The organism is Flavobacterium sp. SP2, assembly GCF_057626655.1.
This window is the reverse complement of the sequence record NZ_JBVHBT010000003.1, coordinates 173,014-379,355: the sequence shown is the minus strand read 5'-3', so window position 1 is coordinate 379,355 and position 206,342 is coordinate 173,014. Positions and strand designations below refer to the sequence as shown.

The following is a 206,342-nucleotide window of genomic DNA, read 5'->3' as shown; positions in this document are numbered from 1 at the left end:
TACGGTATAAACAAAAGTACTTGTTGTGGCGCCTACTGCTGGAATAAAAGTTCCTGCCGTTGCGTTAAAGTTTCCGCCTGTTCCTAAAGTACGAGTCCAAACTCCTCCTGTTTGTTCGCCTGTTATCAAACTGAACAAATCAATTGAAGTTGTACTAGTCTCACAAATCGTTGTGCTTCCATCTGTTCCTGCTGTTGGTTGCGCATTAATTGTTATAGTTGCGGTACTTGTATCATTTACACATGGTGCGGTTCCAATTACTTCGTATTGAAATACACTTGTTGTTGCTCCTATTGCTGGTGTGAATGTTCCTGCAATTGCATCGAAAGTACCTCCTGTTCCTGAAGTTTGCGTCCAAACACCTCCTGTTTGCTCGCCTGATATCAAACTGAATAAATCGATTGTTGCAGAACTTGTCTCACAAACAACTGTTGATCCATCTAATCCTGCAGTAGGCTGCGGGTTGATGTTGATTGTTGCCGTGCTGGTGTCTGATGAAACTGGTGCAGTAGCTGTTGAAACAGTATAAGTAAAAACACTATTGGTTGCTCCAGGCGCTGGAGTATACGTTCCGGCAGTTGCATTAAAGACACCGCCTGAACCTGAAGTCTGAGACCAAACGCCACCAGTATCTTCACCTGATATCAAACTGAATAAATCAATCGTCGCTGTACTAGAATCACAAACCGTTGTACTTCCATCTGTTCCTGCATCTACCAAAAGATTCAAAATAAAGCTTCTAGTTTCATCACAAGAATTTCCACTTGACAAATCTCTAATGGCCACATATATAATTTGACCATTACTTAAAGCAGTATACGCTGCTGGATTAGTAATAGGATTTGCAACGTTTTGTGCATCAGGCAAATTCAAATGATACGAAATATCATAATCAAAAGAACTTCCACCATTTAAAATTACACTTGTATTAGAAGTTAAGTTAAAAACAGGATTAGAAGCTGGCTGACTTAAATTATTAGGATTTGCAATTGGCAATGGCGGGTAATACTCTACCAAGAACGGACAACTACTAGATTGCGTTCCGTTTGGGTTTTGAATTACCACCTGATAAGTTCCCGGTTGAGAAATAGTGTAATTATTATTGTTAGAATTTGGAATTGGATTCCCATTTAAACTCCAAGTATAAATAGCACCTGGCGTAGGCGAAAGTTGCGCAGTAACCACTCTAGTTTTTCCAGAACAAATAGCCGTTTGATCAGCAATAGTGAAACCTGTACTTCCAAAACCATTTGTTTGAACTGGGAAATTAAAACTTCCAGCAGCGAGAAATACAGCTGAATCGAATGCAGTATCTTGTCTATCTTGTATGACAAGCTTAATATGATAAGTATTGTTTGGAATAACAGCCGATTGCGCTGTCATAACTACAGTGTTACCATTAAAATTAACAGCAGGACTCCCAACATTATTAAAAGATCCAAAATAAGTAGGGTTCACTGAAGGACAAGCAGCATTGTACAAGTTATTCCTAACTGTTACTACTGAAACTGGTGTAGTGGTTGTAGGAACTAAAGCTATGTTAGTAAAAGGAGTACCCGCAGTAGTATTAGTTAAAAAGAAAGCAAACGAATCTGAATAGTCACATTGATAAGTTCCATATTCCTCTGATGCAAAAAGGAAGTCAAAACTCATAGTATTTGTTAAAGGAACAAAATCAAATTCTAATATTGTAGCATTATTGAATTGCGTAGTAGAAGGTTCAATTCCCTGCGCTATCAAATAATTAGATAATTGAGCATCACCTGACCAAGCGGTACTACCGTTACTTTGAGCAGCGAGAGTATTTGGTCCAGCTGCTGCTGTTGCCCTACCAGTACTCAATATTATACCTTCTGCTAAAGGAAATGCAGGATTTGCATTTGTGAAATATCCAATTCCATTATCAGCTGGAACACCAAAATTTGTACCTGTACTCCAAGTAATATTTGAAATAGAACCCGTACATGCATTACCATTCTGTCCTGGTTGTAAACTAAACAATTTTTCTCGAACCAATTGAGGCACCGTAAAAGCTGTTGTACTTACATTTATAGCTTGGGAAAAACCAGTAAAGTAGGATATTAAAAAAGTTAAAAAAAGTAAAATTCTTTTCATAAATTATAGCTAAAAGTCAAACATTATGAACCAATATATAACGGAACAAGTGTTAATTAATTGTTTAAAAGTCCAAATATAAACATTCAGAGAAAATAACTTTGTTAAATTTGTAGAAATTTAAATTACACTCATGAAAATTACGATAAAAGATACTCAAAACCCAACCATCATAAAATTCGAATTCCCAGATTTTATTACGCAAAACGAAAGTTATGAGTTTAAAAATATTGATGAAGCCAAAAATTCGCCTTTGGCACAGCAGTTATTTTACCTTCCGTTTGTGAAAACAGTTTACATTTCTGGAAATTTCATAGCTATTGAGCGTTTCAGTATTGTAGAATGGGACGATGTTAAAGATGCTGTAGCCGAACAAATTGAAGAATATGTAAAATCGGGTTCTAAAATTCTAATTGAAGACGCATCGAAACCAAAAAAATCGGCACTAACGGTTTACGGAGAAACAACTCCAAATCCGTCGACGTTAAAATTTGTTGTGAGCAGATTATTAACCAAAACAGCAGCAGAATTTAAAAATATCGATGATACATCAGCTTCACCGTTAGCCAAAGAACTTTTTAAATTTCCGTTTGTTAAAGAGATTTTTATCGACGAAAATTATATTTCGGTTACCAAATACGAAGTGGCAACTTGGGAAGAAATTACTTTAGAAATCCGAACTTTTATTAAAGAATACATCGAAAATGGAGGAACAGTTATTGACGAAACATTAATTATTGAAAATCCGAAACTAGAAAAACAACAAATTAAGAATTTTGATAATCTGGATACAACATCGCAACAAATTATCAATATTTTAGAAGAATACGTTAAACCTGCAGTTGCTGCCGATGGTGGAAATATTCTTTTTGATTCGTATGATGAGAACAGCAAACGAGTAAAAGTAATTTTACAAGGTTCTTGCAACGGTTGTCCATCGTCAACATTTACATTAAAAAACGGAATCGAAAACATGCTAAAAGACATGCTGAACGATGAAGCAATTATCGTAGAAGCTTTGAATGCTTAATTTATGATTTAATCGCATAAAAAAAACCTTCGTTATTGAAGGTTTTTTTTATGCTAATTATTTTTTTCTAACGATTTTAAATCAAGTTCTTTACCATTGATGTCGTAAAATTTGTAGCGGTATTTCAACTTTCCGTTGAGTTCTTCTATATCCACATGCATTTGGTAAAATCCTTTGCTCCACTCTACAATTACATCAAAATAGTAATCGCCAACGCCAAAACTACTTGGCAAATTACTTACATAAACCAGTTTTTTGGTTTTCAGATTTAAGGTATTTATCTCAATATTATTATAAGCACCAACATCTTCGCTATCAAATGTTTGTCCCATATAATTGTACTGATTCGATTTTTTCTTAGTTTTCTTATCACGATTTTCGTTGTAAATATCTTTAACTGAAAAAATTACTTCTTTCAATGAATATTTTCCAACATTAACCAAGTTAAACTTGATCTGATGGTTGTACATTAACCGATGTACTTTTTTACCACCATCTTCAATATCGGCTTTTTCAGCAAGATCAGCATCCGAAATTTCTACAATTGGCAAATTCTGATCGATAATTTCAACATAAGATTCTGATTTCAATTTTGCGATTTTGCTTTCAGCAGCTTCCACTTTTTCTTGAGATTCAACAACATCATTTTCTAAGATAGCCACTTTTTGATTTGCAACGGCAACCTCAGTATTCACTTCGTCAGTTTCGTCTACGGTCAAGTTGTTTTTTTCTCGATAAAGAGAATAAACCGAACCTATTATTAACGCACATCCAACTACAAGTGCTAAGATTAATGTTATCATAGTCGCATTCTTTTTCATACCAAAATTTGGTTTCAAAGGATAAAAGTTTTTAAAAGTACTGTTTTTTTAATTATCCTTAAATAACATTCTAAATTATTAGATGAATCGAATTGTTTTATCGATTTAATGCTATTTTATAAAAAAAATAACTTCGAACTACAGAAATTTAAATTAAGAAAGCAATAAAAGAAGCGAGTATTTCTTCTTAAAATAAAATCGACGATAGCTAATTGGTGATTAAAATTAAAGTCCTAATTATAGTTAAACTGATAAAATAACCAATACGAGAATGAACTAATTTCTGAATATTTAAAATGACTAAAACTAATTAGCTAGAAAAATTAAACTATTTATAATTGATGAACAAATTAAAAAAAAGAATGAAATTTCAACCTAAATTAAAAATCTATCCGACAAAACATTGGCTTAACCTTTAGAAAACGCAAATGATGAAAATAATGATTGTTTTTCACAAATAAACCTCATAAAAATAGTTCGAAATTAAAATACTACATAATAGCTTTTCGCTCTGTAAATATTATTATTCCCTAACTAGCACCAAAGTTTCATATACCAAATCACCGTTAGTTGCTGGATCTATCTCTTGATAACGTAAATGCATTTCGTTCTTTGTAAATAAGGTAACTTCACATGTTTCTGGGAATGGTGTACCTGAATGCAATAATGTACCTTGTTGGTCTATTGTATAATTTCCAGCAGCTACTTGATTTGTACAATCACTATAATAGTTAATAGTTCTCATGTCTAATGGAGATGGGAAATTATAAATTACCTCATTACGCTGTGTTGAACATGCTGATACATCTGGTACAACTGTACCATCTTCTTTAATATATTCTTTTAAATACCACGTTCCTTTTATCGTCTCTCGTGATAATTTATAAGTTTCGCCTTCATCTTTACTGCAAGAAAGCAGAGCTACTGTTATGGTTAATACGATAATTACTTTTTTCATTTTTACTTTGTTTAAATTATATTACTTCTATATAGAGCACAGTATACTAGCTAGATTTCCATGTAGTAATCTGAATATATCTTTTTAATCTTTTTTTTCAAAAATTAATTTAAATCTAATTTAAATTCTAAAATATAAATCAACTTTTAAAACATAAATTGAATACATTACTCCAAAATTAAAATTCGCCAAAAATATAAAAAATAGTTCAACAATCAGGACACATTTTAAGGAGCCTAATTGTCCGTTATATAATTCTACAGCTGGTAAAAATTCTTAAGTACTGTTTTTTTAATTATCCTTAAATAACATTCTAAATTATTAGATGAAGCGAATTGTTTTATCGATTTAAGGCAAAATGTTGCAATAAAAAAAGTCCGAAACTTTCATTTCGGACTTTTTGTGCGGATAATAGGACTCGAACCTACACGCCTTGCGGCACCAGATCCTAAGTCTGGCATGTCTACCAATTTCACCATATCCGCGAAATTATCTCACTAGATTAAAGATTCTCATTTGTGTTCGATGAATCTCCGATTTTGTGAGTGCAAATATAAACAATACTTTGTAATTTCCAACACTCAAATAACAAATTCCAAAAAAAATAAAACACATCAAAAAAAATTGGAATTTGGAATTTAAATATTGGGATTTGAATTCGTATATTTGACCTTATAATCAAATTCAAAAATGGACAATATAAAACAATACGTTCAAGAAAATAAAGAGCGATTTCTTGACGAATTAATCGAATTATTAAAGATTCCTTCGGTAAGTGCCGACACTGCTTACTCTCAAGATGTAATTGATACTGCCAACGCTGTGAAAGTTTCGTTAGAAAAAGCAGGTTGCAATCATGTTGAAATTTGCGAAACGCCAGGTTATCCAATAGTTTTTGGAGAACATATTATTGATAAAAATCTTCCGACTGTTTTGGTTTACGGACATTACGATGTGCAACCGCCAGATCCAATAGAGCTTTGGACTTCACCTCCATTTGAACCCGTAATAAAAACAACAGAAATTCATCCAGAAGGAGCCATTTTTGCTCGTGGTGCTTGCGACGATAAAGGTCAAATGTACATGCACGTAAAAGCATTCGAATACATGATTCAAAGCAATTCGCTTCCATGCAATGTAAAATTCATGATTGAAGGTGAAGAAGAAGTGGGTTCTAAAAGCCTTAGCGGATTTGTTCAAGAAAATCAAGAAAAATTATCATGTGATGTCATTTTGATTTCTGATACTGGAATGATTTCCAACCAACAACCGTCAATTACAACAGGATTGCGTGGTTTAAGTTACGTTGAAGTTGAAGTTACAGGACCAAACCGCGACTTACATTCGGGACTTTATGGTGGTGCTGTGGCAAATCCTATCAATGTATTAACAAAAATGATTGCCTCGTTGCATGACGAAAATAATCACATTACCATTCCAGGATTTTATGATAAAGTAGAAGAACTTTCTGCTGCCGAAAGAGCTGAAATGGCAAAGGCACCTTTCAATTTAGACAATTATAAAAAAGCATTGGATATTGAAGATATTTATGGCGAAACAGGTTATGTTACCAACGAAAGAAACTCCATTCGTCCAACATTAGACGTAAACGGAATTTGGGGCGGATATACTGGCGAAGGTGCAAAAACTGTTATCGCAAGCAAAGCTTATGCTAAAATTTCGATGCGTTTAGTTCCAAATCAAGATTGGGAAGAAATCACGGAATTGTTTAAAAATCACTTTGAAAGTATCGCACCAAAATCGGTAAAAGTTAAAGTGACACCACATCATGGTGGTCAAGGTTACGTTACTCCAATTGACAGTATTGGTTACAAAGCCGCTAACAAAGCATACACAGAAACTTTTGGAGTTCCTGCAATTCCAGTACGTTCTGGAGGAAGTATCCCAATTGTGGCGTTATTCGAAAAAGAATTAAAATCTAAAACTATTTTAATGGGATTTGGATTGGATTCTGATGCCATTCACTCACCAAACGAACATTTTGGAATTTTTAATTACTTGAAAGGTATTGAAACGATTCCGTTGTTCTACAAGTATTTTGTGGAATTATCTAAATAATAATTGCCATTCTAAACTCCGTCAGAGTTTATAACTCTGACGGAGTTAGTTAAATATAATCCGTTTATTCTTAATTGAGTAAGCGGATTTTTTTATACACCTACTTGTCATTTCGACGAAGGAAAAATCACATCAAATAGTAAGATTAGAATTTATTTTTTATTTTAGCTGCGCTCAGTTCGGCCATGCCTCGGGCGGGCGTTACCTTGTTGCATAACATTTATCCAAAAATGAAATTTCCGTAAGCAACAAGGTCGGGCTGTCCGTTCCCAATCTTTTTATTCGCTACCTTCGAGAACCTCAGGCAACGAATAAAAAGGATTTCCACTTCCATCCCTAACGCAAACCCAGGTAAATAGACGTAAATGTTAAATTTTAACTCTACACTTGTAGAAGTAAAATTTTATTCTACATTTGTAGAGTTAATTCTAAAAACGTAGAGCAATGCAATTATCCAATTCAGAAGAACAATTAATGGAGCATTTATGGAAACTTGAAAAAGCTTTCATGAAAGATTTGCTAGAAGCCTTTCCAGACCCAAAACCAGCTACAACAACAGTCGCAACTTTATTGAAACGAATGATTGATAAAAATTTTGTGGCTTACAACGAATTTGGAAATTCAAGAGAATATTATCCGTTGGTGAAAAAAGAAGATTATTTCTCAAAACACGTAAACGGATTGATTAAAAATTTCTTCAACGACTCGGCTTCACAATTCGCTTCGTTTTTTACAACCTCCACTAATTTGAGTCAAAAAGAATTGGAAGACTTAAAAAAAATCATTGATGTAGAACTTCAAAAAAAGAAAAAATGATCGACTTTCTATTAAAATCAACCATCAGTTTAACCGTTTTTCTGGGTTTCTATCATCTAGTTTTAGAGAGAGAAAAAATGCATCAGTTCAATCGATTTTATCTTTTGTTTTCAATAGTAATTTCGCTTGCAATTCCGTTTCTAACATTTGAAATTATCAAAATTGTTCCTGTAGTTCAAAACTTTGAACCTCTAAATACGGTCATAACCTCAGCCGTAATTCCTGAAAACGAAATTCAAGGAACTAGTTTACCAATAGAAGAAAACATCAACTTCATACCATACATTCTTTGGAGTTTGTACGGAATAATTAGCTTTCTATTATTATTACGATTTTGGAAAAATATTTGGAAATTAATTTCAAAATCTAAATCCAATCCAATTGTAAAATACAAAAATGCAAATTTGGTTTTAGTTGATGAGAAAACGCTTCCGCACACCTTTTTGAATTCGATATTTATCAATTTTGACGACTACAACAATAGGAATATTGAAGACGAATTGTACACCCACGAGCTTGTTCACGTTACTCAAAAGCATACGTTAGACATTTTATATATTGAATTTTTGAAAGTCATTTTTTGGTTCAATCCGCTATTTATTTTTTACAAAAAAGCCATTCAACTCAACCACGAATTTCTTGCTGATGAAGAAATTGTGAAAACCTATAATAATGTTCCGTTTTATCAAAATTTACTTTTGCAAAAAGGAAACGGAAACCAAACAATTTACTTGGCCAGTAATTTGAATTATTTAGTAACCAAAAAACGATTGATTATGATGACAAAAAGCACATCGCAAAAAATAGCACTACTAAAAAAAGCAGCAATTGTTCCAATCCTTGCCGGATTAATTTACTTTTTTTGTATAGAAGTTGTGGCGCAAGAGAAAATTATTAATACAAATTCTGAAGAAGTAAAATCTGAAATAACGGATAAAGATAAAATTAGAGATAGTTATTACAGTGGTGTTTACGTGAAAATATGTGACGAAAAAACAAAGAGAAATAATGTTACTCTTTATGAAAATTTATCTTTAAAAGACAAAAGAAAATATCTAGATTTCATTCCTGAAATGATGATTGAAAAAGAAATTCCTGAGCAATTATTTGAAAAAATGAAAACTCGAGATTTCAAAATCGCAATTAACAATAGATTAATTAATAAAGATGAAATCAAAAAATACAAACGAACCGATTTCAACTATTATTCCTATAGTTTTGTTCACAAAAATGCAAGATCTAAACGTTTTCCTCAAGAATATCAATATACACTTTACACAAAAGAATATTTTGCTAAAAACATAAAAAACAGTCATGTTCATTTCAAAGGCGATACCGTAATAATTGGAAATGTTAGCTATCAAACTGCAATGAAAAATAAAATAGCCAAAACTTTGAAAGCAGACACACTTGTTTGGTATACAGAAGGCAAAGAAGGGTATAATTTATATATGGATGATAAAAAAGAAAAGAAAGTTATCGTAATTGATGCTGGTCATGGCGGCCAGGATTTTGGAGCAACAAAAGGTGAATTGAATGAAAAAAATTTAGCTTCAGAAATAGCAAAAAAAATTAAAGAAATGCAATCTGATTCAGATGTAGCAATTCATTTCACTAGAACTAATGATGAATTTATTTCTTTAAACGATCGAACTAATTTAATTAATAACCTAAATCCTGATTTAGTTATATCACTTCATATAAATAACACTAAAAACACCAACGCTAGCGGATTTGAAGTTTTCATAAGTGATAAAACCGATTTATTAGATAAAAATAAAGAGTTTGCTGAAAAACTTTCCTCAAAATTATCTAAAACACAACTAAGAAACAGAGGTTTAAAAACTGCTCCTTTTTGGATTTTGAAAAATTCTATCTGTCCTTCAATGGTGGTTGAACTTGGTTTTATTTCAAATGAAAATGATAGAAATTTTATTTCAAGTGAAAAAGGTCAAACCGAAATTGCAAAACATATAGTAGCTTTTATTTCTGAAGTAAAGTGATTTAGTTACATAAATAGCCTAAACAAATCCGCTCTAATCAAGCGGATTTTTCAAATAAAACAATTTGAAAAGCAACGACTAACCAAACTAATTTTCAACATTTTACAACATAATAAAATATTTGGCGTTAAATTTGTATATCAATCATCACCCGAGGCGTAGCCGAACTGTTTGGAGCGTAGCGGAAAAAATCATCATAAAATCAATCAATCATGTTAAAACGTTTTTTTATTCTTTGTTCTGGTGTCGACACTGACATCGTGAACGGTTGTTCCAACGGCGAACAAAACAAATATGCTGGCATTGGAGCCACAGTGTTCTTCACAGCAATTATGGCTTTTGTAGCCAGTAGTTATGCTCTTTTTACAGTTTTTGACAACGTCTACACCGCAGTTTTCTTTGGGTTAGTTTGGGGATTTCTAATCTTCAATCTCGACCGATTTATTGTTTCAACCATCAAAAAACGCGATAATTTTCTAGACGAATTTATTCAGGCAACACCTCGAATTGCTTTGGCGATTATTATTGCAATTGTAATTTCGAAACCATTGGAAATCAAAATCTTTCAGAAAGAAATTGAAACGGTTCTATTGAAAGAGAAAAACGAAATGGCAATGGCCAATAAAAAACAAGTTGCCAATTATTTTCAAAGCGATGTCGATAAAAACAAAGCCGAAATCGATGCATTAAAAAGTGATATTGCTAAAAAAGAAAAAGAAGTAAACGATTTATACGCAACATATATCACTGAAGCAGAAGGAACAGCAGGAACAAAAAAGCTGGGTAAAGGTCCGGTTTATGCCGAAAAAAGATTGAAACACGATGCGCAATTGAAAGTTTTAGATTCTTTAAAAGCAGCAAGTGCATTAAAAATTACTGAAAAAGAAGCGAAAGCCAAAACACTACAAGCCGATCTTGACAAAAAAGTAACCGAAACACAACCTATTATTGATGGTTTTGACGGATTAATGGCAAGAATAAACGCTTTGAATAAATTACCTTGGTTGCCATCGTTTTTTATAATGTTGTTGTTTCTAGCTATTGAAACTTCACCTATTATTGCCAAATTACTTTCTCCGAGAAGTGAATACGATTTCAAGCAAGAAGATGCAGAAATGGGCATTAAAAATGTATTGGCTCAAAATCGCTATCAAAGTGATTTACAACGAAAAACCGATGCAGAAATCTACGATAAAGTTTATGCCGATATTAAAGAAGACCGAGAACTTTACAATTATAAGAAAAAAGGCGCAATGGATTTATTGAAATTACAAGCCGATGGATTTGTTGAAAAACAGAAGAAGTCGATGTAATAATTAATTTACACAAAATAAAAAGCTCTAAACTTGATTGTTTAGAGCTTTTTTATTGATGTACAATTACATCTATGATTTTATTAATCGTTCTGATTTTGACTTAGAAGTAACACCTTTTTTGCCACCACTAATTTGTAAATCATCTAGAACGTGAATTGCTTCTTCTACATAAATGTCTTTAGATAAACTTTCGTACCAACGGATACGTTTTTCTTTTAAAGTTTCATCCTTTTGCATAAGCTCTTGTTCGTAAGGAAGTGCTTTAAATTGTAATGAATTCGTATAATCAGCAATAGCTTTATACTTTTTATTAGTTTCCTCTAAAGCCTTTTGTTCTTGCTTGAACTTATCAATTTGCAAACTGTAAACGTTTTCTTTATTACGCTCGTCTAGCCATTTTGCATTTTCGTCAATCAATTTCATTTGCGGATTATTTTGCAAACGCTTCTTACTATTGGCAATAGCCATATTGAAGTTATTCTGTTTCGACCAAACATTATAATCTGCTGGATCAATTTTATCCCAAGACATAGCGTTTTCAACATCACGTTCGCCCATTCTTAAATATGCATAACGATCGGCCATAACGATATCACTTGCAACACCTTCTAATTGCGTAGAACCTCCATTAATTCTATAAAATTTTTGAGTGGTTGTTTTCAAAGCACCTAAATCACCATATGTACTTCCTCGAACAAACTGATTCAAATCGATAACATTTTGCACAGTACCTTTTCCATAAGTTTGTTTACTTCCTAAAATCACAGCACGTTTATAATCTTGCATTGCAGCCGCTAAAATTTCAGATGCTGAAGCAGAAAATTCGTTGGTCATGATTACCAAAGGTCCATCCCACTCCACTTTTTTATCTCTATCATACAAAACTTCTTTTTTACCAGCCGCTGATTTTATCTGTACAATTGGTCCTTGCTCGATAAACAATCCGCCAATATCAACAACTGTTTTCAAAGAACCTCCTCCGTTATCTCTAACATCTACAATTATTCCTTGCACATTGGCCGCTTTTAGTCTTTCAACTTCAAGGGCAACGTCTTTACCTGCATCGCGACTGTCTTGATTATCAAAATCGATATAAAATTTAGGCAAATAAATAATTCCGTATTTCAAGCCATTTTTTTCAACAATACTTGATTTTGCATAGGTTTCTTCTATTTCTACTTCGTCACGTATAATCGAAATAACTTTTATTGTTCCATCGGTTCTTTTTACGGTAAGTCGAACTTCTGTTCCTTTTGGACCTTTAATTTTTTTAACAACATCATCAAGACGCATACCTACAACATCAACAGGTTCGGCATTTCCTTGCGCTACTTTTAAAACAACATCACCAGCTTCTAATTCTTTACCTTTCCAAGCTGGACCACCAGATATTAATTCAGTAATTTCTGTGAAATCGTTTTTCTTTTGAAGTCTTGCGCCAATTCCTTCTAATTTTCCGCTCATGCTCACATCAAAACGTTCTTTTTCGTCGGCAGGAAAATAAGAAGTATGTGGATCAAATCGAGATGCGATTGAATTTAGAAATACAGAAAACCAATCTTCTCTATCCAAATCTTTAATAACACCAAAATATTCGTTTAATGATTTTAAAGTACTTTCACGAGTTGAAACTTCAAGTTCTTCGTACGATTTTGGTTTGTCATTTTTTTCTTTTTCTAAGGACTCCAAAAACTTTTTCTCTAATTCCGGAGTATATTTAGCACCTAATTTAGATTTGTATTCGGCAACTCGATCAGCTTCAGATTTACCTGCATTTTTAGCAATATCTTCTTGCAATTTTTGCTTGTCTACCAAAGATGCTAATGCCGATAATTTTACTTGTTTTCTCCAACGATCTTTCAACCCAGCAACATCAGTAGCAAATGGCATTTTTTCATAATCGGTATTGATATCTTCGTTTACAGTATAATCAAATGGATTTTCTAAAGCTGCTTTGTAGTAACTTTTACTTTCGTCCATTCGTTTCATCAAACGAGAATAAGTCAAATCGAAAAAAGTAAGGTCTTTTTCTTTAATTGCATCATCAATTTTAGTTTCATATTTAGCAAATTCATCAACGTCTGATTGCAAAAAGAAACGTTTAGAAGGATCTAAAGCAGCAATATAATCTTTATAAACTCCTTTTGAAAAAGCATCATCTATAGCTTGCGGATTATAATGTCCTCTTTCAATTACAAATGTCAGTAATTCCAAAAGTGCTTTATCTTTTTCTGGGTCGCTAGCTTTAGACTTAGGAATAAAACTCCATAAGCCAATAGATAAAACTGCGACAACGAGTATTATTTTATAATGTCTTTTCATAAATTGAATTGTTGTATTCATTAAATTTTTCATCTAAATTACGTAAAAAACTATGCCAAGAAATAAGAACCTCGCATAATTTTTTGTTAAAACCACTACTGTGGCTCAAAGTTATAAAATTTGTATCGGAATAAGTACTAAAAACATTACTTTTGTTACACTGCAAATTAAATTAAAATGTCAAAAAAACCACTTATTTTAGTTACCAACGACGATAGTATTTCGGCTCCAGGAATTCGTGCCTTGATTGCTGTGATGAGCGAAATTGGTGAAGTTGTTGTAGTTGCGCCAGACAGTCCGCAAAGTGCAATGGGACATGCTATTACTATAAACAATACGCTTCATTTGAATAAAGTTTCAGCAGAAAATGCTGCTATTTTAGAATACAGTTGCTCAGGAACTCCTGTAGATTGCGTAAAAATGGCGGTTAACGAAATCTTGAAAAGAAAACCAGATTTGTGCGTTTCTGGTGTAAACCATGGTTCTAATTCCTCAATAAATGTAATTTATTCTGGAACTATGAGTGCGGCTGTAGAAGCTGGAATAGAAGGTATTCCTGCTATTGGTTTTTCACTTTTGGACTACAGTTGGAATGCCGATTTTGAACAAATAAAACCATTTATAAAGAAAATTGCACTTCAGGTTTTACAAAATGGACTTACTGAAGGAACCGTTCTGAATGTGAATTTTCCAAAGTTAAAGACCGAAGAAATCAAAGGAATTAAAATTTGCAGACAAGCAAAAGCTATGTGGCAAGAAAAGTTTGACAAGCGCGTTACACCTTTTGGAAAAGAATACTATTGGTTAACAGGCGAGTTTGTAAACCAAGACAAAGGTGAAGATACTGATGAATGGGCGTTGGCAAACCACTACATTTCTATCGTGCCAGTTCAATTTGATCTAACCGCGCATCATTCTATTGCCACTTTAAACACTTGGGAATTTTAATATTAGATTTTAGATAGTAAATACATGAAAAAAACAGACTTGCTTATTGGCTTTATCATAGGAATTGCAGTTGCATTTGTAGGCACATTTTTATTTCTACTATCGTTTACAGAATACAAAACGTTGTCTGATATTCAATTGATAAAACAAGAAGGACTTTTGGGAAAAGTAGTTACGCTTGGTGCTATTTTAAACATTATTATCTTTTTTTTACTTTTAAAAATCAATAAAGAATTGATGGCTAGAGGAATTGTTTTAGCTACAATCGTCCTTGCATTATTAACTGTATTTTTGTAATTATGAACTACTATATCATTGCTGGCGAAGCTTCTGGAGATTTACATGGATCCAATTTAATGAAGGAATTGTATCTAAAAGATGCAACTGCAAATATTAGATTTTGGGGTGGCGATTTGATGCAAAAAACTGGTGGAACGCTTGTAAAACATTATCGCGAATTGGCTTTTATGGGATTTGCAGAAGTGGTAATGAATTTGAAAACGATTCTCAATAACATCAAATTTTGCAAATCTGATATAGAAAACTTCAACCCTGACATCATTATCTTTATTGATTATCCTGGTTTTAATATGCGAATTGCAAAATGGGCTAAGCAAAAAGGCATTAAAACTCATTATTATATTGCGCCTCAAATTTGGGCTTGGAAAGAAAATCGCATAAAAGAAATTAAAAGAGATTTTGATAAACTGTCAGTAATTTTACCTTTTGAAAAAGATTTTTTCGAAAAGAAACATAATTTTCCAGTAGAATTTGTAGGCCATCCATTGATTGATGCTATTCATAATCGAACAACAGCCGATGTAGATTCTTTTAAAAAAGACAACAATTTGGATAGCAAACCGATAATTGCAATTTTACCTGGAAGTCGGAAGCAAGAAATATCCAAAATGCTAAGTATAATGTTGAGTGTTGTTGACGATTTTCCAGAATATCAATTTGTAATTGCTGGTGCTCCAAGTCAAGAATATTCGTTTTACGAACAGTTTTTGAATGGTAAAAACATAAAATTTGTTTCCAATAAAACCTACGATTTACTTAGTAATTCTCAAGCTGCACTAGTCACATCTGGAACAGCAACCTTAGAGACTGCATTATTTAAGGTTCCTGAAGTAGTGTGTTACAAAGGCGGATGGATTTCGTATCAAATTGCTAAACGAATCATCACATTAAAATATATTTCGTTAGTAAATTTAATTATGGATGAAGAAGTCGTTACCGAATTGATTCAAGACGAATGCAATACTAAAAGAATTAAAGCAGAATTGAGCAAATTACTAGACACAAATTATCGTGAAAATCTGTTGCGAAAATATAATGAATTAGAGCTGAAACTTGGCGGAATTGGCGCAAGCGAAAAAGTTGCTTCTTTAATTGTTAATCAAATTTCGTAAATTACTTAAATTTCATTTTTTTATATTTGTCAAAAAAATATATATTTTGAGGCAAATTATTCTTATTTTATTACTTTCAATAGCAGTTGTTTCTTGTAAATCAACATCTCCAAATGTGATTACAACTAAAAAAGAAGCTATCAAGAAAAACAAATACGATTACAATTTAGGAAACCGAATTACTTCGATAGAAAAGAAAATGAAAGAGCAAAAATTATTTTTTGCTAAAATAGATAACCGGGAATTAGAAGTTATCAAAATAGAACCTAATAAAACAATCAACCTTGATAATGGTGAAGAAGATATTATTATTTCTTCTGAAGATGCCAATTACTTGTCGGAACAATTGGTAAATAATGCTTCGGATAATTTGGGAAGCCGTTACAAAAGTGGTGGAATTTCTAAGAAAGGTTTCGATTGTTCTGGTTTAGTATATGCTACTTTTAAAAATTTTGATATTATTCTTCCGAGGGTTTCTACCGACATGGCTAAAATTGGTAGAGTTTTACAACGAAATGAAATACGCCGAGGCGATTTGATTTTTTTTAGAACCAATGGCAGAAAACACATCAATCATGTTGGAATGGTGCTGGAAGCCGATGGAGACAATATTAAATTCATACATTCTTCAACTAAACATGGCGTTATAATATCTACAACTAAAGGCACTTATTATGGTAGAACATTTGCACAAGTAAATCGTGTAATTGAATAAAATCATAATTTTCTTGTTAATATTATTATTTTTTTTATACTTTTATAATAATGAAAGTATTACAATTCCCTTTAATAAAAATTACTTTTTTATTTGTGCTGGGAATTATTCTTTCTCATGGCGCAAAACTTTCTTTTGCAATCACATTTCCTGCAGTTTTAATCGGATTTCTATTATGTTTTTCATCGTATATTCTTTCGGAAAAGTATAAACTTTCAACAGTTTATTTTAGTATTTTCTATTTGTTTACCGCTTTTGCAATTGGCAGTTTTGCTTTGATTTGCAATGATGAAACCCGAAATCTTTCGCATTATATTCATCAAATTGATGGTTATCAGGAAAACTACGATTCTGAAATTACTATAATAGAAAAACTTAAAAACACTTCAAAAAACGACAGATACATAACAGAAATACATTTGCTTAATGGAAAAGAAAGTTCAGGGAAAATAATACTGAATATTCGAAAAGATGGCGTTTTACCAACTTTAGAAATTGGATCAAACTTAAAAGTAGTAGGTAATTTTTACAAAAATCGAGATCCAAATAATCCGAACCAATTTGATTATGGAAAATATCTGGAAAACAAACAGATATTTGCCCAAATCTATTCGGATGCGAAAAATGTCAAAATCGGTTCAATTTCTGATGAAACCTTAAACTTTTATGCCTCAAGAATTAGAAACAAAATTCTAACTAATCTAGAAAAAAATGGTTTCAATAAAACCGAATTAAGTGTTGTTGCTGCTTTGATTTTAGGTCAACAACAAGACATTTCACAAGAGGTAGTTCATGATTATCAATATGCTGGTGCGATTCATGTGCTTTCGGTTTCAGGATTGCATGTAGGATTTATTTTATTGTTCATCACATTTCTTTTAAAACCGTTACCAAATACCAAAACCAATTCATTACTAAAACTTATAATTATAATTTCTTCACTTTGGTTATTCGGAATTTTGGCAGGGTTGGCACCGTGTGTAATCCGATCAGTAACGATGTTTACATTTGTTGCGATTGGAATGTTTCTAAGAAGAATAGTTAACATTTACAACACTTTATTGGTTTCAATACTGCTGATATTATTGGTAGAACCATCGTTTTTATTCGATATCGGATTTCAATTGAGTTATGTTGCCCTATTTTTCATCATATGGTTGCAACCGCTTTTGTCGTCAATTTGGGAACCTAAAAACAAGATAAAAAAGTATTTTTGGGATATTATTACCGTTTCATTTGCCGCTCAAATAGGAACTTTGCCCATGACAATTTATTACTTTCATCAGTTTCCAGGCTTGTTTTTCATTACCAATTTGATAATTCTTCCTGCACTAACATTGATTTTAGCACTTGGAGTTTTAGTAATGGTGCTTGCTGCATTTGATGTCGTTTGGATACCAATAATGAAGTTATTAGAAAAATCGGTTTGGTTTTTAGATCAAACAATTAGTTGGGTTGCGTCGTTTGAGTCGTTCGTTTTCAAAGATATTTCTTTAACATCATTTTTAATGATCAGCTTGTATCTACTTATTACAGCTTGGATTATCTATTTTGAAAAACCAACTTATAAAAAATTAGTTGCAGGAATTATAACCGTAATTATTGTGCAAATTTTTATGTTTCAAGCTAAATATTCCAATGAAAAAGCATCCGAATTTATTGTTTTTACCAAAAGTAAAATATCAATAATTACTGAACGAAATGGGGACAAAATTATACTTTCAAGCAACGACAGTATTCTTAAAAATGTGAATGATAATTTGGCAATAAAATCCTATTTGATAGCTAATTTTTGTAGAATAAACAAAAAGCAACCCATTGTAAACTTATACTATTTTAAAGGTAAAAAGATATTGGTTTTAGATAGTACAGGAGTTTATTTGAATAATCAAAAACCTGATATTTTAGTATTAACCAATTCACCAAAAGTAAGTTTAGAACGCATTTTTAAGTCTTGGAAACCACAGCAAGTTGTAGTTGACGCTTCTAATTTTAAATCTTATGTGAAAATTTGGAAAGCCACGTGTAAAAAAGAAAAAATCCCTTTTCATGCCACGACCGAAAAGGGATTTTATAAATTATAATTTTAAGATTAAGCCTTTGCTTGCTTTTTCTTAGTTGCTTTAATTTCTTTTTTTGTTGGTTTAGGATTTGGGACAAATTTACTAATAATTTGGTCTGCGCCTTGTAACCAAACCGTTGGACCACCAGCCACATAACCGGTCATGCCTAATTGTTCAAAACTAATTTTCCCATCGATAACTCCTGTTGGTTTAGCAAGCCAAACAGTTGGATAACCTCTTACGCCAAAAAATTGTTGCAATTGCATGTTTTGCATTTTTAAATCATCGGCTTGTGGAGTTCTTCTAGGAAAATCAAGTTCTACCAAAACCACTTTTTCTTGAGCCCATTTTATGAATTCAGGTGTTTTAAAAACTTCTTTTTGCAATCGAATACACCAACCGCACCAATCGCTACCAGTAAAAAACAAAAATAATGGCTTGCTTTCTAAGTTGGAGATTTCAATTGCTTTGTTTAAATCGGTATGCCATGTTAACTCTTCTTGTGCTTGAGATAAAAAGCTTCCAAAAAAAAGAAAAGCTCCTACTATAAATTTTTTCATGTTTTAAATTTTTACAAATATATTCAAAAATAGTAGCAAATAATGTCGGCTACTTTACTTCTTGCATTAGTTTTTTAATTAACGGCGAAATAGCGATTAATAGTACTCCTGCGATTAACGCATAGATTGCTAATTGATAATAACCATCAGCATATACGTTTAATTTATCTAGGTTGGATGCATTTTCTGAAGCTTCGGCGATATTTGCCCCAAGCAATCCAGCAAAATATTGACCGTAGGCACTTGCTAAAAACCACATTCCCATAATTACAGCTTGCGTTTTTTGTGGTGATAATTTGGTCATTGCAGACATTCCTATTGGTGAAAGACACAATTCTCCAAAAGTGATGATAAACCATCCAAAAGTAAATAAATCTAATGATGTTTTACCTGTAGTTTGATCAGCAAAAAATTTAGTGTAATAAAATATCCAAAAACCTCCAGCAAGAAATAGAAATGCTAATCCAAATTTAATCATTGTATTAGGTTCTATTTTTCTTTTCGCCATCCACAACCAAATCATTCCTACCATAGCTGCAAAAATAATTACAAATAATGAATTGGCAGAATTGTTAACTCCGTTTGGATCTAATTGAATTCCGGCAACGGTATTGTTTAAGTTATCTGCTGCAAAAGCACTTAATGAACCACCACTTTGCTCGAAAAATGCCCAAAACACAACCGAAAACAACATAAATATTACCGCAGCAACTAACTTTTTATTTTGTGAAACGGAGAAATTTCTCATTTCATAAATCAAATAAATAATAGCAATTGGTCCGATAGCGTACATAAAATAATCGGTATACTTTGTGTTAGAAACCATCACAATTATTATAGGAATTATCAAAATAGAACCTATGTAAGTTAACCATTCGTATAATTTTCTCCTTTTAGAATCCAAATGTGCTAAGGGTGACAAACCAATTTCTCCCAAACTTTTTTGTGTTTGTGTAAACGTTAATAAGCTAATAATCATCACAAATGCTGCGAATCCGAAAGCAAAGTTCCAACGAAGACTTTCTGGAATTAAATTAGAAAACATTTCACCTTTTCCAACCGCAATACAAATGTAACCACCAATTAAAGCTCCTAGATTAACACCAGCATAAAACAAGGAAAAACCTGCATCTCTTCTATTGTCGTTATTGTTGTATAATTTCCCAACCATTGAAGAAATATTAGGTTTAAAAAATCCTGTTCCAACAATGGTAAAACTTACACCAAGAAAGAAGAATTGTTTTGGATCATAAGCTAAAATAAAACTCCCAAGAATCATTAACAAACCACCCCAAAATAGTGATTTTCTAAATCCAAAAATCTTATCGGCAAAAAGTCCACCAATAAAGGTAAAAGCATAAACCCAAGCTTGCGTCGCACCATATTGCAAATTAGCATCAGTATCTTTCATAAAAAGTTGATGCACCATAAAATAGTACAGCATTCCTCGCATTCCATAGAAACTGAATCGTTCCCACATTTCGCTGAAAAATAAATACCACAATTGTTTTGGATATTTTCCTTTAAAATTCTGAATTTCTTCTAATGACTGATTGATTTCCATACTTAATTGATTCCGTGGTCTTTCATTACTTTATTTAATCTTTTCACCAAGGCAAACATCAATACTGTGGCAAACATTAATAACCCGAAGTTTACCCAGAAAAAATTAGCTTTGTCGTCATATTGATCCCACATGCTTGCTAAAACTCCAGATAATTTATTTCCAATAGAAGTTGCTAAAAACCATCCGCCCATCATTAACGCGGTAATGTTTTTGGGAGATAATTTTGATACAATTGACAATCCCATCGGACTAAGAAATAATTCTCCGATGGTAATCACTCCATAATTAGCAACAAGCCACCAAACAGATACTTTCTCTGCACCATTATTTCCAATGTGAACTGCAGCGACCATAACTAATACTGACAAGGCTGAAATTAACAATCCGAAAGCGATTTTAGTTGGCGTTGATGGTTCTTTTTTTCTACTTCGTAAATACGTGAAAAACGCAACCACTAAAGGCGTTAAAATGATTACCCATCCTGGATTTATGGATTGACTTAAATTTGCCGACCAAGTAAAGATTTTACTTTCTTCTTTTGGTACTTTTTCAGTTGCTACATTTCTGAAATACAATGGATAATCAACAACTTTTATCACTTTTCCATCTTTTTTCTGAATTCTGAAAGCAGCATCATATAAAGCAACTGAATCCTTTTTATAGGTTAAAGTATCGGTAAGATTTAATTTAGAGCCAATTTGTTGCGATGTTCCAGTTAATTCTCTATCGGTATATTTATCACCCCAATTATTAAGCGCAGAACCATTTAGTTTAAATACTGCCCAAAATAAAATTACTACTGCAAAAATTGACAATAAAGCTCCGATTGGTCTTTTGTCTTCGACTTTAGCTTTGAAATATAAACTTCCATAAAAATACACAATTGGAATACAAGCAAAAATAAAAGCATCTGTACTATCTGAACCAAAAATGGCACTATCGACATTTAGGTCAGATTGAACACCTTTCAAAAACCATCCTATAATTCCGAAAACGACTGATGGAACTAAGATATATAACACAATTTTATAAAATGGCATATCGCCTTCTTGCACTCCTTTTTTATCGGTTTTATCACCATAGTGCTTGGTTCCCAATAAAAACACGATTACACCAATAAACATTCCAACACCTGCTGCCATAAAGGCTTCTTGCCAACCGAAAAGAATTTTAAGAGCAGCACCAAAGAAATTACAAATAAAAGCACCAACATTAATTCCCATATAGAAAATGTTGTAACCTTCGTCTTTCTTATCTTTATATTGTTCGTCGTTGTAAAAATTACCTAATAATGTAGAAATATTTGGCTTAAAAAAACCATTTCCTACAATTACCAAAGTCATGGCAAAATATAACATCGGCAAACTATGAATCCCCATCATCATATAGCCTGCGCCCATCATTAATCCTCCTATTACAATTGATTTTTTGTAACCCAAATATCTATCGGCAACCAATCCACCAATGAATGGCGTTAAAAATACCAAAGCAATAAAAGTTCCATACAGATCGGAAGCTTCTTTCTCTGTCATTGCAAAACCTGCTTCAACATCTTTAAGGTAAAGTGTAAAAATTCCGATCATTAAATAATAACCAAAACGTTCCCACATTTCAGATAAAAATAAGTAAGGCAATGCTTTAGGATGACTTTTCCACATAATAAATTGGTTTAAAAAAACAAACCTACAAGGGTTTCTTGTAGGTTTGAAAGATATAAAAATATTTTTTATTTTATGTTAACGAACTCCGTGCATCATTTTTTTCAATTTTGGAGTAAGCGCCATTAAAATAACAGCTGCCAATCCGCAAAGAATTACGAAAACCATGAAAAATTCGAATAAATTATGAATTTCGAATCCGGCGAAAACTGGATTATTTGGACTGATTTGATTTTTCTCTAAAATTGCTAATTGCTCAGCAGATAAAGTGATTTTCTTATCTAAAACTGCTTGTAAATCGATTCCAAGTTCTTTTGCTTTATTGAATTTATCTCCTGTTGCAGGTAAGATAGAACCTAAAGTTCCAGCTAATGCGTAACCAGAAGCATTTGATAAAAAGAATACGCCGTATAATAATGAAGAGAATCTTTTTGGAGATAATTTACCAACCAATGATAATCCGATTGGAGACAAACATAGTTCAGCACAAGTTTGAATTAAATATAAAAGAATTAACCATTTGATAGCTAATAAACCATCATTACCTAAATCTTTTACGTTGTACGCGATGATGAAATAACTTAATGCAATTAATCCTAAACCAACTGCTTGTTTTACTGGCGAAATTGGCTCTCTATCTTTACTTCTTAAATAATCCCATAACATACTGAATGGAACTGCGAAAGCCACAACGAATAATCCGTTAAAGATTTGCACCATTGATGGCGGCATATTGTATCCGAAGAAGTTTCTATCGGTTTGATTATCGGCAATAAATGTTAATGACGAACCTGCTTGTTCAAAAGCTGCCCAGAAAAATATTACGAAAAATGCAACGATATAAATTACTAAAATTCGATCTCTTTCTACTTTGGTAAGTGATGAATCTGAAATAATTAATCCAGCAAGAGACAAACCACTAGCATAAATTAAAGAGTAAATAAAGTTTTGTCCGAATAGAAAATGAAAAACTAATCCCAATCCGAAGAAAGCAACCACTGCACCAATTAAAGCTTTTTGTGAGAACACTGCTTTTTGAGATTCTCCTTCTTCATAGTCAGCTGCTTCATTTTTAGAAGGTAATCCACCTAATGGTCGACCTTCTGGTGTAACTACATATTTATTTTTAAGAAAATAGAACACAGCTGTTCCAATTAACATTGCTAAAGAAGCCGCTAAAAATCCCCATTTGAAAGCATGAATATCTCTAACTCCATCCGTTTTAACACACCTACAATTGGACAAATTAATTGACCTAAGAAAGCTCCTAGGTTGATTCCCATATAGAAAATAGTAAATGCAGTATCTAATTTACTCTTTTCTTGTTTTGGGTATAAACTTCCAACCATCGAAGAAATATTTGGCTTAAAAAAACCATTCCCAAAAATGATAATTCCTAATGCTGACCACATTAACATGTTGGCCAAACTTATATTTTTTCCAAAAATACTTGCACTAAAAAATAATAATAATTGCCCTATCGCCATCATTAATCCACCAAGTAAAATACAATTTCTGTTTCCGAAAAATCTATCGGCAATAAAACCACCTAACATTGGAGTTAGGTAACACAATCCTAAAAATCCACCATAAATTAATGACGCATCTTCTTCTTTCATCATTAAGGAATTTACTAAGAACAATGTCAAGATCGCTCGCATTCCGTAGAAGTTGAAACGTTCCCACATTTCGGTTCCAAATAATACCCAAAGTCCTTTTGGATGTCCTGTTTTTACTGCTGTTTCACTCATTTTTTATTTATTTTAATTTTGTAAGGTTAGGTTATATGAATTGAATTATAATTTTTCTTTAATGAAATTTGTCATTTTGTTATACAACTGAATTCTAGTTTTACCGCCATAAATTCCGTGATTTTTGTCTGGATAAATTGCCCAATCAAATTGTTTATTAGCTTGAACCAACGCTTCAATCATTTGCATTGAGTTTTGTACATGCACATTATCGTCCGCTGTTCCGTGAATTAATAGAAAATTTCCTTTTAATTTACTCACGTGATTAATTGGTGAATTTTCATCGTAACCACTTGCATTTTCTTGTGGTGTTTGCATATATCTTTCAGTGTAAACACTGTCGTAAAATCTCCAATTGGTAACTGGAGCAACGGCAATTGCCATTTTGAAAACATCAGCACCTTTAAACAAACAGTTGCTCGACATAAATCCGCCATACGACCAGCCAAATATACCAATTCTAGATTTATCTACATAGGCATAATTTCCAATAACTTTAGCAGCATCAATTTGGTCTTCAACTTCGTATTTTCCTAATTCTTTTTGAGTTACTTTTTTGAAAGCTGCGCCTTTAAATCCAGTTCCGCGACCGTCAACACAAGCAACAATATAGCCTTGTTGTGACAACATCATAAACCACATATCGTTGGTATCCAACCAATGATTCGCCACTTGTTGTGAACCTGGACCAGAATATTGAAACATAAAAACTGGATATTTTTTAGTTGCATCAAAATCTTTTGGTCTAATCATCCAGGCGTTTAGTTTGTGACCTTTTTCTGTCGTTAGTTCGAAAAATTCTTTATTCGGTAAATCATATTTTTTTACTTTATCAACTAAAGCGGTATTATTTACAATTTCTTGCGTTTGTTTTCCGTCTTTTGAACTGTTTAAGGTATAAGTTGGTGGAGTAGTTACGCTTGAAAAAGAGTTAATGTAATATGTGAAATCTGGGCTAAAAGTTGCTGTATTTGTTCCAACTTGTGAAGATAACTTTACCTTCTTTTTACCATCGAGCGAAATTTTATATACGTCTCTTAAAATAGAACCTGTTTCTACTGATTGATAAAAAACTGTCTTAGTTTTCTCATCAAACCCATAGTACGAAGTTACTTCCCAATTTCCTTTAGTAACTTGATTTTTTAATTTTCCAGTTTTGTCATATAAATATATGTGATTGAAACCGTCTTTTTCTGAGGTCCAAATAAAGCTGTTGTCTTTTAAGAAAGTCAGGTTATCGGTAACATCAACATAAGCTTTGTCTTTCTCATTCAAAACTACTTTGGCAGTTCCTGAAGTTCCATCAACAAAAATCAAATCTAAATTATCTTGATGACGATTCAATACTTGTGCAGAAAGTACGTTGGCATCGTTTGTCCATTTCATTCTAGCAATATAGAAATCCGAATAAGTACCAAGGTTGACGTCTTTTTTAACTTTAGAATTTACATCATAAATATGCAAAGAAACCACCGCATTTTTTTCTCCTGCTTTAGGATATTTGAATGTTTCTACTGTTGGATATAAATCTTTTTTGAAAATGTCCATAGTAAATTCTGGAACTTCACTTTCATCAAATCGAATAAATGCAATTTTTTTACTGTCGGCACTCCAATCAAACGCTCTTACAAAGGCAAATTCTTCTTCGTAAACCCAATCCGTAATTCCGTTTATAACGGCGTTTTTCTTACCATCGGTAGTAATTTGAGAAACTGACTTGGTTGCGATATCGTAAACAAAAAGATTGTTTTCTTTAGCAAAACCAATTTTAGTTCCATCTGGAGAAATGGTCGGTTCTTGTACTTTTTCTAAAACTTTAGTTAGATTTTTGGTAGTAAGATTATACAGATAATAATCGGCTGTAAACGAATGACGAAATATTGGAGTTGTGTTGTTAGCAATTAGAATTTGCTTTTCATCGTTACTAAAAGTGTAACTATCGATTCCGTCTGCTAATTCTTTGAAGGATTTAGTGTCGATTAAAGTCGAAACTTTTTTTAAAGTAGCAAAGTCATAAAGGTCGATTTGCTGTGTTCTCGAAGTTCTATCTGAGTTAAGAACAGTATATTGATTGGTGTTTTTCATGGATTGTAAAGCATCCATCCCTTTGGCTCTAAAAGCGCCTGTGTATATTTCTTCAACTGAAATTTTTTGCTGCGCAATAACCGAAAAACAAGTTAAAAGAAAGAGCGCAAGTAATTTTTTTGACATCATATTTAAGTTTGATTATAAAACGACTTCAATTTTAGTGATTTTTTTGGAAATAACGGCTTTTTTTATGTTAAATGCAAAAATTTATCCGTTAGAATTTGGTTTTCGTACCAACTCAATTGACATTTAACAGATTATAATTGCTGATAAAGTAATACGAATTTTAAATACAAAAATCCTGACAATTACGTCAAGATTTTTGTTGATAACACACTATTTAGATTCTATTTCTTTTTTCTAAAATCAAGATGATTAACCCATGTTACTTGCAAATAATAAAATTTACTCAAATCATTTTCTTTATTATTTACCCAAAAAATATGCAAAGGACCAGTTTCGATAGCATTGTTTTTATCAATTTTATAACCAACTCCAGCATAAGCCCAATTTTCTCCGTAAATAGCAACCGCATTTCTATCTAGATTAAAAAAGAATTCGTTGTACATGGACAAATATAATTTATCGCTATTTTTTTGTAAAGGTGTTTGCAAACCAATTAGATATCTCAATCTAGAAGTAAATGGAGTAGTTCCAGACATTCTATCTTGCACAAATCTACCATCGTATCGAACACGATGCTTAATATTTGTCTTATTTAAATTATACTTGTAAGTCGATTGCAAATAAAATCGATTTTCATTTCTATAATTGTCTTGAGTAGGAAATTGTCTTTCATAAACATAACTTCCGGTAAATGACAAATTGGAATTTACTTTATAAGTCAAGGCTTGTTCCGCATAAAAAACAAAAAAATTGGAAGGTTCTTTAATTCCATCTACTTCAGAATTAAACGTATTGAATGCTCCAAAATAATATAGGCTGTAGTCTAACTTATCAGAAAGAGTTCCCGAATGATCAATAGTTGGAAAAAATCCAATATGATTTTCATCTTGACCAAAACTTAGAGATGTTGTGATAGAAAATAATATCAGCAGACGGTTTTTAAATTTCATATAAGATAAATTGGTTGGTTTTTTTCGATATTATTTTATGACAAATAGGACTTTAAATCAGTTTGCTTACTTGGTCTCCAAATTTTTTGATCTAAATAAAAGTGATGACCAATAATTCCGAAAAATAAAACATAAGCCCAATTGTTGGCATTTGCGGTAAAACTACCGTTGATGTCTGGCGAACCTCCAACATTCCAAACTATAAAACCAAAAACACCACCCAATAATAATGCAACAACCATATAATTTAGTGTCTTACCATTAACAAATTTTGCAATTCCGTATTTTTGAGTTTCCTCTTTTGTATAACGCGCTTGTCCGTAATGCCAAACGATTGCGTGGTATTGAATGTTATGAAAAAGAGAATTCATAACCGCAATTAATATTAAAACACTCACACCATCTTTAGTAATAAAATGATCTGAATGAGCAATATAATAAAACATTGTGCTGTAAAAAATTAGGCAAGTTGCGATGTAAGAAACAATCGGTAAAATTTTCTTTTCGTACTTTTTATACATTACAAAAGCTTGATAAATAAAATACAACGCGCCTAAACCAGTTAAAATATAGAATAAATTGGTTGTTAAAAACACTAAAAGCGGTGTTGATTGAAACGACGAACTTATTGAAAATGTACCTTGAAGCTTAAAATTAATTAAAAAATAGATTTGAGAAAAAATAATTACAGCATATAAAGCATTTTTCATTTTAGTTTTATCTGCAAAGTCTAGTTTTATTTTTGCTGCATATATAGATAAAAATCCATAATGTTGTTTTGCATTATGATACAGCGACCATACAAAAATAAAAAAACCATAAAAAACTGTAAATGATATTGTCTTAAATTGATTTTGCAACACAATTGCCAATACAGGAAATAAGAAAAACACTAGACTTGTGTATAAAACTAGCGAATTTTCTTTTCGGTATTTATCATCAATATACGTTCTACTGTAGGTTGCCCAAAAATGGCTTCCTTCAAAAAATATTACCCAACACCAAAAGAAAATCGGCACCATTGATGGAAACTGAAAACTCAAGAACGCAATAAATAAGGTAAAAAAAGCGCCACCCATTATAAAACTATAATCAAAGAAAGGCGTTCTAATCCATGGATTTAAATTAACTGATGCTTGCATATTTGATAAATTTATTGATTAGTAAACAATTAAAAAAAAGCAATTTATTAAATTTTTAACAGCCAATTACATTGGGAATAAATTTATTTCCCAACGAGACCAGTTTTTAAAAACATCAATGAAATTGCCATATACTTTATTTATTAACGGATTTTTAACAGCCTTGGATTTCTGAAAATTAAAAAAAACATAGTACCAAATCTTAAAATATCAATATTTGTCGTAAAAATCTGCTGTTTTATCCAAACTTATATCTGTACCGTTTTTGCATCCATTTCTATATCTTTGTAAAAAAACTAAGCCCAAATCATTTCAATATGAACAACGCTATTGCAGGATTTTCCAAATTATCCAAAGAAGAAAAAATCAATTGGATTGCAGCTGAATATTTTACAAACCCACAAGATGCTATTGTTACCATAAAACAATATTGGAACAGTGATGAAAGCCTTCAAAAACTCCATGACGAATTTATTGAAAACACCATAACCAATTTTTATTTACCAATGGGAATTGCTCCCAATTTTCTTATCAATGGCAATTATTATTCGATTCCAATGGTGATTGAAGAGAGCTCGGTGGTTGCTGCCGCATCAAAATCAGCTAAATTCTGGGCAGAACGTGGCGGATTTAAAGCAACCGTTTTAAATTCAGAAAAAATTGGTCAAGTTCATTTTTTATACCAAGGTGATTTCCATAAATTAGAAAAATTCTTTCTACAGACAAAGAACAACTTTTTCATTGCTACTGAAAGCATTACCAAAAATATGCAAAAACGCGGTGGTGGCATTTTGGATATTGAACTTCGGAATAAAACTAACGAGCTAGAAAATTACTATCAACTTCATGCGACTTTTGAAACTAAAGATTCTATGGGCGCTAATTTTATTAATTCGTGTTTAGAGCAATTTGCCAAAACATTAAAAGAAGAAGCTCAAAATTTTACTGACTTTTCAGATGATGAAAAAGACATTCAAATAGTAATGAGTATTCTGTCAAATTATGTTCCGAATTGCATTGTTCGTGCCGAAGTGTCGTGTAAAGTCGAAGAACTTGCTGAAAAAAATATTACAAATCCACATGAATTTGCTGAAAAGTTTGTTCAAGCAGTGAAAATCGCAGAAATTGAACCCTTTAGAGCCGTAACACACAACAAAGGAATCATGAATGGTGTAGATGCTGTAGTACTTGCAACAGGAAATGATTTTCGAGCAGTAGAAGCTGGAGTTCACGCTTACGCTTCTCGAAACGGAAACTATTCAAGTCTATCTCATGCTAAGATTGAAAACGGAATTTTTACTTTTTGGATGGAAATTCCACTTGCTCTGGGAACTGTTGGCGGATTGACATCACTTCATCCTCTAGTGAAAATGGCTTTAGAAATTTTAGGAAAACCAAGTTCGCATGATTTGATGCAAATTGTTGCAGTTACAGGATTGGCTCAAAATTTCGCTGCCTTACGTTCCTTAACTACAACCGGAATTCAAGAAGGACACATGAAAATGCACATAAATAATATTCTAAACCAGTTTGATACAACAGAGGAAGAACGAAAAGTGATCAAAAATCATTTTGAAAAAAATACGATTTCTCACGCTGCAGTTGTTGACTTTATTGAACACCTAAGAAGATAAGATTTTGAAAAAAGAATTTTACAGCAACGGAAAATTATTAATTACTGGAGAATATGTAGTTCTAGATGGTGCAAAAGCATTAGCATTGCCTACAAAATTCGGACAGAACTTAATAATTGAAGAAGCAGAAGGCGAAGCAATGGAATGGAAAAGCTACGATTCTGACGGTACTATTTGGTTTGAATCTAGTCTATCTTTTGAATCTATTGTAAACAAAAGCAAACACGAAGACAATCAAAACATCGAAAATACTTTGATTGAGATTTTACATGAAGCCTACAATTTGAATCCCGATTTTATTACAAAATCTAAAGGATACAAAATCACTACCGAATTGACTTTTCCAAAGTTTTGGGGATTAGGAACTTCTTCAACGCTAATAAATAATATTGCAGATTGGCTGCATATCGATGCCTACGATTTACTTAAAAAAAGTTTTGGAGGAAGTGGATACGATTTGGCCTGTGCTCAAAACAATTCGCCCATAGTGTATCAATTGGTTAACGACAAACCCGTAATTGAAACTATTTCATTCGAGCCTGACTTTTCAGATAAAATATATTTTGTTTACCTCAATAAAAAGCAAAGTAGTAAATCGGCCATTGCTACTTATTTGCAAAATCATGCCGATGTAACTAAAACTATTCTAAAAATAGATGCAATAACTGCTACTGTCATCAACGCTACAGAACCTAAAGAGTTCGCTCTAGCGCTCCAAAAACACGAAATAGAAATGAGTTCAATTCTAGAACAACAAACGATTAAAGAGGCCTTATTTCACGATTTCGATGGCGTTATCAAAAGTCTTGGCGCTTGGGGTGGCGATTTTATTTTGGCAATTTCAAAAGAAAATCCAACTTCCTACTTCAATAATAAAGGTTACCCTATTGTCATACCCTATCAAGATATGATTTTGTAATTCAAAAAATAGTATTAAAACGAAAAAATCCTGAGCAAGCTCAGGATTTTTTTATATTAAAAGTGATTTAATTTTAGTAAAAATCTACTCTATTATCTTCAATATCAGCGTTGTTTTTTAAAGCTGGCAATACTCTACCAACACCTTGAGCTGCTAACGGTTTCAATTTGCTTACGTATTCATCATACTTAGGCAATTTTGGCGCTTTCGTAACTGATTTAGTTTTGATAACATATACACCAGAATTTCCTTCGATTGGTGCTGAAACTTTATTTACAGCAGTACCAAAAGCAGTACCTACAACTTTAGGTTCAATACCTACATTTGCTAAAACTGGATTATCAACAGTTGCTTCTGGAGCATTTAGAACAGTAACTTTATTTGCAGTTGCAATAGCTTCTAAAGTTGATCCAGACATTTTAGCGATAATTTTTTCAGCTTTCTTTTTATTTTTAAGAATTCCTTCTACTAACGGTCTTGCTTCTTCAGCAGTCATAATTCCTTTTTCGTTTACTTTTTTAAGCTTAGCAATTACGTTTCCAACATTTACAACTTCAAAACGTTTTACATCACCAACTTTAGCTTCGCTGTAAGCCCATTTTACTATTTGTCTTTGGTTACCTAAGCTACCAACAGCTTCATCCATTGGTTTCGCTTTAACTGGAGGACTTACAGTTAATTTTTCAGCTTTAGCTACAGCAGCAAAATCTTTACTGTTAGCATCCATTTCAAATTTAGTTGCTTTTGTGTAAGCTTCATTTGAAGTAGCTTCAGAAGCTTCGATTTTTTGAGCAACTGTTGCTAAACGAATAGCATCTTGCTTGTCAGTAACGTTAATGATATGGTATCCAAACTCAGTTTCAACCAATCCGATTTTTCCAATTGGGTTTGCAAAAACGTAATCGTTAAAAGGTTTCACCATTTGATTTGGACCAAAATAACCCAAATCTCCACCTTGTTGTGCTGATGAATCATCAGAATTGGTCAAAGCTTCCATCATAAAGCTTCCTGGATTTGCAAGAACTTTAGCTAATATTGCATCCGCTTTAGCTTTAGCTTCTTCTTTAGTTCTTTTTTCTTTTTTGTTTGGGATTTGAGTTCCTTCCCAACTGATTAATATATGGCTAGCTTTAGCTTTAGCACCCGATTTTTTCCCCATTGCTTTAGAAATACAATAGTATTTTCCGTTTACGTATGGGCCATAAATTTCCCCTGTTGGCAAATTGTAAAGTGCATCAGCAAATTCTGCTGGCAAATCTTGTTTGGTTACATAAGTTGAATCGTAAGGAACTTCTGAATTAGCATTTACAAATTCAGCTACATTTGAAGCACTCTTAAAACTTGGTAACGTATCATTCTTTCCAGTTTCTTTATTGTAAACAACACTTCCTGTTAATAAACCTTCAATTCTTGTTTTAACCTCAGCTAAATCAGAAGTAGATGGCTTATCTTCAATAATTACATATTCTATTTCACGAGTTTCTTCCGCTTTGTAACGCTTTTCGTTTTTCTTAATGTACTCAATTATTTCAGCATCTGTAATTTTCACATCGCTATCTTTAATTGTAGAATAAGGAACTGCAACATAATCAAAATTAACTTTGTTAGCTTCCAATTCGTATTTGAATTTTCCTTCTAAAGCAGTTGTGTGTAATCCTGAACGAATCAAAGTGCTATAAATTTGAAACTTAGAATTTACATCAGCATCTTTTTCTCTTGATTGTAAAAATGGCTTTTGCTCAGGATTAGAGTTAAAATAAGCTCTAAATTTAGCAATATCAAACTTACCTAACTGGTTAAGAAATGCTGGATTTTGACCAATATTTTGATCTTTTTTAAGATTATCAATTATATGATTTTCTCCTGTACGAATTCCGGCTTTTTCAAATTGGTTAGAAATTAAAGCAATTGCAATTTCTTGATTCCAAATTTGCTCTGCAGCTTGAATAGTAGTTGGAGTTTGTCCGTTTTGGTTAGGACTTTTTTCAAGGTTTGCCACCTTTACTCTAAAATCTTCAAAATCAATATCTTTTCCGTCTATAGTTCCAACTTCTCTAGACTGACTTTTAAAACCGTTTGCAAATAAATCTTGCACAATAAATGCTAGTAAAGCAAATGCAATAATTCCTATCAATAGTGCCGAACGTTTTCTAATATTTGATAAAACTGCCATTGTAATATTTGTTAAATTTTATTTCAGTTTGCGAAAATACAATTATCTGTGAAATAATTACATTTTAAAACTATATTTTACATTAAAAAGTTATTTTTTTTTATTATCAGTCTAAAATTGTCATTTTAACCACATCTATTTTGGTATTTGAAGCTTCTTCAATTATAAAATGAAAATTATCTATGCTTATCTTATCGCCTATTTCTGGTATTTCTTTGGTATAATCTACTATAAAACCGCCTAATGTTCCGTAGGAGTCGCTTTCTGGAATTGAAAGTTTGTATTCCTCATTAAGGTAAGTCACATCCAATCGTGCTGAGAAAAGATAATTTTTATCGTCCAATTGTTTTTCTAGCAATTCTTCGTCGTTGTCGTGTTCATCTTCAATTTCTCCAAACAATTCCTCGATAATATCTTCTACAGTAACAATACCCGAAGTTCCTCCGTATTCATCTAAAACAACGGCAACACTTTTTCTTTTTTTGGTAAGAAGATTGAGTGTATCTTTAATAAATATTGTTTCAGGTACAAACTCTACAGGAATCATAATGGCTTTTATTGTTCTTGGCTTTTTAAACAATTCGATGGAATGCACGTATCCTATAATATCGTCTAACGAATTTTGATAAATTAGTATTTTAGAATAACCGGTTGATATAAAGAGCTGACGAAGATTGGCTACCGATTCATAAATATCTATCGCTACAAGTTCTGTACGCGGCGTCATAATGTCTCTAGCTTTTACTCCAGAAAATTCTAAAGCATTTTGAAAAATTTGAATTTCAGAATCCATGTTTTCATGATCTTCAACAGAGTTCATTTGTTCGTTGATATAAATACTAAGCTCAACTTTACTGAAAAATGAAGGAACACTATCGCCATCTGTTTTAAAAAACTTTTTAAGTATTACATCTGAAATCCAAATTACAAATGAGGAGAAAAAATAAAATATACGATAAAAAAAGTAGGCAGGAATTGCAAAAAATTTAAGCAAAGTGTTGGCATAAATTTGAAAAAAAACCTTTGGCAAAAATTCGGCAGTAATCAATACAACCAAAGTTGAAATTACAGTTTGCACAACGAGATTGGATAAATCTGAAAAATGAAAATTAAACGATTCAATCCAACTCATTATTAAATCTCCCATAAAGAATCCATAAATTACTATGCAAATATTGTTTCCAACAAGCATTGTTGCAATGAATTGTGAGGGTTTTTCGGTAAGTTTTGTAAGTATATTGGAAACAAAGTTGTCTTGCTTCTTTTCAATTTCAAGATATATTTTGTTGGAGGAAACGAAAGCAATCTCCATTCCAGCGAAGAACGCGCAAAGCAGTAAACATAAGATGATTACTCCTACTTCCATTATTGCTTGGGCTGGTTATTTTTTCTTTCTTCAAATCGCTTAGCAAAACGATTTCTAAAGAAGAATGTAAAAAAAGCTAATGCTGCAAAGAAAACACTCAACCATGGTTTTTCAGGACTATTCCAGTTGTAAATAGCATCTGCAGTCATGACTAATCCAATTACAAGATAAAGATATTTGGTAATATTAAGGTAATTCATAATTAATTTGAGCTTTCAACTTCACCAGAAATTTTTTGGGAGTTAATTATTTTAAAATCTTTACTAAAATCTACACCTTCTCCGAAGGAAATTCCTTTAGGATCTGTAAATTTATATCTTTTATCGGTATAAAACCATTCATTTTTTTGATCGAAATACAATTGATCAGTTTCAAACAATTGACCAGTCTCGTTAGAAATCTTAACGCTTCCTTGTAAATCTATCAAATCAGTGTTTTTGAAAGTTGCAGCATACTTTGATGTTACAAATGTTTTTTTACCTTTTTCATCAAATAATGTTACGTTTATTCCTACCGGGAATTCGGTAAATGGAAATTCTACAGTTGCATAATCGAGCATTTTCGGACTTATAAGTATCGACTTAATTCTTCCTGAATCAGTATATTTAAGATTTATAGAATCTGCTTCGCCGCTTGGAGAAAATTCGGCAAAATTAGATTTTTGAACTTCTCTAAAATTACTTTCGCACGACATGAAAAGCAACATTGAAATTCCTAAAAGAATAATAAAATAATATTTGGTACTGAATTGCATTAAAATAGTTTAAAGTTGCACTTTTTCATTAATCCAACAATTTAACTTCACTTCTTTCTTTTTTGTATTTTTATCTAATGCAGCTTTCTTTAAAAAATCTGCCGACATTTTCTCGGACAAACTTAATAATGACTTTTCAGCAATTGCCGCTTTAAGAACCGTATCTGAAGCTAATTTATAAATCGCTTTTTTCTCAATCTCATTCGTACCACACTTTGAAACACTTGTAGCATAAAGATTGGCTAAAAAAACGTAGTATTTTCCATTTTTCTCGTCATTTTGAATGCATACATTAATCATTTCTTTAGCCTTTGCTTTATCAGAATTAGCTAAAATTGTCGCAACTACGTAAGCATTTTTTGCTTTCTCAGTTGGATTTTTTGACATCGATACAGATAGATTGTAGTATTCAATTGCTTTATCTTGCTTGGAAGTATTTAAATAAAAATCCCCAAGATAATAGGCAGATTGTGCAGATGGATTTAGTTTATGCAATTGCAATCCAATTTTTTCAAATACAGCAACCGATTTACATTTTTCAGATAATGCTAAAGCTACTGATTCCAGCCAAGAAACGTTATCACTATTTTTTTCAAATCCTTTTTGAGCATATGAACTTAAGTTTTCACACGTTAAGACTCCTGAAAACAACGATTTAGAGGCCATTAATACGCGTTTGTATTCTGGAGCGGTCTCTGGAAATTTGGAAGCGTTATAATTGGCAAGTTCCGTTACCGAAATATACTTACCAATCAAATCATCATTAGTTATGGCCGACTTATCTTCTTTCGAAAGCTGAAAATAAGTTTTTAAATAAATGTATAAAAGCTGTGAGTTGGTAAAGGTCTCCCGCTGAAAGCTAAATGATTTATCTAATAAATCATAAATTTCTTGATCAGTGCCTATCTTATTATCATATAATGCTAAAGCTCTTCGTTGAAAATTTCCATTGGTGTTTTCTGGAAAGTTTTTATCATATGCATCTAATAATTTTATAAGTTCGGTTACTTTAAAATCTACTTTATCTGCATCACTACTTTCAATGTTATACTGTAATACCTGAGTTGCTAAAACATACATTTTTTCTGAATGTGCTGGACAAGCACTCAGAATTTCTGGCATCAATTCATATGCTTTAGCATAATCTCTATCTTGAACCATCTTTCCAAACTCTTCTTCTTTTTGGGCACACTTATCGTCTTGTGCGAATGTAACTAGTGTGAACAAAAAAGTCGCAAAATATAAAAAAGTATTTTTCATGATAGCTTTATTTTTTGATTAATCAATTTTTCTTCTTCTAAACCATTGGTCGTTAAAGGTTAATCCTACACTAAAGTTTAAAAAGTTTTCTTGAACAAGTCCGTAACTTGTTTTTCCTCTTTTACCAAGTTCAAATCCTAAATTGATATTTGAAAATGTTCCTCCTAATGGCAAACCTAGACCTAAAGTTATTGCTTGATCTTCTATGGACTGCGAATTGATCACTAAGCCTGTTTTTTCATATCGTAAACCTGCTCTGTATGTAACCTTATTGAAATAGTTATTAAACGACGCGTATTTTGGAATATAAAATCCACCAATTACATAACGACGGGTGTTTTCATAACGTACATTGTCAATATCATTAAAACGATTTCCTTGACTGCTTGTTCCTTGAAAAGTAATTTCAGATCCAACGCTCCATTTTTTAGCCTCACCAATAGCCGCGCTAAAAGCAAGCCTTGAAGGAATTTTAATGGTTGTATTCTCAACATCAATATCTTGATCTTCTAAAACTGCAAAACCTCCGTTTAATTGTAATTGTACAACAGCAATATTTCGTTGATTTGATAATTTTAAATTTGATTCAGGCGCATACGTGACAGCAGAATAAAATCGTAATTTTTTATTAACCTTTCCATTATATGCTAAGCCAGTATTAAAAGTAACACCTGTTACATCTGAGGTATTTCGTTCTCGAGAACCATTTTGAACTTCTGTTTTAAAGGTTATACTAGTAGTTTCAATAGTACCAAAGTTATATTGAACATCAGCTCCAAGACTAAAATTTTTATTAAGATTAAAACCAACTCCTACAAATGCTTTGTTGATTCCTCCAATTCCGTTAAAGCGTTTGGTATCTGGATTATCTCCTTGTGTGACACTTTGAATTTTATATCCTACAGAAGAATACGGCATTATTCCAAAACTTACTCCAGCTTTTCCAAGTGGCAAACCTACCGCAAGATAGTCAAATGTAGTTCTCTTAGTCTTGCTTTCATCGTTGACAGTCTTTAAAGTTGTATTACTATATGTTCCTCCAACCGCAAACGAAGTTAACTTTAAACTTGCTAAATGTGCAGGATTTTGTAAATTTAGGTGAATACTATCAGGAAAAACAGATAAACCTCCCATCGCACGATTTTCAACAGTACCTTTGAAACGAACATCTCCAATACCATAAAAAGAATAAGGAGAAGACGTACCTTCTTGAGCAACAGACATTAAAGAGAAAAGCAAACTTATGCTTAAAATAATTTTTTTAATCATTTTTGATTGTATTGAATAGTTTGATTCAAACTTTCGAGAAGAAAATTTGAATTGGCAAATATGGTATTTTTTAATCGTTTAGCCAAAAATTCTGCGTCTCCACCAGTTAAAATTATGATAAAGTTTTCATTGTCTTGGATATAGCTTGAAATAAATCCATCAATTTCAAACAGTATTCCATTTATAACACCAGAATGAATGGCATTGTTAGTTGAATTACCAACAGTAGAATTTGGAATTTCTTTCTGAAGTAACGGAAGATTAGCTGTGTAATTATTTAATGAATGATACCGAAGTGAAATTCCAGGCGAAATTGCACCTCCAAGGTAATTATCTTCTTCATCAATATAATCATAGGTAATGCAAGTGCCTGCATCGATAACTAATCGATTGTTTTTAGGAAATTTAAAAACAGCTCCAGCTGCAAGAACCATTCGGTCTATTCCTAAAGTATTGGGAGAAGCATACAAATTAGTAAACGGGAATTTAAAATTTCTATCAATAATTGTAACTTTTATGTCGCTATTTATGTTGGTAAATACTTCTTTTTCTAATTTTCCAACGTTGGAAACTGCTATTTGAGAAATTTTTTTAAAATTTTTTAAAATTTTTTTTATTTCGTTTTCACTATCAAATTGAGGAAATATGCACTTCTCAATAAGGATATCATCCTCAAATACAGCTGCTTTGACTTGTGTATTTCCAACATCAATAACTAGAATCATTTTTATCATTTTAGAATTACAAAGGTACAAATAGATTTTTTTTTAAAATTGTTTTGGATAAATTAAAAATCGTTCTATATTTGCACCCGCATTAGCACGGTACCTTAGCTCAGATGGTAGAGCAATGGACTGAAAATCCATGTGTCCCTGGTTCGATCCCTGGAGGTACCACAAAACCCGAATAGTAGTATTCGGGTTTTTTGTTTTTATACTCAAACAAAAAAAACGCATAACTCAAATCGTTATGCGTTTTTTTTATCAGTACTGTTTTTAGGATTTTGTTTCTTCGTATTCGGTTTCTTCTAATTCTTCAGTTTTTCTACCTAAAGCAACTTTTGGCTTGTCCTGCGTTCCAGTAATTTTTAATGGAATTCCAATGATGCCTAACGGCGGTAATCCTAGACGCATTTTAAAATTTAATCTTCCATCAAAACTTGTTGTCCCTTCAATTCTTGGTCGGAATCCTGCAACTTTAAACTTAAATCGCTCTACAGTGATTATATTGTTCTTTATTGTCGTTTTGATATCTACTTTTGACAAATCGGGATTTTTTATTCCATCTTTGCCAGTTTTTTTACTCACAGCGCCAAACATTTTGAATCCTTTCATCTTTACATTTTTTACACTAAGAAGTCCACCACCTTTAAGTGACGGATATATTGGTAACATTTCATCGTTTAGTCTTCCTGCCACTTTGTAATCTAATGAAATTATTCCTTCAGCATTTGCTGCAGCAGTGGCCATTTCTCTAAACATTTTAACTTCATTATAGGCTCTTTTAACATCAAATTCATTTGCTTTGACTTTAAAATCGAAAAAAGCTCTATTTGAAGTTTCATTAGCGTAAACAACATCCATTTTCACATTACAACCCACAACATCAAATGCACCATTTTTAAGACTCAATCGACCTTTGTTTAGGGCTAAATTTCCTTTCAAATTTTGCAATTTCAATTCGTCAAAATCTACTTTACTGGCAGTACAAGTAAAATTCAAATCAAAATTAGGAGGAACAACAATAACACCTTTTGAAGTATCTGTTTTATCTTGACTAGCAGCGGGAGTTGATTTTGGCATAAATTCGTCAACCATAATGTAGTTTGCTTTAAGGTTGAAAGATCCTTTTAAAACTGCATTATCTACTAGAACAAAATCGATAACATTTTGTAGATAACCGTTCATTGTTATGTCAGATTTACCATAAGAAGAAATGAAGTTGTTGAAATTCATCTTATCTTGATTAAAAACAAACGCTCCTTCTTTAATTACAAACGGTTTCGGAAGGTATTGCGAACGTGTTTTTATGTTACGCAAAATCAAGGTTCCCTTGTTGTTTAATTTTTTATAATTACCATTTACGGCATCAGCTTGCGTACCTTGAAAAGAAACATCTGCCTTGACATATCCTTTTAAATCGAGACCTTTTTGAGAAAAAACTTTATAAATCTTTGCAAGATCAAGCTCGCCTTTGGCTTTGATATCGTATTTGATATTTTCTAAATTTTCGAGTTTAGCGTTTACAAAAATTGGATTCCCTTCAAAATCAAATGATGCTGGCGTTAAGGCAATTTTTAAATCTTGTAATGTTCCCAATTTATCAGAAATTGATCCTATAAAATTTATATTTTTAATAGGATTCGGATAATAATCTGTTTTTATAAATCCGTTTTTAAATTCTACTATTCCATTAGTTACTGGAACCAAATGCTTCACTTTATCATAAACACCATTCGAGATTATATCAACTTTTAAAACACCTCGTAGCTCCATGTTATTCAAACCTAAAGCCTGGTCTAGACTTGCCAAATCTATTTTAGACTTGATGTTTGCATTTATTTTGGGAGTTGAAAGTCCTTCTGATTTCAGTATCGCTTTTACATAATCTTTTCCTACATTAAAATAAATGGAATCAATATTTACTTGAAGTTTTTCAGTATCTAGAGAAGGTAATTTTGTATCAAAATTCATAAAAATATTGGTGGCCGGAATTGGCGTTTCTTTATGATTGATTTCACCTTCGCGAATTTTCATATTAAAAGCCAAATCGGGTTTCTCATTTGTAGCGGCACTGTATTTTCCTTTTAAGGTAAGTAGTAAATCAGTATTCCCTTTCACTTTGGTTTTCTCAAGCCAAGTCACATATTGTGGTGGCAAAGCAGTGAAAAAATCATTCAGTTTACTGTTGGTCGATTCTACTTTAAAATCTAAATCGTAACCACTTTTAAGAAAATCTAACTTGCCAATAAAATCTATGGGTAACTTATTGATTTTCAAATTATTTTCTTGAAAAATAAATGAAAGTGAATTGGTATTTATTTTTGTTATTAAATCGGCATTAACTTTTTTATTTTTTAAATACTGTTGATTTGAAAATGTAAAATTGAAATCTTCAATTACGGCTTCCGTTGTTAAATCAAATATTGATTGGTCTAAATCACCTTTACCAAGATAATTAAATCCTTTAGCATCAATTAGAATTTCGGCACTTTTATCATTGTACAACAGATGCGTATTTTCAATTGCTATTTTATCTAGTTTTAAAGATGTTGCAGATGTTGTGTCTTTGGGCTTGGTTGATGGTTTTGAAACATACACATTATAATTGGCTTCACCTTTTTCATTTACCATAACGTTTATAAAAGCATCTGAAACAAAGATTTTATCAATGGTGATTTTTTTGCTAAACACTAAACTTTTAAGATTAATTCCAAAAGCAATTTCGTTGGCAACTACAAGTGTATCTTTTTGAAATGGTGCTGAACCTTTAAGAGAAAACTGAGTTAACGATAATGTTAATGAAGGAAAATGGTTGAAAAAAGAAAGTTTGGCTTCTTTAAAATCAAGATCGCCAGCTAACTTTTCATTGGCAAATACCTTTACTTCTTGCTCTATTTTTCCTGGAAAAAGTATAGGTAATAAAAATAATAGTAGAAGAAATACTAGAACAATAATACCCGATATTTTCAAAAATTTGAATAAAAGTGACTTCATTTATAAAAAATTATTTTCTATGCAAAGCTAAAATAATCTTTAAGATATAAAATTAAAATGAAGTTATATAATAATTTTAAATCCTTAATTCTGAAATTTATATGATGTAATTTAATGAAATAGTATGGGTATTGTTACTAAAATTGGAAAATGGTTTTTTAGTTTTGTTCTGCTGATTTTATCGGCAAATATTATCCTGAACGTTTGGGTTGGAATTAAATTCAAGAATTTATTAGAAACTAATTTAATTCCGCAACATTCCATCAGTTATCACAATTTATCTATTTCACTATTTGATAGCAGTTATTTTATCAATGAAATTTCTATTGATTATAACAATGGAAACGACAAAACAGTTTCACAAATTTTTGGGAAAATCAACGCTTTAGAAATTTCTCAAATTAAATTTTGGAAACTACTATTTACCAAGAATATTGATGCAAACAATGTTATTCTTCATTCACCAACTATTACATTTTACAAAACCGATTCGGAATCCAATAATAGAAATAAGAAAAATCGATTTAACAAAAATCTGACAATACAGACTTTTTCTGTAAAAAATGCATTTGTAAAAACTATTGATTTAAAATCAAAAAAAGTACTTTTAGAAGTAATTAACACCGATTTAAAAATAGAAAACATCAACGTTACAAATGAAACTATACAAGCCAAAATACCGTTTTTATTTGATCAATACACAGCAAGTTGTGATAGCATAGCCTACCATCGGGATGAATTTTACGATTTTAGAAGCAGCAAAATTACCTTAACTAGCAATACTTTTAATGCAAAAGATGTTAAAATGACTCCTCTTTACAGCAGAAAAGGTTTTGTAAAGAGAATCCCTTTAGAACGAGATTTATATACTGTTGTATGTCCAGAAATCGAAATTAAAAATATGAATTGGGGTTTTAGAGATTCGGTATTTTTCTTTGCTGCAAAGAATGTAGTTCTAGACAAAGTTTCGGCCAATATTTATAGAAGTAAAATGCCAAACGATAATCTATTAAAGAAAAATCTATACAATAAAATGCTTCGAGATTTAAAGTTTAATCTAGATATTGACACATTAAAAATTAGGAATTCTACATTAGAATATGAAGAAGAAATTTCTTTTGAAAAAGGAGCGGGACTATTAACTTTCGAGAATTTTAATTTAACAGCCTCCAATATTGAAAGTGGCTTGGGTAAAACTAACACCGATGATATGAATATCAAAGTTAACTGCAATTTTATGAAAACATCGCCTTTAGCAATAGATTGGAAGTTAAATGTTATGGATAAAACAGATGGATTTAGAGTACATGGAAGCATTTTAAACTTTGATCTTGAAAAGATAAATCCGTTTAGTCTTCCCTATATAAATGTAAAAGTTGATGGAGTATTTGACAAAGTTCTTTTTGATTTCACAGGCAATGATAGTTCTAGTTTTGGAAAATTCGCAATGGAATATGATGATTTTAAAGTTACGGTTTTAAAAAATGAAAAGAGAAATCGAAAGAAGAATAAATTTTTAACTGCTGTTGGAAATTTGTTTGTAAAAAAAGATTCGAAAGAAAAAATAAAAAATGTAACTGTAAAATTAGATCGAAATCAGGAGAAATCGTTTTATAATTTTTTGTGGATAAATATTGCAGAAGGATTAAAAAAAATATTAATTTAAAGAAAAAGACCTTTCAAATTGAAAGGTCTTTAAGGGTAATCTTATAAATAACTAACAACAAATTATTGCCTCACTAGTTTAAGTGTCTTTTCTTGATTAGCACCATTCATTACTCTAACTAAATAAACACCTTTATTTAAATCTGAAATAGAAAATTCATAGTTTTCTAGTTGATTGGTAAAAGTTTTTACTAACTGACCTGTTATTGAATAAATTTCAAGCTGACTTACATCGGTATTTAATGTAAAATAATCAGCAGCTGGATTAGGCGATAATGTTACAAAGCTTAATCTATCAAAATCAGTATTAGAAAGCGCTGCAGGAAGGTTACCATATATTCTAAAACCACCTGCTTCAATAGGAATTTGAGTAGCTGTATTGGTGACATTAATAGTAGTATTGTCCATTAAATTATACCACGTTCCAGTATATGGAAAATCTGGGGTAATATTTTGAGCACCTACAGAATAATTAGCCAATATGACCACGTTTTTCAACTGCGTTGCAGGCAATGTATTATCAAATACATAAATTCTCTGACGAATATTGTTTCCGTTTGGACTGATAGCATAACTTCCGTTAAATACAGGGTTGTTTAATTTCAACTCAATCATTTTAGCCCAATCGTTGTAAATTTTAGACCTTTGTGTTACACCTAACCAGTTATTAACCCATTGAGGTTGTGGTTTAGTGTCTAGTTTACAATCTCCTGGAGTTGGATCGCTTTCGCTATTCACACTACCATTATTGCAGGTGTAAATAGAATTATTCATTCCTAATTCTGCAAAATGCCAAATCATTTTTGGACCAGGAATAAGAATACTTGTGGCTCCGATAGTTGACATTCTAAATAGTGCGTTATTAAGATTTCCAAAAACAGGACTTGTACCGCTTCCGCTTCCAAAAGTTAATGCGGTATACATTAATCTATCTTTATCGTGACTTTCTGGATAACCAATTAATCTTTTTCCTTGAAATCCTCTACTTTCATGACCCATTCTAGTAAGAATTCCATCGGTTGGATAACCACCCATTAATTGTGAATATTGGTAGGTCATTTCACCCCACATCATGATGCCTTTTCCTTCTGATAATCGGTAATTAGCCCATTGTTGTTCTTCATTATCCGAACCTAGGTGTTCAAATATTGCATAGTGACTTGGGTCTAAACTCCAAGAATAATCAGCATAACCTTTAAGAACTTGAACTCGATCCGCTTGATAAGCATTAGTACATGTGTCATCTCCACCTGAACAATTCTGAGTGAATCCTTTAGTCAAATCCCATCTAAAACCATCAATTTTAAACTCTTCGATCCATTGCTTTATGACTCTTTTAGTAAAATTTTGAGTTCGTGCTTGTTGGTGATTAAAATCGTTACCAACGCTATAACTATGTTTTGCAAATTCATTAAAGTAAGGATTATCCGAAGCTGGTTCTCCCCAACCATCACCATCAGGATCTTTCATCCACATTCTTACCATTGGATTTCTTCCGAAAGCATGATTTAGAGCTATATCTAAAATTACTGCGATACCGTTTTGGTGACATAAATCTATAAATTCTTTAAATTTATTAGCAGTACCGTAATATTTATCTAAAGCCATATGAAATGAAGTATTATATCCCCAAGATTCATTTCCTTCATATTCCATAACTGGCATAAGTTGAATGGCATTGATTTTAAGATTTTTGAAATAATCAATTTTATTTATTAAATCTTGAAAATTTCTATTGGCATCAAAATCTCTTACCAAAACTTCGTACACTACCAATTTATCTTTACTTGGTTTCACAAAATTTGTAGTCGCAGTACTCCAATTGTATGGTGCTTCACCTGTTTTTAAAACCGTAACTTCTCTTTCTTGACCAACAGGATACGTTGGCAAATTAGGATAACTTGTTGCTGAGATAAATGGATCATCAAATGGCGAAAGAACAAGTGTTGAAAATGGATCGGCCGTTTTAACTAAAACTGGAGAATTTGCAGCTGGTGTTTGATCGACAACCCAATATTGATAAGTATAATTTTGCCCAGATGTTAAACCTGTAAGTTCCAACCAAAACTTAGTAGAAGAAGCATCTTTCTTCATTGCAAAAGTTCCGTTTGGCTGCCAGTTATTAAAACTTCCTGCAACGTAAACAAAATCTTTTCCTGGTGCGTCCAAAACTAATGTTGCTTTTGTTGGATCATTTGGATTATAGTTAATTCCATCTTGTAAACCAGCTGGAATTGCCTGAGTTGTTGTTCCTGGATTTACAATAACAGAAAATTTTCTTGAAATTGTAGAAGTTGCTTGGGTAACTTGCAACTCGTAAGTTTGATTAGTTGTAATATTCGTATGATTGAACGAATAATTTTGAGTTGATGGATTTGTATTAATTGATGTACCATTCGCCAACAAATTGAAAGACGAATTTCCGCCAGTTGCAGTTGCTGCAATATTAAGATTTCCACCAGAATTTATAATCGTGGTACTATTATTTGCAGGAGAATTCAAGGTTACTTGAAATGTACCAACATTAAAAATAAAATCTGCGCAATTAGGAACTAATTTTAAAGTTTGTGTTCCTGCTGCGTTTCTAAAAACCATTCCAAGTTTGGTAGCATTAGCTTGTTGGGTAGCGTTTAAATTATAATAAACACTAGGTGTGATAGTTTTACTCCAAGTACCGTTGCCATTGTTAGTCATTAGACCAACACTGTCATCCATTGCCCAATTTCCTACGACAGAATATCCAAAAGCATTGTTGTCATCACCAATTCCTGAGTGCATGTATACCTTCACAGGATTATTTCCCATCGAATTACAAGCATTGGTAGGAAAAGAAACTGTGATTGTAATTTGATCATTTACATTAAAAACTGCTGGCGATATTGTAACTTGAGAGAAACCCAAGTTTATAAAAAGTAACAGTAGTAAATGTGATAAATATTTTTTCTTCATAGCATAAAATTTAAAAAAGGGCTTTCATGACGAAAGCCCTTTGTTGCAATATAATATTATTGTAATGTAGCAGTCCAAGTGTAATTTCTAGGATTACTTAAATCCAATTCAATTTTATAAGTTCCAGCAGCAGAAACCTCTAAATCTGGTCCACCAAAATCCATACTTGAGTCAGCATCAGCAGAGTCAGCACCAAGATTTAAATCCCAAGCATCATTCGCTCTAAATTTAAATTTGTTACCTCCAGCAGTCATTGCTAAAGTAATTTCCCACTTTTTAGAAGTTGGATTGTAAGTCATGTTCTGATCTTGTACTCCATTGTCTGGCCATCCAAGTGGAGTTGCAGAACCTGTAATTGCCCACTGTGTTGGTTGTAAGCTGTAAGTTAATGCAGTAGTATTGGCTTTTACATAATAGTAGTTTGCTCCTGTTCCAGTTATATCTGAACCGTTAGCTGCAAGAGTTCCTGAGAAACTTCCATCATCACCAAACTTGTTATCAAAGCTTGTGTTTGTCGGCAAGAATAAGAAAGCATAGCTTGGCTCATTAATGTAAACAAATCCTTCATAAGCTGTAGAAGTGAAAGATGCTGCTGCAATAGGCACACCATTAGCTGGCGTCCAGTTACTACCATATCCACTGTTAGCTAAGAAATTTCCTGTTACATAAAGTTTAGGTAAATCTGTAGAATACGGAGTTACTAAATAGTTGATAGTGTTAGACAATTTTACATCTGTTGCAGGAGAACCAATTGAAGCAGAAATTCTAATATCCATTGATCCTTGTTGAAAAGGTGTTAATCCAATAGCTAAAGCAGCTGTATTTAATGCTTCAGAATTAACTGTTGCAAAAGTAGTTGTAGAAGTAGTTAATACTAATGGAGTATCAAAATTGTCTCCAGACTTATCAATTTCTACCGAATAGTTAATCACTGTTGGTGTTGTACCATAATCAGCTTTAGCCCACGTTAAAGACAATCCTGGATTAGTAGTAGTTAAAGGATCTAAAACTACCTCATCGCCTGTTGTTGGTGATAATATTTCATACTCACCTTGTGCCGATGCAATTAATAAATTTTGTTCATCCTCGCACGAAATTAACATCATACTTATAGCAGATAATGTTAATACTGATTTTAAAATTTTTTTCATTTTTAATTTTTTTAATATTAGTAACCTGTATTTTGAGTAAGATTTGGATTAGATTGTAAAGCTGCTTGTGGTATTGGAAACACATTTAAATTACTTGAAAACGGAACTCCATTTACAGCATTTCCTTTCCATGCCCAATTGTAAGCACCACCAGAAAACTTGTTGAAACGAATTAAATCTTGTCTTCTATGACCTTCCCAATGTAATTCTCTTGATCTTTCATCGATAATAAAATCTAAGTTTGCACTAGAAATATTTCCAACTGTAGAACCATTGTTAGCTCTTTGACGCAAAGCATTAAGATAACCTAAAGAAGTAGCATCAGCATTCGCATTGTCTCTTCTCATTTGTGCTTCAGCATACATTAAATAAACATCAGCAAGTCTAAACAAAGGATAATCTGTTTCTACAAATGTTGTACTCACTCCTGCTGCACCAGTTGAACTGATATTTGAGAATTTAGCCAATAAAAATCCTTGATCTCTATCTAGAACATCATTAATTTCTACGCTTCTTGATCCAGAAAGAATTGTTTTTCTAGTATCAGAGTTAAACTGAGTACCGTCAAATTTTTGTACAAATTGTTTTCTTAAACGCAATGCACCACCAAAACCTCCAACACCAAATTGAGCACCATTAGCCTCAATCGAACCAACCTGTCCATTGATGATTACAGTAGTAGCACCAAAGTTTTGAGTCGTTTCACCACTAGATTGGATTCCGAAAATTAATTCATTAGAAGTGTCATTATCTGCTTTAAAATTATTTAGATAATTACTGTTTAAAGTATAACCACTTGCTATAATTTCCTGACACTTAGTCAAACATTCTTGGTATTTGCTTGTATTAATATAAACTTCAGCATTCAAATAAATTTTAGCCAAAATCATATTTGCAAAAGTTTGATCTAATCTACCATACTCATTAGATCTTGGTGCTTTTAAAGATGGCAAAACATCAGTTAATTCTGATTCTATATATTCAAACAATTGTTGTCTGTTATATTGTGGTCCTGTTACTCCGATTGGATCATTTTCAGTCACAAAAGAAGCTTTACCAAATAAATCCATCAAATGATAATAAGCTAATGCTCTTAAAGTACGAGCTTCAGCACGATACGTTTGAATATCGGCAATTAGTTGTGCATCATTTACACCTCTCGAAGCTAATTTTTCATCACTAGTTTGACGTAAATATTCATTAACCAATGCTACTTGAAACATAGCACGACTAAACATTCCACGAATAATTGGATTAGATGCAGTCCAAATATTTTTTTGAATTTCTCTTACTCCTGGATCATTTTCGTAACTCCAAACCACTTCGTCTGTAGTTAAGTTTTGCATGTACCACAATACACGTGTGTACTGACTTGTTCCAGCATCAATTCCTCCTAAATTAGAAGAACCTGCTCCGCCTGTTCCAGTTATAGATAAATTTCCATAAACACCACCTAATGCTTGCTTATAAGCTCCTGGCTGAGCATAAAACTGCTCTACAGTTTGCTGTGTTAAACCTTGTGGTTTTACTTCTAAATCACTCTCACAAGATGTAATCAATACTGATATACTTAGTAGAGCAATTAATTTAAGTTTAATATTTTTCATTTTCATTTTTTTAGAATTTAACATTTGCTCCAAATAATATTTGTCTTTGTCTTGGATAAATTGTAGCATCTATACCACCTGTCAATTCTGGATCCAAACCAGAGTATTTAGTGATTACAAACGGATTTTGTACACCGCCAAACAATCTTAATGAAGCTTTACCTTCTAGCCATTTTGGAAAGGTATATCCTAAAGTTGCAAAATCCATTCTTAAAAAAGAAGCATTTTCTACGTAGATATCAGACAAGATTTGCTCACCTGTTTGAACTTGGAAATTCGTTTCCAATACATTAGTTGATAAATTTTGATTTTGTCCATTCACTGATTGAGAAATGTATGATGTAGTAGATTTAAAAGTGTTTAAAACTCTATTACCAACACTAGCTCTTAAGTTAAAAGTTAAATCAAAGTTTCTGTACTTAATATTAGATGTAAATCCTAATACCACATCTGGATCAGCATTATAATAAATATAGCGATCATCACCTGTAATGATACCATCTCCATTCAAATCGGCAAATGCTCCTTCTATTGGTTGACCAGCGGTGTCATAAAGTTGTTTGTACACAAAAAACGAACCTGGCGTGAATCCTTCTTGTAAAATTTGAGATGTTCCTCCAGTTCCTGCTCCAGAAAAACCAGTAAATATTGGTAATCCAGCCGCAATTTTATCAATTCTTCTTTCGTACTTAGATGCATTTATGTTTACATCCCATTGGAATTTGTCTGATTTAAACAATGCAAAATCAACACCCAATTCGATACCTTTGATACTTAAATCTCCAACATTCTGTGGTCCTTCGTTAGAAAAATTTGAACCATCAGCAAATGGCGCATTTGATTGAAATAAATCAGAAGATTTTTTGTAATACACATCTAATGTACCTGTAACTCTATTTTTAGCAATACCAAAATCTAAACCAGCGTTGTAAGTTGCAGTTTCTTCCCATTTCAAATCTGGGTTGTAAGCTGATGGCTGTGCAATTGGAATTGAAGCACCTCCAAATGTATATTGTGAGTTTGGATTACCAATATTGTACTGAGGTAGGTAAAACAATCCTGCTCCAATATCTTGCTGTCCTGTCACACCATATCCTAAACGCAATTTCAAATCAGAAATAATTTTAGAATCTTTGAAAAGATCTTCTTTTATTTTCCATGCGAAAGAAGCAGCAGGGAAATTTCCAAATCGATTATTTTCACCAAATCTAGACGTTCCGTCTCTTCTGTAAGCTAATGTTAAAAGATATTTATCATTATAACTAAAATTAGCTCTTGCAAAATAACCTAAAAGTACTATATCATCAGCGATGAATGGTCTTTGAACTGCTGCTGGGTTAGCTGCTTCAAAACCTTCTAAACCACTATTTTCAAATTTTTGATAAGAATATCCAGCAGTTGCATCAAAATCTAAATTTCCAAATTTCTTTTTGTACACAAGGTATCCGTCTAATAATGAGTTCGTCGCTACGTTTTCGGCATAAAATCTACTTCCTAAAGAAATGTTATTATTACCAAAACCTGAACGAGCTGTAGTTGGTCTAAATGTTCTTGTATTACCCGAGTTTCTATCATATCCTAAGTTGATAACAGCACGTAAATCTGGAAAAAAGTGAAATTTATAATCTACTTCAAAATTTCCGAATAATCTATTACTTTCTCCCAAGTTGCGTGTTTGTAATAATTGTGCTACTGGGTTACCTATTGCAGGAACTAAATAAGGATTTCCTGGCAAATTAGGATTGTAATATTCAAAAAATCCATCATAAGGAGAACTTGCATCATAAATAGGTTGCGTTGGATCAAAACGAATTGCAGAACCTTCTACTCCATCAGCAAATCTATTTTTTTGATTAGAATAATTTGCAGCAACGTTTATTTTTAAATGATTATTCAACATTGAAGGAGATAAATTTAATGAAAAAGTATTTCTATCAAATTTATTAGTTAAACGTAATCCTTCTTGGTACGTATTACCAAATGATACTCTAGCTGGAAGCACATCAAAAAGACTTCCTCGTAAAGAGATGTTATTATCAACAAAATCAGTTCTTCTGTAAATAGCATCTTGCCAATCAGTATTTGCATTTCCTAATTGTGCTATTTGTGCAGGAGTTCCTGTTTCATTTATAAAAGAACGGTATTCTTGAGCAGAAAATACATCAATTTTATTAAATGCTTTTCCACTACCGTATTGGAAATTATAATCAACAGCTAATTTTTTAGAACCCTTTTTAGTCGTAATAATAATTACACCATTAGATGCTCTAGAACCATAAATAGCGGTTGCAGAGGCATCTTTTAATATTGTAAAGGTTGCAATATCATTAGGGTTGATTGAAGATAAAATAGATGTAGAACCATTTACACCTGTATTACTTAAAGGCAAACCATCAATTACAATTAATGGATCGTTACTTGCACTTAACGATGAACCTCCACGAATTCTGATTTCTGAACCAGATCCAGGTGCTCCACTCGTATTAATTGTAACTCCAGCAATTTTACCGCTTAACAAGTTTTCAGCCGTTACAACAGATCCTTTGTTAAAATCTTCAGCAGACAAGGTAGTAACTGCACCTGTCGCATCTTTTTTCTTAACAGTACCGTAACCAACTTGAACCACAACTTCTTGAAGCTGATTTGCTTCTTCTACTAATTGAATAGTAATACTTTTTTGATTTGAAAAATTCAAAACATTGTCGGAATAGCCAATAAAACTAAACACAACTTTGTCTCCTGAATTTAATTTTGATAACTGAAATTTACCGTCGAAATCGGTAGATGTACCATTTTGGGTACCTTGAACTATTACATTTACTCCCGGCAGCGGTTGATTCGTTTTTGAATCTAAAACAACTCCAGACAATGTGCTTTGTGCCAACACATTTAAAGGCAATAAAAGTAATAAAAATAACAACTTTTTATAAATTGTTTTCATACATTTTGTTTAGGTTAGAATTTAGTTTTTTGCGTATACTTTTAACTTCGAATGTTAAATTTATGTAAAAAAACTACATAAAAAAATTCACGTCTCCGAAACACCAACCGAAAACGTTTTCGTGTTGAAAACTTTCTCAAAAACATCTATTTTTAGTACTAAAATTGTGATTACTAAAAATATAATATATCTTTATTAAATTATTATTAATAGGCCATTTTTATCATGAGAAGAAAAGTAACTTTAAAGCAAATTGCAAAGGAATTAGATGTGTCGATTTCAACCGTTTCAAAGTCATTGAGAAACAGTTTAGAAATCAGCGAAGATACGCGTCAAAAAGTGCAAGCTTTTGCTAAATTATACAACTATAAGCCTAATAATATTGCACTTAGCTTAAAAAACAGAAAGTCTAAAACAATTTGCATCATCATTCCAGAAATTATTCATCACTTTTTCGCCACAGTAATTAGTGGTGTTGAACATATTGCCAATGCCAATGGTTATAACGTAATAGTTTGCTTATCCGATGAATCGTTTGACAAAGAGGTAATTAACATGGAAATGCTTGCCAACGGAAGTATCGATGGTTTCATCATGTCATTATCAAAAGAAACCCAACAAAAACGAGACTTTCATCATATAACGGAAGTAATCAATCAAGGAATGCCTGTTGTTATGTTCGATCGTGTTACCAATGATATCCTCTGTGACAAAGTTATAATCGATGATAATCTAGCAGCATTCAATGCAACTCAATATCTAATAGATAAAGGATTTTCTAAAATAGGATTAATCTCAACTGTAGATTATGTGAGTGTAGGCAAATTACGAACTGAAGGTTATACTAAAGCGCTTAAAACGAACGACATCACACTCGATGAAAAGTTGATTCTCAAAATTGAAGATACTGATAATTTTGAAACTCAAGTTGAAGCATTGATATCTGAAAATGATTTAGATGCCATTTTTGCTGTAAATGAAATATTCGCAGTAACTGCAATTAAAGTAGCGACAAGATTAGGAAAAAACATTCCAAACGACATATCAATAATTGGTTTTACTGACGGAATTATCTCTAAATATTCCTCACCATCAATTACCACAGTAAGTCAAAATGGTATAAAAATGGGAGAAAAAGCAGCTAAAATGCTCATTGAAAAACTAGAAATTGACGAAGATGATGATTACGAAGAACAGTACAAAACCGAAGTTATAGAAACCGATTTGGTAGAACGAGAATCTACAATTTAATAAGAAGTATTTATCAACAAATAACGTTTTCGTAAGTAATGATTTTCAAATAATTGTATAGTTTATTTTGCATTTAAAAAACTTTTTTATCTTTACCACCTATATCAAAGCTTATACTTTTTACTTCGAAAACAAAAAATAAGTTTTGATAAGCACAACGCTTATCGTTTTATAAATCATTAAATTACGATAATGGAAAAGCGGAAGTTAAGTTTCTGGCAAATTTGGAACATGAGTTTTGGATTTCTAGGAATACAATTCGGATTTGCTCTTCAAGGCGGATTCATGTCTAGAATATTTCAAACTCTTGGCGCTGAAGTTGATGATATTCCAGGTTTATGGATTGCAGCACCTTTAACAGGACTAGTAGTTCAGCCAATAATTGGATATCTGTCCGACAACACTTGGAGTCCAAAATACGGAAGAAGAAAACCCTATTTTTTAATCGGAGCCATTTTAGCATCTGTAACCTTATTTTTTATGCCGCATTCACCAGTTTTATGGGTTGCAGCAGGATTATTATGGATTCTAGATTCTTCTATCAACATTAGCATGGAGCCTTTTCGTGCGTTGGTTGCCGATAAATTGCCAGAATCGCAACGCTCTAACGGATTTGTAATTCAAACTTTAATCATTGGTATTGGTACTTGGGTGGCTAGTAATCTTCCTTGGCTAGTGAACAAACTTGGTGTATCCAACGAAGCTGATGCTGGAGTAATTCCGCCATCTGTTGTAGTTGCTTTTTCAATTGGAGCATTTGTTTTCATTACTAGCATTATCTATACCTTACTTACCACAACCGAAGATCCACCGGAAGATTTAGAGCTATTCAAAGCTGAAAAAAAAGAATCTCGATTTATTCCAGATTTAATTACCAGTTTAAAAGAAATGCCTGCAACGATGAAAAAATTGGGATTAATTCAATTTTTTAGTTGGTTTGCCTTTTTCACCATGTGGAGTTTATCAACGCCTGCATTAACTGAACACGTTTTTAATTCGCCAAAACCTGATGTTAAAGAATATGCACAATTAGACGCAGAAGGAAAAGAGTTGAAAGACGAAAACAAGAAAGTTATTTATTTAAACGAAGCCAAAGAACAAGAATACAAGTCTAAAGACAAAGTATACAATGATGCTGCCGATTTAGTAGGTTCTGCTACAGGAATTTATGGGTTATCATCAATGGCATTTGCATTGTTATTGTCGTTCTATACGATGAAAAACAAAATTAACAGAAAATACATTCACATGACTTCATTAATCCTAGGCGGATTAGGATTTTTATTCATGTTTTTCGCAACACCATCAACGTTATTCGTTTCATTTATTTTGATTGGTATTTCTTGGGGAAGCATTCTTTCGATGCCTTACGCCATGTTATCCAGTTCTGTAAATCCCAACAAAATGGGTATGATGATGGGACTGTTCAACATGTTTATTGTAATTCCACAAATTATTGCAGCACTTGGTGGAATCAATTTTTTATACAAACTGATTGGTGACGCACATATCAATGCTATGATTTTAGCAGGAATAGCATTATTAATCGCAGGTTTTTGTAATTTTTCTATTCGAGATAAAAATGCAATTTCAGGTTAAAAAGAACTAAAATGACAAACAAAAAAGCATTCATATTCGACCTTGACGGCGTAATTGTTGACACAGCAAAATATCATTTTTTGGCGTGGCAAAAATTGGCTCAAGAACTCGGCATCGAATTTACACCAGAACACAACGAAGAGTTAAAAGGAGTTTCAAGAGTTCGATCGCTTGATATCATCCTAGAGTTAGGAAATGTTACCGCTTCGCAAGAAGATAAGAACAAATGGCTTTTCCAAAAAAACGAAGATTATCTATCTTATTTGGTAGATATCGATGAAAGTGAAATTTTACCAGGAGTACTTCCGGTGTTACACTATTTAAAAGATAACAATCAGTTAATTGCTTTAGGTTCTGCAAGTAAAAATGCTCGACCTATTCTTGAAAAAACGGGAATAATTTCAATGTTTGATGCTATTGTTGACGGAAATGATGTTTCTAACGCCAAACCTGATCCAGAAGTTTTCCTGAGAGCAGCACAATTATTGAACGCCAAAAACGAAGACTCCATAGTTTTTGAAGACTCTGTTGCTGGTGTGCAAGCCGCAAATATTGCCAACATGACAAGCGTCGGAATTGGCGATGAAAAAATATTAAACGAAGCGAAATACAATTTTAAAGATTTTACATTTATTGATGTTTCTTTCATTGAAGCATTAATAAATTAAAGAATAGAAAATAGAGAATAGAAATCACAAGAGTTTAAAGAACTTAGAATACTCTTTTAAACTTTTAACCTTCTAACCTTTTAAACTTATAATAAAATGAACCAAGATTATATACAACCAGACAATTGGTCCATCATTGAAGAAGGATTTGATGCAGAAAGAGTAAAGTCGTCTGAAAGTTTGTTCAGTATCGGAAACGGTGCGATGGGACAACGAGCGAATTTTGAAGAAAAATACTCCGGTGAAACTTTTCAAGGAAGTTACATCGCAGGAATCTATTATCCAGACAAAACCAAAGTGGGCTGGTGGAAAAACGGTTACCCAAAATATTTTGCCAAAGTTTTAAATGCACCCAATTGGATTGGAATTGACATTGAAATTAATGGAGAACAATTCGATTTAAATTCATGTATCGAAGTTAAAAATTTCCGTCGTGAATTGAATATGAAAAAAGGCGTTTACACACGTTCTTTTGAAGCCACTTTGCAAAATGGAACTGAAATCGCTGTAAATGTTAACCGATTTCTTTCTTTAGATTTGGACGAAGTTGGCGTGATCAATTACGAAATTACTCCGTTAAATAAAGACGCAAAAATCATCTATAAACCCTACATCGATGCTGGAGTTACCAACGAAGATGCCAACTGGGAAGAAAAGTTTTGGGAACCATTAGACGTAAATCACAATAATAATGAAGCATTTGTAACGGCAAGAACATTCAAAACTCATTTTATTGCAACAACTTTTATGCAAAACAGCATTTTGTTGAACGATGAAAGTTTGAATCTTTCTCCATCAAATGTTGCCGCTGATAAAGAAAAAGTGCAATTCACTTATGAAGTTGCTGTTGCAAAAGGCGAAAAATCTTCAATTCAAAAATTGGCAGGTTATACGGTTTCATTAAATCATGAAAACACACAGTCTGGTGCTGAAAATGCTATAAAAGCAGCTTTAGCAAAAGGATACAATCAACTTTTACAGGATCAAATTGCTGCTTGGGCAAAAATTTGGGAAATGAGCGACATCACAATCGATGGTGATGTAAAAGCACAGCAAGGAATTCGTTTCAATATTTTTCAGTTAAATCAAACTTATTTAGGAAAAGATTCGCGATTGAATATTGGTCCAAAAGGATTTACTGGAGAAAAATATGGCGGATCAACTTATTGGGATACTGAAGCCTATTGCATTCCGTTTTACATGGCGACTAAAGACCAGCAAGTTGCACGTAATTTATTGACGTACAGATACAATCAACTAGATAAAGCGATAGAAAATGCTAAAGATAATTTAGGGTTTACCAATGGCGCTGCGTTGTATCCAATGGTAACTATGAATGGCGAAGAATGTCATAACGAATGGGAAATCACGCACGAAGAAATTCACAGAAATGGAGCGATTGCATTTGCCATCTTCAATTATTACAGATACACAGGAGATTATTCATATATTCCAGAAAAAGGTTTAGAAGTTCTAATCGGAATTGCACGTTTTTGGCATCAAAGAGCGTCATTTTCGACCAACAAAAATCAGTACATGATTCTTGGAGTTACTGGTCCGAATGAATATGAAAATAATGTAAACAATAATTTTTACACCAATTATATTGCAAAATGGTGCATCGATTATACTCATGAACAAATTCAGAAAGTATCATTAGAATATCCATCCGACCATAAACGAATCATCGAAAAAGTAAAATTATCAGATGACGAATTACAAGAATGGTTGAAAGTTTCAAACAACATGTACTTCCCATTTTCTGAAGAACATGATGTTTATTTACAACAAGATGGATTCTTAGATAAAGATTTAGTTCAGGTAAAAGATTTAGATAAAAGTCAGCGTCCAATAAACCAAAAATGGTCTTGGGATCGAGTTTTGCGTTCGCCGTACATCAAACAAGCGGATACTTTACAAGGATTTTACTTCTTTGAAGATCATTTTACAAAAGAACAATTAGAGAAGCATTTCAATTTTTACGAGCCATTTACGGTTCATGAAAGTTCATTATCTCCTTGCGTTCACTCGATTCAAGCTGCCAAATTAGACAAAATGGATATGGCATACACATTCTATCTTCGAACTTCTCGTTTAGACTTAGACGATTACAACAAAGAAGTTGAAGAAGGTTGTCACATCACATCTATGGCTGGAACTTGGATGAGTATTGTGGAAGGCTTTGGCGGAATGCGCGTTAAAAATGATACGTTACATTTCGAACCAAAAATCCCTAAAGAATGGAACGGTTATTCATTTAAAATTAATTTTAGAAACCAAATTTTAAAAGTTTCTGTACATCATAATGACACCCAATTTTCATTAGAAGGTGATAAGGAAATTACCGTTGTTGTTAATGGTAATGAAGTTTTGGTGGAGCCAAATAGTTTGGTTACGGTATAATTTAAACCATTAAGAGATTAAGAAAGTTAAGAACAAAATAATATTAATGATTTCAGGAGTAAAAGATTTTAAAAGAACTAATCAATATTTAATCTTGTTCATATCTTGATGGTTTAAAAAAAATATCATTTTTATCACATCAGCAAAATTTAAAAAATTCAGACATAAAATCGTAAATCAAATTAATCAAAACTTAATTTTCTTAATTCCTTAATGGTTTAAAAAAATAATAATGACTAAAAAAGAAATAACTCAATTGTCCTACGAAATAGTTGGATTTGCAATAAAAGTTCATAAAAAATTAGGTCCTGGATTACTTGAAAAAATATATGAAGAGTGTTTAAAATATGAATTAGAAAAAAATGGATATCACGTTCAGCAACAAATAAATGTAGAAATTGAGTATTATGATTTAGAATTGGAAAATCCTTTAAGACTTGATTTATTAGTTAACAATTGCATAATTGTTGAATTAAAAACTGTCGAAAAATTTCATCCTATTGATGAAGCAAAATTATTAACATATATGAAATTACTTCGAGCGCCACAAGGTTTACTCATTAATTTCAACACAACAAACATAACTAAATCAGTCAAACCAATCGTAAATGAATATTTCATGAGGTTAGCTGACGAATAGATTACTTAACTTTCTTAATACCTTAATGGTTTAAAAATACAACATGAAGAAATTATTTTTAGCGAGCTTTATATTGTTTGCATTTAGCTCAATTGCAACGGCACAACAATTAAAATCACCGAGCGGAGAATTTGAAATGAACTTTTCACTTTCAAGTGATGGAACTCCAAATTACAGCTTAAAGTACAAAAACAAAGAAGTTGTAAAAACAAGTAAGCTTGGACTCGAACTTAAAAATGATAAAAAGTCGCTACTAAATGATTTCACCATTGTAGATTCTAAAACGGCTACTTTCGACGAAACTTGGAAACCAGTTTGGGGTGAAGTAGCTCAAATTAGAAATCATTACAACGAACTTGCAGTAACTTTAAATCAAAAAGATACTGATCGAAAAATCATAGTTCGTTTTCGATTATTTGACGACGGTCTCGGATTTAGATATGAATTTCCAAGTCAGAAAAACTTGGTATACTTTGTAATTAAAGAAGAAAGAACACAATTTGCAATGGCTGGAAACCATACAGCACATTGGATTTCTGGTGATTATGACACGCAAGAATACGATTACACCACTTCTAAATTATCTGAAATTAGAGGTTTATCAAGCAAAGTAAGACAAGATAACGCTTCCCAAGAAGGATTTTCAGATACTGGAGTACAAACCTCTTTAATGATGAAATCTTCCGATGGAATTTACATCAACTTACACGAAGCGGCTTTGATAAATTACTCGTGCATGAACTTGAATTTAGACGATAAAAACATGATTTTCGAATCACATTTAACTCCAGATGCAAAAGGTGATAAAGGTTATATTCAAGCGCCAAGCACTTCTCCATGGAGAACAGTTATTGTAAGTGATGATGCTCGTGAAATTTTAGATTCTAAAATGACCTTGAACCTAAACGAACCATGTAAGATCGAAGATACTTCATGGATAAAACCAGTAAAATACGTTGGCGTTTGGTGGGAAATGATTACAAATAAAAGCACTTGGTCGTACACCAATGATTTCGCAGCAATTCAATTAGGTATCACCGATTATTCGAAAGCAAAACCAAACGGAACGCACGGTGCAAATACTGCACACGTAAAAGAATACATAGATTTTGCTTCAAAACATGGCTTCGACGGAGTTTTAGTTGAAGGTTGGAACCAAGGTTGGGAAGATTGGTTTGGTCACGCCAAAGATTACGTTTTCGATTTTGTTACGCCTTATCCAGATTTTGATGTAAAAGGACTTCACGAATATGCAAAATCTAAAGGTGTAAAAATGATTATGCACCATGAAACTTCCGGTTCTACAAGAAACTACGAGCGTCACTTAGACAAGGCTTTTAAGTTTATGAACGACAATGGATACGAAGCTGTGAAAACGGGTTATGTTGGACCAATTTTACCAATTGGCGAACACCATTACAGCCAATCAATAATCAATCACTACCAATATGTTGTTGAAAAAGCAGTCGATTATAAAATTATGGTCAATGCTCACGAAGCCGTTCGTCCAACAGGAATTTGCAGAACTTATCCAAACATGATTGGAAACGAAGCTGCAAGAGGAACCGAATTTCAAGCATTTGGTGGTTCAAAACCAAACCACGTTACCATTTTGCCATTCACAAGATTAATTGGTGGACCAATGGATTACACACCAGGAATTTTCGAAATGAACATTCAAAAATTCAGTCCAACTAACACTTCTAAAGTGAATAGCACATTGGCAAATCAATTAGCATTGTACGTAACAATGTACAGTCCGTTGCAAATGGCAGCCGATTTAATTGAAAATTACAATAAATTCCCAGATGCATTTCAGTTCATAAAAGACGTTGCCGTAGATTGGTCAGAAAGCAAATATCTAGAAGCAGAACCTGGAGATTATATTACCGTTGCACGAAAAGCAAAGGGAACAAACAATTGGTTTATAGGAAATGTAAACGGTGAAACAGCAAGAACGTCAAACATCACTTTAGATTTCTTAGAAAAAGGAAAAAAATATACGGCAACAATTTATGCTGATGCTAAAGATGCGCATTACAAAACCAATCCGCAAGCATACACAATTCGCAAAATTACAGTTACTAGCAAGTCTAAATTAAGCCAATTATCCGCTTCTGGTGGCGGTTATGCTATTAGTATTGTTGAAAATAAATAGTTAGAATAAACCATTAAGGCATTAAGAAAGTTAAGCTGTTTTTGTTCTTAATTTCCTTAATACCTTAATGGTTCAAAAAAAGTTTAAAAATTTGGGCGTGACCCGAAAAGGGTCAGGCTTTACGTTCCAAACGAAGCTCACTGAACTCAGATAAAAATAAACTCATTGTGAAGTAATCTTTCTTGTTTTAAAGGAAAACAAGAAAGGATTTCCAATGCAAACGAAGTTCATCGAACTCCAATGAAAATAAAATCCAGTGAGATAATCCTTCACGCAAACGATAACGAGAAAAATTGCAGTAAAACACTTTTACCTAAACCACAACTACAATGAAAAAAATCTTATTCCTAGTACTTTTCACAACATCGCTTTTCGCACAAGTAGAACGTGTTGAGCCTCCATTTTGGTGGTCAGATATGAAGTTATCGAGTGTGCAAATTATGTTCTACGGAAAAAATATTGCGCAATATGATGTAACCGCATCCAATTCAATTGTAATAGAAAGCATCCAAAAAACCGAAAATCCTAACTACGTTTTCGTAACAATCAACACTAAAAATACAGCTGCACAAGATTTTGTTTTCTCTTTTTCAAAAAACAAAAAAGTAGCGTTCACACAAAATTATTCTTTAAAAACACGTAGAGAAAACTCTGCTTTACGCAAAAGTTATGATGCTTCCGATGTAATTTATCTAATAATGCCAGACCGATTTGCAAACGGAAATCCAAACAACGACAGCGACAAATCAGTCACAGAAAAAGGAAATCGCGAACTTCCCGGAGGAAGACATGGTGGCGACATTGACGGAATTATAAAAAATCTAGATTATCTAAAAGAATTAGGCGCTACTGCACTTTGGCCAACACCATTAAACGAAGATAACGACGAGCGATATTCCTATCATGGCTACGGTCAATCGGATGTTTACAAAATTGATCCACGTTATGGAACTAACGAAGATTATGTGAAATTAAGTGCCGAATTACACAAGCGCGGAATGAAAAACATCATGGATTATGTGACCAATCATTGGGGTTGGAAACACTGGATGTACAAAGATTTACCAACTTACAATTGGATTCATCAGTTTCCTGGTTATTCACAATCGAACTACAGAATGACCACGCAATTCGATACTAATGCGTCAGCAATTGACACAAAAAATTGTATGGATGGTTGGTTTGTTCCATCAATGCCCGATTTGAACCAATCGAATCCTTTGGTTTTAAATTATCTAACGCAAAACGCGATTTGGTGGATAGAATATGCCGATTTAGACGGATTTAGAGTCGACACTTATTCGTACAACGATAAGGAAGGAATCTCAAAATGGACCAAAGCCATAACCGACGAATACCCAAATTTCAATATCGTTGGTGAAGTTTGGATGCACGATCAAGCGCAAATGGCTTATTGGCAAAAAGACAGTAAAATTGGAGCGATTCAAAACTACAATTCCTACTTACCAAGCGTAATGGATTTTACTTTACATGATGCTATAAGTTCGATGTTCAACGAAGACAATGGTTCTTGGGATAGAGGAATGATAAAAGCATATGACAATTTCACTAATGATTTCTTGTATCCAAATCCGAATAGCATTTTGGTATTTGCAGAAAATCACGACACGCAGCGTTTCAACGAAATCTACAAAAATGATTTCAAGAAATACCAAATGGCAATGACCTTGATTGCAACTGTTCGTGGTATTCCTCAAATTTATTACGGTTCAGAAATTGGAATGGCAGGAAACAAAGACAAATTAGGCGATGCCGATATCAGAAAAGATTTTCCTGGAGGATGGAATGGCGATACAAACAACGCTTTTACTAAATCTGGAAGAACAGCGGAACAAGCAAAATTTTTCGATTTTTCATCCAAATTATTTACTTGGAGAAAAAATAAATCGGTAATTCATTCTGGAAAAACTACTCATTATATCCCAGAAAATAATGTCTACGTTTATTTTAGACACAATGATTCGGAATCTGTTATGGTCGTAATCAACAACAGTCCAGAATCGAAAACATTCAAAACAAATAGATTCCAAGAAAATACTTCAAAATACAACTCCGGAAAAGATATTCTAACAGATAAATCATTTGATCTAAAAAGTGACATTCAAGTTGAAGGAAAATCGGTTTTAATTTTGGAATTAAAATAAACAAACATTTTTGTCATTTCGACAAAGGAGAAATCACATAAAGTAGTTCAGATTATGAGATTTCTCCTTCGTCGCATTGTCAAAATCATAAAAAACGTATGAAAAAAACACTATTCATAATTGCAATTTTAGCACTTTTCTCAAGTTGTAAATCAACAAAAGAAACAGCATCGAAAGAACCCAAAACTCCTTTCGTTTGGGAAAGTGCCAACGTTTATTTTCTATTAACCGATAGATTTAACAATGGCGACAAAACGAATGATTTGAATTATAACAGAAACAAACCAACCGGAAAATTACGCGGATTTGAAGGCGGAGATATTCGTGGAATTATCCAGAAATTAGATGAAGGTTATTTTACCAATTTAGGAATAAACGTGATTTGGATGACGCCAATTGTGGAGCAAATTCACGATGGTGTTGATGAAGGAACTGGTTTTTCATACGCCTTTCACGGTTATTGGACACGAGATTGGAGCGCTTTAGACCCAAACTTTGGAACCAAAAAAGATTTAGCAGAATTAGTTCAAAAAGCCCATGCTAAAGGAATTAGAATTATGCTCGATGCGGTGATTAATCACACTGGACCAGTTACATCTGAGGATTCGGTTTTTCCAAATGATTGGGTTAGAACTTCACCAAAATGTCAATACAATAATTATGAAAATACTATTGCTTGTACGTTGGTAGAAAATCTTCCAGACGTAAAAACCGAGAGTACTCAAGCAGTAGAATTACCTCCTTTTTTAGTTGAAAAATGGAAAAAAGAAGGTCGTTACGAGGAAGAAATAGCCGAACTAGATGCCTTTTTTGCTAAAACAAAATATCCTCGTGCGCCAAAATACTATATCATGAAATGGCTTTCTGATTATATTTTAGATTACGGAATTGATGGCTACAGAGTTGATACAGCAAAACACACTACAGAAGATGTTTGGGCCGATTTCAAGAAAGTTTGTGATGCCGCTTTCGCTGAATTTAAAGCTAAAAATCCAAATAAAGTTTTAGATAACAATCCATTTTTTACCGTTGGTGAAGTGTATGGCTACAATATTGGAAGCAAAAGGCTTTACGATTTTGGGGACAAAAAAGTCGATTATTACGCTAATGGTTTTACTGGTTTAATCAATTTTGATTTTAGAAATGAGGCGAAGATGAACTACGAGCCATTGTTCTCAAAATATTCGAATATTCTTCAAAACGATTTGAAAGGAAACACGGTTATGAATTACGTTTCGTCACATGATGACGGTTGGCCATTTGATAAAAAACGTGAAAAAACAATTGAATCTGGAACCAAATTATTGCTTGCTCCAGGAATTTCTCAAGTATATTATGGCGATGAATTGGCGCGTTCCCTAGATATTGAAGGCACACAAGGCGACGCTACTTTACGTTCGTTTATGAATTGGGATGATTTAAAAAACAATCCTAGAACTGGCGAAATCAATTTGCATTGGCAAAAATTAGGTCAATTTAGACGAAATCATCCAGCAGTTGGGGCAGGAATTCACAAGCAAATTTCGAGCGCACCATATGTTTTTAGTCGTGAATATTCCAAAGCAAATTTTATTGATAAAGTAGTCGTTGGTTTGGATTTACCAATTGGAAATAAAGAGATTTCTGTTGGAACAATTTTCGAAAACGGAACTTTACTGATGGATGCTTATTCGGGAAAAGTGACTGCTGTTTTTGAAGGCAAGATTTCAATTAATAGTCCATACAGCACTGTATTACTAGAAGTTTCGAAAGAAAAAAAAATAAAAAATATTGAAACGCACTTCAAATACGATTAGCTTAATTTTCTTAATCTCTTAATGGTTTAAAAAAACAGTAGATGCTAAAAATCGGTCATCGCGGAGCAAAAGGACATGTTGCAGAAAATACGTTAGCTTCCTTTCAAAAAGCACTTGAATTAGGTGTTGATGGAATCGAGCTAGATGTACATTTATCTTCTGATGGAAAAGTGATGGTAATTCACGATGAAACTGTTGACAGAACCACTTCTCAAACAGGTTTTGTAAAAGATTTTATGGCATCTGATTTAAAAGATTTAAACGTTCCAGCTTTGGAAGAAGTTCTTGATTTAATAGACCAACGTTGTTTTGTAAATATCGAAATCAAAGATTCAAAAGCAACGCATTCAGTTTTACAAATTATTCAAAATTATAGTTTAGAAAAAAACTGGAGCATTAATTTATTTCAAATTTCAAGTTTTGATTGGACAATTCTACAAATTTGTCATTCTGAAAACAATCAAATTCTACTTGGTGTTTTAACCGAAGATTCTGTTGAAGAAGCATTAACTTTTGCAAAAAAAATTAATGCCCATTCAATAAATCCGTACTTCAAATTATTGAATTCAGAAAATGTAAAACTTCTTCACGCAAATCAATTTAAAATTTACTCATGGACGGTAAATACCTTAGAAGACATTACCTTTGTAAAATCATTACAAGTTGATGGCATAATTTCGGATTTTCCAGATAGAATTTAGACATCATTTTGTCATTTCGACACAGGAGAAATCGCATCAAATTATCAATCTTGTGTGATTTCTCCTTCGTCGAAATGACAAAATAAGCGTTTTATTAAATGGTTTAAAAACTAAATATGAATTCAAAATACGATATAATCATAGTTGGTGCAGGCGCAGCAGGATTTTTTACAGCGATAAATATAGTTGAGAAAAATCCGAAATTAAAAGTTGCCATTCTCGAACGCGGAAAAGAAGTTTTAACCAAAGTTAGAATTTCTGGTGGCGGACGATGCAATGTTACGCATGCGTGTTTTGTACCCAACGATTTAGTCAAGTTTTATCCTCGTGGTGAGAAAGAATTGCGCGGACCTTTTCATCAATTTTGTTCTGGAGATACTATAGAATGGTTTGAAAAACACGGCGTTGAACTCAAAATTGAAGACGATGGAAGAATGTTCCCAATTTCCGATTCATCGCAAACTATTATCGATTGTTTTACCAATGCTACCAAAAAACTCGGAATTGATATCTTAACAAATCAAAGTGTTCAATCAATTTTTAAAGCCGAAGATTACTGGAAAGTTGAAACCAATTCAGAAACCTTTGCTTGTCAGAAATTAGTTATGACCACCGGAAGTAATCCAAAAATTTGGGAAATGCTTTCAGAACTTGGTCATAGTATTATTGAAGCCGTTCCATCACTTTTTACTTTTAACATCAAAGACAATCGTATCAAAGATTTGATGGGTTTGTCGGCATTTGCATCAGTAAAAGTTAAAAATACAAAATTAGAATCTTCTGGACCTTTGTTAATCACCCATTGGGGAATGTCTGGACCGGGAATTTTAAGACTTTCGGCTTGGGGTGCAAGAATTTTGGCAGAGAAAAACTATCAATTTATTTTGGAAGTCAATTGGTTGAACGAGGTAACATTTGAGGAAACTCTAGAAAAACTCAAAGAACTCAAATTAGAACATTCTAAAAAAGCAGTTTCTAAAAAATCACCATTTGATTTTCCGAATCGATTATGGGAAAGTTTGGTTTTGGCTTCAGAAATTTCGGAAGAAATAAAATGGGCCGATTTATCTAAAAATCAATTGCACAATTTAGCCAATCAACTCACAAACGGTCAATTTCAAGTCAACGGAAAAAGCACTTTTAAAGAAGAATTTGTCACTGCTGGCGGAATCGATTTGAAAGAAATCAACTTCAAAACAATGGAAAGTAAGTTGCATGAAAATTTATTTTTTGCTGGTGAAATTGTAAATATTGATGCAATCACTGGTGGATTTAATTTTCAGAATGCTTGGACAAGCGGATTTATTGTAGCACAATCAATTGCAACACAATCAATTTGAAATTTTTTTTCATATATTTGATTCTCTCTAAATCAAAATTTTATGAAAAAAATTTTACTATTTTGTTGCTTTTTCAGCATGTCCTTATGTTTTTCACAGATTATCAATCAAGTTTCAAATTATAAGGTTTGCGATTTAAATGGAGATGGCTACGAAGCTTTTAACTTAAGTACTAAAACACCTGAGATTTTAGGTAACTTGAATCCTTCAACACATGTTGTACGCTTTCATAATTCATTAATTGATGCTGTAAATGGAACAAACCAAATAATTAATGAAAGTTCTTGGATAAATACTACACCTTATACACAACAAATATATGTTTCAGTCACCAATACAATAACTTCAAACATTGAAATTGCATCGTTCTTTGTACTTGCTGGATCTTATGCAGGAGTCGACGGCACAACAACTATTTGTGATTTAAATACAACAGCTATTAATTTATTTGACTTAATAAACGGAGAGCAACCCGGTGGAACTTGGACCCGAGTTTCTGGTACAGGTGGAACTTTTAACTCAATTAACGGTAGTTTTACACCCGCTACAGGTACAACCTCTTCTACATTTATTTATACAATTACAGGAATTGCACCATGTAACAATGATACAAGTACAGTAACACTTATAATCGTTCCAAATTGTAACACACAACCTGTGTGTGGTGGTCTTTTTCTAGATAATGGTGGATCAAATTCTAATTATTCGAATAACTTAGACACTACGACCACAATTTGCCCAACTATTCCAGGTCAAATAGTAACCGTAACATTCTCCGCTTTCAATATTGAGAATTTTAATGATGCTCTGTATGTTTTTAATGGAACTTCGATTGCGTCACCGCAAATTGCAAGCGCAAATACCGCTGGAAATGTTCCTGGCGGATTAGCTGGCGGTTTTTGGGGAACTACAATTCCTGGACCATTTACTTCATCTTCACCAGATGGTTGTTTAACTTTTAGATTTAGAAGTGATAGTGCTAATAATCTATCAGGATGGATTGCCAATGTAAGTTGCGATTTACCAGATGGTTGTTCACCACCAACGACAATCAATACGACAAACATCACTAATTCTTCAATAGTACTATCTTGGCCAAATCAATACAACTCAACATCGTGGGAAATCTTAGTACTTCCATTTGGATCACCGGCACCAACGCCCAATGCATCTAGTGGAATTATTACAACTTCGAATCCATTCACAATTACGGGATTGATTCCTGATGCATGTTATTCAGCCTACATTCGAACAATTTGCACATTCGGACCTGATTTTATTTCAGAATGGTCGCAGCCAGTAAGTTTTTGTATGTACAATTGCGAAAATAACGGACAATGTCCAGAAAGCCTTTCATTGGTTGCCTTCATAGATTTAAACACCAACGGAACTAAAGAATCGACTGAACCGATTTTTAATAACGGAACATTTGTCTATCAAGTAAATTCAGGTTCGCCAATTTATGCTAGTTCAAATACTAATGCGTATACAATATTGGAAAGCAATCCTGCTAACAGTTACAATTTAAACTTTCAGATTAATGCCAATTTAACTAACTACTATAGCAATTCAACTATCTACACTAACATTTTTGTTCCAACTGGAAGTGGAAATACTACCTATTATTTTCCCGTGACACAGTTGCAACCTTATAATGATTTAGAAATTCAAATCATACCTAATGGAAATCCACAACCTGGATTTTTATATAACAACACCTTGATTTACAAAAACAAAGGCACACTAAACATCCCTTCTGGAACTATAACATTTACCAAAGATGCTTTAGTTTCTATTGGCAGTGTCTCGCAGACAGGAATTACATCGGTTCCATCAGGATTTACTTATAATTTTACCAATTTAGCTCCAAACGAATCACGATTAATTACCGTAACATTGCAAGCTCCAACGATACCGACAATCAATTTGGGAACTACTTTAACCAATTCAGCCTCTATTATACCACTAATTGGTGATGCAATTCCAGCTAATAATTCAGCTACCTTATCACAAATTGTTATTGGTTCGTATGATCCTAATGATAAAATGGAAGCCCATGGAGGTAAAATAGTTAATACTAATTTTTCATCTAATGATTATCTTGTATACACCATACGTTTCGAAAATACAGGAACAGCAAATGCCTCGTTCATCAGAATTGAAGACGAATTGAATTCCTTACTCAACGCAACAACTGTTGAAGTAATGAATGCAAGTCATTCGTATAATTTTAAAAGAGTCAATAACAAATTAATTTGGAATTTTTATTCAATAAACCTACCTCCTACTGTAACAAATCCTGTTTTAAGTCAAGGTTTTGTTCAGTTTAAAGTAAAACCAAATGCTGGTTACTCGGTAGGAACTATAATTCCTAACGCAGCCAATATTTATTTTGATTACAATCCACCCATTTACACAGGAATTTTCAACACCGAATTTGTAAATTCATTAAATAATTCAGATTTTGATTCTGGTGATTTCATTATTTACCCTAATCCAACAAATGGTTTAGTTCAAATTAATTTGAAAAATAATTCTGAAACCATTACTACTATCATGGTTTATGACATTTTAGGAAAAGTGGTGAAAAAAGTAGCAAGTGTAAATTCAAATCAAATCAACTTCGATGTTTCTGAGCTTTCTTCAGGAATTTATATGGTCGAAGTTACTACAAGCAATGATTTGACACAACTCAAAAAACTAATATTAAAATAAAATTTTAGTACAAAGCATAAAAAAATCCCTATTGTAAAGTCGGGATTTGTATTTAATGAAGCTTTTTTATCTATTCAACCACCAAATACTGGCATTTAAAATAGTTGCAAAACTAACCCAAGCGATATAGGGAATGAATAAATAACCCGCAATTGTATCAATTCTTTTAAACTGATTATAGGTTTCAAAAATCATCAACCACAGCAACACAATTTCGATTAAAGCCAAAAGCGGATTGTGCAAACCAAAAAATAAATACGACCATAACGCATTCAAACCTAATTGAATAACAAAAAAACCAAAAGCCTTCTTAACCGCTTTCTCGTTACTTTCCAGTTTATTCCAAACCATTCCACCAGCAACACCAATCATAATGTAAATTGAAGTCCAAACTGGAGCAAAAATCCAATTTGGCGGATTAAAAACTGGTTTGTTTATCGTTGGATACCAAGTAGTAATACTTTCACGAGTTACCATCGAAGATAAAAAACCAACTAGTAAACACGTTGAAACTACTAAAGCAATTCGAACTATTTTTTGCATCTTGTTTATATTTTATACAAATATAGTAAACAAAAAACGAAGTTGCTTTTTTAAATTAGTATCTTTGTATAAAATTATACTGTATGATTTCCGAAAAGGATTTTATTTTTAATGAAGCTACAGCATCTGTACACAACGGAAGCTTTCAATGGAGTGCACCAAGTAATATCGCACTTGTAAAATATTGGGGTAAGAAAGACAATCAAATTCCTGCAAATCCATCTATAAGTTTTACATTAAATGCCTGTAAAACAATCACAAAACTTAGTTTCTCTAAATCGGATAATAATGAAGATTTTTCTTTCGATTTATCATTTGAAGGAAAACCGAAAGAAGATTTCAAACCAAAAATTCAAAAATTCTTTGAGCGAATTGAAGTTTATTGTTCGTATCTAAAAGAATTTCATTTCACAATTGATACTCAGAATACGTTTCCTCACAGCTCCGGAATTGCGTCTTCAGCATCAGGAATGGCAGCTTTGGCAATGAATATTATGAGTTTGGAAAAACTTTTAAATCCAGAAATGACTGATGCTTATTTCTATCAAAAAGCATCATTTTTAGCCCGATTGGGTTCTGGAAGTGCGTGCAGAAGTGTAAAAGGTAACCTAGTGGTTTGGGGCAAACATGCCGACATAAATACTAGTTCTGATTTATTTGGAGTTCCATTTTCATCACAAGTTCATCCAATTTTTAACAACTATCAAGATACTATTTTACTAGTAGATAAAGGCGAAAAACAAGTTTCGAGCACCGTCGGACATGATTTGATGCACAATCATCCATTTGCCGAACAACGATTTTTACAAGCGCATCACAATTTATCCGCTATAAAATCCGTTTTTGGGAAAGGAGATTTAGAAGAATTTATCAAAATTGTAGAAAGTGAAGCGTTGACTTTACATGCCATGATGATGACTTCCATGCCTTATTTTATTCTAATGAAACCCAACACATTGGAAATTATCAATAAAATTTGGAAATTTAGAAACGAAACTAAAATTCCGGTTTGTTTTACTCTCGATGCTGGAGCAAATGTGCATGTTTTGTATCCCGAAAACGTTAGAGTCGAAACTTTGCAATTTATTAAGGACGAATTAGTTGGCTATTGTCAAAATGGTCAGTATATTTGTGATGAAATTGGATTTGGAAGTCAATCTATAATCGATTAAATAAAAATATGAAAGGACCATTATTTTACTCAAAAATACTTCTCTTTGGAGAATACGGAATCATCAAAGATTCAAAGGGTTTATCAATTCCTTATAATTTTTATAACGGCGCATTGAAAGTTGATGAAAATCCATCTGCCGAAGCTGTAAAATCTAATTCAAGTTTACGCAAATTTGTAACCTATTTAGAAAATTTGCAAAGCGAGCAACCCGAACTAGTAACTTTCAATTTAGAAGTTCTAAAAACTGATGTTGAACGCGGAATGTACTTTGACTCTAGTATTCCACAAGGTTATGGCGTTGGAAGTAGTGGCGCATTGGTTGCTGCGATTTATGACAAATACGCCGATAATAAAATCACCGTTTTAGAAAACTTAACTAGAGAAAAATTATTAGAATTAAAAAATATTTTCTCACAAATGGAATCGTTTTTCCACGGAAAAAGTTCTGGTCTTGATCCATTAAACAGCTACTTAAGCATTCCAATTTTAATAAATTCTAAAGATAACATTGAAGCAACTGGAATTCCTACACAAAGCACCAATGGTAAAGGTGCTGTATTTCTGTTAGACTCAGGAATTGTTGGGGAAACTGCTCCAATGGTTAACATTTTTATGGAGAATCTGAAAGATCAGGGTTTCCGTACCATGCTTAAAAATCAGTTTGTAAAATATACCGATGCTTGTGTAGAAAATTTTCTTGGTGGCGATATGAAATCGTTATTTACAAATACTAAAAAGCTTTCTAAAGTAGTATTGAATAACTTTAAGCCTATGATTCCCGAACAATTTCACGGAATTTGGCAAAAAGGAATTGACACCAACGACTACTACTTAAAACTTTGTGGCTCTGGTGGTGGCGGATATATTTTAGGTTTCACAGAAGATTTAGAAAAAGCAAAAAAATCATTAAAAGACTATAAGCTAGAAGTGGTTTATAATTTCTAAACCATGCTGAGCAGAAAAACCAAAATCACGCTACTGAAAATCGTCAGTATGTTTTCTGTGGTTCGCGGTTATAACATTCCTATTATTGTCTTGGCGCAATACTTGTCAGCAATTTTTATAATGGCGCCCGAGAAAAGAGCGTTGTCTGTTTTATTAGACTTTAACCTCTTTATTATTGTAATTGCATCTGGGCTAACTATTGCTTCGGGATACATCATCAATAATTTTTACGACAGTAAAAAAGACATAATCAATCGTCCAAGCAAGTCACAACTCGATCGATTGGTCAGCCAGCGAACTAAACTTCAAGTTTATTTTACCGTTAATTTTGTTGTCGCTTTGTTAGCACTTTTGGTGTCTTTTAGAGCAGTGTTGTTTTTCTCAGTTTATATATTTTTGATTTGGTTTTATTCACACAAATTAAAAAAATACCCAATTATTGGTAATTTAACCGCTTCACTCCTAGCCGTTTTACCTTTCTTTGCCATATTGTTATATTACAAAAATCTGTATCCACAAATATTTGCTCATGCAACGTTTTTATTTCTGTTGATTTTAATACGAGAAATAATAAAAGATTTAGAAAATATAAAAGGTGATATTGCCAACGATTATCAAACAATTCCAGTCAAATATGGAGAAGTTTTTGCTAAAAAAACAATCTCTTTACTAACCATTATCACCATTCTACCCGTATATTTTCTTGTAGAAGTATATGATGTAGGTTATATGGATGTATATTTTTACATTAGCTTGATCATTTTGATATTTTTTCTAATTTATCTTTGGAAATCCTTTACGAAAACTGATTATCTAAGGCTTCACAACATTTTAAAATTTCTTATAGTTTCGGGTGTATTTTGTATCGTTCTTATCGATCCAGAAGTTTTAATACATGGAAGAAATTTACTCAAAATATAAAAAAACATAATTTCAAAATCAATCCAGTAGCAATTTTATATTCTTTAAAAATGAGTATCAGTTTGTTATGCTTCAAAAGCAAATAAATCAATTCCATAAAAGACCAATAAATTGAGTATCTTTGCAAAAATTAAGAATAATAATGAGTACACCAAACAACAATAAACGTGGCGGTTCAAGCAAACCAAGTGGCGACAGAAAAAAATCTTCTTCAACACCTAAACCTGCAATGGCTAAACGTTCCCAAAACAGAAAACCTGTTGTAAAAAAAGAATCTCCAAACACACCAAAACCTTTAAAATCTGACGATATTCGTTTAAATAAATACATTGCCAACTCTGGAATGTGTTCGCGTCGTGATGCCGATATTTACATACAATCTGGAAACGTAAAGGTTAATGGAGTTGTAGTAACTGAAATGGGTTATAAAGTAAAACCGGGAGAAATTGTAAATTTTGACGGAGCTTTAATAACACCTGAAAAGAAAGAATATTTTGTATTAAACAAGCCTAAGAACTTTACTACATCCAACGAAGAAGTTGAACACAGAAATGTGCAAGAACTAATGAAAGGTGCTTCCAAATCGTTTATGGAACCAATCGGAAGAATGGATAAAAACACAACCGGATTGTTGGTTTTTACAAATGACACCGATATGATTAGAAAATTTGGATTGCCAAATCAAAAATCAACTAAAATTTACCAAGTAACATTAGATAAAAATCTGAAATTTGAAGATTTAGAAAAAATCAGTTCAGGAGTAACACTTGACGGTCACCGCCTATTTGTTGATGAAATTAGTTACATCGAAAACGAGCCAAAAACCGAAATCGGAATAAAACTAAGAACACCTAACGTAAAAGTAGTTCGCGCAATTTTTGAATCGGTTGGATATACTGTGATCAAAGTTGACCGAGTTGCCTTTGTAGGTTTAACCAAAAAGAATTTGCCAAGAGGAATTTATCGCCCATTAACCGAACAAGAAATTATAAATCTAAAAAATTGCTAAAACCAAGTTCTAATTAGGTTTTTCCAAAATAATATATGACAAGTCAACAAAATTTATCCATTGCACATTCTTGGTTTGAAGCGTTCAATACCCATAATTTAGATAAATTACTATCATTGTACGACGATGAAGCCGAGCATTACAGTCCAAAGTTAAAAGTACATCATCCTGAAACTAACGGATTGGTTACTGGCAAAGCCGAACTACACAATTGGTGGAAAGAAGCATTCGAAAAGTTACCAACATTACACTATAAAGTAACTTCATTGACTGCCGATTCTGATCGCGTATTTATGGAATACCTAAGAACCGTTCAAGGCGAAAACACCATGCAAGTAGCCGAAGTTCTCGATATAAAAGAAGGGAAAATTATTGCATCACGAGTATACCACGGATAAATAAAACCAATAAAAGCATCAAAGCGTTTCATTCTTGAAGCACTTTTTTTATATTTACAAAAGCAATTTCCAGCTGTACGTTACAATCATTTTTACAATCATCTGGGCTAAACCATCAAAATGAACGAGCTAAACCAAGAAACAAGTCCCTATTTATTACAACACGCTAACAACCCAGTACACTGGAAAGCTTGGAACAAAAAATCATTAACCACAGCACAGGAGCAAAACAAACTCATCATCGTATCAGTAGGATATTCTGCTTGTCACTGGTGTCATGTTATGGAACACGAAAGTTTTGAAGACGAACAAGTAGCAGAAATCATGAATAAAAGCTACATCAATATAAAAGTAGATCGCGAAGAACGACCAGATATTGATGCCGTTTATATGAAAGCAGTACAGATCATGACATCTCAAGGCGGTTGGCCAATGAATGTGGTATGTCTTCCCAACGGAAAGCCAGTTTGGGGTGGAACTTATTTCAGAAAAAATGAATGGATTAACACACTAGAACAACTTCAAGAAATATACATTTCAAATCCAGAAAAACTAGTAGATTATTCCGAAAAACTACACGAAGGATTACAATCTATCAGCGTTATTCAAAACCCGAAACCTATTGCCGAAATCAATTTCGATTACCTTGAGCTACTATCTCAAAAATGGCAACGCAGTTTCGACTGGGAATATGGTGGTATGGCACGAGCACCAAAATTCATGATGCCATCCAACTACGATTTCTTGTTGCAATTTGGCTATAAAACACAAAATAAAGAATTACTTCAATTTGTAAATCTAACTCTAACTAATATGGCTTATGGCGGGTTATTTGATACTGTTGATGGTGGATTTTCTCGCTATTCGGTAGATGTAAAGTGGCACGTTCCTCATTTCGAAAAAATGCTATATGACAATGGACAATTGGTAAGTTTATATGCCAATGCTTTCAAATTGACTCAAAATCCATTGTACAAAGAAGTAATTCAAAAAACACTTTCCTTTGTTGAAAAAGAATTTCTAACCGCTGAATTTGGATTTTATTCTGCATTAGATGCCGATAGTTTAAACGCTGAAAATCATTTAGAAGAAGGCGCTTTTTATGTTTGGACCAAAAAAGAATTACAAGATATTATTAAAGATGATTTTGAGCTGTTTTCTAAGGTTTTCAATATTAATGACTTTGGTTTTTGGGAAAAGGACAATTATGTTCTGATACAAAATGCATCCTTGTATGACATCGCATTACAAAATTTCATCACTGAAAAAGAATTACATGATAAGAAAATTTACTGGGAAAAACTACTTTACAAAGAAAGAGAAAAAAGAAGCAAGCCACGACTAGATGATAAGTGTCTTTGCTCTTGGAACGCCATAATGTTAAAAGGTTATGTCGAAGCTTATAAAGCACTTCAAGATGAGAAGTACCTAGAAATCGCACTAAAAAACGCAGCGTTTATTGAAGCTAAATTTTTAGCACCCGAAGGAAATTTATTCCATAATTACAAGAACGGAACAACTTCAATAAATGGATATTTAGAAGATTATTGCTTTGTAATTGATGCTTTTATAGGACTGTATCAAATAACTTTAAATGAAAATTGGTTATCCATTTCAAAACAATTAACCGATTATTGCTTGGATAATTTTTATGATGAGCACAAACAGTTTTTCAGATTTACTTCAATCCAAGACGATGCCTTAATCACCACGCATTACGAAATTGAAGACAATGTAATTCCGGCGTCTAACTCGGTTATGGCGAACAACCTTGTGATTTTAAGTCATTATTTTGAAAACTCACATTACGAAGAACTAGTCGAAAAAATGCTGCATCATTTACTAGAAAACATCGATTATCCTTCGGCGTTTTCAAACTGGCTTAGTGTTTTACTGCATTTTTCTGACGACAGTAAACAACTTGCTGTATGCGGTGAAGATGCCTTGGAACATAGTAAAAAACTTAATTCAATATACATACCAAATGTTCTTGTCGCAGGAACAAATAAGATGTCTAACTTACCTTTTTTGAAAAATAGATACCAACAAAAAGAGACGTTATTTTACTTATGCAAAAACCGAACGTGTGAGTTACCAACTGGTGATTTTGAAGAAATTATAACCTCAATTTAACATTACTCATTCAAAAATTCGTAATATTGTAGCTTAACCACTAAAAATAAAAACATTATGGGATTAGGAAGTTTTTTTAAAAACCTATTTGGTTCTGCTAAAGAAAATATAAATACTGTAGCAGATAAAGTTGAAGATTTTGCAGAAGAATCAATTGAAAAAGCAAAAGTAGCAGCCGAACCTTATGTAGATAAGGTTGAAGACTTTGTTGATCAAGCTAAAGATAAAGTAAGCGAACATATTCCTGCTGCAAAAGAAACTATCGAAAATGTAGTTGAAACTGTTAAAGAAAAAGCAGGTGAATTTGCCGATAAAGCGGAAGAATTTGCAGAAAATGCAGTAGCAAGTGTAAAGGAAAAAGTAAACTCGTTTACAGAAACAACCGAAGAAAAAGCAGCCGACATCAAAGAAACTGTTGTTGATAAAACGGAAGAAGTAAAAGAATCTGTAGTTGCAACTGCTGAAAAAGTAGAAGATGCTGCCGAAGAAAAAATTGCAGAGGTTGAGAAAAAAGTTGACGAAGCTACAGACAGAGTCGAAGAAGCAGCCGACTAATTTTTTTATTACAAAAATATTTTTCTATTTTTGCATCACAAATCAAATCACGCCTTGTGCGTGATTTTTTATTAAAAAAACTATGCAATTATTTGTCGAAATTGACCTTCTAACCAAATATAAAGATTCGTTTATTACTATTATTATCGAATATACACCTCGATTAATTGCAGCTATTTTACTCTTAATAGTAGGTGTTTGGGTAATTAAGTTGATTAATAATTTGGCTCGAAAAATTATGGTTCAACGCGATATCGAACCGACATTAATAGAATTTTTATCTGATATTATTTTTTGGGGTTTACGAATAGTACTTTTTATTGCTGTAATTACTAAACTTGGTGTCGAATCGTCATCATTTGTGGCTATACTTGGTGCAGCTGGTTTGGCTGTAGGCTTATCACTGCAAGGTTCATTGTCTAATTTTGCCGGCGGAATGCTTATCATTTTGTTCAAACCATTCAAACTTGGCGACACCATTACCGCTCAAGGTGTTACAGGAGAAGTAGTAGACATTCAAATATTTGTAACGCAATTAATTTCTGGAAACAACCAAGCCATTTTTGTACCTAACGGCGCCTTATCTAACGGAACAATTGTCAACTTTTCAAAACATGAAAATCGAAGAACCGATTTGATAATTTCACTTTCGTATGATACTAATATTAAAGAAGCTAAGAGTATCATTGAAGATGTCATGAATTCGCATGCTAAAATCTTAAAACATCCAGAAGCGTCTGTTTCTGTTCGAGAATTGAGTGATAATGCTATACGATTAGCAGTAAATGCTTGGGCAAAAAACGAAGATTATGCTAAAGTTACTTCTGACATTTTGGAAAATTGCAAGCGTACTTTTGATGAAAAAGGAATAGTGATTCAGCCATTTAATTTAGAAAAATAACTACTTAGCAAACATAAAATCTTTTAAATAGTAAGGCTCAAAATAGGCAACGTCTTCTACTTGATTCGTAGTAAACTTATTGTACGAAATTAAACTCATATCCTTAGCAGATGGAAAAACAATTTCATCTAGAAAAATATAGTTTGAATTTGTTAACACTGTTTTCGCTTTTTCTGTTGCATCACCAACAAAGTATATTTTATCAGCAAGGGTTTCAAACGAATTTTCAGTTAAAATTTCGGCTTCTACTTTTCTAACCATTTCTTTATCAGAATTAAAAATAGCACTGTAAACTTCCATTCTCCTTGCGTCAAGTAACGGAATAATTAATCCGTCAGTATGGGTTACTTGATTGGCTAATGAGGTTAAAGTATCCACTGAAATTAATGGAATAGTTAAAGCAAAACTCAAGCCTTTAGCTGCAGAAACTCCAATACGCAAACCAGTATAAGAACCTGGTCCAGAACTGACTGCAATTGCAACTAAATCGTTTAATGAAATGCCAGCTTCTGTTATAATTTCTTCAATAAAAACGTGAAGTTTTTCGGCATGCGAATAACCCAGCTCTGAAACTTCTTTACACAAAATAGTAGCACCATCTTTAGCTAAAGCAACTGAACAGTTTTTGGTTGCGGTCTCGATATTTAAAATGTAGGACAAAATATAATTTTTAAAGATTCAATAAATTTACAGTAGTACAAAGTTATAAAAATAAAAAACGGTTACGAATAAACGCAACCGTTTTCAAAATAAATTAATTCTATTTTACTTCTTTTTTTCAGTGCCATTCTTCACCGCAAGTTTGACTTTATCGCCAGAATTAAGCTCCTTTGATACGGTTACATACGGTCCAATAATTACTTCATCACCTTTATTTAAACCAGATAGTATTTCAATATTAGTATCGTCTTGTATACCGGTTTTAACAATTCTAATTTTAGCTTTATCACCAACTTTTACAAATACACATTCTAGTTTTTTATCCGATTTTGGTTTCACCTTGTTATCCGCATTTTCTTCTTGTACTGCAACTTTACTTGTTGCAGTTGTATCAGATTTTACAACTACCGAACTAATTGGAACACCAATAACCTTCTCTTTTCTTTTAGTAATAATGTCTACAGTAGCTGTCATTCCTGGTCTAAACGGAGAATATGTTTCTGGTTTTCCTTCGGTTAAATCTTGGTAAGACTCTTTCAAAATTCTTACTTTTACTTTAAAATTAGTTACCTGATCGGCTGTGGTTGTTGTACTTGCAGAATTAGAAATACTAGTTACAATACCTTTAAAAACTTTTTTCAAATACGCATCAACTTGGATGTTCGTGCTGTCGCCAATATTTATTTTAACGATATCATTTTCATTTACATCGACTTCAACTTCCATGTTATTAAGGTTGGCAACTCTTAAAATTTCTGTTCCAGTCATTTGTTGTGTACCTAAAACACGCTCGCCAAGTTCAACATTCAACATTGAAACCGTACCGTTAGAAGGCGCATAAATTGTAGTTCTACCAAGGTTATCTTTAGCTTCTTTAACAGTTGCTGACGCACTTTGTACATTATAATAAGCCGATTGCTTGCTAGCTTTGGCTACTTCAAAAGAAGCTATGGCTTTGTCCCAGTCCGATCTTGAAATGATTCCTTTTTCATACAAGGTTTTGTTTCTATTATAATTGGATTGCGCTTCTTTAAACGAAGCATCCGCTTGGCTTAAACCAGCTTTGGTTCCCGAATAATTAGAAACCGAACGATCCAAACCTGAGGTATATAAATCGGGATTAATCTTTACCAATAAATCACCTTTTTTAACCACTTGACCTTCTTTTACTGGCAATTCTATTATTTCTCCAGAAACTTCTGATGATATTTTAACTTCAATTTCAGGTTGAATTTTTCCAGTTGCCGACACGGTTTCAACAATGGTTATTTCATTTACTTTAGCAGTTTCTACTTCGACAGAATTGTCTCTATCACCAAACGCTCCAGTTTTTGACAATACTACTAGCAGAATTATTAATCCTAAAAGTACTCCTAAAATTATTTTGACTTTTTTTGACATGATGTTGAAATTTATTTTTAACTCTTTTTCTATTTTATTTTTATATAAATACTCATTGTAATAAAACCACATACGAATACAGGAATTAATGAGTTTATTCCTTCAATTGTATTATTATTAGTCCTATTAAAGATCCTACCGCAAAACTTTTAACGCAATCTAAAAAAACACTATTCTTTGAAAACATGACGTTGATTAATTAGTAATAATTGGAATTCCGAAATAAAACTCTACTACCTTTACCTTAAAAATAGAATCGTATTTAGTTCGTAATACTTCTGATTGTGCATTAGCGTACAATGTTTGCGCTTGGTTGAAATCAAAACTGTTCATCAATCCTACAGCATATTTTTCTTTAGCATAATTCAACGCTTCTTTCCTAGCTTCTAATGCAGTCATTGCGGCTTCATAGGCATTCAAAGCGCCTTTAGCATCGGTAATTGCGGTAAATACATTTCTTTCAATATCCAACTCCGCTTGTTTTGATGCAATTTTTGAACGTTCAAAAGCAATCTTAGAACGATCAACATTGTTTTTAGTTGTAAAACCATTGAAGATTGGAATGTTAAGTTGCACCCCAAAATTATGCCCTTTATTATTACTAAACTGATCAAATAACGGTGATGGTCCGCCAAAAATAGGTTGTCCCGATCCATCAACACCTAAAATTCTATCAGAGTTACTTGCTCTTGTACTGAAACTATAAAATCCAGACAAACTTGGTTGGTAAGCTCCTTTCGCAATAGAAATGTCTTTTTGAGCTATATCTAAATTTGCTTTAGCGATTTTAAGTTCAACGCGTTCTTGCTTAGCTTTAGCAATAATAGCTTCTGGTTTTTCTAGCATTGTCGCACTTTCAGTTGCTTCATAATCCGTTTCGGCTACGTCAAAATTTTGAAAATCTTCCAATTGTAAAAGTTGCGCTAAACTTAATTTAGATAGAAACAAACTATTCTCTGCTGCTACTACTTTTTGTTTATCAGATGCAACAGTAGCGTTCACATCTAGTAAATCTCCACGAGCAACAACTCCAGCATTCACAAGTTCGTTAGTTCTTGTGTATTGCTTTTCATCAGTTGCAAGTAGCTCTTTTTGAACTTTTAAATTTTCTTTATTAAATAATATTTGTAAAAAAGCATTGGCAACATTCAGCGAAACATCATCTTTCATTTTGCTCAACTGAAACTGTGCGGCAAGAATAGAAAGGTTGGCACGACGCAATCTATTTTGATTTTGCAAACCATTATAAATCGCAACATTAGCGTTCAATCCGGCAGAAGTAAACTGTGTGGTTTGGTTCTCTAATAAACCAGTTGTAATATTTTGGTTTAAACCAATATTCCAAGAGTGAGAAGCGTTTGCATTTACATTCGGAAGAAACCCACCTATTGCAGCGGTCTTCTCAACAGCAGCAGTTTTATTATCTAAATCGGTTTGCTGTATCGATATATTGTTTTTTAAAGCATACTCTACACACTCCTGAAGTGTCCATTTCTTAGTTTGTCCCACAGATGAAAATGCAGTGGTGAGTAAAAAAACAATCCCTAACTTTCTAAAATTATTTCTCATAGTATGAATTCAAAAGTGAATACAATGCAATACAAATTTAAACGTTTTACAATGAAATCAACTTAATTATTATAATTGTTATCTGACGTTGAAAAGGTTTTTTTGTTACAAATTCTACTAAAAAAAATTAGTATTATTTAAATAGTATTAAAATCTATTAACTTCGCTACTTTAATACTCACTACATTTTAATTTTCTAATGAAAAATATATTTTACATCTTAATTTCTACAGTAATCGTAAGCTGCTCTACTTCAAATAAAATTGCTTCACTAAAACCCGAGCCTTCTAAGAATGTTCCAATGGTTTACAAGACTACAACTTCATTTGTAAGTATGCCAATGGAAATTACAATGAAAGAAATTGAAAATCAGTTGAACAAATCGCTTTCTGGCTTAATTTACGAAGATAATGATTTAAGTGATGACAAATCTGAAATGAAAATTTGGAAAACTGCACCAATTAAAATATCGGAAAAAGACGGTAAAATTCAATCCATCATTCCGTTAAAAATTTGGTCAAAATTTAAATACGGAACCGAATTTATGGGATTAAACGATACCCGAGAAATCGAACTTAACGGAACTATAACTTTGTTAAGTGATGCCCGACTTTCCAATTGGAAAATGAACACGACCTCTAAAATTGAAGATTTCGAATGGAGTGAAAGCCCAACCATTCTTGTGGCTGGTAAAAAAGTTCCAATAACCTATATAATTACGCCAACATTATCAATATTCAAATCAAAAATTGCTAAAAAAATTGACAATGCAATAGAGAAATCTTGCGATTTTAAGCCGTATGTACTTAATGTTTTAGAAAATATGAGTACGCCATTTCAAACTAGCGAACAGTATGAGACGTGGTTTAAATTGAATCCAATAGAAATGTACGTAACCGATGCAGTATTGCAAAAAAGTAAAATTGCAATGGATTTAGGATTAAAATGCAGCATGCAAACCATGGTTGGACAACAACCGAAAACTAGTTTCAATAAAGATGCAATTGCATTTAAAGCTGTAACTAAAATACCAGAAAAAACTACGGCAACAATAGCAGCAGTATCTACCTATGAAAGTGCATCGCGCGTAATTACCAAAAACTTTCAAGGAAAAGAATTTGCATCAGGAAGTCGAAAAATAGTAGTTCAAAAAGTTGCCGTTTGGGCTAAAGATGGTCGAATGATTATTGAACTAGACATGACTGGAAGTCTTAACGGTGCAATATATCTGTCTGGAATCCCAAATTACAACACCATTACCAAAGAAATTTATTTTGACCAAATGGATTATGTTTTAAATACAAAAGGCATACTTACTAAAACCGCCAATTGGCTTTTACAAGGAACGATTCTTAAAAAAATTGAAGCCAATTGCAGGTATTCAATCAAAGAAAATCTTGACGAAGCTAAGAAAAACATGTTGCCTTACCTTAGCAATTATTCGCCAATGAAAGGCGTATTCGTAAATGGAACACTAGCCGATTTTGAATTTGAAAAAGTCGAATTAACCAACGAAGCCATTATTGCATTCATCAATACTAATGGTAAAGTGAATGTAAAAATTGATGGAATGGAATAATGATTAGATTAATTACAGTATACAATTATGAAGTAGGTGTCGAACTTTCTTCTTTTTTCTTACTAAACATTCTGTAAATAATATAACCCACGATTGCAACCAAAACATAGGGTATAAACATTAAATAAACAATACCGTCGTTAACAGCCTCCAATTTTGTTGAATTTCCTTCGCTTTCTAACGATGCTCTACACATTGCGCATTGAGCATAACTCGAAAGCGAGAAACAGATGAAAAACAAAAATGAAAAAACTATTTTAAATCCGTTATTGAAAATCTTTTTACTGCTAGTTTGACCTTCTTTCACTTGTTGGTTACTTAACATAATATGGAGAAATCATTAAGTAAACAATTACACCAGTAACTGCAACGTATAACCACAGAGGAAAAGTGATTCGAGCCAATTTCTTGTGCCGCTCAAAATTTCCTGACAAAGCACGAACATAAGTAAAAAGTACGAATGGAATTATAATTACCGAAAGTGCAATGTGCGATATCAGAATTATAAAGTATACTGTTCTAATCATTCCTTCGCCACCAAACTTAGTTGATTCAGCAGTTAAATGATAAGCAACATACATCACTAAAAACACAACCGAACAAGCAATGGCTGTGGTCATTAGTTTTTCATGTAACACTCTATTTCCATTTTTAATTGAAATGACTGCAGCAATTAATAAAATTGCTGTTAAACCATTAATAGCTGCATAAATTGGTGGTAAAAACGACAAAGGTTCCACAATAATTCCGAAATCTTTCAGTTTCACACTAAACAAAATTGCCACTGCAATAGGTATGATAATTGACACTAAAATAATTGGCGTCTTGAACTTGTTTTCTACTACTGAATTTTCCATTATTTCTCTTCTAATAATTTTTTAATATCTTGTGTTATTGCTTGTATTCCAGTTTTTTCTAATCCATCATAATATAAAATAGGATTGTTATTTTCATCTTTTCTACAACGAATATTTCCAAACTTATCTATAAGCGCAAACATTCCAGAGTGCTCAAAACCACCACTAACTTTTGGATTTTCAGCGGCATAAAGATTAAAACCTTTATACGATAAGTCTAAGATTGTTTGTTTTTCTCCGGTCAAAAAATACCAATTTGGTGATGTAATACCAAGATCTTGCGCATGCTTTTTCAAAACTGATGGCGTATCATTTTCTGGATTTATTGTAATTGATGCAATAGCGAAATTTTTATCCTTGTCGAATTCTTTTTGAATAGTCATCATGTTTCTATTCATAATTGGACAAATAGAAGGACACGTTGAAAAGAAGAACTCCAATACAAACACTTTTCCGGTGAAATCTTGATTAGTTATCTTTTTATTGTTTTGATCAATTAGATCAAATTTTGGAGCAGCGCCAATAACTACCAATGAAGTATCTTTTTTCTTTTCATTACCGTTACTCATTCTATCATTTTGAACAACTGTACCATCTTTAATTCTATTGATAATTCGAGGGATAAAAATAATTCCAAAAATTAAAATGATGAAAGAAATTCCTATGTAAGCTTTATTTTTCATTAGATTTATATTTTTCTTGAAGCGTTTTTATTGCGTTTTAAAGCCAATCGATATTCAGCAAGTATTACTTTTACATCATCGGTCATTTCGTTATGAAGTTCCGATACAAGTGTTGTATTATAACCTTCTTTATATTCTTCATCGCCTTTAACACTTTTTCCTTTTCGCCCTCTTAGATTTAGCTTTTTATCTACAATAAAAACATTTTGCGTACCTAAATCTTCATTTAATTTTGATTGCAAATTGAGTTTGTTATAAAAATTAGTAATCTCTGTTGGCGAAGCAAACACAAATTTCCATCCTGAAATGGAACCTAATTTTTTCAAATCAACTAACACTTTCAGAGTTTCTTCTTTAGCTTCATTTGGAAGTAGTATCACAATTTGAAAATCTTTGAAAGATTCGTTTTTTTTATAAATCTTTTCATAAAGATTAAAAAAATTACCTTTTCGGCCAATTGGATTGTTGCCTGCAAAACCTAAAATTGTAATTTTATCATTTAAAGAAAATGGTTTTCCATCAATTGTTTCCCAAGAACTAATTTCTGGAATTGACTTAGTAATTACTGGCAGTTTGGCAAAACTATTTATTCCTGAAGCAAAAAATAGATAGGCAACTATGGGTAATATAAACAAAACAAAAAGAACAATATTTTTTTTCATTATAAGTATGAAATTAGTAGAATACAAAAATAAAAAAAAGGCACGCAATGCGCACCTTTTTATTGAATTAATATAGTGTTAAAAATTCCATTTTATTGTAGAATTTTTAAAAACCCCAAATATATAGTGTCCTTCAGTTAAGAGGATAAAAACTAAGTAAATTATTAGAAATATTGCTGTTGCAACAACCATCCATCTTAAAGCTGGAGTTTCTCCTTCCATGTGCATAAAAGCCCAAACTATATAGTAAGCTTTAAAAACTGTTAATATGATGAAAATCCAGTTAAGTAAATTCATGCCTAAAAAATCGGTCATGAAAAGAACGTTTGGCTTGTAAATACCTAAAGCAACTTCAATAATTGTTACTACTGAAAGTAAACCGAAGACAAACCAAATTCGTTTTAAATTAGAAACGTGTTCGTGTGACATAATATATATTTCTAAGAAATTAAACTAAGTAAAAGAATGTAAATACAAATACCCAAACTAAATCGACAAAGTGCCAGTAAAGTCCAACTTTTTCAACCATTTCGTACGAACCTCTTTTTTGGTACGTACCTAAAAGAATGTTGATGAAAATAATAATATTTATAATTACACCAGAAAATACGTGAAAACCGTGGAATCCTGTAATAAAGAAAAAGAAGTCAGCAAACAACTTGCTTCCGTACTCATTTCTTTGCAAATTAGCACCTTCTACAACCAAATGTGCATCGGCTAATCTTTTTTCAGATTCTTTACGAGAAAGAATAAATTTATGTTTGGCAGAGTTCAATGCTGCATTTTCATTCAAACCTGTAGCTGTTTTAATAGTTTCAGGTCCGTTTATAACTTCTGTTCTGATAAGTAAATCCGGGTTTGCTGCGAAACCAGCTTGCACCTCAGCAACAGAATAAGTTGGTAAAGAACCTTCACTCATAAACCAATTTCCTTTTCCTGGCGTAAGTTGTTCTCTCACTTCTGGTAATGTTACGGCAAACTCTTCTAGTTTTACACGTTCACCTTTTGAATTAACAAACTGCAAAATGCTTCCACCTTTAGTTTCAATTGCACCATATTCACCTTTGATAAAGTTTTTCCACTCCCAAGCTTGTGAACCTACGAAAATAAAACCTCCAATGATAGTCAAGAACATATAAAATGCTACTTTACCTTGTTTCATTTGATGACCAGCATCAACAGCCAATACCATTGTTACTGAAGAAAATATTAAAATAAAGGTCATTAAAGCAACATAGTACATTGGCGCAGGTATTCCATGCATGAATGGAAAGTGCGTAAACACTTCATCAGCAAGCGGCCAAGTTTCTATAAATTTAAATCTAGAAAAACCGTAAGCAGCTAAAAATCCTGAAAAGGTTAATGCATCTGAAACGATGAAAAACCACATCATTAATTTTCCATAACTTGCTCCTAATGGCTCATTTCCGCCATCCCAAGTTTTTCCTACAGTTTGTGCAGTTGTAACTGTCGATCCCATAAAAAGTAATAGTTAAAAAGTTCCCAAATTTACGTTTTTTTCTTATTTAAAGAAATATAAAAACAAAAATAAATAAATCCACAATAAATCTAGAAAGTGCCAGTACATTGCACCTAGCTCTATTCCAAGAAATTGACTTGAATTGTACTTTTGTTTAAAATGATTATAAATTACGATTAGTAATGAAATTATTCCTCCAGCAAGGTGTAAAAGATGCGCAAATACAACTACATACAAAAACGAAATAGTGATTGCGCCGCTTCCTCCAACTGGCACTAAGCCTTTTTCAAAAAGCGCATTAAATCCTTCAAATTGTAAAAATACAAATGCAACTCCGAGTGCCAAAGTTAGTAATAAAAATGTGGTGGTAGCTTTCCTATCGTCTTTAGCAATAGATTTTTTTGCCAAATGAAATGTCACACTACATAAAACGATGGATGCCAAGCTATAAAAAAACGGTAATGGCATTACAAAGTCTTTCATCCAATCGGTTCTAGACTTACTTACCACAAAGGCACTTGTCAATCCAGCAAACATCATGGTCATACTGATCATTGCAAAAAGCAACAACAACTTGTAGGAACGATCAGTTCTTTTTTTATTTTCTTCAACGGTCATAGCCATAATTATCTTAAAAATTTATCTGTTATATAAATTATTTGTAACAAAGTAATATAGGAAACACTAACTAACATTAATGTTCTTGCTGATTTAGCTGTACGAGTTCGATACAATTTGGCAGCATAAAAAAGCATCCACAAACCCAATAAAAAAACCAAAACTGCCGAAATTATTGAAATATGTAGCTGTCCTGTATATCCTAAAACTGGTAACAGCGATGCTATTATTAACCATCCTGTATACAAAAGAATTTGTGTAGCAGTTTTTGTATCTCTCTTACCTGTGGGTAACATAAAAAATCCTGCTTTCTCATAATCTTCAAAAAGAAACCACCCAATTGCCCAAAAATGAGGAAATTGCCAGAAAAATTGAATTAAAAATAATGTACCAGCTTCAATGCCAAAATGATCAGTTGCTGCAACCCAACCTAACATAAACGGAATTGCTCCAGGAAATGCACCAACAAACACCGAGAGTGGCGTCATTGTTTTTAAAGGCGTGTAGAGACTTGTGTATAAAAATATCGAAATCGCTCCGAACATTGCCGTCTTCGGATTGATTAAATACAATAAAATCAAACCAATAATAGTAAGCAAACTTGCAACAAATAGGGCAACATTGGGCGTCATGCGAAGCGATGGCACTGGTCTATTCTTAGTTCTGTCCATCAAGGCGTCGAGATCTTTTTCGATAACTTGGTTGAATGCATTAGAAGCACCCACCATGCAATAACCGCCAACTGATAAAATAAATAAGGTTTGCCAACTAAATGGATGTACATCATCAAACCCAAGTAAATATCCTGCAATTGATGAAAAAACAACACTAACAGCCAGTCTTGCTTTGGTTATTTCAAGAAAATCTTTGTAGATTGCTTTTATAGAAAATGTTTGTGCCGTTGCCTCCAAACTAATTTATTGTGTTTTTTAATTGTGCAAAGGTACGAATTACATTGTAGATTTTTAATGCTAGTTTTTAGATTTTTTTTGCGAACAAAAGTTAATGTTTTATCAATTAAATTTTAACTTTTTAGGAGCAAATGGTTCGGGCTTTCTCTACAATCCATTTTCCTGCTGCCTTTCCAAAATCCCGATGAAAAATCGGGAGTTTTTCCCTTGCATCAGGGCTAGATAATTTTTGCCTTTTTTGAAATTAGAATTTGAAAATTTAAAAATTAATCTTCTCTTTTTTGAAGTAGCTCATACTTAATTTTAAACCGCCATCGTTTATAGGTACGAGAAGGCAGACCAATACTGCTGCGAATAGAGTCAATTTTTAGAGCGTCAATTAAAACTATATCTTTTAAATTCTTAGTAAGCGTATAACTTCCATAAAGCTGAATCCCTTGAGTATTTTCAAGCATCCTATCGTAGGATTGCGAATAATTTTCAGGATAAGCCAACCCATTTTTAACTGCGTTTAGAATCTTCGGCAACAAAATGTTGGAACGAAAGTCTTTATTTGTATGCAAAAAAATAGTGCCTAAATCCGTAAAAACACTATCAATGTAAAACTCTCCAATTAATTTTTCATGCGGAAAACCATATTTATTCAATATATTTTCGAGTTTTATCTGATTTATAGAATCAACAACTCTCATCTTATCAAAATCGATAACATCTTTTCTTACTACTTGGTCCATTTCAACCATTTTCTGAATTGAATCTCTGAGTGTAAAATTCAATTTTTTTCTATAAGTTTGAGTAGCATTTAAAATCTCTCCATCAGTAATACCCGAGTTTTTAAATGCTAAATTCATCAAGCTATCGTATTTAAAATATCTCGAATTACTTCCATAATTTTCAATCGATTTTAAAATTGAATCTTTAAATTTTAATTTTGCGTTGATTGCGTATGCACAAGCCAAATAGGTTTCATATTCTTTATATTGCTCGGTATTGAGAGGCTTAAACTTTTTAAACAGACTATCTAAAATAACATAACTTTTCTGATAATCCTTAATCAAATATAAACTGTCCGCCTCGTATACTTTTAAAAAATAAGGAATATAGTTAGTTTCTTTTTCGACTTTTACTATATAATTTTCAGGAGTAGCTTTTTTAGATCTACAAGAAGCAATAAAACAGAGTGCAACAAACACTATTATAGTTCTCCTCATTTCATTTTTTTTTTTAATAATCCAAATTCCATTTAAAGATGTAACAATGTAATTCTAAAGAAAACCACGTGATGCTTTCTTTAAAATCGAATTAAGCAGACTTTCAAGAAAGCGTATTTATAATTGAACTCAATTTGATTGGTATTGCTTTTTACATCTTATCCAAAAGTAGTTAATCAAAAGAGGATTTGAGAAAAAACAATTGATAAAATTGTATACAATTTAAAGTGGAGTTAGATTATCTTTCGAAAATATCTTTGAATTGATATAATAGTCGCTGTAAAAGACGTAAATCTTCTGTGATAATATCGGCTGAACCTGACATTTCTTGGCGGAAAATTATTTTTTTATCGTAAGAAGTTTTTAATCCATTTGGCAACCAAATATCGATAAGTAAATTTCCATCTTTATCGGGTGTTAAAGAAATTGATTTTATTTTTCCTTTTAGAATTCCAAATTCTCTATCAGGATAATTTGCTAAACGAATATTTACATCTTGACCAATTTTTATTTTACCCGAATTTTGCGCTACGGCTTTAAGTTTTCCAATATAATTAGTTTCATTAGATGGAATAATTGCAAAAACATTATCGCCTGAAACGACTGATTGATTTTCTGACCAAAGCTGCAAAAATGTAACTTTGCCAGCAATAGATGAGCAAAGAACATAATTTAATTCCCAATCTTTTACAGCTTTTTTCAATTGATAAAATGCTTGAGTTACATTTCTATTTAAATTTATGTTTTCTTTACTCTCATTAATAATTGTTGTTTTACTGTTTCTATTCAAATCATTTAAAGATGATTTTAGTTGGGAAATGGTACTTAAAAAACTTTTATAATTTTTTTGTGATTGTAAATAGTGCAGTCGTTGCTTTTCTAATTCTTGTGTTGAAATAATCTCTTTTTTATACAATAATTCATAGCGTTCTAAATCTTTTTTTTGAAGTTCTAATTCGCTCTGATTGATGCTTTTCTGTGATTCTAACAAACTTAATCTTTCACGAAGTTGAATAGATTCTAAACTTTGTGCTGAACTTTCAACTTTATAAGGTTGCAATTTAAAACTAAGTTCCTCGGCTGAGTATTCTTTTTGAAAAAGTGCATAGGAACTTTCAATATCACCAAGTTGTAATGCTTGTGTTTTTTCAAAAGGAAAAGGTTTTTCATCAATTACATAAGAATCGATAATGCTTTTTAGCAAAAAAACATCTTTATAATTTGCAGCATTTTCTATAACAGCCAACGGTGTTTTTTCGGGAACATCAGCTTTATCTTTTACTAAAATAGCTTCGATTCTTCCTGAAGTTTTAGCAATTAACTTTTGTGGTGGAACTTGCGTTGTTATGCTAATTTGAGTTGAAATCATATCAGGATATTTAATCATCCATGAAACACCTAACATCAATAAAACAATCGAAAGCACCACAATGTTTCCCCAACGAATCATCCAATGAGGAACACGTGTAAGGATTTCTTGAACCTCTTCGCTACGTAAATTTATATCTTTAATTTCTGACATTTTAACTTCCTAATTGTAATTGATTTCTAACTAATTCATAATAACTTCCTTTTAAATCTACAAGCTCTTTATGGTTTCCAATTTCAACAATTTTACCTTTTTCTAAAACTACAATTTGATCAGCGTTGATAACCGTGCTTAAACGATGCGCAATCACAACAACCGTTTTATTTTTAAAGAAAATATCTAGTTTTCCCATGATTTCTTTTTCATTATTCGCATCAAGAGCTGAAGTTGCTTCATCAAAAAATAACATTTTAGGATTTTTATAAACTGCTCTAGCTATAAGTAATCGTTGTTTTTGTCCGGTACTCATTCCAACGCCTTCCATACCTATTTTTGTATTGTAGCCAAGCGGATAATCCTCTATAAATGCTTTAATATTAGCAACATCAGAAGCATAAACTAGTTTGTCTTTGTTAATTATATCAACTCCAATGGCAATGTTATTAGCAATAGAATCACTAAAGATATAACCTTCTTGCATAACTGAACCTACATGATAACGCCATGCTTTTTGTGACAATTTAGACAATTGCGTTTTATTGATTAAAATTTCACCTGAACTTGGTTCATAAAATTTCAGTAGTAATTTCATTAAAGTAGTTTTACCACTTCCGCTTGTTCCTACAATTGCTGTTATTTTATTAGCTGGAATAGTTAAATTCAAATTTTCTAAAACATTTACATCCGAACCAATGTATCTAAAAGACAATTCTTTAATTACAATATCAGCTTCCTGAGGGATATCGTGAATCTTTTCTTCATCGTTTTGAGTTTCATCTTCTTTATCATGAATTTCGGATAGTCTTGCTAATGAAATTTTTGCATCTTGAGCTTCTCTAATAAAACTTATTAACTGAACAATTGGACCATTCAAGCCTCCAACAATACTGCTAATTGCCATCATCATTCCTAATGTTATTTGTCCATCAATTACTAACTTTGCCGACAAAAAGATGATTATAATATTTTTTAATTCGTTTATAAAATTAGACCCAACACTTTGAGTTTGTTCTAAAACTAGCCCTTTCATCGAAACTTTAAACAATCTTGCTTGAATATATTCCCAACCCCAACGCTTTTGTTTTTCAGCATTATGCAATTTTATTTCTTGCATTCCATTGATAAGCTCGATGACCTTACTTTGTTCTTGCGAAACTTCTGAAAATCTCTTATAGTCTAATTTTTCCCTTCTCTTTAAAAATAAAATTACCCATAAAAAATAGAAAAAACTCCCTATAAAAAAAACTGTGAAAATCTGTAGATTGTAATAGGCCAAAACGCCACCCATTATAAACATATTAAGTAAAGAGAATAAAACACTCAAAGACGAAGTGGTTAATATTCGTTCAATTCTATGATGATCATTGATGCGTTGCATAATATCACCTGTCATTCTAACATCAAAAAACGAAATAGGTAAATTCATCAATTTGATAAAAAAATCGGAAATTAAGGATATATTTATTCGTGACGAAAGGTGTAATAGTATCCAACTTCGTATGAGTTCAAGAGCAGTTTTGCCAAAAAACAAAAATAATTGCGCAAACAAAACCATGTAAATAAAATGAATATTTTGATTTTGAATTCCAACATCGACAACACTTTGCGTTAGAAATGGAAATATTAATTGCAATAAACTTCCTGCTAATAACCCAATAATTAGCTGAAAAATAAACGATTTATAGGGTAAGATATAATTGAATAAAAGTCCAAAACCAAATTTACTTTTATTATCTTCTAAGTCAAATTCTGATTGATGGAATTTAGGAGTTGGCTCTACTAACAATGCAATTCCTTCTTCAGAAGTTTCGTTGGCATTATTTCCAATCCAAAATTTTATGAATTCTTCTTTTGTGTAGTCAATTAACCCTACAGCTGGATCGGAAATGAAGTAATTATTTTTTTTTATATTGTAAAGCACTACATAATGTTCTTTATTCCAATGAAGAATACATGGTAATGGAGCTTCTTCTAATTTATTTAAACTTAGTTTTACTCCAAGTGTTCTAAAACCAATTTTCTCTGCAGCATCGCTAAGAAATAATAAATTACTTCCTTCTCGATTGGTTTCACTAAAAGTTCTTAATGTTTGAATATTGAGAGTTTTGCCATGGTATTTAGCAATAATTTTTAGGCACGTTGGACCGCAATCTTTGGAATCGGCTTGTATGTAAGTTGGGAATTTTTTCAAAATAATTATATAATTTCAAATATATTAAAAATAAACTGTCTGAAAAATATTTTCAGACAGTTCAAAGGATTTATAATAATTTTAGCTCACATCTTTGCATTAGAGGTTCACTAGTGATTTTCAACATTATTCTCATTGATCTCTATTGTAAATACCTTTATAGCAACTTTGTCGCTTACTTTAATAATAAAATGAATCACATTGAGCAATTATTTCAATTATTATTATTTTAGTTAACTCTTGAGAACAATATTAAAACTGATTCCTTTTAGCACTAAAATAATCTATTATTAAAGTTCTCCTCCAAATGGTGGGGTTCTATAACAAGGTTTTTGAGGTGTTGGAAAAATACAAGTGCCATTACTACAACACATATTTGCAGGACAAGTAGAATTCGCAACATCGTGACATTTTATTAAACCACCATTCACGTTTTTTTGCTCCTTTTTAGTTAACTCTTGAGCACCTAAATTTAAAATTGATTTTTTCATAATTTAACGTATAAGTTATTAATAAACTGTGTGAACACATACTGGACCATTGGCAGTTTCCTGACAAGGCGCTTCAGCAGGACAAGCAAGATCTTTACATAGATATGCTTTCGCTCTTTCGCCATACACGTTTTTTTGCTCCTTTTTAGTTAACTCTTGAGCACCTAAATTTAAAATTGATTTTTTCATAATGTTAAATATTAAAATTGATTAATTATCTCAAACTTTTTTAAGTCAATTGAGATTTTTGACTATCGTTGCAACAATATTTTAAATTAAATAGCTACTGCTACTTCTGTATTTTCCTCTTTTATTTGTTCGTCTAAATCGTTTAAAAAATATCTTAATTCACTAATTTCATATTCATCAGGAAACAATTTGTCATTAATGATTTTTACAGGTGTGTAGTTTAGGTTGTTCTTTAAACACCAATCATATTGAGCTTGAAGTTGCTTTTCAATAGCAACAGTTATTCCGTTTGCGCACCATTTTTTTAGCCAAACTTCTAAACTAAAATTGTTTATATGCCAATCTGTTAATGCTTGTAGCACTTCTTCTTTTCTATAATAACTAATAGCTAATAAATTTTGCACAACCGCTTGATATGGATTATCTAAATTTTCTGGATTTACATTAAAAAGTATTTGTAGTTTTATTTTTTCAGGATATTTACTCACTAAACTCTTTGCCTCTTTAAAAGCTTTATGACAGTGACCGCAGCTTGGACTTAAAATCAACGTCAATTGTATGTTTGCTGATTGACTTCCAAAATTTATTCCATGAAAATATTCAAATCCTTGCAATGAATTTATCTCCTTCGATAAATAATTAAATAGTCCATAATTTCTTTTAAATCGAATATGCTCTGAAAGTTGTTTTTCACTTTTACTTTTTTTCTCAAGAATAGGTTTTATATAAAACCAAATTGATGAAATAAATACGACGCTAAAAAAATAATGAAAGCTTCCATTGAAATTTAGATTTAATGAAATATCATTTAAAAACAAGAAAACTATGCTTTGAAGAAAAATTAATGAAGCTATTATTAAACAAAGCGCGCACCATTTTTTAAGTTTACTTTTTTGTAACCAAATAGAATAGGCTAAAAATGGCAGTGACAAAACGCTAGCAATCCCGACATAATTAATTGATGACACCAAAAGAAAAATTGACACAATATTGATTCCAAAAAATAATATAGGAAAATCAGAAAAGCTTAACCAACTATTGATTTCACTATTTTTAGATTTTATTACTGAGTCGCAAGTTGATTTTAACCCAGTACAAATTTTTGATGCAATCTTATTTGGAACACCTAACTTTTCTTGAATAATAAAAAACCCAACTATAAGTCCGATTATCGAAGTAGAAAAGAAAAATAATTGTTCCCAGTAAAGTCCGTTTCTTAAAATAAAAATTCCGAAAACCACCGCTAAACTAAGTAATTGCCATAAATAATTGATTTTTTTTACTGCAATAACTTTCTCCGACACATTTGGTTCAACGGCGACTATAATTCCATCCCAAATCCTAATAAAATCAACTACTGAATAAGCAACTTTCTCGCCTTTTTCAGTTTCAACAATAATTCTATTAGTACCTCTTTCAACCAATACCAGTTCATTATAATCATTAGCTGATATGGTAGCCAAAAAGATATTTGGCAAATCATTTATTTGAGATTTATCAATTTTCGCAGCTATATTTTCAATTGATAATGAATCTAGTGTATCAGTTACGGCATACAAACTAGGATAGTTCGGATGTGATTGAAACAATTCTTCATATTCTTCCTTTACATTTGAAAATCCATTTAACGATAAATATTTGTGAATTATTTTTAACATAACTTGTAAATAATTATATTGATTTAACTTTTACAAATTTTAACAAAAAAAGTGATTTGAAATTCCGCTATTCATATATTTTTTAAAATAAAGGAACGATATTTTATAAATTAAAGGATGAAAAAAATTAAACTAAAACGCACAATATCAATTACTTAATTTATAATAGCGTTATAAATAATGTGCAAAATATTTTGAATAGAAAATTGAAGTTATTTTTATGTAGTTTTGAAATAATTAATTGTAAACATTTAAGTTATGAAAGTTAAAAAATTAAACATTGAAGATTTTCAAGAAAAAAAAGTTGCTAGAACTGAGTTAAAAACTATTTTTGGAGGTAATCCAAATAATGGACCTGGTCAGGAATTACTTCTTAATGATGAAGATGATGTTCCAATGGGACCGTTCCCAGTTGGTCCAGGAGGAACTGGCGTAACAGCTGGTGGATCAAAAGACCAATTACCTTAATTAAAAAGAGAGATTAAACAATCTCTCTTTTTTTTATTTCATTAATAAATTGAAAAGGTGTAATTCCTGTTTTTTTCTTAAAAGATATTGTAAAAGAATCTGCATTTTTAAAACCTGCACTTTCAGCAATTGCCTGAGTGCTGTACTCTCTGTATCTTTTGTTATTAAGAATTTCATTAATCACAAAATCCAATCTCAATTCATTATAATAAGAACTAAAAGTTTTATTATAGTTTGTATTAAAGATATAGGATAAATAAGTTGTGTTTGTTTTAAGCTTTTTAGCGAGATATTGCTGACTAAAATCTTGTTTTAAGTACTCTTTTTTTTCATTGACAACTTTTATTTTTTTCAAAATATCTTCTTCATCTTCATTGGATATTTGGATTGGTTTTTTGAGCACCTCATTTACCTGAATGATTTCGCTACTATTGTCCTTTTTGGTTTCTTGTATCAATATATTCACCTTTTCAACAATTCTTTTTTTATCTCTTCTCGACTTAGATAATAGAAAAATCAAAGTTAAAACAACTAAGATGACAGTTCCTTTTAATAAAAAATCTAATAAAAATAATTTTTTGTATTCTTTTTGAATAATTAGCATGTCTTTCTGCAGGCTTTCATTACTCATTCTATTTATTAAATCTATTTTGTTATTATCTAAATATTCTTTGTTGATTTTATATTAATCATCATAAATTTTTGAATATAGATTTGCCTCTTTAAGATTGCCCAACTCCTGATATATTTTAGCTTGGTAGTAACTAGAATTTATATAATCATAGGTGTTAACAAGATTTTTATCTTTCAGATGCAATGAATCAATTTTTTTAAAATAAATTAAAGATTGCGTGTATTTCTTTTTCGAATAATATATATATCCAACATTACGATAGATATTCGATAGTTCACTACGGATGTCAGTATCATTTATCAAAACAAGGGTTTTATTAAAAATATTTAGCGCGTCGTCATACCTTTTATCAAAAATATAATTTATACCAATTGATTTTTGAGCATTAATTGTATTTAGTAATAAATCTTCAGAGAAAATAAGTGATTTATCATAGTAATATGTTGATGAATCTAAAAATATTTTTTTTCTTTTATCAACTTGAAACTTTTCTTGATAATACCATCCAAGGTGCAAATAATATAAGCTTTTTGAAGCATTATATTGGCTTTCATAATAAAGACTAGAATTTTTATCAATTAATAACAAAGCTTCATTTGTTACTCTAACAGCTTCATTATACTTTCCTATTTCACCATAAATAAGTGCTATATTTCCTAAAAATTTTATATTCTGTAATTTATCATCAATTTTTACAGATATTTTTTTCCCTTTTTCAAAACAATCCAGTGCATTTTGTAAGTTACCTCTCTTCCATTCAGAAAGTCCTTCAAAATTTATTAAGTACGATTGAATTTTGAGTTTTTCTGTAGAATTTTCTTCTTTATTTAAAAAAAACAAAGCTGTTTTATAAAACTCTTTTGCTTTTATGGAATCACCTTTCAATTGAAAAAAATAGGATTTAATTCCTCTAGCAAACGCTTTATGCAGGTATTTATCTGACTTTTCAATTTTGTTGGCAAGTATAAATGAACTATCTCTGTTGTCGTTTAAAAGTCTTCTTGACTCTTCTTGCAGTAAATAATAGTCTTTATTGGACAGCACTTTATCATTTTGAGAAATAGCAAGTGTGGTAAAAAGTAAAAAAAATAAAAATAAAAATTTGTTCATGGCGGTAATTAAATTTAAAAGTGCTATTAAAAACCCATTCCTAGTAATCCAAATACCAATTAAAAATATCACAACGTAATCCAACTGAAAACCAAGTTGTACTTTCTTTTTTTACTAAATCGGTTTCAACAGTAGGTTTAAAATTTCGGTATATCAGACTTCCAAAAACCTTCATATTAGTACTTGGGTTTATTAAATATCCGGCTTGTAAATCGGCAATAATAATCGTTGTTTTGTTTCCTTGTCCAACTTTTACTCCAGTATCAAATGGTCGATTGTCTTCATAATCTTTGTAAATATTTCCACCATAATTATTACTATCTGTAGTTGTATCAAAATCCAAACCTCGAATTCCGTAAGTTAGTTTGGCATCGGCAAAATAGCGTCCTTTGTGGTAGCGTGCAATTCCAATCAACTCTTTGGCATTTCCACCCCAATTGTGTCCTAAACTTTGGTTGTTGTGTCCGTAATTTGTCAAAACATCGCTATGCGCATACACGTACGGACGAATATGATTGTATTCGGCCTGAAGCAACAAATTTTTGATATTAAATGCGTTGAAATATTTCAGTCCGAGTTGGTAAGCAAACTTATTTTTCCAACTGTTTTCTTGTTTTTTAACATCTCCCAACGAAAATTCGTCAAGCAAAAATTGCGCATAAAAATTAAATTGATTGTTAATCTTATACTTAGTTGTTAAACCCAAAAGTGCATTTCCGCTTCTTGAAGAAGATGAAAATTCGACCGCACGATAAAAAATAATTGGATTGACAAAACTGGCATCGAATCCGCGATTGTTTTGATTACTCCATACTACACTTTCAAAAAAACCTAAATTGAATCTTTTAGTTACATTCCAACTCAGGTAATGATTGGCAACATATTTAGTGGCATACGTTCGATCTACCGTAACAGCATCACGAACATCTTTCATCCAAGTGTAAGTATTGGTGTATTTTATTTTCCAAAAGGTGGTATTAATTTTTAAGAACGGATACGGACTTGCACCATCGCTAAACAATAACGAACGATATCCATCACCAATAAAATTACGACCATATCCTAATTGCAAATTAAAAAACTTATTTGGCATGAACGATAAATTGGCTTCGGCAAGTGGAAAATCGAAAGCATCTGTTTTAAAATCTTTTGCAATTCCGATACCAGGAATAATAGCAGGATTTCCACCTGATGGCTTTATTGAACGCGCATAGTTGTTAAAATAATCAGCAAAACGACCTTGACTTTCGTAAATAGTTGTAGTAAAATTTATTTGCTCTCCCAAGCCACCGCGAACTTGAATTCCACGTGTGTTGACATAAGTATATTTAGCATTGCTAGGACTGGATTTTCCTAATTGTAAATCGACAATTGGATTCAAAGTAAACCAATAACCATCACCTTGAATGGCAACCATATTTTCATTCCAAAACTTTTTTCCCCACCAAGAAGTTTTAGATTTAGCTAATTTTTGGTTCTCCGCATTGATATCATAATATTTAGCAACTTCGGCATACGAAAAAGGTTTAGAAGAAGTATGATTGTTAGATCCAACTTGATTCAGAGCTGCGTCAAACTGCGCATAATAACTATGAGAAAACGGTATATTTAAATGACTTGTATTTTCAGGATTTTGAAACTTTTTATACACAATGCTGTCATATTCTTGTAACTCTTTATTTTTATCTTCTTTGCTACTACTAGAAAAAGCTTTTACAACACTATTTTCATTATTATTTTGATTTTCTACTTGTTGTATGTTTTTTGGATTAACTAATGGTATTGCAATCTTGATAGTATACTTAGCGTAAGTAGGTTTTCCGTTGTAAGTTGGCGCTTTTATTTGTGGAAATTGTGCAAAAACTCGCTTGCTTTCGGTAATCAAATCTTGGTTGTTGGCATCGACATATTGTACTTGAAACGTTCCTTTATCGGTTACTTCAAATAACACTATTACATTTCCTTTGTAATCAGTCGGGAGATTTTGAGGCACTTTAAAATTAGTAAAAACAAAAGTTTGTACCTCGGTATAAAAACAATTTTCTACTTCTTGCGAAGTTACCTTTTCACAATTAGGAAACTTTGGAAATTGCTCGCTACTTTTTTGAGCCCAAATACTTAAAGTGTGAAACAGAATTACAAAAAGAACAATTTTTTTACACATACTCTATTTTAAAAATTTAGTAATTATTGGTTGTGGTTTCGCCATTTGCAATAGCTTTGGCAGACGACGTTCCTATTCTTTTTACACCAAGTTGAATCATTGCAACTGCTTCATCATAGGTTTTAACACCACCAGCAGCTTTGATAGCCAACGGCGAAGCGTTTTCTAGCATCATTATTACACTCGCAATTGTAGCGCCATTTGGAACACCTTCGCTAGTTTTATAGAAACCTGTAGACGATTTTACAAAAACCGAATTATAACATTCCTCTTTAAAATTAGCCATAACCACATTTTTTATCAAGGTTGAAATTTGAATAATTTGATTGCTGTCTAATGCTGCAACCTCTATAATCCATTTCACGATTTTATTATTGGCTAAACCAAGTTTTGTTCCTTCAAGAATTTCTTTTTTAACCAAGCTTACATCTCCAGCTTTAAAAGCTTCATAATTGCAAACAAAATCCAAATCGTCGGCACCATTATTTATGGCTTGCCTCGCTTCTTCCAATTTTTCTTCTAAAGTATTGGTTCCTTCAGGAAAAGAAATTACAGTTCCAATGGTTAATTTAGAATTAGCATCTACAATCATTTTTTTAGCATCAACTACATATTCTGGACGAATCATAATCAATTTAAAATGCTCATCAATAGCTTCTTGAATCGTATTGACAACAATTTTGTTGTTTTCAATAGCACTCAAATTAGCCTGTGCTGCTGTTTTTAAATAAGTTGAATCGAGATATTGCTTGATGTTCATGCGATGACTATTTATATCTGAGATAAAATTAAAAAAAAATCCCACCTAAGCGAGATTTATTTTTTTTTGGTTACAAATTTATTCCAATTAACAATAAAAATTAGTCCTGAAATTGCTCCTATTGAATTGGCTAAAACATCTATTGGATCACCTTTTCGCGCAACTGTTAAAGTAGATTGACAAATTTCGATTACTATTCCGAAAACTATTGCTGTTACTAAAACAATAAGTCCGCTGTGTTTAAAAATGTTTTTAAATTTTACATAGGAATACCATAAAACTACAAAAACAAAATAAAACAAAAAATGAACTATTTTATCTTTAAATGGCACTTCAACTTCATCAACTATTTTTCCAATTGTAATTAAACTGAAAACAGTTATAACTATTGTCCAAGCTAACGCAAGGAATAATATAATGATTTTTTTATGCACCGATTAATTTCCCGTAAGCTTCATGGTCTAATAATTCGTCCCATTGTGCAGCATCCGAAATTTTAATTTTGATCATCCAACCTTTCCCGTATGGATCAGCATTTACATGCTCTGGATTTGCTTCTAAATCGTCGTTAAACTCTACAATTTCACCTGATAATGGTAAGAATAAATCTGATACTGTTTTTACTGCTTCTACAGTTCCAAAAACCTCATCTTTTTCTAAAGTTTGGTCTAAAGTTTCTACTTCAACATATACGATATCTCCTAATTCGCTTTGTGCAAAATGGGTAATTCCTACTGTTGCAATATCACCATCTAGTGAAACCCATTCGTGATCTTTAGTGTATTTTAAATTACTTGGTAAACTCATTGTGTTAGTATTTTTTGTTTGTGTAAAAGTAAAGTAACTTATTAAATTTTTAAAGTTTTTTTCAGAAAATTAATTTCCAAAATTGTATCTTAGTGTAAATCCTGTTCGGATATTGGTTAATGGAAATGATGTTGAAATTACAGCTTTCGAAAAGGAATGATCGTAAAAGAAAATTGCGGTTAGATTTTTACTAAACGAATAATCTGCTGTTAATTTCGCCGACCAAATGTTTTGACCTCCACCAAGTTGATTGTTATCATAATCTAAGTAACGCACAATGGTTTTGTTATTACGATATGAAAAATCCACTTTCATATTGATATCACCTTTAATTATCCCTGTTGGATCGTCAGACAATTGCGAACTGAATATTACATCTTTAAAGCGGTATCCAAGTCCTACAACATACTCAACACCTTTTACTTCGGTTAACAAATTATTGTCAAAACTCATCGATAATGCCCTGTCTTTCTTCATTTCTGCAAGAAACTTAAATGAATTTTTTAATTCAAAATCTACTCGCATCAATGGGCTAAATTGTTCTACTAGGTTGATATTTCCAACAATAGTCTTGCTTCTGAAGTTTCCTGCAACATCAGTTCCACCTGGATTTTGATCGTATTCAAAATTAGAGCGAAACGAGTTTACAGTATAGGATGCTTTGTAATTGTGCTGTAAAGAAAAACGTTTGAACTTGTCTTTGAAAAATTGGTAACGCATCAATCCACTGTATTTTATATTCCAATTCGGAATAGGGAAATTTCTAAAAATTCCTAAAGAAGAATTGGAAGCATTTTGCCCAGTATAGGCAGCTAAAAATGCAGGTAACAATACATCTTGACTGTTTTTACCAAAACCTGTCGGGAAACCATCTGGTGTTGTGCCACCAGTATAAAATGGTGAATTTGCTGCCAATCGATTTGCAATTATTAATCGGTTTTTTCTAAATTCATCAAAAGCAGCCGAACCATTTTCGTCGCTTGTGCTAAACGAAGTTTTAATTAATACGGTTGATATTGAGAAATTTCCAACATTATATGGTGATCTAGAGTTGTATGTTCCATTGGTTACATCAAATTGTTCTGAAAAATTATCTGCATAGGTTCTGTTTCCGTTGATGTCAATCTTAAAATCTGGAAACAAATCTACGTTAGCTGTATAATTCAGCGTTTTGTTGGTAACTTGAGAATAATTCTGGTTGAACTCAGGATAATTAGTTAACCATCCATTTTTAGCCGCTTCGAATCGAATATCATCCTGACTTCCAAAAACAAATCCTAATGTAGGTTTAGAACTTCCAAAGAAACCAATACCTGGAGTATAACCTGGAAGTACTGTTCCTCGATTTTCGGTATAATCTACATTTATATTTTTTACACTGGTAAGAACACCAATCAATCCTTGCAAGAAAACACTTCGTTCGTTTACGACTTGAGGTGCATTACTAACTATTTTTTGACCTGGTTTTGGTGGTGTTGCTGGTCTTGCTGGCGCAGCAGGTTTCTTTTTGGTAGCTGTCAATCCAATGTATTTATAAAAACTATCCATATTGAATGACGTATTCAACTTGTGTGAACTTGCATTTTGGATCGTGTTTCCTAAATCATAAATAGTTCCATCTTCGGCTTCAAATGAAGATAAAGCAATAGAAGCACGTTGCCAATTATAATCACCAGTGTATGTATAATTAGAGCGAACAAAGCTTAAAAATGGTAATTTGTTTAACGGCAATTCATAGTTTACAACCAGTTGTTGTGTGTGTTGATTCGCTGTTCCAACATCCCAAAAATCAGTCCAAATAGTGTTGGAATTATCAGGCAGATTATTTTCATCTAAATAATTTCTAACAATATTATTAGAGGAAGAACTAAAATTCAACTTTAGTGCTTTTGTCAAATTGTAATTAAATCCATACTGGTAATTAAACAAATAATTTCTCTGATAAAGAGATTCCAAACCAATACCTTCAACATCAACCAATCGGAATTGTTGTTTGTTATACTGTCTCACAATATTAGATCTGAAAGAAACATTAGAAGGCAAATAATTAAAATTGAAGTCTTTCAATAGTTTCCAATAATTGCTTTTCTGAAATTTCTTTACTTTTTTGAAAGGCTCAATTGGTTTCGATTTAAAGGCAAAAGTATAATCTGCGGCAGTATTTACTTGTTGATCGATAAAGTCTTCAATTTCATAATTATGTCGGTCAACCTGATTGTAGGAATACGACAACGTCAAATTTTCAGGATCGTAAAAATGTTGTTTTTGTTTTTCGCCACGTTCTTTTTTTACTCCAATAAAGTTGATACTTTTTCTTTTAGTATAATCTATTGCTCTATTTGTAATATTACTTCTTTCAGCTTCGCTAGATGTATTATCAAGTAGTTGTTGCAAACGAATATCTTGATTAAAAGGATCGTACTCTGGTGTAATGAACTCTTCTCCAACTGAGTAATTGAATGGCAAATTGATACCCCATTTTTTAGGCAATAATTTTCCTAAACTTACATTTGTAACAATGTTATACTGCTTTATATCTTCTCTACTGCGTTCGTTTGGTCCTTGTTCCAGTGAGCCAAATCCAAAAGTACTCAATCTACCTGTTGCAGAAAGATTTGCAAAATCGGCTAAATTTGCATCCATGCTAGCAACTGCTGCCATTCCGCCTTTATTGTCCATATCGGAAAGACGCAACTCATTAAACCAAACTTCACCTCCAATATCTCTAGTTGGTGTTACTACGTTGGTTTGATTTTTTAATCCAACCATTAAAGTTCTTACCAATCCAAAATTTGGATTTCCTTTAATACCCAATCGTAATTTATTGGGTTTATTAGCCAATGAAGCATCTAATTGATCTTCATCTTGAAAATACACGCCATCTGGAAGTGTTGACGGATCAATAGACATTGCTTGTATTTTTAATTTTGTAAGCAATGATAATGCCAGGTCGATTTCATTTTCTTCTGGCCACACCAGTTCTGGAGTGTTGGATGCAAAGGCACTTTTCTTTAACGGAATTTCAACTTGATAGTAGTTCTGAGTAAAATCGTTACCAAATCTTAAAAAAGCAACCAACTCATCATCTTGAAAAGAATTTTCGTTATCAGCTAAACCTTCAGCATGCAAAAACATACGTATTTTATTGTACTGACGCATATCAACACTTACGTTTTTAAATACCGCTCTTGAATCTGTTGGTTCTAAATCTTTTACACGCAAAACCAACGATTGTTCGTTTTGATTAATCAAAGTATTGTTATTATACAACTGTTCGCGTACAACTCCAGGAGGCGAAACGTAACGAATTGGAGAACGTTGGCTGTTTTCCTGAATGTTTACTGCTTGAACATCAAATGTGGTTCCGTCATCATCAACATTAGTATCGGCAAAATCTAGTGTATTTGTATATCTTCTCCATTCGCCTCGTACTAAATCTAATGCGCCAAAACGTAAAGTAACTTTATCAGTAAACGACGTCATGAACATTCTCATGAAACGAATTGATCTAAAATCGGTAATACTTCCAATAACATTATCAGGTTGCGAAACTGGAATTTTAAACAATACCCATCTTGCTTTTGCAGAACTTCCGTTAGATAATGTTACGTCTGTTTCTCTAATATCGGTAATATAATTTTGCCCTATAGTTGCCAATGCAGTCGGACTGATCTCAACGCCATATTCGTAATAAGCATTGATCGTATTCATAGTATTATCTCTATTGATATCTTCTACATCTGGAACAGTAGTCGAACCCCGATTGGTATCAGTTACATCTATTGGAGAGTTCCCTTGTAAATTGTTGTAATTTCGATAGCGTTCGAAAATACTTCCGGTAGTATTTAAAAAATATTGATAATTATCTGCTGCTGGATCGGGTTGTGCAGCAAATGTTGGAAATTGTGCGCCTTCTTCAGCATCGTTTAATCCATCGAAACCAACATCTTGCGCATTTCTATTAGCACCGTTGGTATCAAAAGCATAAATTAACGATTGAGACGCTGGTTGTTTTCCCCAAACTGATGTTACCGTTGGCTGATTAGAACCTGCTTCTGGTAAACCATTTTCATACTGTTTTCTTCCATCTTTAAGAATATCTTCTGATATTTCACCTATGTTTAAAAAGAGCTTTCCTTGATTAACATTACTAGTTTCTTCTGGGTTGGGATCGCCAGGATAATTATAAGGATTAAGCATCCAAAACTGAATAAACTCAACGTTTCCTTGTTCAAAATTGGTTGAATTTATTGGTCGCGTTATTCCTCCAAAATTCTGTTCAGGAGTTGGTAAATCATTGGTTGAAGCAGCGGCTGGATTAAAATTATAAGGTCCGCGCTCTGTTGGGTAATAGCTTAAATCTAATGTATTGATAACCTGCGACTGACCTTGAACAATATCGGTATTAGGATATAATTCGCGGCTAAAGATTCGTCTTGTACCATTAAAAGATAAATCATTTTGATCTATTCCTGCTGGTGGTTGCGTATAAAAAATTGGATCGATACTGTACCAATTAAGTTTGGCTCTTTTATATCCGTACTCTAATGTTGTTGATGTTCCTCCAAAATCAGGATAATCGCTAGTTGCATTTCGCTCTGGCGTTGAAGAAAGCGACCAAGCATTGGCAGATCTCATATCGATTGTAGTTTGAGAACCTTCAAAATCGTCAACATAAATAGTTGGTTCGCCTTGAAATTGATCGGCTTTTGGAGCGTCTGGTTTTAAATAAGCAATTTCTCCTCTAAAAGAGATGTTGGATGGAGCATCGGTGTCCATATTAGGTAACTTATTTACCATTCTAGTTAGAAATGGCACTTCAGTTGAGTAATTTAAGTTTAAACCAAAAATTGAGTTGTTTACCGATTCTTGTCCGTAATTTGATTTTTGGGTAAAAGGTCTTTCAGACATTTTTAAGAACGTAGCGCCAATTTGAAATTTATCTGAAAATTTATGCTCCACATTTACCCCGAAAAAACGTCTGGTTTGTTGCCCAAAAACAGAATTGTTTTCTACCGAAACTTCAATTGGAGTTCCAGACGCTGCAAGTGACGGATCTAAAATTTGAACTCGTCCTGCTTGATAATTTACGCTGTAATCAACACCTTCTACCAAAACTCTTCCACCAGCAGAAACTACTACAGAACCTCTTGGAACGTTGTAAGCTCCAATTGGGATACCATCGCCTCCAGAAGATTTGAACTTACCTTTTAATTGAAATTTATTTTTGTCACTATCTTGTAACGCTGCAGCTTGTGTGCTGCGGTACATACTTCTAAAAACATACTTTGTTTGATTGGCATTATATCCACCAATTAATGGATCGGCATTATAAACTTCGGTTGGGTTGGTTCTTAATTTTTCGAATAATTGACTTCCAAATGGTTCTACAGAGGTAAATATGATTCTACCATTTTGTTGGTCAACTGTTAAACCCGGAACAAAATCGAAAAATCCGTCGCCACCAACTTGTGGATCGCCACCAAAATTTAATCGGTCTACATTAAAAACTTTTAACAAAGGAGTTTCTGTTACATTATCTGGCACAGGAAGCGGTGGCGTAAGTGTAATGTAATTTAAAGGTGATGGATCGGTGTAAAGAATATTGAATCTGAAATCTTCTTGCTGTAATTGATAGGCACCAGGAATTTGATAAATATTTTTCATCATCAAGTTCCATACTGGTTTGTTTACATTGGTCAAATTACTTTTCAGCATTTTTAGTATCAATGCTTGTGTTGTTGGAACACCGCCACTAACTTGAGTTGCGTCAACACCATCGGTTCCAAACTCTCCAACTTGGTACACTTGATCTCCAATTGTATATTGATAAGCTACCGCCAAAACTTCGTCATTGGCAAGTCTTTGTTGTAGCGAAATATATCCCAATTGCGGATGAAACGTAAACTCATTTGGCCCAAGTTTTCTAGCATTTTCAAGCTTGGAATAATCAGTACCTTCGCTTACTGGCGTTGTGTTATTAAATCCTGCTCCAGAAGTTACAATCTCTCTTATGTTGGTGTTTAACAAACCTCCATTGGTAGGAATTAACCCAGGATCATAATCGTTATTGGTATTATCAGACGGTGAATCTGCAGGATTATTAAAAAATGGATCTATTGGTAAAGATTCATTTGCAACTACCTCAGCATCTGATAAGCCAGTTAAACGTGCTTCACCTAAATCTTGCAGTGCAATAATGTTTCTTAAGTTATTACTTGTTGTACTAACTCTGTTTTGCTTATTGGTCACCCAAACTTCTATTCGGGTAATTTGAACTCTACTGTCAATTAAAGGATAATTTCTTAACGACGAATCGTATTTGTTTCTGAAATATTGCGATAGAAAAAAGTTTCGATCAGCATCGTAATCTAATGCAAAAAGCTCGAAATCTTGAATAGTTCCGCCACCTTGCGCAGTTACACTTTTGGTTTGCGATTTTTGTTCAGAAAAAACTCCTGTAACCGTAGTTTTACCAAATTGAAGTTGTGCTTTTACTCCAAACAAACTTTGTGCACCTCTTATCAGTGAACTGTTTAAGGGCATACTCACATTTCCGACTTCAATTTTTTGAATAATATCATCTTCTGTTGGCGTGTATTCCAACTTTATTAAATTCTGAAATGCGAAAGTAGATTCGGTGTCGTAATTAGCATTTACATTAAGCCTAGTACCAACTTTACCCATCAAACTCATGCTGATTCGCTGATCAAAATCAAAAGTCGTAGTAGCTCTGTTTCTAGGAGAAAAAGAAGGATTGTCTTGCTTGGTATATCGGGCTCCAAGATCCATTTCGACAGTACCTGTGGGTTTTACATCAATGGTATTTCCGCCAAATATTGTCTCGAAAAAACCTGAATTTACATAATATCGAGGTAATAAATCTTTTTTGTCTTTCTCACTTCCTGCCAGTTTTCCGTCAATTGCATTGGATTTTTTTCTAAAATAATCACGCATCGATTCTTTTAAAACTAGATCTTGATATTCCTTTGGAGTTAGAATAATTGGATAATTGATATTAAAACCTTCGAAGGTTTTGGTTAAAATATATTTATCTGTAATTGGGTCATAAGTATAAGCTTCAACAATGCTTCTTGGATTTCCAATTGCAATTGCACCTGTATTGTATCCTTTTACAGTGTCATTAACCTCTTCATCAACTTGAGCGAATGTAAAATTAGAAAATAAAAATACTAATAAAGCGTAAACTATTTTAGTAGCAATTTTAGCAAACTTAGCGTAATGTGTTTTCAAAAATTATAGATTTTTTAATGCTTGCTTGATTATCGTTTCAACGGTTGCATCTGGGTTTTCAGTAATTATTTTATCAACTATTTTTTCTGATGATTTTCTAACAAATCCTAGAACTTCCAAAGCAGATAACGCTTCATCTCGATTTGTATTGCTTTGAGACATAGAAACTTCATCTAAATCATATATTTTTAACACTTTATCCTTTAAATCCAAAATTGCTCTTTGTGCGGTTTTGGCTCCAATACCTTTAATAGATTGAATTGTGCCAACATTTCCGCTTGCCAATGCATTTATTATTTGCTTTGGCTCTATCGACGAAAGCATGGTTCTAGCAATTCCAGCTCCAATGCCAGATACTGTTAAAAGCATTTTGAAAATCTCTTTTTCTGATTTTTCAACAAATCCGTACAAGGAATGTGAATCTTCTTTGATGATCAAATGTGTAAATAATTTTACAAAATCGGTTTTCGGAAGTAACGAATACGTATGTAGCGATATATTAATATGATAACCCACACCATTACAATCAATTACGACGTCGGTTGGTGATTTTTCTACTAATTTTCCTTGAATATGTGATATCATTTAATTTTTATCTTTCAAAACTTGTTTCAAATATAGCAAAAAAGTTGAATAGCCATTAGTTATACCCTTTTTCTAAACCAACTTTACATCAAAATTTTTAATTCTTTTAGCCTTTTCTTGTGCATCAACTACAGCTACTGCTGCCATATTAACCATTTCTTCAACACTTGCTCCCAATTGAAAAATGTGGACTGGTTTTTCCATTCCTAACATAATTGGTCCGATTGAATCAACTTTATAAAGTTCTTTCAGTAATTTATAAGTAATGTTAGCCGATTCTAAATTTGGAAATATAAGTGTATTTACTTTTTTACCTGCTAATTTAGAAAACGGAAATTTATTTTGAAGCATTTCTGGATTCAAAGCAAAGTCGGTTTGGATTTCACCATCAACAATTAAATCTGGATAATATTTATGAAGATAGGCAACAGCTTCGCGAACTTTGTTAGCACTTTCATGGGATGAAGAACCAAAATTTGAAAAAGAAACCATAGCAATTACGGGTTCCATTCCAAACATTCTTACCGTTTTCTCAGTCATCAAAGCAATTTTAGCCAAATCATCTGCAGACGGATTAGGATTAATAGCCGTATCGGATAAAAACATTGGTCCGCGGTTGGTCATCATCATATTGGTAGTTGCAATGAGTGAAATTCCAGAAGCTTTACCAATAAGCTGCATTAAAGGTTTTACAACCGATGGATAACTTCTAGAATAACCCGAAACCATGGCATCAGCATCACCTTGATTGACCATCATTGCGGCGAAATAATTTCGTTCTCGCATCCATTTCTGTGCATCAAGAAGCGAAATGCCTCTACGCTGACGTGATTTCCAAAAAATATCGGCATATTCAAGTCTTCGCTTGTCTTCTTCCTGTGTTTTAGGATCAAAAATTGGAACATCGGCATCAAACCCAATTTCTTCTTTTAGTTCTAAAATATCTTCTTTTCTACCAAGTAATATCGGATGGCCAATACCTTCTTCGTATACAATTTGAGCTGCTTTTAAAACATCCAATTGATCGGCTTCTGCAAAAACTATACGTTTAGGATCTGTTTTTGCTCTATTCGTTAATAAGCGAACCATTTTGTTATCAGAACCTAATCGTTCTAATAATTCTTCTTCATATTTCTCCCAATCGGTAATAGGATTTAAAGCAACACCACTTTCCATAGCAGCTTTTGCAACCGCAGGCGCTACCATTGTTATCAACCTTGGATCAAATGGTTTTGGAATAATGTAATCGCGTCCAAAATTAAGTTTCGTTTCACCATAGGCAATATTCACTTGTTCAGGAACATGCTCTTTGGCTAATGCGGCTAAAGCTTTAACTGCAGCCATTTTCATAGCTTCGTTTATTTTGGTAGCACGAACGTCTAATGCGCCGCGAAATATATATGGAAAACCAAGAACATTATTTACTTGATTAGGATGATCAGATCGTCCCGTAGCCATAATAATATCGTCACGAGTTGCAATGGCCAAGTTATAATCAATCTCAGGAACTGGATTTGCCATAGCAAAAACAATTGGATCCTTTGCCATAGCTAGAAGCATTTCTGGTTTCAGAATATTTCCGGCAGAAAGCCCAAGAAAAACATCGGCATTTTGCAAGGCTTCGGCAAGTTGAATTCCGGCTTTACCAAAAGAATATCTTTTTTGCAGTTCAGACAAATCGGTTCTATCGCTTGATAAAACGCCATCTTTGTCGAACATAATAATATTGTGCAACTGAACGCCCAACAACACATACAAATTAGCACATGCTAAGGCAGCTGAACCAGCACCCGATATCACAACTTTTATTTCTGAAATATTTTTTTCAGCAAGCTCTAAAGCATTTAACAATGCAGCGGAAGAAATTATTGCAGTTCCATGTTGATCATCGTGCATCACTGGAATATTGAGTTCTTCAACAAGTCTTCTTTCAATTTCGAATGACTCAGGAGCTTTAATATCTTCTAGATTAATACCTCCAAATGTTGGCGCAATATTTTTTACAGTTTCAATAAAAGCATCTATATCTTTAGTACCAATTTCTATATCAAATACATCAATATCGGCAAAAATTTTGAACAATAATGCTTTTCCTTCCATCACAGGTTTAGACGCTTCTGGACCAATATCACCAAGTCCTAAAACTGCTGTACCGTTTGTAATAACTGCAACCAAATTACCTTTGGCCGTATATTTATATACATTATTTACATCTTTGGCTATTTCTAAACATGGTTCGGCTACGCCTGGTGAATAGGCTAAAGATAAGTCTCTTTGTGTAGCATATTTTTTAGTTGGAACTACTTGTATTTTTCCTGGTGTAGGTTTTGCATGGTATAAAAGTGCTTCTCTACGTTTACTGTCTTTATGCATTTTATGTTTTTTTTCTAACTGGCAAAGTTAGAGGTATGATTGTAAAAAGTCAAGTTTAAATGATTTTCTTTTAAACAAACTGAAAAAGAATTAACTAAAACTAAAAAAAGCTTTTGGATACTAATCTCCAAAAGCTTTTTATAATTGCTACTCTATTTTTAAATCCAATCAATAGGATTTTCTAAAACTTGAATTAATTTTTCTTCACTACTTCCAGCTTCCGGATGATGGTCATAAACCCATTGTACATTTGGAGGCAAACTCATCAATATACTTTCTATTCGTCCATTGGTTTTAAGTCCAAATAATGTACCTTTATCGTGAACTAAATTGAACTCTACGTAGCGTCCACGGCGAATTTCTTGCCAATTACGTTGTGCTTCAGTGAAAGGTAAATCTTTTCTTTTTTCCAAAATTGGCACATAAGCAGTAATAAAACTATTGCCTACTTCGGTTACAAAATTGTACCAATCTTCCATCTTCATCGTTTGTGATTCTTTGCAATAATCAAAAAATAATCCGCCAAGGCCACGTGCTTCATTTCTATGTGCGTTCCAAAAATAAGCATCGCATTGTTTTTTATATTTTGGATAAAAATCTAGGTTGTGTTTGTCACAAGCAGTTTTACATGTTTGATGAAAATGAATGGCATCTTCTTCAAACAAGTAGTAGGGTGTTAAATCTTGACCACCACCAAACCACGAGTTAATTATATTCTGGTTTTCATCATACATTTCAAAATAACGCCAATTGGCATGAACCGTTGGAGCCATTGGGTTTCGTGGGTGAATAACCAAACTTAATCCACAAGCAAAAAAATCGGCTTCACCAACATTGAACATTTTCTGCATAGCTTCGGGTAATTTTCCGTGTACTGCAGAAATATTTACACCGCCTTTTTCTATTACATTACCATTTTCTATAACACGTGTTCTTCCGCCACCACCTTCAGGTCGTTGCCAAATATCTTCACGAAATTTTGCCTTTCCTTCAACAGATTCCAATCCGGCAACAATTTGATCTTGTAAAACTTGTATGTATTGATAAAATTTATCCTTCATTTTTACTTTATAGTTTGTATACCAACATTAATCCACCTCTGTAAGGTAATAGTTCTCCGCTTTTATTAAAGTTTCTAGCATTTTCATAACGTTCGTCAGTACTCACAAGATATCCATTATAATAACCTTGCTGCGATCCACCACCAAGAAAAAACTCCAAATTAAATTTCTCCCCAATTTTAAATTGATACCCAATGGTCGCTCCATACATAACACTATATCCTTTTTGATAATAGTCACTATTTAAATAGTTCCATTTTTGAATTTTGTAGGCACTTCCTCCAATATGTCCACCAACAAAAAAACCTTTTTTAGCTCCAGATGTATAGTATCTTACCTCTGGGAATAACATTAAAAATTCTTGTGGACCACCATTTACAGATTTCCAAAAGGAAGCAGTTGCATCAACTTGAAAAGTAAAATACTCAGAGATGTTGGTTTCAAAACCAATATTAGGAATACCAATTAATGCAGTTGCTACATTAAATTTTAATGAAGTTTGTGACCAAACTAATTGCGAAAAAAAAAGCAATGCTATAAAAAATCTTAATTTTACTTTCATTCAAAAAAATGTTAACCTTTATATTCTTTCACAGCATCAACGAAAGCTTTAGCATGATCTACCGGAATGTTTGGTAAAATACCGTGACCAAGATTTACTACATAATTATCTTTTCCAAATTCGTTAATCATTTCATGAACCATTTTTTTGATGGTTGGAATTGGAGATAACAATCGTGATGGATCAAAATTTCCTTGTAAAGTGATTTTTCCACCAGTTAAATAGCGTGCGTTTCTTGCAGAACAGGTCCAATCTACTCCAAGTGCCGACGCTTTGGATTGTGCCATTTCATTTAATGCAAACCAACAACCTTTTCCAAAAACAATCACTTTAGTTTCTTCGGCTAATGCATCAACAATTTGATTGATGTACTTCCAAGAAAATTCTTGATAATCTACTGGTGATAACATTCCGCCCCAAGAATCGAAAATTTGAACGGCATTTACGCCCGATTTTACTTTTTCTTTAAGATACAGAATGGTTGTGTCTGTAATTTTTTGCAATAATGTATGCGCTGCAATTGGATTTGAAAAACAGAAACCTTTCGCGGTATCGAAACTTTTGGAACCTTTTCCTTCTACACAATAGCAAAAAATTGTCCAAGGTGAACCTGCAAAACCAATAAGCGGAACTTCGTCGTTCAGCATTTCTTTGGTTAGTTTAATTGCGTCAAAAACATAACCTAAAGTTTCATTAACGTCTGGAACTATAACTTGATTGACTTGTTCCATCGTTCGTATTGGGTTTGGAATAATTGGTCCCAAATTGTCTTTTAATTCTACATGAATTCCCATTGCACGTGGTACAACCAAAATATCTGAAAACAAAATTGCTGCATCTGGTTTTACAATTCTAATTGGTTGAACTGTAATTTCAGCTGCTAATTCTGGAGTTTCGCAACGTGTAAAAAAATCATATTTGTCACGTAACGCTCTAAATTCTGGCAAATATCTTCCGGCTTGACGCATCATCCAAACTGGAGGTCGTTCTACAGTTTCGTTATTTAATGCTCTTAAAAATAAATCGTTCTTAATCATTTTGTTTCGTTTTTGACACGTCTAAACACTTTATTTACACGTGATTGATGGATGTTTTGTTATAATAATTAATACATTGTGTAATTGTATTTTCTATTGTAGGCTGAAGTGCAATTACTGTATTAGTAGTTTCTAAAGCTTCGGCAGTTGTTTTACCAATACAAAAACAGGTTTCGGTAGTTATTGTATTTTGTTGCAAATAACTTTCTACGCCTGATGGACTGAAAAAAAGTATTCCATTTGGTTTTTTTTCGATGCGATGCGATTGTAATACTGTTTCGTAAATTACAATTTCTTCAAATGAAACTTGCGCCAAAAGCATTGCCTCGGGTAAAATATCTCTACGAAGATTACCACTAAAAAAGGTGAAACTACTTTTCTGATATTGATTGCAAATAATTGAAGCCAATTCGGCAGCATAATCAGAATAAACCACAACTTCAAACCCGTTTTTTTCTAACAACGCTTTGGTTTTAATACCCACGCAAAAACATTTGTGTTTTTTTAAACTTATGTGCATTGCGTTTTTCAATATACTTTCCACCGCATTTTGGCTTGTAATAATTAGATACTCACCTATTGTATTTAAATTGAAATTACAGTCTTTTATGGTAATGAAATCTTGCTCTTGATAGAAAAAATTCGGTGTCAACAAATGTTGCTTCTGATTCTCAAGAAGCTTTTTTGTTGAAACTATATGAATTGGTTCTCTCATAATTTTGATTTATTTCTTAAGATTTTCTTTGATGTTCTTCATCAAATCTGAACCACCATTTTGTAAAACTTCGTTTGCTAACTCGTACCCAAGTTTTTTCCATTGTTGAATTGGAACCGTTTTATCGACTTCAATTTTTTGCTTCCCATCGATAGAAAATAAATTTCCAACAAAGTGAATATCGTCTTCAATAATTCTTGCTAATGCACCAATTGGCGCAGTACAACCACCTTCTAGGGTTTTTAAAAATTGTCTTTCGATGTAGGTACAAATTTCGGTTTCAATATCGTTTAATTCAGATAATGCTTGCTGGCAAAAATCATCATTTTCCATTGCAACCACAAGCATTGCTCCTTGTGCTGGCGCAGGAACCATCCAATCAAGATTAATGTAATTTTCTGGTTTTAGATTAATTCGCTCTAATCCTGCAGCGGCAAAAACTGCTCCATCCCAATCATTTTCATTAAGTTTTTGCATTCTTGTATTTACGTTTCCACGTAAATCAACCACGGTATGTTTTGGATATCTATGCCACCATTGTGCTTGTCGACGCAAACTTCCGGTAGCAATCGTTCCACTATTTTCTAAAAAATCTGTATTTCCTTTGTGTACTAAAATATCCAATGTATTGGCACGTTCTAAAACTGCAGCTTGTACAATTCCTTTCGGCAAAGCTGTAGGAACGTCTTTCATAGAATGAACTGCAATATCAACTTGACCGCTAATCATAGCAATGTCTAAAGTTTTAGTGAAAATTCCGGTAATTCCGAGTTCGTAAAGTGGCTTATCAAGGATGATGTCGCCTTGTGATTTTACGGCTACAATGGTAGTTTTGTAACCTAAATCATTTAATTTTTTTTGGACTGTGTGCGCTTGCCAAAGAGCCAATTCACTATCACGAGTTCCTATACGTATTGTTTTTTCAGACACTTTTTTTTAATTTTTTCACGAATAGCACAAACTTACATCAATTTTTTGATTTGAGTACGTATTTAATTGGTGGGTATTATGAGGTTTGGTTTCTAAAAAATAAAAAGGAATCTCTATATTTAGAAAAATGATTTTTCTTGTTCTAACTGAAATACTTTTTCAATCCATTCGATGCCTTCATCCATAGAATCTCCATCTTTTAAATGATTCACAAAGTGATTTGTTATTTTTTGAATGATGCGGTTGCTTATCAACTCGGCTTGTTGCTCATCAAAATTGGATAACTTTTTTCTTTGAAAATTTAGTTCACCTTCTTTAATCGAATTTAATTTTTCTTTTAGCGCTTGTATTGTTGGAGCAAATTTTCTGTTTTTAGTCCAAGCAGTGAATTCTTCTTTAATTTCTTCAATAATTGCTTCAGCTGCTGGAATGTGCTGACGACGTTTCTCAAGAGTTTCATCGGTCATTTGAGAAAGATGGTCTAGGTGAATTAACGTAACGCCTTCGATATCTTGAACATTTTCGTGCACATTTTTAGGAATAGATAAATCTAAAATTAACAATGGTTTTTTTAGATTTAAAATCGTTTTGTCAATGGTTGGATTTTGTGCGCCTGTCGCAACCACAACAACATCGGCATTTTGAAGTTCTAATTGTAAATCAGAATAATCTTTTACAACTAAATCCAATTTATGAGCCAATTTTTCTGCTTTATCCTTAGTTCTATTGATCAGCGTAATTTGTTCGTGTTTGGTATGTTTTACCAAATTTTCGCACGTATTTCTTCCTATTTTTCCGGTTCCGAAAAGCAAAATGTTTTTCTTAGAAACATCTTGAACATTTTTGATTATATACTGAACCGATGCAAACGAAACTGAAGTTGCTCCAGATGAAATTTCGGTATCTGTTTTAATTTTTTTGCTCGCCTGAATCACAGAATTTACCAATCGTTCTAGAAACGAATTTACTAATCCGTTGGATTTACTTTCGTTAAAAGCAATTTTAATTTGGCTGATGATTTCGAAATCACCAAGAATTTGACTGTCTAAACCAGTTCCGACACGAAACATATGGTTTACGGCTTCTTGGTTTTTATATATGTAAGCAACTTCTTGAAATTCGGCAACCGTACCTTGACTGTTTTCGCAAAGTAATTTGATTAATTCATATGGATGATTGGCAAAACCATATATTTCGGTTCTGTTACAAGTAGAAGTTACTATTAAAGCTTCAATTCCTTCGGCTTCGGCTTGCATCAATAATGTTGATTTAGCTTTTGCATCTAAACTGAATTTACCTCTCATTACTGCGTCGGCTTTTTTGTAACTAATTCCTAATGCGTAAAAAGAAGCGTGCTTTGACATATTAAAATTTTCCATATATATACTTTCCTTAAAAAGTTCAACAAAATTATCTATAACCAATTTATAAAAGTAACGCTGTAAGGACTATTTGTATCGCTCTGAGATTTTTTAATCCAAAATGCTGTAAACAACGTAAATTCTATTAAATTTGTACTGAAATCAAGTGTTTCAAAAACCCTTATGTAGATTAATTCTAAATAAGTATTTCACTCGACTTCCAAAGTATCTACGAAAAAATATCGCTATGGGTTCTCAAGAAGAGATAAAAATTGAAAAAGATTTTTTTTTAATACGATTTCAAAACGACGGAAACGAATCTTATCGTGTGGAAAGGCACATCAATCAAGGCTTGATTCAATTTCACTTTGGTATGAAAGGTAGAGCAAAATTTGTTTTCAACAATGGCAATTATGCTTTAGATTTGAATGAAGAGAAATCGTATTTGTTTTACAATCCACAAAAAGAGTTACCATTAAACTTAGATTTGGCACCCAACTCGTGGGTAATATCTTTAGTAATTTCAATTCAAAAATTTCACTCTCTATTTTCATCAGAAGCCGATTATATTCCATTTTTAAGCGAAGAAAATAACGATAAGAAATATTATAAAGAAGACAATATTAGTCCGTCAATGGCAATTGTGTTGAGTCAGATGTTTCATTATAATCTTAATCCCTTTATTAAAAACTTGTATTATAAAGGTAAAAGTTATGAATTGCTGGGATTGTATTTTAATACTAATGAAGACCAAAACGCCGAACAATGTCCGTTTTTAATAGACGAAGACAATGTTTTGAAAATTAAAAAAGCCAAAGAAATAATAATCGCCAATATGGCTGAACCGCCAGGATTACAAGAATTGGCTGACGAAATTGGATTGAATTTGAAGAAACTTAAAATGGGGTTCAAACAAATTTATGGCGATACCGTATATGGTTTCTTGTTTGACTATAAAATGGATTATGCCCGAAAATTATTAGACTCAGGCTCCTATAATGTAAACGAAGTTGGATTGAAAATTGGTTACAGTACCGGAAGTCATTTTATTTCGGCTTTCAAGAAAAAATTTGCAACTACTCCGAAAAAGTATTTGATGAATTTGAATCAGAATTCATAAAAATAAAATCCAATTTCCATCAATTTCGTATATCAAACAATTGATAAAAAATTATTAATCATAATCATTAGAAGTAAGAATAAATTACTTTTACAAAAAAATTCCTCATTCTTCGGAATGACAATAATGAAAAAAATATTAAAAATATGAAAGGTGTATTACTTGTAAACTTAGGTTCTCCAGAAAGTCCAACTCCAAAAGACGTTAAACCCTACTTAGACGAATTTTTGATGGATAAATATGTAATTGACGTTCCGTTTTTATTGCGTGCATTATTAGTTAGAGGTGTTATTTTACAAACTCGTCCTAAAAAATCGGCTGCAGCATATGCTAAAATTTGGTGGGATGAAGGATCGCCGTTAGTAGTAATTTCTGAAAGAATGAAGAAAAAAGTGCAAGCACAAGTTGATATTCCTGTTGCATTAGCAATGCGTTACGGAACAATGACCATACTAAAAGGATTGCAAGAACTACATGATAAAGGAGTTGACGAAGTACTACTTATGCCTTTGTATCCGCAACATGCCATGGCATCAACGACTACAATTGTCGTTTTGGCAGAAGAACTTCGTGCAAAACATTTTCCAAATATGAAGTTTACCAATGTGCCGGCTTTTTACAATAAAGAAGGTTATATTGAAGCGTTAGGAAATTCAATTAAAAAACACCTTGGCGATTACGAATACGATCACTTATTGTTTTCCTATCACGGAATTCCAAAACGTCATATTCGTAAAACTGACATAACAAAATCGCATTGTAAAATGGATAGAAGTTGTTGCAGCACACCATCACCAGCACACGAATTTTGTTACAGCCATCAATGTTATGAAACTACAAAAAAAATAGTAGAATATTTAGGAATACCTGAAGGAAAATACAGCCAAACCTTTCAATCAAGATTGGCTGGTGACAAATGGTTAACGCCTTACACCGATGTAGAAATAAATAAAATGCCTGAAAAAGGCATCAAGAAATTAGCCGTAGTTACACCTGCTTTCGTTTCCGATTGTTTAGAAACATTAGAAGAAATTGCTATGGAAGCCAACGAAGAATTTTTGCATCACGGTGGTCAAGAATTCAAAGCTATTCCGTGTATGAATGACGACGATCAGTGGTGTTCTACAGTTGCCGGATGGATTAAAGATTGGCAGAAAAAATAATCCGTTTTATTTAACTCAATTTATTATTGCCACGAATTTCTCAAATTAGCACAAAGAAAATAATTAGTGTAAATTTGTGAAATTCGTGGCAACTTTTTAAGAACTATGGAACTTTACAACTACATAAAATCGCTGCATCTAATTTTTGTGATTACTTGGTTTGCAGGTTTGTTTTACATCGTAAGATTATTTGTATATCAAATAGAAGCCAACCAAAAACCATCGCCTGAAAGAGAAATACTTCTCAATCAATACAAAATAATGACGTACCGACTTTGGTATATCATCACTTGGCCGAGCGCCATTTTGGCAAGTGTTTTTGCATTTTGGATGCTGTTTTTTACCGACTTAGGAAAAGCTTGGTTACAAATGCCGTGGATGCATGTAAAACTTGGTTTTGTTTTTGCGCTTTATTTGTATCATTTAAAATGCCATCAAATTTATAAGCAATTGCAAAATGATGACTTCAAATACACGTCAAATTTTATGCGATTGTGGAACGAAGGCGCAACAATTATTTTATTTGCCGTTGTTTTTTTAGTAATTTTAAAAAATGCTTTCAACTGGATTTATGGTGTTATTGGAATTTTTCTTTTTGCTATCACAATCATGTTAGGATTTAAATTTTACAAACGAATAAGAGAAAAAAAATAGTGCTCAGTGTTCAGATTTAAGTTTTCAGTTTTTACTGATAACCAATAACTGCAAACTGCAAAACTTATAAAAAATGAACAACTTCAAAATGTCAATGCTTTCACTTCGAATTAGGATTTTCCTATCGATGATTGTATTGATATTAATTGCCTCTATTTTGATGGCATCAATATCGGTAATTCAGTTTAAAAACGAAGCCAAAAATTACCATCAAGAACGCTTAGATCGAAAAGAAGATGCAATAAAAGAGCATATAAATTATGTGCTTTCGACCACAACTTATCCGCTTACACAAAAAAACTTACCACTTATATTTAAAGACAAAATTCATGAATTGTCCGACATTCATAATCTTGAAATAAATATTTATTCGTTGGATGGAAAACTACTAAAGTCATCCAAAGCTTCTTTTTCTGTTGACAGTATTTCGCCGCCAGTACCAAAATATATCGTTAAACTTGTCCAATCATCGATCGAAAAAAGATATGTAGATGTGAAAAGTATTGACGGCATAAAAAACAGATCTTCGTTTAGCCAAATTAAAGATGATAAATTCAAACCACTTGGGATTTTGAATTTACCTTATGTTGAAGACGACAGCTTTTATGAAAATGAAATCCAAGAATTCTTGATTCGACTGAGTCAGGTTTACTTTTTTATGCTCATCATTGCCTTTGCATTGGCGTACTTTTTATCGTCTTACATTACACAAACCTTAAAAACAATTTCAGATAAAATTAACGAAACAAGCTTAAATCAAAAGAATGAAAAAATTCTAGTCGAAGCCAATAGTAAAGAAATCAATTCGTTGATAAAAGCGTACAATGCCATGGTTGACGAATTAGAAGAAAGCGCAGCAATGCTTGCACAATCAGAACGAGAACAAGCGTGGCGCGACATGGCTAAACAGGTAGCTCATGAAATAAAAAATCCGCTGACGCCAATGCGTCTTACAGTACAAAGTTTTCAAAGAAAATTTGATGCACAAGACCCAAATTTAAAACAAAAACTCGACGACTATTCTAAAACATTAATTCAACAAATTGACACTATGAGTTCAGTAGCATCTGCATTTTCAAACTTTGCATCGATGCCAGCGCAACAAAACGAAACTTTAAATGTAGTTGAAGTCGTAGAATTTTCATTGGATATTTTCAATCAAGATTACATACAATTTGAAAGTGAAGAAACCGAAATAATCTCGGTTATGGATAGAACGCAACTGGTTAGAATTATTACAAATTTGGTTAAAAATGCAACGCAATCAATACCAGAAAATCAAGAAATAAAATCGGTAAAAGTTTCTATAAAACGAATTTTAAATCAAGTTGCTATTACAGTTGAAGACAACGGAATTGGTATTGAACACAACAATATTGAACGAATTTTTGAACCTAAATTCACCACCAAAAACAGCGGAATGGGTTTGGGATTAGGAATCATCAAAAACATCATAGAAAATTACAAAGGAACCATTACATTTGAAACCAAACTTGGAACTGGAACTACATTTACAGTTACACTTCCTATAATTGAAAAATAAACACCCATTTTATGAACTTCGAAAACATAATCCTTACCACTGAGAACGGAATTGGACAAATTACTATTAATCGTCCGTCAAAACTTAACGCATTAAATGTTGCGACTATTAAAGAACTTCACGATGCTTTTCAATCATTAGATGAAAATCCAGAAACACGAGTAATAATTATCACTGGCGAAGGAGAAAAAGCTTTTGTTGCTGGTGCTGACATATCAGAATTTGCCAATTTTTCGGTAGAAGAAGGTGCACAATTGGCGCAACAAGGACAAGAATTATTATTTGATTTTGTAGAAAATTTAAAAACTCCTGTAATTGCAGCCGTAAATGGATTTGCACTTGGTGGCGGATTGGAATTGGCAATGGCTTGTCATTTCAGAGTAGCATCTGATAATGCCAAAATGGGACTGCCAGAAGTTTCGTTGGGTGTAATTCCTGGATATGGAGGAACACAACGATTACCTCAATTGGTTGGAAAAGGACGCGCAATGGAACTCATTATGACTGCTGGTATGATTGATGCAGAAACAGCCAAAAACTATGGCTTAGTGAACCACGTTGTGCCACAAACTGAACTTTTAGAATTTGTAAAATCAATTGCAACAAAGATTATGAGAAATTCACCTGTAGCAATTGGGAAAGCGATAAAAGCCATTAACGATAATTACAAAGATGGCGTTGACGGATTTAAAACCGAAATAAAAAACTTTGGAAAATGCTTTGGAACCGAAGATTTTAAAGAAGGCACAACTGCATTTTTAGAAAAAAGAAAAGCTGTTTTCTCAGGAAAATAATATAAATACTAACTCTAACCAACCAAAACATTAATGAAAAAAATTATTTTAACCCTTGCGTTATGTGTACTACATCAATTTATTAATGCTCAAGAAATTCCAGCTACAGTAGTTAAAAGTGATGTTTTTAAAGACGAATTTAAATACTCCTCAATCGTATTAGTAGACGATGATGGAAACGGCGGAATTATCATTGTAAGAAGCTACCAAGGCGGCGTTTTCTCATCAGGTTCTGGCTATTATTTTGAACATTACGATTCGAACATGAAACTTATAAAAGAATACGAATATGAACGTATTCAGAAAAAAGCAGACAAAAAGAAAATCGTAGGAACAATTCTTGGAATTATTTTAGATGGGCAAACAGTTCGATTGATAGACTACGTTTACAGCAAAGAAGACAAAGCATTTATTTGCAATGCATTATCATCAAATATTAATGACTTTAATTTTAAATCTCAAGAATTGTTTAGAGTAAATTCTAACGAAATTCAAAGCGGACCAATGGTAAGTTTTATGGGATTTGGAAGCGGAGCAAGAACATTTGATGGTGATGATGGAGCAACTATGATTGTAAACGAAGACAGGACTGCTTTCGCTGTAACTATTGACATTAAAGATAAAACTTCTGAAACGCACAAAATATTTTTATTTGACAAATCGCTAAACAAGAAAATCGATCATACTTTTAAAAGAGATATCAAGGACAAAAAATTTAAGTATGAAAACATAGATGTTTCTAAAGATGGAAACACACTTTATCTTTTAGGAAAAGTATATACCGAAGAAAAGAAAAAGAAAAAAGAAGGCGGAAAATACCAATTTGAACTTACAAGAATAACCAAAGACAGTGAGAAAACTCAGGTTTTTGATACTGAGGAACATTTTTCAAGTTCGTTAAAAATCATCATTTTTGAAGACCGAGTTACATGCATAGGATTTTATTCCGATCGAAAAGACAGCCGTTATAAAGGAATTAGTTACTTTGAATTGAATCCAACAACTTTAGCTATTACAAAATCTAAATTCAATCCGTTTACAGAACAATTTATGATTGACAAATACGGAAAGGATAAAGAAAAAGAATTAAAATTTTTATCATTTAGAAAAATACTAATAACTCCAAAAAACGAAATTGTTTTTAATGCTGAGGAATTTTATATAACATCACATTATCATGCAACTCCAAACGGTGGTGGTTACACCACTACAGTTTATCATTATGACGATATTGTAAGTGCAAAAATCAATACATCAGGAGATATTGTTTGGGCAAGAAATATAAATAAACGTCAGGCTACAGGAGGTGATGATTCTTATATTTCGTATACTTCAACAATTAAGGATACTGACACGTATTTCTTTATCAACACTGGTGAAAAAGTTAAGAAGCTTAAAAATGACCGAATCCAGTTTGGACAAACAAGCACAAAAAAATCCAATTTAAACGTAATCAGAATTAATGAAAATGGTGATTTTGATTACAAAGAAATCTTGGATGACAAAGACAATGATGTTCCGTTTATGGTTTCAGATGGTTCGATAACTGGAAATTCAGTGATATTTATAGGTCGCAAATCGAAGAAAAAACAACTTCTGAAAGTGACTTTATGATAAATTAAAAGAGAACCAAATTGGTTCTCTTTTTTTATTTTTCACCTTCCCATTCATCATAAAATTGCTTGAGAAATACTTCCATAAAATGGTGCCTTTCTTGCGCAATTTTTTTTCCGGTTTCGGTATTCATTTTATCTTTAAGCAGCAACAACTTTTCATAAAAATGATTTAGTGTTGGTGCTTGATTGGCTTTATACTCTTCTTTTGTCATTGCTAAATTTGGCGCAATTTCTGGATTATAAAGTGGTCTATTTTTAAATCCCCCATAATTAAAACATCTTGCTATGCCTATTGCTCCAAGCGCATCCAAACGATCGGCATCTTGCACAATTTCTAATTCTATGGAGTTGAATTTCTTTTCGAAATTTCCGCCTTTGAACGATATATTTTCAATAATATTGATAACATGAATTATAATTTCTTCGTTTACTTTTTGCGATTCAAGAAATTCTCGAGCTACTTTTGGACCAACAGATTCGTCTCCATCATGAAATTTACTGTCTGCAATATCGTGTAATAAAGCTCCAAGCTTCACAATAAACACATCACAATTTTCATCTTTAGCAATCAGTTGTGCGTTTTTATAAACGCGTTCTATATGAAACCAATCGTGTCCACCTTCGGCATTTTCTAGTTTTTGTTTTACAAAAGCGATGGTATTGTTTATAATATTTTGCATTAGTCGAAAATGAAGTAAATAAAAAATGCTGGTTTTGAAATACACTTTCAAAAACCAACATTTTACTTGTTATTATTATAATTTTTTATCTTATTAAGGCTGGTTCAACCCATTTGAAAATTTTGGTTTCGTCTGGCAAAATTAATCTTTCTGAAATTTTTGCCATTCTTGCTGGTAATTTCATCAGATAATCTCTTGCTTTTTCTGCTTCGTCTGTAAGATTTGAAATTTTATCAATTTCCCATTTTTCAACTAATTTTTGTAAAATATCTACATAATCCGCAGCTGTGTATACTCCAATTTTTTGTGCAGAGTTGGAAAATTCTTCGAAAGCTGTACTTATTTTTTCTCCAGACTCTCTAAGAAAATGTGCCGGCATTGTAATTTTTTGTTTCATCATGTACTGAAAAGACAACATCATTTCAGACGGATCGACTTTAAATATTTGACTAACAAATTCAGAATAAGCGTGGTGATGACGCATTTCATCGCCAGCTATTAATCTGCAAATTTTTGACAACTTTGCATCGCCATATTTTTTGGCCAATTGCGAAACTCTGTTATGAGAAATATAAGTTGCTAGTTCTTGAAAACTGGTGTATACAAAATTTTTATAAGGATCCTTTCCTGTACCAATATCAAAACCATCAGCAATAAGGTGTTGCGTCGTAATTTCTACCTCGCGCATGTTTACTCTACCAGATAAATACAAGTATTTATTAAGTAAATCACCATGACGGTTTTCTTCTGCAGTCCAATGACGCACCCATTTAGACCACCCATTTCTGCCTTCGTTATCAACGCCTTCTACTTCCATCAACCATGATTCATAAGTTGGCAAAGCTTCTTCGGTAATGGTATCACCTACTAATACAACCCAAAAATCGTAAGGCAAATCTTTAGCTATTTCACGCAATTCTTTTACTTCATCAAAAAAAGATTCTTTTTCAGAATTAGGAAGCATGTCAGATGGTTGCCATATTTTTTCGGCTGGAATTAGAAATTGATCAACAAAACTATCGACATTTTTTTCTAGAAATTGCATTACTTCTAGACGAATATTTTTTATAGACATTAGTGTTTATTTTAGATTTACAACTGAAGCACAGTTAAATCAATTATTATTTTCAAAGTAGTTACAAATTTACGTGTATTAAATGGCATAACATAAGTTTTAACTAATGTTTGATACCTTTTACAACATTATCTTCTGTTTTTTTTATAATTTCTTCAAATGAAAAATCTTTTACAGCAATTGCCGGATGAATTATAAATTCTAATTTATTACCTAAACCCATTGGAAATGCACCAAATTTTACCATTTTCCAAGAATTATTAATCGAAATTGGAACAACATATGCCGATGGAGCATACTTGCATAAGATCTTAAGACCACTTTGTGCAAATTCCTTTGGTTTTCCAGTTTTACTTCTTGTTCCTTCTGGAAAAATTACTGCCGAACGATGGTGTAATTGAATGTATTCTGAAAGTTTTTTGATTTCGACTATAGCCGATTTAGGATCTTTTCTATCAATTAATACCGAACCGCCATTTCTCAGATTGTAAGAAACACTTGGCACACCTTTTCCTAATTCTTTTTTACTAACGAATTTGGCATGGAACTTTCTTAAAAACCAAATAATTCCAATAATGTCATACATACTTTGATGATTGGCAACAAATATAATTGGCACGCCTTTCGGGATGGAATCTCTATTTTTAAAAGAGTATGTTGTACCAAGCAAATTGGTGCATCTAACTAAAAAGAAATTTAAATAATCCACACTTTTTTTATGCGCTTGATATCCGAAAATATTTAAGCATATCCATTGAATGGGATGAAAAATCACCAGAAACAAACCAAAACACAGGTAATAAATAACAGATATTGGATAGGAAATAAGTTTTTCCATAATTAAAATTTATTGCTTGCAAAAATAACTAAAATATTTATTTTAGGATTTTAAAAAAATAATATTTCTTTTAAATCCTTCATATTTAGTTCTTTTTAGTGCTGAATTTTTAAATATTTTTCTAAAAGTATCTTCTGTAATCTCTTCCCAATCTTTTTTTGAATACGATAGCAATTCTGGATTTGGATTAAATAGCGGTTCATTGTGCGGTTTAGAAAACTTATTCCATGGGCAAACATCTTGACAAACATCGCAACCAAATGACCAATCATCAAATTTACCTTTCATCTCTGACGGTATGTTATCTTTTAATTCAATCGTAAAATACGAAATACATTTACTACCATCTACAACATAAGGTGCAACTATTGCTTCTGTTGGACAAGCGTCTATGCATGCAGTACACGTTCCACAATGATCGGTAGTTGGATGGTCATAATCCAATTCTAAATCAATTATTAATTCGGCAATAAAATAAAAAGAACCTACCTTTTGTGTGATTAAATTACTGTTTTTCCCAATCCAACCAAGTCCACTTTTTGCTGCCCAAGCTTTGTCTAAAACTGGAGCAGAATCAACAAAGGCTCGACCTGAAACTTCTCCTATCTCAGTTTGAATTGTATGTAATAATTCTTTTAGTTTTTCCTTAATTACATAATGATAATCTTGACCGTAAGCATATTTGGAAATTTTATAACTATCTGGATTTTGTTCTTCCGAAGGATAATAGTTTAATAATAAGGAAATAACACTTTTGGCGCCATCAACCAAAAGGGTTGGGTTCAATCGCATGTCAAAATGATTTTCCATGTAAGCCATTTGCCCATGGTGATTTTTATTGAGCCAATTTTCTAATCTTGGTGCTTCTTCTTCTAGAAAACCAGCTTTAGAAATTCCACAAGAAATAAAGCCGAGTCTTTTGGATTCGGCTTTTATTAATCGTGCATATGTTTCTTTTTTACTCAAATCTATAATACTATTGGTAATTCGATATAAAATCAACTGTTTAGATAAGACGCTAAAACAAACCGCCTTGAATATTGGTTTTGATTTTTCCTAAATGTTTGTATGCTTTTTCGGTAACTTCTCTACCTCTAGGAGTTCGCATTATAAAACCTTCTTGAATTAAAAAGGGTTCATAAACTTCTTCGATAGTTTCTGCACTTTCTGAAACCGCAGTGGCAAGAGTAGATAAACCTACTGGTCCACCTTTGAACTTATCAATGATGGTTGTTAAAATCTTGTTGTCCATTTCATCTAAACCGTGTGCGTCAACATTCAAAGCTTTTAGCGAAAATCTAGCTATTTCAATATCAATTTTACCGTTTCCTTTGATTTGTGCAAAATCTCGAACACGACGTAAAAGCGCATTTGCAATACGTGGTGTTCCTCTACTCCTACCTGCAATTTCTATTGCAGCTTCCATCGTAATAGGCATTTTTAATATTGATGAACTACGTTGAACTATTGTAGTTAGAAGTTCAGTATTGTAATATTGCAATCTTGATTGAATTCCAAATCTTGCCCTCATAGGAGCTGTAAGTAATCCAGAGCGAGTTGTAGCACCTACAAGAGTAAATGGATTTAAATTAAGCTGTACTGTTCTAGCATTTGGCCCAGATTCAATCATGATGTCAATCTTGAAATCTTCCATCGCTGAATATAAATATTCTTCTACGATTGGACTTAGTCGGTGAATTTCGTCAATAAACAAAACGTCTCTTTCTTCAAGATTAGTTAATAAACCAGCTAAATCTCCAGGCTTGTCTAAAACAGGACCAGAAGTTATTTTAATTCCAACACCCAGTTCGCTAGCGAGTATGTTTGCTAATGTAGTTTTACCTAATCCAGGCGGACCATGAAATAAAGTATGATCTAAAGCTTCACTTCTTTGATTGGCAGCTTCTACAAAAACTTTAAGATTTTCTAAAACTTGTTCTTGACCAGTAAAATCATCAAAAGATAAGGGTCTTAACTTTTTTTCAAGGTCAAGTTCATCAGTATTGAAACTTTTATTAGTAGGATCTAAATTTTCATTCATAATACAAATATAAAGCAAAGTTTATCATCAAAATAAAAATGCCTTCCAAAAATGAAAGGCATTTATTATAATGAATTAATAATCTTAGTGATGTAAAACTTCTTCTCCTGGTTTCAAAGGAATATTTTGTGGTACAAAATCTTCATCATGACCTGGTTTACTGTAATCATATGGCCATCTATGAACTTCTGGAATTTCTCCAGGCCAGTTTCCGTGAATGTGCTCAACAGGCGCAGTCCATTCCAAAGTATTTGATCTCCAAGGATTTTGAACTGTTTTCTTACCGTAAAACATACTGTAAAAGAAATTGAACAAGAAAACAACTTGGAATACACCACCTACAAGAGCAAACATCGTGATGATTACGTTAACATCAGCTAAATCATCGAATAATGGGAAATTGGTATTAGTATAATAACGTCTTGGTAAACCAGCCATTCCAATAAAGTGCATTGGGAAGAATACACCATAAGCACAAATTGCAGTTACCCAAAAGTGAGCATAACCTAAATTTTTATTTAACATTCTACCAAACATTTTAGGATACCAGTGGTAAATTCCAGCAAACATTCCGTAAAGAGCAGAAATACCCATTACTAAGTGAAAGTGTGCTACAACGAAATAAGTGTCATGAACGTTAATATCTAATGTACTGTCACCAAGAATAATTCCTGTTAAACCTCCAGTAATAAAGGTGGAAACTAATCCGATAGAAAATAACATTGCTGGATTTAATTGTAGATTACCTTTCCATAAAGTAGTAATGTAATTAAAAGCTTTTACAGCAGAAGGTATTGCGATTAACAGTGTTGTAAAGGTAAATACTGAACCAAGAAATGGATTCATACCAGAAATAAACATGTGATGACCCCAAACTATCGTTGATAAAAATGCAATTGCAAGAATTGACATGATCATCGCTCTGTAACCGAATATTGGCTTACGAGAGTTAGTAGCAATAATTTCAGAAGTAATACCTAAAGCAGGGAGTAAAACTATATATACTTCTGGGTGACCTAAAAACCAAAACAAGTGTTCGAATAATACTGGAGAACCACCTTGATAGTTTAATACTTCACCAGCAATATAGATGTCTGATAAGAAAAATGAAGTTCCAAAACTTCTATCCATTATTAGTAATAATGCAGCTGATAATAATACTGGAAAAGAAACAATACCAATAATAGCCGTTACGAAAAATGCCCAAATTGTTAATGGCATTCTTGTCATAGACATTCCTTTTGTTCTAAGGTTGATTACAGTTACAACATAATTTAATGAACCCATTAAAGAAGATGCAATAAAAATTGCCATAGATACTAACCAAAGTGTCATACCTAATCCTGAACCAGATATTGCTTGTGGCAAAGCGCTCAAAGGAGGATAAATAGTCCATCCTGAAGAAGCAGGTCCTGATTCGATAAATAATGAGGAAATCATAATCACACTAGAAAGAAAGAACAACCAGTATGATAACATATTCATAAATCCAGATGCCATATCTCGAGCACCCAACTGAAGTGGTATAAGTAAATTACTAAAAGTTCCACTTAATGCAGCAGTAAGGACGAAAAAGACCATTATGGTACCATGAATGGTAATTAATGACAAATAAGTTTCATTAGTCATAACTCCTTCTGGAGCCATTCTTTCACCTAAGAAAAAACTAAAAACCTTGAATGACTGTTCAGGCCATGCTAATTGCATTCTGAATAATAAAGACATTCCAACACCTATAATTCCCATAACAATACCAGATATAAGGTATTGCTTAGCAATCATTTTGTGATCAATACTAAAAATATATTTAGTAATGAATGTGTCTTTGTGATGGTGTTCTTCATGATGAGCATCGTGAGCATGACTATCATGTTCAGAATGATCATTGATATTGATCGCGGCATTATATTGATCTTGACTCATAACAATTATTATAATATATCTACAAAATTATTTCATTACAACGGCTTTTGCAACTATTGTTTCAGTTTTAACGGATGTTGAATCTTTTTTCACTGAACCATCTTTTGAAGTTGCCTCTTCAGTAGTAGCTTTTTTAACAGCACTTACTACCGTTTCTTTTTCTTTTAACCACTTTTTATAATCCTCTGGCGTATCTACAACAATTTTCATTTGCATATTGTAGTGAGAAGCTCCACAGATTTTATTACACAACAATAAAAAGTCAAATGTATAAGGATCTAAAGCAGGCTTACCATCAGCAACAAGTTGAACACTTTTCTTATTACGAATAGCATTTATGGTTGCTACCTTCTCTGTCATTGCATCAGTGTTTCTCATTTCAGAGGTAGTCATCGTAGGTGTAAAAGCAAATTGAGTAACCATACCAGGAACACAGTTCATTTGTGCTCTGAAGTGAGGCATATAGGCTGAGTGCAACACGTCTTGCGAACGCATTTTGAATAATACTTTTTTACCTTTAGGAATATGTAATTCATCAGTAACTTTATCATCTTGTGCGTTAGGATCAGATAAATCTACTCCTAAAGTATTTACACCTTCAATATATCTTACATTCGCTTTTCCAAGAACGTCATCTTCACCTGAATATCTAGCAGCCCATTTAAATTGTTGTGCATAAAGTTCGATTACGATAGGTTTCTCTTCTTCTTCATTTACAAACATAATGTCATTCCAAGCGTACAATCCGTAGAAAATTAAAACAGCAAGAACAATAGCTGGAATCGAACTCCAAATAAACTCTAATTTATTATTATCTGCGAAATAAGTAGCTTTCTGACCTTCACGACCTCTATACTTAAAAGCAAAATAATGTAATAATGCCTGAGTTATTGTTTGTACAATAAAAATCATGATCATCGATATCCACATCAACTGATCGACGTCTTTTCCATGCTCTGACGCTGCATTATCCATTAATGGAAAATGACCGAACTTAACACAACAGTAGATTGTAGTTATGTAGATAAAAATTAAAAAAGCAAACATTAGGTAACCGTTTACCTTATTGTCTTTATCGTTCGCCACTTGAGAATTATCACTGGCTTTACCAACTTGAGTTAGATCGAATATTTTAGTTAATTGCCACAAAGCAATTGATAATAAAACTAAAACAAGAAGTATCAATAAACTATTCATTTTTTGTTAACTTTAAATATTAATAGTGAAAATGTTCGCTTTCTTCAATAAAAGGATTTCGTTTTGGAGTAAGAGGTGCTTTAGATAAAGCTGTGAATACAACAAAGATAAACAATCCAAGGAAGAAAAGTACTGATGCAATTTCTGATACCCCGATAAACCATCTGTCACCAACTGTTGCAGGCATAATCATATTGAAGAAATCAATATAATGTCCACATAAAATTACAACTCCAGCTCCAACAATAATTGGCGCGATTCTTTTGAAATCAGTATTAATTAATACTAATATAGGGAAAATAAAGTTCATAACTACCGCTCCAAAGAATGGTAAATTATAGTGTTCAATTCTAAATTTGAAGTACGTTACTTCTTCAGGAATATTTGCATACCAAATAAGCATAAACTGTGAGAACCACAAATAAGTCCAGAATACACTTATACCAAACATAAATTTAGATAGATCATGAATATGGCTTGAATTTACATTTTGTAAATATCCTTTAGATTTTAAATATAAAGTTACCATTGAAATGGTTGTAATTCCGCTCACAAAGAAACTTGCGAAAACATACCAACCGTATAAAGTACTGAACCAATGTGGATCAAAAGACATAATCCAATCCCAAGACATAATAGACTCAGTTACAATAAAGAAAACTAAAAACGCAGCTGATAATTTGAAATTCTTCTTATAAAAAGTATTATCATTAGCCTCATCTTGCGCTAAACAATTTTTTCTAGATAAATGACGGTATAGATTCCATCCAATTAAGAAAACAGCAGCTCTTATTAACCAAAAAGTTACGTTCAAGTATCCTGATTTACCAGCAATTAATTTATCATAATTTACATTACCAACTTCTGTAATACCCTCTTTCATCCATACAAATAGATGATTGAAATGAAAACCCGAAAGTACTAATAAAACGAAAAATATAATTGAACCTGGAAGCAAGTAAGCTGTTATAGCTTGCATTACTCTAAATAAAACTGGAGACCAACCTGCTTGTGCGACTTGTTGAATTGCGTAGAATGCCAATGCTCCTAAAGAAACCAACATAAAAAAGATACAAGCAACATATAATGCAGCCCAAGGCTTATTTTGTAATTGATGAAAAACGTGCTCTACATGTTCGGCATGTTCTTCTTCATGTGAAACTTCAGCATGTGCATCAGATTTTGCATCATGATGAGCAGCTGCAACTTCATGTTTTTCCTCAGTTTTTGCTTCAGCTACTACTTCTGATTTTGTAGCTAATGTATCTACAACATTTGCAACTTCTTCTGTTTTTGTCGAAGCAGAATCACTAACTACAGCAGGTGCAACTTCTTCTGAATGTGCTGGTGTAGCTTCATGCTTTGCATCGGCTTTTTCTTCGTGATGTGCTGGAGTTGCTTCATGATGTGCCGCAGCTGAACCGTGACCACCATGTTCTGCAGCTTCTTTTTCAAGAATTGCTTCAACTTCTTTAATATCTTTTGGTGCAGTAAAAAAACCATATCCTATCCCAAGAACACCCAAAAGCATTAGGACAATGGAAATATTTTTTAATTTACTTGAAAATGTATACATATCTATAACAATGAGTTTGTTCTACAATTATAATTCGCCTTTAAGTTTCATTACATAAGCCGAAACCAACCAACGCTCTTCAGGATTTAATTGATTCGCATACGAACCCATAGAATTTAATCCAAAATTGATAACGTGGTTAACACTACCAGTTGTAATAACTCTATCAGCATAACTTGGCACTCCAAGGATTTTTTCTTGCTTCACCAGTTTACCTTTTCCATCTCCTGCATTACCATGACAAATAGCGCAGTAAATTTCAAATAATTCTTGACCTTTTTTCATGTCTACCGCAGTAGAATCTAAAGGTGATTTAGAATTTAATTTTGCAGCTTCATAACCTTCGGTTGAATTAGCAAATTCGTAAGGAACATATCCTCTTTTAATAGTTCCGTTAGCAGGCAATTGACCATCTTTCCCTTTCAAACCATATGGTGAGTTGAATGCATCTGATTCTGAATAAGTTTCATATGCAACAGATTCATACATGTTTGGGAAATATTGATAGTTAGGTTTGTTGCTATCTTTGCACGACACAATAGATAAAACAGTTCCTAATACAAATGAAATTTTTAAAATACTTTTCATAACTTATTCCTTGTCAATTACTTTAACTTCAACTGCACCTGTATTTTTGAAAAAAGAAGTTAATTCCTCTTCATTATCATTTACAGCTACTTCCATCAAAAAGTGGTCATCAGTAGTTCTTACATCTGGATTCTCAGCATTTTTGAATGGCCATAATTTACTTCTCATATAAAAAGTTATTACCATTAAGTGAGCAGCGAAAAAAACTGTCATTTCAAACATTACTGGTACGAACGCAGGCATGTTCTGAATGTAACTCATACTTGGTTTTCCACCAATATCTTGTGGCCAATCGGTAATCATGATAAAATTCATCATTACTGTTGCAACTGTTAAACCTATGCATCCATAAATAAAAGCACAAATTGCAAGCCTTGTTGGTGCTAAGCCCATTGCTTTATCCAATCCGTGAACAGGAAAAGGCGTATAAACTTCCTCAATATGATGATGTGCTTTTCTGGCTTGCTTTACAGCATCCATTAGAATATCATCATCATTGTATATAGCGTGTATTACTTTATTACTCATAACAATACTAATGTTTATCTGAATGATTATTTCCTTCTAATTCTCTTTTCTTTTTATAATTTTCTCCAGAAGATTTCAAAATAGTTTTAACCTCTGCTTGTGCAATAACTGGGAAAGTTCGTGCATATAACAAAAATAATACAAAGAAGAATCCGATGGTTCCTATGAAAATTCCAATATCTACAAACGTTGGAGAGAACATTGTCCAAGAAGATGGAAGATAATCTCTATGTAATGAAGTTACGATAATTACGAAACGCTCAAACCACATTCCAATATTTACAACAATTGATATAACAAAAGAAAACATGATACTAGTTCTCAATTTTTTAGACCACATGAACTGAGGAGAAAATACATTACATGTCATCATTGCCCAATAAGCCCAAGCGTAAGGACCAGTTGCTCTGTTTAAGAAAGCATACTGTTCGTATTCAACACCAGAATACCAAGCCACAAATAATTCTGTAATGTAAGCAACACCAACTATAGAACCTGTAATCATGATTACAATATTCATTAATTCTATGTGCTGCAATGTGATATATGCTTCTAGATTTGATACTTTTCTCATAATAATAAGAAGCGTATTTACCATTGCAAATCCTGAGAAAACCGCACCAGCAACGAAGTAGGGTGGGAAAATGGTTGTATGCCAACCTGGAACTACTGAAGTAGCAAAGTCAAATGATACAATGGTGTGCACAGAAAGTACAAGTGGTGTAGCTAATCCAGCTAACACTAGAGATACCTCTTCAAAACGTTGCCAATCTTTAGCTCTTCCACTCCAACCAAAACTAAGGATTGAATATATTTTTTTATTGAAAGGAGTTACTGCTCTATCTCTAAGCATTGCAAAATCTGGAAGTAATCCTGTCCACCAGAAAACTAGTGAAACTGAAAGATATGTAGAAATTGCAAATACGTCCCAAAGTAATGGTGAGTTAAAATTTACCCAAAGAGATCCGAATTGATTTGGTATTGGAACAACCCAATACGCCAACCATGGACGACCCATGTGTATAATTGGAAACAAACCAGCTTGTACAACAGAGAAAATTGTCATTGCTTCTGCTGAACGGTTAATCGCCATTCTCCATCGTTGACGGAAAAGAAGTAATACTGCCGAGATTAATGTTCCAGCGTGACCAATACCAACCCACCAAACGAAGTTAGTAATATCCCAAGCCCAACCAACTGTTTTATTTAAACCCCAAGAACCAATTCCGGTTGATATGGTATAAATTATACAGCCAACTCCCCAAAGGAAAGCTATTAATGCTATAGTAAAAACGGTCCACCATTGTTTATTTGCTTTTCCTTCAACAGGAGCAGCAACATCAACTGTTATATCATGATAACTTTTATCACCTATAACTAAAGGTTTTCTAATGGGTGCTTCGTAGTGAGACGACATATTCCTTTATTATTTATTCTTAATTAATTTTTTTTACTAGGTATTTCTAACTTTAACGTGATAAATCACATTTGGTTTAGTTCCAACATGCTCTAACAAATGATACATTCTATTATCTTGAGCTAGTTCTGCAACTTTTGATTTTTTATCGTTAACATCTCCAAATACCATTGCTCCAGAAGAACAAGCAGCTGAACATGCAGTTTGGAATTCTCCATCTTTAATTTCACGACCATCACGTTTTGCATCCAAAATAGTTTTTTGTGTCATTTGAATACACATAGAACATTTTTCCATTACTCCACGAGAACGAACGTTTACATCTGGATTGATTACCATACGTCCTAAGTCATCATTCATATGGAAATCAAACTCACTGTTTTTGTTGTATAAGAACCAGTTGAAACGACGTACTTTATAAGGACAGTTGTTAGCGCAATAACGCGTACCAACACATCTATTGTAAGCCATGTGATTCTGACCTTGACGTGAATGTGATGTTGCAGCAACAGGACAAACAGTTTCACAAGGTGCGTGATTACAATGTTGACACATTACCGGTTGGAAGGCAACTTGTGGATTGTTAGCAGGACTTTCCATCTCACCAAAACCACCTAATGAACCTTTATCTCCAAATAATCCGTCGAAGTTTTCTTTTTTCTCATTATCTCCAGCAAAAGTATCTTCAGAAGAATAGTATCTGTCAATACGCAACCAGTGCATATCTCTACTTCTTCTTACTTCAGATTTCCCTACTACAGGAACGTTATTTTCGGCATGGCACGCGATAACGCAAGCTCCACAACCTGTACAAGCATTTAAATCTATAGATAAATTGAAATGGTGACCCACTGAACGGTCAAACGATTCCCATAAATCTACTTTAGTAGCTTCAACTTCTTTGTGATCTAAAGAAACCATTGGAACTGGATTCCACTCTTTAGCATTTTTAGTATTAAAAATTTCTAAAGTAGTCTCTTTAACGATATCACCTCTACCCATAAGGGTTTTCTGAGATTGAACACAAGCAAATTCATGTTCACCTGAAGCTTTTGTGATTTTAACCGACTGAACATTATTAAAATTATTATATAATGAGTACGCATTAATACCTACTTGCATCACTTCTTTTAATCCGGCTTTTTTTCCATAACCAAGAGCAAAACCAACTGTTCCAATGGCCTGACCTGGTTGAACAATTACTGGAACTTGCTCTAATTTAACTCCATTTACAGTTAAATCAGCATAACTTCCATTTAAACCACCGTTTGCAACAATACTATTTTCTAATCCTAATTTCTTAGCATCAGCAATAGAAACAGTAACATAATTATCCCAAGAAACTCTTGTAATTGGATCTGGAAATTCTTGTAACCATGGGTTATTTGCTTGCTGACCATCTCCTAAACCAGTTTTAGTATATAAAACCAATTCGAAATCGGCACCAGCTTTTGAACTTGCTAAAGCAGAAGCCGCACCGCTATAATCAGCAGTACCACCAGCAACAGCTGAAGCTCCAGTTACTAAAACTCCATCGTGCAATACTTTATTCCAAGAACTTGTTCCTAAAACAGAAGCCGCATTTCCTTTGATATAATCGTAGTAATTTCCAGGAATTCCATTCCAAGACATTAACGCTTCTTGGAATTGTTTTGTATTAAATAATGGACGAATCGTAGGTTGAGTTAAAGAATAAGTTCCTTTAGTCAAAGTATGATCATTCCAAGATTCTAAATAATGAGGTGCAGCAGCAGCAATTGTAGTTAATTCAGCAGTTTCATCTTCTTTCAAAGAAAAAGTTACCGATAATGGCACCCTTTTCAAACCGCTCACAAATGCTTTACTATCTGCTAATGTATAAACAGGATTAACACCGCTCATAATTAATGCGTGAACACTTCCAGCATTCATATCCGCAATTAATTGAGCCACTTTTTCGTTAGATCCTTTTCTTATTAATCTAGCTCCAACTCCAACAAATGCTTCACTTGCTAAAACTTGGTTTATTGCCAATACTAATAATTGTGCATTTTTATCTTGAATACCAGAAACTAATACACCTTTACTTCCAGCAGCTTTTAATTGATTACCTGCTTTTATAACTTCAGCTTCGTTCTCAATTTTACCTGTTGGGATATTAGAATTAGTAACAATATTATATATTTTAACTAACGCTTGTTTTTGACTTGCAACAGTCATTGGAACTCTTTTATCAGCCGCAGCACCAGTTAAAGTCATATTAGCTTCAAACTGAAAATGCTTAGTCATTTTTCCAGATTTAGGAACTCTAACTAGAGCGAAACCTGAATCAAAACCACCACCTTGCCAATCTCCAAGGAAATCTGCATTTAAACCAACAATAACTCCTGTTGCTTTCGAAAAATCATAATCAACTAATGCTCTTTCACCGTAAACAGCTTCGTAAGCATCCAATGCAGTAGATTCTGAAACAGAATCATAAACTACATGTTTAGCAGTAGGATTTATTGAAATAAAATCAGCAATTAACTTTTCAGTAGATGGGCTTGCAAGAGTATTTGTTAACAATACAACTTGTTTGCCATTTGCAGATTTTAAACCTTTTTTGATTTCAGCATCTACATCAGACCAAGAAGCGCTTTTCGCTTTAATCTTTGGCGATTTTAAACGCATACTATCATATAAAGACAATACTGAAGCATGAACTCTTGCATTAGCAGCAAATTTAGCTCCGCTTAAAGTATTATTTTCTATTTTGATTGGACGACCTTCACGCGTTTTTACCAAAAGATTTGCAAAATCAAATCCGTCAAACATAGTAGTTGCATAATAATCAGCAACACCAGGAATAATAGTTTCTGGTTGCACTACATAAGGAATAGATTTATGTACTGGACCTTCACAAGCAGCTAACGAAGCAGCTGCAGTAGTGAAACCAACATACTTAAGGAAATCTCGGCGCGTAGTTGATGAAGATGATAATGAGCTATCAGAAAGAAATTCATCTGTTGGAATTGCTTCAACGAATTCATTATTTCTTAGCGTCTCAACAATAGAACTATTTTCGTTTAGTTCTTCAACACTTTTCCAGTATTTTTTGTTAGATGACATCGTATATAAATATTAGCTTCTTAATAATTTGATTAATAGTGGCATTTACCACATTCTAAACCTCCCATTTGTGCTGCAGTCAATTTGTCTACACCATATTTTTTAGAAAGTTCATCGTGAATTTTAGTATAGTAAGCGTTACCTTCCATTTTAACTTCTGTTTCACGGTGACAATTAATACACCATCCCATTGTTAACGGTGCAAATTGTTTTTGAATTTCATACGTTTGAACTGGACCATGACATTTCTGACATTCAATTCCAGCAACAGTTACGTGTTGCGAGTGATTAAAATAAGCAAAATCAGGTAAGTTATGAATACGAACCCATTTTACTGGTTCCGTTTTTCCTGTATATTTCTGAGTTGTTTTATCCCAACCAACTGCATTGTATAATTTTTGAATTTCTCCATCATAAAAAGCTTTAGAGTACTCAGCAGTTGCAGTCGTATCAGAAACTTGAGCGATACTTTTATGACAGTTCATACACACATTAAGCGAAGGAATTCCAGCGTGCTTACTTACACGAGCCGATGAGTGACAGTATTTACAATCAATACCATTGCTACCTGCGTGAATTCGGTGAGAATAATGAATAGGTTGAATTGGCGCGTAATCTTGATCTACACCAACCTGCATGAAGAATCCATAAACAAAATAACCACTTGCAAGCAATAAGAATATAGCCGAAACTAAAAGTAAAAATTGATTTTTAACAAATGCTCTTGGTATGTTTAGGAAGTCTATTTTTTTATCCGCTACTTCAATTCCATTAGCTTTAGCAACTTTAGTTAAAACATTATTAACTAAAAATAACATTACTACTAAAATCAACATTACGATTGATAAAGCACCAAGTATTACATCATTAGAAATACCTGTGGTTTGACCTTTCACTCCTGGAGGCAAAGCGCTTGCTCCTCCATTAGGAGGTAACGGCTCAGCTTTTGGAGTATCAGTATATGCAAGAATATTATCAATATCAGCATTTGTCAATTCAGGAAAAGCAGTCATTACAGACGGCTTGTATTCTTCCCAAAGTTTAACAGCATCTGCATCACCAGATTTAATCATAGCTGAACTGTTTTTTATCCAAGGATAAAACCAGTCTTTTTTATGTCTTCCAGTAACACCTCTTAATGCTGGACCTGTCATTTTGTTATCTAAATTATGACAAGCTGCACATTTAGAATTAAACAATTCTTTTCCTTTTACCGCATCTCCGCCAGCAGCTGCAACTGGAGCAGCCGCAACAGCAGCAGGTGCCGCAGCTGGTGCTTGTTCTTGAGCAAATGTAGACATTGAGAATGTTAGCACTAAGGCTAAACCTAACGAGTAAATTCTTGAAATCGAATTATGGTTTCCCACTTTTTTCATATTATAAATGATTATCGACTAATTTTTGGTATGATTTTTTCTAAGTACTAGAAGTAAATCAGTTCGTCTTTTTTTAAAACTTGCACAAAAATACGACTTCTGTACTATTCTCAAAACCTTAAATATATCTTAATTACCAATTTATATTAATTCTAAATAATATTATTAATTTTGTATCTTCTTAGAAGTAGTACATTTGCATTAAAATCAATTAATTATGAACACATTTTCTTTTAAAACAGCTAAATTTTACTCAATTTTAATTCTATTCTTTTTACATTTTAACATTGTAAAAGCACAAAACGTTACGCTTTCTGAAGATTCAAAATTTGAACAATTACTTTCAGAAAAGAGAAAACTAAACAGTTCAATTACAGTAAATAACCAATATAAAATTCAAATTTTTAACGGTTCAAGTGATGAATCGAAAAAGGTTTTAATACAATTTAAAAGAGAAAATAAAAATTTAGACGGCACTATTGTTTTTAGTACACCAGCATACAAAGTTTGGGTTGGAAATTTTAAAACAAGAATTGAAGCAGAACGAAATCTAAATTCTATGAAGAAAAAATATCCAAATGCAATAATTATCAAACCTAATCGATAATAGTATATAGCGATTAGTTTTGCGTCCAACAATCTTCAACATGATCGTTAATCATGCCTGTTGCTTGTAAAAAAGAATACACAACTGTGGAACCAACAAACTTAAAACCACGCTTTTTTAAATCTTTGCTAATGCTATCCGATAATTGGCTTGTTGCTGGTAATTCTTTGATAGATTTCCTATTAGTACGAAGCGGCTTTCCATCAAAAAAATTCCAAATATAAACTGAGAAACTACCAAATTCTTTCTGAATATTTATAAAAGCAACAGCATTTGAAATCGAAGCCTTAATTTTTAATTGGTTTCTAATAATTCCGACGTCTTCCATTAACTCCTGAACTTTCACATCATCATATAATGCGATTCTTAAATAATCGAATTGATCAAAAGCAACTTTAAAATTTTCTCTTTTTTTTAGGATAGTATACCAACTTAATCCAGCTTGAAAGGTTTCTAGAATCAAAAACTCAAATAATACAGCATCATCATGCACTGGTCTACCCCATTCTTCATCATGATATTTTCTGTACAAATCGTCTTTTTCGCACCAACTACATCTAATTTTGGAATCCATAACTTAATTTTTATGAATGTATCTTTCGATAATAGAATGGCCTAAATAAACTAATGGTGTCAAACAAACTGCTAAAATTAATTTAACAAAATAACCTGTAAAAGCCGACGCAATATACGTTGGAGTATCAATCTTACCGGTCATCCAAAAGGCTATTCCTAAAACTATAAAGCTATCAAACAACTGCGAGATTACTGTTGAACCTGTACTCCGAAGCCAAATCATCTTAGCTCCAGTTTTGTTTTTAAAGAAATGAAAAACGGTTACATCTATTAATTGTGATACTAAAAAAGCAGTGATACTTCCGACAATAATCCACATACTTTGCCCAAATACACCATTAAATTGTTCGTCTGAAACCAAGCCATCGCCTACAACAGCCGGTATTTTTAATGCAAAAAACAAAAGCACAAAGCAATAGGCAATTAAGCAAGCCGTAATTATCGATAGTTTTTTTACTCCTTTTTCCCCAAAGTATTCGTTGATTAAATCGGTAGTTATGAATACAACTGGCCAAGGTAAAATTCCGACACTCATTACATAAGGTCCAACATAAATTAGTTTGCTACCTATAAGTTCCGCAACAATAGCATTGGTAATGAATATTCCAGCAAGCACTACATATACTAAGTCTTTTTTAGTTTGAAACATCTTTAATAAATTAAATCTTAATCTTCGTACTCGTCAAACAAGTAATTACCTTCCTCTTCTTTTTGCTTTTCAAATGAAGCTCGATAATGCGTTTCATTTTTTGATTGTGTAATCAACGTTTGATATGTTTTCGATACATCATCTTCTTCATTAATTTCAGATGAAGATAATACCTGATAAGCCAATGGATTTATCTTTCCGTTTTCAACAATAAAAGCTATTGGATAAAGCGTTTTTTTAGACAATTCGTCCTTTTCTACTTTCCTTTCAATTTCAAAGAAATAGTAAATTATGTCTTTGTTGTTATAGACATCCAATTTTTTTTCTAAAAGTGAAATGGCATCTTTTTGTTTTAAACTTTCAAAATTTACAACAGCAGCTTCGGCAATTTCATCATCTGAAATCGAATTCAATAACACAGTTTTATTTTTATACAACAATAACTGAACAACGATGTATCGGTTTTTTGGATTTGCAAGTGCTTCTTGCATTTCTTTATCAGATAAGGTATTGTTTATGATTCCCAAACGAAGCAACTCAACGTTCAATTGAGGTAGATTGAGTGATTTTATTTTTGCAAACAAAGTTTTAGTAGCTTCATCTTGTGGAAACCTAGACAACAAATTCATATAATTAATTAAATCGGTGACAGGTGCATCTCCAGTTTCAACCTCTTCGGTATAATCTTTAATAGCGTTGTCAACCACATCCTCAGCTTCAGCACTAAGGTCTTCTGTTTCAGAACCAGACTCTTCATCTGTAATCTTCTCTACAGCAGTAACTACATTAGATTCAGCATCTTCGTCCTCTTCTATTGGATTTTTCTGTTTCCAGCTTAACGTACGTTTGTATTCAAGTTTGGCATTAGTTGTACAAATCTTCTTGTACGAATTTAATTTTTTAGAATTGATTACATTGGCATCGAAAAGCTTGTTACAAAAACTCAAAATTGGAACATTGTATTCTTTGATACTGTAAAACTGAAATATTTTAGGAAACAATTCTTTACTGTTTTGAACATCTTTTTCAAATACTCCGAACAAGTTAATAATATCATATTCGTTATCCGAAATAGGCAAATCGTATTCTAGTAATTCAATAATTTTTTTATATCCTAATTTAGATTTCTGACCAGCCAAAGCAGTTAATATACTAATTTGAATAGTTGTTTTTACCGTTTCACTTTTATATTTTTTCTCTAAATACGGAATTACCCTATTATCTTCTACAGCGCCAATTTTTTCAATTAACGACTCAATGGCATTGGTTTCGCTCTCTTTAAATTGAAAAGTGTCAATAAAATTGGTTATCTTTTCGAAATCGTCTTTTCCTATTGCTAACTCGTATATAGATTTCATTGCAGAATACCGAAGAGTGTCATTTTCGCTTTTGGCATCTTCTAAAAATACATCTAATTTATCGTCAAATACTGAAGTTGCATTTTTATCTGTAAGGCTAAACGAATTGAAAGTAGACTCGATAAACGGGTCGTTATTGGCATAATTTCGGTCTACTAATGCTGATAATTCTGTTTTAGACTCTTCATTAAAAATTACTTTATACTTCACTGCTTGTGTTGCATGTTCTCGTGAAACCAAGGCATTAAAAACATGAACGTTTTTTTCTTTATCAAACGAACTAGACTCTTCTAAAATTTGATATTTATCTTCTTCAATTTCCAATAATTTGTCCCACTTGCTCGATGTGAAACCTTTTTTACTATTAAATCTGCCATCGAGCAAAGAAGTCGAATTGTACGTGTCAAATTCGTCTTCGTAATCATCGTAATTAACTTTACTTTCTTCGTGTAAAAAATGCTTTCTAATTTGTGTTTTAATCGAATCTAAATTCTTAATCGTTTCATATTTGTGATACTTATAAAACTCCAAGTCGACTGTAACTCCTGATTGGGAATTGAAAATTTGATTCACCGACTTAGACAAAAACTTATTTTTACTTTTAAAATTATCTTGGTCAATATCTAAAAAAAGTGTTTCGTTTTGTTTTTCAGGAATATCAATTTTGAATTTAGCAATAGTATCTGTGAACGTTTTTAATTTGGACGAATACTTAAATTTTTCTTCTTTAAACGAATCAAAAAACTTAGACGCATTTGTATCAGAAGCATTAATTGTTCCTAACAAGTAATATTTATTTCCGTTAATAATTGATTTTAAGCGTACTTTTTGATTTCCAATTTTTGATTCTGAAGCAAACGATTTTTTTACTTTATCGAAAGTTGTATTGGTCGAATCAATATCGTGTTGCAAATAAAACTCATAGTGAATTTGCTTTTGCTCAAACTCAGAATCCTCAAGAAAATTAGTATTATTCAAGGTGCGTTCAGTAACGAAATAATACCCTTTTTCTGTTGCATCAAATGCCTGAATTGAAACATTGGCGACAACATCTTCCGTATTTCCATAAACTGTATTAAATGACGGAACACTAACCGAAAAACCTCCTTTTATTGGAGAAATGTTATCCCAAGAATTTGAAAAAGATTTAATTTTTATATTATCAAATACTTCCTTTTCAAACTGTTTGGTATAATTGCCCGAACCTGTCATCGAAACAGTAATTAACTCTAAAGGTGTGATATAAAAACGCCAATGTTGTTTATTACCATTTTTAGTAGCATTTTTGATGTCGTAACCCACAAAGTTTTCTTCTTGAAAATAATTTTTCTCTAAAATTTCGCCCGCAATATTTTCAAAAAACAAGCTGTCTAAAGTTTTAGGATTGAACGATTCGTTTTTCTCATCCAAGAAAAAATTTATAGGAACACGTTTAATATTTATTGCACCGCCATTGGTAAAATCGGGCGAACCAACATTTTCTTGCGTTCGAATAATTTTTTTATTCAACGGCATTTTCAACATTCCATCGGTCGTGGTAACAACTTCAAAACCCGGATTAGGAAAAAAATCTTCGATGGTCTTTTTTTGCTTTTGACCATCGGTTGAGATTTCGTCAAAAATTGGTGTAAGTGTATATCCTTTATTTTTTAGCAATTGAATGATACCTTCTTTACCAGCCAAATGCGCTGCACCAACTGCCGAAAAAAGACTTCCTGTTTTTGCTAAAGAATCGATACTTTTAGTCATTACAATATTTCTATTGGTAATCATTATATCGAATGCTTTTTTAGACATCATGAGTTTGTAAATCGAATCAAGCATCACAATATCTTTCTCGCGATAATAGTCTCTCAAGGTTTCATTAAAATTGCCCGACTTCATAAGTTTGACAAGAAGCTCTCTGTTTCGTTCATCAGGTACAGCATCTTCTTGCTTGATTTTCATTATAGAAAGCATCGAACCTTTGGCACTTTCCAATCCCACAATACGTTTCTTATACTTTCTACCTGTTTGGTAAATAAACATATCCAAAACAGTATTTTCCTGAAAATCGGATTGCACACCTTCAACACCCGAAAGCATGCTTGTGAAATAATTATTATTTACAAATACCGATTTCAGTTCTTTTTTTACCAAAGGTTTTAAATAAAAGGTAGTGTAAAAATTGTAAGGCGCGTATAATTCAGCCGGCTTCATTAGCCCAATGATATCATCCCAAGTTTCAGGATCGCTTTCGTTGCTTACAATATCGGCACCGAGTAAATTTTTGAAAAACGCATCGCTCAAATGGTAAGAAACCTTGTCGTTTACATGCATTGTTCCATACAAGTACGATTTTTTTGCCAAGCCATTACCGGAAATTTCCCAAAAAAGGGTTTTTTCTTTCTGGGCGAATAGCAACGAAGAGAATAAAAATAGCGAAAGTAAGAGTGACTTTTTCAAAATAGCAGATTTTTTAAAACCAAATATAACAAAAAACCGCATTTCAATTAAGAAATGCGGTTTTTATATTTTAATTAAAAAAGCTAATTATCCTAAAGTAACTCTTTTGAAACCTGTAATTTCAACGTTGAATCCTTTAACGTAATCACCTACTTTTTTACTATCATCTTTAATGAAGTTTTGGTCAAGTAACGCTTTCTCTTGATCTAAAGTCGTATTGTCTGAAATGAAACGTTGCACTTTTCCAGGAAGAATTTTATCCCAAATTTGTTCTGGTTTACCTTCCGCTTTCAATTCAGCTTTAGCATCTTCTTCAGCTTGTTTTAAAACTTCTTCAGTCAATTGAGAGAACGAAATATATTTAGGAACATTTTTCAATGTTTTGCCTAAACGAGCCGCTTCTTCATTTTCTTTTTCAATAATAGCTATACGAGCATCCAATTCAGAAGCAACGAAAGCTGGATCAAAATCTTTGTAAGATAATGTATCAGCACCCATTGAAGCTACTTGCATTGAAACGTCTTTAGTTAAAGTCTCTGCGTTAGTAACCGCATCAGAAATTGCAGTTAAAGCAGCAATTTTATTAACGTGAACATACGATCCTACGAAAGCACCTTCTAAAATTTCAAAACCACCGATTTCAATTTTTTCTCCAATAACACCTGTTTGCTCAATTAGTTTTTCAGCAACTGTAATTCCGTTGAAATCTGAAGCTAAGAATTCTTCTTTAGAAGAGAAGTTAATTGCTTTTTCAACTAATTCTTTAGCTAAAGTAACGAAAGCTTCATTTTTACCTACGAAATCAGTTTCACAGTTTAGCGTAATAATTGCTCCTTTTGTTTTATCTGCATTGATGAAAGAAACTGCAGCACCTTCAGTAGACTCACGGTCAGAACGGTTTGCAGCAACTTTTTGCCCTTTTTTTCTAAGGTTTTCAATAGCTTTATCGAAATCTCCTTCAGCTTCAACTAAAGCTTTTTTACAGTCCATCATTCCGGCACCTGTAATTTGTCTTAATTTATTTACGTCTGCAGCAGTAATTGTTGCCATTTTGTTTTTATTTTTAAGATTAAAAATTTTTGTAAAAAAAGAAATTCCAATTATAAAATCCCAAATTCCAACTTTATTAAATCATCAACATTTAGCGTCAAATTTATTGGAACTTGGAATTTTACCTTTGGAATTAGTATTTTATTTATTCTTCAGATTTAGTTTCTGTAGCTTCAACTTCTGGAGTTGCAACAGCCTCAGCAGCTGGAGCTTCAACAGTTGCTGTAGCTTCTTGTGCTACTTCAACTTCAGCATCTTGAGTATCATCAGCTTCTTTATCAGAAGTTCTGTTAGACAAACCGTCAATAACTGCAGCAGTTACTAAAGACAAAATTTTATCGATTGATTTAGAAGCATCATCATTAGCTGGAATAACGTAATCTACTTCACGTGGATCAGAGTTAGTATCAACCATTGCGAAAACTGGAATGTTTAATTTTTGTGCTTCTTTAATTGCGATATGTTCTGCTTTAATATCAACTACGAATAATGCAGCTGGAAGTCTAGACATGTCTGCGATAGAACCTAAGTTTTTATCTAATTTTGCACGAAGACGATCTACTTGTAAACGCTCTTTTTTAGAAAGTGTCATGAATGTACCATCTTTTTTCATTCTATCAATAGTAGCCATTTTTTTAACAGCTTTTCTGATAGTTACGAAATTAGTTAGCATTCCACCAGGCCATCTTTCTGTAATATAAGGCATGTTAGCAGCTTTAGCTTTTTCAGCTACGATGTCTTTTGCTTGTTTTTTAGTAGCTACGAATAAAATTTTTCTACCAGATGCAGCAATTTTTTTCATTGCTTCGCTAGCTTCTTCAATTTTAGCAGCTGTTTTATATAGATTGATAATGTGAATTCCATTACGCTCCATATAAATGTAAGGAGCCATGTTTGGATCCCATTTACGAGTCATGTGTCCGAAGTGTACACCTGCTTCTAATAATTCTTTAACGTCAATTTTGTTTGCCATTGTGTAATAGTTTACGTTCCGTGTTATAGCAATGCGTCACCTTTTTCGCTTTAAGAATTCTCTTTAAGACTTTGTACTGCATTTCGATGCTAAACTAATTCCCTTTTTAAAAGGAATATCGACAACTTTGTTTTAAATTCAATTTTAATATGCTGAATTAATTTCAGCATCTGTTTGTAATAATTCGATGCATCAATAAATTTTGAGATAATCTCAAGAGATACTGAAACGAGTTCAGTATTAACGTTTTGAGAATTGGAATCTCTTTCTCGCTTTTTTCTGACCGAATTTTTTACGTTCTACCATTCTTGGATCTCTTGTTAGTAATCCTTCTGGTTTTAAGATGGCTCTGTTTCCTTCACCAACTTCACACATAACTCTTGCTAAAGCCATTCTTACAGCTTCTGCTTGACCTGTTGAACCACCACCATAAACATTAACTTTTACGTCATAGTTAGTTACATTTTCTGTCATAGACATTGGTTGTAATACTTTGTACTGTAAAGTTGCAGTTGGGAAGTACGTTGCAAATGGTTTTTTGTTAACTGTGATTTGTCCTGTTCCTTCTTGAACATAAACACGTGCAACAGCACATTTTCTTCTACCGATTTTGTGAATAACTCCCATTACTTTAAGTCGTTAAGGTTAATCGTTTTTGGTTTTTGAGCTCCTTGATTGTGCTCTGGACCAACATTTACATTTAAGTTACGGAATAATTGCGCACCTAATTTATTTTTAGGTAACATTCCTTTTACAGCTTTTTCTACTAATAATGCAGGGTTTTTTTGTTGCATTACTTTAGCAGTTAAACTTCTTTGTCCTCCTGGATAACCTGTGTGACGAATGTATGTTTTTTCGTCAAGTTTGTTACCTGTAAGGTTAATTTTTTCTGAGTTGATAACAATTACGTTATCTCCACAGTCAACGTGCGGTGAATAACTTGGCTTGTACTTACCTCTTAAGATCATTGCAACCTTTGAAGCAAGACGACCTAAGTTATGACCTTCAGCATCTACAACAACCCACTGCTTTTCTGCGGTGGCCTTGTTGGCTGAGACTGTCTTGTAGCTTAATGCGTCCATAATATTATTTTAATTAAACATTCCATTCCCAATTAAGGGAGTGCAAAAGTACAACTATTATTTATATATGCAAAATTGATTTTGAATTTTCTTTTAGCCTGAAAATCAGCTTCACTGATAAAATTAAAAAGCCAACTCAATATAGTATTGGGTTGGCTTTTTATTACAATTAGTTTTAGTACTAATTTATACTATAAACAAATTTGCAATAGTCACGGTTGCTTGTGTTGATAAAGGTTCATCAAATGCCGCTGTTCCAGCATCGATTCCAAAAAGAGCCGATGCATCATATCCGCCTTGAGAAACATTTTGCTCGCCATCGTAAGTACCTTGCGCTTGAACCGGTAGTCCGCCGCGATCATCGCGAACAATCCATCCTTTTTGACCACGTAATCTTCTTACTTCCGAGGCATGACGCGCTTCTACCGAATGTATTTGCAAAGCAGCTGTTAACAAATCTGGTGCTGAAATTAAATTAGCAGCTTGTCCTTTGTAAGCTCTCACTCCTGTATCTTCAAAAGCTTGTGCTAAGGCTAAAAAAGTTGGATAGTCATTAAATGGATCAAATAATCCGCCGGCAGTAAAATCAAAAGTTGGTTTGGCAACAAAGTTAGCGCTTCCTGTTCCACCTAATCCTGCAATTAAAAAGGCAACGTGATCCGACTCATGCTGCGCTATTTGTTGAAAAACTTTTAAATCTCTTCCTCCATTTTCAAGTGGTGAAATTACTCCTGAGTCCAATCCCATTTGATAAAACTCATCTTCAAGGTATTCTAATGTCAAGGCAAGTTGTAATGCACCAATTGGCGTACTTGGAGTTGGCGTAATATCTGCAGCATAGGATTTGTTTGCCAAAGCAGAAAGACCAAAGGGAATCGAAGCCAACGCTAAATTTTTTCCTAATTTCCCAAATTGCCCAAAGCTTTCTCTTCTATTTCCTGTAGCTTTAGTAAGATTATCATCTGTAAAGCTTTCTATAAATTTTATAATATTCATAATGTATCAGTTTAATGTTATAATTAAGGTAAGAAATTTGCCGAAAATTCAGTTGTGATAAATCCACTTGCAATGGTTACAACTTCTGATGGATTTTTTACAGTATCCAATCCGTTGCTCACACTTACAATATCATCTCCTGCAAAATCTTTAGAATTAGGGTTGATTAAGCTCCTAATTGCCGATGCGTGTCTTGCTTCTACCGAAACTATTTTTCCCGCCAACAATAAATACTCAGGATTAGTAAGTAATTTACCTGCACCATTATACGCTGCAACACCAGTATCTTCTAATGCTTTGGCAGTTGCTAGAACTTGTGTTCTATCATTAAAATTTAAACTTCCGTAGTCAAATGCTAATCCTGGAAGTAATTGCGAAGTTGGATTTGGTAAAGCACCAGTTAATGCGGCTTTAAAAAATTCCCTGTGAATTACTTCATGGTTGTACAAATCGATTAGAACTGCTCTATCTTCGGGAGTAAAAGCCGTGTTAAAAGCTGTAGCATTTACAACTTTAGTGTAGAAATCGGCCTCCAATTGTTCCAAGGCATAGGCATAAGTCAAAACGCCAAAATCGCCTCCACCCAAATCAAAAACTCCATTGCGCACGCCAGGAAGCCTATTTGTGTTACCCTCTTCATCATCATCACTACAACCAGCAAGCAGTAGTGAAGTACCAACGAGCGTTAATCCGCTGATTTTTAAAAAACTTCTTCTATTAGTAAAAGAAGGATTTACTTCATTAATTTTTAATGTCTTTTCCATAATTTTTTTTTTAAACGGTTAATTACTAGGTTTTGATTGATGATATCTTAAATATTTTTATATTTGTAAATAATCTTAGTAATTAAACATAATCCTACAAATATTTATATATTTGATTTTCAAATGTTTATTTATGTAAAGTTCTTTTTTATTCCATTGCAGTTCTTACATAATAAATTTTTTAAGTTATATTATTTACATATTAACAGAAACAAACTATTGTCATGAAATCTAAAGCCACATTAAAACAAATTGCTAAGGAACTTGGAGTTTCTGTTTCTACCGTATCCAAAGCGTTGAACGATAGTCCAGAAATAAGTGAGCCTACAAAATTGCGTGTGCAGGAATATGCAAAGCTGAAAAACTACAAGCCAAACATTATTGGATTAAATCTAAAAAACAGATCTACTAAGACTATTGGTGTGATTATACCTAATATTTTAAATTCATTTTTCGCAAAAGTTTTTAGCGGCATTGAAAAAGTAGCCGATGAAAAAGGTTATAAAGTCATTACTTGCATCAGTAACGAATCTTTAGAAAAAGAAATTGGTGCTTTGGAAATGTTGAGTAACGGAACTATTGATGGTTTTATATTATCTATATCTGAAGAAGCTCAGAAATTACAACAATACGGTCATTTCAAGTCCATTATAAATGAAGGAACACCAATAGTAATGTTTGATAGAACTACAGATGAAGTAAATTGTGACAAAGTAATTGTAGATGATTTGGATTCTGCAGTTAATGCAATGGAACATTTGATAAAATCAGGTTGTAAAAAAATCGCTTTATTTTCTACTATTGACAATCTAAGCGTTGGTAAACTTAGAGCAAAAGGCTTTTATAAATCTATTGAAGATAAAGGTTTCGAAATTGATAAAAACTTAGTCGTTTTAACTGATAACCCAGATGATTTTGACAATCAAATGCCCGACTTTTTTAAAAATAACAAAGTTGACGGAATTTTTGCTGTAGATGAACACGCATCGGTAATGGCCATGAAATACGGAATTAAAAACGGATATAAAATTCCAGAAAATCTTTCTATAATAGGATTTGCGGACGGACTTTGGTCGAAAAGAATGACGCCAAGTTTGTCAACAGTAAGCCAGCACGGACCAGAAATAGGAGAAGTTGCTGCCAAAATGCTAATCGATAAACTTGAAAGTAAGGCGGAAGATGTAACTTACAAAACCACAATCATAAAAACCGAATTGCGCTATAGAGATTCCACAATTAAGTAAAAGCAACCCTAAACAACTATTAAAGTTTAACTAAAACCATTAATTATATAGAACATAGTAAAACTTTTTTTAAATTAGTTACGTAAATGCTGTTATGAAAAAAACAATACTATTCTTTATTTTTATTTTAAACCTATCCTTGTCTTTTTCGCAAGAAAAGCTCAACGTGTTTGATATTGGCAGAAAAGGAACGGTAGAACAAGCTAAAGAAGCACTAAAAATAAATCCAAAAGCTTTTAACGTAGTAAATGATGAAGGTTATTCGCCATTAGTATTAGCGTGCTATCGTGCCAATAACGAAGTTGCTAAATTATTGATTGAAACCGGAAGCGATATTAACGGAAATTCTAAAATGGGAACACCTTTAATGGCTTCTATAGTTAAAGGCAACAATGAAATTGCAAAACTTCTTATTGAAAAAAAAGCAGATATTCATTCTTCTGATGCCAATGGAACTACAGCAATAATTTATGCTACCAACTTCAAAAATTACGAAATCGTATCGTTGCTCATAAAAGCTGGTGCTGATTATAATAAAAAAGACAATAGAGGAAATTCTGCATTAGATTATGCAATTCTTCTAGACGATGATAAATTGATTGAAACTTTAAAAAATAGAAAACTATGAAAAAAATTACTCTAAGCTTATTTACTTTACTACTTGCCTCGACGATGTTCGGGCAAACTTATTCAACTGGGACATTAAATCTAGACGCCAGCTATACCGCAAAGATTGATGTGAATGCAACAACCAATATAGTTACATTAACACTTACCGCGCCAAACGGTAACTATTTCGGACTTGGTTTTGGGGTTTTAAATATGTTGACCAACGGAAGTGATTGTGTTATTTTTACAGGAACAGAAGGTACAGGTTTAAATATTTTATCAGATAGAACCTTTAATGGAAATACTTCAACTCCATCGGTTGATACTGGTGGACAAAGTTGGACTGTGACGACTAACTCCGTTTCTGGTCCAACTCGAACTATTGTAGCAACAAGACCTAGAGTTTCTACAGGAGATTTTACTTTTCCTACAACAGCTGGTTCATTAAACCTAGCATGGTCAAGAAGCACAGCTGGTTACACATTAAACTACCATGGTGGAACTAGAGCTGGAGTGACTGTAAACTATACTTTGGCTAATGATTCATTCAAAGTGGAAGATTTCAAAATATATCCAAATCCTGCAAAAGGTTTTACTACCATTGAATTACCAACAAATTTGGATTCAGGTGTTGTAAAAATATATGATGCCTTAGGACGCGTTGTAAAAAATCAAACAATTACAACAACGGACAATGAAATTAACACTTCCGATTTAACGACAGGTTCTTACCTTTTAGTATTACGAACTGAATTTGGAAATGCAACCAAAACATTATTGGTTCAATAATCAATCCTATTTATTTAATAAAAAAAGCTAGAAATTACTTCTAGCTTTTTTTATGACTTCTATTTTATAAATTTATTCTTTAGTAAAAACATTTTCCGTTGCACCTTGTTTTATTGTAAATGTATTTTCGGAAAAAATTATTTTGATTCCTGCAGGCGTAAAATAAAATTCGGTTTCATTTTTAGCCGTTAGCGGAAACGAACTTTGACCTGTAGCTTGGGCAAGTAATTGTCCATTTTCTTTAGAAACGGTAATTTTTAATGGTACATCTTTACTAGAATAAACTCCAATATATTTTTGCAAAATGGCATCATCAATTACTAGATTTTTCAAATTAGGAAATGAATACTCTTGACCATAATACAGACTCAAAACACCAATCATAATGTCGTTTCTATTATAATTGTCGCCATTTACTATAAGTGAAATACCAAATTTTTCTACATCATTATAACCAACAACAGCTCTGAAACTTTCTATTCCACCAGTATGACCGTAGAATTTTTTTTCGCCAAAAGGCGCAATTATTAACCCTTTTCCATAATAATCTTCCATAGTTTTCATCAACTCCAACGAAGCTGGTGTAATAAGTTTACCTTCAAACAATCCGCGCATAAAAGCAGTTAAATCGCTAGGTGTTGCTGCAATATCTCCTGCTGCAAATGCTAATGAATTGTTCCATTCAGGTGTTTTTTCCCATGCTTTACCATCATATAAAAAGGAGAAACTTTCTTTATTTTTAAGATCTGTTTTTAAAGGAACAAGCGTGTTTTTCAAATTAAGTTTCACAACAATTCGTGAATTCAAATTGTCTGAAAAACTCTTTTTAGTGATAGTTTCAATAATTGCTCCAAGTAAGTAATAGTTTGAATTACTGTATTTATGTTTAGAATTTGGTTCGAATGCCGATTCGTATTTCGTAATTCTGTCAATCATTTCGACTCTAGAATTAGCAACATAAATTTTTTCGGCAATAGTTGCATCATCATTCAAATAATCGGGAATTCCTGTTCTATGGTGTAATAAATGATGAATAGTGATTTTATCTGCATTTGGAATATTTGGGTAAAATTTCGATAATTTGGTATCTAAACTTAGTTTTTTCTCTTCAATCAACTGCATTATTAGTACTGCTGTAAATGTTTTTGTGATCGAACCGATTTTAAGTTTGGTATCGGTTTCCAATTTTTTACTGGTTTCAATATCGGCATAGCCATACGCTTTTGCAAAAACAATTTTGTCGTTTTCACGCAGCGCAATCGAACCCATAAATTTATTATTGGTACTCAAAAAAGTTAATAAACTATCAATTTTTTGAAATTTCGTTTGTTGTGAAAATCCGATAAAAGAAATAAATAAAACGGAAAGGAATATAATTTTTCTCATGGGTATGTTTTTATTTATTAGAATGATGGAATCGGAAAATGTTACAGGTTGAAACCACTTTTCATGAAACTTTGTCATTTCGACCTTTTGGGAGAAATCACATAAACTAAATATCTTGATGCGATTTCTCCTGCGTCGAAATGACAAAGCGTAAAACTTTTAACTTGAAACCCTAAATTTTCTAATGCGCTTCCAACCAATTTTCACCAACACCAATTTCAACATCCAACGGAACATCCATTTTGAAGGCGTTTTCCATTTCGTGTTTAATCATAGGTTTAATTTTTTCTAATTCAGAGTTGTGAACGTCAAATACAAGTTCGTCATGAACCTGAAGTAACATCTTCGATTTCCAATTTTCTGAAGTTAGTTTTTTGTGAATATTAATCATTGCAATTTTGATGATATCGGCTGCGGAACCTTGAATTGGTGCATTAACAGCATTTCGTTCCGCACCACTTTTTACCATCATGTTGGCCGAATTGATGTCTTTTAAATAACGTCTTCTTCCTAAAACCGTTTGCACATAACCATTTTCTCTAGCAAAATCAACTTGATTGCTCATGTAGGATTTTAGCTTTGGATACGTAGCATAATACGCATCAATCAACTCAGCACTTTCTTTTCGTGAAAGCGATGTTTGATTAGAAAGTCCGAAAGCAGAAACCCCATAAATAATTCCGAAATTCACGGTTTTGGCATTGCTACGCTGTTCTTTTGTAACTTCTTCTAATGCAACATTGAACACTTTGGCAGCCGTACTTCTGTGAATATCTTCGTTATTTTGAAAAGCTTTTATCATGTTTTCTTCACCTGATAAAGCAGCAATAATTCGAAGTTCTATCTGAGAATAATCGGCAGAAACTAAAGTGTAATTTTCATCACGAGCTATAAATGCTTTTCTGATTAATCTTCCTCGTTCGGTACGAATTGGAATATTTTGCAAGTTAGGATTATTCGAACTTAAACGACCAGTTGCAGCAACCGTTTGCATGTAATCGGTGTGCACGCGACCCGTTTTTTTATCAACTTGATTAGGTAACGCATCAATGTACGTACTTTGCAATTTCACCATTTGACGCCATTCGAGAATATCTTTCACTATTTGATGTTCATTGGCTAAATAACTCAAAACTTCCTCGCCAGTGGCATATTGACCCGTTTTGGTTTTCTTCTGTTTTGCACCGCCAATTTTCATTTTGTCAAATAAAACGTCGCCCAATTGTTTTGGTGAAGCCAAATTGAATTTCTCGCCAGCAGTTTCGTATATTTTTTGTTCCAATTCCGAACTTTCTTTAGCCATTTCCACCGACATTTCTTTCAAGAACGGAACATCAAGGTTGATGCCTTCCAATTCCATTGCGGCTAATACTGGAATCAACGGAATTTCGATTTCATCAAATAACTTTTTGGTTTCGGCTTTATCTAAAATTGGACTGAAATTTTGCTTTAATTGATAAGTTACATCAGCATCTTCGGCTGCATACTCTTTGATTTCTTCCAACGCAACATCGCGCATTGATTTTTGATTTTTGCCTTTTTTACCAATTAAATCTTCAATAGATTTTGGAGAATATTTTAAATAGGTTTCACTCAAAACATCCATATTATGACGCATATCAGGATTGATCAAATAATGCGCAATCATCGTATCGAATAATTTTCCTTTAATTTGAACTCCGTAATGCGACAAGATTTTCAAATCATATTTTATATTCTGACCAATTTTTTCGATGGTTTCACTTTCAAAAAATGGTTTGAATTTATCTACTAAAACCTGTGCTTCTTCTTGATTTTCTGGAAAAGGAACGTAAAATGCTTCGCCTTGTTGCCAAGAAAATGACATTCCAACCAATTCGGCATTTAAGGCATCAATTCCAGTAGTTTCGGTATCAAAACATACTGAAGTTTGATTTAGTAAATTTTGCAAAAACAATTTTGTTCCCAATTCACCTTGAATAATCGTATAATTATGATTGGTATTTTCTAACGTTGCGTAGGTCGAATTGGTTTTTACTTCACCACTTTCCACATCTGAAAATCCAAACAAATCAAATTGATCTTCGTTGGATTTTTTAGCTACTGTTTTCTTTTGAATTTGACTTTTGTCATTGCTATTGTCATTGCCATTAGTATCAATTTCGTCGTATTCTTTTCCAGTTCCAAAATATTTATCAAACTGCGCTTTCATTTGACGGAATTCCAATTCTTGAAATAAAGCATCGGTTTTTTCAACATCAGGTTTAGAAAGTTCAAAATCTTCGGCATTAAATTCAACCGGACAATCTAATAGAATAGTAGCTAATTTTTTTGATAATATTCCCAATTCGGCATTGGCTTCAATTTTATCTTTGATGGCACCTTTTAGTTGATGCGTATTGGCCAAAAGATTTTCTAACGAACCATATTCTTTCAAAAATTTCTTTGCCGTTTTTTCACCTACGCCAGGCAATCCTGGAATATTATCGGCGGCATCACCCATCATTCCTAAGAAATCGATTACTTGTTCTGGTCGTTCGATTTCAAATTTTTCTAACACTTCTGGAATTCCCCAAATTTCAATGTCGTTGCCCATTCTTGCTGGTTTATACATGAAAATATTTTCGGAAACCAATTGTGCAAAATCCTTATCGGGCGTAACCATATATACTTTGAAACCTTCTTTTTCTGCTTGTTTAGCCAAAGTTCCAATTAAATCATCAGCTTCAAAACCTGCTTTCTCCATAATCGGAATATGCATTGCTGTTAATAATTCTTGAATATATGGAACAGCAATTTTAATTGCTTCGGGTGTTTCATCACGATGCGCTTTGTATTCTTGATACATTTCGTAACGGTAATCACTTCCACCTTTGTCAAATGCAACGGCTAAATGATCGGGTTTTTCACGTTTGATAACATCCATCAAAGCATTCATAAATCCCATGATTGCGGAAGTATCCATTCCTTTAGAATTGATTCTTGGGTTTTTTATAAAGGCAAAATAACCACGAAAGATTAGCGCATAGGCATCGAGAAGGTAAAGGCGTTTTTGTGACATGATTTCTTTTTTTAAAAAGTTACAGAAACTCCAATTCCATTAGAGTTTATTAAAAATGATGACGAATTAACTGTAAATCCAGTAACTGGATTTCGTAAATCCTCATTAATTAAATCTACTGATTTTTTTATTTTTTTGGAAAAACCAATCTTTATAGGGATTGCGACAAGAATTACACCTCCAGCAACATAATACAATATATTATCTGATTTTCTTGCATTGTTTTCAAAAGCATTATCTTTACTTTTATTCATAACAGAAATATGCTTACCTATAAGAGTGCCAATACCACCATAAAACAAAAAATTTCCCCAAGTTTGCTTAGCTTTTCCTGAATTAAACAGTTTTAATGCCGTTGAATTTGTAGCCATTATACTTCTTATATCATCAGTGTATAATCTTTCACCATCAAGGTTAACAATTTTTGAATTTCCTTTATAAGTTAAAACATCTTGAGAAAAAGTGATCGTTGGCACTAAGAAAAGGAAAAGTAATGCGAGCTTGTTCATACTAAATTTTGTAAATTATTTTCAACAAAAATAGTTTATCTATTGATAAAATTTTGAAATTTTTAAAAAATAACGGACTTAAATTTCAAAGCATTCCAAAATCTTAAAATGTGTTAAAAAAATAAGAATTCTTACTGACTTGATTACATTTGCAATTGATGAAGAAGAAATCCGTCATAGTAAGTTTGTCTTTTGTAATAATGGTAGTAAGTGCCTTATTATTACAGTCCATACATTCGTACCATCACCTAGAAAAATTCATTTCTGAAAAACATTGCAATCATCACTACTCAGACACTAAAACCGAAATCAGCCACAGTCATCATGATTTAGATCATTGTTATGTATGTGAATTTACTTTTAGCAACTCAGTAGCCACAGAATTTCTTTCCATTACATTTTATAAAAACTTGTTGCCTAGTTGCCTTATTTTCTTGATAAATCAAGATCTTGTAAGCGCATTCAAAGGTTGTCTATTCTCACTTAGAGCACCACCAATAGTTTAAAATAATACTATTTTTACTCGTATAGCACGAGTTACTATTTATTATTTTAAATTATAAAAAATGCAAAAATGTTTTTTTGTTATTTCTTTATTATTGTGCACGACTTTTACTTTTTCACAAAACACTGTCTCGGGTAGAATAGTAAATAAAGACAATAAAGTAGTTTCCGACTGCCATATACATATCGGTTCAAAGACTACCTCAAGTACTACTGAAGGAGTTTACAAAATTAAAAACCTACCCAATGGACAGGTTAAAATCAATATATCTTGTATTGGTTACCAAACTATTGATTCTGTTCTTGATGTAGCTTCTGATTTAGAAATTAATTTTGTTTTGACAGCTAAAGAAACGATTTTAAATGAGGTTTTAATTAAAAGTAAAAACTCGAGTTACAGTAGATCGGTTGTTGAACAAAAAATAAAAACTGAAACGATTGAAAAATATAGTAATCAATCGCTGGGAGATGCTTTAAAAGAAATTTCGGGTATTTCATTATTAAAAACTGGAAGTACCGTAATAAAGCCAATCATCAACGGTTTGCACAGCAGTAGAGTTCCTATTATTACAAACAATGTACGATTAGAAGATCAACAATGGGGTAGCGAACATGCACCTAACTTTGATGTAAATGCTGCATCAAAAATTACAGTTATTAAAGGAGCTTCTGGATTACAATACAGTGGTGATGCTGTTGGAGGTTTAGTACTTCTTGAGCCTTTATTGGTTAAAAAAGACACACTATTTGGAAAAACACTACTCTCGTTGGTATCTAACGGACGTGGTGGAACAGTAAGTTCTAGTCTACATAAAGGAAACGACAAAGGTTGGAGCTGGAATGTACTTGGAACATTCAAATATCTCGGCGACAAAGAAACACCAGATTATATTTTGTCTAATACAGGAAACAGAGAACTAAATTTTACTGGCGATGTATCATTTACTGGTAAAAAATATACAGCTACTGCTTTTTATAGTTTGTACAATGCCAATAATGGTATCTTAAGAGCTTCACATACTGGTAATGTAAATGATTTGTATAATTCTATAAACAATCAAGTACCATCAATTATTAATGATTTTACATATTCTATAAAAAATCCGAGACAGCAAGTACAGCATCACGTTGGAAAAATAAATTACAATTACTTTTTCAACGAAACATCTTCATTACAAGCACAATATGCATTTCAATACAACAACCGTTTGGAATATGACGTAAGAAGAGGTGATTTCAATAACATTGCAGCACTGGATTTACAATTAACAACGCATACAATCGCTGTTGATTACAAAAAAGAATATCATGATTGGAATTTTTCTACCGGAAGCAACGTATCATATCAAAACAATTTTGCCAACCCAGCAACCGGAATTCGTCCTTTAATCCCAAATTATAATAAAATAGATTTTGGATTATATGGTATTGCAAATCATAATTTTACCGAAAAGTTAACTTTTGACGCCGGTATACGATATGACTTTTCCACCATGGAAGCAACCAAGTTTTATCTTAAAAGCAGATGGGATGAACGCAATTATAGTCCTGAATTTGATTCTTTTATAACAGGAGAAGAAGGAAATCAATGGCTGGTAAAACCAAAGTTTACATTCCACAACCTTTCGGCAAGTGTAGGAATTCATAACAAGTTTGACAAAAATTGGGATGTGTATTTTAACACTAGTTTAGCTTCCCGAAATCCAAATCCGTCAGAGTTTTTTAGTGACGGACTTCACCATTCAACTGGAGTAATTGAGTTGGGTGATTTGCGACTTAAAAAAGAAAAGTCATATAAGATTACTACAACCGTTCAAAAGAAGTGGAAAGCAATTAGTGCCTCGATAAATCCATTCATAAATAAAATAGAGAACTACATGTTTTTAAGACCTATTGGTTTTGAAACTACAATTAGAGGCGCTTTTCCTGTTTGGGAATACCAACAAACCAATGCAATGCTTACTGGTTTTGACATTGATACTAAATGGAATATCAATACCAATTGGCAACATCAGTTAATGCTAGCTTATGTTAATGGTAAAGATTTGTCTAACGCCGATTTCTTGATCGACATGCCACCAATAACCTTGACCAACAAAATTCAATTTAAAAAAGAGCGTTGGAACGAGTTGGTACTGGAACTAAAAAGTGAATTTGTTGCTAGTCAAACACAGTATCCTGATAACAATTTTACAACAAATATTATTGTTAATGATGAGCCAACACCAGTTGTAGTTAATATCAGTACACCTCCTAAAGCATATCATTTATTGCATTTTTACTCAGAAATGAAGTTTAAAACAACTTCTAAAATTAGTACAACAATTGCATTTTCGGTTCAAAATTTATTGAATGAATCGTATCGCGATTATTTAAATAGGCAACGTTTTTTTGCCGATGAAATGGGAAGGAATTTACAATTACAATTAAAAATTAATTACTAACATGTTCTGACAATTCAGACAAAAATACAAATCTTATGAAAAATTTAAAATTTGCCGCATTAGCTTTAGTGACAACCTTATTTTCTTGCAACAACGACGAAAATCCTAAAGCCGTAAACGAAGATGAAGTAATTACTACAGTAACAACTACACTTGTAGGCGGCGGGCAAACCATCACATTACGCTCTAGAGATTTAGATGGAGACGGACCAAATGCTCCTGTTGTTACAGTTTCAGGGAATTTAACAGCAAACACAACCTATTCTGGTTCTGTTACTTTTTTAAATGAATTAGAAAATCCTGCAGAAAACATTACAACTGAAATATTAGAAGAAGGCGTAGATCATCAAATTTTTTATCAAGCACCAAGTGCCTTAGGTACATTTGCCTACAGCGATTTAGACGCTAATGGAAAGCCAATAGGATTACAATTTACACTAACCACTACAAACGCTGCTAATGGTAATTTACTAGTAACTCTAAGACACGAACCAAACAAATCAGCAACAGGTGTTGCAACAGGAGATATTACAAATGCTACAGGAAATACTGATGCAGCGGTTACCTACCCTATTGTGGTTCAATAATTAACCACAAACTAATTAAAAAGCAGACTTTCCAAAAATGAAAAGTCTGCTTTTTTTATTAAAACTTATTATCGCCATCCAATAATCTCCCAATACCACCAAGCAAACTGCCTTCTTCTCTTGAACTACCACCTGATTGTGGTGCTAATGCAATAATTCTGTCCGCCAATCTACTGAATGGTAAGGATTGAACGTAAACTGTTCCTGGACCATGAAGTGTAGCATAAAACATGCCTTCTCCACCAAAAATTGTGTTTTTTATTCCGCCAATAAATTCGATATCATAATCTACATCTTGGGTAAAACCAACAATACAGCCGGTATCTACTTTTAAAATTTCTCCTGAAGCTAATTCTCTTTTTGCCAAAGTTCCTCCCGAATGCACAAATGCCATTCCATCACCTTCTAACTTTTGCATTATAAAACCTTCTCCACCAAAAAGTCCGCGTCCCAGTTTTCTGGAAAACTCAATTCCAACCGACACACCTTTGGCAGCGCAAAGAAAAGCATCTTTCTGACAGACAAATTTTCCGCCAAATTGCTTTAAATCAATTGGTAAAATCTTTCCTGGATAGGGAGAAGCAAAACAGACTTTACTTTTGAAATTATTCTGATTTAAATACGCTGTCATGAACAGGCTTTCACCTGTTAAAACGCGCTTTCCAGCAGATAGTAGTTTATCAAAAATTCCCGTTTGTTGCGGTGCAGAACCATCTCCAAAAATGGTTTCCATCTTTATTCCGTTGTCCATCATCATAAAACTTCCGGCTTCTGCAACTACAATTTCCTGCGGATCAAGTTCTATTTCAACATATTGCATTTCTTCACCAAAAATTTGGTAATCTATTTCGTGAGCTAGCATAATCAATGATTTTTTAAGTTTAACTATTAGTACAACTACTGCTTATTAAGTTACACTTTTTTAGCACTAAACTTAGCGAAATCATCTAATGACAGCGATATGTTCATAAAATTATAGCAATAAATAGATTATATCTAAAAATTTAATTATATTTTTACAATATCACTAACCATTAAAATGTTATTTTATGAATTCAATGTTTACTAAAATTGTTAGAATACTATTAGGAATTATGCTTGTAATTTTTGGAGCCAACAAGTTTTTACACTTTATTCCTATGGAAGCTCCAACTGGTTCAGCTGGAGAATTTATGAACTCACTTGGTGCAACGGGCTATATTTTTCCAGTTGTAGGCGTTTTAGAAGTTTTGATTGGAATCATGTTACTTATAAAAAAATGGATAGCTTTTGCCTTGATATTATTAGCTCCAATTTCAATCAATATTTTATTATTTCATTTATTCTTAGACATTCCAGGCATCGGAGGCGCGCTATTAATTGCAATACTAAATGGAATTTTAATTTACAAACATTGGATGCAGTACAAACCACTTTTTCAATAAAAAACCAAACTGCAGCTGTATTACTTTTATTGATTCATCTGCAGTTTCTTTTTAATATATTGGTTTCCCAACGTATCGCATGATTCGCACGATTTTGGACTTTCTTCGTTCAATATATGAAGTAGAATTCGTTGCTTTAAATTTTCTTGGATTGGGTAATATCGCCGCAATTCCCGCCGCTTGATTTGCCGTTAAATTACTTGCTGATTTTTTATACCAATGTTGCGAAGCAGCTTCAGCACCATAAACACCTTCACCCATTTCAATCGAGTTGAGATACACTTCCATAATGCGCTCTTTACCCCAAATTATTTCAATAAGAAATGTAAAATAAGCTTCCAATGCTTTTCTTAAATAGCTTCTTCCTTGCCACAAAAACACATTTTTTGCAGTTTGTTGCGAAATGGTACTTCCACCTTTCAATTTTTTACCTCTGTTGTTGTTTTTAAATGCTTTCTGCATGGCTTCAAAATCGAAGCCATTGTGCTTTAAAAAATTTCCGTCTTCACTCGCAATAACTGCTTTTTGAAGATTAACCGAAATATTTTCTAACGGTTCCCAATCGTGACTTAAAACCATCTCTTTTCCGTCCAATTTATTCTCCACAGCTCGTGTTATCATTAATGGCGTAATTGGAACTGGAACCCATTTGAAAATAATCACAGACAAAATTGAAAGTCCGAAAAACCAAAGCATAGCTTTCCAAATAAATGTTTTTAGTTTCTGAAAAAATGTTCGATTTGTAGCTTTTGTACTTTTCTTTTTTGTTGCCATTTATATTAATTCTGCTAATTCTTTTCCTACTAAACTTCCAATCGCAACGCCCATTCCGCCTAGGCGAACGCCACAATACACATTATCTGACAATTGCGAAACAATTGGATTTTTGCTGTTTCCCATGCCCATAATTCCACTCCAGCGGTGCGCAATTTTGTAATCTTGATTGGGTAAAATTACATTTTTTAATAACTCTTCCAATCTATTTTGGATAATTTCTGTTTGCGCCAGTTCAGTTGTGGTTTCTCCTTCAAAATCTAAATTTCGTCCGCCACCCAATAAAATTCTATTTTCAAAATTCCTAAAATAGTAGTACCCTTTATCCAAATGAAAAGTGCCTTTAATATCCAAATTCTCGATTGGTTCGGTAATTAAAACTTGTGCTCTTGCTGGTTTCACTTCATTATTGGTAAGTTTGGAAGCAAATCCATTTGTAGCAAAAAGTAGTTTATTAGTTTTAAACAAATAATCATTTAATACGACCTCAACATAATTTTGTTTATCTTCAAATGCGGTAACTTCGATCTGATTCAAAATCAAAATATTTTCTGCAACGGCTTTTTTCAAAAGATTTTGCATCATTTTTCCAGTATCAATCTGCGCTTCAAACGGATTGAAAATACAATATTCTTTTATGTTTTTAAAGGCAAACCAATCTATTTCTTTACAGAAAACATCAGCTTTAAATAATGGTTTTAAAATTTCATTTATAAACGGCAATTTTTGAAGACATTCGTTATAAACACCATCATCGTCTTTCAAAAAAAGTTCATATCCGCCATAAAGTTTAAAATCTATTGCCTCATCACCCAAATTTTTTCGTAACAATTGCAAACCAATCCACCGTTTTTGAATGAGTTGTAGTACTTCTTCTTCGGTATGTGAATTTAAGTCATCAATAATTTCAGACAAGCTTCCAAAACATGCAAAACCTGCATTCTTCGTACTTGCACCTTGAGGAAGAATTCCTTTTTCTAAAATTAAAATTTTACTTTCAGGAAATCGCTCTCTCAAGTGCAACGCACAATGCAAACCTACAATTCCGCTTCCCACAATTGTAAAATCAACGTCGTTAAACCAGCTTTTAATTTCCCAATAACTTAAATTCATCAGATAGTATTTTTGATAAAAATACTATTTTTTACATTTCTGTAAGCAAAAAATTACACAATATAGCATGTGCATAAAATTTTGATAATAAATAACTATTTTTTAATAATTAAGGATGTATTTCGTCGAATTGTTAATATCTTTTTTTAATTGTTAGATTTAATTCAAAAAACTTAATAAATTTGATATGCTATTTTAACCAAAAAATTAAAAATTATGAAGTACAAATTACTTTCCGTTGCGTTATTAGTGATAACGAGCTTTTCTTTTGCGCAACAAAAGGGTTCTTTTTGGAAACAATCTACCAAGAGTAATATCACTGTTCTTGATAGTAGATTGCAATTACCTCAAAAAAACCTTTTAGAACTAGATGTAAATGCATTAAAGGCGTCTTTAACCAATACGCCGAAGAGAAATGCAACTGGAAAAATTACGGCTCCTTCAGTTTCAATCCCGAATGAAAATGGAGTATTAGAACGTTTTAGTGTGTATGAAAATTCCAACATGGATCCCGCTTTAGCAGCACAATATCCTGAAATTAAATCTTATATTGGAATTGGAATTGACAATCCTACTTCAACTATTTACTTTAGTATTTCACCGCTAGGATTTAAATCGATGACTTTGAGTGCAGATAAATCGGCTGTTTTCATAGAGCCTTTTTCTCAAGATTTAACCACCTATTCTGTTTATAAAAAATCAGATAAAGCGCAATCACTAACTGCTTTTGAGTGTACTGTTGTAAATGATGTAAAAACTACTATTGATCCAACTTTACTTCGCCCAAATGCTGATGATTCTACTTTGCGTACTTTTCGCTTAGCATTATCGGTAACTGGTGAATACACAACCTATTTTGGCGGAACGAAAGCACTTGCTTTAGCAGCAATGAACAATTCAATGACTCGCGTTAACGGAGTTTTTGAAAAAGATTTCGCAATACGAATGGTACTTGTTGCCAATAATGATGCTGTTATTTACACCAACGCATCTACCGATCCTTATTCGCCTGCAGCAAGTTTATCTAATTGGAATTCTCAGTTGCAATCTACATTAACATCTGTAATTGGAGAAGCTAATTATGATGTTGGACATTTATTTGGTGCTTCTGGTGGTGGCGGAAATGCTGGTTGTATTGGTTGTGTTTGTGTAAACGGATCTAAAGGTAGTGCTTACACATCTCCTAATAACGGCATTCCAGCTGGTGATACATTTGACATCGATTATGTAGCACATGAATTTGGACATCAATTTGGTGCCAACCATACTTTTACAACTGGAAACGAAGGAACTGGTGTTCATATGGAACCTGGTTCTGGATCTACAATTATGGGTTATGCCGGAATTACTAGTTTAGACGTTCAGCCTAATTCTGATGCTTATTTTCATGCGGTGAGTATTCAACAAGTAACCAATAATGTGAAGACTAAAACTTGTCAAACAAACACGGCTACAGGAAATTCAATCCCTACAGCCAATGCTGGTTTGGATTACACAGTTCCGAAAAGCACACCCTACATGTTAACAGGAACTGGAACAGATGCCAATGGTGATGTTTTAACGTACAACTGGGAACAATTTAATAATCAAACCAATACTACAGCGCCAAATGCAACAAAAACTACTGGTGTAAATTTTAGATCCTATGTGTCTTCTACATCACCAACACGGTATTTCCCAAGAATGCAATCGGTTTTAGCCGGTGCAACAACAACTGCAGGAACAGAACTTACTGTAGAGGCATTATCATCTGTTGCAAGAACTTTAAATTTTAGATTAACCGTTCGTGATAACCGAGCTGGTGGTTCTGGAAACAATTCTGACGATATGATCGTAACGGTCAACGCGACAGCTGGACCTTTTACCGTTAACTCACCTAACACGGCAGTTTCTTACGCTGGTGGAAGTTCACAAACCGTTACTTGGTCAGTTGCAGGAACAACCGCAAATGGTGTAAACTGCGCTAATGTTGACATCTTGCTTTCAACTGATGGTGGAAATTCTTGGTCAACATTACTTGCTGCAACTCCAAATGATGGAACGCAAGCCGTTACAATTCCAAATACTCCTGGAACGACAAACAGAATCATGATCAAAGGTACTAATCATATTTTCTTTGATGTTTCTAATACTAACTTTACAATTACCGCTGGTTCATCAGACACAGTTGCTCCAACTGCTCCAACATTGGCAGCTTCAGGAACAACTCAAACTACTACAAACTTATCTTGGTCTGGCGCTACAGATAATGTTGCTGTAACAGGTTATGACGTTTATAGAGGAACAACTTTATTAGGTTCTACTGCTTCTACAACTTATTCAGTAACTGGTTTAACAGCTTCTACATCATATACTTTTACAGTTAGAGCTAAAGATGCAGCAGGAAATAATTCTGTTGATAGCAATACTGTAAACGTTACAACATTAGCTCCAGTTGCTGACACTACAGCTCCAACAGCTCCAACGTTAACAGCTTCAGGAACTACTCAAACTACTACTAACTTATCTTGGTCGGGTGCAACAGATAATGTTGGTGTAACTGGTTATGATGTTTTAAGAAACGGAGTTGTAATTGGTTCTACAACTACGGCAACAACTTTTGCAGTTACGGGCTTAACAGCTTCTACTACGTACACGTTTAATGTAAGAGCAAAAGATGCTGCCGGAAATGTATCTACAAATAGTAATACTGTGTCAGTAACAACCTCTGCAGTGGCAACTGTAACATATTGTACGTCATCAGCAACAAACACTAACGACGAGAGAATTGGTAGAGTTCAATTGGGAACCATCAATAATCCTTCAACAGGAACAGCTGGATACGAAAACTTTACAGCAATTTCTACAAATCTTGCGAGAAGTACCGCTAATACAATTACAATAACTCCAACTTGGACTTCAACCGTTTATGCAGAAGGCTATGCAGTTTATATAGATTACAATCAAAATGGAGTATTTACCGATGCTGGTGAAACTGTTTATACAAGAGCCGCAACTACTGTTACTCCTGTTTCTGGATCATTTACAGTTCCTGCAACCGCATTGCTTGGTTCAACAAGAATGAGAGTTAAGATGTCTTACAATGCAACTCCAACGTCTTCTTGTGGCTCATTTACGTATGGTCAAGTAGAAGATTACACTGTAAATATTACTTCTGTAGCAAGAGTTGACGAAGCTTCTAGCAATGCAATTTCAGTCAACTTATATCCAAATCCAGTAAAAGGCGATGTATTAAATATTGCAAATCTTGAATTGGATTCTAACTACATAATTTTTAATCTGATGGGACAAGAATTAGGAAAAGGTAAGATTGAAAACGACGCAATTTATGTTGGTTCGCTAGCAACTGGAACTTATTTAATTGAAGTTTCTAACGCAAATGGCTCAACTTCAAAACGTTTTATCAAACAATAATTCAAGTATAATTATTTTAAAAGCCGTTGCGATTATCGTGACGGCTTTTTTTATTACTTTTAACGAATCAATAAAATAGCATTTACAATGAAATCGAAGATTCACGAATACCAAAAAGAAAAAATAAATCGAATGAGTAAAAAAATATTTTTTATAATCGTTAGCACTATGAGTTTAGCCGCATCTGCGCAACAAGTTTTATCTCCAGAAACACTTTGGAAATTAGGACGAGTTTCTGTTTTAGGAATTTCTAAAGACCGAAAATCTATTGTATATAAAGTTTCGACACCTTCGGTAGCAGAAAACAAATCAAGTTCTAAATTCTATACGATTCCGGTAAATGGAGGAACTGCTTCTGAAGTAAAAGATCCCAAAGAATTAATTTCAGATAAAAATGTTTCTCCTGATGGAAAAAACATTTTGTCCTCTCAAGAAGTAAAGGTCAATAAGGTTTTAGGTAAAGATTTCTATCCAAATTTGGATAAATCGGATGCTCAAATCTACAACGGATTGGATTACCGCCATTGGGATACTTGGAATAACGGAACTGTAAACCACGTTTTTTATGCCGAAAATACAAACAAGGCAACTCCAATAGATATTATGCCAAACGAACCTTATGATGCTCCGCAAAAACCTTTTGGTGGTGACGAAGATTACATTTGGTCGCCAGATAGCAAAAGTATCATTTATGTTTGCAAAAAGAAATTTGGAACAGAATACGCAATTTCTACCAATACCGATTTGTACGAATACAATTTAGAAACCAAAACTACCAAAAATTTAACCGAAAGTAATTTAGGTTACGATACCAATCCAAGCTTTTCTCCCACAGGAAATTTAACGTGGTTGCAAATGAAACGCGACGGATATGAAGCTGATAAAAACGATATCATTGTTCGTTTTAAAGGCATGGACATCAATTTAACTGCCAATTGGGATGGAAGTGTAGATAGTTTTAACTGGAGTGCCGATGGTAAAAAAGTGTTTTTCACTGCAGCAGTCGATGGTACAAAACAAGTATTTGAAGTTAATTTTCCTGGTTTAACAAAAATTGCCGTCACCGTTACCCAAGTCACTAAAGGAGATTTTGATGTTTCAGATATAATTGGTTTTTCTGGAGATAATATCATTGTTACCCGAACCGACATGAATCATGCAGCTGATATTTACTCGTATAACTTGAAGAAAAAGACCTGGTTGCAATTAACCAAAGTCAATGAGGAAACTTACAGCAAATTGACTTTACCTACCTACGAAAGAAGATATGTTACCACAACCGACGGTAAGAAAATGCTGGTTTGGGTAATCTTACCTCCAAATTTTGATAAAACTAAAAAATACCCAACACTTTTATATTGCCAAGGCGGACCACAATCTCCGTTAACGCAGAGTTATTCGTTCCGTTGGAATTTCTCTTTAATGGCTTCACAAGGATATGTAATTGTGGCGCCAAACCGCCGTGGTATGTACGGTCACGGACAAGAATGGAACGAAAAAATTTCTGGAGATTGGGGTGGTCAAGTAATGGACGATTACCTTTCGGCAATAGACGATGTATCTAAAGAAAGTTATGTTGATAAAGCTAGACTTGGTGCTGTTGGCGCAAGTTACGGAGGCTATTCGGTATTTTATTTAGCTGGAATTCACAACAACCGTTTCAAGACATTTATCGCTCACGATGGCGTTTTCAATACGCAAAGTATGTTTGGAACTACCGAAGAAGTGTTTTTTAACAACTGGGATTTTGGCGGTGCGTATTGGGAAAAAGACAACAAAGTGGCTCAAAAAGCCTATACAACTTTCAATCCAATAAATTTTGTAGATAAATGGAATACCCCAATTTTAATCATCCAAGGAGGAATCGATTTTAGGGTGCCAATCGGACAAAGTCAGGAAGCATTTCAAGCGGCACAACTGCGCGGAATTAAATCGAGATTATTGTATTTCGCAGAAGAAAATCATTGGGTTCTAAAACCTCAGAATGCTATTATTTGGCAAAGTGAATTTTATAAATGGTTGAAAGAGACGTTGTAATAGTAACTTTTTAATTATTTTTGTTTAAAATAAATACAAAATGAGTCTTAACAGTAATCAAATCAAAATATTAAGGAACTTTTTTTCAAAGCAACCTGTTTTGAAAGCGTATCTTTTTGGTTCATACAGTAAAAACTTAGACAACGAGAATAGTGATATTGATTTATTAGTAGAACTTGATTACAGCCAACCAATTGGATTAGAATTTATTCAAATGCAAATAGATTTACAAGAATTACTTTCTAAAAAAGTGGATTTGGTTTCTGCAAGAGGTTTATCTAAATACATCAAACCAATATTAGACAAAGAAAAAAAACTAATTTATGCAAGATAGATTAGGTGATAAACTGAGACTGCAATATCATTGATGCAATAAATGAAATTGAAAATTATTTACAAGACACAGATTTAGATGGTTTTGTGAAAAACTCGATGATGTTTAATGCAACATTACGGCAATTAGAAATTATTGGAGAAGCAAGCAATAGAGTGTCCGAAAAATTACTTTTAAATAACACTGACATTCCTTGGGCACGAATGATTGGATTGCGCAATCTGGTCAATCATGAATATTTTGGAATTGATGATTTTACAATTTGGAATGTCATCAAAATTAATTTACCAGATTTAAAAGTAAAAATTGCTGCAATTTTAGAAAAAGATGATTTTTGATAGTAACCACTAAATGCTATTATTTGGCAAAGTGAATTTTATAAATGGTTGAAAGAGACGTTGTAGTAAATCTAAAAACATAATTAATAGATTTTTTTTATTCACGGTTAAAAATAAAAAACCCCAATTCCTTTCGAAATTGGGGTTTTACTTTGTCTAATAATATTATTTAAAATACTCCTCAAAATAAGCGATAGCATCTTCATCACTCATTTTGTTAGATGTACTTTCAGACGATTCAACGTTTTTATACTGCGCAGTTTCAGCCAAGAACTTAATAAAATGCTCTTGAATTTGACCCGTTCCTGTAATGTGAATTTGATCGATATTCGGCATTAAATGGGCAATTTCTTTAAAGAATTTTTGCGTTAATGCAATTTCTTGATTGTTCTCGGCATTTTCGCTAGAATTTCTGTCGGCACCATTGTTATTTACATGACCAAGAACTATAAAAGCACCTGTGTCAACATCTTCTCGTCCAATAATTGTTGCATTTTGGGTATCCATCCACACACCAAATTGCTTTTTGTTTTTCTGTATCATAGTTTTCTTTTTATTAAAGGTAAACCATCTAGCAGTTATAAATTATTTTTTGTGCTAATATTGTGATGAAAACACGCCAACAGATTTAACAAAATATTGCATAACCAACGGCTTCACAATTTTTATCTTTGAAATATGAGAGGAAAAAAAAGCTATATTCCGTACAAAGTTATTGTAGGCTATTTATTACTAATAGCGCTCATTACCTTTGCTGGATACCTTATTTATTCTGAAAATAACCTGTTTACCTCAACTGAAGATAAAATTGAAATTGAAAATAACAAAATTCTAAAAGTTAGCGCTCTCTTTTCGAAGATGTATGAAACCGAAAGTCAGGCGCGTCTTACCATTTTATCCAATTCTGATAAAGAATTCCAGAATTACATCAATCAAACCAATGAGCTCAAACTCGATATTGATACGCTAAAAACCTTGTTAACCACCAAGTATCAAACCGTTTTATTGGACAGTGTAAAACTATTGTTGACTAGGAAAACCAATAATATTCAACAATTAAAAGTCATTAAAAGTAAAGCTACCGAAGAAATTGCGGTTAAAAATGCTATTGACGACTTGACCAAAATGGAAAATTCGTTACAAAAACTACGGTTAGAAGACTTTGTAAAAGATCCGTCAGCAATGGGTGCCTACCAACGAAGTGTATTAGTAAAATATGTAGCCTATTTAAACCAAAATATTCCGAGTGACGACACGAACACTTTAAGCCAAAAAGCGCTCGACTCGATGTTGGTTAAATCAAGAAATCTTTTAAATGATGTAAAAAAAGAAACCTCCAATCGCAACGAAATACTAAATAAGGAAGAAAAAAAATTACTTGAAAACGAGCTCTCCATTTCGGAACAATTGCGAAAAATAATCCGATTGATAGAAAATGAAATCATCATCAAAACAACACAAAACAGCATTGCTAAAGAAACTTCATTAAAAAAAACCAATCAAGTAATTTCGATAACGGCACTAGTGGGATTGCTACTTACAGTTGTTTTCTCGGTCTTAATTTTAAATGATTTCTCCAAATCGCAATCGTATAAAAAACAATTAGAATTAGCCGATTTAAAAACTAAAAATCTACTGCGAAACCGTGAACAACTCATCGCAACAGTAAGTCACGATTTGAAAACGCCACTCAACACCATAATGGGTTACAGCGAATTGCTAGGGAACTCAGAATTGACACACAAGCAACTTCATTTTGCCAAAACAATTCAAAATTCATCTGAATATATTTCGCAATTGGTGAAAGATTTGCTCGATTTAACACAGATTGAAGCAGGAAAAATAACGTTAGACAACACCGCGTTTTTGCTTCCTAAATTGCTGATGGAAATTGCTAAAAATATACAATCGGTCAATTCAAATAAAGAAATCGATTTACTATTTGAATTTGATGAAAAACTAAAACACAACATCATCTCTGACTCATTTAGAATCAAGCAAATTTGTTCGAATATTATCGGAAACGCCTTTAAATTTACCGATAAAGGATTTATAAAAATTAGTGCAAAGGTAAACCCACAGCAAAATACTATACTAATTTCAGTTGAAGATTCTGGAATTGGAGTTGAATCTAACCAACAAGCGTTAATTTTTGAAGAGTTTACTCAAGCGCACGATGGAATCGAAAAAAAATATGGTGGCACTGGCTTAGGATTAACAATTTCCAGAAAACTTACCGAAATCTTAGGCGGTAGTTTGTCGCTAAAAAGTGAATTGGGAAAAGGAAGTGAATTTTCAATCGAATTGCCGTTACAATTTCAAACACAATTACTTCAAAAATCTACTACTCCAGATGAATTTGATGCTTCTCAATATACAATTATTATAATTGATGACGATGCCAATTTGTTACAACTTACTACCGAAATAATAAAGCAAAATGGCTATCAAACAATGTCTTTTACATCGGCTAAAAGTGCTTTGGAAGCAATTCAAAATACCAATTTTGACTTAATTATTACCGATATTCAAATGCCCGAAATGGATGGTTTTGAGTTTTTGGAAGAACTGAAAAATACTATTGAAAAATTCAAAAATCAATCTGTAATTGCCTTGACTGGTAGAAGTGATTTACCAGAAACCAATTACACTACCGCTGGCTTTAAGACCATTGTTGCAAAACCTTATGCACCAAATTATCTTGTACAAACAATTAAATTATGTTTGCTAGGCGAAAATTTAGAAACTACTTCAAAATCTTTTCAAACAAAAAATGATGAAAACCAACTGTATTCGTTAACCGATTTGGAAGCATTTTTCCCGAATGACAAAGCTGAAATTCAGAATATTTTGCACTCATTCATCAATACTACTCAAGAGAACTTCAAAACTTTGAATAGCTGCATTTCAGAAGAAAACGCATCAGGAATTAAAGAAACTGCACATAAAATGTACCCAATGTTTAAGCAACTAAAAAGTTACGAAATTGGAGAATTATTAGAAGATTTAGAAAAAAATACAGCTTCAATAAAGGATGCAAAATCGAAAATCGAAATTATTAAACCAAAGATTGAGGTGCTTATTGACGCATTAAAAAAAGAATTATAATTAATCGATGTTATACAATTTCAATTTATTGTACAATGTTTTTCGATTGATATTTAAAAGCTTAGCCGTTTCCGATTTATTATTTCGAGTTTTAAATAAAGTTGCCAATATCAGTTCTTTCTCTTTACCTGAAATTGAAAAATCTTCTTCTAAGGACGGATTTTGTACTTCAAAAAATTCTGGAGGTAAAACCGACTTTTGAATGAAATCACCTTGTGTTAAAAGTGTCGCTCGCTTAATACAGTTTTGCATTTCTCGAAGATTTCCAGGCCAAGCATAATTCTGAAAAACAGTACTAACCTCTTGCGAAAAACCAACTACTTGTTTATTCAATTGAAGGTTGGATTTTTCTAAAAAATAATCGGCAAAAATCATGATGTCTTCACCTCGTTCTCGTAGCGATGGCGATTCGAACGTAAATTCATTAATTCGGTGGTACAAATCTTCACGAAAATCTCCTTTTTTTACAGCTTCGCGCAAGTCTTCGTTGGTTGCTGCAATTACGCGTACATCCACGTTAATTTCCTTAGTACTTCCAACCGGTTTTATCTTTCGTTCTTGCAGCGCTCGTAACAACTGAATTTGATTATCATAGGATAAATTTCCGATTTCGTCTAAAAAAATGGTGCCGCCGTTTGCCGCTTCGAAATACCCAATTTTATCTGAAATTGCTCCAGTAAACGAACCTTTAACATGGCCAAAAAATTCACTAGCAGCTAGATCTTTTGGAATAGTTCCACAATCTACAGCTACAAAAACTTTGTCTTTTCGATTACTATTTTGATGAATGCTTTTGGCAATAACTTCTTTCCCAGTACCACTTTCACCAATTATCAACACCGAAATATCGGTCGGACTCACTAATTGGATGTACTCCGATAATTTTTTGGAAGCAGGTGAAATTCCAGAAATAAAATCTGATTTTATTTGAGTTTCTTCTTTTTTATTTGCTGTAACTTTGTTGGATTTGTAGGTTTCTGTCTGATTGGATTGCGATAACGCGTTTTCTATAACCAGAAGTACTTCATCAGGATTGAATGGTTTTGATATATAATCTGACGCTCCATTTTTCATAGCTTTAACAGCCGTTGTCACATCAGAATAACCAGTCATTAAGAGTACAGGAGTTGCTGGGAATTTAGTTTTAAATTGCAACATCAGCTCAATCCCATCGTAATTTGGCAATCGTAAATCGGTAATAATTAAATCGAATTTTTCTATTTCGATTTTTTTCAAAGCATCTTCCGCCGAATAACAGCTTGTAACTTCAAATGATTTTCTCATTAAAAATTTTGCCAACATCTCGCAGAATGCGGCATCGTCTTCGACTAAAAGTATCTTTGTCATTCAATTTAACTTTAACAGCTAAAATAAAACTATTAAAATTATTTTATCTTAATATTATGCAAAAAAGAGAGATTGCAATTGCAACCTCTCTTTTACCCCCAATTTAAAAAATCAATAACCCTAAAATTGATTTATTTTTGAATCCATTTTCCGTTAGCATCGGCAAAAAGATTTCCTTTTTTCTCGTCTAACGTGATTTCAAGTTTGTACTCTTTAGCTTCGTTAATAAAAGCTTTATCTAACTTTGCTGTTGGATAGGCTTTGGTTAACGCTGTTTTAATAGCTTCTGGAACTTGATCCAAAGCTACTTCAGTATACGCTTCTTGTGTTACTTGAGTTGTTGTTTCTTGTTTTGCAGTTTCAGAAACTGTGTTTGACGTTGAAGCGCTTTCTTGCGCAAATGTTGTTAAACTTCCTAAAACTAATGCTGCTGATAAAATTAACTTTTTCATAATAATTATTTTTATGTTTATAAATTTGTTTTCTGATTAGGTAATTGAAATAATCGTACCAAAAACTAAAAGGCATAGTTCTAAAGCTATAATTATATGAAAATCATAAACATAAATAAAAAGTTCAAAATTATATACTTGTGGTATTGTGTAAAAGTGTGTAAAAAAGTGTGTAAAAAATACCCAAATACCACATAGAAAAAAACCCCGACTTCAATTGAAATCGGGGTTTTATATTTAAAATCTAAATCAGACTAGTATCTGTAGTATTCTGGTTTATATGGCCCTTCTACTTTTACACCAATATACTCTGCTTGTTCTTGACGTAAGCTTTCAAGCTCTACTCCTAATTTTTCAAGGTGTAATAAAGCTACTTTTTCATCTAAATGTTTTGGTAACATGTAAACGTCGTTTCCGTAAGCTGCACTGTTTTTCCACAATTCAATTTGAGCTAGAGTTTGGTTTGTAAATGAAGTACTCATTACAAAACTTGGATGTCCAGTTGCACAACCTAAGTTTACCAATCTACCTTCAGCAAGAACAATAATGTCTTTACCTTCAATAGTATATTTATCAACTTGTGGTTTAATTTCTACTTTAGTATCTCCGTAGTTTCCGTTTAACCAAGCCATGTCAATTTCATTGTCAAAATGTCCAATATTACATACGATAGTTTTGTCTTTCATTGCACGGAAATCACCTTCTAGAACAATATCTTTATTTCCAGTAGTAGTAATTACGATATCAGCAGTTGCAATAACCGTAGATAATTTTTTCACTTCAAAACCATCCATTGCAGCTTGTAACGCACAAATTGGATCAATTTCAGTAACTGTTACAATAGAACCAGCACCTTTAAAAGAAGCAGCAGTTCCTTTTCCAACATCACCATATCCGCAAACAACTACTCTTTTTCCAGCAAGCATAATATCTGTTGCTCTTCTTACCGCATCAACAGCGCTTTCTTTACATCCGTATTTGTTATCAAATTTAGATTTAGTAACCGCGTCATTAACATTTATTGCAGGCATTGGTAATGTTCCAGCTTTTACTCTTTCATACAAACGGTGAACACCAGTTGTAGTTTCTTCAGATAAACCTTTAATTCCAGCAATCAATTCAGGATACTTATCAATAACCATATTAGTCAAATCGCCACCATCATCAAGAATCATATTCAATGGTTTTCTATCTTCACCAAAGAATAAAGTTTGCTCGATACACCAGTCAAACGACTCTTCGTCAAGACCTTTCCAAGCATAAACTTGAATACCAGCAGCGGCAATAGCAGCAGCAGCTTGATCTTGAGTTGAAAAAATGTTACAAGAAGACCAAGTAACTTCAGCACCAAGGGCAATTAAAGTTTCAATTAAAACCGCAGTTTGAATTGTCATGTGTAAACATCCAGCAATACGAGCACCCTTCAACGGTTGTTCGTCTTTATATTCTGCTCTCAAAGCCATTAAACCTGGCATTTCTGCTTCAGCCAATTCAATCTCTTTTCTTCCCCAAGCTGCAAGCGAAATATCTTTCACTTTATAAGCTACATAAGGCAAAGTTTGTGTACTCATCTATGTAAATATTTGTGTTTATTAAATAATTTTTGCAAATTTACAACATAGGATTTGGATTTAATAATTTATTTGAAAAATTATGAAATGTTTAATTCGGTAAGCTACTGAAAAACAATAAAATGCCTTGGTTTTTAGGAGCTATTTCCAGCTATCCGTTACAATCTTGCTGTTTTTAATAAAGAAAAAAACAGCAAGGATTTCCACTACTATCTGGGCTAACACAATTCTAACTACCGCTTTACCATAAAAGATTCAAGAAAAACGTCAAGCCATATGCCATTATTTAAAGTCATACATGTACAACCTGGAACCAAAATTTACATCTGGAAAATAACCGAAGATTTTAACACTCTTTACAGTCAAGTAACTTTAAAAGATTCCACATTAGCAAGGCTACAAGACATGAAAGCAGAAAGTCATCAAAAAGGTTTTTTGGCTGTAAGAATGCTGCTGCAACACAACGAATATTCTGATTTTGACTTGTATTACGACACCTTTGGAAAACCACATTTAAAACCACAAGGTTGTTGTATTAAAGATCTTGAAATATCCATTTCCCATTCGGGCATTTTCTCTGCATTGGCAATAAGCGAGCAAAAAATAGGATTAGATTTAGAACAACTAAAAGAAAAAGCCTTGCGAATTGCACCACGATTTATGGATGTTTCCCATCTAGATAATTTAACTACCGAAGAAAAAATCAAGAAAGCAACCGTTGTTTGGGGAATAAAAGAAAGCATTTTTAAAATCAAAAATGAAAAAGGAATCAGTTTTCCAAATCATATTTTTGAAGACAATTTTACTTTTGAAGATAAAAAAGCAACCGCGACATTAAAATTTAATAACACAGAAGAAAAGTTCCAAATACAATTCGATTCGGTAGAAGATTATATCTTTGTTTGCGCTTTAAATCAATTATGAATTAAAAATCTGTAACTACCTATACACAGTGAGGTCAAAAAAAATGACAAACATTTACCAACAAATACTTAACTCAAAATCCGAAGGTAAAAAACTCCTTGCCATTCTTCTCGATCCAGATAAGTTGGCAGTGGAAAGTCTTTCAGATTTGATTCAAAAAATAAACCAATCACCTGCAACACACATTTTTGTTGGCGGAAGTTCCTTTAATGGAACCAATTTAAATGAATTAATTATCAAATTAAAATCAAAAATCAACTTACCTTTTCTATTATTTCCAGGAAATCCATCGCAAATTTCTAAAGAAGCTGACGGAATTTTATTCTTAACTTTATTATCAGGAAGAAACCCAGATTACTTAATTGAACACCAGGTAAATGCTGTGCCAATTATCAAAAAAACCAATTTGGAAGTGATTTCCACCGGTTATATTCTGATTGAAAGTGGTAACGAAACCGCAGTTGAAAGAGTAAGCCAAACCAAACCAATAAACAGAACCAATTCGAATTATGTTTTGCAAACAGCACAAGCGGGTGAATATATTGGTAACAAAATGATGTACCTCGAAGCTGGTAGTGGCGCTACACTTTCTGTTCCAACAGAAATGATTACTTTGGTTTCGCAAAACATAACTATTCCGTTAATTGTAGGTGGCGGAATTCGCTCTAAACAAGAAATAGAAAACGCCTATAAAGCTGGAGCTGATTTGGTAGTTATTGGCACCGCTTTTGAAAACGACTCAAATTTTTTTGAACAATGCTAGATTTCTTATTCGAACAATATAAAAATGCAACCACAACACAAATTCTTTTAGAATCAACCGCTTTTGTATTCGGAATAATTAGTGTAATCTGTGCCAAAAAAGAAAATATTTGGGTGTATCCAACTGGTTTAATTTCTACTGTCATAACAGTATATTTACTGTATCAAGCCAAATATTTTGGTGATATGACCATGAATTTTTACTATTCAATAATGAGTATTTACGGCTGGTACAAATGGAAGTCTAAATCGGAAGAACCCGATTTAAAAATTTCAAGAACAACAAACAAAGAAAAAATTATTGGCGTTGGTTTGTTTTTAATGACACTCTTAATTACCTATTTGGTTTATGTTTTTTTTGATTATAAGTTAGAAATTCCTAATTATATTGATATTTTTACATCAGGAATCTTTTTTACAGGCATGTGGTACATGGCTTTAAAAAAAATAGAAAATTGGACTCTATGGATTATTGGCGACTGTATTGCAGTACCTTTATTCTGGTATAGAGGATTGGGAATGCTATCGTTACAATATTTAATTTTTACAGTTTTGGCTATTTTAGCTTATTTAGAATGGAAGAAAATCTTAAACAGTTACACACCGAAATAATAAAGATCGCTTTGTATGGACCAGAATCTACTGGAAAAACTACATTAGCACATCAACTTGCTGACGAATTCAAAACCATTTGGATTCCTGAATTTGCACGTAATTATTTACAAGAAAAATGGGATGCCAAAAAAGAGATTTGTACTCAAGATGATTTACTTCCAATAGCAATCGGCCAAACAAAATTAGAAAATGAAGCTCTTGCTGCAGCCAATCGGTATCTATTTTGTGATACCAATATTATGGTTACAAAAGTTTTCTCAGAAATGTACTATGGTAATTGCAACGCAACATTAGATAAAGCAGCTAAGAAACACAAATACGATTTATTTTTCCTTACAGATATCGATGTGCCATGGGAAAAAGACGATTTAAGAGACAACCCAGAAGATCGTGATGCAACTATAGCAATCTTTGAAAAAGCATTAATAGACAATAACAAACCTTATATAAAACTTTCTGGCAATAAAGAGACGCGATTTCAAGAAGCAAAAAAAATTATTCAAAACTTGACCATTGCGCAACAATTAGGATTTAATTCCTACGACTTTATTGAAATTTATTCTCGCAATATCGACTTAGAAACTGTAAGATATCAATTCGATATATTAAAAAATGGGTTGCCAAAGATAGATATTGATAGACCAGCCCTTATTAATGATGGAATCCTATCCATTTCGCAAGAGGAAGCTATAAAACATAGTAATTATTTTGACGAAAAAATCCAATTTTTAAAACTCAAAAAATTTGTTCCAGCATCTGGTGCAGCTAGCAGAATGTTTAAATTCCTATCCGAATTTATGAGCGACTATAAATTAGGAGAAGAATCAATAAATGCCTACATCAATAGAAAAAAAGATAAAAATTTATCACTTTTTTTAGTGGCTAAAGAAAAGTTTCCTTTTTACAGACAAGTCCTTGAAGTAATTAAAGAGAATAAGGATTTTCAAAATTGGAGTGCAGACCAACGCAATTTTGAATTTATAAAAACCTTGCTTTCATCAAGTCATTTTGATTTTGCCAATAAGCCAAAGGGGGTTTTGCCTTTTCATAAATACCAAACACATACTGCAACTGCATTAGAAGAGCATTTGAATGAGTGTGCTTTTTATGCAACTTCCAACAAGCAGTCTAGCCTTCATTTCACAGTATCAGAGGAGCATCAAGAAAGTTTCGAAAACATTATTGCAACTATCAAACCAAAAATAGAAACACTATCAAATATTACTATTGAAGTAAAATATTCCTACCAAGACAAGTCAACTGATGTTATTGCAGTAGATTTAAACGGAAATCCGTTTCGAGATGAAAACAACCAATTGGTATTTCGACCTGGTGGTCATGGCGCTTTAATCGAAAATTTGAACAACCTACAGGCCGATATCATTTTCATCAAAAACATTGATAATGTTATACAAAACCATGCAGAAACAATTGCGTTGTACAAAAAAGCATTGGCTGGAATTTTAATACAATATCAAGAAACAATTTTCAAATTCCTAGAACTGTTAGAAAACAATTCGATTGAAACATACCATCTAAATCAAATAGTTGAATTTTTAATAACCAAATTACACATAACCATTACCGAAGATTTTAACAAATATACGACAGAGAGTAAAATTGAGTACCTTCAAAACGTACTTAACAGACCAATTCGAGTTTGTGGCATGGTAAAAAATGAAGGCGAACCTGGCGGTGGTCCATTTTGGGTTAGAGATAAAAAAGGAAATCTATTTTTACAAATAATTGAAGCTTCACAAATAGAATCTGATAAGAAAAAAATAGCTGAAAAGGCAACCCATTTCAATCCTGTTGACTTGGTTTGTGCTACCAAAGATTTCAAAGGCAATAACTTTGATTTAAAACAATTTGTAGATCGAAATACCGGATTTATTGTAGAAAAAAATAAAGACGGAAAACCATTAAAAGCCTACGAACTTCCAGGATTATGGAACGGTGCGATGGCCAAATGGCTTACAATTTTTGTAGAAGTTCCGTTAATAACTTTCAATCCGGTAAAAACAGTGAATGATTTATTAAAACCAGCTCATCAATCGCCAGATTAAAGTTTAAAAAATCAATTTCAAAACTCAATTTTAAAAAAATAAAACAACCAAATATCGACGATTTCAATTAGTGTAATTTTAATTAACATCAAGATTTGTGATACTTTGAGCAATTCGTGTAAATAAAAATTCATAAAAAAAATCGTGACTTAAAAAAATGGATAAAGAAAAAATTACATCCGAATTAAGCTTTAAAGCCGTAAGAAGTTCTGGTGCTGGAGGTCAAAACGTGAATAAGGTTTCGTCGAAAGTAGTTTTAACATTCGATTTAAATGCTTCTCAATCGCTTACAGATGAAGAAAAAGAATTAATTTCAGAAAAACTAAAATCCAAATTAACTTCAGAAAACATTCTACTAATAAATTGCGATGAAGATAGAAGCCAATTGAAAAACAAAGAAATTGTAATCAAACGCTTTCTTGAAATAATTACCAAAGCTTTGATAATTCCAAAGCCACGAAAACCTACTAAAATTCCAAGATCGGTAATCGAAAAAAGATTGAAAAACAAAGCTTCCAACTCAGAAATAAAACAAAATAGAAGAAGACCAGAATTGTAAATTGAAATTTTTAAAAATTAAAATTTAGTATTGCATTTCTCATCAATATTGACTTACCTTTGCAACGTCTCAAAAAGGGGTGCTCTAAATGACGAGCTGAGATTATACCCAATGAACCTAGAACAGGTAATGCTGTTTAGGGAAAAGTGACAAAACAGAGTGCACGCTGAACTTTGTCACAGGAAACAAACATTTTATTTTTAACCAAAGAATAATTACCTCTTTTTATTCGTATAATTTATTTTACGAATGGAAATTTTATTTAATCTAAAGTCGGCAAACAAATGTCGAAATTCGAAATCGTGTGGTTTTTTTACCATTTTATTTACGCTATTTTCTTTGCTCTCATTTAGTCAAGAAAAACCTAAAGATTCTGTTGAAGTGAATCAACTCGACGAGGTATTGGTTTCGGCAGTTCGTGTTACAACCAAAACACCAGTAAGTTTTAGTGATTTAAACAAAAAAGAAATAAAATTCAGGAATCTAGGTCAAGATATTCCCATCTTGATGAACTATCTACCATCAGTTGTTACCACTTCAGACGCTGGAAATGGCATAGGCTATACCGGAATTCGTGTTCGAGGAAGCGATGCTACCAGAGTAAACGTGACCATAAACGGAATTCCATACAATGATTCTGAAAGTCATGGAACTTTTTGGGTAAACATGCCCGACTTTGCTTCATCAGTTGAAAGTTTGCAATTGCAACGTGGTGTTGGAACATCTACCAACGGTGCTGGTGCTTTTGGTGCAAGTTTGAACATGCTGACCGATTCCTATTCTAAACAAAGTTCGGGAGAAATTTCAAATTCCGCCGGAAGTTTTAACTCCCGTAAAAGCACTGTGAAATTCAGCACCGGATTAATGAACGACCATTTTGAAATTGCAGGACGTTTGTCACAAATAAAATCTGATGGATTTGTAGACCGTGCAGCAACCGATTTAAAATCGTATTTTTTACAAGCAACTTACGTTGGTAAAACTACTTTAATCAAAGCTCTAGCATTTGGTGGAACCGAAAAAACATATCAATCTTGGAATGGTATTGATGGTGAAACTTTAAATCGAAACAGAACTTTTAATTCAGCTGGTATTTTCACCGATGAATTTGGAGCCACAAGATTTTATGATAATGAAACCGATAATTACCAACAAGATCATTATCAACTGCACTGGAACGAAAAACTATCGAATAAATGGAATACCAATTTGGCTTTTCATTATACTAAAGGAAAAGGATATTTTGAAAACTACAAAGAAGATGCCGATTTTCTTGAATACAACATCGCGCCTGTTGCTGGACAAACCACTACCGATTTAATCCGTCAAAAATGGTTGGACAATGATTTTTACGGACTAACCTATTCGGCCAATTACAAATCTGAAAAAGTAGATTTTATATTTGGCGGTGCTTATAACGAATACAAAGGTGATCATTTTGGAAAAGTAATTTGGGCAAGATTTGCATCAACAAGCGAGCTTGGCGATCGCTATTATCAAGATTATGGCAACAAAACCGACGGTACTGTTTTTGCAAAAACAAACTATCAAATTACAAAAAAAATAAGTCTATTTGGCGATTTACAATTCCGAACTGTAAACTATAAAGCCAATGGAGTTCAAGCCAATTTAGTAGATGATACTTTTAACTTTTTCAATCCAAAAGCTGGTTTAAATTACACCGTAAACGATAAAAATGCGTTATACTTTTCTTACGCTCGTGCGAATCGCGAACCTAATAGAACCGATTACGAAGGCGGAAATGCAAAACCAGAAAAACTAAATGATTTTGAACTAGGCTGGAGGTATAATAGCGCAAAAATAAAATGGAACACCAACATCTATTACATGGCATACAAAGATCAATTAATTCTTACTGGAAATCTTGATGATGTAGGCAATCCAATACGTTCCAACAGTGAAAAAAGCTACCGTTTAGGCCTAGAAGTAGACGCCACCATTGCCGTTAGTAAACAAATAATTATTCGTCCTAATTTCACCATCAGTCAAAATACAAACGTAGATTTGGCAGTTGCAGGACAAAATTTTGGTAACACAGAAATAGCTTACTCACCAAGTTTTATTGCAGGAAATATATTGGTGTACAAACCTTTAGAAAATTTTCAAATTGCTTTATTATCTAAATTTGTTGGAGAACAATTCATGAATAATATCGAAATACCAGCTGCAAAACTGAATGACTATTTTGTAAACGACTTGAATGTTTCTTATGAAATCAAAACAAAATCGGTTTTTAAAACAATTCAATTCACAGCCTTGGTAAATAATATCTTAGACAAACAATACGTTTCTAATGGTTATATGTATGATATTTATCCGTATTATTATCCACAAGCTGGAACTAATTTTTTAGTCGGCGCAACGTTCAAATTTTAAAAATACAACTGCATCAAAAAAGCCAAGTTAAAATCATAACTTGGCTTTTTTACTAATTAAAAACTCGTATTACCGAACCGTTAACCTCAGTTCGATATTGTTTTAATGGATATTTCAATCCTGGACTTTGACCGGTAAACAAACTGTATGGAGCGTCATCACACGGACAAATAGCTTCAATTCCATTTATTGTCAAGCTTGAACATGACGAAATAGCTTGGTTTGGGCATGATCCATCAAATGCTAAAAAACTACTTCCTGTGTTAAAAATTATTATACCATTGGCCGGTGCATTGGCTTGAAAAACCTTAACAGCATTACTCGGAAATTGTAAACTATTGTACAAAGGCAGATTCGTATTTACTTCTATTGTAAAATTATAATTTGGAATAAACGGATTTCGGTTATTGAAACTACCGCCATCACATCCTAAGATAAACGGCATCGTTAATAAAAATAAAAGTATTTTTTTCATTGTAAATATTTACTAAAAGTGTAGTTTAAAAAAAATTAAATTAGTTAACTTTGTCTTATTATAATATACAAAAATAGCTATTTAATAACCAAAAAAATATATCTTTGAAAAAAGAAATCCCATGGTGTTGGGATTTTTTCTATTTTATAATAACGACAAAACATCAAATTTGATATAAAAACAAAAAACAATAACATCAGTTTAACAAATTGATTTATAAGAAAAGAAATGAAATTATGAGCAACGTATCTTATTACACCGCAGAAGGATTAAAAAAACTTAAAGAAGAATTAGATCACTTAAAAAGCGTAATGCGTCCAAAAGCATCTGCCGACATTGCAGAAGCACGTGACAAAGGCGACTTGTCTGAAAATGCCGAATATGATGCCGCTAAAGAAGCACAAGGAATGCTAGAAATGAGAATTGCTAAGCTTGAAGAAGTATATTCCAACGCTAGATTAATTGACGAAAGCCACTTGGATTTAAGTAAAGTATTGGTTTTATCCAATGTAAAAATTAAAAATCAAGCTAATGGTATGGAGTTAAAATACACCTTGGTTGCCGAAAGTGAAGCCGATTTAAAAACTGGTAAAATATCAGTAACTTCACCAATTGGAAAAGGTTTACTTGGAAAATCTGTAGGAGAAATTGCAGAAATAACGGTACCAAATGGAACTTTAAAATTTGAAATTTTAGAAATATCTCGCGACTAATACTTAAACAAAAGAATCTCATTTAAAGCAATTAATTAACTATGAGTGTATTTACAAAAATTGTAAACGGAGAAATTCCTTCTTATAAGATAGCCGAAAACGATAAGTTTTTGGCTTTTTTAGATGTAAATCCAAATGCGAAAGGACACACCTTGTGTATTCCAAAAGTTGAAATAAATAAAATATTTGAAATAGACGACGATTTGTATTTAGAACTGATGCTTTTTTCTAAAAATGTTGCCAAAGCATTAGAAAAAACAATTCCATGCAAACGAATTGGCATGGCCGTAATTGGGCTGGAAGTGCCTCATGCGCACGTTCATTTAATACCATTAAACGAAATGGATGAAATGCGTTTTCAAAATAAAGTTAGCCTAACGCCAAGCGAATTTGAAACCTTGGCAATTGCCATAAAATCAAATCTTTAATGTTTTAGGAATGGTTTTTGTTATAAAATTTCGATAACGCTACGAAAATCAAATGAAATATTTGTGTCTTTATTTCGCCTTACTTTTTTCAAACTTCACATTTAGTCAAGTTCCAAATCCGTATGCTCTTATTGATGCCAAAATGGATAAAATTCCAGATAGCTTAACTAGATCTACTACACAGATTTCTAAATACATTAAAGACAACTTTAAATCTGATAACGATAGAGTTCGTGCAGCTTTTTATTGGACTGCTTCAAGAATTAGTTATGATGTAGCCAATATGTATGCCATCAATTTTAACGAAACCAAAGAAGATAAAATTGAAAAAACGCTTAAATCTAAAAAAGGTGTTTGTATAAATTATGCCGAAATTTTTAATGAAATTACGAATAAAGTCGGAGTAAAATCTGTTGTAATTGAAGGTTACACAAAGCAAAACGGTAAAGCCGACTATGTTGCACATGCTTGGTGTGGTGTAAAACTAGATGATAATTGGTTTGTTTTCGACCCAACTTGGGCGTCGGGATATGTAAACCCCAAAAAACAATTTGTCAAAAAAATAAACAACGAATACTACAAAGCCGATCCTTTAAAAATTATAAATTCTCATATGCCGTTCGACTATTTATGGCAATTTTTAGGTTATCCTATAAGTAACGAACAATTTCTTGCCGGGCAAACCAAAGTACGGTCGAACACTCCACCGTTTGATTACTTTACTGAAATTGAAAAGTATGAAAATTACTCTTATATGGACAAACTAAAAAGTAGTGCCGAACGAATAGAACTTGCCGGTGTGAAAAATGCATTGGTTTTTGACAGACTAGCTCATAAAAAAGCTGAGATAGAAAACTTAAATGTGAAGCAAACAGTTGAAAATTTCAATTATATCGTCGACGAATTTAATGAAGCAATTGCGTTATACAACAATTTTATAAATTATAGAAACGCGCAATTTAAACCTACTTTTCAAGACAATACCATTAAAGAAATGATTGAAACACCTCGCAACAGATTGGCAAAATGCAAAGAGGCTGTATATAATTTGAAAAATGTCGATAAAGCAAATATTTCGGTTGTAAATGGTTTAAAAAGAAATACAACCAAAGCGTTGGAAGATGCAGATGCGCAACTAAAATTTGTCAACGATTATATAAGTAAAAGTAAAAGCGAACGCAAAGCAATGTTGGGTCAAAGAACAAACATCTTAGGATTATAGTTTTGGCTTTTTAAAACTCATTTGAATGGTTGTGCCTTTACCGATTTCAGAAGTTAAAACCTTCACTTTTCCTTTGTGGTATTCTTCAACAATACGCTTTGTTAAGGACAAACCCAAACCCCAACCACGTTTTTTAGTAGTAAATCCAGGTTCGAAAACTTGACGAAACTGCTTTTTAGGAATTCCTTTTCCAGAATCAGCAACATTGATTTTCACAAAATTTCCTTCGGCTTCAATTACAATTTTTAAGTTTCCTTTTCCTTTCATGGCATCGATAGAATTTTTCATTAAGTTTTCTATCGTCCAACTGTGTAATGCTGGATTTATGGGAATGTAAACTGGAGTTTTCGGCGCTTTAAAAGTAAAAATAACCTGTTTTGAAAATCTCGATTTTAAATATTCGAATGATTCTCGTGTTTCTGCAATAATATCTTTTGTTTCCAATATTGGTTCGGAGCCAATTTTAGAAAATCGATCAGTGATGGTTTGCAATCGGTTGATGTCTTTCTCGATTTCTGTAATGGTGGTTTCGTCTACATTATCGGCTTTCATTATTTCGAGCCAACCAATTAACGAAGAAAGTGGTGTGCCAATTTGATGTGCAGTTTCTTTTGCCATTCCTGCCCAAAGTTTGTTTTGGGTTGCCATTTTGGTACTTCTGTAAAAGTTATAAACTACCGCTCCAAATAAAAAAATAATCATCAATAAGGCAATAGGATAATACTTCAATTTATTTAATAATGATGAGTTACCATAATATACCATGTTATAATCAGTCGAATCATATTGAACTTTTATAGGATCATTTTGCTTTTTTATTATATTCAGATATTTTTTTAATTTAACGGAATCTTTTTCTATTTCGTCGATATTCAAACTACTAATTATTTTTCCTTTCGAATCGGTTAAAATTAATGGAATGTTTTTATTGTTTTCCAGTATAAAGGTAGGAAGTTCAACTTCTGTATCTAAATTAGCTAAAAGTAGGCTTTTGTGGGCTTTTGCCCAAAGCTCCATTTTTGTACGTTCTTCGTTTTTAAATATTTGAAAAAAATTATATGTATTCCACAAAATAAGTGTAACTATAAAAAACGAAGCAATGATGATGACCCAACGGGTTTGAGTTCTTTTATCGGAAAATTGCATGTGTGAATTTTTCTTTAAAAGTAATGAAAATATTAGAAATGGTACAAAAATGATTTGGATTTAGCCCTGATGCTGCAATTGTTTGAGCTCTTTATTTTTTCTTAAAAAAATAAAAGCGAGTTGCAGCAGCAGGAATAAGGTTGATCAATAAAGCCCTAGCCTGTGCGCTTCAAAAAAAACGAAGCGAAGTTGTTAATTGAATTTGACATTGCCATGTATTTGTTACCTTTGTAGAAATGATATTTTTATGCTAACAATTGATCCGAAAGAGCTATCGCCAGTAAAATTACAAGGTTATTTGCAGAGTGCCATTGCGCCACGACCTATAGCATTTGCAAGTACTGTGGATAAAAACGGAAAACCTAATTTGTCGCCTTTTAGTTTTTTTAATATTTTCAGTTCTAATCCTCCAATTTTGGTTTTTTCGCCAGCACGACGTGTTCGTGACAATACTATTAAACATACTTTAATTAACTGCGAAGCTACGCGTGAAGTAGTCATTAATGTCGTAAATTATGACATTGTGCAACAAATGTCGTTGTCGAGCACTGAATATCCTGATGGAGTAAATGAGTTTGAAAAAGCTGGGTTAACACCATTGCCATCGCATTTTGTACAGCCGTTTCGAGTGGCTGAAAGTCCGGTGCAATTGGAGTGCAAAGTAAATGATATTATCGCGCTTGGTACCGAAGGCGGTGCTGGAAATATGATTATTTGCGAGGTGGTTAAAATTCATATTCATGAGGCTGTTTTGGATGAAAACGGTACGATTGATCCGGTAAAAATTGATTTGGTTTCGCGTTTGGGTGGGAATTGGTATTCGCGCGCAAACGCTGGTCTGTTTGAAGTTGAAAAACCACTGGCTACATTGGGAATTGGTGTTGATTCCATTCCAGATTTCATTAAAGAAAGTAGTGTTTTTGACGGAAATGATTTGGGCATTTTAGGTAATGTTGAAGCGTTGCCAACCGAAGAAGAAATTACTATATTTGTAAAAAATAATTTTGAGGTTAAGGGTGTTTTGAGTGCTGATGATGAAGTGAAAAAACACCAACTTGCAAAAGAATATATCGTAAAAAATGAAGTATTAACCGCTTGGAAAGTACTTTTAGCAAAACAATAAAACAGAATAATTATGGAAGTTTCAGGAAAAGTAAAAGTAGTTGGCGCTGAGCAACAAGTAAGTCCAACGTTTAGAAAAAGAGAGTTAGTTGTGACTACCGACGAGCAATATCCACAGAGTATCATGATCGAGTTTGTTCAAGATAAAAGCGATCTATTAAATGCTGTTTCAGTCGGAGAAAATGTAAAAGTTTCTATCAATTTAGGTGGTAGAGAATGGGTTAATCCACAAGGTGAAACTAAATATTTTAATTCGATTAAAGGTTGGAGAATTGAAAAACTGCAAGCCGAAGCTCCAGCAGGACAAGCTATGCCACCAATGCCAGCAGCCGAAGCATTTGCTCCTGCTACAAATTTTAAAGAAGAAGAACACGACGATTTACCTTTTTAATAAATTAAGTCCTAAAGTCGAAAGTCTTAAAGTCTAAAGTCATTTAAATCAGATTTATGACCTTCGACTTTAAGACTTTCGACTTTTGACACTTCTCAAATGTATTTTCTAACTAAAGAATTGTATTTCCCACCAGTCGAAGAAGCTTCGTACGAAGGTATTCTTGCAGTTGGTGGAGATCTATCTACAGAGCGCCTACTTTTGGCATATGATAATGGAATTTTTCCGTGGTTTGATTCTGACGAACCGATACTTTGGTGGTCGCCAAGTGAACGTATGGTGGTTTATCCGCACGATTACAAAGTTTCTAAAAGTTTGCGAAACATTATTAACAGAGGAATTTTTAAAGTAACACGTAATAAAGATTTTAATGCTGTCATTCGTAACTGTCAAAAAATAGAACGAAAAGGTCAAGAAGGCACTTGGATTTCGGATAGCATCATTACATCCTACAATGAATTACATCGAATTGGAAAGGCAGTTTCATTTGAAGTTTGGCAAAATGAAGAACTGGTTGGTGGTTTGTATGGAGTTGATTTAGGTCATGTTTTTTGTGGAGAAAGTATGTTTTCGCTAGTGCCAAATGCAAGTAAAGTTTCCTTTGTAAAACTTATTGAACATTTGAAAGCAAATAATTACAAACTTTTAGATTGCCAAGTACATAACGATCATTTGGAAAAACTTGGTGCTTTTGAAATTTCAAGAGAAACATTTATTAGAATTTTAAAGTCTAAATAAATAGTAAAAAAAAATCCCGAATTACTTCGGGATTTTTTGTTGATTATTTCAATTTCTTCTTAACCATAACTTCTTGGTAAGCCTCAATTATATCTAGTTGTTCAATGTCGTTGTAGTTTTTAATTTGAATACCACAATCATACCCTTTAGAAACATCTTTAACATCATCTTTAAATCGTTTTAATGCCGTAAGTTCTCCTGTAAAAATTACTACACCTTCTCGGATTAAGCGGATTTTTGAATTTCTGAAGATTTTACCATCTGTAACCATACATCCAGCGATTGTACCAACCTTAGAGATTTTAAACGTTTCGCGAATTTCGGCTGTACCGGTAATTTCTTCTTTCATTTCTGGAGAAAGCATTCCTTCCATTGCATCTTTCAAGTCATCAATAGCATCGTATATAATAGAATAGTTTCTGATATCGATTTCTTCTTTATCTGCCAATTGACGTGCATTTCCAGCAGGACGAACATTAAATCCGATGATGATGGCATCAGATGCAGAAGCCAACATTACGTCAGTTTCTGTAATTGCTCCAACACCTTTATGTATAATATTGATTTGAATTTCTTCTGTTGATAATTTCGTAAATGAGTTAGAAAGTGCTTCTACAGAACCATCAACGTCTCCTTTAAGGATAATATTAAGCTCTTTAAATTGACCAAGCGCAATACGACGTCCAATTTCTGCAAGAGAAACTCTTCGTTGTGTTCTTTCTGATTGCTCACGCATTAATTGAGTACGTTTGGCAGCAATTTGTTTGGCTTCTCTTTCGTCTTCAAATACGTTAAACTTATCTCCAGCGGTTGATGCACCATCCAATCCTAAAATAGAAATTGGTGTAGATGGTCCAGCAGATAGAACATTATGACCTCTTTCATCATGCATCGCTTTAACCTTACCGTGATTTTTACCAGCTAGAACGTAATCACCGATTTTTAATGTTCCAGATTGAACTAAAATTGTAGAAATATAACCTCTACCTTTATCAAGTTGCGCTTCTACAACAGTTCCTACAGCTGGTTTATTTGGATTTGCTTTTAAATCTAAAATTTCAGCTTCAAGCAATACTTTTTCTAATAATTCTTTTACACCTGTTCCAACTTTAGAGGATATATCATGTGATTGATATTTTCCACCCCAATCTTCAACAAGCAAATTCATAGATGCTAATCGTTCTTTGATTTTCTCCGGATTTGCATTCGGCTTATCCACCTTATTGATGGCAAAAATCATTGGAACATTAGCGGCTTGAGCATGCGCAATAGCCTCTTTAGTTTGTGGCATGATATCGTCATCGGCAGCTATTACAATAATTGCAATATCAGTAACTTGAGCTCCACGTGCACGCATTGCGGTAAACGCTTCGTGACCAGGAGTATCTAAGAACGTAATTTTTTGTCCTCCATCTAGTGTTACTCCGTAAGCACCAATATGCTGTGTAATTCCTCCAGATTCTCCTGCAATAACATTTTCTTTACGAATGTAATCAAGTAACGACGTTTTACCGTGGTCAACGTGTCCCATTACGGTAACAATTGGTGCTCTGGTTACTAAATCTTCTTCTCTATCTTCAACTATTTCGATAGCATCTTCAATATCGGTAGTAATAAATTCTACTTCATATCCAAATTCATCTGCAACAATAGTTAACGTTTCTGCATCCAAACGCTGATTCATCGTTACCATGATACCTAATGACATACAGGTTCCAATAACTTTGGTAACTGGTACATCCATCATAGTTGCAACTTCACCAACAGTTACAAACTCGGTAACTTTAATAGTTTTGTTACCTTCATCTAATGCGCGTTGTTCATCATCTGAACGTTGACGGTGCGTATCTCTTTTATCTCTTCTATATTTTGCAGCTTTAGATTTTGACCCTTTTCCTTGCAGTCTTTCTAAAGTTTCTTTAATTTGATTTTTAACCTCTTCTTCGGTTGGCTCAACTTTCTGAACAATAGCCGGACGACCGCCTTTCTGGAAGCCTCCGCCACCGCCTGGTTTATTAGGTCCAAATTTGTTTGCACCTTGTCCTCCTTGACCTGGAGGTCTTGGACCACCAGCATTTCCACCTGGAGTTCCTGGACGGGTTTCGCCTGGTTTTGGTGGAATTCTTTTACGTTTGTTTTTATTTGGATCAACTTTGTTTGCACTGTTGATTTTTGGTGGAGTAGTTTTCTTAGGTTTGTTGAATTGAGATAAATCAATTACTTGACCTGTTAAAGTAGCTCCAGATAGTTTATGATATTGTGTTGAGTATGTTTCATCAACAGCAGGTGTTTCTGCAGCAGCATCTGCTGTTTTTTCAACTGGTTTTTCTTGAGCAATAACAACTGGTTTTTGAATAGCAACAGGTTTTTCAACTTCTTTTTTATCTGAATCAGTAGTTGTAGCAACTTCTAATTTTTCAGCAACAGGCTCTGGTTTTGCGACAGGCTTGTCTTCTACTTTTGGTTTTTCAACAGCAATTGGCTCTACTGGTTTGGTTTCAGCAGGTTTTGCTTGTACTGGTTTTTCAACAACGTTATTAGCTGCAGAAGCTTTTGGGTTTAAATCAATAGTACCAACTTGTTTTGGACCAGTTACAACAGCACGTGCTTTAATAACTTCCAAACGTTGACGCTCTTCTTCTAACTTGCGTTTGTCTTCGATTTCTTTCTCTCTTTCAAGACGTAGTGCTTCTTTTTCTTTTTTAATCTCTTCACCAACTCCTTTGGAAGCTTCTTTGTTTCCTTTGTCGCCAGCAAACTGACTTTGCAGAATATTAAACTCTTTGTCAGAAATCTTTGCATTCGGATTCGACTCAATAGAAATTCCTTTTTCCTTGAGATGATCTATTGCTCTTTCTAACGAGATGTTTAATTCTCTTAAAACTTTGTTTATTCTAATAACTCTTTCTTCAGACATAAAATCTTTTTAAATAACCTTTTATTGTTGTGTTGCTTTATGAAAGAAATTAGTCTTCAAACTCTTCTTTCAAAATATTCATTACTTCTTGAATTGTTTCTTCTTCTAAGTCGGTTCTTCTTGCTAAGTCTGCTACATCTTGTTTTAAGATACTTCTTGCAGTATCCAATCCAATTTTTGCAAATTCTGCAATAACCCATGACTCAATAACATCTGAAAACTCTGTCAACTCAACATCGTCTTCTTCTACTGGACTTCCTTCTCTAATTACGTCAAGTTCGTAACCTGATAATTGACCAGCTAATTTAATATTCTGTCCGCCACGACCGATCGCTTTAGATACTTCTTCTAATTTTAAGAAAACTTCGGCATGCATCGTCTCTTCATTAATTTTAACAGAAGAAACTTTTGCTGGACTCAATGCTCTTGTTATTAATAAAGAAGCATTTGTTGTGTAGTTGATTACATCAATATTTTCGTTTCCTAACTCACGCACTATTCCATGAATTCTAGAACCTTTCATACCAACACAAGCTCCAACTGGATCAATTCGATCATCATAAGAATCTACAGCTACTTTTGCTTTTTCACCAGGAATTCTTACTACTTTTTTAATCATGATTAAACCGTCGAAAACTTCAGGAATTTCTTGTTCAAATAATTTCTCTAAAAACTTCTCAGAAGTTCTAGACATAATAATTTGAGGTTTATTCCCTTTCAATTCAACACTTTCTATAATTCCCTTCACATTATCTCCTTTACGGAAAAAGTCAGATGGAATTTGTTTTTCTTTTGGCAACACTATTTCATTTCCTTCGTCATCAACCAAAATTACAACTCTTGGACGAACGTGGTGTACTTCGGCAGTGTAGATTTCACCGATAATATCTTTAAATTGCTTGTACAAATTCGTATTATCGTGCTCGTGTATTTTAGAAATAAGGTTCTGACGTAAAGCCAAAATTGCTCTTCTTCCTAAATCAATTAATTTTACTTCTTCTGAAACTTCTTCACCGATTTCAAAATCAGGTTCTATTTTTCTTGCATCAGAAAGTGTAATTTCTAAATGCTCTAAATCTAAATCATCATCAGCAACTACAATTCTTCTTTGCCAAATTTCCATATCACCTTTATCAGGATTTATGATAATATCAAAGTTGTCGTCAGAACCGTACTTCTTTTTTAAAGCATTTCTAAAAACATCTTCTAAAATCGCCATAAGCGTTACTCTGTCTATAAGTTTATCATCTTTAAACTCTGAGAACGAGTCGATTAATGCAATATTCTCCATTATTCTTTCTTAATTAAAATTTATTGTAACAACTGCTTCTTTTATATCGGTATATGGAATTTCCTGTCTTTTCTGAACTGTTTCCTTACCTTTTCCTATTTTTTTCGGTTCTCTTGTTTCCCAAGATAAAACGATAAACTCTTCATTTGCATCTACTAGTTCTGCTTCAATAGTTTCAGAATTAGTTTTAACGATTAACGTTCTTCCAATATTTTTTATGTACTGACGCACTAATTTTAATGGCGAACCTATTCCAACTGATGCAACTTCAAGTGCATAATCAACTTCTTCCCTATCAATTTTACTTTCAATTGCTCGACTAATATCAATACAATCTTGCAAAATAATTCCATTATCACCGTCCAAAGTTACAACAATTTTGTAACTATCTGAAATTGATATGTCTATCAGAAAAATTTCTGGCTTTTCTACTAAAGCATCATTTAAATGTTGAACTACTTGGTCTTTAAATGTCATATTTTTTATAAAAAGAGGCACGCAGTGCGTGCCTCATTATTCATTCTTATTAAATAATGGTGCAAATATATAAAAATTTTTGTAATTAAAAAAATCATTCTCATGGGATATTTTTCTTACCTTTATAATTGATATTCAAACTAATTTATAAACATTATCTTACATAATCATGAAAAAAATTCTAATCCCAACCGACTTTTCAGACCACGCAGAATATGCGTTAAAAGTTGCTGCCCAAATTGCTAAAAAAAATAATGGCGAAATTATTTTACTTCACATGCTAGAACTTCCACACGAAGGCAGTGACGCTGTTGGAGCTGGACATGATATTCCAGAAATTATGTTTTTCAAGAATGCCGCGATTAAAAGACTTGAAGACTTGATGGACGAGGAATATCTTGACGGATTAAAAGTTTCAGAAATTGTTCAATTTGAATTAGCATTTGACGGCATCTTGAATATCAGTAAGAAAAACGATGTTGATTTAATTGTTATGGGATCGCATGGTGCAAGCGGATTTAAAGAAATGTTTATTGGTTCTAATGCTGAAAAAGTAGTTAGAAACTCAGAAATTCCGGTATTAATAATCAAAAAAGAAGAAGAAAATTTTGAAGTAAATGATTTTGTTTTTGCTTCTAACTTCTCTGACGAAATTAAAAAACCATTTGAAAAAGTGGTCGAATTTGCCAATAAATTCGATTCAACGATACACTTAGTTACCATAAACACGCCAAATAATTTTAAATCTACAGCTGCCGCTCAAGGCAATATGGATTCTTTCATCTCAAACTTTAATGTAAATAAGATTCAAACACACATTTACAATGAAACCAATGTAGAGAAAGGAATTTTGAATTTTTCTGACAGCATTGATGCCGATTTAATTGGTATGTGTACCCATGGTAGAAAAGGATTATCACATTTTTTTAACGGAAGCATAAGTGAAGATTTAGTAAATCATGCCAACCGAGCTGTGATAACTTTTAAAATATAAGTACTTATTTCTTTAGAATAACAACTGAAAATCTCAACGTAACCGTTGGGATTTGTTTATTTAAATAAGTAATTTGAATAGTTTAAATAAATAGCAAAATAGATAAAAACAAAAAATCCCAACTTTTCAGTTGGGATTTTAACGTTGGTCTACTAGGACTCGAACCTAGAAAGACTGCACCAAAAACAGTTGTGTTACCATTACACCATAGACCAATTAGTAATCAAAAAATAAATTTTACTACTAGAATAAAACGAATTTGCTCTTGATTGCGGGTGCAAATTTATAATATATTTTATTCTAAGCAAATATTTTTCGAGTTTTTATTTAAAAAAAATGAATTTAAAAAAAAGTAATCGTTTCTATTTAGCATACTAAACTGAATCATTTGTAGTTATGAAAACATTGAAATTAAAAATTTTGTTAACCAATGCTTGTTTACACAAAAAAATAGTTTCTTTGCAGTTAAATAAACCTCATCCAATACTATGAAAACAATAGACTTTAAAAAGTGGAATACTATTTTAGGATGGCTTGTATTTGCCATTGCACTACTCACGTACTCACTTACTGTTGAACCAACTATGAGTTTTTGGGATTGTGGAGAATACATTGCCACAGCAGCTAAACTGCAAATCGGGCATCCACCAGGCGCACCACTATTTCAAATGCTTGGCGCTTTTTTTGCAATGTTTGCTACTAGCAATCAAAACGTTGCATTGATGGTAAACATGATGTCGGTTTTTTCAAGCGCCTTCACCATTCTATTTTTATTTTGGTCGTCTACAATTATACTTAAGAAATTAGTTGCTTCATACACCGATACCGACAAAGACAATACTTTAATGATCTTAGGAAGTTCATTTATTGGCGCTTTAGCTTTCACGTTTTCGGATAGTTTTTGGTTTAATGCTGTTGAAGCCGAAGTTTATGCTATGGCTACTTTATTAATTGCATTATTACTTTGGTTAGGTTTGCGTTGGGAACAAGAAATGCACGAACCTAAAGGCAATCGTTGGTTACTTCTTATAAGTTTGGTTGTAGGATTATCTTTTGGGGTACATTTCATGGCCTTGCTAACAATTCCTTCTATTGGATTTTTATATTATTTCAAAAATTATAAAAAAATTACAATTAAAAGCTTCATCATTGCGAATGTTGTAATCATTGCAGTTTTGTTATTTATTTTTAAATTACTATTACCTTATACTTTATCATTTTTTGGTAAAACCGAAATATTTATGGTAAACAGTTTGGGCTTACCTTTTGATTCAGGTAGTATTTTTGCTCTTTTAGTAATTATTGCATTCTTTTACTTCAGCTTGAAGTATACGCGCGAGAAAGGACATCCATTTTACAATACCGTTTTGCTGTGTATCTTATTTGTATTGATAGGATTTTCAACTTGGATGATGCTACCCATTCGTGCCAACGCAAATACCCCAATAAACGAAAATAAGCCGTCTGATGCAGCCGAAGTTTTAGCTTATTACAATCGTGAACAATATGGTGTTAATCCGTTGTTTTATGGTCCGCAATTTACCGACGCTTTTGCAGGATTAGATCCAGACAATCCTTATTTGGACAAAGCGCCTAACTATGAAAGAGACTACACTACCGGTAAATATGTAATTGTAAATAATTATATCAAAGCCGAACAAAATACCGACGATGCACACAAAGCGTTTTTACCAAGAATGTGGAGTACAGAAAATATCGAAGGATACATCAACTTTTCTGAATTACCTAAATTTACAATCAAACCTGAATATGCTGAAGAGAAGGAATTGACTGACATTGTAGCCCAATTTAGAGACGCGTATGCTGCTAAGAAGATTGATACAAGTGGTTACGTTGCGTTCCTTAAAAAATTTGGTGAATATTTGAATATAGAAAAACCATCTACTTGGGACAATTTGAGTTTTATGGTAGAATATCAGTTCGGATACATGTACGGAAGGTATTTGCTATGGAACTTTGTTGGAAGACAAAATGACCTTCAAGGACGCTACGACAATCTTGATGGCAATTGGATGAGTGGCATAAAATTTATTGACGAATTGCATCTTGGGTCACAAGAAAATTTACCATCAGATGTTTTAAACAACAAAGGAAGAAACTTTTACTTTTTCTTACCTTTCCTATTTGGATTAATAGGTATTATGTACCATGCACAACGCGATTTAAAAAGCTTTTATGTGCTTTTGGCCTTGTTCTTATTTACCGGATTGGCCTTAAAAATATACCTAAACGAACGTCCCTTTGAACCTAGAGAAAGAGATTATGCTTTGGTTGGATCATTTTACGTATTTGCCATTTGGATCGGATTCGGAGTATATGCTGTTTACGAAATGGTAAAAGAAAAACTAGCACCTAAAATTTCTGGCCCAATAGTTTTAATAGCAACATTACTAGCGGTTCCAAGTGTTATGGCGTTTCAAAACTGGGATGATCACGATCGTTCTGGAAAATACACTGCTATTGCTATGGCAAAACAATATTTAGATTCTTGCGAACCCAACGGAATTTTATATACCATTGGTGATAACGACACATTTCCGCTTTGGTATGCTCAAGAAATTGAAGGTTACAGAACCGATGTAAAATTATGTTGTACCAGTTTGTTAATGACCGATTGGTATATTGATGGTATGAAAATGAAAACCTACAAATCGGATGGTTTGCCTATTTCATTTGATCACAGCCAATATGTGGGCGACAAACGTGATGGAATCTTGATACGTGAATTAACTGAAAACCGATGGAATATCAAAGACTTTTTAAATTTTGCCAAAAGCGATAAAGAAGAAAATCTTGTCGAAATGCAAAGTGGTATCAAATTACACTTTGTACCTACAAGCAAAATTAGAGTTCCTGTTGACAAAAATGTCATCATTGCAAACAAAGCTGTAAGCGAAAAGTTTTATGACTCTATCGTTCCGTATATTGATATCGATATTAAAGGCGGTGCATTGTATAAAAATCGTTTAATAATGTTGGATATCTTGGCTAATAACGATTGGAAAAGACCAACCTATTTTAGTCCAGGAAGTTTTGGTGATGATGATTATCTTTGGATGAAAGATTATTTAGAACTAGAAGGATCGGTATACAAATTAGTCCCTGTAAAAACCAAATACAACGAAGAAGATTATCCTGATATGGGACAAATTGACGCCGACAAAATGTACACTACCGTAATGAAATGGGATTGGGGCAATGGTGAAAGTACCAAAATTTACCACGATCCTGAAACTAGAAAAAATAGTATTTCTAGCAGAAACAACCTGTCTCGTTTAATGTATGCTTTACTGAACGAAGGTAAAAAAGACAAAGCTAGAAACATAATAAATCTTGCTTTAGACAAAATGCCAATTGATTATTACCAATATTATTCTACTATCGATCCATTTGCTGATGGATGGTACAAATTGGGAGAAAAAGAAAAGGCTCAAAAATTGCTCACCCAGTTAATGAATAAGTACAAAGAACACCTTACGTACTATAAATCGTTCAAACCGTCAGAACAATATTATTTACGTTCAGAAATAATGACCGATTTGTACCGTTACGAAAATTTATTAAAAATCATGAAAGACAATGGAGATATTGATTTTTATAATAAAAGCAAAGCTACATTCGATTCTTACGATAGATTATTCGAATAAATAACGGCTTAATTAAAATACAAATGTGTCAGAAGAATTTCTTTTGACACATTTTTTTTACATTTGAAAAATGAATACCAACTGGACAAAACCGCATTGGATTATAAAAAGACTTTTTCCAAATTATATTTGGAGCATTCCGAATACTCAGAACAAAGTTTTTTTAACTTTTGACGACGGACCAATTCCTGAAATAACCGAATGGGTTTTAGACCAATTAAAAACACATAATGCCAAAGCCACATTTTTTTGTATAGGTGATAATGTTAAAAAATATCCTGAAGTTTTTTTAAAGATAAAAGCAGCAAATCATGCTATTGGCAACCACACTTTCAATCATTTAAATGGGTGGAAAACTACTTCCAACTCCTATATAAACAATACTTTAGCCTGTGAAAATCAATTATCAGAAACCTATAATTTAGAATTTAATTCAAATAGCGATGAGCAAACGACTTTTTCAATACAAAACCCATTAGCAACAAATTTATTCCGACCGCCATACGGAAAAATCAAGCCGTCACAATCTAGAATTTTAAGAAAGCTAGGCTATAAAATCATCATGTGGGATATTATAAGTTACGATTTTGATGCTGCTATTTCAAAAGAAGATTGTTTAGAGAATGTTTTGAAAAATGTAACTTCAGGGAGTATTATCGTATTTCACGACAGCAAAAAAGCATTCCAAAACCTAGAGTTTACGTTACCTAGAGTTTTAGAAGAATTAAAAAAAAGAAAATTTGTTTTTGAAGCTTTAGATTAAACAAGCTCTTGAACCAAACCAATAATTGTATTGGCATCCAACTCACCAGATTGTCTCCACACCATTTGACCTTCTTTATAAATCATTAAAGTTGGCAAACCTTTAATCCGAAGCGCATCGGCTAGTTCTTGATTTTTATCAACATCAATTTTAATTACTTTTGCTTTATCACCAAGTGCTGCAGCCACATCTCTAATTACAGGATGCATCGATACAGACGACTCGTTCCAATCGGTATAAAAGTCTATTAAGACTGGAACTTGAGCACTTATAAGTTCTCCAAATTTTGACATAAAACCAAAATATTTATAATCTTTTCAATTTTTAAAAAGAAACATTAATATACAAATGTAGTATTTTATAACAAATTATGGATAAAATTATTATTTTTAATAAAATAACCTAGTATTTTTTTTCTCCAATGTTATTAAAAACTAAAAAACACATTATCTTTTTGTTGATAATGTGTTTTTTAAAATACTACTTACTTCACAATTAAAGTCATATTTGGCGTGATAATAGAGTCCAAAATCCCGCCAGCAAACCGTTGCGCATAGACTTCAACATAGTCATTCATGTTCAATTCTAAAACTGCATTTAATGGCAAAACAATGATGTCATTGGCAGCTAAGCCTCTTCCGTATATTTTGTTTTGAGAAACTACCGTACCATTCTTGGCTATATAAATGATATAAGTACCCGCATTAGGAACTTGAAATGATATAGAACCATTCACCTGAAAATAACGTTTCTTTTTTCCTAAATATTTTAATCTATTTGAAACTCCATCTATTGAAAATCGAAATAAATTGCTCGATGAAGAAACACCTTGCACTTTCACAATATTACTAGGATTACTGGTATTGAAAGAAGTTGCAGCACCACTTCCAACTGCATAATCTACTGAAAATTCACCGACTGCATTGGCATCGGTTTCGTTAGGAATTCCAGAACATCTTACATTCCAAAAGTTGTTGAAATTATAACCTGTAAAATTTCCTGTTGTATATCCTTTAACATACATTCCTGTACTTATAGTTCCAGTAAAAACTACTGTCTCCATAACAGCATCTCCTGAAATTGTTGGATTGCTAGAAACATCTACTCCAATTGCAGTACCATTAACTTCGCAGAAACCACCTTGTTTTTGAATTAAAGAAAAATTACCTGTATATTTCTCAAATGTTCCAGCATTATTACCAAACCAAGCTGTGTTGCTCAATAATAATCTTGTAATATTATTGTACGTTACCCCATTGGTATTATTAACATATTGTATGATGGCAAAAAAGACCAATCCAAATCCAGATATTGTCCCAACGTTTGAACACGAATCGACTACTGAATCTCTAAAAAGCAAGGATTGCGCCGCATTTCCACTTAAATTAAAAACAGATCCGCTTGTAACTTGTATACTGATATTTTTTATACCACCGCCATTGGCACCTTCAAATAAATTTCCACTTGCTTTTACCAATTTGTCTTGATTAGCATCCAAGCCAATGATGTAAGCATTATTTAAATCGATAGGTAAATCAACATTTATAGTTCCGTTAATTTCATACAAAGTTGTGGCATCCAATAGATATTTAGTTCCACCTCCGGCCGTTTTCTCAGCCGCCAAGGTTACTGCTAAATCGTCTGAAGATTTAATTCGCTTAAACTTTAATCTTCCATTCACATCGCTACTGATTCTTACCCAAGTAGAAGTAGCTGTGTTGTAATGATAAAAGTACTTTAACGTAGTGTCATACACAATGAGTCCATCAGCTGGTGATGCAATAGCCGTTCGCTCAGCTGTTGTCATTCTAGGTGTTAATAATCCTTTATTTGTTGAACTTATATCCAACATGGAACTCGGATTTGGAGTTAAAGTTCCGATTCCAACTTGTGCATAGGAAGATACTAAGCACAACAAAAATGCCGTCATCCATAAGGATAACTTACGAGTAGTTTTTTTCATAGTAGCGTTTGTTTAGAAATAGATTTGGGAATCTATAACGACAAACATAAAATTATTTACTCGTACAAAACACTATGTAAATGTTAAAATTTTACGATATTTAAAATATTAACAGTTAAATATTTTGTTTATAAGAATTTACATATGGTTCAACTAAATGCTTTTTAAAAATTAACAAGCATTATCATACGACGGTTTTATTTTTCTTGAGTTCAATAACTGTAATTTCTGGCCAAATACCTACTCTACCCGGATAAGCATGAAATCCAAAACCCCGATTTACATATACATATCGTCCGAGATTTTCATACAATCCAGCCCATTGTTTGTAAACATATTCTACTGGACTCCACTTTATAATTCCTGGAATTTCAATACCAAATTGAAAACCGTGTGTATGTCCCGAAAGCGTTAAATGAAAATGTTTAGGATGGTTTTTAATTTCATATTCCCAATGACTTGGATCGTGACTCATCAAAATCTTAAAATCTTCTTTAGATACGTTTTGTGAAGCCAGATTAATATCGCCTGCTTTTTTAAAATTATGACCCCAATTTTCAACTCCTACTAATGCAATTTCAGAAGTTCCTTTTTTGATTTTTACACTTTCGTTTAGAAGTAATTTAAATCCAATGTCGCCATACAATTGTTTAATACCTTGGAAATTTTCTTCTTTAATTTCGGGACTTGGCCAATCAACATACTCGCCATAATCGTGATTTCCTAATACCGAAAATTTTCCATATTCATGTTTCTGAATTCGATTGAATGTTTCAATCCAAGGATGCATTTCTTTGGCATGAGTATTTACTATATCTCCTGTAAACAAAATCATATCCGAATTTTGCTGATTTACTAAATCTATTGCGAAATTAATTTTTTCTGGATTATCGAAACTTCCGCTATGTACATCTGATATTTGAGTGATGGTAAATCCGTCAAATTCGTCGGGCAAATCTGGAAAAAAAATAGTTTGTTTTAATACTTTATAATTATACTTTCCTTTGGTCATTCCGTACACCAAAGAAAGAAAAGGAACCGCTGCAATACCAAGGGCTATTTGCGAAACAAACTTTCTTCTATTGGGCAAAAAATCGGCGTTACTATCGTAATTATTAAAGTAGTTTTTAGTCCCAACAACTAATCTAAAAATATCCTCAAGCGCCATGAAAATTGTCAAAATCAGTTTCGGTACAAGCACTAAAATCAACAAACCCATTGTGAGCATCGTCATTTTGGTTTGACCAATAGTTCTATCAAACTTTGTAAATTCATAAAAAATAAAGGCAATGGCTAAAGCAGAAATCACGATATAACCAACCAATACCCATCGTACTTTTGTAAATGTTTTTACCGCTTGAAAAGCATATGTTTCTATGATTGCAATTAAAATAAATAAGAAGATAAGACGAAAAAGCATGTGTAATAATTTTTAACAAATTAACGAATAAACCCTTCGTGAATTATCAATTTTAATAAAATTTTAATTTGTGTAGAATCCCTGAGAATCTAATCTTTAGTTACAACTTGCATCGTTTCGCGAGAAATTTGTTTTAACAAAACTTCTTTATCACTTTCTACCATTTTCGCTGCATGCTCATCAAAATGTCGGATGGTATACAACGTTACATTTTCATTATAAGAAACTTTAAATTTCTTTGAAAGTAATGTCTTTAACTCGTTAAAATTTCCGAATTTATCTTCAATACAAACTGAAAAACTGATGGCAGAATTTTGAATCAAACTAACTTTCATTTTATACTGATGAAACAAGCTGAAGATTTCACTGATATTTTCTTCCATGATAAACGAAAAATCAATAGAGGAAAGTGAAATTAACAATTGATTCTTCTTTACGATAAAACACGATGCTTGCGGTTCCAAATCTTGACCTTTAGAAACACTAGTTCCTGGTAGTAATGGATTGATAAATGATTTTACAAACAACGGAATTTCTTTTTTCTGTAACGGTTGTAAGGTTTTGGGATGTATTACCGTAGCGCCATAAAAAGCAAGTTCAATAGCTTCGCGATAAGAAATCTGATTTAATAAGATGGCATTTTCAAAAAATCTTGGATCGGCATTCATCACACCAGGTACATCTTTCCAGATAGTAACACTTTCGGCATTCAAACAATAAGCAAAAATTGCCGCAGTATAATCGGATCCTTCTCTTCCTAATGTTGTCGTAAAACTATTATCATCAGATCCTAAAAATCCTTGAGTAATGGTAACTGTTTTCTTTTTGACATTTTTAGAAATTAATTTTTGTGTAGCTTCCCAATCAACAATTGCATCGCGATAGGTAGTATCGGTTTTGATATAATTTCGAACATCTAACCAAGTATTCTGTAATCCTTGTGAGTTGAAATAGTGACTTACAATTGTGGTAGAAATTAGCTCACCGTAACTTACAACTTGATCGTAAACGAAATTATAATTAGGCGACTTATTACTGCGAATAAAATATTCTAAATCGGCAAAATGGCTGTTCACAGCAAAAAACACATCGTGATTTTCGTCTTCAAAAAGCTCCATTAAAATTTGATTGTGGTATTTCTTTACTTCTTGAATAGAAGAATGCAATTCGTTGGATTTAT

The 206,342-nt window shown here is 32.8% G+C and carries 164 protein-coding genes, 3 tRNA genes and 1 pseudogene (1 of these 168 running past the window's edge); 69 read left to right on the top strand and 99 right to left on the bottom strand.

Features of this window, described 5'->3' with window-relative positions; genetic code table 11:
• Positions 1-2,115 (bottom strand): choice-of-anchor L domain-containing protein (locus ACZ098_RS09540; protein ID WP_487311525.1); only part of this gene is annotated, 2,115 nt, incomplete at its 3' end.
• Positions 2,116-2,248: 133 nt separating this feature from the next.
• Between ACZ098_RS09540 and ACZ098_RS09535 the strand changes: the two genes are divergently transcribed.
• Positions 2,249-3,145 carry a NifU family protein gene (locus ACZ098_RS09535; protein WP_487311524.1) on the top strand — a complete coding sequence of 299 codons (897 nt, stop codon included), beginning with the start codon at positions 2,249-2,251 and terminating at the stop codon, positions 3,143-3,145.
• A gap of 53 nt (positions 3,146-3,198) precedes the next feature.
• Here ACZ098_RS09535 and ACZ098_RS09530 read toward each other — a convergent pair whose 3' ends face one another.
• The 3 genes from ACZ098_RS09530 to ACZ098_RS09520 form a co-directional block, all read right to left on the bottom strand.
• Complete coding sequence (locus ACZ098_RS09530) at positions 3,199-3,948, bottom strand: hypothetical protein (protein WP_487311523.1); 750 nt, start codon at positions 3,946-3,948, stop codon at positions 3,199-3,201.
• 541 nt (positions 3,949-4,489) lie between these two features.
• Positions 4,490-4,924 (bottom strand): hypothetical protein, encoded by a 435-nt coding sequence (locus tag ACZ098_RS09525; RefSeq protein ID WP_487311522.1) that lies wholly within the window; start codon positions 4,922-4,924, stop codon positions 4,490-4,492.
• Positions 4,925-5,327: 403 nt separating this feature from the next.
• Positions 5,328-5,409, bottom strand: a tRNA-Leu gene (locus tag ACZ098_RS09520).
• Positions 5,410-5,614: 205 nt separating this feature from the next.
• Between ACZ098_RS09520 and ACZ098_RS09515 the strand changes: the two genes are divergently transcribed.
• From ACZ098_RS09515 to ACZ098_RS09500, 4 genes are all read left to right on the top strand, one after another.
• Positions 5,615-7,003 (top strand): dipeptidase, encoded by a 1,389-nt coding sequence (locus tag ACZ098_RS09515; protein WP_487311521.1) that lies wholly within the window; start codon positions 5,615-5,617, stop codon positions 7,001-7,003.
• A gap of 444 nt (positions 7,004-7,447) precedes the next feature.
• A complete protein-coding gene (locus tag ACZ098_RS09510) occupies positions 7,448-7,819 on the top strand; it encodes a BlaI/MecI/CopY family transcriptional regulator (protein ID WP_487311520.1) in 372 nt (123 codons plus the stop codon).
• Positions 7,816-9,822 (top strand): N-acetylmuramoyl-L-alanine amidase, encoded by a 2,007-nt coding sequence (locus ACZ098_RS09505; RefSeq protein WP_487311519.1) that lies wholly within the window; start codon positions 7,816-7,818, stop codon positions 9,820-9,822. Before ACZ098_RS09510 ends, ACZ098_RS09505 begins: the two co-directional genes overlap by 4 nt.
• Before the next feature lie 212 nt (positions 9,823-10,034).
• Positions 10,035-11,135: a DUF4407 domain-containing protein gene (locus ACZ098_RS09500; RefSeq protein ID WP_487311518.1), complete on the top strand. Its 1,101-nt coding sequence runs from the start codon at positions 10,035-10,037 to the stop codon at positions 11,133-11,135.
• 72 nt (positions 11,136-11,207) lie between these two features.
• Here ACZ098_RS09500 and ACZ098_RS09495 read toward each other — a convergent pair whose 3' ends face one another.
• Positions 11,208-13,481 (bottom strand): carboxy terminal-processing peptidase, encoded by a 2,274-nt coding sequence (locus ACZ098_RS09495; protein WP_487311517.1) that lies wholly within the window; start codon positions 13,479-13,481, stop codon positions 11,208-11,210.
• 156 nt (positions 13,482-13,637) lie between these two features.
• Here ACZ098_RS09495 and surE point away from each other — a divergent pair, with 156 nt between their 5' ends.
• The 5 genes from surE to ACZ098_RS09470 are packed head-to-tail and all read left to right on the top strand — an operon-like array spanning position 13,638 to position 18,619.
• Positions 13,638-14,408, top strand: coding sequence for a 5'/3'-nucleotidase SurE (surE, locus tag ACZ098_RS09490; RefSeq protein ID WP_487311516.1), 771 nt, complete (start codon positions 13,638-13,640; stop codon positions 14,406-14,408).
• Between the two features lie 24 nt (positions 14,409-14,432).
• Positions 14,433-14,705, top strand: coding sequence for a hypothetical protein (locus ACZ098_RS09485; RefSeq protein ID WP_487311515.1), 273 nt, complete (start codon positions 14,433-14,435; stop codon positions 14,703-14,705).
• A gap of 2 nt (positions 14,706-14,707) precedes the next feature.
• Positions 14,708-15,820, top strand: a complete 1,113-nt coding sequence (gene lpxB, locus ACZ098_RS09480) for a lipid-A-disaccharide synthase (RefSeq protein ID WP_487311514.1) — start codon at positions 14,708-14,710, stop codon at positions 15,818-15,820.
• 46 nt (positions 15,821-15,866) lie between these two features.
• A complete protein-coding gene (locus ACZ098_RS09475; protein WP_487311513.1) occupies positions 15,867-16,535 on the top strand; it encodes a C40 family peptidase in 669 nt (222 codons plus the stop codon).
• A 50-nt stretch (positions 16,536-16,585) separates the two neighbouring features.
• Positions 16,586-18,619 (top strand): ComEC/Rec2 family competence protein, encoded by a 2,034-nt coding sequence (locus ACZ098_RS09470; protein WP_487311512.1) that lies wholly within the window; start codon positions 16,586-16,588, stop codon positions 18,617-18,619.
• A gap of 8 nt (positions 18,620-18,627) precedes the next feature.
• Here ACZ098_RS09470 and ACZ098_RS09465 read toward each other — a convergent pair whose 3' ends face one another.
• The 7 genes and pseudogenes from ACZ098_RS09465 to ACZ098_RS09435 all read right to left on the bottom strand — a co-directional run bounded on the left by ACZ098_RS09465 (position 18,628) and on the right by ACZ098_RS09435 (position 28,440).
• Positions 18,628-19,158, bottom strand: a complete 531-nt coding sequence (locus tag ACZ098_RS09465; protein ID WP_487311511.1) for a thioredoxin family protein — start codon at positions 19,156-19,158, stop codon at positions 18,628-18,630.
• 49 nt (positions 19,159-19,207) lie between these two features.
• On the bottom strand, positions 19,208-20,722 hold the full coding sequence (locus tag ACZ098_RS09460) for a peptide MFS transporter (protein ID WP_487311510.1): 1,515 nt from the start codon (positions 20,720-20,722) through the stop codon (positions 19,208-19,210).
• Positions 20,723-20,724: 2 nt separating this feature from the next.
• Positions 20,725-22,383 (bottom strand): peptide MFS transporter, encoded by a 1,659-nt coding sequence (locus ACZ098_RS09455; protein WP_487311509.1) that lies wholly within the window; start codon positions 22,381-22,383, stop codon positions 20,725-20,727.
• A 78-nt stretch (positions 22,384-22,461) separates the two neighbouring features.
• Positions 22,462-24,134: pseudogene (locus ACZ098_RS09450) on the bottom strand (peptide MFS transporter).
• Positions 24,135-24,179: 45 nt separating this feature from the next.
• A complete protein-coding gene (locus ACZ098_RS09445) occupies positions 24,180-26,348 on the bottom strand; it encodes a S9 family peptidase (protein WP_487311508.1) in 2,169 nt (722 codons plus the stop codon).
• A 221-nt stretch (positions 26,349-26,569) separates the two neighbouring features.
• A complete protein-coding gene (locus ACZ098_RS09440; protein WP_487311507.1) occupies positions 26,570-27,298 on the bottom strand; it encodes a DUF2490 domain-containing protein in 729 nt (242 codons plus the stop codon).
• A 35-nt stretch (positions 27,299-27,333) separates the two neighbouring features.
• Positions 27,334-28,440: a hypothetical protein gene (locus tag ACZ098_RS09435; protein ID WP_487311506.1), complete on the bottom strand. Its 1,107-nt coding sequence runs from the start codon at positions 28,438-28,440 to the stop codon at positions 27,334-27,336.
• Between the two features lie 281 nt (positions 28,441-28,721).
• Between ACZ098_RS09435 and ACZ098_RS09430 the strand changes: the two genes are divergently transcribed.
• Both ACZ098_RS09430 and ACZ098_RS09425 read left to right on the top strand, forming a co-directional pair.
• A complete protein-coding gene (locus tag ACZ098_RS09430; RefSeq protein WP_487311533.1) occupies positions 28,722-30,074 on the top strand; it encodes a hydroxymethylglutaryl-CoA reductase, degradative in 1,353 nt (450 codons plus the stop codon).
• 4 nt (positions 30,075-30,078) lie between these two features.
• Positions 30,079-30,993: a GYDIA family GHMP kinase gene (locus tag ACZ098_RS09425; protein WP_487311505.1), complete on the top strand. Its 915-nt coding sequence runs from the start codon at positions 30,079-30,081 to the stop codon at positions 30,991-30,993.
• A gap of 73 nt (positions 30,994-31,066) precedes the next feature.
• Here ACZ098_RS09425 and ACZ098_RS09420 read toward each other — a convergent pair whose 3' ends face one another.
• From ACZ098_RS09420 to ACZ098_RS09390, 7 genes are all read right to left on the bottom strand, one after another.
• Positions 31,067-33,166, bottom strand: a complete 2,100-nt coding sequence (locus ACZ098_RS09420; protein ID WP_487311504.1) for a peptidylprolyl isomerase — start codon at positions 33,164-33,166, stop codon at positions 31,067-31,069.
• A 106-nt stretch (positions 33,167-33,272) separates the two neighbouring features.
• Positions 33,273-34,532, bottom strand: a complete 1,260-nt coding sequence (locus ACZ098_RS09415; RefSeq protein WP_487311503.1) for a hemolysin family protein — start codon at positions 34,530-34,532, stop codon at positions 33,273-33,275.
• A complete protein-coding gene (locus ACZ098_RS09410; RefSeq protein WP_487311502.1) occupies positions 34,532-34,732 on the bottom strand; it encodes a hypothetical protein in 201 nt (66 codons plus the stop codon). The genes ACZ098_RS09415 and ACZ098_RS09410 overlap by 1 nt, the downstream gene beginning before the upstream one ends.
• A gap of 2 nt (positions 34,733-34,734) precedes the next feature.
• Entirely contained in the window at positions 34,735-35,286 is a 552-nt protein-coding gene (gene lptC / locus ACZ098_RS09405; RefSeq protein WP_487311501.1) for an LPS export ABC transporter periplasmic protein LptC, read from the bottom strand.
• Positions 35,287-35,295: 9 nt separating this feature from the next.
• Complete coding sequence (locus ACZ098_RS09400; protein ID WP_487311500.1) at positions 35,296-36,546, bottom strand: hypothetical protein; 1,251 nt, start codon at positions 36,544-36,546, stop codon at positions 35,296-35,298.
• 18 nt (positions 36,547-36,564) lie between these two features.
• Entirely contained in the window at positions 36,565-37,815 is a 1,251-nt protein-coding gene (gene bamG / locus ACZ098_RS09395) for a BamG family beta-barrel-assembly machinery protein (protein WP_487311499.1), read from the bottom strand.
• A complete protein-coding gene (locus ACZ098_RS09390; protein WP_487311498.1) occupies positions 37,812-38,540 on the bottom strand; it encodes a type III pantothenate kinase in 729 nt (242 codons plus the stop codon). The genes bamG and ACZ098_RS09390 overlap by 4 nt, the downstream gene beginning before the upstream one ends.
• A 98-nt stretch (positions 38,541-38,638) precedes the next feature.
• Between ACZ098_RS09390 and ACZ098_RS09385 the strand changes: the two genes are divergently transcribed.
• A tRNA-Phe gene (locus ACZ098_RS09385) sits at positions 38,639-38,711 on the top strand.
• A 99-nt stretch (positions 38,712-38,810) separates the two neighbouring features.
• On the opposite strand, the gene ACZ098_RS09380 is transcribed toward ACZ098_RS09385, so the two are convergent.
• A complete protein-coding gene (locus ACZ098_RS09380) occupies positions 38,811-41,531 on the bottom strand; it encodes a hypothetical protein (protein WP_487311497.1) in 2,721 nt (906 codons plus the stop codon).
• A gap of 124 nt (positions 41,532-41,655) precedes the next feature.
• Between ACZ098_RS09380 and ACZ098_RS09375 the strand changes: the two genes are divergently transcribed.
• Positions 41,656-43,197 carry a hypothetical protein gene (locus tag ACZ098_RS09375; RefSeq protein ID WP_487311496.1) on the top strand — a complete coding sequence of 514 codons (1,542 nt, stop codon included), beginning with the start codon at positions 41,656-41,658 and terminating at the stop codon, positions 43,195-43,197.
• A 62-nt stretch (positions 43,198-43,259) separates the two neighbouring features.
• Here ACZ098_RS09375 and ACZ098_RS09370 read toward each other — a convergent pair whose 3' ends face one another.
• The 4 genes from ACZ098_RS09370 to ACZ098_RS09355 are packed head-to-tail and all read right to left on the bottom strand — an operon-like array spanning position 43,260 to position 51,844.
• Complete coding sequence (locus tag ACZ098_RS09370) at positions 43,260-46,145, bottom strand: alpha-amylase family glycosyl hydrolase (protein WP_487311495.1); 2,886 nt, start codon at positions 46,143-46,145, stop codon at positions 43,260-43,262.
• Between the two features lie 56 nt (positions 46,146-46,201).
• Complete coding sequence (locus ACZ098_RS09365; protein WP_487311494.1) at positions 46,202-47,296, bottom strand: SusE domain-containing protein; 1,095 nt, start codon at positions 47,294-47,296, stop codon at positions 46,202-46,204.
• Between the two features lie 17 nt (positions 47,297-47,313).
• Complete coding sequence (locus ACZ098_RS09360) at positions 47,314-48,903, bottom strand: RagB/SusD family nutrient uptake outer membrane protein (protein ID WP_487311493.1); 1,590 nt, start codon at positions 48,901-48,903, stop codon at positions 47,314-47,316.
• 10 nt (positions 48,904-48,913) lie between these two features.
• Positions 48,914-51,844 (bottom strand): SusC/RagA family TonB-linked outer membrane protein, encoded by a 2,931-nt coding sequence (locus tag ACZ098_RS09355; protein ID WP_487311492.1) that lies wholly within the window; start codon positions 51,842-51,844, stop codon positions 48,914-48,916.
• Positions 51,845-52,069: 225 nt separating this feature from the next.
• Between ACZ098_RS09355 and ACZ098_RS09350 the strand changes: the two genes are divergently transcribed.
• The 11 genes from ACZ098_RS09350 (at position 52,070) to ACZ098_RS09300 (ending at position 69,280) form a co-directional block, all read left to right on the top strand.
• Positions 52,070-53,095: a LacI family DNA-binding transcriptional regulator gene (locus tag ACZ098_RS09350; RefSeq protein WP_487311491.1), complete on the top strand. Its 1,026-nt coding sequence runs from the start codon at positions 52,070-52,072 to the stop codon at positions 53,093-53,095.
• Positions 53,096-53,287: 192 nt separating this feature from the next.
• Complete coding sequence (locus ACZ098_RS09345; protein ID WP_487311490.1) at positions 53,288-54,694, top strand: MFS transporter; 1,407 nt, start codon at positions 53,288-53,290, stop codon at positions 54,692-54,694.
• A gap of 11 nt (positions 54,695-54,705) precedes the next feature.
• Entirely contained in the window at positions 54,706-55,362 is a 657-nt protein-coding gene (pgmB, locus tag ACZ098_RS09340) for a beta-phosphoglucomutase (RefSeq protein ID WP_487311489.1), read from the top strand.
• Between the two features lie 96 nt (positions 55,363-55,458).
• Positions 55,459-57,765, top strand: coding sequence for a glycoside hydrolase family 65 protein (locus ACZ098_RS09335; RefSeq protein ID WP_487311488.1), 2,307 nt, complete (start codon positions 55,459-55,461; stop codon positions 57,763-57,765).
• 232 nt (positions 57,766-57,997) lie between these two features.
• On the top strand, positions 57,998-58,405 hold the full coding sequence (locus ACZ098_RS09330) for a GxxExxY protein (protein ID WP_487311487.1): 408 nt from the start codon (positions 57,998-58,000) through the stop codon (positions 58,403-58,405).
• Between the two features lie 43 nt (positions 58,406-58,448).
• Positions 58,449-60,563, top strand: coding sequence for a glycoside hydrolase family 97 protein (locus ACZ098_RS09325; protein ID WP_487311486.1), 2,115 nt, complete (start codon positions 58,449-58,451; stop codon positions 60,561-60,563).
• 329 nt (positions 60,564-60,892) lie between these two features.
• Positions 60,893-62,728 carry a glycoside hydrolase family 13 protein gene (locus ACZ098_RS09320; RefSeq protein ID WP_487311485.1) on the top strand — a complete coding sequence of 612 codons (1,836 nt, stop codon included), beginning with the start codon at positions 60,893-60,895 and terminating at the stop codon, positions 62,726-62,728.
• A 98-nt stretch (positions 62,729-62,826) separates the two neighbouring features.
• On the top strand, positions 62,827-64,524 hold the full coding sequence (locus ACZ098_RS09315; protein ID WP_487311484.1) for an alpha-amylase family glycosyl hydrolase: 1,698 nt from the start codon (positions 62,827-62,829) through the stop codon (positions 64,522-64,524).
• Positions 64,525-64,565: 41 nt separating this feature from the next.
• Positions 64,566-65,225, top strand: coding sequence for a glycerophosphodiester phosphodiesterase (locus tag ACZ098_RS09310; RefSeq protein WP_487311483.1), 660 nt, complete (start codon positions 64,566-64,568; stop codon positions 65,223-65,225).
• Positions 65,226-65,341: 116 nt separating this feature from the next.
• Positions 65,342-66,565 (top strand): BaiN/RdsA family NAD(P)/FAD-dependent oxidoreductase, encoded by a 1,224-nt coding sequence (locus tag ACZ098_RS09305; protein ID WP_487311482.1) that lies wholly within the window; start codon positions 65,342-65,344, stop codon positions 66,563-66,565.
• Positions 66,566-66,607: 42 nt separating this feature from the next.
• Entirely contained in the window at positions 66,608-69,280 is a 2,673-nt protein-coding gene (locus ACZ098_RS09300) for a DUF7619 domain-containing protein (protein WP_487311481.1), read from the top strand.
• A 66-nt stretch (positions 69,281-69,346) separates the two neighbouring features.
• On the opposite strand, the gene ACZ098_RS09295 is transcribed toward ACZ098_RS09300, so the two are convergent.
• Positions 69,347-69,823 carry a TspO/MBR family protein gene (locus ACZ098_RS09295; protein WP_487311480.1) on the bottom strand — a complete coding sequence of 159 codons (477 nt, stop codon included), beginning with the start codon at positions 69,821-69,823 and terminating at the stop codon, positions 69,347-69,349.
• Between the two features lie 83 nt (positions 69,824-69,906).
• Between ACZ098_RS09295 and ACZ098_RS09290 the strand changes: the two genes are divergently transcribed.
• The 8 genes from ACZ098_RS09290 (at position 69,907) to ACZ098_RS09255 (ending at position 77,859) form a co-directional block, all read left to right on the top strand.
• Positions 69,907-70,995, top strand: a complete 1,089-nt coding sequence (locus tag ACZ098_RS09290; protein ID WP_487311479.1) for a diphosphomevalonate decarboxylase — start codon at positions 69,907-69,909, stop codon at positions 70,993-70,995.
• Positions 70,996-71,003: 8 nt separating this feature from the next.
• Complete coding sequence (locus tag ACZ098_RS09285) at positions 71,004-71,942, top strand: mevalonate kinase family protein (protein ID WP_487311478.1); 939 nt, start codon at positions 71,004-71,006, stop codon at positions 71,940-71,942.
• 3 nt (positions 71,943-71,945) lie between these two features.
• Positions 71,946-72,863, top strand: coding sequence for a geranylgeranylglycerol-phosphate geranylgeranyltransferase (locus ACZ098_RS09280; protein WP_487311477.1), 918 nt, complete (start codon positions 71,946-71,948; stop codon positions 72,861-72,863).
• 142 nt (positions 72,864-73,005) lie between these two features.
• Positions 73,006-73,872, top strand: coding sequence for a pseudouridine synthase (locus ACZ098_RS09275; protein ID WP_487311476.1), 867 nt, complete (start codon positions 73,006-73,008; stop codon positions 73,870-73,872).
• A 35-nt stretch (positions 73,873-73,907) separates the two neighbouring features.
• Positions 73,908-74,270, top strand: a complete 363-nt coding sequence (locus tag ACZ098_RS09270; protein WP_487311475.1) for a nuclear transport factor 2 family protein — start codon at positions 73,908-73,910, stop codon at positions 74,268-74,270.
• A gap of 120 nt (positions 74,271-74,390) precedes the next feature.
• A complete protein-coding gene (locus ACZ098_RS09265) occupies positions 74,391-76,403 on the top strand; it encodes a thioredoxin domain-containing protein (protein WP_487311474.1) in 2,013 nt (670 codons plus the stop codon).
• 57 nt (positions 76,404-76,460) lie between these two features.
• Complete coding sequence (locus ACZ098_RS09260) at positions 76,461-76,958, top strand: YtxH domain-containing protein (protein WP_487311473.1); 498 nt, start codon at positions 76,461-76,463, stop codon at positions 76,956-76,958.
• Positions 76,959-77,040: 82 nt separating this feature from the next.
• Positions 77,041-77,859: a mechanosensitive ion channel family protein gene (locus tag ACZ098_RS09255; RefSeq protein WP_487311472.1), complete on the top strand. Its 819-nt coding sequence runs from the start codon at positions 77,041-77,043 to the stop codon at positions 77,857-77,859.
• Here ACZ098_RS09255 and tsaB read toward each other — a convergent pair whose 3' ends face one another.
• The 3 genes from tsaB to ACZ098_RS09240 form a co-directional block, all read right to left on the bottom strand.
• A complete protein-coding gene (gene tsaB / locus ACZ098_RS09250) occupies positions 77,860-78,519 on the bottom strand; it encodes a tRNA (adenosine(37)-N6)-threonylcarbamoyltransferase complex dimerization subunit type 1 TsaB (RefSeq protein ID WP_487311471.1) in 660 nt (219 codons plus the stop codon).
• 105 nt (positions 78,520-78,624) lie between these two features.
• The gene (locus ACZ098_RS09245; RefSeq protein WP_487311470.1) at positions 78,625-79,920 is read right to left on the bottom strand and encodes an efflux RND transporter periplasmic adaptor subunit; all 1,296 of its coding nucleotides are present in this window, start codon (positions 79,918-79,920) and stop codon (positions 78,625-78,627) included.
• Positions 79,921-80,115: 195 nt separating this feature from the next.
• Entirely contained in the window at positions 80,116-81,489 is a 1,374-nt protein-coding gene (locus ACZ098_RS09240) for a TolC family protein (RefSeq protein ID WP_487311469.1), read from the bottom strand.
• Between the two features lie 199 nt (positions 81,490-81,688).
• On the opposite strand from ACZ098_RS09240, the gene ACZ098_RS09235 reads away from it, so the two are divergent.
• Entirely contained in the window at positions 81,689-83,068 is a 1,380-nt protein-coding gene (locus ACZ098_RS09235; RefSeq protein ID WP_487311468.1) for a DUF4403 family protein, read from the top strand.
• 25 nt (positions 83,069-83,093) lie between these two features.
• On the opposite strand, the gene ACZ098_RS09230 is transcribed toward ACZ098_RS09235, so the two are convergent.
• The 14 genes from ACZ098_RS09230 to ACZ098_RS09165 form a co-directional block, all read right to left on the bottom strand.
• Positions 83,094-83,393 carry a FeoB-associated Cys-rich membrane protein gene (locus tag ACZ098_RS09230; RefSeq protein WP_487311467.1) on the bottom strand — a complete coding sequence of 100 codons (300 nt, stop codon included), beginning with the start codon at positions 83,391-83,393 and terminating at the stop codon, positions 83,094-83,096.
• Positions 83,383-83,925, bottom strand: a complete 543-nt coding sequence (locus tag ACZ098_RS09225; protein ID WP_487311466.1) for a DUF420 domain-containing protein — start codon at positions 83,923-83,925, stop codon at positions 83,383-83,385. The genes ACZ098_RS09230 and ACZ098_RS09225 overlap by 11 nt, the downstream gene beginning before the upstream one ends.
• The gene (locus ACZ098_RS09220) at positions 83,925-84,608 is read right to left on the bottom strand and encodes an SCO family protein (protein ID WP_487311465.1); all 684 of its coding nucleotides are present in this window, start codon (positions 84,606-84,608) and stop codon (positions 83,925-83,927) included. The genes ACZ098_RS09225 and ACZ098_RS09220 overlap by 1 nt, the downstream gene beginning before the upstream one ends.
• A gap of 5 nt (positions 84,609-84,613) precedes the next feature.
• A complete protein-coding gene (locus tag ACZ098_RS09215) occupies positions 84,614-85,270 on the bottom strand; it encodes a hypothetical protein (protein ID WP_487311464.1) in 657 nt (218 codons plus the stop codon).
• A 78-nt stretch (positions 85,271-85,348) separates the two neighbouring features.
• Positions 85,349-85,699 (bottom strand): cytochrome C oxidase subunit IV family protein, encoded by a 351-nt coding sequence (locus ACZ098_RS09210; protein WP_487311463.1) that lies wholly within the window; start codon positions 85,697-85,699, stop codon positions 85,349-85,351.
• A 19-nt stretch (positions 85,700-85,718) separates the two neighbouring features.
• Positions 85,719-86,750 carry a cytochrome c oxidase subunit 3 gene (locus tag ACZ098_RS09205; protein ID WP_487311462.1) on the bottom strand — a complete coding sequence of 344 codons (1,032 nt, stop codon included), beginning with the start codon at positions 86,748-86,750 and terminating at the stop codon, positions 85,719-85,721.
• Positions 86,751-86,792: 42 nt separating this feature from the next.
• Entirely contained in the window at positions 86,793-87,374 is a 582-nt protein-coding gene (locus ACZ098_RS09200; RefSeq protein WP_487311461.1) for a cytochrome c oxidase subunit 3, read from the bottom strand.
• A gap of 2 nt (positions 87,375-87,376) precedes the next feature.
• Entirely contained in the window at positions 87,377-88,279 is a 903-nt protein-coding gene (gene cyoE, locus ACZ098_RS09195) for a heme o synthase (RefSeq protein ID WP_487311460.1), read from the bottom strand.
• Positions 88,280-88,545: 266 nt separating this feature from the next.
• Positions 88,546-89,490, bottom strand: coding sequence for a hypothetical protein (locus ACZ098_RS09190; RefSeq protein WP_487311459.1), 945 nt, complete (start codon positions 89,488-89,490; stop codon positions 88,546-88,548).
• A gap of 238 nt (positions 89,491-89,728) precedes the next feature.
• The gene (locus ACZ098_RS09185; RefSeq protein WP_487311458.1) at positions 89,729-91,012 is read right to left on the bottom strand and encodes an HlyD family secretion protein; all 1,284 of its coding nucleotides are present in this window, start codon (positions 91,010-91,012) and stop codon (positions 89,729-89,731) included.
• 1 nt (position 91,013) lies between these two features.
• Complete coding sequence (locus ACZ098_RS09180; RefSeq protein ID WP_487311457.1) at positions 91,014-93,209, bottom strand: peptidase domain-containing ABC transporter; 2,196 nt, start codon at positions 93,207-93,209, stop codon at positions 91,014-91,016.
• Between the two features lie 290 nt (positions 93,210-93,499).
• A complete protein-coding gene (locus ACZ098_RS09175; RefSeq protein ID WP_487311456.1) occupies positions 93,500-93,700 on the bottom strand; it encodes a hypothetical protein in 201 nt (66 codons plus the stop codon).
• Between the two features lie 18 nt (positions 93,701-93,718).
• The gene (locus ACZ098_RS09170; protein ID WP_487311455.1) at positions 93,719-93,889 is read right to left on the bottom strand and encodes a hypothetical protein; all 171 of its coding nucleotides are present in this window, start codon (positions 93,887-93,889) and stop codon (positions 93,719-93,721) included.
• 86 nt (positions 93,890-93,975) lie between these two features.
• Complete coding sequence (locus tag ACZ098_RS09165) at positions 93,976-95,547, bottom strand: vitamin K epoxide reductase family protein (protein WP_487311454.1); 1,572 nt, start codon at positions 95,545-95,547, stop codon at positions 93,976-93,978.
• 258 nt (positions 95,548-95,805) lie between these two features.
• On the opposite strand from ACZ098_RS09165, the gene ACZ098_RS09160 reads away from it, so the two are divergent.
• A complete protein-coding gene (locus ACZ098_RS09160; protein WP_487311453.1) occupies positions 95,806-96,015 on the top strand; it encodes a hypothetical protein in 210 nt (69 codons plus the stop codon).
• 13 nt (positions 96,016-96,028) lie between these two features.
• Here ACZ098_RS09160 and ACZ098_RS09155 read toward each other — a convergent pair whose 3' ends face one another.
• From ACZ098_RS09155 to hemA, 15 genes are all read right to left on the bottom strand, one after another.
• On the bottom strand, positions 96,029-96,646 hold the full coding sequence (locus tag ACZ098_RS09155; protein ID WP_487311452.1) for a helix-turn-helix domain-containing protein: 618 nt from the start codon (positions 96,644-96,646) through the stop codon (positions 96,029-96,031).
• A gap of 54 nt (positions 96,647-96,700) precedes the next feature.
• A complete protein-coding gene (locus ACZ098_RS09150; protein ID WP_487311451.1) occupies positions 96,701-97,759 on the bottom strand; it encodes a tetratricopeptide repeat protein in 1,059 nt (352 codons plus the stop codon).
• 40 nt (positions 97,760-97,799) lie between these two features.
• Positions 97,800-99,923, bottom strand: a complete 2,124-nt coding sequence (locus tag ACZ098_RS09145) for a capsule assembly Wzi family protein (protein WP_487311450.1) — start codon at positions 99,921-99,923, stop codon at positions 97,800-97,802.
• A 16-nt stretch (positions 99,924-99,939) separates the two neighbouring features.
• Positions 99,940-100,683: a deoxyribose-phosphate aldolase gene (gene deoC, locus ACZ098_RS09140; RefSeq protein WP_487311449.1), complete on the bottom strand. Its 744-nt coding sequence runs from the start codon at positions 100,681-100,683 to the stop codon at positions 99,940-99,942.
• Between the two features lie 56 nt (positions 100,684-100,739).
• Entirely contained in the window at positions 100,740-101,117 is a 378-nt protein-coding gene (locus ACZ098_RS09135) for a VanZ family protein (RefSeq protein ID WP_487311448.1), read from the bottom strand.
• The gene (gene gcvH / locus ACZ098_RS09130) at positions 101,110-101,490 is read right to left on the bottom strand and encodes a glycine cleavage system protein GcvH (RefSeq protein ID WP_487311447.1); all 381 of its coding nucleotides are present in this window, start codon (positions 101,488-101,490) and stop codon (positions 101,110-101,112) included. The genes ACZ098_RS09135 and gcvH overlap by 8 nt, the downstream gene beginning before the upstream one ends.
• Before the next feature lie 69 nt (positions 101,491-101,559).
• Positions 101,560-108,744 carry a T9SS outer membrane translocon Sov/SprA gene (gene sov / locus ACZ098_RS09125; protein WP_487311446.1) on the bottom strand — a complete coding sequence of 2,395 codons (7,185 nt, stop codon included), beginning with the start codon at positions 108,742-108,744 and terminating at the stop codon, positions 101,560-101,562.
• Between the two features lie 3 nt (positions 108,745-108,747).
• A complete protein-coding gene (gene ruvA / locus ACZ098_RS09120) occupies positions 108,748-109,329 on the bottom strand; it encodes a Holliday junction branch migration protein RuvA (protein ID WP_487311445.1) in 582 nt (193 codons plus the stop codon).
• A gap of 72 nt (positions 109,330-109,401) precedes the next feature.
• Positions 109,402-111,702: an NADP-dependent malic enzyme gene (locus tag ACZ098_RS09115; protein ID WP_487311444.1), complete on the bottom strand. Its 2,301-nt coding sequence runs from the start codon at positions 111,700-111,702 to the stop codon at positions 109,402-109,404.
• A gap of 158 nt (positions 111,703-111,860) precedes the next feature.
• Entirely contained in the window at positions 111,861-112,763 is a 903-nt protein-coding gene (gene hemF, locus ACZ098_RS09110; protein ID WP_487311443.1) for an oxygen-dependent coproporphyrinogen oxidase, read from the bottom strand.
• A gap of 7 nt (positions 112,764-112,770) precedes the next feature.
• Complete coding sequence (locus ACZ098_RS09105) at positions 112,771-113,325, bottom strand: DUF3575 domain-containing protein (protein ID WP_487311442.1); 555 nt, start codon at positions 113,323-113,325, stop codon at positions 112,771-112,773.
• A gap of 11 nt (positions 113,326-113,336) precedes the next feature.
• Entirely contained in the window at positions 113,337-114,362 is a 1,026-nt protein-coding gene (hemE, locus tag ACZ098_RS09100) for a uroporphyrinogen decarboxylase (protein ID WP_487311441.1), read from the bottom strand.
• A gap of 34 nt (positions 114,363-114,396) precedes the next feature.
• Complete coding sequence (locus ACZ098_RS09095) at positions 114,397-115,077, bottom strand: uroporphyrinogen-III synthase (protein ID WP_487311440.1); 681 nt, start codon at positions 115,075-115,077, stop codon at positions 114,397-114,399.
• Between the two features lie 9 nt (positions 115,078-115,086).
• Positions 115,087-116,007 carry a hydroxymethylbilane synthase gene (gene hemC, locus ACZ098_RS09090; RefSeq protein ID WP_487311439.1) on the bottom strand — a complete coding sequence of 307 codons (921 nt, stop codon included), beginning with the start codon at positions 116,005-116,007 and terminating at the stop codon, positions 115,087-115,089.
• A gap of 119 nt (positions 116,008-116,126) precedes the next feature.
• The gene (hemA, locus tag ACZ098_RS09085; RefSeq protein WP_487311438.1) at positions 116,127-117,386 is read right to left on the bottom strand and encodes a glutamyl-tRNA reductase; all 1,260 of its coding nucleotides are present in this window, start codon (positions 117,384-117,386) and stop codon (positions 116,127-116,129) included.
• Positions 117,387-117,615: 229 nt separating this feature from the next.
• On the opposite strand from hemA, the gene ACZ098_RS09080 reads away from it, so the two are divergent.
• The 6 genes from ACZ098_RS09080 (at position 117,616) to ACZ098_RS09055 (ending at position 124,256) form a co-directional block, all read left to right on the top strand.
• The gene (locus ACZ098_RS09080) at positions 117,616-118,488 is read left to right on the top strand and encodes a helix-turn-helix domain-containing protein (RefSeq protein ID WP_487311437.1); all 873 of its coding nucleotides are present in this window, start codon (positions 117,616-117,618) and stop codon (positions 118,486-118,488) included.
• A 146-nt stretch (positions 118,489-118,634) separates the two neighbouring features.
• Complete coding sequence (gene hemH, locus ACZ098_RS09075; RefSeq protein ID WP_487311436.1) at positions 118,635-119,651, top strand: ferrochelatase; 1,017 nt, start codon at positions 118,635-118,637, stop codon at positions 119,649-119,651.
• Between the two features lie 105 nt (positions 119,652-119,756).
• Positions 119,757-120,305 (top strand): CopD family protein, encoded by a 549-nt coding sequence (locus ACZ098_RS09070; RefSeq protein ID WP_487311435.1) that lies wholly within the window; start codon positions 119,757-119,759, stop codon positions 120,303-120,305.
• Positions 120,306-120,432: 127 nt separating this feature from the next.
• Positions 120,433-121,848 (top strand): sensor histidine kinase, encoded by a 1,416-nt coding sequence (locus tag ACZ098_RS09065; RefSeq protein WP_487311532.1) that lies wholly within the window; start codon positions 120,433-120,435, stop codon positions 121,846-121,848.
• Between the two features lie 11 nt (positions 121,849-121,859).
• On the top strand, positions 121,860-122,642 hold the full coding sequence (locus tag ACZ098_RS09060) for an enoyl-CoA hydratase/isomerase family protein (protein WP_487311434.1): 783 nt from the start codon (positions 121,860-121,862) through the stop codon (positions 122,640-122,642).
• Between the two features lie 33 nt (positions 122,643-122,675).
• Positions 122,676-124,256 (top strand): hypothetical protein, encoded by a 1,581-nt coding sequence (locus ACZ098_RS09055; RefSeq protein WP_487311433.1) that lies wholly within the window; start codon positions 122,676-122,678, stop codon positions 124,254-124,256.
• A 34-nt stretch (positions 124,257-124,290) separates the two neighbouring features.
• Here ACZ098_RS09055 and ACZ098_RS09050 read toward each other — a convergent pair whose 3' ends face one another.
• The 13 genes from ACZ098_RS09050 to ACZ098_RS08990 all read right to left on the bottom strand — a co-directional run bounded on the left by ACZ098_RS09050 (position 124,291) and on the right by ACZ098_RS08990 (position 140,587).
• On the bottom strand, positions 124,291-124,938 hold the full coding sequence (locus ACZ098_RS09050; RefSeq protein ID WP_487311432.1) for an HD domain-containing protein: 648 nt from the start codon (positions 124,936-124,938) through the stop codon (positions 124,291-124,293).
• A gap of 85 nt (positions 124,939-125,023) precedes the next feature.
• Positions 125,024-126,013, bottom strand: a complete 990-nt coding sequence (locus ACZ098_RS09045) for an acyl-ACP desaturase (protein WP_487311431.1) — start codon at positions 126,011-126,013, stop codon at positions 125,024-125,026.
• Between the two features lie 103 nt (positions 126,014-126,116).
• Positions 126,117-126,851, bottom strand: a complete 735-nt coding sequence (locus ACZ098_RS09040) for a lysophospholipid acyltransferase family protein (RefSeq protein WP_487311430.1) — start codon at positions 126,849-126,851, stop codon at positions 126,117-126,119.
• Positions 126,852-126,893: 42 nt separating this feature from the next.
• Positions 126,894-127,853 (bottom strand): tRNA epoxyqueuosine(34) reductase QueG, encoded by a 960-nt coding sequence (gene queG / locus ACZ098_RS09035; RefSeq protein WP_487311429.1) that lies wholly within the window; start codon positions 127,851-127,853, stop codon positions 126,894-126,896.
• A gap of 16 nt (positions 127,854-127,869) precedes the next feature.
• Positions 127,870-128,892, bottom strand: coding sequence for a Holliday junction branch migration DNA helicase RuvB (gene ruvB / locus ACZ098_RS09030; RefSeq protein ID WP_487311428.1), 1,023 nt, complete (start codon positions 128,890-128,892; stop codon positions 127,870-127,872).
• Between the two features lie 84 nt (positions 128,893-128,976).
• On the bottom strand, positions 128,977-130,815 hold the full coding sequence (locus ACZ098_RS09025; protein ID WP_487311427.1) for a cytochrome c oxidase subunit I: 1,839 nt from the start codon (positions 130,813-130,815) through the stop codon (positions 128,977-128,979).
• 27 nt (positions 130,816-130,842) lie between these two features.
• On the bottom strand, positions 130,843-132,012 hold the full coding sequence (locus ACZ098_RS09020) for a cytochrome c oxidase subunit II (RefSeq protein WP_487311426.1): 1,170 nt from the start codon (positions 132,010-132,012) through the stop codon (positions 130,843-130,845).
• Between the two features lie 19 nt (positions 132,013-132,031).
• Complete coding sequence (locus tag ACZ098_RS09015; RefSeq protein ID WP_487311425.1) at positions 132,032-133,588, bottom strand: quinol:cytochrome C oxidoreductase; 1,557 nt, start codon at positions 133,586-133,588, stop codon at positions 132,032-132,034.
• A 27-nt stretch (positions 133,589-133,615) separates the two neighbouring features.
• Complete coding sequence (locus tag ACZ098_RS09010; protein WP_487311424.1) at positions 133,616-134,176, bottom strand: c-type cytochrome; 561 nt, start codon at positions 134,174-134,176, stop codon at positions 133,616-133,618.
• Positions 134,177-134,179: 3 nt separating this feature from the next.
• Positions 134,180-134,704 carry a DUF3341 domain-containing protein gene (locus ACZ098_RS09005; RefSeq protein ID WP_487311423.1) on the bottom strand — a complete coding sequence of 175 codons (525 nt, stop codon included), beginning with the start codon at positions 134,702-134,704 and terminating at the stop codon, positions 134,180-134,182.
• A 7-nt stretch (positions 134,705-134,711) separates the two neighbouring features.
• Positions 134,712-136,121 carry an NrfD/PsrC family molybdoenzyme membrane anchor subunit gene (nrfD, locus tag ACZ098_RS09000; protein WP_487311422.1) on the bottom strand — a complete coding sequence of 470 codons (1,410 nt, stop codon included), beginning with the start codon at positions 136,119-136,121 and terminating at the stop codon, positions 134,712-134,714.
• A gap of 36 nt (positions 136,122-136,157) precedes the next feature.
• On the bottom strand, positions 136,158-139,211 hold the full coding sequence (locus ACZ098_RS08995; protein WP_487311421.1) for a TAT-variant-translocated molybdopterin oxidoreductase: 3,054 nt from the start codon (positions 139,209-139,211) through the stop codon (positions 136,158-136,160).
• 32 nt (positions 139,212-139,243) lie between these two features.
• Complete coding sequence (locus ACZ098_RS08990) at positions 139,244-140,587, bottom strand: c-type cytochrome (protein ID WP_487311420.1); 1,344 nt, start codon at positions 140,585-140,587, stop codon at positions 139,244-139,246.
• Positions 140,588-140,804: 217 nt separating this feature from the next.
• Between ACZ098_RS08990 and ACZ098_RS08985 the strand changes: the two genes are divergently transcribed.
• Positions 140,805-141,194, top strand: a complete 390-nt coding sequence (locus tag ACZ098_RS08985) for an SPOR domain-containing protein (protein ID WP_487311419.1) — start codon at positions 140,805-140,807, stop codon at positions 141,192-141,194.
• A 13-nt stretch (positions 141,195-141,207) separates the two neighbouring features.
• Here ACZ098_RS08985 and ACZ098_RS08980 read toward each other — a convergent pair whose 3' ends face one another.
• The 9 genes from ACZ098_RS08980 to ACZ098_RS08940 all read right to left on the bottom strand — a co-directional run bounded on the left by ACZ098_RS08980 (position 141,208) and on the right by ACZ098_RS08940 (position 151,087).
• A complete protein-coding gene (locus ACZ098_RS08980; RefSeq protein ID WP_487311418.1) occupies positions 141,208-141,768 on the bottom strand; it encodes a DNA-3-methyladenine glycosylase I in 561 nt (186 codons plus the stop codon).
• A gap of 3 nt (positions 141,769-141,771) precedes the next feature.
• Entirely contained in the window at positions 141,772-142,419 is a 648-nt protein-coding gene (locus ACZ098_RS08975; protein WP_487311417.1) for a queuosine precursor transporter, read from the bottom strand.
• 17 nt (positions 142,420-142,436) lie between these two features.
• Positions 142,437-146,222, bottom strand: coding sequence for a TraB/GumN family protein (locus ACZ098_RS08970; RefSeq protein ID WP_487311416.1), 3,786 nt, complete (start codon positions 146,220-146,222; stop codon positions 142,437-142,439).
• Positions 146,223-146,309: 87 nt separating this feature from the next.
• Positions 146,310-147,272: a translation elongation factor Ts gene (tsf, locus tag ACZ098_RS08965; protein ID WP_487311415.1), complete on the bottom strand. Its 963-nt coding sequence runs from the start codon at positions 147,270-147,272 to the stop codon at positions 146,310-146,312.
• Between the two features lie 145 nt (positions 147,273-147,417).
• Positions 147,418-148,245 carry a 30S ribosomal protein S2 gene (gene rpsB / locus ACZ098_RS08960; protein ID WP_487311414.1) on the bottom strand — a complete coding sequence of 276 codons (828 nt, stop codon included), beginning with the start codon at positions 148,243-148,245 and terminating at the stop codon, positions 147,418-147,420.
• 240 nt (positions 148,246-148,485) lie between these two features.
• A complete protein-coding gene (rpsI, locus tag ACZ098_RS08955; RefSeq protein ID WP_395044578.1) occupies positions 148,486-148,872 on the bottom strand; it encodes a 30S ribosomal protein S9 in 387 nt (128 codons plus the stop codon).
• Positions 148,872-149,327 carry a 50S ribosomal protein L13 gene (gene rplM, locus ACZ098_RS08950; protein WP_487311413.1) on the bottom strand — a complete coding sequence of 152 codons (456 nt, stop codon included), beginning with the start codon at positions 149,325-149,327 and terminating at the stop codon, positions 148,872-148,874. The genes rpsI and rplM overlap by 1 nt, the downstream gene beginning before the upstream one ends.
• Before the next feature lie 186 nt (positions 149,328-149,513).
• A complete protein-coding gene (locus ACZ098_RS08945; RefSeq protein WP_487311412.1) occupies positions 149,514-150,323 on the bottom strand; it encodes a ferritin-like domain-containing protein in 810 nt (269 codons plus the stop codon).
• A 23-nt stretch (positions 150,324-150,346) separates the two neighbouring features.
• On the bottom strand, positions 150,347-151,087 hold the full coding sequence (locus ACZ098_RS08940; RefSeq protein WP_487311411.1) for a ferritin-like domain-containing protein: 741 nt from the start codon (positions 151,085-151,087) through the stop codon (positions 150,347-150,349).
• A 224-nt stretch (positions 151,088-151,311) separates the two neighbouring features.
• On the opposite strand from ACZ098_RS08940, the gene ACZ098_RS08935 reads away from it, so the two are divergent.
• From ACZ098_RS08935 to ACZ098_RS08925, 3 genes are all read left to right on the top strand, one after another.
• Positions 151,312-152,331, top strand: a complete 1,020-nt coding sequence (locus tag ACZ098_RS08935; protein WP_487311410.1) for a LacI family DNA-binding transcriptional regulator — start codon at positions 151,312-151,314, stop codon at positions 152,329-152,331.
• 94 nt (positions 152,332-152,425) lie between these two features.
• Positions 152,426-152,959 carry an ankyrin repeat domain-containing protein gene (locus ACZ098_RS08930; protein ID WP_487311409.1) on the top strand — a complete coding sequence of 178 codons (534 nt, stop codon included), beginning with the start codon at positions 152,426-152,428 and terminating at the stop codon, positions 152,957-152,959.
• Positions 152,956-153,729 carry a T9SS type A sorting domain-containing protein gene (locus ACZ098_RS08925; protein WP_487311408.1) on the top strand — a complete coding sequence of 258 codons (774 nt, stop codon included), beginning with the start codon at positions 152,956-152,958 and terminating at the stop codon, positions 153,727-153,729. The genes ACZ098_RS08930 and ACZ098_RS08925 overlap by 4 nt, the downstream gene beginning before the upstream one ends.
• 72 nt (positions 153,730-153,801) lie before the next feature.
• Here ACZ098_RS08925 and ACZ098_RS08920 read toward each other — a convergent pair whose 3' ends face one another.
• The 3 genes from ACZ098_RS08920 to ACZ098_RS08910 all read right to left on the bottom strand — a co-directional run bounded on the left by ACZ098_RS08920 (position 153,802) and on the right by ACZ098_RS08910 (position 158,664).
• Positions 153,802-155,193 (bottom strand): serine hydrolase domain-containing protein, encoded by a 1,392-nt coding sequence (locus tag ACZ098_RS08920; RefSeq protein WP_487311407.1) that lies wholly within the window; start codon positions 155,191-155,193, stop codon positions 153,802-153,804.
• Between the two features lie 103 nt (positions 155,194-155,296).
• Positions 155,297-158,158 carry a DNA polymerase I gene (polA, locus tag ACZ098_RS08915; RefSeq protein ID WP_487311531.1) on the bottom strand — a complete coding sequence of 954 codons (2,862 nt, stop codon included), beginning with the start codon at positions 158,156-158,158 and terminating at the stop codon, positions 155,297-155,299.
• Between the two features lie 8 nt (positions 158,159-158,166).
• Positions 158,167-158,664, bottom strand: coding sequence for a hypothetical protein (locus tag ACZ098_RS08910; RefSeq protein ID WP_487311406.1), 498 nt, complete (start codon positions 158,662-158,664; stop codon positions 158,167-158,169).
• Between the two features lie 158 nt (positions 158,665-158,822).
• Here ACZ098_RS08910 and ACZ098_RS08905 point away from each other — a divergent pair, with 158 nt between their 5' ends.
• The 3 genes from ACZ098_RS08905 to ACZ098_RS08895 are packed head-to-tail and all read left to right on the top strand — an operon-like array spanning position 158,823 to position 162,199.
• Positions 158,823-159,170 carry a hypothetical protein gene (locus ACZ098_RS08905; RefSeq protein WP_487311405.1) on the top strand — a complete coding sequence of 116 codons (348 nt, stop codon included), beginning with the start codon at positions 158,823-158,825 and terminating at the stop codon, positions 159,168-159,170.
• Positions 159,171-159,230: 60 nt separating this feature from the next.
• The gene (locus tag ACZ098_RS08900) at positions 159,231-161,612 is read left to right on the top strand and encodes a TonB-dependent receptor (RefSeq protein WP_487311404.1); all 2,382 of its coding nucleotides are present in this window, start codon (positions 159,231-159,233) and stop codon (positions 161,610-161,612) included.
• Between the two features lie 35 nt (positions 161,613-161,647).
• A complete protein-coding gene (locus tag ACZ098_RS08895) occupies positions 161,648-162,199 on the top strand; it encodes a type 1 periplasmic binding fold superfamily protein (RefSeq protein ID WP_487311403.1) in 552 nt (183 codons plus the stop codon).
• A 58-nt stretch (positions 162,200-162,257) separates the two neighbouring features.
• On the opposite strand, the gene ACZ098_RS08890 is transcribed toward ACZ098_RS08895, so the two are convergent.
• Complete coding sequence (locus tag ACZ098_RS08890; protein ID WP_487311402.1) at positions 162,258-163,061, bottom strand: TIGR00266 family protein; 804 nt, start codon at positions 163,059-163,061, stop codon at positions 162,258-162,260.
• A gap of 187 nt (positions 163,062-163,248) precedes the next feature.
• Here ACZ098_RS08890 and ACZ098_RS08885 point away from each other — a divergent pair, with 187 nt between their 5' ends.
• Positions 163,249-163,623 (top strand): DoxX family membrane protein, encoded by a 375-nt coding sequence (locus ACZ098_RS08885; protein ID WP_487311401.1) that lies wholly within the window; start codon positions 163,249-163,251, stop codon positions 163,621-163,623.
• Between the two features lie 51 nt (positions 163,624-163,674).
• Here the strand turns inward: ACZ098_RS08885 and mtgA are convergent, their stop codons facing one another.
• A complete protein-coding gene (mtgA, locus tag ACZ098_RS08880) occupies positions 163,675-164,397 on the bottom strand; it encodes a monofunctional biosynthetic peptidoglycan transglycosylase (RefSeq protein WP_487311400.1) in 723 nt (240 codons plus the stop codon).
• Positions 164,398-165,510, bottom strand: a complete 1,113-nt coding sequence (locus ACZ098_RS08875) for an NAD(P)/FAD-dependent oxidoreductase (RefSeq protein ID WP_487311399.1) — start codon at positions 165,508-165,510, stop codon at positions 164,398-164,400. It lies immediately after the preceding gene.
• 216 nt (positions 165,511-165,726) lie between these two features.
• Between ACZ098_RS08875 and ACZ098_RS08870 the strand changes: the two genes are divergently transcribed.
• The 4 genes from ACZ098_RS08870 to ACZ098_RS08855 all read left to right on the top strand — a co-directional run bounded on the left by ACZ098_RS08870 (position 165,727) and on the right by ACZ098_RS08855 (position 171,633).
• Complete coding sequence (locus tag ACZ098_RS08870; RefSeq protein WP_487311398.1) at positions 165,727-168,924, top strand: reprolysin-like metallopeptidase; 3,198 nt, start codon at positions 165,727-165,729, stop codon at positions 168,922-168,924.
• Between the two features lie 132 nt (positions 168,925-169,056).
• Positions 169,057-170,961 (top strand): S9 family peptidase, encoded by a 1,905-nt coding sequence (locus tag ACZ098_RS08865; protein ID WP_487311530.1) that lies wholly within the window; start codon positions 169,057-169,059, stop codon positions 170,959-170,961.
• Positions 170,962-171,001: 40 nt separating this feature from the next.
• Positions 171,002-171,295 carry a nucleotidyltransferase family protein gene (locus ACZ098_RS08860; protein WP_487311397.1) on the top strand — a complete coding sequence of 98 codons (294 nt, stop codon included), beginning with the start codon at positions 171,002-171,004 and terminating at the stop codon, positions 171,293-171,295.
• 26 nt (positions 171,296-171,321) lie between these two features.
• Positions 171,322-171,633, top strand: a complete 312-nt coding sequence (locus ACZ098_RS08855; RefSeq protein ID WP_487311529.1) for a HepT-like ribonuclease domain-containing protein — start codon at positions 171,322-171,324, stop codon at positions 171,631-171,633.
• Positions 171,634-171,798: 165 nt separating this feature from the next.
• On the opposite strand, the gene ACZ098_RS08850 is transcribed toward ACZ098_RS08855, so the two are convergent.
• Positions 171,799-172,176 carry a hypothetical protein gene (locus tag ACZ098_RS08850; RefSeq protein WP_487311396.1) on the bottom strand — a complete coding sequence of 126 codons (378 nt, stop codon included), beginning with the start codon at positions 172,174-172,176 and terminating at the stop codon, positions 171,799-171,801.
• A 135-nt stretch (positions 172,177-172,311) separates the two neighbouring features.
• Between ACZ098_RS08850 and ACZ098_RS08845 the strand changes: the two genes are divergently transcribed.
• Positions 172,312-174,741, top strand: a complete 2,430-nt coding sequence (locus ACZ098_RS08845; protein ID WP_487311395.1) for an ATP-binding response regulator — start codon at positions 172,312-172,314, stop codon at positions 174,739-174,741.
• Here ACZ098_RS08845 and ACZ098_RS08840 read toward each other — a convergent pair whose 3' ends face one another.
• From ACZ098_RS08840 to ahcY, 3 genes are all read right to left on the bottom strand, one after another.
• The gene (locus ACZ098_RS08840; RefSeq protein WP_487311394.1) at positions 174,742-176,088 is read right to left on the bottom strand and encodes a sigma-54-dependent transcriptional regulator; all 1,347 of its coding nucleotides are present in this window, start codon (positions 176,086-176,088) and stop codon (positions 174,742-174,744) included.
• 131 nt (positions 176,089-176,219) lie between these two features.
• Complete coding sequence (locus tag ACZ098_RS08835) at positions 176,220-176,540, bottom strand: hypothetical protein (protein WP_487311393.1); 321 nt, start codon at positions 176,538-176,540, stop codon at positions 176,220-176,222.
• 254 nt (positions 176,541-176,794) lie between these two features.
• Positions 176,795-178,111: an adenosylhomocysteinase gene (gene ahcY, locus ACZ098_RS08830; protein ID WP_487311392.1), complete on the bottom strand. Its 1,317-nt coding sequence runs from the start codon at positions 178,109-178,111 to the stop codon at positions 176,795-176,797.
• Between the two features lie 276 nt (positions 178,112-178,387).
• On the opposite strand from ahcY, the gene ACZ098_RS08825 reads away from it, so the two are divergent.
• The 6 genes from ACZ098_RS08825 to ACZ098_RS08800 all read left to right on the top strand — a co-directional run bounded on the left by ACZ098_RS08825 (position 178,388) and on the right by ACZ098_RS08800 (position 185,434).
• Positions 178,388-179,035, top strand: coding sequence for a 4'-phosphopantetheinyl transferase family protein (locus tag ACZ098_RS08825; RefSeq protein ID WP_487311391.1), 648 nt, complete (start codon positions 178,388-178,390; stop codon positions 179,033-179,035).
• Between the two features lie 43 nt (positions 179,036-179,078).
• Positions 179,079-179,798 carry a phosphoglycerol geranylgeranyltransferase gene (locus ACZ098_RS08820; protein WP_487311390.1) on the top strand — a complete coding sequence of 240 codons (720 nt, stop codon included), beginning with the start codon at positions 179,079-179,081 and terminating at the stop codon, positions 179,796-179,798.
• On the top strand, positions 179,792-180,409 hold the full coding sequence (gene pnuC / locus ACZ098_RS08815; RefSeq protein ID WP_487311389.1) for a nicotinamide riboside transporter PnuC: 618 nt from the start codon (positions 179,792-179,794) through the stop codon (positions 180,407-180,409). Before ACZ098_RS08820 ends, pnuC begins: the two co-directional genes overlap by 7 nt.
• Complete coding sequence (locus ACZ098_RS08810) at positions 180,373-182,478, top strand: DUF4301 family protein (RefSeq protein ID WP_487311388.1); 2,106 nt, start codon at positions 180,373-180,375, stop codon at positions 182,476-182,478. Before pnuC ends, ACZ098_RS08810 begins: the two co-directional genes overlap by 37 nt.
• 157 nt (positions 182,479-182,635) lie before the next feature.
• Positions 182,636-183,037, top strand: coding sequence for an alternative ribosome rescue aminoacyl-tRNA hydrolase ArfB (gene arfB, locus ACZ098_RS08805; protein ID WP_487311387.1), 402 nt, complete (start codon positions 182,636-182,638; stop codon positions 183,035-183,037).
• Positions 183,038-183,286: 249 nt separating this feature from the next.
• Positions 183,287-185,434, top strand: coding sequence for a TonB-dependent receptor (locus ACZ098_RS08800; RefSeq protein ID WP_487311386.1), 2,148 nt, complete (start codon positions 183,287-183,289; stop codon positions 185,432-185,434).
• Positions 185,435-185,486: 52 nt separating this feature from the next.
• On the opposite strand, the gene ACZ098_RS08795 is transcribed toward ACZ098_RS08800, so the two are convergent.
• Positions 185,487-185,909 (bottom strand): Rieske (2Fe-2S) protein, encoded by a 423-nt coding sequence (locus ACZ098_RS08795; protein WP_487311385.1) that lies wholly within the window; start codon positions 185,907-185,909, stop codon positions 185,487-185,489.
• A 236-nt stretch (positions 185,910-186,145) separates the two neighbouring features.
• On the opposite strand from ACZ098_RS08795, the gene greA reads away from it, so the two are divergent.
• From greA to ACZ098_RS08780, 3 genes are read left to right on the top strand one after another with little or no spacing between them, the layout of a single operon-like run.
• Positions 186,146-186,622 carry a transcription elongation factor GreA gene (gene greA / locus ACZ098_RS08790; RefSeq protein ID WP_487311384.1) on the top strand — a complete coding sequence of 159 codons (477 nt, stop codon included), beginning with the start codon at positions 186,146-186,148 and terminating at the stop codon, positions 186,620-186,622.
• 41 nt (positions 186,623-186,663) lie between these two features.
• On the top strand, positions 186,664-187,050 hold the full coding sequence (locus tag ACZ098_RS08785; protein WP_487311383.1) for an HIT family protein: 387 nt from the start codon (positions 186,664-186,666) through the stop codon (positions 187,048-187,050).
• 52 nt (positions 187,051-187,102) lie between these two features.
• Positions 187,103-188,272 (top strand): transglutaminase domain-containing protein, encoded by a 1,170-nt coding sequence (locus tag ACZ098_RS08780; RefSeq protein WP_487311382.1) that lies wholly within the window; start codon positions 187,103-187,105, stop codon positions 188,270-188,272.
• Here ACZ098_RS08780 and ACZ098_RS08775 read toward each other — a convergent pair.
• The gene (locus ACZ098_RS08775) at positions 188,267-189,418 is read right to left on the bottom strand and encodes a sensor histidine kinase (RefSeq protein WP_487311381.1); all 1,152 of its coding nucleotides are present in this window, start codon (positions 189,416-189,418) and stop codon (positions 188,267-188,269) included. The genes ACZ098_RS08780 and ACZ098_RS08775 overlap by 6 nt on opposite strands.
• 247 nt (positions 189,419-189,665) lie before the next feature.
• On the opposite strand from ACZ098_RS08775, the gene ACZ098_RS08770 reads away from it, so the two are divergent.
• The 3 genes from ACZ098_RS08770 (at position 189,666) to aat (ending at position 191,669) form a co-directional block, all read left to right on the top strand.
• Positions 189,666-190,541 carry a flavin reductase family protein gene (locus ACZ098_RS08770; RefSeq protein WP_487311380.1) on the top strand — a complete coding sequence of 292 codons (876 nt, stop codon included), beginning with the start codon at positions 189,666-189,668 and terminating at the stop codon, positions 190,539-190,541.
• A 12-nt stretch (positions 190,542-190,553) separates the two neighbouring features.
• Positions 190,554-190,931: a DUF3127 domain-containing protein gene (locus ACZ098_RS08765; RefSeq protein WP_487311379.1), complete on the top strand. Its 378-nt coding sequence runs from the start codon at positions 190,554-190,556 to the stop codon at positions 190,929-190,931.
• 99 nt (positions 190,932-191,030) lie between these two features.
• Positions 191,031-191,669 (top strand): leucyl/phenylalanyl-tRNA--protein transferase, encoded by a 639-nt coding sequence (gene aat, locus ACZ098_RS08760; RefSeq protein ID WP_487311378.1) that lies wholly within the window; start codon positions 191,031-191,033, stop codon positions 191,667-191,669.
• 43 nt (positions 191,670-191,712) lie between these two features.
• Here the strand turns inward: aat and infB are convergent, their stop codons facing one another.
• Genes infB through rimP form a run of 3 tightly spaced genes read right to left on the bottom strand, consistent with a single transcriptional unit; the run spans position 191,713 to position 196,354 of the window.
• Positions 191,713-194,586 (bottom strand): translation initiation factor IF-2, encoded by a 2,874-nt coding sequence (infB, locus tag ACZ098_RS08755; RefSeq protein ID WP_487311377.1) that lies wholly within the window; start codon positions 194,584-194,586, stop codon positions 191,713-191,715.
• Between the two features lie 49 nt (positions 194,587-194,635).
• Complete coding sequence (nusA, locus tag ACZ098_RS08750; RefSeq protein WP_487311376.1) at positions 194,636-195,877, bottom strand: transcription termination factor NusA; 1,242 nt, start codon at positions 195,875-195,877, stop codon at positions 194,636-194,638.
• 9 nt (positions 195,878-195,886) lie between these two features.
• Positions 195,887-196,354 (bottom strand): ribosome assembly cofactor RimP, encoded by a 468-nt coding sequence (rimP, locus tag ACZ098_RS08745; RefSeq protein WP_487311375.1) that lies wholly within the window; start codon positions 196,352-196,354, stop codon positions 195,887-195,889.
• Positions 196,355-196,523: 169 nt separating this feature from the next.
• On the opposite strand from rimP, the gene ACZ098_RS08740 reads away from it, so the two are divergent.
• Entirely contained in the window at positions 196,524-197,348 is an 825-nt protein-coding gene (locus ACZ098_RS08740; protein ID WP_487311374.1) for a universal stress protein, read from the top strand.
• A gap of 144 nt (positions 197,349-197,492) precedes the next feature.
• Here ACZ098_RS08740 and ACZ098_RS08735 read toward each other — a convergent pair.
• Positions 197,493-197,563: transfer RNA gene (locus ACZ098_RS08735), tRNA-Gln, on the bottom strand.
• 273 nt (positions 197,564-197,836) lie between these two features.
• Here ACZ098_RS08735 and ACZ098_RS08730 point away from each other — a divergent pair.
• Both ACZ098_RS08730 and ACZ098_RS08725 read left to right on the top strand, forming a co-directional pair.
• Positions 197,837-201,016: a glycosyltransferase family 117 protein gene (locus ACZ098_RS08730; protein WP_487311373.1), complete on the top strand. Its 3,180-nt coding sequence runs from the start codon at positions 197,837-197,839 to the stop codon at positions 201,014-201,016.
• A gap of 70 nt (positions 201,017-201,086) precedes the next feature.
• Positions 201,087-201,779 (top strand): polysaccharide deacetylase family protein, encoded by a 693-nt coding sequence (locus tag ACZ098_RS08725; protein WP_487311372.1) that lies wholly within the window; start codon positions 201,087-201,089, stop codon positions 201,777-201,779.
• Here ACZ098_RS08725 and ACZ098_RS08720 read toward each other — a convergent pair.
• The 4 genes from ACZ098_RS08720 to ACZ098_RS08705 all read right to left on the bottom strand — a co-directional run.
• Positions 201,776-202,072, bottom strand: coding sequence for a thioredoxin family protein (locus ACZ098_RS08720; RefSeq protein ID WP_487311371.1), 297 nt, complete (start codon positions 202,070-202,072; stop codon positions 201,776-201,778). The two genes, ACZ098_RS08725 and ACZ098_RS08720, sit on opposite strands and share 4 nt — an antisense overlap.
• A gap of 191 nt (positions 202,073-202,263) precedes the next feature.
• The gene (locus ACZ098_RS08715) at positions 202,264-203,742 is read right to left on the bottom strand and encodes a hypothetical protein (RefSeq protein ID WP_487311370.1); all 1,479 of its coding nucleotides are present in this window, start codon (positions 203,740-203,742) and stop codon (positions 202,264-202,266) included.
• 184 nt (positions 203,743-203,926) lie between these two features.
• Entirely contained in the window at positions 203,927-205,162 is a 1,236-nt protein-coding gene (locus ACZ098_RS08710; RefSeq protein ID WP_487311369.1) for a metallophosphoesterase, read from the bottom strand.
• Positions 205,163-205,251: 89 nt separating this feature from the next.
• Positions 205,252-206,342, bottom strand: the 3' portion of a protein-coding gene (locus ACZ098_RS08705) for an aspartate kinase (RefSeq protein ID WP_487311368.1). Its footprint extends 163 nt past the window's final position; only the last 1,091 of its 1,254 coding nucleotides appear in the window; the start codon falls outside the window, past its right edge; the stop codon is at positions 205,252-205,254.

Coding starts and splice junctions, on each gene's coding strand:
- ACZ098_RS09535 (WP_487311524.1), top strand. CDS start 2,249: ATGAAAATTACGATAAAAGATACTCAAAACCCAACCATCATAAAATTC.
- ACZ098_RS09530 (WP_487311523.1), bottom strand. CDS start 3,948: ATGATAACATTAATCTTAGCACTTGTAGTTGGATGTGCGTTAATAATA.
- ACZ098_RS09525 (WP_487311522.1), bottom strand. CDS start 4,924: ATGAAAAAAGTAATTATCGTATTAACCATAACAGTAGCTCTGCTTTCT.
- ACZ098_RS09515 (WP_487311521.1), top strand. CDS start 5,615: ATGGACAATATAAAACAATACGTTCAAGAAAATAAAGAGCGATTTCTT.
- ACZ098_RS09510 (WP_487311520.1), top strand. CDS start 7,448: ATGCAATTATCCAATTCAGAAGAACAATTAATGGAGCATTTATGGAAA.
- ACZ098_RS09505 (WP_487311519.1), top strand. CDS start 7,816: ATGATCGACTTTCTATTAAAATCAACCATCAGTTTAACCGTTTTTCTG.
- ACZ098_RS09500 (WP_487311518.1), top strand. CDS start 10,035: ATGTTAAAACGTTTTTTTATTCTTTGTTCTGGTGTCGACACTGACATC.
- ACZ098_RS09495 (WP_487311517.1), bottom strand. CDS start 13,481: ATGAATACAACAATTCAATTTATGAAAAGACATTATAAAATAATACTC.
- surE (WP_487311516.1), top strand. CDS start 13,638: ATGTCAAAAAAACCACTTATTTTAGTTACCAACGACGATAGTATTTCG.
- ACZ098_RS09485 (WP_487311515.1), top strand. CDS start 14,433: ATGAAAAAAACAGACTTGCTTATTGGCTTTATCATAGGAATTGCAGTT.
- lpxB (WP_487311514.1), top strand. CDS start 14,708: ATGAACTACTATATCATTGCTGGCGAAGCTTCTGGAGATTTACATGGA.
- ACZ098_RS09470 (WP_487311512.1), top strand. CDS start 16,586: ATGAAAGTATTACAATTCCCTTTAATAAAAATTACTTTTTTATTTGTG.
- ACZ098_RS09465 (WP_487311511.1), bottom strand. CDS start 19,158: ATGAAAAAATTTATAGTAGGAGCTTTTCTTTTTTTTGGAAGCTTTTTA.
- ACZ098_RS09460 (WP_487311510.1), bottom strand. CDS start 20,722: ATGGAAATCAATCAGTCATTAGAAGAAATTCAGAATTTTAAAGGAAAA.
- ACZ098_RS09455 (WP_487311509.1), bottom strand. CDS start 22,383: ATGTGGAAAAGTCATCCTAAAGCATTGCCTTACTTATTTTTATCTGAA.
- ACZ098_RS09445 (WP_487311508.1), bottom strand. CDS start 26,348: ATGATGTCAAAAAAATTACTTGCGCTCTTTCTTTTAACTTGTTTTTCG.
- ACZ098_RS09440 (WP_487311507.1), bottom strand. CDS start 27,298: ATGAAATTTAAAAACCGTCTGCTGATATTATTTTCTATCACAACATCT.
- ACZ098_RS09435 (WP_487311506.1), bottom strand. CDS start 28,440: ATGCAAGCATCAGTTAATTTAAATCCATGGATTAGAACGCCTTTCTTT.
- ACZ098_RS09420 (WP_487311504.1), bottom strand. CDS start 33,166: ATGGCAGTTTTATCAAATATTAGAAAACGTTCGGCACTATTGATAGGA.
- ACZ098_RS09415 (WP_487311503.1), bottom strand. CDS start 34,532: ATGGAAGTAGGAGTAATCATCTTATGTTTACTGCTTTGCGCGTTCTTC.
- ACZ098_RS09410 (WP_487311502.1), bottom strand. CDS start 34,732: ATGAATTACCTTAATATTACCAAATATCTTTATCTTGTAATTGGATTA.
- lptC (WP_487311501.1), bottom strand. CDS start 35,286: ATGCAATTCAGTACCAAATATTATTTTATTATTCTTTTAGGAATTTCA.
- ACZ098_RS09400 (WP_487311500.1), bottom strand. CDS start 36,546: ATGAAAAATACTTTTTTATATTTTGCGACTTTTTTGTTCACACTAGTT.
- bamG (WP_487311499.1), bottom strand. CDS start 37,815: ATGATTAAAAAAATTATTTTAAGCATAAGTTTGCTTTTCTCTTTAATG.
- ACZ098_RS09390 (WP_487311498.1), bottom strand. CDS start 38,540: ATGATTCTAGTTATTGATGTTGGAAATACACAAGTCAAAGCAGCTGTA.
- ACZ098_RS09380 (WP_487311497.1), bottom strand. CDS start 41,531: ATGAAGTCACTTTTATTCAAATTTTTGAAAATATCGGGTATTATTGTT.
- ACZ098_RS09375 (WP_487311496.1), top strand. CDS start 41,656: ATGGGTATTGTTACTAAAATTGGAAAATGGTTTTTTAGTTTTGTTCTG.
- ACZ098_RS09370 (WP_487311495.1), bottom strand. CDS start 46,145: ATGAAGAAAAAATATTTATCACATTTACTACTGTTACTTTTTATAAAC.
- ACZ098_RS09365 (WP_487311494.1), bottom strand. CDS start 47,296: ATGAAAAAAATTTTAAAATCAGTATTAACATTATCTGCTATAAGTATG.
- ACZ098_RS09360 (WP_487311493.1), bottom strand. CDS start 48,903: ATGAAAAATATTAAACTTAAATTAATTGCTCTACTAAGTATATCAGTA.
- ACZ098_RS09355 (WP_487311492.1), bottom strand. CDS start 51,844: ATGAAAACAATTTATAAAAAGTTGTTATTTTTATTACTTTTATTGCCT.
- ACZ098_RS09350 (WP_487311491.1), top strand. CDS start 52,070: ATGAGAAGAAAAGTAACTTTAAAGCAAATTGCAAAGGAATTAGATGTG.
- ACZ098_RS09345 (WP_487311490.1), top strand. CDS start 53,288: ATGGAAAAGCGGAAGTTAAGTTTCTGGCAAATTTGGAACATGAGTTTT.
- pgmB (WP_487311489.1), top strand. CDS start 54,706: ATGACAAACAAAAAAGCATTCATATTCGACCTTGACGGCGTAATTGTT.
- ACZ098_RS09335 (WP_487311488.1), top strand. CDS start 55,459: ATGAACCAAGATTATATACAACCAGACAATTGGTCCATCATTGAAGAA.
- ACZ098_RS09330 (WP_487311487.1), top strand. CDS start 57,998: ATGACTAAAAAAGAAATAACTCAATTGTCCTACGAAATAGTTGGATTT.
- ACZ098_RS09325 (WP_487311486.1), top strand. CDS start 58,449: ATGAAGAAATTATTTTTAGCGAGCTTTATATTGTTTGCATTTAGCTCA.
- ACZ098_RS09320 (WP_487311485.1), top strand. CDS start 60,893: ATGAAAAAAATCTTATTCCTAGTACTTTTCACAACATCGCTTTTCGCA.
- ACZ098_RS09315 (WP_487311484.1), top strand. CDS start 62,827: ATGAAAAAAACACTATTCATAATTGCAATTTTAGCACTTTTCTCAAGT.
- ACZ098_RS09310 (WP_487311483.1), top strand. CDS start 64,566: ATGCTAAAAATCGGTCATCGCGGAGCAAAAGGACATGTTGCAGAAAAT.
- ACZ098_RS09305 (WP_487311482.1), top strand. CDS start 65,342: ATGAATTCAAAATACGATATAATCATAGTTGGTGCAGGCGCAGCAGGA.
- ACZ098_RS09300 (WP_487311481.1), top strand. CDS start 66,608: ATGAAAAAAATTTTACTATTTTGTTGCTTTTTCAGCATGTCCTTATGT.
- ACZ098_RS09295 (WP_487311480.1), bottom strand. CDS start 69,823: ATGCAAAAAATAGTTCGAATTGCTTTAGTAGTTTCAACGTGTTTACTA.
- ACZ098_RS09290 (WP_487311479.1), top strand. CDS start 69,907: ATGATTTCCGAAAAGGATTTTATTTTTAATGAAGCTACAGCATCTGTA.
- ACZ098_RS09285 (WP_487311478.1), top strand. CDS start 71,004: ATGAAAGGACCATTATTTTACTCAAAAATACTTCTCTTTGGAGAATAC.
- ACZ098_RS09280 (WP_487311477.1), top strand. CDS start 71,946: ATGCTGAGCAGAAAAACCAAAATCACGCTACTGAAAATCGTCAGTATG.
- ACZ098_RS09275 (WP_487311476.1), top strand. CDS start 73,006: ATGAGTACACCAAACAACAATAAACGTGGCGGTTCAAGCAAACCAAGT.
- ACZ098_RS09270 (WP_487311475.1), top strand. CDS start 73,908: ATGACAAGTCAACAAAATTTATCCATTGCACATTCTTGGTTTGAAGCG.
- ACZ098_RS09265 (WP_487311474.1), top strand. CDS start 74,391: ATGAACGAGCTAAACCAAGAAACAAGTCCCTATTTATTACAACACGCT.
- ACZ098_RS09260 (WP_487311473.1), top strand. CDS start 76,461: ATGGGATTAGGAAGTTTTTTTAAAAACCTATTTGGTTCTGCTAAAGAA.
- ACZ098_RS09255 (WP_487311472.1), top strand. CDS start 77,041: ATGCAATTATTTGTCGAAATTGACCTTCTAACCAAATATAAAGATTCG.
- ACZ098_RS09245 (WP_487311470.1), bottom strand. CDS start 79,920: ATGTCAAAAAAAGTCAAAATAATTTTAGGAGTACTTTTAGGATTAATA.
- ACZ098_RS09240 (WP_487311469.1), bottom strand. CDS start 81,489: ATGAGAAATAATTTTAGAAAGTTAGGGATTGTTTTTTTACTCACCACT.
- ACZ098_RS09235 (WP_487311468.1), top strand. CDS start 81,689: ATGAAAAATATATTTTACATCTTAATTTCTACAGTAATCGTAAGCTGC.
- ACZ098_RS09230 (WP_487311467.1), bottom strand. CDS start 83,393: ATGTTAAGTAACCAACAAGTGAAAGAAGGTCAAACTAGCAGTAAAAAG.
- ACZ098_RS09225 (WP_487311466.1), bottom strand. CDS start 83,925: ATGGAAAATTCAGTAGTAGAAAACAAGTTCAAGACGCCAATTATTTTA.
- ACZ098_RS09220 (WP_487311465.1), bottom strand. CDS start 84,608: ATGAAAAATAAAGCTTACATAGGAATTTCTTTCATCATTTTAATTTTT.
- ACZ098_RS09215 (WP_487311464.1), bottom strand. CDS start 85,270: ATGAAAAAAAATATTGTTCTTTTTGTTTTGTTTATATTACCCATAGTT.
- ACZ098_RS09210 (WP_487311463.1), bottom strand. CDS start 85,699: ATGTCACACGAACACGTTTCTAATTTAAAACGAATTTGGTTTGTCTTC.
- ACZ098_RS09205 (WP_487311462.1), bottom strand. CDS start 86,750: ATGGGATCGACAGTTACAACTGCACAAACTGTAGGAAAAACTTGGGAT.
- ACZ098_RS09200 (WP_487311461.1), bottom strand. CDS start 87,374: ATGGCTATGACCGTTGAAGAAAATAAAAAAAGAACTGATCGTTCCTAC.
- ACZ098_RS09190 (WP_487311459.1), bottom strand. CDS start 89,490: ATGAGGAGAACTATAATAGTGTTTGTTGCACTCTGTTTTATTGCTTCT.
- ACZ098_RS09185 (WP_487311458.1), bottom strand. CDS start 91,012: ATGTCAGAAATTAAAGATATAAATTTACGTAGCGAAGAGGTTCAAGAA.
- ACZ098_RS09175 (WP_487311456.1), bottom strand. CDS start 93,700: ATGAAAAAATCAATTTTAAATTTAGGTGCTCAAGAGTTAACTAAAAAG.
- ACZ098_RS09170 (WP_487311455.1), bottom strand. CDS start 93,889: ATGAAAAAATCAATTTTAAATTTAGGTGCTCAAGAGTTAACTAAAAAG.
- ACZ098_RS09165 (WP_487311454.1), bottom strand. CDS start 95,547: ATGTTAAAAATAATTCACAAATATTTATCGTTAAATGGATTTTCAAAT.
- ACZ098_RS09160 (WP_487311453.1), top strand. CDS start 95,806: ATGAAAGTTAAAAAATTAAACATTGAAGATTTTCAAGAAAAAAAAGTT.
- ACZ098_RS09155 (WP_487311452.1), bottom strand. CDS start 96,646: ATGAGTAATGAAAGCCTGCAGAAAGACATGCTAATTATTCAAAAAGAA.
- ACZ098_RS09150 (WP_487311451.1), bottom strand. CDS start 97,759: ATGAACAAATTTTTATTTTTATTTTTTTTACTTTTTACCACACTTGCT.
- ACZ098_RS09145 (WP_487311450.1), bottom strand. CDS start 99,923: ATGTGTAAAAAAATTGTTCTTTTTGTAATTCTGTTTCACACTTTAAGT.
- deoC (WP_487311449.1), bottom strand. CDS start 100,683: ATGAACATCAAGCAATATCTCGATTCAACTTATTTAAAAACAGCAGCA.
- gcvH (WP_487311447.1), bottom strand. CDS start 101,490: ATGAGTTTACCAAGTAATTTAAAATACACTAAAGATCACGAATGGGTT.
- ruvA (WP_487311445.1), bottom strand. CDS start 109,329: ATGATATCACATATTCAAGGAAAATTAGTAGAAAAATCACCAACCGAC.
- ACZ098_RS09115 (WP_487311444.1), bottom strand. CDS start 111,702: ATGCATAAAGACAGTAAACGTAGAGAAGCACTTTTATACCATGCAAAA.
- hemF (WP_487311443.1), bottom strand. CDS start 112,763: ATGAAGGATAAATTTTATCAATACATACAAGTTTTACAAGATCAAATT.
- ACZ098_RS09105 (WP_487311442.1), bottom strand. CDS start 113,325: ATGAAAGTAAAATTAAGATTTTTTATAGCATTGCTTTTTTTTTCGCAA.
- hemE (WP_487311441.1), bottom strand. CDS start 114,362: ATGATTAAGAACGATTTATTTTTAAGAGCATTAAATAACGAAACTGTA.
- ACZ098_RS09095 (WP_487311440.1), bottom strand. CDS start 115,077: ATGAGAGAACCAATTCATATAGTTTCAACAAAAAAGCTTCTTGAGAAT.
- hemA (WP_487311438.1), bottom strand. CDS start 117,386: ATGGAAAATTTTAATATGTCAAAGCACGCTTCTTTTTACGCATTAGGA.
- ACZ098_RS09080 (WP_487311437.1), top strand. CDS start 117,616: ATGGGTTCTCAAGAAGAGATAAAAATTGAAAAAGATTTTTTTTTAATA.
- hemH (WP_487311436.1), top strand. CDS start 118,635: ATGAAAGGTGTATTACTTGTAAACTTAGGTTCTCCAGAAAGTCCAACT.
- ACZ098_RS09070 (WP_487311435.1), top strand. CDS start 119,757: ATGGAACTTTACAACTACATAAAATCGCTGCATCTAATTTTTGTGATT.
- ACZ098_RS09065 (WP_487311532.1), top strand. CDS start 120,433: ATGATTGTATTGATATTAATTGCCTCTATTTTGATGGCATCAATATCG.
- ACZ098_RS09060 (WP_487311434.1), top strand. CDS start 121,860: ATGAACTTCGAAAACATAATCCTTACCACTGAGAACGGAATTGGACAA.
- ACZ098_RS09055 (WP_487311433.1), top strand. CDS start 122,676: ATGAAAAAAATTATTTTAACCCTTGCGTTATGTGTACTACATCAATTT.
- ACZ098_RS09050 (WP_487311432.1), bottom strand. CDS start 124,938: ATGCAAAATATTATAAACAATACCATCGCTTTTGTAAAACAAAAACTA.
- ACZ098_RS09045 (WP_487311431.1), bottom strand. CDS start 126,013: ATGTCTATAAAAAATATTCGTCTAGAAGTAATGCAATTTCTAGAAAAA.
- ACZ098_RS09040 (WP_487311430.1), bottom strand. CDS start 126,851: ATGGAAAAACTTATTTCCTATCCAATATCTGTTATTTATTACCTGTGT.
- ruvB (WP_487311428.1), bottom strand. CDS start 128,892: ATGAATGAAAATTTAGATCCTACTAATAAAAGTTTCAATACTGATGAA.
- ACZ098_RS09025 (WP_487311427.1), bottom strand. CDS start 130,815: ATGAGTCAAGATCAATATAATGCCGCGATCAATATCAATGATCATTCT.
- ACZ098_RS09020 (WP_487311426.1), bottom strand. CDS start 132,012: ATGAATAGTTTATTGATACTTCTTGTTTTAGTTTTATTATCAATTGCT.
- ACZ098_RS09015 (WP_487311425.1), bottom strand. CDS start 133,588: ATGTATACATTTTCAAGTAAATTAAAAAATATTTCCATTGTCCTAATG.
- ACZ098_RS09010 (WP_487311424.1), bottom strand. CDS start 134,176: ATGAAAAGTATTTTAAAAATTTCATTTGTATTAGGAACTGTTTTATCT.
- ACZ098_RS09005 (WP_487311423.1), bottom strand. CDS start 134,704: ATGAGTAATAAAGTAATACACGCTATATACAATGATGATGATATTCTA.
- nrfD (WP_487311422.1), bottom strand. CDS start 136,121: ATGTCGTCTCACTACGAAGCACCCATTAGAAAACCTTTAGTTATAGGT.
- ACZ098_RS08995 (WP_487311421.1), bottom strand. CDS start 139,211: ATGTCATCTAACAAAAAATACTGGAAAAGTGTTGAAGAACTAAACGAA.
- ACZ098_RS08990 (WP_487311420.1), bottom strand. CDS start 140,587: ATGAAAAAAGTGGGAAACCATAATTCGATTTCAAGAATTTACTCGTTA.
- ACZ098_RS08985 (WP_487311419.1), top strand. CDS start 140,805: ATGAACACATTTTCTTTTAAAACAGCTAAATTTTACTCAATTTTAATT.
- ACZ098_RS08980 (WP_487311418.1), bottom strand. CDS start 141,768: ATGGATTCCAAAATTAGATGTAGTTGGTGCGAAAAAGACGATTTGTAC.
- ACZ098_RS08975 (WP_487311417.1), bottom strand. CDS start 142,419: ATGTTTCAAACTAAAAAAGACTTAGTATATGTAGTGCTTGCTGGAATA.
- tsf (WP_487311415.1), bottom strand. CDS start 147,272: ATGGCAACAATTACTGCTGCAGACGTAAATAAATTAAGACAAATTACA.
- rpsB (WP_487311414.1), bottom strand. CDS start 148,245: ATGGCAAACAAAATTGACGTTAAAGAATTATTAGAAGCAGGTGTACAC.
- rpsI (WP_395044578.1), bottom strand. CDS start 148,872: ATGGGAGTTATTCACAAAATCGGTAGAAGAAAATGTGCTGTTGCACGT.
- rplM (WP_487311413.1), bottom strand. CDS start 149,327: ATGGACGCATTAAGCTACAAGACAGTCTCAGCCAACAAGGCCACCGCA.
- ACZ098_RS08945 (WP_487311412.1), bottom strand. CDS start 150,323: ATGAATATTATAAAATTTATAGAAAGCTTTACAGATGATAATCTTACT.
- ACZ098_RS08940 (WP_487311411.1), bottom strand. CDS start 151,087: ATGGAAAAGACATTAAAAATTAATGAAGTAAATCCTTCTTTTACTAAT.
- ACZ098_RS08935 (WP_487311410.1), top strand. CDS start 151,312: ATGAAATCTAAAGCCACATTAAAACAAATTGCTAAGGAACTTGGAGTT.
- ACZ098_RS08930 (WP_487311409.1), top strand. CDS start 152,426: ATGAAAAAAACAATACTATTCTTTATTTTTATTTTAAACCTATCCTTG.
- ACZ098_RS08925 (WP_487311408.1), top strand. CDS start 152,956: ATGAAAAAAATTACTCTAAGCTTATTTACTTTACTACTTGCCTCGACG.
- ACZ098_RS08920 (WP_487311407.1), bottom strand. CDS start 155,193: ATGACAAAGTTTCATGAAAAGTGGTTTCAACCTGTAACATTTTCCGAT.
- ACZ098_RS08910 (WP_487311406.1), bottom strand. CDS start 158,664: ATGAACAAGCTCGCATTACTTTTCCTTTTCTTAGTGCCAACGATCACT.
- ACZ098_RS08905 (WP_487311405.1), top strand. CDS start 158,823: ATGAAGAAGAAATCCGTCATAGTAAGTTTGTCTTTTGTAATAATGGTA.
- ACZ098_RS08900 (WP_487311404.1), top strand. CDS start 159,231: ATGCAAAAATGTTTTTTTGTTATTTCTTTATTATTGTGCACGACTTTT.
- ACZ098_RS08895 (WP_487311403.1), top strand. CDS start 161,648: ATGAAAAATTTAAAATTTGCCGCATTAGCTTTAGTGACAACCTTATTT.
- ACZ098_RS08890 (WP_487311402.1), bottom strand. CDS start 163,061: ATGCTAGCTCACGAAATAGATTACCAAATTTTTGGTGAAGAAATGCAA.
- ACZ098_RS08885 (WP_487311401.1), top strand. CDS start 163,249: ATGAATTCAATGTTTACTAAAATTGTTAGAATACTATTAGGAATTATG.
- mtgA (WP_487311400.1), bottom strand. CDS start 164,397: ATGGCAACAAAAAAGAAAAGTACAAAAGCTACAAATCGAACATTTTTT.
- ACZ098_RS08875 (WP_487311399.1), bottom strand. CDS start 165,510: ATGAATTTAAGTTATTGGGAAATTAAAAGCTGGTTTAACGACGTTGAT.
- ACZ098_RS08870 (WP_487311398.1), top strand. CDS start 165,727: ATGAAGTACAAATTACTTTCCGTTGCGTTATTAGTGATAACGAGCTTT.
- ACZ098_RS08865 (WP_487311530.1), top strand. CDS start 169,057: ATGAGTAAAAAAATATTTTTTATAATCGTTAGCACTATGAGTTTAGCC.
- ACZ098_RS08860 (WP_487311397.1), top strand. CDS start 171,002: ATGAGTCTTAACAGTAATCAAATCAAAATATTAAGGAACTTTTTTTCA.
- ACZ098_RS08850 (WP_487311396.1), bottom strand. CDS start 172,176: ATGATACAGAAAAACAAAAAGCAATTTGGTGTGTGGATGGATACCCAA.
- ACZ098_RS08845 (WP_487311395.1), top strand. CDS start 172,312: ATGAGAGGAAAAAAAAGCTATATTCCGTACAAAGTTATTGTAGGCTAT.
- ACZ098_RS08840 (WP_487311394.1), bottom strand. CDS start 176,088: ATGACAAAGATACTTTTAGTCGAAGACGATGCCGCATTCTGCGAGATG.
- ACZ098_RS08835 (WP_487311393.1), bottom strand. CDS start 176,540: ATGAAAAAGTTAATTTTATCAGCAGCATTAGTTTTAGGAAGTTTAACA.
- ahcY (WP_487311392.1), bottom strand. CDS start 178,111: ATGAGTACACAAACTTTGCCTTATGTAGCTTATAAAGTGAAAGATATT.
- ACZ098_RS08825 (WP_487311391.1), top strand. CDS start 178,388: ATGCCATTATTTAAAGTCATACATGTACAACCTGGAACCAAAATTTAC.
- ACZ098_RS08820 (WP_487311390.1), top strand. CDS start 179,079: ATGACAAACATTTACCAACAAATACTTAACTCAAAATCCGAAGGTAAA.
- pnuC (WP_487311389.1), top strand. CDS start 179,792: ATGCTAGATTTCTTATTCGAACAATATAAAAATGCAACCACAACACAA.
- ACZ098_RS08810 (WP_487311388.1), top strand. CDS start 180,373: ATGGAAGAAAATCTTAAACAGTTACACACCGAAATAATAAAGATCGCT.
- arfB (WP_487311387.1), top strand. CDS start 182,636: ATGGATAAAGAAAAAATTACATCCGAATTAAGCTTTAAAGCCGTAAGA.
- ACZ098_RS08800 (WP_487311386.1), top strand. CDS start 183,287: ATGGAAATTTTATTTAATCTAAAGTCGGCAAACAAATGTCGAAATTCG.
- ACZ098_RS08795 (WP_487311385.1), bottom strand. CDS start 185,909: ATGAAAAAAATACTTTTATTTTTATTAACGATGCCGTTTATCTTAGGA.
- greA (WP_487311384.1), top strand. CDS start 186,146: ATGAGCAACGTATCTTATTACACCGCAGAAGGATTAAAAAAACTTAAA.
- ACZ098_RS08785 (WP_487311383.1), top strand. CDS start 186,664: ATGAGTGTATTTACAAAAATTGTAAACGGAGAAATTCCTTCTTATAAG.
- ACZ098_RS08780 (WP_487311382.1), top strand. CDS start 187,103: ATGAAATATTTGTGTCTTTATTTCGCCTTACTTTTTTCAAACTTCACA.
- ACZ098_RS08775 (WP_487311381.1), bottom strand. CDS start 189,418: ATGCAATTTTCCGATAAAAGAACTCAAACCCGTTGGGTCATCATCATT.
- ACZ098_RS08770 (WP_487311380.1), top strand. CDS start 189,666: ATGCTAACAATTGATCCGAAAGAGCTATCGCCAGTAAAATTACAAGGT.
- ACZ098_RS08765 (WP_487311379.1), top strand. CDS start 190,554: ATGGAAGTTTCAGGAAAAGTAAAAGTAGTTGGCGCTGAGCAACAAGTA.
- aat (WP_487311378.1), top strand. CDS start 191,031: ATGTATTTTCTAACTAAAGAATTGTATTTCCCACCAGTCGAAGAAGCT.
- infB (WP_487311377.1), bottom strand. CDS start 194,586: ATGTCTGAAGAAAGAGTTATTAGAATAAACAAAGTTTTAAGAGAATTA.
- nusA (WP_487311376.1), bottom strand. CDS start 195,877: ATGGAGAATATTGCATTAATCGACTCGTTCTCAGAGTTTAAAGATGAT.
- rimP (WP_487311375.1), bottom strand. CDS start 196,354: ATGACATTTAAAGACCAAGTAGTTCAACATTTAAATGATGCTTTAGTA.
- ACZ098_RS08740 (WP_487311374.1), top strand. CDS start 196,524: ATGAAAAAAATTCTAATCCCAACCGACTTTTCAGACCACGCAGAATAT.
- ACZ098_RS08730 (WP_487311373.1), top strand. CDS start 197,837: ATGAAAACAATAGACTTTAAAAAGTGGAATACTATTTTAGGATGGCTT.
- ACZ098_RS08725 (WP_487311372.1), top strand. CDS start 201,087: ATGAATACCAACTGGACAAAACCGCATTGGATTATAAAAAGACTTTTT.
- ACZ098_RS08720 (WP_487311371.1), bottom strand. CDS start 202,072: ATGTCAAAATTTGGAGAACTTATAAGTGCTCAAGTTCCAGTCTTAATA.
- ACZ098_RS08715 (WP_487311370.1), bottom strand. CDS start 203,742: ATGAAAAAAACTACTCGTAAGTTATCCTTATGGATGACGGCATTTTTG.
- ACZ098_RS08710 (WP_487311369.1), bottom strand. CDS start 205,162: ATGCTTTTTCGTCTTATCTTCTTATTTATTTTAATTGCAATCATAGAA.